The sequence below is a fragment of the Glycomyces terrestris genome (assembly GCF_003933745.1).
In the GTDB taxonomy this organism is placed as follows: Bacteria; Actinomycetota; Actinomycetes; order Mycobacteriales; family Micromonosporaceae; genus Glycomyces; species Glycomyces terrestris.
The window spans coordinates 624421-851825 of record NZ_RSEB01000002.1 but is presented as its reverse complement, the minus strand read 5'-3'; the positions used below and the strand labels follow the sequence as shown (position 1 = coordinate 851825).

Below are 227405 nucleotides of genomic sequence, written 5' to 3'. Positions count from 1 at the left end.
CGTCGCTGGGGAGCAGTGAGATCGCACGGTACAGCAGGGTCCGCTGGCCGAGTTCGAGGCTCGCGCGCCCGAGGGTCTTGGCGAAGACGGGGAGGGCGGCGGCGCCGAGGTTGGCGGTGAGCTCGGCGACGAGCGCGGGGCGCACGTGGTGCTGGGCGAGGGCGGTGAGCCCGGAGGCGCGCAGGTGGTCCGCGCCGCTCATGGCGGACCAGACGGACCGCTGCACGTCGGCGTTCCCCATGAGGCCGTTGGGGGCGTAGGCGGTGCGGTCCTCGCAGGCGGCGGCCACCCAGTCGCGCTCGTCGGGCAGCAGCATCGCGGCGGCGATGCGCTTGAGGGGCGTGTCGCGGTGCGCGGCGGCGGCCGCGACGATCCGGCGGTACTCGTCGTCGTCCGCGGCGGCGACGAGGCCGCGCGCGAGCGGGAGGACGCCCGCGGGGTCGGACCAGACCACCAGCCATTTGAGGGTGGAGAAGCCGCCGGGGCCGACGGTGGGGATGCCGTCGGGACCCCAGCCGTTCGAGCTGCCCCAGTGGGTGTCGATCTCCAGCTCCTCGATGGCGGCGGCGACGGCGAAGGGGAGGCCGTGGTCGGCCACGACGGCGGCGAACAGCTCGCGGTTGGCGGCGGCGTGCTCGCCGCCGCTGTTGAACAGGCAGCCGCTGTAGGGCTTGGCGTAGCGCATCAGGGTGAGGACGACGGCGGCGCCGAGCGGGCTCGGCTCGCCGTTCAGGTGCGCGAGCCCGGCCCGGCCGAGGTCCGGGGCGCACTCGGGCAGTTCGAGAGCCGCGACGAGGTCGGCGCGCCGGGAGGCGGCGACCGCGGCCGCGTTCCGGGACGCCTCGGCGAGGTCCGGAGGGGTGGTGCGGTCGGCGCTGTCGATTCCGGGACGGCCGTTTCGAGCAGGACCGCCGGCTCGGGCCACATCGTCTCGGACCGCACCGTCCGGCTCGACCGGAATGCCCGTTCCGCGCCCGCGCCGCGGGAGCAGCCACGCCGTCCACTCCGCAGGAAGGATCAACTGATCTTCTTGCGCTGCAACGGCTTCGGTCATCTCGGTCCTTCACGGGGCGGGAGGCTCCCCCAGATCATAGAGTCCGGGTGCGACATCCCGCCCCGCTGCGGTCCTCGAACGACGCGGAGCGCCGGGGCTACTCCTTCGCGGTGACGCGGGTGAGGGCGGCCAGGACCTCGGAGGCGGTGACCGGGTCGATGTCCCTGGGGTGGTTGCCGTCCGCGGCGCGGCCGCTGCGGCTCCACCAGTAGTCCTCGGTGGCGGAGATGCGGACGCCGTCGAGGGTCTGGACCGGGTTCTCGGCGACCATGCCGACCCAGATGCCCGGGTCGAGGGCGACGGTGACGTACCCGCCCCCGGGGAGCGGGAAGTACATGCCGGGCTCGACGCCGCCGTCCTCGGGCGAGGAGCGGAACCAGCCGCGGCTGGTGAGGCCGAGGAGCTTGCCGACCTCGACCTTCGCGCCGGTGAAACGCTCGATGACGCCCGTCTCCAGTTCCTCGGGGGTGAAGGCGAGGACGGGCCGGGCGAGCTGGTCGAAGGGCTGGAGGATCTCGTAGTCGGCGAACAGCTCGGCCCACTCGGCGGCCTTGTCCCCCATGCGGACCGGGTGGTCGAGGCGGATGACGGCGCCGTCGGGGAGGTCGTAGGCGTCGTCGTTCGCGTCGGTGTAGGTGCGGTCCTCGGCGACGCGGAAGCCCTGCTGCGCGTCCCCTACGGCCGCCGACCAGACGAGGCGGCGGGTGAGGTGCCAGGTGAGCGGGTGGCGCACGTAGTAGCGCTCGAACTCGTCCTTGGTCCAGGTGCGGCCGTTGATCATCGCGGCCTCGAGGCGCTGGACCTGGTCGGCGGCGACGGCCCGCAGCTCCTTCTTGAGGGCGGCGAAGCGCTTGTAGGCGGCGCCGGCGGTCTCGGGGTCGTCCTTCGCGCCGGGCTTCGGCAGGCTCTTGCGGGGCTTGCCGGTGTCGTCCCTGACGAACGGCTTGAGCTGCTCGTCGAAGGCGACGGTGAAGGAGCGGGGCCCGTAGTCGAGGACGAGGGCGCCGTCCTCGCCCAGGCCGAAGTCCGGGAGGAGGCGGTCGGCGAGCTGCTCGCGGGTGAGGCCGAGCTCGGCGGCGATCGCGTTGATCTGGACCCGGGCCTCCTCCTTGAGCGCCTTGAACTTCACCTTCTCGGCGATGCCCTGGATGGCGCGCAGGGCCGCCTCGGAGCCGATCGCGCCGAGGACGCCGAGCCCGGTGACGGCCCGCTTGTGCTGGGACTGGCCGGGCCATTCGCGCACGAGCGGGGCGAGCAGGCGCACGGTGTCGTCGTCGGCGAAGTGCGCGAGCTGGGTGAGCGCCCAGCCGTCCTTCGCGGGCGACCCCATGGAGAGCCACAGCTGGAACAGGGCGCGGCTGAAGCGGGTGAGGGACCCGCGGTCGAGCGCGTCGGCGGCGACGTCGAGGCCGGCGTACGGGTAGTCGGGGGTGGCGAGGGCGAGGACGGTGATGAGGTGGCGCACCGAGTCGGCCGGGAGCGCGTGCGCCCCGTCCGCGGTGCGGACCTCGGGGAGCATGACCGGGTTGGCCCACGCGCCGGGCTTGGGGAGCTTGACGCCGCGGGGTTCGAGGGGGTCGCCGGCGAGGAGTTCGGCGATCGCCTGGGCCGCTTCGGGGCCGTACCGTCCGGCCGCCTCGGTGACGGCCTCGGCGCCGGTGCGGAGCGCGATGGCCCACAGGGCGCCTTCGGCGTTGGAGCGGCGCTGCTTGTCGGCGCCGAGGGCGTCCGGGACGAGCAGGGCGGCGCCGTCGGCGCCGTGGCGCTCGAACCAGGCGACGGCGCTCGCGCGGGCGGTCTTGAGGCGGGCGTACCAGTCGGCGGCGAGCCGGGCGGCCTCGACGCTGCGGATCGGCACCAGGGTCTCGTGGAGGGGCGGGTTGGCGCGCAGCGCGATCACGATCTTCTCGGCGGCCAGGGGCCCGAAGCGGCTGAGGACGGTCTTGAGGTCGCCGTGGGAGTAGTGGCTGTAGCCGCCGCTCCACTGCTGGAGGCCGCGCAGGGCGTACGAGGCGGGTGCGTAGGTGGCGACGATCGCCGAGTCGCGGCGGTGGCCCTTGGTGAGCATCAGCTCCCACTGGGAGTCGGTGTAGGTCCGGAAGTAGTCGTGCGCCGGCTTCGACCACGCCTCGGACTCGCCCGGAGCCCAGTGGACGGTCGGCTCCGCGTCCGCGGTGAGCGCGAGCGTCTGGGCTTTCCGCTTGGGGCCCTTGCGGGTCCACGGCGGGGCGGTGAGGATCGCGGGCAGCTGACCGGGGTCGGCGAGCGGGGTCGGTGAGGGCGCGAGGAGCGCGTCGACGGCCGCCCGGTCGCCGGCCGCGAGGGCGTCGCGGTGCTCGGCGGGGATGCCGGCGACGAGCGCGGTGAGGCGGGGGCGCAGTTCGGGCTCGATCCGCGCGGCCGCGGCGGCGGCGGTGCGCAGGACGCGGCGCGGGTAGTGCTCGGCGGCCAGGGTCGCGGCCTGGAACAGGTACTCCTCGCCGAGGCGGCCGACGAGGTGGGCGGCGGCCTCGTCGGTGGGCATGAGCGCGATCGCGTCGAGGAGGAGGTGGCGGAGGTCGGTGCCGGGCTGCTGCTGGAGGCTCGCGGTCGCGTAGGGCAGCGCCTCGCCGCCGAACGCGCGCAGCACGGTGCCGAGGAACCGGCGCGAGATCCCCCACTGGTCGAAGCGGGTGATGCCGGTGAGCGCGAGGTGCTCGATGCGGGTGACGGTGCACCACACGACCGCGTCGGCGTACCCGACGGCCTGGTACTCGCGGCAGGCCTCCTCGGCCCAGCCGGCCTCGTCGGGGAACAGGGCCATGGCGGTGAACCGCGCGGCCGGCGAGGTCCGGAGGGGCGCGACGGCGGCCACCGCCGCCGCGTAGTCCGCTTCGGACGCGTGCGCGAGGAGGCCGCGGAACGCGGCGAGGCCGTGCTCGATCTCCGAGCGGAGCGTGTGGAGCTCGGGGGGCGTGAGCCAGTGCATCCTGGTGTCGCGAATGGACCCCTTGTACCCGTACCAGGCGTGGAGGCCGAGCCGGTGGAGCGCGGCGGCGGCGGCGAACCCGAGGCCGTGCTCCTGGACCCACGCGTCGAGGTCGGGCCGGAGCCGGGAGATCTCGGTGTGCCCGGGCCGGGTCCTGGCGATGGCCGCGAGCACCGCGGCGCCTTCGGGGTCGGGGTCGCCGTCGAGGTGGCGCAGCGCCGCCGGCGCGAACGCCGGGTGCTGGGCGAGGACGTGGCGGATGTCGTCCTCGCAGGCGCGCAGGATCTCCGCGACCCGTTGGGGCGCTTCGGGGTCGAGCGCGACCGGTTCGCCGGGGTCGGTGCGGCGCGGCACGGGCATGGGGGCCCAGGCGGCGGGGAGGTCGAGGCGGTCCTCTCGGGAGGCGTCGTAGGTCATCGGTGGTTCCTTCGGGGATCAGGCGCGGACGAGGCGGGCGAGCGAGCCGAGGGCTTCGGCGGCGGCGACGGGGTCGATCGGGGCGGTCGGCGGGACGGGGTCGGCGCCGAAGGTCTCCCTGTCGCAGAAGCGGACCGAGGCGACGGTCTGCTCCGGGTGCTCGGCGGCGTATCCGAGCGAGATGCCGGGTGCGACCGAGAGGACGAGGAAGCAGCCGCTGCCGAGGAGGTACGTGCAGCCGGGGACGAGGCCGCCGTCGCCGGGCCAGGCGCGGTTCCAGCCGCGCTTGGCGAGGCCGAGGACGCGGCCGGTGGCGACGACGGCGCCGGTGAAGCGCTCGACGACGCCGGTCGCGAGCTCGGCCTCGGTGAACGCGTCGACGGGCCGGTCGAGCTGGTCGAAGGGCTGGAGGATCTCGTAGTCGGCGAGCACTTCGGCCCAGGCGCCGACCCGGTCGCCGAGGAGCGCGGGGTGGGCGAGGCGGACGGCGGCGTCCTCGGGGAGGTCGAACGCGTCGTCGTCGACGTCGGAGAAGGTGCCGTCCTCGGCGATGCGGAACTCGGTCGAGGCGCCGTCGTGCTCGGCGAGCCAGACGAGGCGGCGGGCGAGGAGGCCGGTGAGGGCGTGCTCGACGCAGTAGCGGCGGAACTCCCCCACGGCCCAGGAGCGGCCGGTGGTCATGGCCGACTCCAGGCGCGAGACCTGTTCGGCGGCAACGGATTTGAGTTCCTTGCGGAACGCCTGGAAGCGCCGGTGGGCGTCTTCGGCGACGACCGCGTCGTCCTTGACGCCGGGTCGGGGAAGGCTCTTGCGGGCCTTGCCGGACTCGTCGACGACGTAGGGCTTGAGCTGCTCGTCGAAGGCGACGGTGAACTTCCGCGGGCCGTAGTCGACGACGCGGGAGCCCTCCTCGCCGAGGCCGAAGTCGGGCACGAGGCGGTCGGCGAGCTGCTCGGCGGTGAGGCCCAGCTCCTTCCGGATGCGCTCGACCTGCTCGGTCGCCTCCCACATGAGGCCCTGGTAGTTCGATTTGCCGGCGGTGGTCTGGACGGCGCGCAGCGCCTCCTCGGTGCCGATCGCGCCGAGCACGCCGAGGGCGGTGACGGCGCGCTTGTGCTGGCCCTCGCCGGGCCATTCGCGCAGGCGCGCGGCGAGGAGCCACACGGTCTCGTCCTCGGGGAAGTGCGCGAGCTGCGTGAGCGCCCACTGGTCCTTCGCGGGCGCGCCGACGGCGAGCCACTGCTCGAAGACGGCGCGGCTGAAGCGGGCGAGGGAGGCCCGGTCGCAGGTCTCGGCGACGACGTCGAGCCCCGGGTAGGGGTAGTCGGGGGCGGCCAGCGCGAGGACGGTCAGGAGGTGGCGCACCGAGTCCTCCGGGAGCGCCCGGCCGCCGCCTTCGAGGAGGACCTGCGGGAACATCGCGGGCGCGGCCCACGGGCCGGGCTTGGGGACCGTGACGCCGCGCGGTTCGAGCGGGTCGCCGTCGAAGAACGCGGCGATCGCCCGGGCCGCTTCGGGCCCGTAGGGTTCGGCGGCGGCGACGACGGCGGGGGCGCCGTGGACCGTGGCGAGGTGGGCGAGCGCGGTCTCGGCGTGGCGGCGGTGCTTCCGGTCGGCGCCGAGGGCGTCGGGGACGAGCGCGGTGGCGGCGGCGAGGCCGTGGAGCGCGAACCAGGCGGCCGCGGCGGCGCGCTCGGTCTTGCGCCGGGCGTAGCGGCCGGCGACGAACCTGGCGGTGTCGGCGCTGAACATCGGGAGGACGAAGTCGGAGCAGCCCCAGCGCTCGGCGACGAGCAGGGCGGGGGCGATCGCGGCGGTGCCGTGGCGGTGGAGGATCGCCTCGACGTCGCTCGGGTAGGACTCGGCGGCGTGGGCGGCCCAGTCGGCGAACATGCGCTCGGCCACGCCGTCGGGGCCGTAGGCCGCGATCTGGGCGAGGCGGTAGTCGTACGCGTTCGAGGTGCGGTTCGCGGCGAACCGGGACCAGTCGGCGAGGACGCGGGGCTCCTGTTCGTAGGTCTCGCGCAGGCGCTGGGCGTGCGCGGTCTGCTCCTCGTCCCAGACCAACCGGTCCTCGGCGACCGGTTCGAGGTCGAGGACCACCGGTTTCGCCTTGCGGCGCTTGACAGTCCATGGTGGAGTGACGAGGAGGGGCGGGAGGTCGGCGGGGTCGGCGTCGGGGACGGGGCGCAGGGCGGCGGTGAGGCCCTCGATCGGGGCGCGCACGTCGGCGGGGACGCGGTCGAGGGGGCCGGCCGCGGCGGCGACGACGGCGAGGCGGCCGCGTTCGGCCGGGGAGGCGGGGCCGGCCGCGGCGGCGACGGCGCGCAGGACGGCCGCGGGGTGGCGGCGGGCGGCCTCGATCGCCCCGTCGAGGTAGAACGGCTTGTCGAGCCTGGCGACGAGGTGGGCGGCGGCCTCGTCGCCGGGGAGGAGCGCGATCGCCTTGATGAGCTGCCGCTGGACGGCGGCGCTGAGGTACCAGGGGCTCTCGAGGGTCGCGGCGAGGATCGGGAGGCTCGCGGCGCCGAGCGAGTCCACCAGGGCCGCGATGGACTCCAGTTCGAGTTCGTAGTAGCCGAGATCGGTCACCCCGGCGGCCGCGAGGTGGGCGGGGTCGCTGGCGCATTGGAGGAGGATGGGCTGGGTGGCGGTCGAGGCGTGGAGGCCCTGGGCCTCGGCGCAGACTTCAGCGACCCAGTCGGCCTGGTCCGGGAGGAGGAGCGCGGCGGCGAAGCGCTTCGCGGGGTGGTCGCGGTGCTCGGCGGCGGCCGCGACGACGGCGGCGTACTCCTCGTCGGAGGCGGCGGCGAGGAGCGCGCGCAGCTCGGCGACGACGCCGTTGGCGAGGTCGCCCTCGACGGCCCGGCCCTCGTAGCCGAGCGGGGGCGTGAGCTGGAGGTGTTCGAGCGGGGGCCGTGCGCCGTCGGAGTGCCAGCCGCTGGTCTGGAGGGCGTACCGCTCGATCGCGGCGCGCACGGTCCAGGGCAGGCCGTGCGCCTTGACCCAGGCGTGGGTCTCGAGGCGGCTCCACCAGCCGGAGGTGTGCCCGCCGGCGTGGGCCAGGAGGGTGCCGACGGCGGCGGCGCCGCGGGGGTCGGGCGCTCCGGTGAGGAAGGCGTTGATCGAATCCCGATAGGGCCGGTTCTTCTTCATGCGCAGGAGCTGCGGGACGAGTTCGGCGTGGAGCTCCAGCTGCTCGGCGAGGAGGTCGGGGGCGTCGGGGTCGATCGCGACGGGCTCCCCGGTGCGGCTCCCGCGGCGCGGCAGGAGCTTCGCGGCCCAGGCCGCCGGGAGTTCGAGGCGGTCTTCTTGCGGCGCTTGTGCAGACATACCGGTCTTTCCAGGGTGGGGGGTGCCGCCCCGAGGATACGGCCCCGGGGCGACCCCGCGCGTGAGCGGTTTACGAACGTCCGGTGAGGCGGGCCAGGGAGCCGAGCGCCTCGGCGGCGGCGACCTCGTCGAGGTCCTTGGGGTACTTGCGGTTCGGGTACTCCTCCGGGCGCCACCAGTACTGCTCGTGCTCGGTGAGCTGGACGCTCCGGACGGTCTGCTCGGGGGACTCGCCGACGGCGCCGACGTACACGCCCGGGTCGAGCGCGACGGTGACGTAGCCGCCGCCGGGCAGCGCGTAGGCGATGCCGGGCTCGACGCCGCCGTCCTCGGGCGCGGCGCGCCGCCAGCCGCGCTTGACCATGCCGAGGACGCGGCCGACGTCCACGGTGGCCCCTTCGAAGCGGGTGAGGCGGCCGGTCGCCAGCTCCTCCTCGGTGAAGGCCAGGACGGGGCGGTCGAGCTGGTCGAACGGCTGGAGGATCTCGTAGTCGGCGAGGATCTCGGCCCAGGCGCGCACCTGCTCCTCGCCGAGGAGGGCGGGGTGGGCGACGCGCACGGCGGCGTCGGCGGGCAGGTCCAGGGCCTCGTCCTCGACGTCGCTGAAGGTGCCGTCCTCGGCGATGCGGAAGCCGAGGCGGTCCCCTCCGGACTCGGCGAGCCACACGAGGCGGCGCGCGAGGTGCCGGGTGAGGGCGTGCTCCACGAAGTAGCGCCGGAACTCCTCCGCCGTCCAGGTGCGGCCGCCGGTCATGGCCGCCTCGAGGCGGGAGATCTGGTCGGCGGCGACGGCCCGCAGCTCCTTCTTCAGGGCGGTGAACCGCTGGTACGCGGCGGGGGCGAGGTCTGGGTCGTCCTTCGCGCCGGGCTTGGGGAGGGTCTTGCGGGGCTTGCCGGTCTCGTCGGTGACGAACGGCTTGAGGGCCTCGTCGAAGGCGACGGTGAACCGGCGCGGCCCGTAGTCGAGGACGAGCGCGGCGTCCTCGCCGAGGCCGAAGTCGGGCACGAGCCGGTCGGCGAGCTGGTCGCGCGACAGGCCCTGGTCGGCGGCGATGCGGGCGATCTGGCGGCCCGCCTCGTCCTTGAGCGCCTTGAACTTCACGCGGTCGGCGATGGTCTGGATCGCGCGCAGCGCCTCGTCGGAGCCGATCGCGCCGAGCACGCCCAGGCCGGCGACGGCCCGCTTGTGCTGCGACTCGCCGGGCCACTCGCGGATGAGCGGGGCGAGCATCCACACCGTCTCGTCCGCGGCGAAGTGGGCGAGCTGGGTGAGCGCCCACGCGTCCTTCGCGGGCGCGCCGACCGAGAGCCACAGCTGGAACAGGGCGCGGCCGAAGCGGGTGAGCGAGGCCCGGTCGCAGGCCGCGGCGACGACGTCGAGGCCCGGGTACGGGTACTCGGGGGTCGCCAGCGCGAGCACGGTGAGGAGGTGGCGCACGGACTCGGCGGGCAGAGCGCGCTCGCCGCCTTCCAGCAGGACCTGCGGGAGCAGGGCCGGGGAGGCCCAGGGGCCGGGCTTGGGGACCTTGACGCCGCGCGGTTCGAGCGGGTCGCCGGCGAGGAGGCCGGCGATCGCGGCGGCGGCTTCGGGCCCGTGGGGCTCGGCCGCGGCGGCGACCTGGTCGGCGCCGTGCCGCAGGGCGAGGTGCAGGAGGGCGGTCTCGGCGTACCGCCGCCGCTTCTTGTCGGTGCCGAGGGCGTCGGGGACGAGGTAGGGGACGGCGGCGAGGCCGTGGCGTTCGAACCACTTGGCGGCCGAGGCGCGGGTGGACTTGAGCCGGTCGAGGCGTTCGGCGGCGAGGCGGGCGGCGTCGAGGCCGAGGACGGGACCGGGGAGGCGCAGGAAGGCGGCGTCGCGGCGGGCGGCGGCGACGGCGCAGGGCACGGCGCGCTCGCCGTAGCGGGCGACGATCCGCAGGATGGTGTGCTCGTAGCCGTTGTAGTCGTGTTCGAGCCACTTGTCGAGGTAGGGCTCGGCCCGCTCGGGGTCGCCGAAGGCGAGGAAGGACTGGATGCGCCAGTGGTCGGCTTCGAGGCCGGACAGGTCGCCGAAGTCGTCCTCGTCGTAGTCCCAGTATTCGCGCAGGCCGCCCCATTCCTCGCGCTCGCCCGGGGCCCAGTGGAGCTCGACGCCTTCAGGGGCGGTCAGCCCGTCGAGGACGACGGGGGTGCGCTTGGCGCGCCTGCCGGTCCAGGGCGGGGAGACGAGGAGGGCGGGGAGTTCGGCGGGGTCGGCCTCGGGGGCGCGGCCGCTGCCGGCGAGGAGGGCGTCGAGGGCTTCGCGGTCGGGCCCGTCGAGGCGGTCGCGCTCGGCGTCGCCGATGAGGCCGGCGACGGCGGTGAGCCGCTGGCGGTCGTCGCCCGTGGCGGTGGCGGCGCGCTTGAGGAGGACGCGGAGGGCGCGCTGGGGGAAGCGCCCGGCGGCGTCGGCGGCGGACTCGAAGATGTGGGCGTCGCCGAGGTGCCCGAGCAGGTAGGCCATCGCGTCGTCGCTGGGGAGCAGGGCGATGCCCTTGTAGAGGAGCTTCTTGAACTCGGCGGGGAGGTGGCCGGGCTGGGCGAGGGGGGCGGTGAGGATCGGGAGGGCGGCGGGGCCGAGGTTGGCGACGAGGGAGGCGACGGTGCCGGCGTCGGTGTAGTACTCGTTGAGGACGCCGACCTGGGTGGCCTGGAACTGCTCGACGCTGGTGACCGAGTGCAGGAAGAGGCGGTCGGACCAGCCGTAGGAGCGCAGCTGCGCGTAGTCGGCCACGGCCTCGTCGACCCAGGCGGTCTCGTCGGGGAGCACGATCGCGGCGGCGATGCGCTTGATGGGGGTGTCGCGCAGCGGGGCGGTGAGGGCGACGGCCTCGGCGTAGGCGTCGTCGGGGAGGCCGGCGACGAGGGAGCGGACGGCGGCGAGGGCGCCCTGCTCGTATTCGTGCACGAGGGGGCTGTTGTAGTGGACGTCGTTCTCGACGATGACGCGCTGCTCGTAGTCGTTGCCGCGGTGGTATTCGTGGCGCACGGCGAGGCGCGCGACGACGGCGGCGACGGCGAAGGGGGCGCCGTGCATGCCGATCCAGGCGTCGAATTCGGGGCGGATCCAGGACTGGTCGTGCCGGCTGTGGACGTCGCACATGAGGGCGGCGACGGCGGCGGCGCCGAGCGGGTCGGCCTTGCCGGCGATGAAGTCCTCGGCCGCGTCGGCGTAGGGGGCGTTCTCCTCGCGGGCGAGGGCGAGGCGGATCTTGCCGGTGCGGCCGTCGATCTTGCGGCGCAGCCGCTCGGCCGCGTCCTCCTCCGGGACGAACGGCCTGCCGCCGCGGCCCCGGCGGGCGAGCGCGCGGTTGGCCCAGGCGGTCGGCAGGATCAATTGGTCTTCTTGGGGTGCAACGGGTTCAGTCATTCTCGTCCTTCGGCCGGGCGGGGATTCACGCTCCTGACAGTAGGAGGCGGGTGCGACATCGACGGGGCGGCGGCGTCGAACGACGCAGTGTGATCCATCGGCCCGGGTTGCCGTACCAACCTTCCGGAAGGTAAAGTAATGGCATGAGTTCGAGAGAGCAGATCCTGGACGGCGCGCTCGCGCTGCTCAAGGAGGGCGGATCGGTCTCCCTGGAGACCGCCGCCAGGCGCGCCGGGCTGACCAAGCCCGGCCTCATGTACCACTTCCCGACGAAGGAGGCACTCATGCTGGCACTGGTCGACCGCGTCGTCGACGGCTGGGAGGAGCGGCTCGCGGGGTTCCTCGCGGGCCCGGTGGACGGCGCGCCGCCCGCGGCGCGCATGGCGGCGTATCTGGAGTGGACGCTCGTGGACGAGCCGGACCTCGGCGACCTGGTGATGTTCGCCGACCCGCGCCTGTGCGAGCGGCTGACGGCCCACTGGGTCGAGCGGATGGAGACGTGGCTGGCGATGCCCGCCAGCGTTCCGGCCGAGGAGCGGGTGCGGCTGACCGCCGTGCGGCTCATGGCGGACGGCCTGTGGTTCGCCGAGGCGATGCGGAACCATCCGCCGGACGAGGCGACCAGGGCCGGCCTGCGGGACCTGGCGCAGTCCATGCTGGAGGGTTTGCGATGAGGCCGTGGCTGCTCCTGGCGGGGGCGATCGTCAGCGAGGTGACCGCCTCGCTCTCCCTGAAGGCGGCGATCGGGAACCCCTGGCTCTACGTCGTGGTGGGCGCCGGGTTCCTCTCGGCGTTCACGTTCCTGAGCCTGGTCCTCAAGTCCGGCATGCCGCTCGGCGTCGCGTACGGCGTGTGGGGCGCGATGGGCGTGGTGCTCACCGCCGTCTTCGGCGCGGTCCTGTACGGCGAGCCGCTGACGGCGGTCATGGGCGCGGGCATCGCGCTCATCATCGCCGGGGTGTTCACGATCGAGATGGGCGCGGAGCGGGCGGCCGCCCGCGCGAAGGCGGAGGCGGCGTGATGGCCTGGGTGTTCCTGATCGGCGCGATCCTCTCGGAGGTCGCGGCCAGCCTGTCGCTGAAGGCCGCCTCGGACGGGAGGAAGGGCTGGTACGCGGTGGTGGCCGCCGGGTACGGCCTGGCGTTCACGAGCCTGACGTTCGCGCTCGACCGCGGCCTGGGCATCGGCGTCGCCTACGGCATCTGGGTCGCCGCGGGCGTGGCCCTGACGGCGGTCGGCGGCCGCCTCCTGTTCAAGGAGCCGCTCTCGAAGCTCATGGCCTTCGGCATCGCCCTCGTCGGCGCCGGCGTCCTCCTGGTCGAGATCGGCGGCCACTAGACCGATGGCACCGGCCCGCCGCCGCCTTGCGCGGGGCGGGCCGGTCCCCTATGCTCAGGCTGTCCCATTCATCGACATTAAGTCCCACTCAACGGGACTGACGGCGAGGTTCCCCCTTGACTGACTCCACGTTCCTCGACTTCACCAGCGCGACCGAGACGAGCGCGGTCAACGAGCGGCACTTCGGCGCGCTCCGGCCCGGGGAGGCGAGCCTCGACCGGATCGCGTCGGTGCGGATCTCGCACGCGGTGCTGCCGCTCAAGGGCGCGATCAGCGACGCGAAGGTGCTCACCGGGCGCCAGAAGCCGCTGCGGGACATCGCGTTCCTGTTCGCGGAGATCCGCACCGAGGCGGGCCTCGAAGGCGTCGGGTACTCCTACTCCAAGCGCGCCGGCGGCGAGGGCCAGTACGCGCACGCGCGCGAGGTCGCGCCCGAGCTCCTCGGCGAGGACCCGAGCGACGTCCAGCGGATCTGGACGAAGCTGGTCTGGGCGGGCGCCTCGGTGGGGCGCAGCGGCCTGGCGACGCAGGCGATCGCGGCGTTCGACATCGCGCTGTGGGACCTCAAGGCGAAGCGCGCGGGGCTGCCGCTGGCGAAGCTCCTCGGCGCGCACCGCGACTCGGTCGCCTGCTACAACACCTCGGGCGGGTTCCTGTCCTCCTCGATCGAGGAGGTCGTCGAGAACGCGCACGCGACGGCCGCGGCCGGCATCGGCGGCGTCAAGATCAAAGTGGGGCAGCCGGACACGCGCATCGACCTCAAGCGGGTCGCGGCGGTCAAGGAGGCGGTCGGGGACGGGATCGACCTCATGGTGGACGCGAACCAGCAGTGGAACCGCAGCACCGCGATTCGGGTCGGCCGGGCCTTGGAGGAGTTCGACCTGACGTGGATCGAGGAGCCCCTCGACGCGTACGACGCCGAGGGCCACGCCGACCTCGCCCGCGAGCTGGCGACCCCGATCGCCACCGGCGAGATGCTCACCTCCGTCGCCGAGCACGCCGAGCTCATCGCCAGGCGCAGCGTCGACTTCATGCAGCCGGACGCGCCGCGCGTCGGCGGCATCACGCCGTTCCTGAAGATCATGGCGCTCGGCGAGCACGCCCGGGTGCGCATGGCCCCGCACTTCGCGATGGAGATCCACCTGCACCTCGCGGCGGCCTACGAGCACGACCCGTGGGTGGAGCACTTCGACTGGCTGGAGCCGCTGTTCAACGAGCGGCTGGAGACCGCGGGCGGGCGCATGGCCGTCCCGGCGCGCCCCGGGCTCGGCTTCAGCCTGAGCGAGCGGGCGCGGGCCTGGACGACGGCGAGCGAGCGGTTCGGCTCGCACGGCTGACCCGGCACGGCCCGGCACCTCGCGGCGCCGGGCCCCGATTACGCTGGTGGGCACCCGGCGGGCCCTGGTACGCCGCCACGGACGAGTAAGGACCACGCCATGCCGCGCGCCGAGGCGCCCCCGAAAGGCTCGCTCGACCGGGCCCTGGAGGTCTTCGAGATCCTGACCGTGCGCGGCAGCGCCACGACCGCCGAACTCGTGGAGGCGGTGGGCGCCAGCCGGAGCGCGGTCTACCGGCTCGTCGAGCGGCTCCAGGCCGCCGAGTACCTCGCGCTCGCGGACGGCCGGTGGCGGCTCGGGCCCGCGGCCGCGCGGATGGCCATGGCCGCCGTGCAGCACATGGACGTCTTCGCCGCCGCGCCGCCGCTGCTGCGCGACCTCGCGGCCCGCACCGGCGAGACCGTCAACCTCGGCGTGCTCAGCGGCGGGGAGATCGTGTTCGTGTTCCGGGAGCTGGGGCGCCATGCGGTGCAGGTCCGCTCCGAGCTCGGCGCGCGCAGGCCGCTGCACGCCACCGCGGTCGGCAAGGCGTACCTGTCCGGGCTCTCCCCCGAGCGGCGCGACGCGCTCATCGCCGGGTCTGCGCTGGAGCGGTTCACCGAAGCGACGGTCACCGATCCGGACCGGCTGCGTGAGGAGCTCGCCGCGGCCCGCCGCCGCGGCTGGACCGAGGAGCGCGGCGAGTTCGACGCTGGGACCACGTGCTTCGGCGCGCCCGTGTTCGAGCAGAGCGGCCAGGTGGCCGCCGCGGTGAGCGTCGCCGGGCCCACCGCCCGGGTCGCGGGCGAGGCCTTCGGGCCGCTCGTGGCCGAGGCGGCCGGGATCGTGTCCCGCCGGCTCGGACACGTGCGGCCCGAAGGCTGACCTCACCGCGCCGCTCTCATTGCGCCGCAGGCTGTTCCGCGGCCCCCGACTGGCGGGTCCGGACCTTGCGCAGGACCGGGACGATCACCGCGGTGAGCACCAGGACCGCCACGAGCGAGCCGGAGACCGGCCGCTGCACGAACTCGGTGACGTCGCCGCCGAAGATCCGCATGGAGCGCCGGAACGACGCCTCCAGCAGCGATCCGAGGACGAACGCGAGCACGAACGGCCCCGGCTCGAACCCGAGCTTGCGCATCCCGTAGCCGAGCAGGCCCAGCGCGATCACCAGCAGCATGTCGAAGGCGTTGTTGCGGATCGAGTACACGCCGAGCATCGTGATGACGACGGTGAGCGGCGCGAGCACGCCGGGGCGCACCTTGAGCATCCGCACGAACACCCCGATGAGCGGGATGCTCAGCGCCAGCAGGAGCAGGTTGCCGACGTACATCGAGTTGACGACGCCCCAGAACACGTCCGGGTGCTCGGTCATCAGGCCCGGCCCGGGCGTGATGCCCTGGAGCATGAGCGCGCCGAACAGCACCGCCATCGTCGCGTTCGCCGGGATGCCCAGGGTGAGCAGCGGGATGAACGAGGACGTGGCCGCCGCGTTGTTCGCCGACTCCGGGCCGGCGACGCCCTCGACGGCGCCCTTGCCGAACCGGGACGGGTCCTTCGCGACGCGCTTCTCGACCGCGTACGACACCAGCGACGACATGGTCGCGCCTCCGCCCGGCAGGATGCCGAGCACGAAGCCGGTGACCGAACCGCGCAGGATCGCCGCCCGCGAGCGCAGCCAGTGCAGCCGGCCCGGGATCGCCCGCCCGAAGGCCGGCACGGCCGGCTGCGGCCGGTCGCGGTGCTCCAGGTTGTACAGGATCTCGCCGACCCCGAAGAGCCCCATGGCGACGATGGTGAAGTCGATGCCGTCGGCGAGCTGGTCGGTCCCGAACGTGAACCGCGGCGTGCCGAGGATCGGGTCGAGGCCGACGGTGGCGATCAGGAGGCCGAGCGCCGCCGCGGCGGCGCTCTTCCAGAGCGATCCGGAGCCGAGGGTGCCGACCAGGAAGATCCCGATGAGCGCCAGCACGGTGTACTCGGCCGGCCCGAACGCCAGCGCGGCCCCCGCGAGGGCGGGCGCGATGAACGTCAGCAGCAGGATCGAGGCGGTGCCGCCGATGAAGGAGGCGACCGCGGCGACGCCGAGCGCGGGCCCGGCTTCGCCCTTGCGCGCCAAGGCGTGCCCGTCGAGCGCGGTGACCACTGAGGACGCCTCGCCGGGCATCCGCAGGAGCACCGAGGTGATCGTGCCGCCGTACTGGGCGCCGTAGAAGATCCCGGCGAGCATGATGACCGCGGCGGTCGGCTCCAGGCTGTACGTGATCGGCAGCAGGATCGCGATGGTGGCGGCCGGGCCGAGGCCCGGCAGCACGCCGATGAGCATCCCCACGGTGACGCCGATGAGGCAGAACAGCAGGTTCTGCGGCTCGAACGCCACCGCGAAGCCGGAGAGCACGGAAGAGAGGTCCACGGTGTCTCCGCTCCCCTAGAAGGCGATGATGTGCGGCAGCGGCACACCGAGGCCGAGGATGAACAGGGCGTAGGCGACCGCGGTCGCCGAGGCCGCGATCACGGCGCTCGCGAGCCACGACTCGCGGCCGAGGAACCGCAGCCACGCGAACAGCAGCACGAGCGTGGGCGCCTCGAAGCCGACGACCTCGAACAGGGACGCGTACACCGCGAGTCCGCCGGCGGCGAGGAGCACGTGGATCGTGCCGCGGGTGAACGCCTCCGTGCCGCCGGTCGTCCCGGCGGTGGCGGCCACGGCGACGATGCCGGCGCCGCACAGGACGAGGAGTCCGGCCACGATCAGGGGCCACAGGCCCGGTCCCGGCGCGGTCAGGCTCCCGATCTCGAGCCCGAACGCCAGCCAGACCGCGAACGCGCCGATCGCGACGGGCGCGACCCCGGCCGCGACGGCCTGGACGCGTCCGCCGGGGCGCGGCTCCTCGAACGCGTCCTCTCGGGGCGCTTCACGTTCCGGGTCGGCCACGACCGCCTCGCTCATGAACCTTCACCGAGGTCGAGGCCGGCGTCCTCGACAAGCGCGGCGTACTCCGCGGCGGCGTCGGACAGGTGGGTCTTGGCCTCGAGGCTGTCGACCTCCCAGCGGTCCATGTAGTTGTCCTGGAGGAACTGGCCGTACTCGGGCGACTCGCGGGCCTCCTCGAACGCGAGGGAGAGCACGCCGGCGGCCTCGTCGCCGACCTCGGCGGGGACGACGATGAAGCGGCGCTGGTCGACGACGACGTCGTAGCCGGACTCGACGGCGGTCGGGACCTCGTTGAGGAACGGGCTGCGCTCCTCGGAGAAGACGGCGACGGCGCGGAGCTCGCCGGCCTCGATCTGCGGCATGGTCTCGGCCAGGGACGCGGAGACGGCGTCCACCTGCTGGCCGAGGAGGGCCGTGACCGCGGGGGCGCCACCGTCGAACGGGACGTCGGTGGCGTCGATGCCCGCGCCGGTGAACAGCAGCTGCGCGGACAGCTGCGAGCCGGTGCCGACGCCGGTGGTGGCGTAGTCGACCGATCCGGCGGCGAGCAGGTCGTCCAGGGTCTGGTAGGGCGAGTCGGCGTGGACGACGAGCACGTACGCCTCCTGGGTGAGCGTGGCGATGATGCGGAAGTCGTCGATCACGACCGCGTCGGGGTCGTCGACGGCGAGCGGCGTGATGGCGAAGAGCGACTTGACGGCCAGCGCGATCGTGTAGCCGTCGGCGTCGCCGGCGAGCAGCTCCTTGAGGCCGACGGCGCCGTTCGCGCCGGGCTTGTTGCTGACGGCGAGGGACTGGCCGAGGGGCTCCTCGGCGGCCTCGGCGACCGCGCGGCTGACGAGGTCGCCCGACCCGCCCGGGTCGAAGGGGACCATGAAGTCGACGGCCCTGGTCGGGAAGTCGGCCTCGGCCGCGTCCGCGCCGCCCTGCACCTGGCACGCCGCGACGGCGGCGAGGGGCGAGACGGCGAGGCCGGCCAGCAGTCCGCGTCGGGGGAAGGGGTTCATGTGTGCTCGACTCCTCATTGAGTGTCCGGGTTTCTCGAGTTCGGGTGGGAGGTCAGGCCAGGCAGGGTCGCTTCGGGTCGAAGGCCCAGCCGGGGGCCAGGTACTGCATGGCCGCGGCGTCGTCGCGCGCGCCGAGGCCGTGTTCGCGGTAGAGCGCGTGCGCCGCCTCGACCTGGTCGAGGTCGAGTTCGACGCCGAGTCCGGGCGCGTCCGGGACCGCGATCGCGCCATCCTCGATCCGCAGGGGCGCCTTGGTGAGGCGCTGGCCGTCCTGCCAGATCCAGTGGGTGTCGATCGCGGTGATCTCGCCGGGGGCGGCCGCGGCGACGTGGGTGAACATCGCCAGCGACACGTCGAAGTGGTTGTTCGAGTGGGAGCCCCAGGTGAGTCCCCATGCGTCGCAGAGCTGGGCGACGCGCACGGAGCCGGACATGGTCCAGAAGTGCGGGTCGGCCAGGGGGATGTCGACGGCGCCGGCGCGCACGGCGTGGCCGAGTTCGCGCCAGTCGCAGGCGATCATGTTGGTGGCCGTGGGCATGCCGGTGGCGCGGCGGAACTCGGCCATGACTTCGCGGCCGGAGTAGCCGTCCTCGGCACCGCACGGGTCCTCTGCGTAGGCAAGAATGTCGCTTAGATTACGGCACAAGGCAATTGCGTCGTTTAGGGCCCATGCCCCGTTGGGGTCCAAGGTGATCCGCGCGTCCGGGAACCGCTCGGCGAGGGCGGTGACGGCGGCGGCCTCCTCGGCGCCGGGCAGGACGCCGCCCTTGAGCTTGAAGTCGCGGAAGCCGTAGCGCGCGCGGGCTGCCTCGGCGAGGGCGACGACGGCCTCGGGGGTGAGGGCCTCCTCGTCGCGGAGGCGCAGCCAGGGGTCGTCGGCGCCGGTGCCGGCGCGGTAGGGCAGGTCGGTCTTGGTGCGGTCGCCGATGTAGAAGAGGTAGCCGAGGACCGGCACGGTGTCGCGCTGGACGCCATCGCCGAGGAGGGCGGCGGCGGGGACGCCGAGGTGCTTGCCGAGGAGGTCGAGGAGCGCGGCTTCGAGGGCGGTGCGGGCGTGGACCTCGACGCGCTGGTCGAAGGTCTGGCGGCCGCGCCCGGCGGCGTCGCGGCCGGCGAAGCGGCGGCGCACGTCGCCGAGCACGGCGTTCCAGGCTCCGATCGGGCGGCCGACGACCAGGTCGCGGGCGTCCTCGAGGGTCTGGGCGATGGCCTGGCCGCCGGGAACCTCGCCGACGCCGGTGGCCCCGGAGTCGTCGGTGAGGATCACCAGGTTGCGGGTGAAGAAGGGCGCGTGGGCGCCGGAGAGGTTGAGCAGCATCGAGTCGCGCCCGGCGACGGGCACGACGCGGAGGGCGGTGACCTTGGGCGTCACGGCCGCAGCTCCTCGGGCAGGAGCTCGGCGGGGAGGTCCTGGTAGGCGACGGGGCGCAGGAAGCGGTCGATCGCGAGGGTGCCGACGGAGGTACTGCGGGCGTCGCTGGTGGCGGGGAACGGTCCGCCGTGGACGGTGGCGTGGCCGACCTCGACGCCGGTGGGCCAGCCGCCGTGGACGATGCGTCCGGCGAGTAGTTCGAGCCGCGGGAGGAGCCGCGCGGCCTCGTCCAGGTCGCCTGGTCCGGTGTGGACGGTCGCGGTGAGCTGGCCCTCCAAGACGTCGACGATCCGGTGGGTCTCGGCCTCGTCGGCGACGGTGACGACGAGGGAGGTCGCGCCGAAGACCTCGTCGCGCAGGGCGGGCTCGGCGAGGAACGTCGCGGCGTCGGAGCGGTAGAGCGCGGCCGCGGGCTCGCCGGCGCCGCGGGCGAGGAGTTCGACGCCGGGGACGGTCCCGAGGCGGTCGCGGCCGGACTCGTAGGCGGCGCGGATGCCGTCGGTGAGCATCGGCTGGGCGTCGGTGGCGGCGAACGCGGCGGCGGCGGTCTTCAGGAAGGCGTCGAGGCCCTCGCCCTCGCGGGCGAAGACGAGCCCGGGGTTGGTGCAGAACTGGCCGGAGCCGAGGACGGCGGAGGCGGCGAAGCCGCGGGCGAGGTCCCCGGGGGCGTCGGCGAGCGCGCCGGGCAGGAGGAACACCGGGTTGACGCTGGACATCTCGGCGTAGACCGGGATCGGCACGGGCCGGGCGGCGGCGGTCGCGGCGATGGCGAGCCCGGCGGCGCGCGAGCCGGTGAAGGCCACGGCCTTGACGGCGGGGTGGGCCACGAGGGCCTGGCCGAGGGTGCGGCCGGGGCCGAACAGGAGCGTGAAGACCCCGGCGGGCAGGCCGGCCGCGGCGAGGGCGTCGGTGACGACGCCGCCGACGAGGCGGGACGTGTCCGGATGGGCCTCATGGGCTTTGACGATGACGGGCGCGCCCGCGGCGAGCGCGGCGGCGGTGTCGCCGCCGGCGGTGGAGAACGCGAGCGGGAAGTTGCTGGCGCCGAAGACGGCCACGGGCCCGAGCGGGATGTGACGCAGGCGCAGGTCGGGCCGCGGCAGCGGCTCCCGGCCGGGGTCGCCGGGGGCGGCGCGCGGGCGGTTCCAGTCCGGGCGCTCCAGAAGGTCGGCGAACATGCGCAGCTGGTTGCAGGTGCGGTCGCGCTCGGAGCGGGCGCGGGCGAGCGGGAGGTGCGTCTCGCGGTGCACGGTGGCGGCGAGGTCGTCGCCGAGGGCCTCGATGCCGTCGGCGATCGCGGTCAGGAGGGCGGCCCGCGCGGCGGGCGCGGTGGCGCGGTAGGGGCCGAACGCGGCGGCGGCAGCGGCCGCGGCGGCGTCGACTTCGGGGAACTCGCTCATTTGACCTTCTCCACGAGTGCGGCGAGCGCGGCGAACTCGTCGTCGCGCAGTTCGGAGAGCGGCGGGCGGACGGGCCCGGCGGGGCGGCCGGCGGCGCGCATCCCGGCTTTGACGATCGCGACCGCGTACCCCTTGCCGCGGTTGCGGATGTCGAGGTACGGCAGGACGAACTCGCTCAGGCGGCGGTAGACCTCGGCGGTGTTCCGGGCGCGCACGTCCTCGTAGAAGGCGAGCGCGAACTCGGGCACGAAGTTGAAGATGGCCGAGGAGTAGGTGGTGACGCCGAGCTGGAGGTACGGGAGCGCGAACGTCTCGGCCGTGGGGAGGCCGCCGACGTACAGGAGGCGGTCACCGAGGGTCGCGTACAGGCGGGTCATGAACTCGATGTCGCCGACGCCGTCCTTGAAGCCGATGAAGTTCGGGCAGGCGTCGGCGAGGCGCTGGACGGTGTCGACGTCGTAGGCGGCGTTCGCGCGGTGGTAGACGACCACGCCCAGGCCGGTCGCGTCGCACACGGCCTTGGCGTGCAGGTAGAGGCCGTCCTGGCTCGCCTCGGTGAGGTAGGGCGGGAACAGCAGGACCGCGTCGGCGCCGGCGGCCTCGGCGTCGCGGGCGAACGCGGCCGCCTGCGCGGTGCCAAGCCCGGCTGGGGCGACGATCGGGACGGTCCCGGCCGACTCCTCGACCGCGGCCCGCACCACCTGCGCGGTCTCGGCGGCGGTGAGGGAGAAGAACTCGCCGGTGCCGCCCGCGGCGAACAGCCCGGCGGCCGGGTAGGCCGCCAGGTGCGCCAGGTGCTCGCGGTAGGCCGCCTCGTCGAAGGAGAGGTCATCGCGGAAGTGCGTGACCGGGAACGACAGCAGTCCGGAACCGAGGGCCGTCTGGATCTCAGCGGGGGCGAATCGGGTCATTCGGGGAGAACTCCTGAGGTCGTAGGGATGGAACGTACCCTAAGAGCCTTCATCGATACCCGTCAAACACCGTTTGGACATGAGCCGATACCTTCAGGGCATGAGCGAAGGCGGCTACACCCTGGACCAGCTCCGCGGCTTCGTCGCGGTCGCCGAGGAGGGGCATTTCGGACGGGCGGCGACGCGGCTGCACATGACGCAGCCGCCGCTGAGCCGGCAGGTCCAGCGGCTGGAGCGGACCATCGGGTTCGCGCTGTTCACCCGCAGCGCGACGGGCGCGGACCTGACGCCGGCCGGGCGGGTGTTCCTCGACGAGGCGCGGCGGCTGCTCACGGCCGCCGACATCGCACCGCTGCGGGCCCGCCGGGTCGCGGCGGGCACGGCCGGGACGATCCGGATCGGGTTCACCGCGGTCTCGGCGCTCACCGTGCTCGGCGAGTGGATCAAGACGGCCGCCGCGGAACTGCCCGAGGTCGACCTGGTGCTGTCGGAGATGGTCACGCACGCGCAGCTCGACGCGCTCCTGGCCGGGGAGCTGGAGGTGGGCCTGGTGCGGCAGGTCCCCCGCTCGGAGATCCTCGACTCGCGCCTGGTCGCCACGGACTCGCTGGTCCTGGCCGCACCCCGCGAGCACCCGCTGACGCGGCTGGGCCGGGCGCCCTCGCTCGCCGACGTCGCCGAGCACGACGTGGTGACCTACTCCCCCTCCGAGGCCTGGTACTTCTACGAGCTCGTCGTCGCCGCGTTCCAGCACGCCCGCGTCACACCGCGGTACGTCCAGCACATCAGCCAGGTCCACACCGTGGCGGCCGTCGTCAACGCGGGACTCGGGGTCGCGCTCGTGCCCAGCTCCTCGGCTGCGCTCGGCCTGCCGAACCTGGTGTTCCTCGACGTCGCCGACATGCCGCGCGGCACCGTCGAGCTGTTCTGCACCTGGCGCACCACGCACGACAACCCGGCCCTGGCCGCGCTCCTGGAACGTGTCGGATCCGCGCAGACGATGGCGTAAGCCGCGATCTGCTGGGAACATGGAGTGACGGGGACGTAGCCGACGCACGGAGCCGCCTCATGTTCTACCGCATCCTGGCCGACGCCACGATGATCGTCCACTTCATGTTCCTCGCCTACGTGGTCGCGGGCGGGTTCATCGCCTGGCGCTGGCCGCGGACCTGGTTCGCCCACGCGGCCGTCGCGGTGTACGGGACGTTCAACGGCATCATCCAGTTCGTGTGCCCGCTGACCCCGCTCGAGCACCACTGGCGGCTCAAGGCCGGCCAGGCCGGGCTCGAGCCGGCCGGCTTCGTCGAGACGTACCTCATCGGCGTCGTCTACCCGGCCGAGCACTGGCCGACGGTCCAACTGACCGCCGCCGCGGTCGTCCTGGCCTCCTGGATCGGCCTGGCCATCCGGCTGCGCCGCAAGCGCCTGGTGAACGCCGACACCGCGCCCTAGCGGACCCCCGAGATGCCGACCTGAGACGATCTTCCTTCGAAGCGACACTCGCCGATTCCTCCAACCGCTCCGCCCATGAGGGTCTTGGCAACCTGCGCACTGCCGCCAGGTCGCGCCTTCCCGTCTTCGGATCTCAAGGAGCCATGGCGATCGGACGACAGGAGAGGCAATCGCATGAGCGGCAATGAAATCGCGAACCAAGTTACCAGCGACCCTGAGCTGGATGCGCGCTTGCGGCGAAAACACAGCGAGGGCGCCGGTTCACGAGAACTTGGGGAATATGCGGCATCGCTCGGATTGGAGGCTCCGGTGACAGCCCCCTCGGGGAGTGTTCCGTCAGTCGTCTTCGAGTTCCCGCCTGGCAGTGCGACGGGCGTCTTGGTCTGGGATGTGCCCGAACCAGGTGAGGAGGAAGACGAAGAAGAGGAGTGGAGCGATGCAGACAATCCATGGGTGGGAGTTGTCGAAGTTGTTGAGGCTCCGCAGTCAACGCCAAAGGACCCGAGGAGTGATCCTGCCGATGGCGATCAGTGAAGATGAGTACCAGCGGCGCTTGGAGGCGACTGAGGAGATGTCGGTCGCCGAGCTCGGCGACTATGTTCGGGGGACCCTCGGTATAGCGCCGCCCGACGATGAGCCGGGTTGGTATGTGCGGGTTGACTTCGTGGACTCGCCGGCTGGGCGTGCCGAGCGATTCACCTGGCAACGCACCATCCGGCATGTCATCGAGCCCGGGGATATCAGCCCGGAAGGCTAGTCGGCGAAGTCGAACTCGCCGTCTTTGGCGCCGGCGAGGAAGGCATCCCACTCGGCGCGGGTGTAGACGATCACCGAGCCCTCCGGGTGGTGCGAGTGCCGCACCGCGACCCGGCCCGAGCCGTCGGACAGGGGTCCGGCCTCCACACATTGACCACCGTTGTCGGAGCTGCGAGTGCTTGTGCGCCAACGGATTCCAGCCAGCTGCGCGTTCGTGAGCTGCTGATCGGTGCTCATCGCTCCCCTTCGATCCCTGGGCGGCCAAGTCGGCCGACCGTTGACTCCAGGCTATTCGCCCTCGGACGGGCGATCATCCCCCAAAGTCGAACTCGCCGTGACTGCCGCTGTTCTTCCGGAACTCACGCCTCCGGGGGCGCGGGCTTCCAGGTGATGTCGCTGGGGATATCGCCGGTGGTGGCGTATGCGGGCACCACGCCGCGTACCCACTGCGGAGTGCAGAGCAATTGGTCGGCCCGCAGCGTCTCCACCTCGTCCGTGGGGTTGTTGACGAGCTTCACCAGGCTGCGATCGATACCTGGATTGCCATCGTGTTCCTTGGTCTGGAGCCCCGCTTCGACCGCGACTTGATCGCCATGGCGGAGATAGGCGCATTCCTCGAAGAGCGCGAACTCGAAGACGATCGCATCGCTGCCTGAAGGCCCGATTTCCGCGGTCGAGCGTTCTCCGCTCGGTCCGTGCATGCGTGTCGCCTGTTCGAGGAACCGCTCAAGCTCGGCGCGGGTCTCGATGTCGGCCGCGAAGTGCCCGCCGAACGATGTAGCGAGCGGTTTCGGCAGGGGCATGTCCTGCTCCCTCACTGTCTGCTCCTCCGACATAGGTTTTCTCACTTCCCAAGGGCGACACCAAGGTCGATGAGAGCATCCTGTAGCTGCTCGTCGGCCGCTTTGATGACTTGCGCAGCTTCATCGATCACCTGGAGGGCCGCGCGGAGCGCGGCGGCCACATCTCCGATCGAAGCCACTGGCACCCTGGTCCTAGGAAGAGTCGACGGCAGCGATGGTCAGGGTCGAATGCTGGGAGCCGCCCAGGTCTCCATGGCGTTCGACGGGCAGCGCCTGCCATGCCCGCTTCTCGGGCGGGTCGGTTAGGGTCGGTCTAGTCGGTGAAGTCGAACTCGCCGTCTTTGGCGCCGGCGAGGAAGGCCTCCCACTCGGCGCGGGTGTAGACGATCACCGAGCCCGCCGGGTGGTGCGAGTGCCGCACCGCGACCCGGCCCGAGCCGTCAGCTAGAGGACCGGCTTCTACGCACTGGCCGCCGCCGCTGTCGCTTCGGGTACTGATGTGCCAGCGGATGCCCGACAGCTCCTCAGCTGAGAGCTGCTGCTCGGTGCTCATTCAATCTCCTTCAGGCGCTTGGCAATCAGATCAATCGACCGGGCGGCCGACAGGGCCGATCGGTCAAGATCTTGCCACACGGCCTCGAAGTTACTCGCCTTCGGCTCTTCCGCATAGAGGGACCCGGCGGTCGTTTCGACATAGGCCACCGCGGGATAGGGCTCAGGCATTTCGAAGAGGTTGAAGCTGCCGCTCACTCCGCTGTGCGGCCCGACCGCTGTGGGAATGAGCCGGATGGTGACAGTGTCGGCCTCGCCGAGCTCCAAGAGCCGCCGGAGCTGCTCCCGCATGACCTCCGCCGTTCCGACTGTTCGCTCTAGCACCGCCGCCTCGAACACCGCATCGATGACCGGAGGGTTGTCGGCCGACAGAATCCGCTGCCGCTCGATTCGAAGGTCGACCCATCGCTGGATCTGTCCGGGCGATGCCTTTTGCGCCTCCAGGCGACTGATCACCGCCGCCGCATAGCGCCGGGTCTGGAATAGCCCATACACCAGGAAATGCTGGTAGGTGCAGATCTTGTCCGCTCGACTCTCCAGCCAGGGCACATTGAGGAAGTTGCTGCCGAAGTCATCCTTGTGCTGGTCCCACCAGTCTTTCCGCCAGCATTCCGCCCTGAGCTGTTCGAGGTCCTCGCGGACCTTTTCGTCCGACACGCCGAAGAGGTCGAGCATCACCACGAGGTCGCCGCGCCGGACCGGCAGCTCACCGTTCTCGTAACGGCTGATGGTCCCTTGGTCTCGCTGGAGATACTCACCCACCTCCTTGAGCGACATCTTGCGCGATTTGCGCAGGTCGCGGATCTTGTCGCCGAGCCATTGCGATCGAAGGCTCGGTCCAGGTCCGGGCACGCTTGCCATGAGCTCTCCAGATCAGTCGGGTCGCCGACACAGAAATAGTACCTCGATCGGTTGGCGCAATCTTGCGCAAACCGATTCGGCTGTGCCATGATATCAATCAAGCACGAGTAGCGCATCATGGGATTGCTCGGGAGAGAACTCGTGAAGCCAGACATTTCGCGTGCTCCACCGAAAGCCGACCGGGGCGGGATCAGGTTCCTACGCCAAGTGCCCCGCCCCGGTCTTGGAGACATCGGAGGTTGATCCGTGTCCAGACCCATTGTCGCGCACGCGCCCGACAATCCCAACCGTGAAGGCCGCCCGGTCGATCCGCTCGTTCGGGGGACCTTCGGCGACCGGCACAGCCGCTTCATCGTCCGCGCCTCCTCCGAGAGCGCGCCGGACTCGTTCCAAGTCTCGGTCGCGAACAACCCGGCCGACCTCGTCCTCATCGTGTCCGGCCTGAACTCAGGCCACCTGCACGCCACCTGGGGACAGGGCTGGCGGAGCTTCGCGCCCGAATGGAAGGTGTGGTGCGAGGACTCCGCATTTGCGGTGTTCTACAACGGCCGCGCCATCGACAACCGGCCCCGGCCCGGGCAGGTGAAGTTCTGTGACGGCTGAACCCGCAGACTCCGAGCCGCGACCCGAACCGGGCTCCCACCCCGACAGCGACGGCTGGCTCGGGGACTTCCGCCGCGGCCCGGCCGTGTTCTCCCTCTACCGGGAGACCGCGCACCCGCTCGGACCGCCCGAGTACCGCATCGAGTGCAACGACGGCGCCGGGCCCCGCACCATCTGCCAGTTCTTCGATGAACCCGAAGCCGTGCCCGAGTGGTTCGGCGCCTGGAAGCGCGACCCGTGGTGCCCCTGGATCCTCGGCCGGGCCCGCCGGCTCATCGCCGAACCCGAGAACACCTGAACAGACGGCGAGAGGGCCGGGCGATCCAAGGATCGCCCGGCCCTCCGAACGCTCTGCTCACATGATGAAGGAGTCCACCGCCAGCGCCAGGAACAGCAGCGTCAGGTAGCTGGTGGACCAGTGGAACAGCCGCATCGGCTTGGGGTCCTCGCCGCGGTTGACGCGGCCGAGGAGCTTGTGGCACTCCCACACGAACAGGCCGCCGGCGACGACGGCGACCGAGCCGTACAGCCAGGTCGAGCCGAGCGGGACGGCGACGAGCGAGACGGCGAGCATCGCCCAGCCGTAGACGACGGACTCGACGGCGACCCGCTTGGCGGGGGCGACGACCGGGAGCATCGGGATGCCGGCCGCGGCGTAGTCGTCCTTGAACTTCAACGCGAGGACGTAGAAGTGCGGGGGCTGCCAGAGGAACACGACGGCGAACAGGACCCACGCCATCCACGACATGTGCCCGGTGACCGCGGCCCAGCCGATGAGCACCGGGGCCGCGCCGCAGGCGCCGCCCCACACCGTGTTGTACGGCGTGGTGCGCTTGAGCCAAATCGTGTAGACGACGTCGTAGTAGACGATGGCGCCGAAGGTGAGCAGCGCGGCGAGCCAGTTGACGAGCAGGCCCATGCCGAGGACCGCGACCGCGCCGATGACGAGCCCGAAGACGAGGGCGTTGCGCGGCGGAATCTGGTGCTTGGCGAGCGGGCGCCGCGCGGTGCGGCGCATGAGCTGGTCGATGTCGCGGTCGATGTAGCAGTTGATCGCGTTGGCCGAGCCGGCGGCGAGCGCGCCGCCGAGCAGGGTCGCGACCACGGCCGTCAGCGACGGGAGCGCGTCGTACTCCGTGCGCGCGGCCACCAGCATCGCCGGGATGGTGGTGATGAGGAGCAGCTCGATGATGCGCGGCTTGGTAAGCGAGACGTACGCGCCGACGAGGGCGCGCAGGCTCGGTCGCTCCTGCGGGGCTGCACCGGGCTCGGGCAGTTCGATTCGCTTGCGGGCGGGCCGGGGGGCGGCGGCGACGGCCTGGGTCGGGTCCTCGTTCATCACCGCCCACAGTACGGGCGGTGAGGTTGTGACCCGGCCGCGGGTCGAGGGCCCCTAGCAGGCGCTTTCCAATGCGAGACTGGCTCGTGGGCGGGTTCACAACGTGCGGAATTCCGCCTCCCGAGAGACTGCGCATAAAGTTCAGCCTGTGTAGGTAGGGTCAGAAGGCACACGTCACCGGCCCAAATACGACGAGTACCAAGGAGTATCGCAGTGGCACAGTTCGAGTGGACCGAACTCGATCGGCAGGCGGTCGACACGGCGCGGCTGCTCGCCGCCGACGCGGTCGAGAAGGCGGGCAACGGGCACCCGGGCACCGCGATGAGCCTCGCCCCGGTCGCGCACACCCTGTTCCAGAAGGTCATGCGCCACGACCCCAGCGACCCGCACTGGGAGGGCCGCGACCGCTTCGTGCTCTCGTGCGGCCACTCCAGCCTGACGCTGTACGTGCAGCTGTACCTGGCCGGGTACGGCCTGGAACTGGACGACCTGAAGAGCCTGCGCCAGTGGGGTTCGCTGACCCCCGGCCACCCCGAGGTGGGCCACACCGCGGGCGTTGAGACCACTACCGGCCCGCTCGGCCAGGGCCTGGCCACCGCGGTCGGCATGGCGATGGCGGCCCGCCGCGAGCGCGGCCTGTTCGACCCCGAGCCCGCGCTCGGCGAGAGCCTGTTCGACCACTTCGTGTACGTCCTCGCCTCCGACGGCGACATCGAGGAGGGCGTGACCCACGAGGCCTCCGCGATCGCCGGCGTGCAGGAGCTGGGCAACCTGGTCCTGATCTACGACGACAACGAGATCTCGATCGAGGACGACACCAAGATCGCCCTCGGCGAGGACGTCGCCAAGCGCTACGAGGCGTACGGCTGGCACGTGCAGGACGTGAACTGGCGCCACGGCGACGAGTACAAGGAGGACCCGAAGGCCCTCTTCGAGGCGATCGAGCGCGCCAAGGCCGTCACCGACAAGCCCTCCCTGATCCGCCTGAAGACCATCATCGGCTGGCCCGCGCCGAAGAAGCAGAACTCCTACGCCGCGCACGGCTCGGCCCTCGGCGCCGACGAGATCGCCGCCACCAAGGAGATCCTCGGCTTCCCGGCCGACCAGTCCTTCTACGTGTCCGACGAGGTCCTGGCCCACACCCGCGGCGCCGTCGCCCGCGGCCACGAGGCGCACTCGGCCTGGCGCGCCGACTTCAACAACTGGGCCGCCGCGAACCCCGAGAGGAAGGCCCTGCACGACCGCCTGTGGGCGGGCGAGTTCCCCGAGGGCTTCGAGGACGCGTTCCCCGAGTTCGAGCCGTCCGAGAAGGGCGTCGCCACCCGCTCGGCCTCCGGCAAGGTCCTCTCGGCGCTCGCGCCGGTCCTCCCCGAGCTGTGGGGCGGCTCGGCCGACCTCGCCGGCTCGAACAACACCACGATGGACGGCGAGCCGTCGTTCCTGCCGCTGTCGCGCCAGACCAAGGCGTACCCGGGCAACCCGTACGGCCGCACCCTCCACTTCGGCATCCGCGAGTTCGCGATGGGCACGATCCTCAACGGCATCAAGCTCCACGGCCCCACCCGCCCGTACGGCGGCACGTTCCTCGTGTTCTCCGACTACATGCGCGGCGCGGTGCGCCTGGCGGCCCTCATGAAGACCCCGGTCGTGTACGTGTGGACGCACGACTCGATCGGCCTCGGCGAGGACGGCCCGACCCACCAGCCGGTCGAGCACCTCGCGGCCCTGCGCGCGATCCCGGGCCTGGACGTCATCCGCCCCGGCGACGCGAACGAGACCGCCGTGGTCTGGAAGACCCTGCTGCGCAAGCAGGACCGCCCGGCCGCGCTGGCGCTGACCCGCCAGAACATCCCGGTGTGGGACCGCACGAAGTTCGCCTCGGCCGAGGGCGCCGCGAAGGGCGCGTACACCCTGCTCGACACCGAGGGCACCCCCGACGTGATCCTGCTCGGCTCCGGCTCCGAGGTCCAGCTGGCCGTCAAGGCCGCCGAGACCCTCGCCGGCGAGGGCGTCAAGGCCCGCGTCGTCTCCGTCCCCTCCATCGAGTGGTTCGAGGAGCAGGACGAGGAGTACAAGGAGTCCGTGCTGCCCAAGGCCGTCAAGGCGCGCGTCTCGGTCGAGGCCGGCATCGCGCTGTCGTGGCGCGGCCTGGTGGGTGACGCGGGAGTCAGCGTCTCCCTGGAACACTTCGGTGCCTCCGCGCCGTTCGAGAAGCTGTACGAGGAATTCGGGATCACCGCCGCCGCCGTCGCGGACGCGGCCCGCTCCTCCATCAAGAAGGCACAGCAGTAATACAACTGAACTGAAGCGGAACGAAAACTAGCTGGAAAGCTGGAGGAACCGATGAGCGCGAACGAGAACCTCGCGGGACTGTCGGCGGCGGGCGTGTCGGTCTGGATCGACGACATCTCCCGGCACCGACTCGAGTCGGGCAACCTGAAGGAACTCATCGCCGGGTCGTCGGTCACGGGCGTGACCTCGAACCCGACCATCTTCGCCACCGCCATCTCCAAGGGCGACGGCTACGACGAGCAGATCGCCGACCTGGCGGTCCGCAGAGTGAGCGTCGAGGAAGCCGCTCGCGCCATCACCACCTACGACATCCGCTGGGCCGCCGACGTCCTGGCCCCGGTGTTCGAGCACACCGGCGGCCAGGACGGCCGCGTCTCGATCGAGGTCGACCCGCGGCTCGCCCACGACACCAAGGCGACGATCGCGGAGGCCAAGTACCTGTGGTGGGCCGTCGACCGGCCCAACACCATGATCAAGATCCCGGCCACCGAGGCCGGCCTCCCCGCCATCACCGCCGCGATCAGCGCGGGCATCAGCGTGAACGTCACCCTGATCTTCTCCCTGGAGCGCTACCGGGGCGTCATGGACGCCTACATGGCGGGCCTGGAGGGCGCCAAGGCCGCCGGGCACGACCTGTCGAAGATCCGCTCGGTCGCCTCGTTCTTCGTGTCCCGCGTGGACTCCGAGATCGACAAGCGCCTCGACGCGATCGGCACCGACGAGGCCAAGGCCCTCAAGGGCAGGGCCGCCGTCGCGAACGCCCGCCTCGCGTACCAGGAGTACGAGAACGCCTTCGCGTCCCCGCGCTGGGAGGCGCTCGCCGCGGCCGGGGCGGTCCCGCAGCGCCCGCTGTGGGCCTCCACCTCGGTGAAGAACCCCGACTACCGCGACGTCCTCTACGTCGAGGACCTCATCGCCCCCGGCACCGTCAACACCATGCCCGAGGGCACGATCCACGACTTCGCCGACCACGGCGAGGTCGAGGCCGACACCGTCCGCCCGTTCTACGCGGACGCGGCGGCCGTGATGCTCGAGCTGGAGCGCGTCGGCGTCGACTACGCCGACGTCGTCAAGGTCCTGGAGGACGAGGGCGTGGAGAAGTTCATCGTCAGCTGGAACCAGCTGCTGGAGCAGATCGGGTCCAAGCTCGAGACCAGCACGTCGTTCGAAAACGGAGCACAGAAGTGAGCGAGCCGATGGGCAAGATGGAAGCCGCCGGTGGCCTCGCGGTCACCACGGGCGTCGACGTGAACGCCGGCGTCGACCGGCTCAGGACCGAGGGCATCCCGGCCAAGGTCGCCGCCAAGGACGCCACCCTGTGGGGCCCCGAGGCCGAGGAGGAGGCGTCGATCCGCCTCGGCTGGGTCGACACGTTCGTCCAGTCCAAGGAGCTCGTCGCGCCGCTCGCGAAGCTCCGCGCCGAACTCGCCGAGCAGGGGATCGACCACGTCGCCCTGTGCGGCATGGGCGGCTCCTCGCTCGCCCCCGAGGTCATCTCCCGCACGCTCGGACTGGGCATCTCGGTGCTCGACTCGACCGACCCGGGCCAGATCCTCGCCGAGCTCGGCGAGGCGTCGCTGCGCCGCACCGTCGTCGTCGTGTCCTCCAAGTCCGGGTCCACCGTGGAGACCGACTCCCAGCGCCGCGGCTTCGAGGCCGCGTTCAAGGGCGTCGGCATCGAGGACTACGCGAAGCGCTTCGTGTTCGTCACCGACCCCGACTCGGAGCTGGAGAAGCTCGCGAACGCGCAGGGCTCGCACCTGTTCCTCGCCGACGCGACCGTGGGCGGGCGCTACTCGGCGCTGACCGCGTTCGGGCTCGTCCCGACCGCGCTCGCGGGCGCCGACATCGCCGAGCTCATCGACCAGGCCGAGGAGTTCGCCACCTCGATCACCAGCGAGGGCGACAACCCGGCCGTCGTGCTCGGCGCCGTCATCGCGGCCCGGCCGACGATCACCATCGCCGACGACGGCACCGGCATCGTGGGCCTGGGCGACTGGGCCGAGCAGCTCATCGCCGAGTCCCTCGGCAAGGACGGCAAGGGCACGCTCCCGGTCGTCCTCGAAGGACCGGCCGCGCCGGGCGCGCGCGGCGCGGACCGCGTGTACGCCACCGTCGGCGGCTCCTCGACGGGCCTGCCGGCCTCCGGTTCGGCCCTGGCGATGCCCGACGTGGTCGTCAACGGCCCGCTCGGCGCGCAGTTCCTCGCGTGGGAGCTCGCGACCGCCTACGCCGGCTACCTGATCGGGATCGACCCGTTCAACCAGCCGAACGTGACCGAGTCCAAGGAGAACACCAAGCGCCTCCTCGCCGAGGGCCTGCCGGACGAGCGTCCGCACGCCGTCGACGGCGCCGTGGAGATCTACGGCTCGCACGCCGACACCGTCGCGGGCGCGCTCGGGGAGATCCTCACCGACGCCGACAGCGAGGGCGCGTACATCGCCGTCATGGCCTACCTGGACCGGATCGACGACGCCGAGGTCGCGCAGCTGCGGGCCGGCCTGGCCGAGCGGACGGGCGCGCCCGTCACGTGGGGCTGGGGCCCGCGGTTCCTGCACTCCACCGGCCAGTTCCACAAGGGCGGCCGCCAGACCGGCGTGTTCCTCCAGATCACCGGCGAGGTGGGCGAGGACCTGCTCATCCCCGACCGCGAGTTCACGTTCGCGGGCCTCCAGGCCGCGCAGGCCGCCGGCGACCGCCAGGCGCTCCAGTCGCGCGGGCGCCCGCTCGTGCGCCTGCACCTGACCGACCGCAAGCGCGGGATCAACCAGCTCGTGCACGCCCTGAGGGAGCTGAGCTAGATGGGTGCCGAACACCTGCCCTCCAACCCGCTCCGCGACCCGGCCGACCGGCGCCTGCCGCGCATCCCCGAGCCGTGCGCTCTGGTGATCTTCGGCGTCACCGGCGACCTCGCGAAGAAGAAGCTCATCCCGGCCGTCTACGACCTCGCCAACCGGGGCCTGCTCCCGGCGTCGTTCGTGATCGTCGGGTTCGCCCGCCGCGACTGGGGCGACGAGACGTTCGAGGAGATGTCCCGCGAGGCGGCCAAGTCCCACGCGCGCACCCCGTGGCGCGAAGAGGTCTGGGCCCGCCTGGCCGGCAACTTCAAGTTCGTGCCCGGGTCCTTCGACGACGACGAGGCGTTCGACAAGCTCGACGCCACCGTCGACGAGCTGCGCATCACGCACGGCATCGTCGGCAACGCGGCGTTCTACTTCTCGATCCCGCCGCTGGCGTTCCCGACCGTGCTCAAGCAGCTCCAGCGCACCGGCATGTCGGACAACCGCCAGGACGGCGGCGGCTGGCGCCGCGTCGTGGTCGAGAAGCCCTTCGGCGAGGACCGCGCGTCCGCGTCGGAGCTGAACGAGCTCGTCGACCGGGTCTTCACCGCGCCCGACGTGTTCCGCATCGACCACTACCTCGGCAAGGAGACGGTGCAGAACATCTTCGCGCTGCGCTTCGCGAACGCGATGTTCGAGCCGATCTGGAACTCCAACTACGTCGACCACGTGCAGATCACGATGGCCGAGGACGTCGGCATCGGCTCGCGCGCCGGGTTCTACGACGACAACGGCGCCGCCCGCGACGTCCTCCAGAACCACGTCCTCCAGCTCCTGGCCATCGCGGCCATGGAGCAGCCCAACGGGTTCGAGGCCGAGGAGATCCGCACCGAGAAGCTCAAGGTCCTGCGGGCCATCAAGCTCCACGACGACCTCGAGTCGACCGCGATCCGCGGCCAGTACACCGACGGCTGGGTGCAGGGCCGCCCCGTCAAGGGCTACCTGTCCGAGGACAACATCCCGCCGACCTCCACCACGGAGACGTACGCGGCGGTGCAGCTGGGCATCCAGAACCGGCGCTGGAACGGCGTGCCGTTCTACCTGCGCACGGGCAAGCGCCTCCCCAAGCGGGTCACCGAGATCGCGGTGGTCTTCAAGGAGGCGCCGCACATGCCGTTCGCCGACTACGACACCAAGACGCTCGGCAACAACCAGCTCGTCATCCGCGTGCAGCCCGACGAGGGCGTCACCGTGAAGTTCGGCTCCAAGGTGCCGGGCACGGGCATGGAGCTGCGGGACATCTCGATGGGCTTCGGCTACGGCGAGACGTTCACCGAGTCCAGCCCCGAGGCGTACGAGCGGCTCATCCTGGACGTGCTCCTGGGCGACAAGACGCTGTTCCCGGACGCGCAGGAAGTGGACGCGTCCTGGGCGGTCATCGACCCGCTCGAGGAGTTCTGGAAGGGCACCAAGCCCGAGCCGTACGAGTCCGGCACGTGGGGCCCCGCCGGCTCCGATCTCATGCTGCAAGCGTCCGGCCGCCGCTGGCGCCGGGCTTAGAAGGGGAGTCCGGACATGCATCTGAAGGACACCACCACCGGCGACATCATGAAGGCGCTCGACGGGCTCCTCCACGAGGTCGGCGGCGGCTCCAGCCTCGCGCTCAACCTGGTGGCGCTCACCACCGAGGACGAGCGCGAAGAGGTCGAGAAGGCCGCGTCCGTGGCCGCGCAGGAGCACCCGTACCGCCTGATCCTGGTGATCCCGCGCGACCTGGAGGCGACCGAGCCGCGCATCGACGCCGAGGTCACCGTCGGCGAGCGCCTCGGGTCCGCGGAGGCGATCATCCTGCGCCTCGACGGCCCGGCCGCCGCGCACCTGAGCTCGATCGTGCTGCCCATGCTGGCCTCCGACATCCCGGTGGTCACCTGGTGGCTCCTCGACCCGGTCCGCTACGGCCTGGAGCACGAGCTGCGCTCGTTCGCCGACCGCCGCATCACCTACTCGGCCCGCGCGGCCGACCCGGTGCAGTCGCTGTTCCGCCGCGCCGAGTCCTACGCGGCCGGCGACACCGACATCTGCTGGACTCGCATCAGCCTGTGGCGCTCGCTCATCGCCAGCGCCTTCGACGGGGTCACGCAGTCGGTCGAGTCGATCACCATCAAGGCCGACGCCGACGACCCGTCGGCGCAGCTCATGGCCGCGTGGCTGCACACGCGCCTGGGCGTCGCGCCGGAAGTCGTCGACACCGAGGTCGAGCGGAACTCCGAGCACCTGCCGGCGATCGCCTCCGTGGCGTTCACGATGTCGGGCGGGGAGACGATGGAGGTCGAGCGCACCGCCGACGGGACCACGATCCTGCGCCAGGCGGGGCTGCCGAAGCGCCGCCAGACGCTCCAGGGCCGGACCCTCGGCCAGCTCCTCGCCGAGGAGCTGCGGCACATAGACCCCGACACCGCCTACCGGAAGGTGCTCGACACCTTCCAGGAGCACTACGCGGGGATCAAGGCATGAGCCGCTCCAGCGCCGTGATCGTCCACGAGGGCGCCGAGGTCCTGGCCGAGGCGGTCGCGTCGCGCCTGATCAACCGGCTCGCCGACGCGCAGGCGCAGCGGGGCGAGGCCTCGATCGTGCTCACCGGCGGCCGCATCGCGGCGAAGGTGTACGGGTACGTGCTGGAGTCGCCGATCCGCTCGGTCGTGGACTGGTCGCGGGTCGACTTCTGGTGGGGCGACGAGCGCTTCCTGCCCGCGGGCGACCCCGAGCGGAACGAGACGCAGGCGCGCGCGGCGTTCCTCGACAAGATCCTGATCGACCCCGAGCGGGTGCACCCGATGGCCGCGTCCGACGCGGTGGCGACGCCGGAGGAGGCCGCGGCGCAGTACGCTGCCGAGCTGGCGGCCGCGGCGGGCGGCTCCGGCGTGCCGGCGTTCGACCTGCTGCTCTTGGGGATCGGCGAGGACGGCCATGTCGCCTCGCTGTTCCCGGGCAACCCGGCGCTCGACGCGGCGGGGGCGGCGGTGGGGGTGCGCCACTCCCCCAAGCCGCCGCCGGAGCGGGTGTCGCTCACGATGGAGGCGATCAACTCCGCGACGGCGGCGTGGATCATCGCGTCGGGTTCGGGCAAGGCCGAGGCGGTCGACGAGGCGCTCGCCAAGGGCGAGCTCCCGGCCGGCCGCGTCAAGGCGGCGGGCCACACCCGCTGGCTCGTCGACAAGGACGCGGCCGCGAACCTGAAGCACCTGGAGTTCTGAGACGCGGACGAGGGCCCGGATCGATGCGATCCGGGCCCTCGGTGTATTCGGTGCCGCCTGGTGGGGCGCGGTGCCGCTCGGGTGGTGGGACCCGTCCAGCGGTGCGATCCTGCGCCCGGTTCACCCAACCTTGTGAAGGGCGGCTAGGGGATTCGTGTAGCGGGTGGAGGGACTAGAAGAGGGAACGCTCGCCGCGGGCGGCGGCTCTGGCGGCGAGGGCTTCGGCGAGGAGGTCTTCGGCCTCCTCCTCGCTGCGGCGCTCGCGGACGTAGTTCAGATGGGTCTTGTACGGTTTGGCGGTGCGCCGTTCGGGGGGATTGTCCTGGTCGGGGCCGGCGGGCCAGCCGCAGCAGGTGCAGTCCCATTCCTGCGGCACCTCCACGTACAGTGCGAATGGCAGTACGGTCTCGTGTCCGTTGGCGCACCAGTACTTGACGTTCTGCCGGGCCACCGGCTCGCCGCGTTCCGAGTGGAGACCCGGTATGGCGCCGATGCGGGTGCCGCGGATGGCGTGTCCGTTGGACATATGTGTGATCGCTCCTCACAGACAGGGGGATCTTCTGTGGATGTCGACCGCGCGCGACCACGGTCCCGGAGCGTCGGCGGGAGGAAGGCCGCGACTCCCCGAGGGCGTGGCCGTGGAGTCGGCGGCCGTGGCGGCTGGGGCACCGCACCGAGTAATTCTATGACGTAACGCACACAGTGGCAAGATGTCATGAATGAGGGGCGTGCGCACGCCCCGGCCGGTTCTGGAACGACCTGCCCTGCTTCGGTGGCGTTGCGGCCCAGTGGGAAGCGCCGGCCTCCGCCCGAGGAGACCCCGAGCACCGGGCGGAGGCCGGGCGGCCGGATCAGACGGGGACGAGGCGGCGCCGGGCGCCGGCAGGACGCCCGGAGGCCGCGCACTCGCCGCACCGGTGCTCGCCGCCGAGGTCGGGGGCGACGCCCCAGCCCTCCGCCTCGGCGGCCGCGCACAGGACCGGCCAGCTGAAGTACGAGTCGTCGCCGCAGCGGAAGGGGACGCCGCAACCGTCGCAGTGCAGCTCGTACTCGACGCCGCCGTCACGGCGGCTGTAGCAGGCTCCGCTCATGTCATATGCCTCCAAACCGGGGCGCGTCCGGCGGGGGCCGGGCGCCCCGGGTCTCCGGGTGCCGCGGCGGGTGCGGCTACTGTTCGATCTCGCGTTTGCCGGCGCCGATGAGCACCTTGCGCGGCTTGGCCTCCTCGGCCATCGGGATCCGGAGTGTGAGCACGCCGTCCCGGAAGGACGCCTCGACGTGCTCGGTGTCGAGGGCGTCGCTGAGGAAGATCTGCCGCATGAACACGCCGGTGGGGCGCTCGGAGTGGATCACCTCGCGGTCACCGGCGTCGGTCGCGCGGCGCTCGGCGCGGACGGTGAGGACGTTCCGCTCGACCTCGAGGTCGATGTCGCCCTCCCGGACGCCGGGCAGGTCCAGCTCGACGGTGAAGGAATGCCCCTCCTTCCACGCGTCCATCGGCATCATGAGCTGGGAATCGCTGCGGGACATGAACTGCTGAGCGAGACGGTCGAGCTCTCGGAACGGGTCCGTGCGCATCAGCATCGAAGGTCACCTCCTGGATGAGACCTATGAACGTAACGACATGAAAATATATAGCGCGCATTTGAGATTTCGTCAAGCCGCCGGAATCAGATAAACTGGAGCCGACAGCAGACACAGGTGGCTGGAGGGAATGTGGCACCGGATTCGCAGCCGCTCAACCGACACGCGTCCGACCATGCCGTGTACGGCATCTCGGTGGCGGCCGAGCTGATGAACCTCGCGCCGCAGACGCTGCGCGTCTACGAGGCCCGCGGCCTCATCGAGCCGAGCCGGACCTCCGGCGGCACGCGCCGGTACAGCGACGACGACCTCGGCCGCATCCAGCGGATCGGCGAGCTGCTCGCCGGAGGGCTGAACCTCGCCGGGATCAAGCTGGTCCTGGAGATGGAGGTCGAGAACCAGCGGCTGCGGTCCGAGCTCGGCGAGGCGCAGCGGCGGCTGGAGCGCTACGAGGACTCCTGAGCGGAGACGAATGAGGGCCCCGACCGCGGCGCGGTCGGGGCCCTTCGAAGTCTGTCGGTCGTTAGACCATGGTCCGCAGGAGGAGACCGAAGGCGATGATGCTGGCGAACCAGATGATGCCCACGCCGATCGTGATCCGGGTGAGGTTCTTCTCCGCGACCGTGGAGCCCGACGCGACGGAGGACATGCCGCCGCCGAACATGCTCGACAGGCCGCCGCCCTTACCTTTGTGCAGCAGCACCATGAGGATCAGGATCGCGCTGGAGAGCAGCAGGATGACCAGCAGGGCCCAACTCAGAACCGACATCATCAGTGATCGGGTTTCCTCTCAGCAAATCTGGCCCGTTATGGGGCGCGGGCCACGCACGAGTCTAGCGGTTGGACTTATCGGTAAGTCCATGGGGCGTGCTCAGTCGCATGAATTGCGACTCCATCCGTGCGAATGCGCACGGGCGTGGACGCAAGGAGCCGCCGTACGACGTTGTACGGCGGCCCTGCCTGCGGGCCGCAGCGCTCAGCTCGGGCGCTGCGGCGGTATTGAGTTAAGCCCCGGCGTGCTCCGGGAAGCGGACGATCTTGGCGAACTCCTCGGCGTCGAGCGAGGCGCCGCCCACGAGGGCGCCGTCGATGTCGGGCTTGGCCATGATCTGGGCGACGTTGGAGGACTTCACCGAGCCGCCGTAGAGGATGCGGACCCGCTCCGCCACCGCACCGAACTTCTCGGCGAGGGCCGCGCGCAGTGCGCCGATGACCTCCTGCGCGTCCTCGGCGGAGGCCGTGCGGCCGGTGCCGATGGCCCACACGGGCTCGTACGCGACGACGACCTTGCCGAGCTCTTCCTCGGTGAGCCCGTCCACGGCGGCGATCAGCTGGGAGACCGAGTGCGAGATGTGGTTCCCCGCCTCCCGGACGTCCAGCGCCTCGCCGACGCAGAGGATCGGGCTGATGCCGTTGTTGAGCGCCTGGCGGACCTTGGCGGCCACCAGCTCGTCGGACTCCTCGTGGTACTGGCGGCGCTCGGAGTGGCCGACGGCCACGTACGAGCAGCCCAGCTTCGCGAGCATCGAGCCGGCGATCTCGCCGGTGTACGCGCCCGACGGGTGCGCCGACAGGTCCTGCGCGCCGAAGCCGATGGTCAGCTTGTCGCCGTCGACCAGCGTCTGCACGCTGCGGATGTCGACGAACGGCGGGAGGACGACGGTCTCGACCGCTTCGAGCTGCTCGCGGGTAAGGCTGAAGGCGAGCTTCTGCACCAGCGCGATCGCTTCGAGGTGGTTGAGGTTCATCTTCCAGTTGCCGGCGATGAGCGGCTTGCGGGTCTCAGTCATGTTCACTTCTCCAGTGCGTCCAGGCCGGGGAGCGTCTTGCCCTCGAGGTATTCGAGGCTCGCGCCGCCGCCGGTCGAGATGTGGCCGAAGCCGTCCTCGGGCAGGCCGAGGGTGCGGACCGCGGCAGCGGAGTCGCCGCCGCCGACCACGCTGAACGCCTCGGAGTCCACCAGCGCCTGGGCGACGGTGCGCGTGCCCGCGGCGTAGTCGGGGAACTCGAAGACGCCCATGGGGCCGTTCCAGAACACGGTCTTGGCTCCGGCGATCCGCTCGGCGAACAGCTTCGCGGACTCGGGGCCGATGTCGAGGCCCATGCGCTCGGCCGGGATCGCGTCCACGGACACGGTGAGCGGCTCGGCGTCGGCGGCAAACTCGGCGGCCGTGGTCGTGTCGACCGGCAGCAGGAGTTCGACGCCGAGTTCGGCGGCGCGCTCGAGGTAGTTCTTGCAGGTCTCGATCTGGTCCTTCTCCAGCAGCGACGACCCGACCTCGTAGCCCTGGGCCGCGAGGAAGGTGAACATCATGCCGCCGCCGACGATGAGCGTGTCGACCTTGTCGAGCAGGTTGTCGATGACCGCGAGCTTGTCGGAGACCTTCGCGCCGCCGAGGATGACGACGTACGGCTGCTCGGGCTTGCCGGTGAGCTTCGAGAGGACCTCGACCTCCTTGGCGATGAGCCAGCCGGCGTAGTGCGGGAGAAGCGTAGCGACGTCGTACACGGAGGCGTGCTTGCGGTGGACCGCGCCGAACGCGTCGTCCACGTACAGGTCGCCGAACGCGGAGAGCTGGCCGGCGAACTCGGCCCGCTCGGTGTCGTCCTTGCTGGTCTCGCCCTTGTTGAAGCGCAGGTTCTCCAGCAGGAGGACGTCGCCGTCGACCTGGGCCACGGCCTTGGACTCGGCGTCGGAGCCGACGGTGTCGTTGGCGAACGCGACCTCGCGCCCCAGGACCTCGCCGAGGCGCTTGGCCACGGGGGCCAGCGAGAAGGCGGGGTCCGGCGCGCCCTTCGGGCGGCCCAGGTGCGAGCAGACCACGACACGGGCGCCGGCCTCGGCGAGCGCCTTGATCGTGGGGGCGACGGCGCGGATGCGGCCGTCGTCGGTGATGGTCTTCCCGTCCAGAGGCACGTTGAGGTCGGCGCGTACGAGTACGCGCCGACCGTTGACGCCCTCCTCCAGGAGTTCGTCGAGCGTCTTCATCGCTGCGTTAGCCGACGAGTTCGACGAGGCTGACGAGGCGGTTCGAGAAGCCCCACTCGTTGTCGTACCAGCCGAAGACCTTGACCTGGTTGCCGATGACCTTGGTCAGGAGGCCGTCGATGATGCAGGAGTGCGGGTCGGTCTCGATGTCCTTGGAGACGATCGGGTCCTCGGTGTAGGCCAGGATGCCCTTGAGCGGGCCCTCGGCGGCGGCCTTGAGCGCGCCGTTGACCTCTTCGGCCGTGACCTCGCGGGAGGCCTCGAAGGTGAGGTCGGTGATCGAGCCGGTCGCGATCGGGACGCGCAGCGAGTAGCCGTCGAGCTTGCCGTTGAGCTCGGGCAGCACCAGGCCGACGGCCTTGGCGGCGCCGGTCGTGGTGGGCACGACGTTCAGGGCGGCGGCGCGGGCGCGACGCGGGTCCTTGTGCGGGCCGTCCTGGAGGTTCTGGTCCTGCGTGTAGGCGTGGATGGTCGTCATCAGGCCCTTTTCGATGCCGATGGCGTCGTTGAGGACCTTGGCCATCGGGGCCAGGCAGTTGGTGGTGCAGGACGCGTTCGAGATGATGTGGTGGTTCGCGGCGTCGTACTTGTCGTGGTTGACGCCCATGACCACGGTCAGGTCCTCGTTCTTCGCCGGGGCGGAGATGATGACCTTCTTGACGGTCTCGCCGAGGTGCGCGGCGGCCTTGGTGCCGTCGGTGAAGAAGCCGGTCGACTCGATGACGACCTCGGCGCCGACCTCGGCCCACGGGATGTTGGCGGGGTCGCGCTCGGCGAACGCCTTGATGGTCTTGCCGTTGACGGTGATCTCGCCGTCGCCGACCTTGACCTCGTAGGGGAGGCGGCCGAGGATCGAGTCGTACTTCAGCAGGTTTGCGATGGTCTCGGCGTCGCCCAGGTCGTTGTAGGCGACGATTTCGACATCGGCACCGGAGGCGAGAACCGCCCGGAAGAAGTTGCGCCCAATGCGGCCGAAGCCGTTGACGCCAACGCGGATGGTCACGTGCCCATCTCCTCGCTAGAACAGGATCGGATATCTGAATGAGACCGGAGGCGGTCTCGCACGCGATCCGTTCAGCCGAAGAGCGACGGTGGAACAGATCGCTGTTCGGCCACGTCGCCGAGCACTCCTTGACCCTAACCGCTCCGGTTCTCAGACCTTCCGCGGCCGGTTCCCCCCGATCATGTCACACCCGGGACGCGGGTGTGACATCGCGGTTAAGCCTAACCCTTGATCGGCGGACCGCGACGGGTGCGTCGGGTGCGGCGAATCGGGTCGAAGCCGCCCTATGCGACCAGGGCTTCCTCTTCTGCGACGACGTCGTCGGGTCCGGGGACGCCGGTCTCCTGGGCGCGTTTGGTCGCCATGTTGATCAGGCGCCGGATCCGTCCCGCGATGGCGTCCTTGGTAAGGGGCGGGTCGGCGAGCGCGCCGAGCTCCTCGAGGGAGGCCTGGCGGTGCTCGAGCCGGAGGCGCCCGGCGGAGGCGAGGTGCTCGGGGACGTCGTCGGCGAGGACTTCGAGGGCGCGGGTGACCTTCGCGGCGGCGGCGACGGCCGCGCGCGCGGAGCGGCGGAGGTTCGCGTCGTCGAAGTTCGCGAGCCGGTTGGCGGTGGCCCGGACCTCGCGGCGGACGCGGCGCTCCTCCCAGGTGAGGACGGAGGCGTGGGCGCCGAGGCGGGTGAGCAGCTCGCCGATGGCGTCGCCGTCGCGGATGACGACGCGGTCGACGCCGCGGACGTCGCGGGACTTCGCGGCGATGCCGAGGCGGCGGGCGGCGCCGACGAGGGCGAGCGCGGACTCGGGGCCGGGGCAGGTGACCTCGAGGGCCGAGGAGCGGCCGGGCTCGGTGAGGGAGCCGCGGGCGAGGAACGCGCCGCGCCAGGCGGCCTCGGCGCAGCACGGGTAGGCGCCGACGACGTGGTTGGGCAGGCCCCGGACGGGGTAGCCGCGCTGGTCGGTGAGGCCGATCTGCTTGGAGAACGCCTGGCCGTCGGCCATGACGCGCAGCAGGTAGTGGTTGTTGCGGCGCAGTCCGGCGGCCACGAGGACGTGGATCTCGGACTCGTAGTGGTAGAGGTCGTTGATCATGCGCTTGGCTCGGCGGGCGACGTTGCCGGCGTCGACCTCGGCTTCGACGACCACGTTGCCCTGGCCGACGAGATGGAGGCCCCCGGCGAACCGGAAGAGCGCGCCGAGTTCGGCGCGCTGGCAGCAGGACTTCGTCACCTCGATGCGACTGAGCTCGTCCTTGACCTCCGAGGTCATCGCCATTCGTTAACCACCATCTTCGACCAGCAGCTTTCCCAATACGGCGGCCAGGGACGCGACGTCGTGCGTGACGCCGTCGGCGGCGAGGTCCGCCGCGACCAACCGGGCCTCCAACGATTGTGCCGCACTGTTCAACGAGCCGGGCTCGGCGAGGGTTCGGGCGTCGCCTGACACGACGTAGTGAAACCGGACACCTTCTGCGTATCGCCGCAGCGTGTCGACGTGACCGGCGAGGGTCAGGCCGTCCGTCTCCTTCTCCTCCGAGAGGTTGAGCACCACGATCTTGCGGGCCGCGGAGGCGGCGATGGCCTCGCGCAGCGACGGCAGGAGCAGGTGCGGGATCACGGAGGTGTACCAGGAGCCGGGGCCGAAGACGAGCCAGTCGGCGGCGGCGATCGCCTCCAGGGTCTCGGGGCAGGCCGGGGCGTCGGCGGGCAGGAGGCGCACGTCCTCGACCTGGCCGTCGGCGACCGCGACGTCGTGCTGGCCGACGATCGTGCGGGTGCCGGCGCCCTCGGCGAGGTCGGCCTCGATGTCGAGCGGGGTGCAGGACATGGGCAGGACGCGGGCGCGGGAGCCGACGATGCGCCCGGCCGCGGCGACGGCCTCGACCGGGTTCTCGTGGCGTTCGAGCAGCGAGAGCAGGACGATGTTGCCGACCGGGTGGCCCGAGAGGAAGTCCTCGCCGCCGAAGCGGTGCGAGAACAGCTCGGCGGCCTCGGCGCGGGAGGGGTCGGCGGTCGCGACGAGGGCCTTGCGCAGGTCCCCGGGAGGCAGCACCCGGCGGGTGGCGCGGATGTCCCCCGACGAGCCGCCGTCGTCGGCGACCGTGACCACGGCCGTCAGATCGACGTCGAGCCTCGAGAGCGCGCGCAGCGAGGCCGACAGGCCCCGCCCGCCGCCGAACGCGACCACTTTCTGCATCAGCGGTTACCTCGGATCGGGGGTGTCGGTGGTGGTGCCGGGGGGACTACTCGTTCCCGCGGTCCCGGTGGTGGGTGTTCGCGGGGAACCCGGCCGCGGTCAGGCGCTTGGCGATCTCCTCGGAGATGGCGACGCTGCGGTGCTTGCCGCCGGTGCAGCCGATGGCGATCGTCATGTAGCGCTTGCCTTCCCGCTCGAAGCCCTGGGTGGTGCCGAGGAGCAGCGCCGTGTACGACTCGACGAACTCCTCCGCGCCGTCCTGACCGAGGACGTACTCCGAGACGTCGGAGTCGGTGCCGGTGTGCTCGCGCAGGGCCGGGACCCAGTACGGGTTGGGAAGGAATCGTACGTCAGCGACGTAGTCGGCGTCGCGGGGGATGCCGTACTTGAACCCGAACGACATGCAGGTGAACTGGAGGCGCGGCGAGGACGGGGCGAGGAACGCCTCCTCGACGCGGGCGCGCAGCTGGTTCTCGTTCAGGTGCGTGGTGTCGAACAGGGTGTCGGCCGAGCCGCGCGCCGGCTCCAGGAGGCGGCGCTCGGCGGCGATGCCGTCGGCCAGGAGCCCGTCCCCTTGGAGCGGGTGGGCGCGGCGGACCTTCTCGAAGCGGCGGATGATCACGTCGTCGTCGGCGTCGACGAACACCAGGTGCGGCTTGAAGCCGCCTTTGCGCAGGTCCTCGATGACGCCCACGAGGTCGGTCATGAACGCGCGGGAGCGCACGTCGAGCACCATCGCGGTGCGCCGCACCTCCTCGCCGCCCGCGGCGGCCAGCTCGGCGGCCTGGCCGACCAGCGACTCCGGGAGGTTGTCGATCACGTAATAGCCGACGTTCTCCAATGCGCGCGCCACTGTCGAGCGTCCGCCGCCCGAGATGCCGGTGACGATGACGAGGTCCAATTCGCTGCGGTCGCTCGAACCCGCATGCACAGCTGCCACACCCATAAGTCAAGTATCCCCGAGTTCGTTTCCAACCGCCGTGGTGACACGGCCCCGGCCCGTTCGCCGAATCGACCATCGTATAGCTACCAGAGCAGTCTCAAGCGCCGTTGTCATCCGGATTACGCAGATGTGTCTGCAAGGCCTCCGCCAGTTTCGGGCCGATCCCGGGCACGGCCTCCAAATCGGACAGTTCGGCCTCGCGGAGGCGCTTCACCGACCCGAACTCCTTCAGCAGCGCCTTCTTCTTCGACTCCCCCAGGCCCGGGACGCCATCGAGGGCGGAGGCGGTCATCTTCTTGCGCCTGCGGCTGCGGTGCAAGGAGATCGCGAAGCGGTGGGCCTCGTCGCGGACGCGCTGCATGAGGTACAGGGCCTCGGAGGTGCGCGAGAGGATCACCGGGAACTCCTCGCCCGGGAGCCAGATCTCCTCGAGGCGCTTGGCGAGCCCGGCGAGGTTGATCGTGTCGATCCCGAGCTCGGCGAAGACCTGCTCGGCGGCCGCGACCTGCGGCTGGCCGCCGTCGACGACCAGGAGCTGCGGCGGGTAGTGGAAGCCGCGCTTCGGCTCCTCCCCCTCTTCGACCGGCGAGCCGGCGGGCTGGTCGGCGAGCCTGGCGAGGCGGCGGCGCAGCGTCTCCTGGAGCGAGGCGAGGTCGTCCTTGCGCTCGCCCTTGATGACGAAGCGCCGGTACTCGCTCTTGCGCGGCAGGCCGTCCTCGAACACGACCATCGAGGCGACCACGTCCTCGCCCTGGGACTGCGAGACGTCGTAGCACTCGATCCGCAGCGGGGCCTCGGGCAGGTCGAGGGCGTCGGCGAGCTCTTCGAGGGCCTTGGAGCGGGAGGTGAGGTCGCCGGCGCGCTTGAGCTTGTGGCGCTGGAGGTTCTCCAGGGCGTTCTTCTCGACGGTCTCGGCCAGCGCGCGCTTGTCGCCGCGGCGGGGCACGCGCAGGTCGACCTTGGCGCCGCGGCGCTCCGACAGGAGCTCGGCGAGGGCGGCGTGGTCGGCGGGCAGGGCCGGGACCAGGACCTCCTTGGGCACGACCTCGTTCTGCTCGCCGTAGAACTGGAGGCAGAACTGCTCGACGAGGCCGGCGAGGTCGACCGGCTCGGCCTTGTCGACGACCCAGCCGCGCTGGCCGCGGATGCGGCCCTTGCGGACGTGGAAGACCTGGACGGCCGCTTCGAGCTCGTCGTCCGCGACGGCCATGACGTCGCAGTCGACGTCCTCGGCGAGGACCACGACCTGCTGTTCGAGGACCTTGTCGAGGGCGGCGAGGTCGTCGCGCAGGCGCGCGGCCCGCTCGAACTCGAGGGCTTCGGACGCCTCCTGCATCTCGGCGAGGAGGCGGCGGCGCACCGGGGCGGTCTCGCCGGCCATGAAGGCGCAGAAGCCGTTCACGAGCTCGCGGTAGTCCTCGGCGGAGATGCGCCCGACGCACGGCGCCGAGCACTTGCCGATGTCGGCCAGGAGGTTGGGGCGGTTGATCCGGTTGCAGCGCTTGAACTCCGTGTCGGAGCAGGTGCGGATCGGGAAGACGCGGGTGAGCAGGTCGAGGGTCTGGCGGATGGCCCAGGCCGAGCCGAAGGGCCCGAAGTAGCGGACGCCCTTGCGGCGGGCGCCGCGCATGACCTGGGCGCGGGGGAACTCCTCCCCCACGGTGACCGCGAGCCACGGGTAGGACTTGTCGTCCTTGAACATGACGTTGAAGCGCGGGTCGTACTCCTTGATCCAGGTCCACTCGAGCTGGAGGGCCTCGACCTCGGTGGCGACCACGGTCCACTCCACGCTGCGCGCGGTGTTGACCATGCGGCGGGTGCGCTCGTGGAGCCGGGTCTCGTCCGCGAAGTACGAGTTCAGCCGGTTCCGCAGGTTCTTCGCCTTGCCGACGTAGATGACGCGCCGGTCGCGGTCCCGGAACCGGTAGACGCCCGGCTCGGTGGGGATGGTGCCGGGAGCGGGACGGTAGTCAACTGCCACAACACAAGGCTATATCCCGCCCCCGACACCCTCGCCGCTACGGCCTGGCCGCCAGCGCCAGGACCTCCGCGTGGAGGTCGTCGACGAGCTCGCGGTCGACGCCGCGGGCCGAGAACCAGGAGCCGAGGTTCTCGACGTCCCTGGTAAGGAACGTCAATCCCAGGGGGTTCGCGTAGATGTCTACGACCTGCGGGAGGTCGAGGACGACGAGGCGGCCCTCGTGCACCACCGTGTTGTACGGCGAGAGGTCGCCGTGGGCGAAGCCCAGCTCGGTCATGCGGCGCAGGGCCTCGGCGGCCTGCTCCCAGAGGCTGTCGAGCTCGGACTCGTCCGGACGGGTCTCGGCTAGGCGGGGCGCGGCGGTGCGCCCGTGGCCGATGAACTCCATGAGGACCTCGGTGCCGTGGACCTGGACGGGGTAGGGCACGGGGACGCCGACCGCGTACAGGCGCTTGAGCGCGTCGAACTCGGCGGCGGCCCAGCGCCCGGCGGCCTGCTCGAGGCCGAAGGTGGTGCGCTTGGCCATGGCGCGGTTGTCGCGGGAGCGCTTGGCGGCGCGCCCGACGGTGTAGTCGCCGGCCCGGTTGAACTGGGTGTGCTCGGCGCTGCGGTAGCGCTTGGAGGCGAGGATCACGGCCCGGTCGGTGCCGGGGACGACGCGTTCGACGAGGAACACGTCGGCTTCCTTGCCGGTCTTGAGGACGCCGAGCTCGTAGTCGACGGCGCCGTGGTCGGTGATGACCCAGTCGGGGTGGGGCTCGGGTCCGCGCTGGAGCGGCTCGGAGTCCCACCAGATCGACCAGCGGTCGCCCGCCGGCGGGCGGTCGTCGTTGGGGATCTCGTCGAAGACGGTGCGCATGGCCTCGAAGCGCTCGTGGTCCTCTTGCGAGAACACCTGGCTCTGCTTGGACTGCTTGCGACCGCGGCGGATGGACTGGAACGAATCAGTGGACTCGGTTTTGCGTGCCAAGGTGGCGGGTCTCCTGTGGAGTAGTCCCCGCGGCACCGCGAATGCGTCAGAGCGTGCGCGCGGGAGGTGAACTGAGATTCAAGGCATGGGCGTGGAAGACGACAGCCATCAGAAACACCTCCATTCGTCACGAGTCCCGGGGCACGGCCTCCGGGCAACGGACGCAACTGTAGCGAACCTGCGCGGGGGGACGCAAGTCTTTTTTCGCGGCCGTCCGGTCGGATCCGCCCGGACGGGTCGCGGCGGTCAGGCGGAGCAGTCGATGTGCCGGCAGGCGATCTTGGCGCGGGCAGCGGTGTCCGCCAGGCCCTTGTCACCGGTGAGGAGGGTGGCGCCGAACTCGAGCGCCAATGCGGCGTAGCAGGCGTCGTACGCGGTGAGGTTGTCGAACCAGCGCACCGTCTCGAGGAGCAGTTTCGGGTCGGCGAACGGGATGCGGCGCACCGGCATCGCTCCGAGGCGAGCGGCGGCGGTGCACACATCGGCCGCGGTCAGGTGCCGGCCGAGCATGCGGCCGCGAAGCGCGGACATGACTTCGACGTCCAGGTGCGCGGGCGCGACCGCATCGGAGTCCTCGTGCAGCAGCGCGGAGATCGTCTGCACGGACGTATGGCCCGTCAGCAGCGCGAGGACGACGCTGGCGTCGAGGACGATCACTCGGCGAACCCGAGGTTCCGCCGGTTCTGGCCGTCGCGGTCTTCGCGCGCCTCACGCACAGCTTCGGCGGCGTCGAACGGGTGGCCGACCGGGTCGGCGGCGACCTCGTTCAGCCAGGCCGACATGCTCGGCCGGGCGAGGTCCCGCTTGATGAGGCTCTTGACGTACGTGGACAGGTCCAGGCCCAGCTCCGTCGCGCGGAGCTTGGCCGCCTCGCGGAGGTCCTCCTCCACGTTCCGCACCTGAATGAACACCATGCCTCCAGAATAGCATGCGATCCGCATGCTAAAGGCGGACTGAGGTCGAGCTCGAACCGAGTCCCCCGGGTATTCGGGGATGGCCCTGAACTGGGCCGCCAGCGCCCTCGCGTGGAGTGCGAGGGCGCGGCGGGGCCCGATCCGGTTCGCCACGGGCTAGTGGCCCGCCGAGTCGTAGGCGCGCAGGCCGAGGCGGAAGACCCAGACGGCGACGGCGGCCGAGGCGATCGCCGCGACGGGCGGGGCCGCGATCCACCAGGGGTCGAGGCGGCCGGTGAGGATCTGGGCCGGGACGAAACTCGCGAAGGCGAACGGGAGGCCGAAGGTGAGGATCAGGCGGACCGCGGCCGGGAAGATCGTCAGCGGGAACCGCATGCCCTCGTTCTGGAGTTCGGTGAGCATGAACGCGACGACGGGGGTGCGGCCCTTCATCCAGAAGTTCGCGGCGTTGCCGAGGGTGAGCAGGGCGCACTGGATGACGATGGCGCACAGCAGGAGGAACACCCCGAGCGGGACGGCCGAGAGGGAGAGGCCGGCGCCGTGCCAGCCGATGCCGATCATGACGAGGCCGAGGGTGGCCTCGCCGAAGACCTGCATGCCGACGTGGTTGGCGCCGATCTGAACGATGACGGGCGCGGGCCGGGTGATGCGGTAGTCGAGGTCGCCCTGGACGATCATCTTGCCGATCTCCCAGATGCCGTCCCAGACCAGGGCGGTCAGCGACCAGCCGGTGGCGAGGAAGCCGGCGAGTACGAGCATCTCGTGGTAGGACCAGCCGTCGACGGAGCTGACGTTGCCGAACAGGATGCCGAGGAACGCGAACAGCATGATCTGCCAGAACGTGCCGGACACGGCCATGACCCAGAAGTCGGCCGGGTACTCGGTGATGGAGCGGATGTAGGCGCCGATCGAGCGGCGGTAGACCCCGAACGCGTGCCGGGGGCCGGAGGCGTCAGCCGCCATGGACGGTCACCTTCTTCACGAGCTGGGACCAGATGAGGCGCCCGACGACCCACAGGCCGACGGACCAGGCGGCCTGGGCCGCGAGGAGGCCGAGGGCGCCGGCGGTGTCGACGCGGCCGAGGTAGATCGAGGCGGGCGTGGTGGTGAAGTGCACGAACGGGAGCGCCCAGGCGACCCCTTGGAGCCACACCGGCATGAGCGCGAGCGGCACCATCATGCCCGAGAAGAACGCGAGCATCGTGTCGCGGGCCCACTGGATGCCCAGGTACCGCTGGGTGACGAAGCAGTTCAGGACCGACAGGTAGTTGATGCCGAACGCGAGCGGGAAGATGAACAGGACGCTGACGGCGGTGAGGACCGCCGCCAGCGCCGAGTCGGGGCCCGCGGGTCGGAAGGCGAGGACCGCGGCGGCGGTGCCGAGGGCCGCGGCGGGCAGGGAGGCGACCATGCCGCCGATGTACTCCCCCGCGCGGGCGCGCTGGAAGTCGACCGGCTTGGTCAGGTCGATCGCGACCAGGCCGTCGAGGATGCGGTTGGCCATCTCCCAGTCGGAGCCGGCCCACGCGAGGGTCGAGGTGAGGAAGCCGATGATGAGGTACGCCTTCATCGCCTGCCAGTCGTAGCCGCCCAGCTCGCCGTCGCCGATGAGGGTGCTCCAGACGGCGAGGCCGGCCAGGAGCGACCATCCTCCGAAGAGGACGGAGAACAGCCAGGTGGTCTTGTAGGCGATCTTGCGCTTGAACGAGATGGTCGCGAGCGCGAGGTCGACGCTTGCCATGTGTCAGTGTCCAGACGAGTCGTAGGAGCGCAGGCCGAGGCGGTAGACGCCGAGCGCGGCGAGGACCGACGCGACGGCGGCCAGGGGCGTCCCGATCAGCCACCAGGGGCCGAGGTGGCCGGTGAGGACCGCGACGGGCACGAAGTTGACGAACGCGACCGGGAGCACGAACATGGTCACGATCTTCACGGCGGCCGGGAACAGCGCGAGCGGCAGTGTCATCGCGTTGTGCTGGAGGTCGAGCATCACGAACGCGAAGATCGAGTTGTTGCCCTTGATCCAGAAGGTCACCGCGCACAGCATCGTGATGAGCGCGCACTCGATGACGACCGCGCACGCCACGCCGAGGAGGCCCGCGGGGACCGCGGCGAGGCCCAGGCCCGCCCCGATCCACCCGTAGACGACCATGACGAGCCCGAACGCGGTCTCGCCGAAGCCCTGCATGCCGATGTGCGAGGTCGCGACCTGCACGACGACAGGCGCGGGGCGGGTGATGCGGTAGTCGATCTCGCCCTTGAGGACGTACGTGCCGGTGCTCCAGATGCCGTCGCACAGCAGCGCGGTCGAGCCAGCGGCGACGGTGAGGAGCCCGGAGAGCATGAGCATCTCGTGGTAGCGCCAGCCGGCGACGTCGGGGACGGCGGCGAACAGGACGGTGAGGAACGCGAACTGGAGGACGTTCCACATGACGCCCGCCGAGGCCATGACCCAGAAGTCGGCCGGGTACTCGGTGATCGCGCGGATCTGGGCCAGCAGCGAGCGGCCGTAGACGCCGCCCACGTGGCGCGCCGTCAGGGCGCGGGTCGGGTCAGCCACCGTGCACCGTCACCTTCTTGACCGCGTGGTTGAAGACGAGGCGCGCGCCGAACCAGAGGCCCGCGGCCCAGGCGGCCTCGGCCGCGAGGAGCCCGAGGGCGCCGGCGGTGTCGACGTGCCCGAGGTAGATCGCCGACGGCGTGGTCGTGAAGTGCGGGAACGGCAGGGCCCAGGCGACGGCCTGGAGCCAGGAGGGCATGAACGCCAAGGGGATCATCATTCCTGAGAAGAACGCGAGGAGGGCCTCGCGCAGCCACATGACGCCGAGGTACCGCTTGGTCCAGAAGCACACCAGGACCGTCAGGTACGTGATGCCGAAGGCGAGCGGGAACACCAGGACGAGGCTCGCGGCGGTGAGGACCCCGGCCGTCGCGGAGGCGGGGCCGGGCGGGTCGAACAGGAGCCAGGCCCCGGCGACGCCGACGGCGACCGTGGGGATCGTCGAGCACATCGAGCCGACGAACTCGGCGGCGCGGGCCCGCTGGAAGTCCACCGGCTTGGTCAGGTCGACGGCGACGTGGCCGTCGAGGATGCGGTCGGCGATCTGCCAGTCGGCCGCGCCGAAGACCATGGTCGCGGTGATGAACCCGATGATGACGTAGGCGCGCATGGCGTCCCAGTCGTAGCCCGAGAGCGCGCCGCCGGAGAGGAGTTCGCGCCACATCGCCATCGAGACGAGCATGGCGCCGCCGCCGAGGACCAGGCCCACCAGCCACTGGGTCTTGTAGGCCAGGCGGCGCTTGAACGCGATCACCGCGAACGCGCGGTCGACCGCAAGGGCACTGCTCACTTGGTGAGTTCTCCTGCGTAGAGGCGGCGGATGACGTCCTCGATGGACGGTTCCGAGAGGGACAGGTCGCGGGGGGCGAGCTGGGAGGTGAGGCCGCCGAGGACTTCGGCGGTGGTGAAGCGGTTCGACTCGTACGTGACGACCACTTCACTGGGCGACTCGCCCGCGGCCCACTCGTAGTCGGGGAACTTCCCGGCCAGCGCGGGCACGTCGGCGGGGCCCTCGAGGATGAGGTGCACGGCCTTGGTGGTGATGTAGTGGGCCTTGAGCTGCTGGATCGGGCCGTCGTAGGCGATGGCGCCCTTGTCGATGACGACGATGCGCTCGCAGACCTCCTCGATGTCGGCGAGGTCGTGGCTGGTGAGCAGGAGCGTGGTGCCGTCGTCGACGAGTTCGCGCAGGAACGCGCGGAGGCGGTCCTTCACGGAGATGTCGAGGCCGATGGTGGGCTCGTCGAGGTAGACCATCTTGGGGGCGTGGATGAGCGCGCAGGCGAGGTCGGCGCGCATCCGCTGGCCCAGGGACAGGGTGCGGGCGAGCGCGGGCATGAACTCGCCGAGGTCGAGCAGCTCGTCGAACTTGGCGATGCGGGCCTGGTAGTCGGCGTCGGAGACGCCGTACATGTGCTTGAGGAGCTTCAGGGACTCCTCGACGGGGAGGTCCCACCACAGCTGGGTGCGCTGGCCGAAGAGCACGCCGATGTCGTGGGCGTTGGCGATCCGCTCGGTGTGCGGGTCGCGGCCCATCACCCGGACGGTGCCCTCGGAGGGGCGCAGGATGCCGGTGAGGAGCTTGACGGTGGTGGACTTGCCCGCGCCGTTGGGCCCGACGTAGGCCACCGACTCGCCCGGTTCGATCGAGAGGTCGATGCCGTCGACCGCGGTGTAGTTCTTGTACTTGCGCTGGACCAGGTGCTTGACGGCGCCCTTGAACCCGGAGGCCTTGTCGGGCCTGCGGAAGGTCTTGGTGAGGGAGCGGGCTTCGAGAATCGGCATCTCTCCACCGTAGGAAAATTCGGCCCCTCCGCTCAAGCGCGTTTCCGCGGCCTAGGACGCGGGCTCGGCCTCCGGGGCGGTCTCGGCGGGCCGCCGCGGGGCGGGAATGCGCTTGCGGGCCTTGAGTTTCTCCCGGATCAGGCGGGGCGCCCGGGGCAGATTGCGAATCAGGTCACGTGGACGGACGCGCTCCCAGGGGAGGAAGCAGGCCATCGCGACCAGATGGGGCAGGAAGCTGATCTCCACGGCGAGGAACACCGTCAGGTGGAAGCAGTAGAAGAACGCCACGATGCCGTATTTGAGGCGCTTGGCCGCGACGAACATGACGACGGGGCTCAGGAGCTCGAAGCCGACCATGCCCCACTGGGAGAGCCGCAGCAGCCACGGGTAGTCGAGCAGCCAGGTGGAGAACTCGGTGCCGCGGCGGATGATCGCCCACGTCATGGTCGCGGAGTTGACCCACTCCCAGCCGCCGTAGCGGATCTTGGCCCAGGCCGCGAAGAAGTAGGTGCAGACGACGCCGATCTGGACCAGGTTGAAGCCCCAGCCGACGTGCTCGGACAGGTGCGTCCGGTCGCCCCACTTCGCCTTCGGCATGGTCGGCAGGAGGAACAGGAGCAGGAGGAACGCGAACTTGCCGTGGTCGACCTTCCCGTAGGACATCGCGATGATCATCCACTCGAAGTACGCGGCCGCCACGATCCAGCCGAACAGGCGGGCGCGGTAGCCGAACATCATCGGGGTGGCGGCGGCGAGGAGGACGACGAGGGTGCCGACGACGATCCAGTAGTTCGGGACCGGGAAGACCGGCAGGACGCGGGCGATGAACAGCGGCTGGTAGAGCTCGCCGGGGACGTGGCGGTGGCCGAGGATCCACGGCATGTACCACCACCAGTCGACCCAGATGAACGCGCCGGCGAGGAACCGCATCGCGGCCACGCGCCCGAGGGCGACGGGCTGGAAGAACCAGCCGGTGGCCTTCCGCGCCAAGGGGAGCGGCGTCATGCGTCCTCCTCCCGGGTCCAGGTGGCCTCGACGACCTCGACGACCTCGCCGGTCTGGTAGCCGTCCTCGAGCCGGTAGCGGCGCTCGACGATCTCGACGGTGACGATCTCGGGCTTGTCCGGGTTCGTGTTCTCGTACGCCTCGGCGATGTATTGGAGCAGGGACGGGTCCTCGATGAAGCGGCTCTTCTGGCCTTCGAGCTCGGCCCGGCGGAAGCCGGTGATGCGCTCGGTGAGCGAGAAGCGCTCGCCCTCCTCGTTCACGGCCTCGACGCGGGTCGAGCCGGCCCAGCCGTCGAGCTCCTTCGAGAACGAGTACATCTTGAACGGCGCGAACGGGAAGTAGTCGTCGCCGCCCCAGAAGGTGGTGGCGGTGACGAGCGCGAGCACGACCATGGTGATCGAGACGCGCACCGCCCGGCCCGCCGGCCGGACTCGGGAGAGGTGGGGTTCGTCCACTGACACGGCAAGAGTATGGCACGGGCCCGCCAGCGCGGGCCGCGGCGCGTCAGGGGCCGGACTCGAACTGGGGTTCGGGTTCGCGCTCGGTCGGCGCGGCGCGGCGCGCGGCGGCGCGGGCCCGGAGCCGGCGGACGGTCGCGCGCGGGTCGAGGCGCTCGAGCGGCAGGAAGCAGGCCATGGCGACCAGGTGCGGCAGGAAGCTGATGCCGAGCGCGGCGAAGACCGCGACGTGGAAGCAGTACAGGAACGCGATGAGCGCGTACTGGAGCCGCTTCCAGCGGTAGACGAGCAGCACGATCGGGGTGAGGAGCTCGAAGGCGATCATGCCCCACTGGGCGAGGTGCAGCAGCCAGGGGAAGTCGAGCATCCAGTTCGAGAACACGGTGCCGCGGCGGATGATCGCCCACGTGAAGACGCCCGAGTTCGCCCAGTCGAAGCCGCCGTAGCGGAACTTGGCCCACGCGGACAGGAAGTAGGTGCAGACGACGCCGATCTGGACGAGCTTGAAGCCCCAGCCGACGCGTTCGGACAGGTGCTCGCGGTCGCCCCACCGCGCGCCGGCGGGCATCATGCACAGCACCAGGAGCAGGGTCATGAACCCGAAGCTGGCGTGGTCGACCTTGCCGTACGAGTTGGCGATGATCATCCACTCGAAGTAGGCGGCGAAGAGGATCCAGCCGAACAGCCGGGGCCGGTAGCCGAACATCATCGGGGTGGCGGCGGCGAGCATGACGACGAGGGTGCCGGTGACGATCCAGTAGTTGGGGGCGGGGAGCGGCAGGACGCGGCCGATGAAGAGGGGCTGGTAGAGCTCCTCGGGGACGAACCGGTGCCGGAAGATGAAGGGCATGTACGCCCACCACTCGATCCAGACGTAGAGCCCGGCGAGGAAGCGCATCGCGGCGACCCGGCCCAGCGGCACGGGTTCGAAGAAGAAGCCGTTCACGGCGCTGCGGACGCTCACGCGGTCCCCTCCTCGGTCCACACGGCGACGATCTCCTCGGTCTCCTCGCCGGTGCGCGCGCCGTCGACGAGCTCGTAGCGCCTGATGACGATCTCGGCCCCGACGATCTCGGGGTCGTCGGGGTGCGCGGCCTCGTACGCCTCGGCGATGTGCGCGAGCAGGCCGGGGTCCTCGCGGAAGCGGGGCAGCTGGCCTTCGAGTTCGGCGCGGCGGAAGCCGGTGTCGGTGTCGCTGATGGCGATCCGCTCGCCCTCGGCGTCGATGAGGATGACGCCGGTGCTCTTGACCCAGCCGTCCGGGTCCGTGGCGCGCGAGTACATCTTGAAGGGCGCGAACGGGAAGAAGTCGTCCTCGCCCCACACGGAGGTGGCCATGAGCGCGAGGACCATGGCGAGGGCCGCCGCGACGCGGACGGCCCTGCCGGTGCGGCTCAAGGGGGGTTCGGTGCGCTCAGCGGGCATCGGCAGAGTATGGCATACCGGTGCGTAAGGCGCTCACTGCTGCCCGCGGAGCCGGTCGCGCTCGGCCTGCGGGAGCGAGCAGGCGGCGGTGCCGCCGGGCAGGCGGTGGCGGTTGCGGGCGACCCAGCGGTAGACGGGCCAGGCGAGGAAGGAGACGGGCTTGAGCGAGAGGCCCCAGCCGATCGGGCGCCAGTACCACTGGGCGCGGCGCAGGAGCACCGCGATCGCGTCGGGCCCGGCGCGGCGGAAGTCGGCCTCGATCCACAGGACGGCCTCCTCGGCCTCCTCCTGGGTCACGCCCATCGCGTCGAGGTCGGCCCACTGCCAGGGCGTGACCTTCGCGGTGGTGCGGATGCGCTTCTCGATGAAGTTCGCGCACGTCGTGCAGAACGCGCAGTCGCCGTCGTAGATGAAGAAGTGCTCGTCGTGCATGCTCGGGTCCTTCACTCGGTCCGGGACGGGACCGCGTCGTAGAGGGCGCGGCGCATCGCCGCGACCGGGGCGTCCGCGACGCCGGTGAACTGCGTCCACTGCCGCACGGCCTGGGCGAGCAGGAGCGCCAGCCCGTCGAGGACGCGCACGCCGCTCGCCTCCGCGGCCGCGGCGAGCGGGGTCGGCCACGGGTCGTAGAGGATGTCGAACAGGACCGCGTCGGCCGACCAGTCCAGGCGCAGGCCGTCGGTGACGCCCTTCGGGACGGTGGCGACGACCAGGTCGGCGCGCCCGGCGCGCGCCGCGTCCTCCCAGTCGGCGGCGTGCAGGCGCAGGCCGAGGCGGGAGGCGACCGGTTCGAGGTCGCGGATCGCCTCGCGGCGGCGGGCGTACACGGTGACGGCGGCGGCGCCGAGCTGCCGGGCGGCGGCGAGCGCGGCGCGCGCGGACCCGCCGGCGCCGAGGACGGCGACGTGCTCGGCCTCCTTCATGCCGGCCTCGGCGAGCGCGTCGACGATCCCGGGGGCGTCGGTGTTGTCCGCGAGGCGGCGCCCGCCGCGCAGCACGAGCGTGTTGGCCGCGCCGATCGCCTCGGCGACCGGGGTGGCCTCCGCGGCGACGTCGAGCGCGACCTCCTTGAGCGGCATGGTGAGCGAGAGCCCGGCCCAGGTCGCGTCGAGCCCGTCGACGAACGCGGCGAGCCCGGACTCGTCGCACTCGTGGCGCGTGTACGTCCAGTCGCCGAGCCCCGCCGCGGCGAAGCCGGCGTTGTGGATGACCGGCGAGAGCGAGTGCGCGATGGGCTTGCCGAGGACCGCGGCCTTCATCATTGGATGCCGTTCTCCTCGGCGACCTCGATGTTGTCCTGGTGCTCCTCGTACGTCTCGGCGAACAGCGCCGAGCCGTCGTCGTAGGCGGTCACGAAGAACAGCCAGTCGCCCGCCTCGGGGCTCACGGCGGACTCGAGGGCGGCCGCGCCGGGGTTCGAGATCGCGCTCGGCAGGTAGCCGGCGTGCTCGGGCGCGGACGGGGACCACGGGTTGTCGGGGTCGCGCATGACCGAGCCCCAGTCGATGTCCTCGCCGGAGGTGATGGCGTCCTCGCCGTTGAGCAGGCGGCCGTAGTTCCAGATCGCCTCCGACTCGAAGCAGTTGCAGTTGGTCTGCTCGTGGTCGTACGGGTTCAGGTACATCTTGTTGTACATGACCTGGGCGATCTTCGGGTCGTCGGAGGCGATGCCGGACTCGGACTGGACGATGGACGCGATCTGGAGCGCCATCCACGGGTAGATCTCGAACTCGCCGTTCGTCGGCGGGTAGAACGTCTGGTTCTCCATGGCGCCCGGGTCGTAGTCGGGGTCGGGGTCCTCGATCGAGGCGAGCTTCTCCATGAACCCGATCTCGGCGATCGTCTCGTTGAAGCGCGTGACCATCGCCTCGAGCATCTCGGCGGCGGTCCAGGTCTCGTCGAACTCGTACGCGGAGGGGAACAGGAAGCCCTCGACGGACTTGACCTGCCGGTCGGAGAAGCCCTCGAACCAGACCGGGTCGACGCCGAGCGCCTCGGGGTCCTGGGCGGCGGCCTCGAAGTCGGCGACGGGCACACCCGTGTACTCCGAGAGGATCTCGTAGATCTCGAAGGACCGCTTGCCTTCGGGAATGACGACGTGGTCGAGCGTCAGGTTCGCCGGGTCGGTCATGAACTCGAGCGCCGCGGCGGCCGACATCTCCTCCTCCATCGCGTAGGAGCCCGGCTGGATCGTGGTGCCGGAGTCGCCGTCGTCCTCGGAGGCGTTCAGGAACGCCTTCGCGGAGGCGATCACGCCCTGCTCGTAGAGGTGGTCGGCGATGTCGGACACGAGCCAGCCCTGCTCGACGGTGACGACGACCTGGTTGCCGTTGCCGTCGCCGGTGAAGTCCTCGGCGACGAAGTAGTCCTTGACGATGTTGTTGTATGCCCACCAGCCGCCGACACCGATGACGCCGAACAGGGCGACGACCAGGGTCATGGCGATCAGTGACTTGCCGGAGTCCTTGCGCCGGTGGCTCCGGGGAGCCGCCGCGCGATCGTCCTCGGTCCTGAAGTCGCCGAGCATCCTGTCCTCTACCTCCGCCGCCGGTCCAACCATTGCTGGAGGATCTCCACCGCGGCCGCCTGGTCGACGATGGAGCGCTTCCGCTTGCCGCGCACCCCGCCCTCGTTCAGGCGGCGGGTGGCGACGGCGGTGGTCATGCGCTCGTCGGTCAGGGTCACCGGCGTTGGCGAGACGTGGTCGGCGAACCGCTGCACCCAGGCTCGGGTGTGGGCGGCTGCCGGCCCCTCCTCACCCGAAAGAGTAACGGGTAGGCCGACGACGATTTCGACCACATCGTATTCCCGGGCCGTTTCGGCGATTTCTTGAATATCGGCCGGAATGTGCTCACCAGCGGTTTTGAGGTCGCGACGAACGGTCGCGACCGGAGTGGCGAGGAGCCCGTCGGGGTCGCACACGGCGACGCCGATGCGGGCCTTCCCGAGGTCGATGCCGAGACGGCGGCCCCGCACCCACTCGTCGGGTGCGGGGCCGTCAGGTGCGTCTTCCATCTACTCGCCGATGGCGCGGACGACCGCGTCGAGCAGCTGCGGGGCCTGGTCGGCCGCGACGCCGCCGCCCTGCGCGATGTCGTCGTTGCCGCCGCCCTTGCCGGACAGCGCGGCCTTGACGAGGGCCGCCGCCGACACGTGCTGCGCCTTCGCGGCCGCGTTCGCCGCGACGACGATGCTGGCCTTGCCGCCCGCGGTCGCCACGACCGCGGCCACGCCCGGCTCGGCGTCGCCGAGGGCGTCGCGGATCTTCAGCGCGAGGTCGCGGACGTCGCCGCCCTTGGTGCCCTCGGGCGCCTGGACCGCGGCGACCTTGACGGCGCCGACCTGCTTCGCGTTCTGCGCGAACTCGGCCGCGCGGCCGGAGACGAGCTTCGCCTGGAGGCCGGCGAGCTCGCGCTCGGCGTCCTTGGAGCGCTGGAGGATCGCGCGGACCCGCTCGAGGACGTCGCCGCGCTGGGCCCCGATCTCCTCGGCGATCTGCGAGACGAGGTCGCGCTCGCGGGCCAGGTAGCGGTACGCCTCCATGCCCGTGGCGGCCTCGACGCGGCGCTGGCCCGAGCCGACCGAGGACTCCCCGGTGAGGACGAGCGGGCCGATCTGGGCCGAGTGCGACACGTGCGTGCCACCGCAGAGCTCGCGCGACCAGGGGCCGCCGATCTCGACGACGCGCACGGTCTCGTCGTAGGTCTCGCCGAACAGCGCCACCGCGCCGAAGTCCTTGGCCTCCGGGAGCGACATGTACTTGACCGAGACGGGCAGGTCGTCGCGGACGGCCTTGTTCGAGACCTCCTCGATCTCGCTCTTCGTCTCGTCGGAGAGCTTCGAGCGCCACGAGAAGTCCAGGCGCAGGTAGCCGGGCCGGTTGAACGAACCGGACTGGAGCGCGGTCGGGCCGAGCACCTCGCGCAGGGCCGCGTGCACCACGTGGGTGCCCGAGTGCGCCTGGCGGGCGCCGAGGCGCCACTCGGCGTCGACGGTCGCCTGCACCTTGTCGTCGAGCGCGAGCTCGCCCTCGAGGATGCGGACCTGGTGGACGACGAGCTTCTTGACCGGGCGCTGCACGTCCACGACCTCGGCGAAGAGGCTCGGGCCGACGATCTTGCCGGCGTCGGCGTGCTGGCCGCCGGACTCGGCGTAGAACGGGGTCCGGTCGAGCACGACCTCGCAGACCATGCCGGCCTTCGCGACCGGGATCGGCTGCCCCTGCGAGAGGAGCCCGATGACGCGGGACTCGGTCTCGAGGGTCTCGTACGCCTTCCAGTCGGTGGGGCCCTGCTCCTGGAGGAGCTGCCAGTACGCGGACAGGTCCGCGTGCCCGGTCTTGCGCGCCGCCGCGTCGGCCTTCGCGCGCCGCCGCTGCTCGGCCATGAGCTGGCGGAAGCCCTCCTGGTCGACCGAGAGGCCCTGCTCCTCGGCCATCTCCAGGGTCAGGTCGATCGGGAAGCCGTACGTGTCGTGCAGCTCGAACGCCTTGGACCCGGACAGGGTCTTCCCGCCCTCGGTCTTGGTCTCGGCGACCGCGGTGTCGAGGATCGTGGTGCCGTGCTTGAGGGTCTTGAGGAACGCCTCCTCCTCGCCGTACGCGTAGGAGGCGATGCGCTCGAAGTCCTTCGCGAGCTCGGGGTAGGACGGGCTCATGCAGTCGCGGGCGACCGGCAGCAGCTCCGGGAGCGCGGGCTTGTCGTAGCCGAGCAGGCGCACGGCGCGGATCGCGCGGCGCATGATGCGGCGCAGCACGTAGCCGCGGCCCTCGTTGGAGGGCACGACGCCGTCGCCGATGAGCATGAGCGCCGAGCGCACGTGGTCGGCGATGACGCGGAAGCGCACGTCGTCGGGGTGCGACTCGGAGGCGGTCCGCGAGGAGGAGACGCCGTAGCGCTTCCCGGTCAGCTCGGACGCCTTGTCGATGAGCGGGCGGACCTGGTCGATCTCGTACATGTTGTCGACGCCCTGGAGCAGGGCGGCCATGCGCTCCATGCCCATGCCGGTGTCGATGTTCTTCTTCGGCAGGTCGCCGAGGATCTCGTAGCCCTCCTTGGCGGGGCCCTCGCCGCGGATGTTCTGCATGAACACGAGGTTCCAGAACTCCAGGTAGCGGTCCTCGTCGACCTCGGGGCCGCCCTCGGGGCCGTAGTCGGGCCCGCGGTCGTAGTACAGCTCCGAGCAGGGGCCGCACGGGCCGGGGATGCCCATGGACCACATGTTGTCGGCCTGGCCGCGGCGCACGATGCGGTCGAGCGGGAGCCCGATCTGCTTGTGCCAGATGTCGATCGCCTCGTCGTCGTCGAGGTAGACCGTGGCCCAGATGCGGTCGCCGTCCAGTCCGAGGCCGCCGGACTCGACCGAGCCGGTGGTCAGGTCCCAGGCGTAGCGGATCGCCTGCTCCTTGAAGTAGTCGCCGAAGGAGAAGTTGCCGTTCATCTGGAAGAACGTGCCGTGGCGCGAGGTCTTGCCGACCTCGTCGATGTCGGGCGTGCGGATGCACTTCTGCACCGACGTGGCGGTGCTCCAGTCGGGTGTCGCCTGACCCAGGAAGTAGGGCACGAACGGGACCATGCCGGCCGGCACGAACAGCAGGTTCGGGTCCTCGATCGCCGGCAGCGGTGCGCTGGGGACCACCGTATGGCCGTTGGACTCGAAGAACTTCAGAAATCGGCGTTGGATTTCAGCGGTCTCCATGGGGCACCTCCTTCAAGGTCTCGCGACTGCTAGAACAACCGGCCCGGGGCGCGGTCGTCGTCTTCTTCGGCTTCGGTGAGGAGCGGCGAGATGTCCTCGCCGCGCTCGATCGCCTCGTACAGCTCGGCCTCCTTGGCGGCCTTGGCCTCGGAGACGTCCGCCCAGAACGACTTGAGCGATTCCCTCATTCCAGCACCGGCGTCGCCGATGCGCTCGGCGACCCCGCCGGGAGTGACCGACTCGGCCGCCTTGGTGAGCTTGCGGACCACGACGACGCCGACCACGACGCCGATGCCTACCCAGATCATCCGCTTGAGCACGGGGACCCCTCAATCCGTTTTCGGAGCATTGTCTCTGGTGCGCGGGCGGAGCGCTCCGCCGCGCGGGTGCGCTACTTCGCGGCGCGGCGGCGGGCCTTGGCGGCCCGCTTGGCCTCGCGCTTGGTCTGGCGGGACGCCTCGACCATGCGCCGGACCTGGTCCTCGTCGTAGTCCTGGCTGCGCTTCTTGACGGCGGTGCGCAGGCCGAAGCCGAACGCGGCGGCCTTGACCAGCGGCGAGCCGACGGCCGAGACGACGAGGCTGGTGATGTTGGCGACGTTGGAGGAGACGTGCGCGGCGTTGTGGGTGATCGCGCCGACCTTCTCGAGCTCGCCCTCGACCTGGACGAGCGAGGCGTTCACGTTGTCGAGCGTCGTGTTCGCGTTCCGCAGGATCGGGCCGATCTCGTGGTCGACCTTGTCGAGCACGCTGTTGACGCGGGCGACCGTGCCGTCGAGCTTCCGGATGAGGCCCACCGCGAGCATGAGGCTGAAGATGAAGAACGCGACCGCGATGATCAGCAGCGCGACTTCCCAGAGGCTCACGTTCGTAAACTCCACTGCCAACGTCTCGCCTGGCACAGCTCTTCCCCCTTGCTGAAGCATTGACCGACCGGTGCGGCTGTTGATTGGTCCCGGTTCGCGCGTAGAAGCGACGCAGCCCCGACCTTACCTTGCGGGATCGGACATCCGACGCAACGGGGCGCGGCCCGGCCTCAACCCGCCTCCGCGGCGGTGCGGCGGTCCTCCGCGAGGCGCGGGAGCGCGGCCTGGGAGGCGACGACGGCGGTGACCTCCGAGCCGACGCACAGCTCATAGCGGTCGCCGCACTCGACGGGGACGATCCACAGTTCGAGGTAGAGCTCGTCGCGCACGTAGCAGCCCTCCTCGCCGACGCCGCCGACGCAGACGGCCGGGTCGGCCGGGGTCCAGCCGGCGTCGAGCACGGCCTTCCAGTACACCGCGGAGGTGTCCTCGACGGTGCCCTCGGACTCCCAGGTGCGCATCCGGACCCGGCACTCCCCCAGGCACCAGCGGCTGCCGTAGGTCTCGTCGGCGACGCTGACGGCGGCCCAGGCCGGGACGGTCAGCTCGTCGGCGGCCCGGCGCGTCGGGTCGACGGTCACCGCGCGGCCCAGGAACAGGACCGCGGCGACGAGGAGCGCGGCCGAGACGACGACGGCGACGACGCCCATGCGCAGCCGCTCGATGCGGGCGCCGGTGCCTTCGAGGGCGTGGGCGAGCCGGTCGGAGGTGGGGCGCGGCGGGCGGTCAGTCGCCATCGGCGCCCTCGCGCGCGTCGCCGCTGCGCACGATGCGGCGCAGCTTCTCCAGGCGCGGCCCGATCTCGGCCTCCAGGCCGTGCCGGGTCGGGCGGTAGTAGTCGCGGCCGGCGACGACGTCGGGCGCGTACCGCTGCGGGACGACGCCGCGCGGGTCGCCGTGCGGGTAGACGTAGGCGGCGCCGTGGCCGAGCGCGCCCGCGCCCTTGTAGTGGGCGTCGCGCAGGTCGGGCGGGACGGGGCCGATCCTGCCTTGGCGCACGTCCTTGATCGCCTCGTCGATCGCGGTGATGACCGCGTTCGACTTCGGCGCGGTCGCGAGGTGGGCGACGGCCTGCGCGAGGTTGATACGGGCCTCGGGCATGCCGATGCGCTCGACGGCGGTCGCGGCGGCGGTGGCGGTCTGGAGCGCGGTCGGGTCGGCCATGCCGACGTCCTCGGAGGCGAAGATGACGAGGCGGCGGGCGATGAAGCGGGGGTCCTCTCCGGCGACGACCATGCGCGCGAGGTAGTGCATGGCCGCGTCCACGTCGGAGCCGCGCAGGCTCTTGATGAACGCGGAGGCGACGTCGTAGTGGCCGTCGCCGTCGCGGTCGTAGCGGACCGCGGCGGTGTCGATGGCGGCCTCGACGACGGCGACGGTGATGCGGCGGTCCTCGCCGGCGGAGAGCGCGGCGGCCTCCAGGGCGGTGAGGGCCTTGCGGGCGTCGCCGGCGGCGGTGCGCACGAGGTGCTCGCGGGCCTCGGGTTCGAGGACGACCCCGCCGTTCAGGCCGCGCTCGTCGGCGACGGCGCGGTCGACGAGCTCGCCGACGTCGGTGGCGTCGAGTTCGCGCAGGGTCAGGAGCACGCAGCGGCTGACGAGGGGCGCGACGACGGAGAAGTAGGGGTTCTCGGTGGTGGCGGCCAGGAGCGTGATGGTGCGGTCCTCGACGGCGCCGAGCAGGGAGTCCTGCTGGGTCTTGGTGAAGCGGTGGACCTCGTCGATGAACAGGATCGTCTGCGGGCCGCCGGTGCGGCGCACGCGGCGGGCCTCGTCGATCGCGGCGCGCACGTCCTTGACGCCGGAGTTCAGCGCGGACATGGCGCGGAAGCGGCGGTCGCCGGACTGGGCGACGAGGTGCGCGATCGTGGTCTTGCCGGAGCCGGGCGGGCCCCAGAGGATGACCGAGAGCGGCTGGCGGCCCTCCACGACCTGCCGCAGCGGCGAGCCGGCGCCGAGCAGGTGGTCCTGGCCCACGAGCTCGTCGAGGGTCCGCGGGCGCATGCGCACGGCCAGCGGCTCGTCCCCCGTCGCCGCGCCGGTGCCGAGGATGCCCGACGGCTGCGGTTCGGGCGGCTGCGCGATTTCGAACAAACCTGGTGCGTCCATCTCGCCTTCAGCGTAAGCCATGGGGCCGACGGGGACGCAGAAGTGCTTCGCGGCGCGACCGGTTCCGCACATGGCGGGGGCCGCCGCACCGGCCGGTGCGGCGGCCCCGTGTCGCGGACGGGCCTGGCGCCTTAGAAGCCCGAGCCCATGAACTCCTCGAAGGGGACGAGGTTGTCGGAGTCGGGGGCGGCGATGTCGTAGGAGCCGCCGATCTCGACGACCTCGCTGGTCATCTCCATGGTCATGCCGTCGGTCTCGGGCAGGGTCATGGCCGTCGACTTGAGCAGGCCCTCGTCGTCGAGGACCACGGTGACCTCGATGGACTCCAGGGCGGCGGTGTCCTCGGCGGCCATGCCCTCGGTGAAGGCGGCGAGCGCCTCGGAGTCGGCGGCGAGGGTGCCGGTGTAGGTGTTCGGGCCGGTCTCCTCGACGTTCTCGAGGCTGGCGAGCATCGTCTCGGTCTGGGAGGCGAGGTCCATGCCGCCGAGCTGGGAGTACACCTCGCCCATGTCGCCTTCGGTGATGTCGACGGTGAACCAGGCGTCGGCGCCGTACTCGTCGGCCATGCCGTCGAACATGCCGCCGGTGATCTGGAGGTAGGCGGTGTCGCCGATGACGACGGTCTCCATGTGCATGTCGGCGAAGAGGCCGGCCATGGACGGGTCGAGCTCCTCGCCGGAGGCCTCGGCCATGGCGCTCATGAAGACGTCGCCGGAGGCCTGGGCGTTCTCGCCGTCGACCGTGGTGGTCATGGCGACGAACTCGGTGCCGTTGAGGGTCATGGTCGACTCCATCTTGTAGGAGTCGTCCGAGAGGCCCTGGAAGGCGGCGGCGACGGCCTCCTGCGGGGTCAGGGCGGCCACTTCGTTGTCGCCGGCGCCGCCGGCGGTGTCGTTCGTGCCGTCGCCGCAGGCGGCGAGGCCGAGTCCGAAGGCGGCCGCGGCCACGGCGCCGGTGACGCGGAGGGAGGTGCGGGAGTGCATGGGTGTGCTCCTGGGATCGGGGGTTGCTGCGTTCCGGTTCCGAGCATAAGGGACGGCCGCCAGATGGTGGGTCCGGCGGCCGCCCCTCGTCCAGTCGCTACCAGGCCGTTTGCAGCCGTTCGTATTCGGCGGCAGTGACCGGGATGACGGTGCCGTGGCGCGGACTGGCCGGCAGGTCGTACTCGGCGACCGGCGTCCACTCGCCGGAGGCGAGGTCGGTGGTCGCGAACGGGAGGTAGCCGCGGCCGCCGAACTCGTCAATGAAGAGGTACCACTTGTCCTCGGTGTTGGACTTGAAGACGAGCGGCCCCTCGCCGGCGCTCATCGCGCCCGAGCCGATGCAGTCGGCGAGGAACGCCCACTCGGCGTCGGGGGCGAGGGAGGACGCGGTCTCGGCGAGGATGAACTTGCCGCACGGCGTGGAGGACGTGTTCGAGCGCTCGTCCTTGGTGAAGCGGTAGTAGGTGCCGTCGTCCTCGATCATGGTGGAGTCGATCGTGGAGTAGCCCTGGTCGACCCAGACCCGCGCCTCGGAGAAGTGCACGAAGTCGCGGGTGGTCGCGTACATCATGCGGTGGTAGAAGCCCTCGGAGTGGTCGTCGGTGGCGAACAGGGGCGAGGCCCAGAAGACGACGTACGCCTGCTGCTCGGGGTCCCAGTACGCCTCGGGGGCCCAGGTGGCGCCGGCGTTCTCGGGCGAGACCTGGACGAGGCGGCCCTCGCTCCAGTCCACGAGGTCGTCGGACTCCCAGACCATGATGGACAGGCTGCCGTGGCGCTGCGCGCGGTTCCAGTCGCCGTTGCCGTTGATCTTGAGGTCGGTGGCGATGAGGAAGAAGCGGTCGCCTTCGGGCGAGCGGATGAGGAACGGGTCGCGGACGCCCTGCTCGCCCTGGTCGGAGGTGAGGATCGGCTGGGCGGCGCCGTTGGCGTCGCGGTTCAGTTCGGTGAAGGCGAGCGGGTCGTCGCCGTCGCTGAGGGCGGCGTAGACCTGCTCGCCGGTGGGGGTGCCCTCGCCGGTGAAGTAGGTGAAGAGGTAGCCGGTGTACGCGGCCGGGGCGGGCAGCGGCGGGACGGTCGCGGTGAAGGTGAGCTTCTCCTTCTCGCGGCCGCGCTGGACGGTGGCGGTGAGCTTGACCTTCTGGGTGCGGCCGCCGGGTTCGGCGCGGTTCACGATGCCGTCGGTCGCGATGACGCCCGGCTTGTTGGACTTCCAGGTGATGGTGGAGCCGTTGGCGCCCTCGGTGGGCAGGTGGATGGAGGAGCGCACGTCGTCGAGGTTCGGGATGAGGAGAGCGGCGGCGTCGAGGGCGACCGCCTCGTCGTCGTCGTACTCGGCGAGGACGGTGGCGGTGAAGTCGCGCTGCTGCCGCACGGTCCCGAGGATCACGGTTGCCGTGAGCGTGATGGTCGCGTCGTCGGCGTCCATCGCCGGGCGGGTGACGGTGCCGTCGGCGCCGACGACCGCGGGATCGCTTGAGGCCCAGGTGATCCGGGAGCCGTTCGCGCCCTGGTCGGGGAGGTCGAGGTCGGCGGTGACGGCGCTCGTGTCGCCGAGGTCGATCGCGGCGGCGTCCTCGGCGGCCTTCTCGGCGCTGAGGTGGGCGGCGAGGCCGCCGATGTCGGCGGCGGCCAGCGCGCCGTCGTAGATGCGGAAGTCGGCGAAGCGGCCGTGGAGGTGGCGGTCGCCGGAGTAGAGGGAGCGGCCGAGGTGGTTGGCGGTCGTGGCGCCGCCGCCGATGTCGCCGGGGGTGATGGTGACGGCCTCGTTGCGGGCGACCTCCTGGCCGTTGAGGTAGAGGACCGCGGTGCCGTCGGCGAGGGTGTACGCGAGGTGGTTCCAGGTGCCGCGGGCGAGGTCGGCGCCGGAGTTGGTGTCCTGCTCGCAGGTCCAGTGGCAGGTGGAGATCGCGGTGCGGTAGCCGTTACCGGTGGTGAAGAGGTAGCCGTCGCCCCAGCTGCCGCTGGAGTTGCCGAGCCCGTAGATGAAGTACGGGCCGGCCTGGTCGGGCTCGATGTAGACCTCGGCGGTCACGGTGATCGCGTCGAGGCCGGCGAGGAGGTCGTCGGGGAGGTCGACGTAGTCGTCGACGCCGTCGAGGGCGAGGCCGTCGGCGGTCCAGGAGCCGCCGGTGAGGACGCCGTCGTGGCCGTTGCCGGAGGAGTCGGCGACGACGGACCCGGCGGTCTCGTCGAACTCGTACCAGAGGAGGGGCGCGTCGGCGGTCGCGGCGACCGCGGGAACGGCGGGAACCGCGACCGCGACCGCGGCGACGAGGGTTCCCAAGAGGCGTTGAGACGTCACTGTCCAACCAATCTCGCTCGACCGATCGCACAGGTGGAGCACTGAGTGATCGGTAACCAAACCAGGGTCGGGAAAGCGTACCTCAAAAATCCACATCATTGAACATTCGAATATCACGAATTCCGCTCGATATCGGGGGATCCCAGTCCTGGACATCGCGCCCGAATCGTGCTTACGATGCAATTACATCGAAATGCCTCAATATCATGATTTCTCCGCTTCCGTTCCGGCACACGAGAGACAAGGAGCATCCATGAGACGCAAGATGGCCGCGTTCGGCGCGGCCGCCGCAGGGCTGGCGCTGGCGCTCGGCACCGCTACCGCGGCCGCGCAGGAGGACCCCGCGCAGACCCCGCGGTTCGACTTCGCGGCCGGCGAGACGGTCGCCTCCGGCCTCACGATCCCGTGGGGGCTGGCGTTCCTGCCCGACGGGATCTCGGCGCTCGTCGCCGAGCGCAACTCCGGCGAGGTGCTGCGCATCGGCACCGACGCCGACCCGGTGGTGCTGGGGACCCTCGACGTCGTCAGGGGCACGAGCTCGTTCGACGAGCGCGGGCTCCTGGGCCTCGCCGTCTCCCCCACGTTCCAGACCGACGGCTGGGTCTACGCCTATGTGTCCACTGCGGAGGACAACCGGGTGGTGCGGTTCACGCTCGACTCGTTCGAGCCCGAGCCGGTCGTCACCGGCATCCCGGTCGCGCTGAACCACAACGGCGGCCGCCTGGCGTTCGGCCCGGACGGCAAGCTGTACATCACGACCGGGGACGCGAACGACACCGCGAACGCGCAGGACCTCGACAGCCTGGGCGGGAAGATCCTGCGGGTGAACCCGGACGGCAGCGTGCCCGAGGACAACCCGTTCGCGGGCTCCCCCGTGTACACCTGGGGCAACCGCAACGTGCAGGGCCTGTCGTGGGACGACAGCGGCGACCTGTACTTCTCCGAGCTCGGCCAGAACACCTGGGACGAGCTGAACTTCGGCGTCGCGGGCGGCAACTACGGCTGGCCGGAGGTCGAGGGCTCCGGCGGGGCACCGGAGTTCGTGGACCCGCTGGTCACCTGGACGACCGCGGAGGCGTCGCCTTCGGGCGCGGAGGTCGTGGGCGACACCGCGTACGTCGCGGCCCTGCGCGGCCAGCGCCTGTGGACGGTCCCGCTCGCCGACGGCGAGGCGGGCGAACCGGTCGCGGTGCTCGTCTCCGAGATCGGCCGCATCCGCACCGTCGAACTCGGACCGGACGGTCACCTGTGGGTGACCACGTCGAACGGGAACGGCCAGGACCGGGTGATGAGGTATCCGCCGGTCCAAGGCTAGGAACGCGAGTGCGGCCCGCGGATTCGATCCGCGGGCCGCACCCATGCGTCAGGCTCCGCCCTCTTCGCCGCCGCCACCGCCACCGCCCTCAGAGGGAGTCGCTGAGTCCGAGGGCTCTGGGCTCTCAGATGAGTCAGTCGGGGAGGGCTCTCCGGTGTCGGACGGCTCGCCGGTGTCAGTCGGCTCGCCGGTATCGGTCGGCTCCTCTGAGGTGGGCGCCTCGGAGGTCTCCTCCTCTGTGGTGGGGTCCCAGTCCTCGTCGGTCTCCTCTTCGGTGGTCGGCGCTTCCGACGTGGGCTCCTCGGACTGGACGACCGACTCGGTGGGGCTCGGCGTCTGGTTGTCCTCGATGTTGGCGCGGTCGTTGTTCGCGTCGATCCACCAGAGCAGGCCGCCGAGGAGCAGCAGCGCCAGCACGATCGCGGCGATGGTGAGCCAGAGGGCCGTGCGGTTCTTCTCCTGCTCCTGCGCCATCTGGCCCGTGGGCTGGGCGGCGGTGTCGCCGCCGGCCCCGGCGGGGATGCCCGCGCCGATGAGGGCGGTCTGGTCGGAGCCGAAGTACTGGGTCTGCTGGCCGTCGGCGGGGGTCGCGAGCGGGATACTGCCGGTGACGACGCGGCCTTCGCGGGCGGAGCGGGCCATGTCGGCGGCCGAGGCGTAGCGGGCGCGCGGGTCCTTCTGGAGGGACTGGAGGACGACCTGGGCGACGCCGGCGGGGATCTCGCGGGACAGCGGCGGCGGAGCCTGCGTCATGTGGCCGTTCATGACCGCGACCGGCGTGTCCGAGACGAACGGCGGGCGGCCCATGAGGGCCTCGTACGCGACGATGCCGAGCGAGTAGAGGTCGCTCGCGCCGGTCAGTTCGGCGCCGTTGAGCTGCTCGGGCGAGGCGTACGCGAGCGTTCCCATGACGGTCCCGGTCTCGGTGAGGCCGGAGGCGCCGCGGGCCGCGGAGATGCCGAAGTCGACGATCTTCGTCGCGCCGGTCTCCTCGTCCACCAGGAGGTTCGCGGGCTTGATGTCGCGGTGGATGATGTCGTGGCGGTGGGCGGTCTCGAGGGCGTCGGCCGCGGTGGCGACGATCTGCATGACCTCGGCGGGCGGGAGCGGGCCGCGGTCCTTGAGGATCTCGGCGAGGGAGCGGCCCGGCACGAGCTCCATGACCAGGTAGGAGATGAGGCCCTCGTCGCCGTCCTCCTCGCCGTAGTCGTAGAGGGCGACGATCCCGGGCGACTGGAGCGCGGCGACGGCGCGGGCCTCGAGCTGGAAGCGGGCGCGGAACTTGTCGCTGTTGGAGAGTCCGGCGTGCAGGACCTTGATCGCGACCGTGCGGCCGAGCCGGGTGTCGGTGCCCTTCCAGACCTCCCCCATGCCGCCCGCGGCCAGCCGTTCGTCCAGTCGGTAGCGATCCGCCACCGAGGTCCCGCTCTGCACGTCGAACCCGCTCCTCTTACTCCTGCGTCGGCCGGATGTTACATATACCAGCCCTGGCCGAGCCGCGGCCGCCACCCGCGGACTCCTGCCGTTCGGAAGATGCTGAGGGGCAGCCGGGCACTCGAAAGAGCGACGGCCCGAGCATGGCTCGGGCCGCGCACTACGCCATCGTAGGGCTAGGAGGCAACGGGGTCGGTACCCGCTTCCGGTTCCGGTACGAAGTCGATGCCGGCCTCGGCGCGCTGCTCGGGCGTGATCGGCGTCGGGGCCGAGGTCAGCGGGTCGACGCCGCCGCCGGCCTTCGGGAACGCGATCACGTCGCGGATCGAGTCGGACTTGGCCAGCAGCATGCAGACGCGGTCCCAGCCGAGGGCGATGCCGCCGTGCGGCGGGGCGCCGTACTTGAGGCCGTCGAGGAGGAAGCCGAACTTCTCCTGGGCGTCCTCGTGGGTCAGGCCGAGCACGTCGAAGACGCGGCTCTGGACCTTGGCGTCGTGGATACGGATGGACCCGCCGCCGAGCTCGTTGCCGTTGAGCACGATGTCGTACGCGTAGGTGAGCGCGTTGCCGGGGTCGGTCTCGAACTTGTCGACCCACTCCGGGTTCGGCGAGGTGAACGGGTGGTGGATCGCGGTCCAGCCGCCGTCGTCGGTGGGCTCGAACATCGGGGCGTCGACGACCCAGCAGAACGCCCACGCGTCGGGGTCGATGAGGCCCACGCGCCGGCCGACCTCGAGGCGGGCGGCGCCGAGCAGCTCCTGGGCCTCGCGGCGGTCGGCCGAGGCGGCGAAGAAGACCGCGTCGCCGGCCTTGGCGCCGACGGCGTCGGCGAGCCCGGCGAGGTGCTCCTCGGACAGGTTCTTGGCGACGGGGCCCTTCGGCTCGCCGGTCTCGGCGTTGAAGGTGATGTAGGCGAGGCCCTTGGCGCCGCGCGCCTTGGCCCAGTCCTGCCAGCCGTCGAGCTCCTTGCGGGTCTGGGCGGCGCCGCCGGGCATGACGACCGCGCCGACGTACCCGCCGGCCTCGATTGCGCCGGCGAAGACGCGGAACTCGGTGCCGCGCAGGTAGTCGGTGAGTTCGACGAGCTCCTGGCCGAAGCGCAGGTCGGGCTTGTCGGAGCCGTAGCGGTCCATGGCGTCGTGCCACTGGAGGCGCGGGATCGGCAGCGGGACCTCGTAGTCGGCGAGCTCGGCCCAGAGGGCGGCGACGATGCGCTCGCCCAGGTCGATGATGTCGTCCTGGTCGACGAAGGAGGCCTCGATGTCGAGCTGCGTGAACTCGGGCTGGCGGTCGGCGCGGAAGTCCTCGTCGCGGTAGCAGCGCGCGATCTGGAAGTACTTCTCGAAGCCGCCGACCATGAGCAGCTGCTTGAACAGCTGCGGGGACTGCGGCAGCGCGTACCAGGTGCCGGGCTGGAGGCGCACGGGCACGAGGAAGTCGCGGGCGCCCTCGGGGGTGGAGCGGGTGAGCGTCGGGGTCTCGATCTCGACGTAGCCGTCCTCGACGAGGAGGTTGCGCGCGATGTGGTTGGCCTTGGAGCGCAGGCGGATCGCGTGGCTGGGGCCGGTGCGGCGCAGGTCGAGGTAGCGGTGGCGCAGGCGCACGTCCTCGGAGACGTCGACGTGGTCGTCGATCTGGAACGGCAGCGGCGCGGCCTCGGAGAGCACGTCGAGGTGGGTCGCGTTGATCTCGATCTCGCCGGTCGGCAGGTCGGGGTTCTCGTTGCCTTCGGGGCGGCGCGCGACGGTGCCGGTGACGGAGACGCAGAACTCGTTGCGCAGCTCGTGGGCGGCCTTGGCGGCCTCCGAGTCGCGGAAGACGACCTGGACGACGCCCGAGGCGTCGCGCAGATCGACGAACTCCACCCCACCGTGATCGCGGCGACGCGCCACCCATCCGGCGAGGGTGACTTGCTGGTCGACGTCAGCGGCACTCAGCGTGCCGGCGAGGTGTGTCCGATACACGGCTCGAAAACTCCCTGGCTTGTTGAATCCAAGCCCGCGTCCTGTCAAGACGCGACCCTGGGGACAATCTGTCAAATGCTGGGCCTGAGGACAAGCTGTCGATCGGCCGAGCCAGGGACAATCGTATAACCGGCGTCGTCTATCAAGCGCGCGCGTATCTGCGGGCACGTCGGGGGTCACCCGGAGGAGCGGGCGGTCATCAGCGGGACCCGCCGCTCCTCGCCCGGTCGTTCAGCGCGAGGCGCGGTCCTGCGCCTTCTCTTCAGCGCGCAAGCGCGCTGCTGCGCCTCCCTCTTCAGCGCGCAAGCGCACTGAAGCCCAGGAGCCTGACGACGACGTCGAGGAAGCGCCGCGCGTCGGCGACGATCGAGTCGGCCTCCTCGGGCGTGACGATGTCGGGGATGCCGGCTTGGGCGAGGACGCGCTTGCGGGCGGTGCGGGCGAAGTGGGAGGCCCACTCCTCCAGCTCGGGCGCGACGTTGCGCAGGAGCTCCCAGGTGCTCGACGGGCGGCCGGGGCGGCGCCTGCCGGTGGCGTCTCCGGCGCGGACCGCGAGCACGGCGACGGCGACGCGCAGGGCGGCCATGTGGGCCTCCGCGTAGCGCTCGCCGGGGCGCACGCGCTCGGCGGCGTCGTCGAGGTCGGCGCGGGCCGTGGAGAGCAGTTGCAGCGGGGACCGGTTGGGAAGTTGGTCGGCGGGGATGCGCAGCCGGGAGTTGGAGACGGTGCCGGCCTGCACGAGTCGGGGCGAGCCGGTGCCGGCGGTCGACACGGTTGAAGCTGATCGGGTGGCTCCGGGTCGGGAAGCAGCCATGGTGGCCTCCTAAACCTGTTCGAACTTGCGTTCGAGAAATATGGAACCACAGGGGTACGACATTTCCAACCCCCAAGTTCGCGCAAAATCAGCGTTTCACTACCGACTGTCGCGCATCCGACAGCGGATGTGTTGCGCGGCAATGAGAAAGGGTCGCGAACCGACAGGTTCGCGACCCTTGGAATTCGCCTCCGCGCCACGCGGTGTTCGAAACTTCGGACGGCGGCTCCGCGACGTCGTCAAGGGCTACTCGGTGACTTCGTCCACCAGGCGCAGGTGGCCGCGGGCCTCCTCGGCGCGACCGAGGCGCTGGAGCGTGCGGCCGAGCAGCATGCGGGCGTAGAAGTCGGCCGGGTTGGCCTCGACCATCTTCTCGGTGAGCACGAGCGCCTTGTTCAGCTGCGCCGACTTGAAGTAGGCGCGGGCGGCCGCGAGCATCACGTCCGGGTGCTCGGGGTGGTCGCGGAGCAGCGGCTCCAGGAACTTCAGGGCCGCGTGCGGGTCCTTGCGGGCGAGCATCTCCTCGGCGTCGCGCAGGCGCTGGGTCTCCTCGGGGACCTGGCGCTCGCGCCCGGCGGAGTCGATGAAGGCGGCGATCTGGTCGTCGGTGATGTCGTCGTAGCGCATTGGATGCTCAACGCCCGCGGCGGCCGGGGCATTCCCGGTCAGTCGTTGCGCAGCGCCGCCGCCACGACGATGACCAGCTGGAGCAGCCCGAGCGCGGCCATGAGCATCCACGCGGTGATGGTGATGGTCACGACCCCTTCGGTCCAGGCCGCGTACTGGCCGCCGCCGGCGACGGCGATGACGCCGCAGGCGCCGAGGCCGAGGGCGACCACGACCTCGCGCACCGAGCGCTCCCCGAGGGTCATCATGCCGAGGTCGTTCAGGCCGACCTGGCGGGCCCGCATCCGGGTGAGGACGTACATCCAGCACAGGGCGCCGGTGACCGCGACGGCCCAGCCGGGCGCGCCGAGGAACCACAGCGCGAGGAGCCAGGAGGCCTCCGAGAGGCGGGCGGCGAGGGGTTCGAGGACGAGGACGCGGCGGGAGAGGCTGGTCGAGCGGGCGGCGAGGAGGGTGTAGGAGGCGTCGGCCATCGCGGTGACCGCGAGCAGCGGGAGCGCGACGAGGACGACCGGTCCGCCGACGAGGACGCAGAAGGGGACGAAGAGGCTGGCGGTGAGTCCGACGCCGACGACCGCGCCGGGCTTGAACCGCGTGGAGAGGATGACCCTGCCTACAAGGGAGTCGGCGGGCACTCGGGTGCGCATGGGTCTTGTTGTAGCAGATGGCATCACGCGTGCATTCGCAGCATCGAACATAGAAGAGGACTCTACGTGCCGGGGCGGCCGCCGCAATCCCTCGATCGGGTAGCCGACAGTCGGCCGGGGGCTAGCCGCGGAGGTTCTGCCACACGCGGCGGGTGGAGCGCGAGTGGTTCAAGGTGGTGAAGTGGAGCCCGGGCGCGCCCTCGGCGAGGAGCCGCGAGCCCATCTCGGTCGCCACCTCGACGCCGATGTCGCGGATCGCGTCGCGGTCGTCCTCGACCGCGCGCAGCCGCTCGGCGAGGGCCTCGGGGAAGACCATGCCGGTGAGGACCGCGAACCGCTCGATCTGCTTGATGTTCGTGATCGGCATGATGCCCGGGACGATCGGCACGTCGCACCCGGCCGCGGCGACGGCGTCGCGCAGGCGCAGATAGTCCTCGACGTCGAAGAAGATCTGCGTGATCGCGAAGTCGGCCCCGGCGCGGCACTTCTCCACGAAGTAGCGCACGCCCGTCTCCCAGTCGACGTCGCGCGGGTGCCCGTCGGGGAACGCGGCCACGCCGACGCTGAAGTCGCCGGACTCCTTGATGAGCTCGACGAGCTCGCGGGCGTGCAGGATGCCCTCGGGGTGCCGGACCCAGTCCGCCCGCGGGTTCCCCGGCGGGTCGCCGCGCACCGCGAGGATGTTGCGCACCCCGACGTTCGCGAAGTGGCCGATGAGGTTGCGCAGCTCGGCCACGGAGTGGTCGACGGCCGTGCAGTGCGCCATCGTCAGCAGCGTGGTCTCGGCGTTGACCAGGTCGGTCGTGTCCACCGTCTTGAGCCGGGTCGAGCCGCCCGCGCCGTAGGTCACCGAGACGTAGTCGGCGCCGAGCCGCTCCAGGTCGCGGATGGTGCGCCAGAGGACGCCCTCGGCCTGCTCGTCGCGCGGCGGGAACAGCTCAAAGGAGAACTTGGGCTCGCCCGACCGCAGCAGGTCGCCGATCTTGGCGGCCTTGACCGGCATCACGCTGGGCGTCCCGAGAGTCATGCCTCAACGGTAACGGCTCTGATACACGTGTCCTGACCTGCATTGCGCGACACCCAACAGGTGAGACGCGGGGGTGCTCGTCTAGCGTTCGAACCGTGGAGCTCAACGAGCGCATCGACGCGGCCCTGACGGCCTTCCTGGACCGGCAGGCCGCGGTCATCTGCGGCATCGACGAACGGCTCGGCGCCTATGCCGACGCGGTCCGCGACTTCGTGCTCGGCGGCGGGAAGCGGCTGCGGCCCGCGTTCGCGTACTGGGGCGCGCGCGGCGCGGGCCTGGCGGACTCCGACGAGCTCGTCGCGTGCGTCTCCTCCCTCGAACTGCTCCAGGCGTCCGCGCTCATGCACGACGACCTCATCGACGGCTCCGACACCAGGCGCGGCGCCCCGTCCGTGCACCGCCGCTTCGCCGCCCTGCACGAGGCCGAGGGCTGGTCGGGGCGGCCCGCGGAGTTCGGGTCCGCGGCCGCGATCCTGCTCGGCGACCTGTGCCTGGCCTGGTCCGACGAGCTGTTCTGCTCCGCCGGGATGCCCTTCGCGAAGGTCGCCGCGGCGCGGGGCGACTTCGACCTCATGCGCACCGAGGTGAGCGCCGGGCAGTACCTGGACGTGCTCTCTGAAGTGCGCCGCGATGTCTCCGAGGCGACCGCCGCGAAGGTCGCCCGGTACAAGTCCGCGAAGTACACGATCGAGCGGCCGCTGCTCATCGGCGCGTCGCTGGCCGGCGCCGGCGAGCGCGTGCGCGGCCACTACTCGGCGATCGGGCTGCCCCTCGGCGAGGCGTTCCAGCTGCGCGACGACGTCCTCGGCGTCTTCGGCGACCCGGCCCAGACCGGCAAGCCCGCCGGGGACGACCTGCGCGAAGGCAAGCACACGTTCCTGATCGCGCGGGCCTCGGCGGCCGCCGACCCGGCCCGGCGCGCGGTCCTGGACGCGAGCCTCGGCGACCCGGACCTGGACGCCGAGGGCGTGGCGCGGCTGCGCGCGATCCTCATGGACACCGGCGCGCTCGCCGACACCGAGCAGCGGATCGAGGCGCTGGCGGCCGAGGCCGAGGCGGCGCTGGAGGCGTCGCGCGCGGACGTGGACCCGGCCGCGCTCGAGGTCTTCGCCGGGCTGCTGGTCAAGGCCGTCAAGCGCGACTTCTGAGCCCCGGGCCGGGCCACGAACGGGTTCGGTCTTTCGCATGACCCCCGCACGAGTGACGTGACGGTTACCCGAAGTCGCGTCCTTCGTTAGTCCCGGTGACGGACACGAACGGACGGTGGGACAGGTGGGACTCTTCGGCGCCATCGGGCGCGAGACCAAGGGCGCGGTGCGCTCGCTCGGCTACGACCTGCGCCGCTCGAAGCGGTTCCGGCGCATCGGGGTGATCGCGGTGGCGACCGTCGCGGGCGGCGTGATCGCGACCGGCGCGCTGGTGCGCGGCGAGCCGGTCCCGGGCCTGCCGGGCCCGGGCGGCGACGACGCGGACATCATCGAGGGCTGGTTCGGGCTGGGCGCGGACACGACCGGGCAGGACGCCGAGGCGGCCGAGTCCGGCTCCGCGTCGGCGCCGGCGCGCGGCGGCGACGCCTCGGACGCCGGCGCGGGCGAGTCGCCCGCGGGGTCGGTCTCGGAGGGCCGCACCGGGACCGGCGCGGGCGCGAAGTCCCCCGGCCTGGTGCCGATCGGCGGCGAGCCCACGCACGGGCCGACCGAGGAGGAGAGCACCGCGACGCAGGAGCCCACCGAGGAGGAGCCGACCACCGAGGCGCCCACGACGGCGGAGCCCACCACCCAGGAGCCGACGGAGGAGCCGACCACGGCGGGGCCCACGTCGCAGGAGCCGACCGCGAGCGAGTCGGTGTCCACGAGCGCGTCGCCGAGCGGGGAGCCGAGCGAGTCGGCGAGCGCGCCGGTGGCCGAGCAGGCGCCGCGGGGCGCGGTGGTGCCGGTGCCGCGCAAGGGCCCGGTCGGCGGCTAGGAGTCCCGCGCGGGCCTGCGGCGGGTGGGTGCCGCGGGGCCGGCGGCCGCGGCCGTCAGGGCTTCCGCGCCCCGACCTTCGCCTCGACCGCGCCCTTCGCCTGCTCGAGTTCGGCCCGGATGGCGGTGATGTTGCGCTTGACGGCGGCCACGTCGGGGCTGTCGGGCCGGTCGTCGCGGCCGCGGCGCTGGTCGCGCGCGACGAGCGTGGCGAGGTTGACGAGCTCGTGCTGGAGCTGGCGCAGCAGCTGCGAGGCCTCCTTGCCCCAGCGCTTCTGGGCGCGCTTGCGGGCCTTGCGCCGCGAGCGGAGCGAGCGCATCTCGGTGAGGTCGTCGGTGGTGATCACGGCTTCGTCCTCATCGGACATGGTGGTGACGAACCAGCGCCACTCGGCGCGGGCCGCGGAGTGGTAGAGGACGAAGAACAGGCCGAGGATGATCAGGCCCTTGCCGTAGGTCAGGGGGATCGCCAGCCCGGCCGGGAGCGACGCGGGCAGCGGCAGGTTCCACAGGGCGTGCATGGCGAGGGCCAGCGCGAACAGGCCGGCCATGACGCCGATGCGGGTGCTCAGGGCGCGGCGGGTCTGGGTCACGAAGAACGCGATGCCGAGTCCGGCGGCGCCGGTGTAGAGCGGGTGCGAGAACGGCCCGGCGACGAGGACGCGGGTGATGGTGACCGACAGGGCGCCGGTCATGTCGGAGTTCGGGTTCAGGGCCGCGAAGTTGACGGCGTACGTGAGGTTCTCGACGACCTGGAAGCCGAGGCCGACGAGCGCGCCGTAGATGAGGCCGTCGATGGAGCGGTCGAAGTGCTCGCGGACGATGAGGACGAGCAGGACGACGCCGAGGGCCTTGAGCCACTCCTCGTTCAGGGGCCCGATGATGGCCTTGCCCCAGGTGCGGGTCCACTTGGCGTCGGTGAGCTCGGCGAGGACGACGAGGCCGGCGTTGTTGGCGATCATGGCGAAGGCGACGGCGGCGAGGCCGCCCCAGGCCATGGCGGCGGCCCGGACCGTGGGCGGCTCCCGTTCGAACAGGTCGAGGTGGGAGAAGATGTCGAGCAGGAACACGGCGAGGACGGCGTTGATGCCGATGGAGACCCACAGGGCCGTGGCGATGCTGCCGTAGTCGGGCGAGAGGACCCGGCCGAGTTCGAGCAGGCCGTAGACGAGGCAGGCGACGAACAGCCAGTAGGCGGGCCGGCGGATGCGGATGAACGCGCCCTGGTTCTCGACGACGACGCGTTCGGTGCGGACGGTCACTTGCCCTCCAGCGCGAACGTGGCGATGTACGGGTCGGGGTCGACCTCCTCGGCGGCGGGGTCGGCGCCGGGGGCGATGAGGACGAGGATGGCGGCGGCGCCCTTGTCGTTGCCGACCACGGTGATCGAGCCGATGCTGTCGACGCCGATGAGGTCGGCGCGGAAGCCCGCGAGGCCGGCGTCCTCGTTCGCGTAGGGGCGCACGTTGTTGTAGACGAGGCCGCGCTGGGCGGTGACGGGCTCGGCGCGGCGGTCGAGGAGGCGTTCGAGGCTGTCGACGCCGGAGTCGACTTCGACGGAGGCGCTGAGGTAGTCGCGCACGAAGTTCTGGCGCTGGTCGGCGAAGTGGATGCCGGGGCTGGTCCAGCCGGAGCCGGGGAGCTCGTACTCGAGGCTGGCGCCGGCGACGGGGTAGGACTGGAGGAAGAGGGTGTCGCCTTCGCCGATGTTCTGGACGGAGTCGCCGAGGGCGCGTTCGAGGCCGAGCCACAGGGCCATCGGCAGGGCGATGGCGATCGCGGCGAGGACGGCCTGCCACATGCGGCCGCGTTCGAGCCCCAGCCGGTTGAGCCGAATGGTGACCTCCGCCAACGCGTCCCCTCCCCGGTCCCTTGACGCACGTGGCTTCAAAGGTACGGGAAGGGGACCATCGTCTGTCCGGTTTTCGGCCGGATGCGCCGCTCGCTGTCGGGTAGGCGACTGCGGCGGCGCCCGCGCAGGTCAGGCGAGCGTGGTGACCCAGCCGTGGGTGTCCTCGGTGCGGCCGTACTGGAGGTCGAGGAGGGTCTGGCGCAGCTGCATGGTGAACTTGCCGGCCTCGCCGCCGCCGATGGTGAAGGCGCCGTCGCGGCCCTTGACGGTGCCGACGGGGGTGATGACGGCGGCCGTGCCGCACGCGAACGCCTCGGTGAGCAGGCCGGACTCGGCATCGTCGCGCCAGCGGTCGATCGCGTACTTGGTCTCGCGGACCTCCCAGCCGGCCTCGGTGGCGAGCGTGATGATCGCGTCGCGGGTGATCCCGGCCAGGATGGTGCCCAGCTCGGGGGTGTAGAGGACGCGCTCGTTCTCGTACACGAAGAACAGGTTCATGCCGCCGAGCTCGTCGACGTACTTGTACTCGACGGCGTCGAGGAAGATCACCTGGTCGCAGCCGTGCTCGATGGCCTCGGACTGGGGCAGGAGGCTCGCGGCGTAGTTGCCGCCGGCCTTGGCCGCGCCGGTGCCGCCCGGTCCGGCCCGGTTGTACTCCTCGGACACCCACAGGGTCAGGGGCTTGGGGCCGCCCTTGAAGTAGGCGGCGGCCGGGGAGGCGATGAGGAGGTAGGTGTACTCCTTCGCGGGCCGCACGCCGAGGAACGCCTCGGAGGCGATCATGTACGGGCGCAGGTAGAGCGTGGCCTCGTCCTGGCTGGGGACCCAGTCGCCGTCGACGGCGAGGAGCTCGCGGATCGACGCGAGGAACCACTCCTCGGGCAGGTGCGGCATGGCCATGCGGGTCGCCGAGAGGTTGAGGCGGCGCGCGTTGGCCTCGGCGCGGAACAGGCCGATGGAGCCGTCCTCGTGCCGGTACGCCTTGAGGCCCTCGAAGATCTCCTGGGCGTAGTGGAGGACCGCGGCCGCCGGGGAGACCGTGAGGGGCCCGTACGGCTTGAGGACGGCGTCGTGCCAGCCCTTGTCCTCGGTCCAGGTCATCTGGAACATGTGGTCGGTGAACACGGTGCCGAAGACGGGGTCGGCGAGGATGCGCTCCCGCTCGGCGGCGGGGGTCGGGTTCGGGTGCGGCTCGCGTCGGAGGTCGGGAAGACCGTCGGTGGTCATGATCTGTCCTTCGGATTCACAAGGTCGTGTGTGCTTGGCGTTACTGGTCCTGATGCCTAACTTACCGCTCGTTCAGGTGGTCGGGCGGCAGGCTCGGAACAGGTGGATGACATGGAAAAACGCCCGGCGAGGCGCTTGTTGAGCGCGGGCCCGCCGGGCGCTGAAGCTGTGGCTTGGGTCTAGCTGAGCTGTCCGGCGACGTCGGCGGCTACTCGGTCGCCTACCTCGGCGGTGCGGATCGCGGTCCCGCTGTCGCGGGACGCGAGCTCGCGCTCCACGGCGGCGTTCACCGCGGCGGCCGCGTCGGCGCGGCCGAGGTGCTCCAGCAGGAGCGCGGTCGAGGAGATCGCGGCGACCGGGTCGGCGATGCCCTGTCCGGCGATGTCGGGCGCCGAGCCGTGCACGGGCTCGAACGTCGACGGGTGCGTGTGGTCGGGGTTGATCGAACCGGTCGCGGCCAGGCCGATGCCGCCGGTGACGGCCGCGGCGATGTCGGTGAGGATGTCGCCGAACAGGTTGTCGGTCACGATGACGTCGAACGTGTGGGGGCGGTTCACGAGGAACATCGCGGCCGCGTCGACGTGCTGGTACTCGGTGGTGACGTCCTGGTACTCGGCGGCGACGTCGTCGAAGGTGCGCTTCCACAGGCCGCCGGCGTGCACGAGCACGTTCGTCTTGTGGACGAGCGTGAGGTGGCCGCGGCGGCGGCGGGCGCGCTCGAACGCGTCGCGGATGACGCGCTCGGTGCCGTAGCGGGTGTTCAGGGACTCCTCGGTGGCGATCTCGGCCGGGGAGCCGGTGTGGAGGTTGCCGCCGGCGCCGGTGTACAGGCCCTCGGTGCCCTCGCGGACGACCACGAAGTCGATGTCGCCGGGCTTGACGTCGGCCAGCGGCGAGGACGCGCCCGGGTAGAGGCGGCTGGGCCGCAGGTTCACGTACTGGTCGAACTCGAACCGCAGGCGCAGCAGCAGGCCGCGCTCGAGGACGCCCGGCGGCACGGTCGGGTCGCCGATGGCGCCCAGGAGGATCGCGTCGTGCTCGTCCAGTTCGGACATGACGGTGTCGGGGAGGATCTCGCCGGTGCGGTTGTACAGGCGCGCGCCGAGGTCGTACTCGGTCGACTCGTAGCCGGGCAGGGCCACGGCGAGCACCTTCTGCGCCTCGGCGATGACCTCTTGCCCGATCCCGTCGCCCGGGATGACCGCGATCCTGCTCATGGTGCCTCTCTGGTGTCGTTCCTCGCTGCTCCGCGCACTCGGACCCGCTGCCGGTTTCGGGCCGGTAACGGGGAATGCGGGGCGGGTGCGTTCACCATAACGCACCCGTCCCGCATTCCGACGAATGACTCTCAGCAGATGGAACCGGTCCTGGCGACCTCCGTTCCGGAGGCCCGGATCAGTCCTTCAGGGTCACGGCCTTCGCGCCGGTCGCGCCGACGGAGTCCTTGACGCGGCCGAGCACCTCGGCGGGCACCGGCGCGTCGAGGGCCATCGCCATGACGGCCTCGCCGCCGGCGGCCTTGCGGGCCACCTGCATCGCGGCGATGTTGATGTTCAGGTCGCCGATCGCGCCGCCGATGAGGCCGACGACGCCGGGCCGGTCGGTGTAGCGCAGGAACAGCAGCGACCCGTCCAGGTCGATGTCGAGCTCGAACCCGTCGATGTCGGTCAGCCGCGGGCCGCCGTGCGGGCCGGGGCTGATCGTGCCCGAGACCGTCAGGCCCCGGCCGTCGACCATGGCGCCGCGCAGCGTCAGGAGCGTCTGGTACTCCGGCGACTCCTGCGAGGTGTACAGCCCGACCTCGACGCCGCGCTGCTCGGCCACGAGCGGCGCGTTCACGTACGTGACCGAGTCGGCCACGTCCACGAACAGGCCCTTGGAGGCCGCGAGCTGGAGCACCGACACGTCGTGCGCGACGACGTCGCCGCGGACCTCGACGGTCACCGACTGCACGGCCGAGCCGGCCAGCGCGTTGAAGGTGCGGCCCAGGCGCTCCGCGAGCGGCAGCAGCGGCCGGACCTCCTCGTTGACGACCCCGCCGGCCTGCACGTTCGCGGCGTCCGGGACGAACTCGCCGGAGAGGGCGAGCTTGACGCTCTTGGCGACCGCGAGCCCGGCGTTGTCCTGGGCCTCGCGGGTGGAGGCGCCCAGATGCGGGGCGGCGACGACGTTGTCGAGCCCGAACAGCGGCGAGTCGGTGCACGGCTCCTTGACGAACACGTCGAGGCCGGCGGCGGCGACGCGGCCGTCCTGGAGGGCCGTGTACAGCGCGTCCTCGTCGATGAGGCCGCCGCGGGCGGCGTTGACGATCCGCACGCCGGGCTTGACCTTGTTCAGGGCGTCCTCGCCGATGATCCCGACGGTCTCGGGGGTCTTCGGGAGGTGGATGGTGATGAAGTCGGCGACCGACAGGAGCGTGTCGAGGTCGACCAGGCGCACGCCGAGCTTCGCGGCGAGCGCGGGCTGGGCGTACGGGTCGTAGGCGACGACGTCCATGTCGAAGGACTGCATGCGGGTGGTGACGAGCTGCCCGATCTTGCCGAAGCCGATCACGCCGAGGGTCTTGCCCTGGATCTCGACGCCGGTGAACTTCTTGCGGTCCCACCGGCCGGCGCGCAGCGACGCGTCGGCGCGCGCGATGTGGCGGGCGCTGGCGAGCAGCAGCGTGATGGCCTGCTCGGCGGCGGAGACGATGTTCGAGGTGGGCGCGTTGACGACCATGACGCCGCGCTCGGTGGCGGCGGGCAGGTCGACGTTGTCGAGGCCCACGCCCGCGCGGGCGACGACCTTGAGCTTGGGCGCGTGCTCGAGCGCGGCGGCGTCGATGGTGGTGGCGGAGCGGACGATCACGGCGTCGGCCTCGACCAGCGCGGCGTGGAGGGAGTCCACGTTCGTACCGTCGATCTCCCGGACGTCGAAGTCGCCGGAGAGGACCTCGATCGCAGCGGGCGCGAGTGGGTCGGCAATGACCACGACGGGTTTCGGTTCGGTCATGGATACCTCGCAAAGGTAAGGAGCAACGGAGGACCGGGCGCGGCGCTGCGTCGTCGCGGCAATGGTATGTCGATCGCGTTAACGGCTCCTTACCGACCTGCCGCATTCCGGATGATGGAACACCCCGACCCCGCCGCCCCGCCTGCTCGACCCGTGTCATACCCCAGAGCGAGGTTTGTCGTCACTCGAAGTGGGCGTCCTCGTCGAGGAGTTCGGCGGCGTCGCTCTCGGCCTCCGCCAGGACCTGCTTGACGACGGGGATGGCGATGCCGGAGCCGTAGCCCTTGCGGGCGAGCATGCCGACGAGCTTGCGGAGGACCGCGTCGTCGGGCTGGCCGGCGAGGGAGCGGTAGCGGCGGCGGGCGAGTTCGAGGGCCGCTTCGCGTTCGTCGTCGTCGCTGACCTGCTCGATGGCGGCGTCGACCATCTCGGGGTCGACGCCCTTGCGGCGCAGCTCCCCCGCGAGGGACCGCTTCGAGAGGCCGCGGGAGCGGTGGCGGGACTCGACCCAGGCGCGGGCGAAGACCGCGTCGTCGATGAGGCCGACCTCGGAGTAGCGCTCGAGGATCTCGGACACGACGTCTTCCTCGAAGCCCTTGCGGCGCATCGAGTCCCCGAGTTCGGTGCGGGTCCGGGGCCGGCCCGACAGCAGTTGGAGACAGTACTGCCGGGCCGCTTCCGGGTCGTTCGGCTTAGAAGTCGACCGGGGCTTCTTCAATCTCGTCCCCGATCGTGGCGGGGGCGTCGGCGGCGGCCGCGTCGACGCCGAGCTTCTCCTTGATGCGCTTCTCGATCTCCAGGGCGAGGTCCGGGTTCTCCTTGAGGTTGGCCCGGGCCTTCTCCTTGCCCTGTCCGAGCTGGTCGCCCTCGTACGTGTACCAGGCGCCCGACTTCTTGACGATGCCGTGCTCGACGCCCATGTCGATGAGCGAGCCCTCCTTGGACACGCCGATGCCGTAGAGGATGTCGAACTCGGCCTGGCGGAACGGCGAGCCGACCTTGTTCTTGACGACCTTGACGCGGGTGCGGTTGCCGACGGCCTCGCCGCCGTCCTTGAGCGTCTCGATCCGGCGGATGTCCAGCCGCACCGAGGCGTAGAACTTGAGCGCCTTGCCGCCGGCGGTGGTCTCGGGCGAGCCGAACATGACGCCGATCTTCTCGCGCAGCTGGTTGATGAAGATCATCGTGGTGCCGGTGGTGTTCAGGCCGCCGGTGATCTTCCGCAGCGCCTGGCTCATGAGCCGGGCCTGGAGGCCCACGTGCGAGTCGCCCATCTCGCCCTCGATCTCGGCGCGCGGCACGAGCGCGGCCACCGAGTCGATGACGATGAGGTCGACCGCGCCGGAGCGGACCAGCATGTCGGCGATCTCCAGGGCCTGCTCGCCGGTGTCCGGCTGGCTGACCAGGAGGTCGTCGACGTTCACGCCCAGCTTCTCGGCGTAGATCGGGTCGAGCGCGTGCTCGGCGTCGATCATCGCGGCGACGCCGCCCTCGGCCTGCACGTTCGCCATCGCGTGGAGCGCGATCGTGGTCTTACCGCTCGACTCCGGGCCGTAGATCTCGATGATGCGGCCCTGCGGCAGGCCGCCGACCCCGAGCGCCACGTCGAGTGCGATGGATCCGGTCGAGATGGTCTTGACATTCTGCTTCGGCTTCTCGCCCAGCCGCATGACCGAGCCCTTGCCGAACTGCTTGTCGATCTGGGCCAGCGCGAGATCGAGCGCCTTGGCCTTGTCCTGAGCGGAGTTCATCCCGCCTCCCTTGGATCCTGTCTGCTTAGCCATGTCGAATACGGTAGCCGCACCCCCCGACAAGGTAGGCCAACGGCTTGTTCGAACACGGCGCAACTCGCAACACGAGGGAACCGCCGGTCAGCGCACCAGCCGGGCCGGGACCCGCTCGGGCCAGGCCCGGCAGACCGCCATCCAGACGGCCTTGGCGTTCTCGCCGTCGGCGAGGGCCTGGTCGATGGTCCGGCCGCCGAGCTGCCCCAGGGTGTGGTCGGCCGCGACCGACCTGGCGTAGCCGGCGCCGAAGGTCTCGTCCATCCGGTCCCAGAAATCGCTGATCTTCACGCGCCGCTCCCCCGCCTTCCGCGCCTGTCCATGGGTCAACGGTAGGCGACTCGATGGCCCGGGGCCAAGCGCAGGTGGCAAGATTGCCGGGTGCCTCGCGTCAGCCAAGAACACCTCGACTCGCGCCGCCAGCAGATCCTGGACGGCGCCCGCTCGTGCTTCGCCAAGTTCGGGTACGAGGGCGCGACGGTGCGGCGGCTCGAGGAGGCGACCGGGCTCTCGCGCGGGGCGATCTTCCACCACTTCAGGGACAAGGACGCGCTGTTCCTGGCGGTGGCGTCGGTGGACGCGGCCGAGATGGCGGCGACGGTGGCCGAGCGGGGCCTGGTCGGCGTCATGCAGGACCTGACGGCCGGGGCCGACAAGCCGGAGATCTCGGGCTGGCTCGGCACGCAGCTCGAGGTGGCGCGGCGGCTGCGCACCGACCCGGAGTTCGCGGAGGCGTGGGGGCGGCGCCGGGAGGCGATCGCCGAGGCGAGCCGGGAGCGGCTGGAGCACCAGCGCGAGATCGGGGTGCTGCGCACCGACATCGACATCGACGTGCTCGGGGGCTTCCTCCAGCTCATGTACGACGGACTGGTGCGGTACCTGGCGACGGGACGCGACGACCTCGACATCACCCGCATCCTCAAGCTGGTCGAGGAGGCGGTCCGCCGCCACTGAGCGGCCGGCCGGCGGTCGCGCGCGCAAACCGCGCCAGATCCCGCAAGCCACGCATATTTACATTGGTCGATGCATCCTGGTAGGGTCGAGGGTTAGTTGAATGCTCAACTACGCCTATCGAACAGGGGGCAATATGATCGCAAGACTCCAACCCGTCGGGCTGCTGATCGGCCGGGTGGTGCTCGGCGTCGTCTTCATCGCGCACGGCTGGCAGAAGTGGACCGGCGGGCTCGACGCGACCGCGCAGGGCTTCGAGAGCATGGGCATCCCGGCACCCACGCTGTCGGCGTACTTCACGGTGTTCTCGGAACTCGTGGGCGGCGCGCTGCTCATTGTGGGAGCGCTCCTACCCCTGGTGGGGCTCGCGCTCGCCGGCGTGATGCTCGGGGCGATGTACTTCGTCCACCTCGACGGCGGGTTCTTCTCCAGGGACGGCGGCTACGAGTACGTGCTCGTCCTCGCCGCCGCCTCGATCGCCATCGGATTCTCCGGCGGCGGGCTGCTCGCGCTCGACAACCTGTGGCTCAACAAGAAGGGGGCGCCGCAGGCCGCCGAGCCGGCGCCCGCCGCGGCCTGAGACGTCCGGGCGGGCGGCGCCGGGGGCGCCGAGGCCGCCCGCCCGGACCGGGTCAGCACTCGGCCAGGCCGCCCAGTGAGTTCGGGTCGGCCGGGTCGATCACCAGCCACACGAACGGGATGAACCCGGTCTCGCCGCCGCCGAGGTCGACCTCGACCATGACGTCCGAGGCGTCCTTGCCCGGGTGGTAGTCCCAGTAGCCCTCCTCGCCCTCGTCGCCGCGCGGCGTGATCAGGTCGGCGGTCGTGAAGCACACGAGCGTGAAGACGGCGCCCACGTCGGCGTAGCCGACCGCCGAGGACGGGTCGTCCGCGTCGCCGCGGATGCCGGGCCGCCCGCCCTGGTCCCGGCAGTACTCCCGGGTCTGCGGGCAGTCCCAGTAGACGGTGCCGAACACCGGATCGGCGGCGGCCGAAGGGGACCCGGCGTCCGAACCGCCCGGGTCGCTGCTCGACTCCTGGGTCTCGGGCGCGCTCGACGTCGCCTCGCCGGCGTCCCCGGTCGTCGCCAGGTCGTCGTCGGCGGCCGCGCCGCCCCGGTCGCGGAGCTCGGCGATGATCGCACCCGAGGCGATGACGAGCAGGATCGCGACGGCGACGACGAGCACCGGCACACTCGCGGGCCGGCGCGCGGACCGCGGCGCGTCGACGATCGCGGCCGGTGGAACCGGATGGGGCGCAGGCGGGATCACAGCGGTCGGCGGACCGGACGGCCCCGCTGTCGGCACGGCCGCCGGGACCGATGCCGGGGTGTACGCCGCGGGCATGACCGCCGTCGGCGTGGACGCCGGAGGCGGCAGCGGGGCGGCGGGCGTGACCGGCCGGTCCGCGACCGCCACGGCCCCTTCGCCCACCACCAGCTCGGGCTGTTCGATCATGGTCGGGGCGATCCCCAGCTCCTGGTGGATCATGGTGGCCGCCAAGGGCATCCGGCTCGCGCCGCCGACCATGAACACGCCCGCGACCTGCTCGGGCGCGAGGTTCGCCTCGCGCATCACGGCCTTGGTGATCGCGACGGTCTGCGCCAGGAGCGGCCGGGCCAGCAGTTCGAGCTCGGCGCGCGTGAGCAGCTCCTCGGCGGCGAAGCCCGGCACCAGGACCTCGGTGGTCGAGCGACGCGACAGCCGCTCCTTCGCCTCCCGCACCTCGTCGTACAGCGCGAAGCGGGCCCGGAGCGTCTCGCTCCCGGCGTCGGGGTCGAGCAGCCGCCGCCAGGCCGCCGCCCGCTCCTCGGTCCTCGCGAAGCGGCCGCCGAGGTAGTCGACCAGGGCCTGGTCGAGGTAGCTGCCGCCGACCCGGTCCGAGCCGTCCACCGCGAGGACCTCGAAGCCGCCCGGCGTCGCGGCGACCGCGCTGGCGTCGAACGTGCCCGCGCCGAGGTCGTACACGACGACCGCCCGGCCCGGCTCGACCCGGTGGCCGAGGACCTCGGCGAAGTAGCGGGCCGCCGCGACCGGCTCGGGCAGCAGGACCGGGACCGGCGCGCCGGCCGCGACCGCCGCGTCGCTCACGACGTGGCGGCGCGCCGGACCCCAGGACGCCGGGACGGTGATCTGGACCGTGCGCGGAGGACCGGCCACCGCCGCGCACTCCGACAGGACCCGGCGCATGACGGCCCCGACCGCCTCGCCGATCGGGACCTCCCTGTCGCCCAAGAGGAGCGAGGGCGAGTCGAGGCGGAGCTTCGGGTTGCGCTCGTAGCGGTGCGGGTGGCGGCGGGCCTCCCTCGCGGCGTCGCGGCCGACGAGCAGTGAACCATCGTGATCGAGGTATATCCCTGACGGCAGGAGGGGGTGACCGTCGAAGAGGATCTGGTGCCGCCGCCCGTCGCCGCGCAGGACCGCGGCGACGGTGTTGTGAGTGCCGAAGTCGATGCCGAGAGCGGCGGCCGAGCGCGGGGCGGCGTCCATTCAGGACCTTTCAGGACGGGGGCGGCGACTGGCCCCAGGGTACTGTCCCGCCGCCGATCCCGGCTCCCTCAGCGCCGCCGGAACGCCGAAGGCCGGCGGGGGTGCTCCCCCGCCGGCCTTCGCTCAGCTGCTGTTACCAGCGGTCGCGGCGCTCGCGGTCGCCGTAGCCGCGGCGCTCGCCGCGGTCCCGGTCGCCGTAGCCGCCCCGGCGGTCGTCGCCGCCGCGGCCGCGCTCACCGAAACCGCCGCCCTCGCGGTTGCCCCGGTAGCCGCCGCCGCGGTTGTCGCGGTCGCCGTAGCTGCCGCGGCGCTCGCCGTAGCCGCCGCGCTCGCCGCCGCCGTAACCCCCGCGGCCGCCTTCGCGGTCGCCGCGGAAGCCGCGGTTGTCGCGGTCGCCGTAGCCGCCGCGGTTCCGGTCGCCGTAGCCGCCCCGGTTGTCGCGGTCGCCGTAGCCGCCGCCTTCGCGGTTGCCCTGGTAGCCGCCGCGGCCGCCGTCGCGGTTGCCGCGGTAGCCCCCGCGGTCGCCGCCCTCGCGGTTCCCGCGGTAGCCGCCCCGGCCGCCGCCCTCGCGGTTGCCCCGGTAGCCGCCGCCTTCGCGGTCGCGGCGCGGGCCGCGGTCGTCGCGGCGCTTGGACGGGCCCTCGAGGATCTCGCGCTCGGCCTGCTCGCGCAGGCGGGCCGCCTCGGCGCGCAGGCCCTCGGCGTCCTCCTTCAGGCGCTCGATCTGGCGCTCGAGGCGCTTGACCTCGTCGTCGTTGCGGGTCGCCTGGTGCTCGGAGGACACCGCGCGCAGGTCGGTGAAGTTCCGGGCGCCCATGAGCTCGGTGAGCTCGGCGTCGAAGTTGTCGTTCACGTAGTGGCGCTTGGCATCCACGCCGGCGCGCTCGATGAGGCTGAACATGGAGCGGTTCTGGTGCGGCAGCACCAGGGTCGCCACGTGGCCCGACTGCCCGGCGCGCGCGGTGCGGCCGGCGCGGTGCAGGTAGTCCTTGTGCGTCTTCGGCGGGTCGACGTGGAGGACCATGTCGACGCCGTCGACGTGGATGCCGCGGGCGGCCACGTCGGTGCACACGAGCGCGTCGAGGCGCCCGTTCTTGAAGCGCTCCAGGACCTTCGAGCGGTCGGCCTGGGTCATGCCGCCGTGGAGGCCCTCGGCGTTGACGCCGGCCTCGCGCAGCTCCTCGGCGATGCGGTCCACCGCGAGCTGGGTCCGCACGAACACCATCGTCAGGCCCGGGCGGGCGGCGACGGCGGCCGTCATGGTGGCCTTGTCGCGCGGGCCGATGAGCAGCAGGTGGTGGGTCATGGTGGTGACCGAGCCGGCCGGCGGGTCGACCGAGTGGACGACGGGCTCCGACAGGTACTTGCGGACGAGGACGTCGATCTCCTCCTCCAGCGTGGCCGAGAACAGCATCCGCTGGCCGCCCGCGGGCAGCTGGTCGAACAGCTCCTCGACCTCGGGCAGGAAGCCCATGTCGGCCATCTGGTCGGCCTCGTCGAGGATCGCCAGCTCGACGTCCTCGAGCGAGCACTCGCCGCGGCGGATCAGGTCGCGCAGGCGGCCCGGGGTGGCGACGAGCATGTCGACCCCGGCGCGGAGCGCGTCGATCTGGCGCGAGAACGCCGTGCCGCCGCAGACGACCTTCATCTCGATGCCGACGGCGTCGCCGAAGGTCTGGAGGGACTCGGCGACCTGGATCGCGAGCTCGCGGGTCGGGGTCAGGATGATCGCGCGCGGGCGCTTGGCCTTGGTGCGGCCGCCGGCGGCGAGGCGCGCCAGCGTCGGCAGGCCGAAGGCCAGGGTCTTGCCCGAGCCGGTCTGGCCGCGGCCGAGGATGTCGCGGCCGGCGATCGCGTCGGGGATCGTCGCGGCCTGGATCGGGAAGGGCGTCACGATGCCCTGCTCGGCCAGCGCGGCGGTGATCTTCTCCGGGAGTCCGAGCTCGTCGAAGGCGGGGCCCTGGGGCTCCACGACGTCGTCGACCTCGACGGTGAACTCCTCCGCCGCGTCGGCGGGGGCGGTCTCGGCGGCGGGAGCGGACTCGCTCACGACGGCGTCGGCCGGGGTGGTTTCGGGGGTTTCAGGGGATTCGAGCGCCGTGTCGGATTCGGTGACGGCAGCATCGGGCACAATTTGGTCAAGAGTCATGGTTCGCCTTCCGCGAGAACGACTTCGTAAGTGACGCACGTTCCGCGGAATATCGGTTTCACCATGAGCCGACGGTGATGGGGCGGGACGCGCCTGATCGGGCCTCTGCAATGAAGAACTAGGGCCAGCTAAGAACAATAGCCGACCGTGAGCGGCGATCGCCACTCTCACGGCCGGCTTGTGCCTGGAGACACCCTTTCGGGGTTCGGCGCTAGGCGTCGAACTTGCGCTGGAACTCGGCGCCGGCGTCGAGGATCTCGTAGCCGAGGACGACGTTGATGCCGATCATCGGGGCGTTGACGTCGGCGTTGTCGGTCCAGATGGTCTTCACGGCGGGGAAGTTCTCCCGCACGAGGCGGAGGTTGAGGATCTTCAGGAGCGTGCCGAGGCGGTGGCCGCGGTGCTCGGGGTTGACGATGGTGATGCCCTGGAAGGCGTCGGTGTACTCGGGGTCGTCGTAGGCGAAGACCGCGGTGTTGGCGACGGCCTCGCCGGTGGCCTTGTCGACGGCGATCGTCTGGACGGGGATGACGCCCATGGCCTCGTTGCGGTCGGCCTTGGCGTTCTTGAGCTCCGCGTCGATGGTCTCGGGTTCGAGTTCGAGTTCGCCGAGGGGGACCTCGGCGAGGATCGTGGAGTCGATGCGGGCCATGGTGTCGACGAGGTGCTCGGGGGTGCGGCCGACCCAGGAGATGATCTCGTAGGCGTCGCCGGCGGCGGCCTGGGCCTTCTCCAGGAGCTCCTGCTCGGTGTCGGGGTCGAGGGCGTCGACGGCGCAGCGGCGGTTGATCCAGGTGAGGGCGGCCTTGAAGCCGTGCTTCTCGGCGAACCGCTTCCCGGCCTCGGACCGCTCGACGCCGTCTTCCCAGGTGATGCGGGTGTCGACGGTGAGGGTGGTGCGGCCCTGGGCGCGGGCGTGCTCGATGAAGCGCTCCATGAGCGCGGTGCCGACGCCCTGGCGGCGGTGGTCGGGGTGGACGGTGATCGAGGCCCAGCCGAAGTGCAGGTTCTCGCGGTTGGGCATGCCGACGTCGGCGACGCCGACGACGGTGCCGTCGCGCTCGGCGAGGAACAGGGTCTGGTCCTCGTCGGGCTGGGGGTGGATCAGGCCCAGCTGGAACTTCCCCTTGTGGGGCGCGGGCGCCTCGGGGGCGTCCGCGGCGTGTGCGGCGCGGAGCACCTCGAACGCGCCGGAGACGAGGTCGCCGTCAGCGGGGTCGAGTTCGGTGATCTTGAGGTTGCTCATGCGCCCAGTCTGGACAGGCGCGGGCGCCCGCGGCAAGCGAATTTCGGTTTCGCGGCGGGGTCAGAGGCGGCGCTGGTACACGCTGAGCGCGTCGACGGCCTCGTAGCCGAGTTCGGTGTTGATGGCGACCATGTGGTCGTTGACGTCGGCGTTCTCGGTCCAGACCTCCTCGACGCGGGGGAAGCGCTGGCGGAGCTGGCGGAGGTTGGCGAGTTTGACGAGCATGCCGAGGCGGTGGCCGCGGTGGGCGGGGTCGGCGATGGTGATGCCCTGGGTGGCGTGGGTCGCGGCGGGGTCCTCGTAGGCGTGGACGTCGGTGAGGGCGGCGACCTCGCCGGTGGCGCGGTGGACGGCGGCGGCCTTGACGGGGACCTGGTGGACGGCGGCGGTGGCGGCCTCCTTGGCGCGGGCGCGCTCGACGTCGACCGCATCGGCTTCGAGGGCGATGTCGCCGGTGGGGACCTCGGTGCGGCTGAGGGCGTCGAGGCGGCAGATGGACTCGATGAGGTCGTCCGGGGCGGGGCCGGTCCAGGTGCGCACGTCGTAGTCGGCGGAGGCGGCGCGGGCGCGGTCCCACAGGCGCCGTTCGGTTTCGGGGGTGAGCGCGTCGGTGCGGGAGCGGCGGCGGACGTTGACGAGGGCGAGGGTGAAGCCGTTGCGTTCGAGGAAGGCGACGCCGGCGGTGGGGCGGCGGGGGCCGTCGCCCCAGGCGGTGAGGGTGCCGGCGGTGAGGTCGGTGCGGCCGTGCGCGGAGGCGTGGTCGACGTAGCAGTCGAGGAGGGCGGCGCCGTGGCCGCGGCGGCGGTGTCCGGGGTGGACCATGAGCTCGGCCATGGCGAGGTGGGGGTTGTCGCCGACGAGGAGGCCGATGCCGAGGTAGCCGACGACGGCGCCGCCGTCGGTGGCGGCGTAGTGGGTGACGTCGAGTCCGGGCCGCTTCTGGCGCAGGCCGGCGCGGAAGGACTGCTCGACGGGGGCGGGGCCTTCGGGGGCGTCGGCGGCGCGCACGGCGTGCATGAGGGCGAAGACGTCGCCGACGGCGTCGTGGTCGTCGGGGTGCAGCGGGGTGATCTCCATGTGCCGAGTATGGCGGGGATCGTCCATCGCCGGGGTCCGGGCGGCGCCCCCGGGGTGGCGGGCCGGGGGCGCCGGATGCGGCGTCAGGACTGGGGCTTGAGCTGGTATTCGGCGTTGGCGTCGACGGTCTGGTAGCCCATGAGCTCGTTGATGGCGATCATGGGGGCGTTGACGTCGGCGTTGTCGGTCCAGATGTGCTCGAGGGCGGGGGCGTGCTCGCGGATGAGGCGCAGGTTCGCGAGCTTGAGGAGCAGGCCGAGGCGGTGGCCGCGGTGGGCCGGGTCGACGATGGTGATGCCCTGGTGGCCGTTGCGGTCGTCGCCGTCGTCTACGCCGACCTCGGTCCAGGCGACGACCTCGCCGGTGGCCTTGTCGACGGCGACGGAGGCGTACTTGACGCGGCCCTCCGCGGCGTTCACGGCCTCGGCGGCGCGCACCTTCTCGGGGGTGATGACCTCGACCTCGAATTCGAGGTCGCCGAGGGGGATCTCGCTGACGATCATGGTCTCCATGCGGCACATGGTGTCCAGGAGGTCGTCGGGGACCGGGCCGATCCACTGGCGGACCTCGTAGGCGTCGCCGGCCTTCGCGAGGGCCTCGTCGTAGCGGCGCTGCTCCTCGTCGGGGCCGAGCGGGTCGATCGGGCTGCGGCGGTTGACGGTGGTGAGCGCGAGCGTGTAGCCGCGTGCTTCGAGGAGGGCGGCGCGGGCGCCGTCGCGCTCGGGCCCGGCCTCCCAGCGGACGGGCGCGGAGGAGACGATCGTGGTGCGGCCGTGGTCGCGGGAGTAGGCCTCGACGTGGTCGAAGAGGTCGGCTTCGACGGTGCCGGTGCGGTGGTCGGGGTGGACGTACGCCTCGAGGCGGCTGAGTTCGAGGTTCTGGTCGGTGAAGAAGCCGAGGCGGGCGAAGGCGGCGGGCCGGCCGTCGTCGCCGACGGCGGCGAAGAAGTGGCGTTCGCGGCCGGGCATGGGGTGGGTGAACAGGGTCCGGAAGAACCGCTCGGTGTAGGTGGGGTTCTCGGGGGTGTCGGCCCGGTGCGCCGCGGTGAGGACGGCGTACGCCTGGTCGATCAGATCGGGGTCGGCCGCGTTGAACTCGATGATTTTCACCGCCCCAGTGTGCAGTGCGGGGCGCGACGGGCTCAATCCGGTTTCCGTATGGGCCGTTCGGACGAGGATGGACGGCCGTTCGTAGGATGCGCAGCGGCTCGCGGTTTTCCGTCTTGCTAGGTATCCACCCATAACCCTTTCCACAGAACGGAACCGATCGTGAGCGGACCGACAGCCCCGCCAGGGGCGCCGCAGACGCGGCAGGGCGAGTTCGAGGACTTCGTGAGGGCCAGGTCGGGCGCGCTGTGCGCCTCGGCCTTCCTGCTCACCGGCGACCGCGGGCTCGCCGAGGACCTCGTGCAGGACGCCCTGGCGCGGACCTGGCGCTCCTGGAAGCGCCTCCATCAGACCGCGAACGCGGAGGCGTACACCCGGCGCACCATGTACCACCTGCACGTCAGCCGCTGGCGGCGCAGGAAGGTCGCGGAGATCGCGGTCGACGCCGTGCCCGAGCGGGCCGGGCGCGAGCCCGACACCGCGCTGCGGCTGGCCGTGCACGCGGCGCTGCTCTCGCTGCCGCCGACCCAGCGCGCCGCGATCGTGCTGCGCTACTTCGAGGACCGGACCGAGGCCGCCGCCGCGGCGATCCTCGACTGCCCGATCACCACCCTGCGGGCCCGCGTCCAGCGCGGGCTGCGCAGGCTCCGCGTCCGCTTCCCCGAGCTGGTGCTCGGCGACCCGGACGCCCAACTCGCCCAATGGGAGCGGGAGTTCAACGCCGAGAAGGGAGAGCGCCGTGCCTGAGTCGATCCGCTCGCTGCTGCACGACATCGCCGACGAGGGCTCGGCGCCGAGCCGCGACCTCGCGGCCGGGGCCTACCGGCGGGCCCGCGCCATCACCAGGCGGCGCATCGCGATCGGCGCGGTCGGCGTCGTCACCGCGCTCGCGCTCGCCGGCGCCGGCACGGCCGGTCTGCTCGACCGCGGCGAGGACCGGGGGCCGTCCCCGGCCGACCCGACCACCGAGAGCGAGGACGTCGACGAGTCCGAGGCGGTCGCGTTCGGCTGCGGCGTCCGCCCGCAGGACTGGGCGGACAGCGGGGTCGACCTCCCGGAGCGGGGCGAGTCCGGGACGGAGCGGGAGCTGGACGAGCTGCCGTTCAACCTGGACTACCGGGTCGCGCACGACGAGTTCGGGGTGACGACCTGGCGGTTCTCGCAGGCCGGGGAGATCGAGGGCCTCGACGACGGCGACGACGTCGCGCTCCACATGGCCCCCGACGGGAACCGGGCCGTCATGGTGGACCGCTCCGACGGGTGCGGCGCCGCCTACGTCGAGATCGGGGCCGACACGGACTACGACTCCGCCGCGGCGTTCTCGGTCGAGCCGGTCCACTGCCCGATGGCGTGGTCGCCGGACTCGGACAAGCTCCTGTTCACCGAGCCGGTCGCGTTCGAGGAGCCCAAGACCTACGTGCTCGACCCGGTCACCGGTGAGGCCACGGTGCTGGCGGAGATGGAGGGCGACGGGTTCTGCGCCGGCGAGTGGCTCGCCGACGGCGAGCGCATCTGGGCGGACCGCACCACCATCCTGAACCTCGACGGCACCGTCGACCGGGAGCTGCCGGCGCTCGAGGCGAGCCTGGAGACCGAGGACTGGCTCGACGCGGGGATCTCGGCCGACGGCGGCGAGGCCTGCTTCGACGAGGTCGGCGAGGAGGCGGGCGACACGACCGGCCGCTACTGCGACGTCTACGTCGACACCGCGACCGGCGAGGAGCTGGAGCTGCCCGTCGGCGGCGAGGACCGGCACGTGGTGTTCCTCTACGACGGGTCGATGCTGATCCTGTCCCATGAGGGGGAGGCCGCCACCCAGTACCTCGTCGACCCCGAGGGGGAGGTCATCGACCAGCGCGACCTGCCGGCCGACCTCGCCGCGGACGCCGAGGAGCTGGTCACCTACTACCCCTGGTAGGGCGCCGCGGGTCCCGGGCGCCAAAGAAGCCGCTGTCCTTCGGGATGAAGGGCAGCGGCTTCGTGCTCGTTGCTTACAGGACGCGCAGGTCAGCGGCCTGCGGGCCCTTCTTGCCGGCTTCGATCTGGAACTCCACGCGCTGGTTCTCCTCGAGGGTGCGGTAGCCGTTCCCCGTGATCGCGGTGAAGTGGACGAAGATGTCCGGACCGTCGCCGTCAGGAGCGATGAAGCCGAAGCCCTTGTCCGCGTTGAACCATTTAACGGTGCCTTGCGCCATTACTGCATTTCCTTGCGATGTTGATGTTCAGACCCGCCGCCCCACCCGATCCAGGGGGTTTGAAGACCTAGCTGGGAGCGCGACGTTGGCGGTCTGAGGTGTGCCGCCATTGCTGGCGCTTCACCACTTCGGCGAATATTGAACCGAAGTGGCCTCTGGACCCTACAGTACGCCCGCTTTCTTGGAACCCCTCAGCATCGCACGCGCCTCCTTGCACGGGCCTTGACCTGGGAGGACACGGTTTCGCTCACAGCGTCTATGGCCCATGTCACTCACGCTGCGGTGGGGACGGGCTCCTCGGGTCCGATTTCGACTCCTCCATCGACGCCGCTGCCGGCGCTGCCGGGCTCCTCGAACTGGGTGCGGTACAGCTCGGCGTAGATGCCGCCGCGGGCCACGAGGTCGTCGTGGGTGCCGGACTCGGCGACGAGGCCGTCCTCGAGGACGACGATCCGGTCGGCCCGGCGCACCGTCGAGAGGCGGTGGGCGATGACGAGCGAGGTGCGGCCCTCCAGCGCGGTGTCGAGGGCGCGCTGGACGGCGGCCTCGGACTCGGAGTCGAGGTGGGCGGTGGCCTCGTCGAGGATGACGATCGGCGGGGCCTTGAGCAGGACGCGCGCGATCGCGAGGCGCTGCTTCTCGCCGCCGGAGAACCGGTAGCCGCGCTCGCCGACGACCGTGTCGAGCCCGGATTCGAGGCGGCGCACGGTGTCGCCGATCTGGGCCCGGTCGAGGGCCTCCCAGATCTCCTCGTCGGTGGCGCCGGGCCGGGCGTACGCGAGGTTCTCGCGGACGGTGTCGTGGAACAGGTGCGCGTCCTGGGTGACCATGCCGATGTGCGAGGACAGGGAGGCGGCCTTGAGGTCGCGCACGTCGACGCCGCCGACCTCGACCGCGCCGGCGGTGACGTCGTACAGGCGCGGGACCAGGGTCGCGGTGGTGGTCTTGCCGGCGCCCGAGTGGCCGACGAGGGCCACGAGCTCCCCGGGGGCGACGTCGAAGGAGACGCCGCGGAGGATGTCGCGGCCGGAGTCGGAGCGGTCGGGCCGGGCCAGGTCCTCCAGGCTCGCGAGGGACACCTGGGCGGCGCCCGGGTAGCGGAACCGGACGTCGCGGAAGGCGATCGAGGCCGCGCCGGGCGGCAGCTCGCGGGCGTCGGGCTTTTCCTCGATGAGGGGCTTGAGGTCGAGGACCTCGAAGACGCGCTGGAAGCTCACGAGGGCGCTCATGACGTCGACGCGGACGTTCGACAGGGCCGTCAGCGGCCCGTACAGGCGGGTGAGCAGGAGCGCGAGCGTGACGACGGTGCCGGCGCTCAGCTGCCCGGCGAAGACGAGCGCGCCGCCGAGGCCGTAGGCGAGGGCCTGGGAGAGCCCGGCGACGAGCGTGAGCGCGACGATGAACGTGCGCGCGTACATCGCGGTGGTGATGCCGATGCCGCGCACGCGGTCGGCCTTCCCGGCGAACTCCTCGGACTCGGTGTCGGGGCGGCCGAAGAGCTTCACGAGCATCGCGCCGCCGACGTTGAACCGCTCGGCCATCTGGGTGTTCATGGCCGCGTTCAGGTCGAAGGACTCCTTGGTGAGCTCGGCGAGCTTGCGGCCGACCCATTTGGCGGGCACCAGGAACACCGGGACGAGGACCAGCGAGAGCAGGGTGATCTGCCAGGACTGGAAGAACATGACGCCGATGATGAGCGCGACGGCGATGCCGTTCGAGACGAGCCCGGAGAGCGTGCTCGTGAAGGCCCGCTGGGCGCCCATGACGTCGTTGTTCAGCCGTGAGACGAGCGCGCCGGTCTGCGAGCGGGTGAAGAACGCGACCGGCATCGACTGGACGTGGTCGAACACGGCCCGCCGCAGGTCGAAGATGATGCCTTCGCCGAGTTTCGCGCCGTACCAGCGCATCGCGAGGTTGAGCAGGCCCTCGGCGAGGGCGAGCCCGGCGATGACCGAGGCGATGGCGACGACGCCGCGCTGGGTGCCGTCCGCGCCGGTGAGCTCGTTGACGATGTCGCCGGCGAGGACCGGGGTCGCGACCCCGATGGCCGCGATGAGCGTCACGAGGGCGATGAACACCGCGATGTCCCAGCGGTACGGGTGCGCGAAGCGCAGGATGCGGCGTTTCACGCCGCGGGTGAGTGTGACGCCTTTGAGGTCGTCCGCGCGCCGCATCGAGCGCATGGCGTCCCAGCCGGCGGGTCCCATCGATGACACTGGGCCTCCCGTGTGCAGGTGCCCAAGTGCGTTCGTCGTCCGGGATGTCGGCAGTCCGGTGGTGGTCTTGGGCGGGCTTCGTCGTTCGTATCCGAAGCTGCAACGCCCGGCCGGGGCCCGGTTATTTCCGGCCGCCCTTGCGCGCGCCCCCGCGGGTGCGGAAGTCGACGCCCGCTTCGGCCAGGAGGCGGTGGACGAAACCGTACGATCGGCCTATCGAGGAGGCGATGTCCCGGATGCTGCGGCCCTGGTCGTACGCGGCGGTGACGCGCGCGGTGAGCTCGCGCCGCTCGTCGCCGCGGACCTGCCGGTTCGGATCGGTCTTCGCGGCGCCCGCTTCGTCGCCGACGCCGCCGGAGGGTGGAATGGATTCGGGGGTCATGAGTCCTTTCCCGGATACGGAGGGTGATGCAGGTGTGTTGTGAAGTTTGCCGGAGTTCTGTCGCTCGGCGGATGTTCTGTCGGATACCCGATAGTTTCGTGATGTGACCGCTCCGCAGCCCTCGTTCTCCGAACGGGTCGACGCCCTCGCCCCGGCGCGGATCCGCTTGGGGCGCCTGCGGGACCTGGTGGTCTGGCTGTGCCTGACGGCCGCGGTGCTGACCCTGGCGTCCGTGGCGGTCTCCACGTCGGAGGCGGTCGGGCCGGCGACGCTGCCGTGGTGGCCCGCGCAGAGCCTGACGTTCGCGGTGACCCCCGGCATGGTGGCCGCGCCGTTCGCGGCGGCGGCCGTGCTCGCGGTCGCCTCGCGTCCCGCGGCGGCGCGCATGTCGTGGCAGGCGCTCCTCGTGCTCTCGTACCTGGCGTCGATCGCGTGGTCCGCCGCCCTGCACACCGATGTGGACGCGACGACGGCGCCGACGGCGACCGCGGGGGCGCGCAGCGCCGTCGCGCTCCTGGTGTCCCACACCGGTTCCGACGCGGGCCTGGCGATCACGGTCACGGCCCTGTCGAGCCTGGCGGTGCCGCTGGTGCTCGTCGCGGTGAAGTCGGTGTCCGGACCGGTGGCGGCCCGGGGCATCGCCCCGGTGCTCGTCCTGGGGCCGTGGGCGGCGTGGGCGACCCTCGGCGTCGACGGGATCGCGGCCGCCGCGTGCGCGGCCGTCCTCGCGTGCGGGGCCGTGTCCTCCGAGCGGCGCGTCAGGGGCGCCGACGCGTTCTGGGGAGCGGCCGCGACGGGCGGACTCCTCGGCATCGCGGCGCTGCTGTGGTACGGCGCGGCCTGGTTCGCGGTCTCGCTGCTGTGCCTGTACTTCGCGCGCCGCCGCCCGGCGCAGATCCTCGTCTCCGCGGGCGCGGCCCTGGCCGTGCTCGCCGTGTCGGCCGCGTTCGGGTCCTCGTGGCCGTACGGGCTCGTGGACACCTACAACGCGGCGATCGGCGAGATCGCCGCGCACCCAGGGCAGCTGTGGTGGCTCGCGCTCCTGCCGGCGCTCGTGGCCGTGGCGTGCGGCCCGGCGATCGTGGAGAGCCTGCGCCGCTTCGGGTCCAGCTCGGCGTGGCCGCTCATGGCCGGGCCGCTCCTGGCGCTCATGATCGCCCCGCTCAGCGGCGCGAGCCCCGAGCACCCCGAGTACGGGTGGATCGCGCTGTGCCCGTGGCTCGTCGTCGGCGCGACCGCGCTCGCCGACCGGCGGCGCTCGGTGCGGGCGCCGCTCCTCAGTGCCGCCGCCGGCGCGTGCGCGGCGATCGTGCTCATGTACTCGGGCTAGGGCCGCTCCTGTGGATCAGGGAGCGGCGAAATCCCGTTCGTGCGCTCGGAAGGCCCCCGAACACCGGTGTCGCATGCGGGGGGCCGGCAACGCGGCGATCCGCAGGGCAGGCCCTAGGCGAGCTCCACGAGCTCCATCAGGTCGTCGGACCACAGGTCCTCGTCGCCGTCGGGCAGCAGGATCGCCCGCTCGGGGCGCAGCGCCTCGACCGCGCCCGGGTCGTGGGTGACCATGACGATCGCGCCGGTGAAGCCGTCGACGGCGTCGAGCACCTGCTGGCGGCTGGCCGGGTCGAGGTTGTTCGTGGGCTCGTCGAGCAGCAGCACGTTCGCGCCCGAGCACACCAGGCTCGCCAGCGCGAGGCGGGTCTTCTCGCCGCCGGAGAGGACGCTCACGGGCTTGTGCACGTCGTCGCCGGGGAACAGGAACGCGCCGAGGATCTTGCGCAGCTCGGGCTCGAGCACGTCGGCGCCGTTCGCGGAGGCGGCCGACTGCATCTGCTCCAGGACGGTGCCGGTGTGGTCGAGCGTGTCGTGCTCCTGCGCGAAGTAGCCGATGCGCAGGCCGTGGCCGGGGACGACCTCGCCGGTGTCGGGTTCGAGGGCGCCGGCGAGCATCCGCAGCAGCGTGGTCTTCCCGGCGCCGTTGAGGCCGAGGATGACCACGCGGGAGCCGCGGTCGATGGCGAGGTCGACGCCGGTGAAGATCTCGAGCGAGCCGTAGGACTTCGAGAGGCCGGTCGCGGTGAGCGGGACCTTGCCGCAGGGGGCCGGCTGCGGGAGGCGCACGTCGGCGACCTTTTCCTGGAGCAGGTCCTCTTCGAGGCTGTCGATCATGGCCTCGGCGCGGCGGAGCATGCCCTTGGCGGCCTTGGCCTTGGTGGCCTTGGCGCCGAGCTTGGCGGCCTGGCGGGTGAGGGCCTCGGCCTTCTTCTCGGCGTTGGCGCGCTCGCGGCGGCGGCGCTCGGCGTCCTCGGCGCGCTGGCGCTGGTAGGCCTTCCAGCCGAGGTTGTAGGCGTCGATGACCGAGCGGGTGGGGTCGAGGAACCAGACCTTGTTGACGACCTCGTCGAGGAGCTCCACGTCGTGGGTGATGAGGACGAGGCCGCCCTTGTGCCCGGCGAGGAAGCCGCGGAGCCAGTTGACGGAGTCGGCGTCGAGGTGGTTGGTGGGCTCGTCGAGCAGGAGGATGCCGTCGCCGTCGTCGGCGAAGAGGATGCGCGCGAGCTCGACGCGGCGGCGCTGGCCGCCGGAGAGGGTGGCGAGCGGCTGCGCGAGGATGCGGTCCTCGAGGCCGAGGTTGGAGCAGATGCGGGCGGCCTCGGACTCGGCGGCGTACCCGCCGCGGGCGGAGAACTGCTCCTCGAGGCGGGAGTAGCGGCGCACGAGCTTGTCGCGCTGGTCGTCGTCGGCGACCTCGGCGAGCTCGGCCTCGGTCTTGCCGAGGTCGGCGAGGAGCTTGTCGAGGCCGCGGGCGGAGAGGACGCGGTTGGAGGCGGTCTGCGTGAGGTCGGCGAAGCGCGGGTCCTGCGGGAGGTAGCCGAAGGGGCCGTTGCTCTCGACCTTGCCGGTGTAGGGCTGGGTGAGGCCGGCGAGGACGTTCATGGTGGTGGTCTTGCCGGCGCCGTTGCGGCCGACGAGCCCGATCCGGTCGCCGGGCTGGACCCGCAGATCGGCCCCGGACAGGAGGATGCGCGATCCGGCGCGCAGCTCGAGACCGGTGGCGGTGATCATGGGGCACTCCTCGTGGAAGACGCGCGGCCGACCGGCCGCAGGCAGACCTTCCAAGTTTAGGCGGCGGTGTGCGTCACGGTCATGCCGATATCGCCGATGCCACGGTCCGCGAGCCAGTGTTGACAATGCGTTACCGGTCTCATACGAAAGTAGGAGGTGCGGCCGCCCCCGGGTGCCGACATCCACTGAAAGGGGACCAGTTCGGGCGTGCTTTCGAAGGCTGAGCCGGGTTTGTCCGAATACGGTCGGGTAGGTTTCCCGGTCCTATGGGCAAGCATGACGACACCTGCGAGAACGCAGCACGCGAACTGACCAGCCGCCGCCTCCGCGCGGTGGCGCGGCGCCGCCGCATCCGTCGCGAACGTCACACCTGGCGTTTCGTGAGCGGGGGCCTGGCGGCCGCCATCATCACCGGCTGGGTGGTCTCGGCCCTCTCGGGGCAGGCCGCCGCGCAGGCCGCCGACGCCGAGGTGGACATGGACGCCACGGTGGTGCAGGCCGACTGGAAGGTCGACGCCGTCCTGGCCGACATGGCCGCCGAGCACGCCGCGGAGCAGGCCGCGGCGGAGGCGGCCGCCGCCCAGGCGGCGGCCGAGGCGCAGGCCAAGGCTGAAGCCGAGGCGCAGGCGCGGGCCGAGGCGGAGGCCGCCGCGGCCGCCGCCGAAGCCGCCGCGGCGGCCGAGGCCGAGGCGGCCGCGAACCCGTGGACGCTCCCGTCCACGGCCGCGATCACCTCGTACTACGGGATGCGCAACGGCTCGATGCACGGCGGCACCGACTTCGGGAACAACGAGGGCGACGAGATCGTCTCCGTCGGCGCCGGCACCGTCACGTACGTCGGCTACGAGGCCGGCGGCTACGGCAACGTGGTCTACGTCGACCACGGGGACGGCGTCGAGACGCGCTACGCGCACGCCTCGGAGGTCCTCGTCGAGGTCGGCCAGGAGGTCGAGAAGGGCGAGACCCTCATCCTCGCGGGCACCACCGGCAACTCGACCGGGCCGCACCTCCACTTCGAGGTGCTCATCGACGGCGAGAAGACCGACTCCCTGGCCTGGCTCCAGGAGCGGGGGCTCGACGTCGGCTGACGCCGCACCGACCACATCCCTCCCGCAGGGGCGGCGGCCCGGGGACCTCCCTCCCCGGGCCGCCGCCTTCCGTCGTGCGCGCCTTATCGAATGGTGAGCTGCGGCTCGATCAGGGTCGAGTCGGGGACGTCGAGGCCGTCGAGCTTGCGCATGAGGTGGCGCACCGCGGTCTCGGCGAGGGTCTCGGCCGGGACGAGGACCGACGGCAGCTGCGGGTGGACGCGCTCGGCGACCTCGTCGGGGCCGATGACGACCACGTGGAAGTCCTCCCCCACGCGCTTGCCGGCGTCGGCGAGCGCGTGCATGACGTGGCCGACGGCGGGCTCGTTGTGGACGGCGAGCCCGGTCAGGTCCGGGTTCGCGGCCAGGAGCTCCTTCACGGTGCGCTGCACCGAGACCGGGTCGTCCGGGCACGGCTGCACGGTCGCGGGGCCGGAGCGGGCGAGGAAGCCCTCCCGCACCCGCTCGGCGAAGCCGGTGCGGCGGGCGTAGACCGCCTCGGAGGCGCCGAGGAGGGCGATGTCGCCGCAGCCGCGCTCGCGGAGGTAGTCGGCGCAGGCGCGGCCCGCCGCGGTGAAGTCGAGGTCCACGCAGGTGAGGCCCGCGGCGTCGGCCGGGAACCCGATGAGGACGCTCGGGAGCCCCAGGCGGCGCAGGGCCTCCACGCGCGGGTCGCGGACCTCCACGTCCATGAGGATGAGGCCGTCCACGATGGCCGAGGCGGCGACGCGGGCCAGGCCCGCGGGTCCCTCGTCGGCCGTCATGAGCAGCACGTCCTGATCGTGGCGGCGGGCCTCGGTGACCGCGCCCGAGGCGAACTGCATGAGCACCGGCAGGTGCATGCCGTCGCGCAGCGGGAGCATCATCGCGATGACCCCGGCGCGCCGGGACGCGAGCGAGCGCGCCCCCGCGTGCGGGTGGTAGCCGAGGTCGGCGACGGCCTGCATGACGCGGCCGGCGGTCTCCGGGGAGATCGACCGCTTCCCGCTCAGCACGTACGAGACGGTGCTGGCCGCGACGCCGGCCCGGGCGGCCACGTCGGCGATGGTGACGCCGCGGCCTGGGGCGGCCACTAGGACTCACCGCCGCTGCGCTGGTTCGAGAACTGGAGCGACGCCAGGCGGACCGGGCCGGACTCGAAGGTCACGTACAGGTCCTTGACGCCCTCGGCGCCGCCGAAGTCCACGGTGACGTCCGCGTAGTCGTAGACGCCCGCGGTCATCGGGGTGTCGATCTTGGCGAGGACGTCGCCGTCGAGCGGGTCGTCCACGCGCAGCTGGAGCTGCGCGGCGTGGCCCGAGACGCGGGCGGTGACGGTGGTGTAGCCGGGTCCGAAGTCGCAGTCCCCCAGCATGATCCAGCCGCCGGCCTCCTCGGCGGCGATGACGTCGCCGGCGGCGCGGGTCTCGTCGCGCCACAGCACCCCGGCGTAGGCGTCGTTCGCGGCGGCCGCGAGCGGCCGCGACAGGTCGCGGGGGCCGACCGTCTCGCCGTCGATGCGCACCGAGGCCGACAGGACGATGTTCGCGGCCGAGCGCCCGACCATGAGGCGCTGGCGGCTCTTCTCGACGATCATGCGGCCGGTGACGTTGTCCCAGTGGGCGAGGTCGTCCACGGGGACGGTGAAGGCGACGGTGCGCGTCTCGCCGGCGGCGAGGCGGACCTTCCGGAAGGCGCGGAGCTGGCGCAGCGGCTGCTTCACGCGCGAGCCGCACTGGTGGGAGTACAGCTGCACGGTCTCGACGCCGGGGCGGTCGGCGGTGTTGGTGACGTCCACGGTGACCTCGAGGTCGTCGCCGGGGCCGGCGTGGTCCCTGCCCACCGTGAGGTTCGCGTACTTGAAGTCCGCGTAGGACAGGCCGTGGCCGAACGGGTAGAGCGGCTGGCCGAGGTAGTAGAGGTAGGTCGCGTCGGAGGCCACGATGTCGTAGTCGAGCATGGCGGGCAGCTCGGCGGCGTCGGTGTACCAGGTCTGCGGGAGCCGGCCCTCGGCGTCGCGGTCCCCGAAGAGGACGTCGGCGAGGGCGTTGCCCCACTCCTGGCCGCCGTGGCCGGACCACAGCACCGCGGGCACGTGCTTCGCGGCCCAGTTCGCGGCGTAGGGGTAGGAGGAGGACATGACCAGGATCGTATTCGGGTTGGCGTCCAGGAGCTCCCGCAGGAGCCACTCCTGGGCGTCGGGGAGGCGCAGGTCCCGGCGGTCCTCGGTCTCGCGGCCGTTGACGAGCGGGTGGTCGCCGAGGACGGCGACCACGACGTCGGCCTCGCGGGCGAGCTCGGCGGCGACGGCGCGGGCCTTGACGACGAAGTCGAAGTCGAACTCCGCGGCGAGCGCCTGGTCCTCGGTGAGGGCGATGCGGCCGTCCTCGATCGCGAACCACTTCCCGGACTCGGCGTCCTCGCGCTTGTGGATCTGCTGCACCGCGACCTTGCCGCCCTCGACCTCGACGATCTTGAAGGTCTCGTGGACGTCGAACTCGTGCGGGCCGGGCGAGTCGGCGCCGACGGTGCCGTCGAGGCGCCCGTCCACGAAGCGCCCGGTGGCGACGTTGCGGGCGGTGTAGGACCAGCCGCCCCAGTCGAACAGGTCGAACTGGGCGGCGGGGCCGGTGGTGTCGGTGATCCGCAGCTCCGCGCCGTCCTCGACGGCGGTGACGTAGCCGGTCTTGTGGCGCAGGCGGATGCGGTCGACGCCCTCGCTGTGGACGACCTCGGCGCGCTCGGCGAGGGCCTGGCGGGCGGTGACGGCGTACGGGAGCGTCCCGGAGTACCAGTCCTGCATCTGGACGTCGGCGAGGGGGCCGATGACGGCGATCTTCCGCGGCGCCCGGAGCGGCAGGATGCCGTCGTTCTTGAGGAGGGTGATCGACTGGGTCGCGGCCTCGCGGGCGAGGGCCCGGTGCTCGGGCGAGTTCACCGACTCCGATCCGATGCGCGCGTACGGGTCCTCGGGGTCGAACTCGCCGAGGCCGAAGCGCACGAGCAGGTTCCGGCGGACGGCGGTGTCGATGTCGGCCTCGTCGAGGAGGCCGCGTTCGAGGGCGGTGCGGACGTGGACGAGGACGTCCTCGGCGCGGTCGTCGTCCTGCGTGAAGGAGTCGAGGCCGGCCTTGACGGCCGCGGCGTACGCGGTCGGGAGGTCCTCGAAGTAGCCCTGGAGCTGCGCGAGGTTGTTGGGCGCGTAGGCGTCCGAGACGATGAAGACCTCGCCGTCGGCCCAGGTGCGCAGTTCGGCGTTCACCAGGGGCGTCACGTGCGCGGGGCGGCCGTTGACGAGGTTGTAGGAGAGCATGACCGCGACCGCGTCGCCGCTCGCCAGTGCCGGGCGGTGGGCGGCGAACTCGTATTCGCGCAGGACTCGCGGCGGCATGTTCGAGGAGGTGGTGCAGCGGTCGGCCTCGTTGCCGTAGGCGAGGAAGTGCTTGACGGTGGGCGCGGTCTTCCACACGGCCCCGTCGCCCTTGAGGCCGCGCGCGTAGGCGCCGCCCATGAGGCCGGTCATCCAGGCGTCCTCGGAGTAGCCCTCCTCGTTGCGGCCCCAGCGGGGGTCGCGGAGCGGGTTGACGGTGGGGGCCCACACGTTGCGGCCGACCTTGACCGGGTCGTCGTGGTGGAAGGCGAGGACCTCGTCGGCGACGGCGGCGCCGACCTCCTCGACCAGTTCGGGGTTCCAGGTGGCGCCGAGGGCGACGACCTGCGGGAAGACGGTGGCCTCGCCGAGCCAGGCCAGGCCGTGGAGGGCCTCGGTCCCGGTCTTGAAGGGGCCCATGCCGAGGCGTTCGACCGGGCGGTGGTACTGGTGCAGCAGGCCGATCTTCTCGTCGAGGGTGAGGCGGCCGAGGAGGTCGGCGACGCGCTCGTCGCGGGGAAGGTCGGGGTCGCGGAAGGCGGGACGCGGGTCGAGTTCGGTCATGAGGGTCTTCCTTGCTTGGACGTCGCTGTCGCTGGCTGTGTCTTGCACCATCGAAGCGCTTCGAAGACCAGGGTGTTTCGCCTGGTGGCGGGTTTTCGGTTAGGAAACTTCGTCGAAGCGCTTCGATTGAGGAATGCAAGATTTCTACACCCGTGCCCGCCCGCGGGTCAAGGCGGGCGGGGCGGCGCAGCGTGCACGAATGGTGGTGTTCGTCCGTTTCCGCCGGGATCTACCTGCGGAAACGGACGGGGTAACAGTTCCGAAACAACCGGGCTAGCGGCCCAGCGGGGTGGGCATGAGCCCGGCGTCGATGTCGTTCAGGATGCCGGTGGCGGCGCCGAGGGCGGGGGCCTCGTGGCCGAGGGCCGAGACGACGATCTCGGCCCCGCCCGCGCCGGAGGCGTGGGTGCGGGCGGCGAGCTCGGTCTCGGCGGCGGGGCCGATCCACGGGCTCAGCGCCTGGTAGTGGCCGCCGAGGACGACGGCCTCCGGGTTGAGCAGGTCCACGGCCAGCGCGATGCCGGCGCCGAGGCAGCGGCCGATCCGCTCGAGGGCCGCCACGACGCGGGGCTCCTCGGCGCGGGCGCGGGTGACGATGTCCTCGACCTCGGCCTCGACCTCCGTCCCGGCGATGTCGTCCGATTCGGACAGCTCGTCGAGGACGGCGCGGATGCCGGCGAAGTCCTCGACGCGGCCGACGCGGCCGTCGACCTCGATGAGGAGGTTGCCGATCTCGCCCGCGAATCCGGTTGCGCCCCTGCGGAGTTCGCCGTCCACGATGAGGCCGGCGCCGAGTCCGATCTCGCCGGTCAGGTAGATCATGTTGGACACGCCGGCCCAGGAGCCGAAGCGCTGCTCGGCGACGGCGCCGAGGTTGGCGTCGTTGTCGGCGGTGACGGCGTACTTGGGGTCGCGCATGGCCTGGCGCAGGCGGCCGGTGAGGTCGAAGTCGGACCAGCCGAGCATGGGGGCGCGCTGGACGACGCCGTCGTTGTCGATCATGCCGGGGACGGCGACGGCGAGGCCGAGGATCTGGCGGCCCTCGGAGTCCATGCGGTCGACGGCGCGCTTGGCGAGGCCGGCGAGCGCGGAGACGGACTTGCCGGGGGTGGCGTGGGCGCCGTCGTGGGCGCGGCGCCACGACAGGAGCCGGTTCCCGGCGAGGTCGACGGCGACGAGGGTCATGTAGTCCACGTTGACCTCGACGCCGAGGGAGGCGTAGTAGCCGGTGTCGACGGAGAGGAGGACGGCGGGGCGGCCGATGTTGCCGATGACCGAGCCGGACTCGCGCAGGACGCGGCGCTCGATGAGCTCGGCGACGAGGGAGGAGACGGTGGCCTTGTTCAGGCCGGTCTTGGCGGCGAGGTCGGCGCGGGAGCACCGGCCCTCGGCCCGGACCTGGCGCAGCACGAAGCCGAGGTTGTTGGCCCGCACGTCGGTGAAGTCGGCCCGCTTGGCCCGCTCGGCGGCGCCGGCGGTCCGTCCGCCCGCGCGGCCGGGCTCCTCTTCGGCCTCGCCCGGACCGGCGGACTTCGCCGCTATGCGCATCGCCATGTTCTCCTCCTGTTGCGAGCTGGTGGCCCGTCTGGTGCTCCGACGCCGGCGGCGTGGTCGAGCAGCGGTCTCGGCAGTGCTTGCGAGTCGTCGTGCGCGCTTCGCGACGCGTGCGGGCCGGGGACCGGCCCGGTCGGCGGTGCTTGCGAATCGTTGACTGGCATTGTCGTGGATGGCGACAAACGGTCGTCGGGCAGTCCCTGACAGTGGTCTATGTGCACGTTCAACTACAAGGCCCGTTCCCGAATCGTGATCAATCCGCGCCCGTTTCGCTTGACCCCCGGCTTGTGGGCCCTGCCACCGTGCGCTACGTTAGTTTATCGAATAGCCGAACTAATTATCGGCCAACCCCCTCCCGATCCAACCCCTCACGACACCGTCAGACCGAAAGGACAGCAACGTGGCTACTCCCTCCGACAGGTCGCCCCTCCGGCGCCGCTCCCTGTTCAAGGTGGCCGGCCTCGGTGCCGCGGGTGCCGCGGGCCTGCCCCTCGTCGCCGCGTGCGGCGAGATCGAGTCCGGCAGCGGCACCTCGCAGGCCACGGAAGGCTTCGACTTCCTGCCCACGTACAAGGAATGGCCCCTCCCGGTCGAGCCCGACCTCGTCGGCGAGCCGCCGAACCACCCGTCCGGCTTCACCACCTACCCCGAGCCGGTGCCCGCGATCGAGGCGCTCCCCTCCAACAGCGGGACCTTCGAGATCACCGTCCCGATGTGGGGCGAGGCGCCTTCGCAGGACGACCCGTACTTCGCCGCGGTCGCCGAGGCGTGCGGCGGCACCACCGTGAACCTGCGCCAGGCCGACGGCGTGACCTTCGCCGAGACCTCGGTCCAGTGGCTCAACGCGAACGAGTTCGGCGACGGCATCATGCTGTTCAGCTGGATGCTGTTCGCGCACCCGAACTTCCAGGAGACGGTCGTCAACTCCTTCTACGACCTGACCGACATCGTCAAGGGCGACATCTCCGAGCGCTGGCCGCTGCTCGCGGGCCTCCCGACCGCCTCGTGGGGCCAGTCGGTGTGGTCCACCGACCCGAACGACCCCGAGACCGCCCGCGTCTTCGGCATCCCCGGCTCCTTCTCCGGCGGCCCCGGCAACGCCATGTTCGCCCGCACCGACCTCCTCGAGGCGGCGGGCCAGGCCATGCCGACCACCGTCGAGGAGCTCCTCGAGGTCGCCCGCGCCGTCAGCGACGACGCCAACGGCCGCTGGGCCTTCGCCGGCACCGACTACCTCACGCCGCAGTGGTTCGGCCTCGCCAGCGGCGACGGCTGGGCCTACATCGACGGCAAGCTCGTCCACAACTGCGAGCGCCCCGAGTACACCGAGTGGCTCGAGTTCCGCCGCACCCTGTGGGACGAGAAGCTCGTCCACCCCGACACCCCGACCGGCACCCTCGACGGCCAGGCCCTGCACAAGGCCGGCACGATCGTGTTCCAGCTCGACGGCATCTCGTGGTGGCAGGGCTTCATCGACCAGACCACGGCCGAGGGCACCGGCGGCACGATCGCCCCGCTCGGCGCGCTGTCGGCGAACGGCCGCGAGCCGCTCGTGCACGTCAACACCGGTGTCGACTCCTGGACGTTCCTGAACAAGGACCTGTCCCAGGAGCAGGTCGAGGAGTTCCTCGACTTCGCGAACTTCTGCTCGGCGCCGTACGGCACCACCGAGTACGAGATCCTCAACTACGGCGTCGAGGGCACCCACTTCACGTACGGCCCCGACGGCACCCCGGTGTTCAACGAGACCGGCACCGCCGTGGTCCAGGCGCCCGTCAACTACAAGACGATGTCCGGGCACGTCCAGCAGTTCCTGACCGGCACCCCCGAGATGGTGCAGGCGCGCTTCGAGTACAACGCGTCGGTGAAGGACTTCGCCGAGGCGAACATCTTCGAGGGCATGCGCGTCGAGGGCCCCGCCGACTTCAAGTCGGCCGGCCAGGTCCTCATCGACCAGCAGAACGACATCGCGTTCGGCCGCGCCGACCTGTCGTCCATCCCGGAGATGGTCGAGACCTGGAAGGCGAACGGCGGGGAGACCGGCCGCGAGCACTACACCGCCGCGTACGAAAAGCTGCACGGCTAAGACGCCCGGAGCCGGGCCGCGACCCCGTTCGCGGCCCGGCCCTCCCGTCCCCGCAGGCACTCACCGACTGGACTCTCACAAGCGATGGCAGCACTCCAGACCTCAGCGCCCCCGGCCCCGAGCCGGAGGCAGGCCCGCCCCCGCGGCAGGAACAAGCGGACCTTGGCCCAGCGGCTCCGGCACGACTGGCCGCTGCTGCTCCTGACCCTCCCGGCGCTGGCCCAGCTCGCGGTGTTCTTCTACTGGCCCTCGGCCTGGAACATCATCGCGTTCATGGACTACAGCCCGCACCGGCCCTTCTGGGAGAACCCCTTCGTGGGGTTCGCGTGGTTCGAGCGGCTGTTCGCCAACCCGTACTTCCTGCCGGCGCTGCTCAACACCCTGAAGTACGCGTTCGCGAACCTGCTGTTCCTGTTCCCGCTGTCGATCGTGCTGGCGCTGGTCATGCACTCGGTCGTCTCGACCAAGGTCCGCAGCCTCTTCCAGTCCGTGGTGTACCTGCCGTACTTCTTCTCCTGGGTCCTCGTGGTCACCGTGTTCGTGCAGACCCTCGGCTCGGACGGCCTGGTCTCCAACTGGCTCCTCGACTTCGGCGGCGAGCGCCTGACGTTCACCTCGAACCCGGACTCGTTCCTGTTCCTCGCCTGGCTCCAGTGGGCGTGGAAGGACGCGGGCTGGGGCATGATCATCTTCCTGGCGGCCCTGGCCTCGATCAACCCGAGCCTGTACGAGGCCGCGGCGGTCGACGGCGCCTCCCGCTGGCGCCGCATGTGGCACATCACCCTCCCGGGCATCCGGCCGGTGATCGTGCTCCTGCTCATCCTCCACATCGGCGGCATCCTCAACGTCGGCTTCGAGCAGTACCAGCTCCAGCGCAACGCCGTCGGCTACCAGACCACCGAAGTGCTCGACACCTTCGTCTACTACCGCAGCGTCATCGGCACCGAAGGCCCCTCCTTCGGCACCGCGGCGGGCCTGTTCAAGGGCGTCATCGGACTCATCCTCGTCCTGGTCGCCAACAACGTCGCCCACCGCCTCGGAGAGCAAGGGATCTACCAGAAGTCATGACCGCCACCGACATCCGACTCAAGCCCCGCCGCCGGAGCGCCCGCCCCGTCTGGGACGAGGAGCCCTCGTGGCTCGGGAAGACCGTCAAGGCGATCTTCCTGATCTGCTACGCGGCGGCCATCGTCCTGCCGATCTGGGCCGTCGTGGCGACCAGCTTCGCCAGCGAGGAGGCCCTCGCGCGGGCCGGCGGCAACCTGCTGCTCCTGCCCACCGACCTGAGCCTCCAGGCGTACCACGAGATCTTCGACGGCGGCGCGCTCACCAGGTCGCTGCTGCTGACGCTCGGCCTGACCGCGGGCGGCACCGCGCTCTCGATGGTCCTCACCATCGGCGCGGCGTACGGGCTCTCGCGGCCCGGCTCGCTCCTGCACCGGCCGCTGCTCATGCTCGTGCTGTTCACGTTCCTGTTCGCGCCGGGCCTGTACCCGAGCTTCCTGGTGGTCCAGAAGCTCGGCCTGTTCGACAACTACCTGTCGCTGGTGCTGCCGATGGCGCTCAACGCGTTCAACCTGATCGTGCTGCGCTCCTTCTTCATGAACAGCGTCCCGAACGAGCTCCTGGACGCGGCCCGCATGGACGGCGCCGGCGAGTTCCGGACCCTGTTCAAGATCGTGCTGCCGATGTCGAAGGCGATCCTCGCCGTGATCGCGCTGTTCTACGCGGTCGGGTACTGGAACATCTACTTCTCGGCGGTGCTGTACATCCCGGGCCTGGACACGCAGCCGATCCAGGTCGTGCTCCAGCGGATGCTCATGTCCACGCAGGGCCTGCCCGGGGCCGCCGCCGACGTCTCGCAGTACCAGACGCAGGCGCCCGACTCGGCGCTGAAGATGGCCGTGGTCGTGTGCACGATCGTCCCGATCGTGATCATGTACCCGTTCATCCAGAAGCACTTCACGAAGGCCGTCATCACCGGCGCCATCAAGGGCTAGCCGCACGCCGCAGGGCCGCTCCCGCACCGCGGGGGCGGCCCTCGCGCGTGCCGTGAAAGCGGCGTGAAAGCCCGGTGCAAGCCGAGGGCGCCAAGGTGGTCCCACACCCACCGCAAGCAGAGAGGCGCCCTGCAATGAGATACGCGATCGAAGTCCGGGGGCTGGTGAAGTCCTACGGCGAGGTCCGCGCCCTCGACGGCGTGGACCTCGGCGCGGCCCCCGGCACGGTCCTGGGGCTGCTGGGCCCCAACGGGGCCGGGAAGACCACGGCCGTGCGCGTCCTGTCCACCCTGGCGCTCCCCGACGCCGGGACGGCGCGGGTCCTCGGGCTCGACGTCGCCGCCGACGCCGCGGCCGTGCGCGAGCGCCTGAGCCTCACCGGCCAGTACGCGGGGCTCGACGCCGGGCTCACCGGCGAGCAGAACCTCGTGCTCATCGCCCGGCTCCTCGGGGCCTCCCGGGCGCAGGCGAAGGCGCGCGCGCACGAGCTCATCGAGCGGTTCGAGCTGGCGCACGCCGCGAGCCGCGCCGTCGCCGGCTACTCCGGCGGCATGCGGCGCCGCCTCGACCTGGCCGCGTCGATCGTGCGCCGCCCCGAGGTCCTCGTCCTCGACGAGCCGACCACCGGCCTCGACCCCGGCAGCCGCACCCGGCTGTGGGAGGTGGTGCGCGAACTCGTCGCCGAGGGCACCACGGTGCTGCTCACCACCCAGTACCTCGAGGAGGCCGACCAGCTCGCCGACGCGATCGCGGTCATCGACCGGGGCCGCGTCATCGCCTCGGGCACGCCCTCGCAGCTCAAGCAGGCCGTCGGCGGGCTCGTGCTGCGGATGCGGCCGACCCGGCCCGAGGCGCTGGCGCAGCTCGCCGAGCTCGCGGCCTGGTCCGTGGGGGCCGCGCCGCGCGTCGAGGACGGCGAAGTGGCCGTCCCGGTCGCGCACCCCGGCGAGGCCACCGCGGTCATGGCCCGGGTGGTGCAGGCCGGGACCGACCTGACCGCGTTCGGGCTCCACGAGCCGACCTTGGACGAGGTGTTCCTGACGCTGACGGGACACCGGACCGACGAGAAGAAGGAAGAGGTGGCGGCATGACGGCCCCGCTGAGCACTGCGGCACCGGGTGCGGCGACGACGTGGACGACGACGCGCGGCCCGCTCGCGCAGGCCGCGTCGATGACGGCGCGGTCGCTCGCGTCGGTGCGGAACCAGCCCGCGCAGCTCGTCGACTACCTCATGATCCCGCTCATGATCCTGCTGTCGATCACCTTCTTCATGGGCGGGCAGATGATGGGCACCTGGCAGGCGTTCCTCGACTACGCGGGGCCGACGCTCATCGCCATGGGCCTGTTCTTCGCGATCGTCACGACCGGCCTGAGCCTGTTCGCGGACCTGAAGACCGGCGTGTTCGACCGGCTCACCGCGATGCCGGTGTCGCGGTTCGCGCTCCTGGCCGGGCGGGTCGCCGCCGACATGGTGAAGCACCTGTGGGCGCTCCTCATCGTCGGGGCCGTGGCGTTCGCGATCGGGTACCGCGCCGAGGGTGGCTGGACCGGCGTGGCCGCCACCGCCGTCGTCGTGGTGCTGTTCCTCTCGGCGTGCTCGTGGTCGATGGTCCTGGTGGGCCTGACCGCGAAGTCCGAGGAGCAGATCCAGACGTGGATGGTCAGCCTGCTCATGCCCCTGGCGTACACCTCGACGATGTTCGTGGAGATCGGGACGCTGCCCGGGCCGGTCCAGTGGTGGGCGCGCGTCAACCCGCTCACCGCCCTCGCCGACACGATGCGGGTGCTCCTCGCGGGCGAGGCGCCCGGGAGCGAGACGCTCGCGCTCCTCGGCTGGTGCGCCGCGATCCTGGCGGTGTTCGTGCCGCTGTCGCTGCGCGCCTACCGGCGGCGGCTCACGAGCTGAACGGCCAGTTCGAGCCGGTGAGCATCGCGGCGGCCCGGGCCTCCAGGTCCGGGTCGCCGCTCTCGCGCGCGACCTGCGCGAGCTCGCGGTACAGGTGCACGGCGACCTCGGCGAAGTCGAGGAACCGCGGCAGGTCGGCCTCGCCGAGGAGCAGTTCGTCGAGCGCCTCCTCGAGCCGGCCCAGGCGGCGCAGGCAGATCGCGGCGGAGGTGCGGGCGGCGACGACGTTCTCGGCGTTCCCGACCTTCTCGGCGCGCGCGGCGATCTCGCGCATCCTCACCAGGACCGCGGCCGGGTCGTCGCCGTGGCGGGCGTCGAGGCGCCACAGGGACTCGGCGATCACCGAGTCGGCGAGGTCGGCCCCGAACTCGGACTCCGCGGCCAGCGCGCGGGTGAGGAGCGCGCGGGCGCCGGGGTAGTCGCCGTCGGCCATGCGCCCGGCCGCCAGGCCCTGGAGGGTGACGATGAGCCCGAACCGCTCCCCCAGCCGCGCGAAGACGCGGTTGGCCTCGGCGAGGTCGGCCTGCGCGGCGTCGGGCCCGCCGGAGCGCTCGGAGTATTCGGAGGCGAACAGGAGCGCGATGCCGCGGACCCAGGCGTCGCGCTCGGGGTCGAGGCCGGCGAGGATCTCCCGGAGCGCGGCCTCGTCGTCGGCGAGGAGGGCCCGGATGATGGGGATCATGCGCAGCAGCGGGTCGGCGTCGTAGAGGCCGTGCTCCTCGCAGAGGGCCTGGGCCGCGGCGAAGCGGGCGCCGACCTCGGCGGGGTCGAGCCGGCCGGACCACAGGCCCCAGGTGCCGGCGAGGACGATGGCGGCGCGCTGGAGCGGTTCGACCTCGCCGGGCATGGCGCGGACCCGGTCGGCGAGCTCCTGGCCCTCGATGCGGTGGCCGCGCATCCACCAGTACCAGGCGAGCGGGGAGACGGCGCGGTGCGCGAGCGGGGCGTTCCCGGCGGCGATCATGCGGCGGATCGCGGCGGTGAAGTTGCCGTGGTCGAGGGCGAGGCGTTCGAGCCATTCGACCTGCTCGGCGCGCATGAGGTGCGGTTCGGCGGCTGCGGCGAGGGCGGCGTAGTGCTCGGCGTGGCGCTCGTAGCGCTCGGCGGTCTCGCCGGCCTCGGAGAGGCGGGCGGCGGCGTACTCGCGGACGGTCTCCAGGAGCCGGTAGCGGCCGCCGGGCAGGCGCTGCACGAGGGACTTCTCGACCAGGCCGGCGATGTCGTCGGCGTCGGCGGAGCAGACGGCGCAGCAGGCGTCGAGGTCGGCCGGGCCGTTGAAGACCGACATGCGGGCGAGGACGGCGCGCTCGCGCGGGTCGAGGAGGTCCCAGCTCCAGTCGACGACGGCGCGGAGGGTCCGCTGGCGCGGCTCGGCGGCGCGGGGGCCGCGGGCGAGGAGCGCGAAGCGGTCGCCGATGCGGGCGGCGAGGTCGTCGACGCTCAGGGCGCGCAGGCGGGCCGCGGCGAGCTCGATGGCGAGGGGCAGGCCGTCGAGGGCGGTGCAGACGTCCACGACGGCGGCGGCGTTCGCGGCGTCGACGGCGAAGCCGGAGTCGCTCTGGCGGGCGCGCTCCTCGAAGAGGCGGACGGCGGCGTGGGCGCGGACCTCGTCCAGGGGCGCGTCGCGGTGGGGCAGCGGGAGGGGGCCGACGCCGACGACGGTCTCGCCGGGGACGCCGAGCGCCTCGCGGCTGGTGGCGATGACGCGGAGGGCGGGAACGCGGGCGAGGAGGCGCGCGGTGAGGCCGGCGGCGGCCTCGACCAGGTGCTCGCAGTTGTCGGCGACGAGGACGAGGTCGCGGCCCCAGAGGGCTTCGACCAGGCGGGTCTCGGGGTCGTCGCTGCGGCGGGCGAGGACGGACTCGCCGTGGCCGAGGGCGTCGAGGACGACCTCGGGGAGCTTGCCGGGGTCGGCGACGGGCGCGAGCTCGACCATGCGGACGGCGTGGCCGGCGGCGGCGAGCCGGTGGGCGGCCTCGACGGCGAGGCGGGTCTTGCCGGTGCCGCCGGGGCCGGTGAGGGTGACGAGGCGGTGGCGTTCGAGGAGCGCGGGCAGTTCGGCGAGCTCGTCCTCGCGGCCGATGCAGGCGGTGAGCGGCTGCGGGAGCCGGTTCGGGGCGGCGGCGGGGACGACGGGCTCGATGCCGCGGAGCACGTCGAGGTGGGCTTCGGCGAGGACCGGGGAGGGGTCGACGCCGAGCTCCTCGGCGAGGCGGGCGCGGACCCGGTCGTAGACGGCGAGGGCGTCGGCGCGGCGTCCGGTGGCGGCGAGGGCGCGCATGTAGCGGGCGGCGTCGGGTTCGCCGAGGGGGTCGGCGGCGTGGCGGGCGGCGAGCTCGGCGAGGACGGCCTCGGCGCCGTCGAGGCGCAGCCGGGCCTCGATCCGGAGGGCCGCGACCGCTTCGCGGCGGACGGTGAGGCGCACGAGGGCGGCGTCGGCGGCGGGGCCGTCGAGGTCGGCGAGCGCGGGGCCGCGCCACAGGGCGAGGGCCCGCTCGGCGAGGTCGCGGACGGCGGCCGGGGAGTCCTCTCTGGAGGCGGTCTCGGCGCGGGCGGCGAGCCGCTCGAATTCCTCGACGTCGGTGTCGACGCGGGTGAGCCGGTAGCCGCCGGGGCCGTGGACGACGCGGTCGCCGAGGACGCGGCGCAGTCGCGACAGCTGCGTGTGGAGGGCGCCGGGGGCGTTGGCGGGCGCCTCCTCGGGCCAGAGGGCCGCGATGAGGGCGTCGGCGCCGACGTGGCGGCCGGGCTCGAGGGCGAGGAGTGCCAGGAGGGCGCGCTGGCGGCCGGCCGGGACGGGGGTCTCGGCGCCGTCGTCGCCGGTGACCCGCAGCGGTCCCAGCAGCTCCACTCGCATGGGTCCTATCTTGCCGTCAGGGCGCGCGGAGCGGGGAGCCGGTCCGGTCGGCGACGCGGACGCGAATCCTGAGTGGAATCTGCTACTTGCATGGACAGGTTGTCACGGCATATCAGTCCATTTCTGTCAAGTTCCCGACTGATCGAACAAACCGCCCGACCGCGCACGTACTGTCGTTCACAAACTCCGACAAACATGAGGTGCGGTGTCCGCCATGGCGATCCGAGTCGAATTCCAGCCCGGTCCTCAACGCGCGTCCGCCGCCCCCGCCTCGGAAGGAGCGCCGCCCATGAGCGCTGGCCCCGCAGGCGCGCATGTCGCCGGATACTGCGCCGAGTTCAGGCTCCAGACCCGGGACCACGGGACCCAGGTCCTGCTGGCGTACGACCCCGACGGCGTGGCCGCCGCGGTCGCGACGATCGTCGCCGCCGACCTGGTGCAGGTCGCGACGGCGCTGGTGCGCGACCGGCCCGGCTACGAGCCCGGCGGGCGCCCCGACCACGGGCTGAAGATCATCGCCGACCGCGAGACCGAGGTCGGGGCCCTCTCGTACTACGGGCCCGGCGGCGAGGACTACGGGCCGGGCGCGTGGGTGTCGTACTCCGACGAGGGCTGGGCGCCGCAGATCCGGCTCTACCGCGACATGGACACCGCGAGCATGTTCCCGCCCGACGCGCACATCGCGCTGAGCACGCTGGCGCGGGCCGTGGAGGACTTCCGGGCGACGGGCGGCCTGCGCCCGGCGATGGTGGCGTGGCGGCCCTCGACCGTGTGGTGACCGCCCGGAGTGCGGGAACGCGCTTCGGTTCTAGCCGCCCGGCTAGGTACGCTTCGGCCATGAGCACCAGTGACGCCGTGGCCGTGCGGTTCGCGCAGGTCGGCGACGTGCCCGCGATCTGCGGGATCGTCAACCACTACATCGCCGAGTCGAGCAGCAACTTCCGCACCGAGCCGTACTCGGTCGAGGAGTGGGCGGACCAGCTCGCCGCCGCCGCGGACCGGTTCCCGTACCTCGTGGCCGAGGTCGGCGGGACGGTCGCCGGGGTGGCGTACGCGAGCCCGTGGCGGCCGAAGCAGGCGTACGCGTGGACGGCCGAGTCGACGGTGTACGTCTCCCCCGCGCACCAGGGCCTGGGCCTGGGCTCGCTCCTGTACGCGGAGCTGCTCAAGCGGCTCGAGCAGCAGGGCTTCCGCAGCGTCATGGCCCAGATCACCCAGCCGAACCCGGGCAGCGAGGCGCTCCACGAGCGGTTCGGCTTCACGCTCCTCGGGAGCATCCGCGACGCCGGCTACAAGCACGGCGCCTGGCACGGCGTGGGGATCTGGCAGAAGGAGCTGGCCCCGCTCGCCGACCCGCCGGCGCCTACCGCGCCCGTGGAGCGCTGAGCGCGTCCCTGTCGCGCGCCGAGCGCCGGGGCCCGCGGGTTCCAATGAACCTCCAATGGTTCTCCCCGCCGCCGCGGAGGGCCCGTCCGTAGTGTTCGGGCCAAGGGGAAATCGAATCCTCCTGAGGGTGACAGCGCCGCGAGGCGCAGATCCTACTGATGGGTGTGGGGTTGCGAACCGGGCCCGGAGCGAATGCTCCGGGCCCGGTTCCGTCGTCCGTCCTGGGCCCGCCGCGGAATGACTCCGGGGCGGGCCGGTCGAGTCCTAGCGGACGCCGTAGAGGTGCTCCAGGGCGAGCTGGTCGAGCGCCTCGAAGGCCATGCCCTTGGCGGCGAGGCCGTCGACGTCGACCTCGACCTGCTTGAGGTCGGCCCAGGTCTCGCCCTCGGCGAGGGTCGGGACGGCGAGCTCGTCGACGCGGGCCGCCTTGAGGGCCGCCTGGACCTCGGGGTCGGCGCGGAACGCCTTGACCTTCTCGCGCAGGATCTTGTAGTTGCGCATGCAGGCGGCCGCCGAGACCCACACGCCCTTGTCGTCCTCGGTGCGCGGGGGCTTGAAGTCGAAGTGGATCGGGCCGGTGTACTGGCCCTTGGCGATGCCCTCCTCGACGGCGTCGACGGTCCAGAAGGCGCCGCCGACGTTTCCGGCGCCGAAGCGCAGGTCCTGGTCGTAGCGCGGACCGGTCTGGCCGTTGAGGTCGATGTGGTAGAGCTTGCCGTGCCACAGCGCCTGGCGGATGCCGGCGGCGTAGTCGAGGCCGGCCATCTCCTCGTGCCCGATCTCGGGGTTGATGCCGGTCAGCTCCGGGCGCTCGAGCTCGTTGATGAACGCGATCGCGTGGCCGAGGGTCGGCAGGAGGATGTTGCCGCGGGGCTCGTTCGGCTTCGGCTCGATCGCGAAGCGGAGGTCGTAGCCCTGCTCGACGACGTACTCGCCGAGGACGTCGAAGGCCTCCTTCATGCGCGCCAGCGCGGCCTGCACGTCCTTGGAGCCGCCGGACTCGGCGCCCTCGCGGCCGCCCCAGGCGACGTAGATCTCGGCGCCGAGTTCGGCGGCGAGGTCGATGTTGCGCATGACCTTGGCGATCGCGAAGCGGCGCACGTCGCGGTCGTTGTGGGTGAAGCCGCCGTCCTTGAAGATCGGGTGGCCGAACAGGTTCGTGGTCGCGGTGGTGACCTTGAGCCCGGTCTCGTCCAGGGCCTTCTTGAAGGCGCCGATCTTGGCGTCGCGCTCGGCCTCGGAGTCGTCGAAGTCGAACACGTCGTTGTCGTGGAAGTTGACGCCGTAGGCGCCGATCTCGGCGAGCTCGCGGACGGCGCGGTCGGCGGACATGGGGGCGCGGGTGGCCGAGCCGAAGACGTCCTGAGCCGCCCAGCCGACCGTCCAGATGCCGAAGGAGAACTTGTCCTCGGGCACCGGTGCGTACTTGTCGGTCATCTGCTTTCCTTTGCTGTTATCGGTGCTTGGCCCAGGACGAGGTCTCGTCCCTGAGGGTCGCGTACTGCTCGACTGTTCTTCTGGAGGACTCGGAGGAGGCGGTGCCGGTGAGCCGCTCCGTGTCCCCGTGCTTCCACTGCGGCGGTTGGTCGCGGCCGGACAGGGCCCAGGCCGCCTGCCTGGCGGCGCCGAGGGCCACGTACTCGGCCGCGGGAGGGACTTCCACGTCGACGCCGAACACGGTGGGGGCGATTCGGCGGACGGCTTGGGAGGCGGCGGCGCCGCCGATCAGGAGCACCCGGGCGGCCTCCAGGCCCTGGGCGGCCATCGCGGCGAGGCCGTCGGCCTGGGCCGAGAGCATGCCTTCGACGGCGGCGCGGGCGAGGTCGGCGCGGGTGGCCCCGGTGGTGAGGCCCGAGAGGACGCCGGTCGCGTTCGGGCGGGCCGGGGTGCGCTCCCCGTCGAGGTAGGGCAGGAGGGTGAGGCCTCCGGCGCCGGGGGCGGCGGCGAGCGCGAGGGCGTCGAACTCGGCGTGGTCCACACCGAGGAGGGTACGGAACGTGTCGAGGACGCGGGCGGCGTTGAGGGTGCAGACCAGCGGCAGGAACCGGCCGGTGGCGTCGGCGAAGCCGGCGACGAGCCCGGAGGGATCGTTCGCGGGGACGTCGGAGACGCCGAAGACGGTGCCGGAGGTGCCGAGGGAGACGGCCACGTCGCCGGGGCCGAGGCCCAGGCCGAGGGCCGCGCCGGCGTTGTCGCCGGTGCCGGGGGCCACGATCGCGCCCCAGGGGGTGCGGCCGACGGTCTCGTTCGGGGCGGCGACGCGCGGGAGGACGAGTTCGCGGCCGAAGGCCTGGACCAGGCGCTCGGGCACGTAGGCGCCGGTGCGCGGGGACCAGTAACCGGTGCCGGAGGCGTCGGAGCGGTCGGTGGTGGCCTCGGCGGCGGTCGCGCCGCGGAGCTTCATGGTGAGCCAGTCGTGCGGGAGCATGACCGAGGCCGTCCGCGCCGCGTGCTCGGGCTCGTGCTCGGCGAGCCAGGCGAGCTTGGTGGCGGTGAAGGAGGCGGCGAGGACGAGGCCGGTGTCGGCGGCCCAGGACTCGGGGCCGCCGTGCTCGGCGGTGAGGCGCTCGGCCTGGGGGGCCGAGCGGGTGTCGTTCCACAGCAGGGCGGGCCGCACGACCCGGTCGTCGGCGTCGAGGGCGACCATGCCGTGCTGCTGCCCGGCGACGGCGACGGCCTCGGCGCGCTCCAGCAGGCCCTTGCCGGCCTCCTGGAGGGCCTCCCACCAGGCGTCGGGCGGGCACTCGGTGCCGTCCGGGTGGGAGGCGCGACCGGAGTCGACGATCTCGCCGGTCTCGGCTTCGACCAACAACACTTTCGTCGACTGCGTCGATGAGTCGACTCCGGCCACGAGGGTCATCTACTTACGCTCCAGCTCCACATTCGCGGGCTTGCCCGCAACATCGATCACGCTCACATTAGCGATGTCGGCCGGGCCGGTGGAAACCAGGGTCACCGAAGTTTCAGAAACTGTTTCTACCGACACGGTGGTGTCGCCGTCGACGTCGGCGATCGTGATCCCCTCGGCCGGGGCGCCCCACACCTCGAGGGTGATGTCCGCGAACGGCTCCTCGCCGATCGTCTCGCCGGGGGCCACGCGCGGGATGATCGCGCCGTAGCGCACGAAGACCGGGAAGGTCTCCAGGCCGTGCCTGGTGTCGATGTAGCGGCCGCCCTCGTGGACCTCCTTGGTCCAGTAGTCGATCCACCGGCCCCGCGGCAGGTAGACGCGGCGCTCGCCGGACGGGTCGTTCACGGGCGCGACGAGCAGGTCGGTGCCGAGGCGGAACTCCTGGTCGGCGGTCCACGAGACCGGGTCGGCCGGGTCGTCGACGTTGAGGGCGCGCAGGACCGGCTCGCCGGTGCGCGACGCCTTGACGGCGGCGGTGTAGAGGTAGGGCATCAGCGAGTAGCGCAGCTTCAGGGACTCGACCGCGAGGCGCTCGGCCTCCTCGGAGAACTCCCACAGCTCGCGGGTGGTGGTGCCGTGGTAGCGCAGCAGCGGCGAGAGCGCGCCGAACTGGGCCCAGCGGATGTAGAGGTCGTCGCTCGGCGTGCCGTTGAAGCCGCCGGTGTCGTGCGACCAGAACGGGACGCCCGAGAGGCCGTGCGAGAGGCCGCCGCGGATGGTCCCGCCGAGGCCGGCCCAGGTGGTCTGGACGTCGCCCGACCACTGCGCGGAGTGGCGCTGCCCGCCGAGGAACGAGGAGCGGGCCCACACCAGCTCGTGGCCGTTGACCTCGCGGGTCACGTCCACGACCGCGTCGTTGTAGAGCAGGGTGTAGACGTTGTGCAGCTCGGTGCCGGTCATGCCGTTGTGCGCCACCGCGTCGGCGGGCACGCCCTCGGCGAAGTCGGTCTTGTACAGGGCCGCGCCGGCCTGGAGCGGGCCGCGCAGCAGGTCCTTCCACCACGCGACGGCGTCGGGGTTGGTGAAGTCGACGATGCCGCTGGCCTGGTGGGAGCCGTGCCAGACGTCGGCCACGTAGGTCTCGCCCTTGGCGTTCTTGAGGAAGTAGCCGCGCTCGTCGCCCTCACTGAACACCGGCGACTTGTGGGAGATGTAGGAGTTCATCCACAGGCAGACCTTGAAGCCCTGCTCGGCCAGCGCCGCGAGCATGCGCTCGGGGTTCGGGAAGTTCTCCCGGTCCCACTGCATGTCCGACCAGTGCGGCTCGTGCTGCCAGAAGGTGTCGAGGTGGAGCACGTCGCAGGGGATGCCGCGCTCGCGGATCTTCTTGGCCCGCTCCAGGACCCGCTCCTCGGAGTCGACGAAGAAGCCGGAGGAGATCCAGGTGCCGAAGGCCCACTTGGGCGGCAGGGAGGGGCGGCAGGTGAGCCGGTCGAAGCGGTCGAGGACCTCGACGGGGGCCCCGGCGATGACGAAGTACTCGAGGGCGTCGTCGGGGACGATGATCTCGACGGCCGCGTGGGTCTGCTGGGCCATGTCGAACTCGACGGGGGCGCCCGAGTTGACGAGGATGCCGTAGCCGCGGTCGGAGACGTACATCGGCACGTTCTTGTAGGCGCGGATGGACTCGGAGCCGAAGGCGTCGAAGTTCCACATCAGGGGGCGCTGGCCGCGGGCGTTCAGGGGCGCGAAGCGCTCGCCGAAGCCGGCGAAGGCCTCGTCGGGGGCGGCGGTGAAGGACTCGTGGAAGGCGACGGGCGCGCCGTCGACCAGGGAGCGTCCGAAGGGGAGGGTGCGGAGGCGGCCGGAGATGTCCTGCTCGCCGGGGTTCTGGGCGACCAGGAGCCGGCCGGAGGCGTCGGTGTAGCGCAGGGACCAGGCGTCGAGGGTGGCGACGGCGCGGACGGAGCCGGCGTCGACGGTGAGGACGCCGTCCTCGACCGCGACCTTCGCGCCGTCGAAGTCGGCGGGGTGGACGAGTTCGATGATCTTCTCGGCGGCCGGGCGGTCCGCGGAGTCGGCCGCGAGGCGGGTGCCGATGACGCCCTCGCCGGCGACCGCGATGGCGACGGACAGCTCCTCGCCGGCGCTCGTCCGGGCCTTGAGGAGGGCGTAGTCGGCGCCGGTCGCGACGACCTCGGCACTGGTGACGGCCGACAGGCCCTGCTCGCCATCGGCGCGCTGGGGCAGCTCCGGGGGGTCGGCGACGAAGAACTCGCGGGCGACCAGCGGCGGGCGGTAAGGCATACGTTGCTCCTGCTCGTTCAGGGTGCGGACGGCGTTGGCGGGCCGCGAACGGCACGACACGGATTAGTTTATCGACTAACCCAACAAATTGCGACCCGGGGAGCCGACGCTCCGCATCATCCCCCGCGGGGCGCCGGCGCGGGCAAGTTTGGCCCCGGGCGGGCCGGGTACGGCTACGATCGCTGTTGACCACTGCCCGGAACTGCGAGGTGCACGTTATGTCGACCGTCCGCTCCAGCCTCTCCGACGAGAACCGCGACACGACCGCCAAGGCGCTCCAGGGCGCCCTCGTCGATCTCATCGACCTGTCCCTGGTGGGCAAGCAGGCGCACTGGAACGTCTACGGCAAGAACTTCCGGTCGCTGCACCTCCAGCTCGACGAGATCGTGCTGTCGGCGCGCAACGCCGCCGACCTCGTGGCCGAGCGCGCCATCGCCATCGGGGTGAGCGCCGACGGCCGCGCCGCCACGGTCGCCGAGAGCTCCTCGGTCCCCAAGATCCACGACGGCACCATCTCCGACACCGAGGTCGTCTCGCTCATGATCGACGCCTACACCTCGGTCATCACGAACATGCGCGAGCGCATCGAGACCACCGAGTCGGCCGACCCGGTCTCCCAGGACCTCCTCATCGGCATCACCGCCGAGCTGGAGAAGCAGTCCTGGATGTTCCAGGCCGAACTGGGCTGACGAACGGCGTTCCCGCCGGGGCCCGGGCGCGACGCGCCCGGGCCCCGGCTTCTTTCTGCGAAGGGAACGAGGTCAGGCGGGCGTGCAGGTCACCGTGGGAACGGAGGCCGTGGCGCCGTCGGGTTTGGTGATGTTGAAGCCGAACGTCGTGGTCTGGCCGGTGGCGAGGGTGCCGTTGTACGGCGCGTTCGAGCCGGTCACCGTGGCGCCGGAGAGGTTCCCCTGGAAGCTCCAGGCGTTCGAGATCCGCTCCGAGCCGGGCCAGGTCCACGTCACCGTCCAGCCCGAGAGGTTCTGGTTGGCCTTCACCGTGCCCGCGTACGTCGCCCCGGTGTTCCAGGGGCTCTGGACCGACAGGGTCGCGGTGCAGCCCGCGCCGGGGGTCGGCGAGGTGGTGGTGACCGGGTCCGAGGTCGGGGGCTCGGTGGTGCCGTCGCCGAGGGCGCTCAAGACCGAGTTGTAGGCCGGCTTCTTCGAGTAGTCGTCGTTGAACAGCAGCGGCGCGCCCTCGCCCGGGAAGACGCCGGGCACCCACGAGTCGCCGTCGCGCAGACCCCACACGGTGACGCCGGTGCAGTCGGCGAGCTCGGCGCAGATGCTCACGACGCGCTCGTAGTCCTGCGCCTGGCGGGCCAGCTCGCTGCTGTCGGCCGGCATCGCGATGCGGATGTCGAGCTCGGTGATGCGGACCTTGAGGCCGAGGTCGACGAAGCGCTGGAGGTTCGCCTCCATCGTGGACGGCACCTGGCCGAGGATGAGGTGGGACTGGAAGCCGACGCCGTCGAGCAGGCCCTGGCCCACCAGGCCCTGGGCGATCGTGTAGATCCGGTCGGACTTGGCGTTGTCGGCCTCGATCGAGTAGTCGTTGATGTAGAGGTCGGCGTTCGGGTCGGCCGCGCGGGCGGTCTGGAACGCGGTGGTGATGTACCCCTCGCCCATGGCGCGCAGCCAGAACGAGTCGCGCATGGCGCCGTTGCTGTCGCTGACGACCTCGTTCACCACGTCCCAGGAGTCGACGCGGCCCTCGTAGCGGTTGGCGACCGTGTTGATGTGGTCCACCATCGCCGCGCGCATGGCCGTGCCGGAGAGGCCCTGCACCCACGACGGGGTCTGCTGGTGCCACACGAAGGTGTGGCCGTGGACGGTCTGGCCGTTGTCCTCGGCGAAGTCCACGATGGCGTCGGCCTGGGTGAACGTGTAGTTCCCGTCGCTGGGCTCGGTCGCGTCCCACTTCATCGCGTTCTCGGCGGTGAGGGAGTTGAACTCGGTGGCGACGATGTTGCGGTACTGGGCGTTGTTCATGAGCTGGCTGTAGGAGACGGCCACGCCGATGTCCTTGCCCAGTTCGTCGGCGGCGCCGCGCAGGGTGGTCTGGGCGCTGGCGAACTGCGTGGACAGTCCGATGCCGAGCGCGGCGGTCGCGACGGTGACGACCCCCGCGATCACCGCCCGCCGGCGTTTGCGGGTAAGCAGCACGTTGGAACTCCTCAAGGTGGTGCCGCGCCGTGAGGGAACGAGGCTGTTCAGCAGATGGGCCCCGCGGGGGCGGAGCGCTCCCAGCGAGGTGAGTGACAGCCTAGCGGTTGGCATCGATATTGGTCAATACTGCGATGCGCGAAGGCGGCCCGCGCGCCGCGGCGCGCGGGAGGAGCCCCCTTGAACGGGCGCGAGGGGGCGCGGACCGTGCCGGTCCGCGCCCCCTCGGTTCGCCCGCGCCGCCCTACTCGGCAACGCTGCTATTTGGCGGCACTGCTCTTTGGCGACCCTGCTATTTGGCGACGATGGAGACCATCTTGCCCGCCACCACGATGACCTTCTTGACGTCCTTGCCGGCCAGGTTGGCCGCGACCTTCTCCTCCGCCAGCGCCGCGGCCTTGACCACGTCCTCGCCCGCGCCCGCGGCGACCTCGACGCGGCCGCGGACCTTGCCGTTGACCTGGACCGGGTAGGTGACGGTGTCCTCGACCAGGTACCGCTCGTCGGCGACCGGGAAGTCCACGTAGGCGATGCCGCCGGTGTGGCCCAGGCGCTCCCACAGCTCCTCGGCGATGTGCGGGGCGATCGGCGCGACCATGACGACCAGGGCCTCGGCGGCCTCGCGCGGCACCGGGTGCAGGCCGGTCACGTGGTTGTTCAGCGTGATCAGCTTGGCGACGGCGGTGTTCATCCGCAGGTGCTCGTAGTCGTCGCGCACGCCGGCGACGGTCTTGTGGATCTCGCGCAGCGTCTCCTCGGAGGGCGCGACGTCGGCGACGACGGTCTCGCCGGTCTCCTCGTCCACGATGTTGCGCCACAGGCGCTGGAGGAACCGCTGGGAGCCGACGATCGCGCGGGTCTCCCACGGCTTGGAGTCGGCCAGCGGGCCCATCGACATCTCGTAGACGCGGAAGGTGTCGGCCCCGTAGGCCGCGCAGACCTCGTCCGGGGTGACGACGTTCTTCAGGGACTTGCCCATCTTGCCGTACTCGCGGTTCACCTTGGCGCCGTTGTAGGTGTAGACGCCGTCGGCCTGCTCCTCGACCTCCTCGGCCGGGACGTACACGCCGCGGTCGTCGGTGTAGGCGTACGCCTGGATGTAGCCCTGGTTGAACAGGCGGCGGAACGGCTCCCGGCTGGAGACGTGGCCCAGGTCGAACAGGACCTTCTGCCAGAAGCGGGCGTACAGCAGGTGCAGCACGGCGTGCTCGACGCCGCCGATGTACAGGTCGACGCCGCCGACGTCCTCGGTGTCCCGCGGGCCCATCCAGTACGACTCGTTGGCGGGGTCGGCCAGGGTCTCGGCGGCCTGCGGGTCGGTGTAGCGCAGCTCGTACCAGGAGGACCCGGCCCAGTTGGGCATGGTGTTGACCTCGCGGCGGTACTGCTTGGGGCCGTCGCCCAGGTCCAGCTCGACCTCGACCCAGTCCTTGGCGCGGCCCAGGGGCGGCTCGGGGGCGGAGTCGGCGTCCTCGGGGTCGAAGGTCTTGGGCGAGAAGTCGTCCAGGTGCGGCAGCTCGACCGGCAGGTGGTCCTCGGTCAGGGCCACCGGCAGGCCGGTCTCGTCGTAGACGATCGGGAAGGGCTCGCCCCAGTAGCGCTGGCGGCTGAACAGCCAGTCGCGCAGGCGGAAGGTCACGGCCTTCTCGCCGCGGCCGCGCTCGGCCAGCCACTCGATGACGCGGTCCTTGGCCTCGGCCACGCGCAGGCCGTCCAGGAAGCCGGAGTTCACGGCGACGCCGTCGGCGGTGTAGGCCTTCGAGCGGTCCCACTCCTCGGCGGCCCCGTCCTCGCCGGCGGCGACGACCTGGACGATCGGGATGCCGAACGCGGTCGCGAATTCGAAGTCGCGCTCGTCGTGGGCGGGGACGGCCATGATCGCGCCGGTGCCGTAGCCGGCCAGCACGTAGTCGGCGATGAAGACCGGGACGGTCTCGCCGTTGACCGGGTTGGTGGCGTAGCCGCCGGTGAAGACGCCGGTCTTCTCCTTGGCGTCGGCCTGGCGCTCGACGTCGGTCTTGGCGGCGGCCTGGGCGCGGTAGGCGGCGACGGCCCCGGCGGGGGTGTCGTGGCCGCCGGTCCAGGCCGCGGGGACGCCCGCGGGCCAGGTCTCGGCGGTCAGGGCGTCGACCAGCGGGTGCTCGGGGGCCAGGACCATGTAGGTGGCGCCGAACAGGGTGTCGGGCCGGGTGGTGAAGACCCGGATGTCGCCCGCATAGGTCGCGAAGTCCACATAGGCGCCGGTGGACTTGCCGATCCAGTTGCGCTGCATGGACTTCAAGGACTCGGTCCAGTCCAGGCCGTCCAGGTCGGCCAGCAGCCGGTCGGCGTAGGCGGTGATGCGCATCATCCACTGCTTCAGGGTGCGCGTGTACACCGGGAAGTTGCCGCGCTCGCTGCGGCCCTCGGAGGTGACCTCCTCGTTGGACAGCACGGTGCCCAGGCCCGGGCACCAGTTCACGGGGGCCTCGGTGACGTACGCCAGGCGGTGGTCGTCGACGACGCGGCGGCGCTCGACGTCGCTCAGGTCGGCCCAGGCGCGGCCGCCGGGGACGGGGCGCTCACCGGACTCGAACGCGGCGACCAGCTCGGCGATCGGCCGGGCCTTGTCGGCCTCGGTGTCGTACCAGGAGTTGAAGATCTGCAGGAAGATCCACTGGGTCCACTTGAAGTACTCGGGGTCGGTGGTGGCGAACTCGCGGCGATTGTCGTAGCCCATGCCGACCATGCGCAGCTGGCGCCGGTACCGGTCGATGTTCTCGGCGGTGATCTCGGCGGGCTGGCGGCCCGTGGCGATCGCGTACTGCTCGGTCGGCAGGCCGAACGCGTCGAAGCCCAGCGGGTGCAGGACGTTGTACCCGGCCATGCGCAGGTACCGCGAGTACGCGTCCGTGGCGATGTAGCCCAGCGGATGGCCGACGTGCAGGCCCGCGCCCGAGGGGTAGGGGAACATGTCCATCACGAACTTCTTCGGGGCGCCCGACCGCGGGTGGCCGGGCTCGGCCAGCGCACCGGTCGGATTGGGCGCGCGGAAGGTCTGCTCGGCCTCCCAGCGCTCCTGCCAGCGCGGTTCGATCTCGTTGGCCAGCTTGGCGTCGTAGCGGTGTGCGGGTTCGGTCATGACTCGTCCTGTGGTCCTGGAGCGGCTCTGGGTTCGTTCGGCGTTCGCTGGGTACTGACCCTAGACAGCAAAAAACCCCAGACACGCTGGGGTGGCCGTGCTGGGATCTGTCCCGCACGGCTAGCTAAGCAGCTCGAATCGCCGAGGCATGGCCCCAGTGTAGCCGAGCGGTCCCCTGGTGGCGCGCGACATACGGTCTGGGCGGGTCCGAGTAGGATGGCGGGAACGCGGCGGTTCCGGCGCACGCCGCTCACCCGCCTCACCGACTCCCCAGGAGGACCGTTGACCTTCGAGTCGTCCCCCGAGAAGCCCGACGGCACGATGCCGCTCCCGAGCACCGCGCAGGGGCCCGCGCCGCTGTCGCCGCAGGAGTTCAAGGCCACGGCCGAGGCGATCCTGACCAACGTCGAGTGGGTCATCGAGGGGAAGTCGCACACGATCAGGCTCGCGCTGGCGGTCATGCTCGCCGAGGGGCACCTGCTGCTGGAGGACGTGCCGGGCGTCGGCAAGACGCAGCTGGCGAAGGCCCTGGCCAGGTCGGTCGACTGCTCGGTGCGGCGCATCCAGTTCACTCCGGACCTGCTGCCGTCGGACGTCACGGGCGTGAGCATCTTCGACCCCGAGAAGCGCGACTTCGTGTTCAAGCCGGGCGCGATCTTCGGGAACCTGATCCTCGGCGACGAGATCAACCGCGCCAGCCCGAAGACGCAGGCCGCGCTCCTGGAGTGCATGGAGGAGCGGCAGGTCACCGTCGACGGCAACACGTACAAGCTGCGCAGCCCGTTCATGGTCATCGCCACCCAGAACCCGGTGGAGATGGAGGGGACGTACCCGCTGCCGGAGGCGCAGCGCGACCGGTTCGCCGCGCGCCTGGCGATCGGCTACCCCGACATCAACGCGGAGCTGGCGCTGCTGGACCGGCGCGAGGAGTACAACCCGCTCGACGCGCTGCGGCCGGTGGCCGACGCGGAGATGATCGTGCGGATGATCGCGGCCGCGCGCGCGGTGCACCTGGCGCCCGAGCTCAAGCGGTACGTGGTCGACCTGGTGGCCGCGACGCGCACGAACGCGCAGGTCCGCTTGGGAGCGAGCCCGCGCGCGACGCTCCAGCTGCTGCGGTGCACGCAGGTGCTCGCGGCGATGGACGGCCGCGACTTCGCGCTGCCGGACGACGTGCAGCAGCTCGCGGTGCCGGTGCTCGCGCACCGGCTGATCCCCACCACCGAGACCACGATGGGCGGCGGCGACACGAAGGCGATCGTCTCCGACATCCTCAGGCACGTCCCGGTGGTGTCGCACCCGGGGAGGTTCTAGGCGTGGAGCTCACCGGGCGCGGCAAGACGCTGCTGGCGGTGAGCGTGGTCGTCGGCCTCACCGCCCTCGCGGTGGGCGAGGGCGACCTGCTGCGCGCCGCCGTCCTGGCCGCGATCGCACCGCTCGGGGGCCTCCTGGTCCTGCGGTGGACGCGGCCGGCGCTGGAGTCGAACCGGGTGCTCAACCCGGCGCAGGTCGAGGCGGGGCAGGCGACCCAGGTGCGCCTGGGCATCCAGAACATCGGCCGCAGCCGGCCCGCGGCGCTCATGCTCGAGGACCGCATCCCGTACCGGCTGGGGAACCGGCCGCGGCTGGTGCTCGAACGGCTCGCGCCGGGCGCGCGGAGCGTCGTCAACTACACGATCACGCCCGGTTCGCGGGGCGCGTACGAGCTGGGTCCGCTGACGGTGCGCACCTCCGACCCGTTCGGGCTCGCGGTGTCGGTGCAGGAGTTCCCGGTGACCACCGAGCTCATCGTGACCCCGCGCATCCAGCCGCTGCGCAGCCTCCTGCTGCCGGGCGGCGCGGGCATGTCCTCGGGCGAGTCGGCCGCGCACGCCGTGGCGATCACCGGCAACGACGACATCGCGGTGCGCGAGTACCGGCACGGCGACGACATGCGGCGCGTCCACTGGAAGGCCAGCGCGCACCGCGGGCAGCTCATGGTGCGCCGCGAGGAGCAGCCGTGGGAGAACAACGCCGCGGTCCTGCTGGACGTGCGGCGCGGCGCGCACCGCGGGGAGCTGTCGAGCTTCGAGTGGATGGTGGACGCGGCCGCGTCGGCGACGGTGCGGCTCGCGCGCGACGGCATCGACCCGTGGCTCATCACCGCGCACCGCGACTTCGAATGCCGCCAAGGCGACTACAGCCAGGCGATGCGGTACCTGGCGACGGTGGCCGCGGCCCCGGAGGCGCCGGTCGGCGCGATGGTCGAGAAGGCCCAGCGGGCCCGGTCGGTGTCGGGGATCGTCGCGTTCCTGGGGCACCTGACGCCCGAGGAGGCCGGGACGCTGGCGCGGCTCGCGCGCCGCGGCGGGCACTGCACCGCGCTCGTGGTCGACCCGGTGCGGTGGATCCCGAAGGCCGCGTCGAGCCGGGTGGACCCGCGCGAGCAGGTCTTCGCGCAGCAGCACGCCGCCGCGCTGTCGGCGCTCGCGACCGCGGGCTGGCAGGTGATCCCGGTCGTGGCCGGGACCGAGCTGCGCCGGGTGTGGACCCGCCTGAGCGCGTGGAGGACTCTGGCATGAACGGACAGCGCCACGCGACCGTGGTCGCGGCCGCCACCCTGGCCCTGACGCTGACCCCGCTCATCGGGATCTTCGAGGGCCTGGGCTGGGCGTTCCCGGTCATGCTCACGATCGCGATGATCGCCACGGCCGGGTCGCTCATGCGGGCGGCCGGGCGCGGGCAGGGCCTCCAGACGCTGGCGATGGCCGTGACGCTGGTCGTCATCCTCACCGCCGGGTTCGGCGGCGGCACGGGCCTGCTGTTCGTCGTCCCGATGCCGGCCACGTTCGAGCACTGGGCCTCGCTGGCGCAGGACGGCGTGGGCGCGATCATCGTGAACGCGCCGCCGGTGGAGGCCACCGGCGGGATCATGTTCCTGACGGTCCTCGGCGTCGGCGTCGTCGCGATCCTGCACGACATGTTCGTGGTGGGCCTGCGCACGCCGGCCCTGGCGGGGCTGACGCTCCTGACGATGTACCTGGTGCCGGTGTCGGTCGCGCCCGACGCGACCGCGTGGTTCTGGTTCATCCTCCCGGCCGTCGCGTACCTGTGGATCCTCGGCGACGACAACCTGCGGCGGGTCTCCGCGTTCGGGCACCGGTTCACCGGGGCCGGGCAGCTGGTGGGCCGGTCGTTCCCGTCGCCGATGGCGCGCACGGCGCGCTGGTCGGCGACCGGCTTCGTGGCGGTGACGCTGCTGGCGCTGACGCTCGTGCCGGCCAACACGTCGGGGCTCATCGACAACGTGGCCGAGGGGATCCAGGGCGGCGGGGAGTCCTACGGGCTCGGCGACGTCAACCCGTGGGCGCAGCTGTCGGGCTCGCTGACGCGGCCCGAGGAGGTCGACGTGCTGCGGGTGACCACGGACGACCCGAACCCCCGGTACCTGAAGATGCACGTCCTCGACGAGCTCACCAGCGACGGCTTCGGCCCCAACGACTACGACGGCACGCAGGACCTCGACTCCCTGGACGACCCGGGCGACGAGGTGTACACCGCCGAGATCGAGAACCTCCAGCTGGAGGCGCCGGTCGTGCCGGTCTACGGGGCCCCGGCGGACCTCGACATCGACGGCGACTGGCGGATCGACCCCGACACGGGCGTCATCGTCGGCGACCGCAGCGACATGGGCGACGTCGAGGAGTACACCCTCAGGTACGCCGAGCCGGCGCCGGACGCCGAGACGCTCGCGTCCGCCGCGGGCATGGACCCCGGCGACGAGCGGTGGGACGCGAACACCGCCCGCCCGGACGTGCCGGAGCTGAGCGAGATCGTCGCGGACGCGACGGCCGGTGCCGACACGGTCCACGAGAAGGTCCTCGCGATCACGCAGTTCCTCTCCGTGAGCAACGGCTTCACGTACTCGCTGGAGACCTCCGACGCGGGCAACGACGAGGCGATCCTCGACTTCCTGGAGACGAAGCGCGGCTACTGCCAGCAGTACGCGGCCTCGATGGCGTGGATGCTGCGCGAGGCGGACGTGGCCGCGCGCGTGGTCGTCGGCCTCTCGCAGGGCTCGCGCGTCGACGGCAACGAGTGGGTGCTCACCAGCCACGACTACCACGCGTGGGTCGAGGTGTACTACGACGGGCCCGGCTGGGTCACGTTCGACCCGACCCCGGCTTCGGGCGTGCCCGGGTCGGTCACGTTCCCGTGGGCGCGCGAGCCCGCCGAGGAGGAGGATCCGGGCGAGGAGCCGAGCGGGAACGACATCACCCCCGAGGAGCCGACCGCGGCGCCGACGGACGAGAACGGGCAGACGCTGCCGCCCGAGGAGGGCGCGAGCGGCGGCCCGTCCGAGGAGGCGGCCGACGGCGCCGCGGAGCCGCTGCTGCCGTTCCACCCCGGCTGGCTCGCGCTCCTGCCGCTCCTGGCGGTGCCGTTCGCGCCGGCGCTGTGGCGCGGCGGGCTGCGCCGGCGGCGGCTGCGGCCCGGGACGCTGACCGCGCAGACGGCGTGGGACGAGGCGATGGACCTGGCCCAGGACTACGGCGTGTCCATTCCGGACTCGTACACGCCGCGGCAGGCCGCGGGCGTGCTCGCGGCGGCCGCGCCGGACGCGCGGGAGGCCGCGGCCGCGCTCGGCTCGGCGATGGCGCTGCACCGCTACTCCCCCAGGGGCGCCGACCCCGCGGGGCTCGCCGACGCGCTGCGCGACCTGTACGCCGAGCTCGACAAGAACGCCGAGCCGCGCGCGAAGTACCGGGCCATGTTCTGGCCCGCGTCGCTCATCGCGAAGGCGAGCGCGGGCCGGGCCGAGCAGAGCGCGCGGCTCTCGCGCCGCTCGGCGCGCACGACCGACCGGGTGCGCTCGGCACTGCGGCGTCCGCGACGTTCGAACAACCGCGACCGGCACGGTGTCGGAGGCCGCGCCTAGGGTTGCCGGTATGTACAGCAGCGGCGGATCGGCCGGCCCGTCGGACGAGGGCGGCCCGGGGTTCAGCCAGCCGACCCTCGACAGCTTCGGCACCCCCCTGCGGGAGGTCACGTTCTGCGTGGTCGACCTGGAGACGACCGGGCTCGCGGCCGACGCGTGCGGGATCACCGAGATCGGCGCGGTCAAGGTCCGCGGCGGCGAGGTGGTCGGCGAGTTCTCGACCCTCGTCAACCCCGGGGAGCCGATCGACCCGCGCGTCACGCGCCTGACGGGTATCACCGACGAGATGGTCGCCGACGCGCCTGGGATCGAGACGGTCCTGCCGATGTTCCTGGAGTTCGCGCACGGCGCCACGCTCGTGGCCCACAACGCGGGCTTCGACATCGGGTTCCTGCGCCACGCCTGCGAGCTGACCGACACCCGCTGGCCCCGGCCGCCGGTCGTCGACACCGTGGTCCTGGCGCGGCGCCTCACCGAGAAGAGCGAGGTCCCCAACCGCCGGCTCGGCACGCTCGCGCGCCTGTTCGGGTCGCCGGTGACGCCGAACCACCGGGCACTCGACGACGCGCGCGCCACCGTCACGGTCCTGCACGGGCTCATCGAGCGGGCCAGCGGCCACGGCGTCGTCACCGACGCCGAGCTGAGCGAGTTCTGCCGGGCGATCCCCTCCGAGCTCCAGCGCCGCAAGCGCCACCTCGCCGACGGCCTCCCGCAGGGGCCGGGGGTGTACATCTTCCGCGACGCGGACGACCGGGCGCTGTACATCGGCGTCTCGGTGAACGTCGCCGCGCGCGTCCGCAGCTACTTCTCGGCGGCCGAGCAGCGCCGCCGCCTGCGCGACATGCTCGCCTCGGCCGAGAGCGTCGAGGTCGTCGAGTGCGCCCACCGGCTCGAGGCGGGCGTGGCCGAGCTGCGGCTCATCGCCGGCGGGAAGCCGCCGTACAACCGGGCCGCGAAGTTCCCCGAGCACCGCAGCTGGGTGCGCCTCACCGAGGAGCCGTACCCGCGGCTCCAGGTCTCGCGCAAGCCGCCGGCGCCGGGCACGCCGCGGCTCGGGCCGACCTCCGGCACGCAGGCGCAGGCCGCGATCGGCGCGATCGAGGCGGCGCTGCCGATCCGGTCGTGCCGGACCCGCCTGTCCCCCAAGCGGATGTCCCCCACGTGCGTGCTCGGCGAGATCGGCAGGTGCGCCGAGCCGTGCCGCCACACCGTCACCGTCGAGGAGTACGGGGCGCTGGTCGAGCGGGCCGTGAGCGCGATGACCGGCGACCCGGGACCCATCGCCGCGGCCGTCGGCGAGCGCCTCGCCGAGCTCAGCGCGTCCGAGCGGTTCGAGGCGGCCGCTGAGCGCCGCGACGAGCTCGGGGCCTACCTCGACCTGGCCGCGGCCTCGCAGCGCGTCAGGAACTTCGTGGCGGCCGGGGAACTGGTCGCCGCGGGCCGCGCCAAGGGCGGCGGCTGGGAGGTCGCCGTCGTCCGGTACGGGATCCTCGCAGGGGCCGTGCGCACCCCGCCGCGCGCCGATCCCATGCCGTACATCGCGAAGCTGCGCGCCACGGCCCGCGTCGTGGAGCCCGCCGCCGACGTCCTCGACGCGGCCCACGCGGCCGAGGCCCGGCTCCTCCTCGACTGGCTCGGCAGGCCCGAGGTGCGCCTCGTGCTCGTCGAGGGCACCTGGGCCACGCCGCTCGACGGGGCCGAGCGGATGCGCGGCGCGGTCCCCCGCGATCCGGGCACCCGGCGCCGCCCGTCGCCCGAATGGTGAGACGGCACCGCGAACGCTCCGCTGTCCCAAGGGAACCGAGGGTCCCAGTCCCCGAACGCCGGCGGTTCCGGCGAAACGGACGTGAGTTCTCTCGCATCCATTTGCGGCACTTGAGGTTTCCGTGCGGGCCCCGGCTCCGGTACGCTGTGTCATCCGCCCGTTCCGGCGGCCCCGCCGAAATCCGACAGTGTCTAGTGTCGATTCTCTCCAGGAATCGTTGTACATCTAGAATGCGGTCAACCTTGGGCATCGGAGGCTTTCATGTTGCGCGCATTGCTTTCGGCTACTCGGACTGCCAGACCTGACGACCCGTGGGACCTCGCGGGGAAGGTGGCGCAGCTCGAAGCGGCGCACCGCGCCCACTTCGCCCAGCCCGACCTGCTCCTGGTCCGCCGCGCGTACCGCATCGCCGAGCAGATGCACCGCGGCCAGGCCCGCCGCTCGGGCGAGCCGTACATCACCCACCCGATCGCGGTCTCCACGATCCTGGCCGACCTCGGCGTCGACACCCCCACGATCGCGGCCGGGCTCCTCCACGACACCGTCGAGGACACCCCGTACTCGCTGGAGGCGCTCCGCGGCGACTTCGGCGACGAGATCGCCGTGATGGTCGACGGCGTCACCAAGCTCGACAAGATCCACCTGGGCTCGGCCGCCGAGGCCGAGACGTTCCGCAAGCTCGTGCTCACCGCCGGGCGCGACATCCGGGTCATGATCATCAAGCTCGCCGACCGGCTGCACAACATGCGGACCATCAAGTTCAAGAAGCGCCCCAGCCAGATCCGCATCGCCGAGGCCACCCAGGACGTCCTCATCCCGCTCGCCGACCGCCTCGGCCTGTACGTCATCAAGCGCGAACTCGAGGACATCGTCCTGGAGACGCTCCAGCCGGAGGTCTTCCAGCGCATCAAGGAGCACCTGGGCTCGGACACCGACCGCAAGCGCCAGGTCGAGCAGATCGCCCCGCAGGTGCGCCGGGCCCTGCGCGAGTTCAAGGTGGCCGCGCGGCTCCTGGACCGGCCCCGGCACCCGTACTCGGTGTACCGCGAGATGCAGAAGCACCCGGGCACCGGCCCGGCCGACCCGCCGCGCATGGTCATCGTCGTCGACGGCCCCCTGACGGACTGCTACGCGGCGCTCGGGGCGATCCACAAGCTCTGGAAGCCGGTGGGCGGCAAGTTCCGCGACCTCATCGCCGCCAAGAAGTTCAACCTGTACCAGTCGATCCACACCGCGGTCGCCGGGCCGGGCGGGCAGTCGATCGAGTTCCTCATCCGCACCCGCGAGATGCACGAGACCGCCGAGGTCGGCATCGTCGCCGGGCTGCGCCAGTCCGGCGGGAACCAGCGGGAGATCCAGCTGCCCTGGCTCCAGCGCCTCCTCGACTGGCAGCACGAGGTCGCCGACTCCGGGCAGTTCCTCGACTCGCTCCGCTGCGACCTCGCCGACCAGGACATCCTGGTCTTCACGCGCGACGGCGAGCAGCTGACGGTCCCGAAGGCGTCCACCCCGGTCGACGTCGCCTACTGCTCGGGCCCGTCGAAGGGCCACCGGCTCATCGCCGCGTACGTCAACGGCGAGATCGCGCCCCTGTCGCAGCCGCTGCGCGACGGCGACACCGTCGAGCTGGTCCTGACCACCGAGCAGCCGTACGGGCCCTCGAAGCAGTGGCTGGAGCACGCGAAGACGCCCGAGGCGCAGCTGCACATCAACGACTGGTTCGGCGCGATCGACGACCTCGACTCCACCGGCGAGCTCCCCGTGATCCCCATGCAGCGCTTCGAGGACGAGCTCAAGGCCGGCAAGAACCGCCTCTGGCGCTCCCTCATCGCCCGCGGCCGCGGCCTCGCCGGCGAGCAGCCCCTCCACGGCGTGGCCTCGTCCCTCGGCTACCCCGACCTCGATTCGCTGTACCTGGCCCTCGCCCGCGAGAAGCTCGACCCCGACGAACTGGCGGACAAGCTCATCACCACGGTCGACCGCTACTAGCCCGGCCCCTGTCGGACCCCCGCGCCACTCGAACCGGGGGGGCCCTCCACATCGAGCGATCCTCGCGTCGCGTCCGGAGCGCCCTTGTCGGACCCCCGCGCCATCATCGATCGGGGGGCCACCCCAGTGGACATATCCGGAATTCCCGATACGCGAAAGACGGGCCCCGCCTTCCGGCGGGGCCCGTCTCAGCGTCTCGCTAGTGCTTGCCCGACTCGATCTCGTCGCGCGCGGCGCCGTTCTCGGACGGCTCCTCGATCGACTTGAAGAAGCCGCGGTCGGTCGGCGGGAGCGCGCCGACGCGGTTCATCTTCTTCGGCACGACCCAGCCGTTGTACTCCAGCTCGGTGTGCCCGTGCTCGTCCGGCTCGGCCAGCGGCTGGTGCACCTCGTAGAAGCGCCCGTTCGGGTCGCGCATGAGGATGCCCGTCTCCAGGCCGTGCGCGAGGACCTCGCGGTCGTGCTGCTGGAGGCCCAGGCAGATCCGGTACGTCAGGTAGTACGCGATGATCGGCAGGATCACGATCCCGATGCGGCCGGCCCAGGTCATGGCGTTCAGCGAGATGTCGAACTTCTCGGCGAACACGTCGTTGCCGCCGGAGACGGCGCCGACGGTCCAGAAGACCACGACCATGACGCCGAGGCTGGTGCGGCCCGGGTTGTCGCGCGGGCGCTGGAGCAGGTTGTGGTGCCCGCGGTCCTTGGTGAACCGCCGCTCCAGCGCCGGGTACACCAGCGGGAGCAGCACCGACAGGCCCATGCCCGCGATCGCCGGCCAGAACACCGCCGGCAGCGTGAAGTACGGCGGCACCCGGAACTCCCACGCCGGGAACAGGCGGATGAGGCCGTCCAGGTACATGACGTAGAAGTCGGGCTGCGAGGCCGAGGACACGACCGAGACCTCGTACGGCCCGAACAGCCAGATCGGGTTGATCTGGAACAGGCCCGCCATCGCGGCGATCACGCCCCAGATGAAGAGCATGAAGCCGACCTGCTTCATGACGTAGTTCGGGAACATGCGGAAGCCGACCACGTTGTGCTCGGTGCGCCCCGGTCCGGGCCACTGCGTGTGCTTCTGGATGAACACCAGGGCCACGTGGACCGTGATGAGCGCCAGCAGGATCAGCGGGAAGATGAAGACGTGGATGATGTAGATCATCGAGATCACGTCGGTGCCCGGGAACTGGCCGCGGAACAGCGCCGCCGAGGCCCACGGGCCGATGAACGGCACGGAGGCGGTCATGCCCTCCATGATGCGGAGGCCGGTGCCGGAGAGGCCGTCGTCCGGGAGCGAGTAGCCGAAGAAGCCCTCGAAGAAGCCGACCCAGAACAGCAGGATGCCGATCATCCAGTTCGTCTCGCGCGGCGCGCGGAACGCGCCGGTGAAGAAGATCCGGAGCATGTGGATCAGGATCGAGGCCATGAACAGCAGCGTCGCCCAGTGGTGCATCTGCCGCATGAACAGGCCGCCGCGGACCTCGAAGGAGAGGTCCAGCGCCGACTCGTAGGCGCGCGACATCTCGATGCCCTGGAGCGGCACGTACGCGCCGTGGTAGGTCACCTCGACCATCGACGGCTCGAAGAACAGCGCCAGGAACGTGCCCGACAGGAGCAGCAGGATGAACGAGAACAGCGCGATCTCGCCCAGGAGGAACGACCAGTGGTCCGGGAAGACCTTGTTGAACAGGACCCGGGCCGGTCCGGCGAGCTTGAAGCGGTCGTCGAGCTCGCCGCCCGCCTTCGTCAGCAGGCTGTCGCTAGAGCCGTTGCGGCGTTTCACTTCTCATCCTCCTCGGGGAGGGACGGGCGGTTCCAGAACGCCGGGCCCGGGGGCACCAGGAAGTCCGACGTGGCGACGAAGTAGCCCTCGTCGTCGACCGTGATCGGCAGCATCGGCAGGTGCCGGGTGGCCGGGCCGAACACGGGGGCGGCGTTGTCGACCACGTTGAACTGCGACTGGTGGCACGGGCACAGCAGGCGCTGGCTCTGCTGCTCGTACAGCGAGGCCGGACAGCCCACGTGGGTGCAGATCTTGGAGTAGGCGACGAAGTTGCCCCAGATGGCGTCCACGTCCTGGTACATCGGGTACAGGTTCTCGCGCAGCTTGGCCGCGTCGGCTTCCCGCAGGTGGATGAGCAGGGTCGGGGCGGTCGGGAACTGGTTGGTCGCACCGTGGTCGATCGCCGGGTAGACGGTGATCTGGCCGCCGGCGGAGACCATGTCGGGCCGCACGAGCGCCCCGTCCTTCATCATGAGCCGGATCGGCTCGCCGTCGTTGTACCGCTCGGCGTTCCAGCCGGTGACGGTGTACATGTCGGCCGGGTCCTTGATGAGGGCGCCCAGGGGGGCGACCGCGGCGAGGCCGAGCGGCGCGGCGGCCAGCAGGGCCGACTTCACCAGGAACGGGCGGCGGCGCAGGCCCATGTCGTCGACGATGGTGTCGACGGTGGACTCGGCGATGCGCCGGTCCTCCTTGGAGGAGCCGCCGTCGTGGCGGTCCTGGACCAGCTCCTCGATCGGGAGGAGCTTCTTGGCCCAGGTGAGCACGCCGACCGCGAAGAACAGCAGCGAGAACCCGAGCGTGAAGCCGATGACCGGGGTGTACCAGGTCTGCGGGTCGCGCCAGGTCGCGGCGCCCTCGTACTCCCAGGGCCACCAGATGAACGCGACCACGAACAGGGTCGCGAACAGGCCCGAGAGGAGGAAGAGGCCGGCGACGATGCGCTCCATGCGCTTCTCGGCCTTCGTCCCCGGCTTCGCGAACCGCGGCTCGTAGTGGATGATCTCGATGTCGTCGCGGCGCAGGCCCTCTTTGTAGACCTCGAAGCGGGTCAGCTTCGGGTCGCTGAGGTCGACCGCCGCGCCCTCGTCACGGGCGCTGTCAGTGTGGGCACTCACGATTTACCTGCAATCCAGAGCGTGGTCAGCAGGAGCGCAGTCATGCCGACCAGGAAGATGGCCAGACCTTCGGTGGACGGGCCGTACCGTCCGAGGGTGAAGACGCCGCCCGGGTCCCTGTCGTCGTTGACGATGTACTGGACGTAGGCGATGATGTCGGCCTTCTGCTCGGGGGTGAGCTCGTTGTCGGCGAAGACCGGCATGTTCTGCGGACCGGTGAGCATCGCCTGGTAGATCTCCTCGTCGGAGACACCGGTCAGCGCGGGCGCGTGGGCGCCGGAGGACAGGGCCCCGCCGCCGCCGGCGTAGCCGTGGCAGGAGCCGCAGTTGACGCGGTAGAGGTCGCCGCCCTCGCCGACGTTCGCGTTCTCGACGAGCGCCTCGAGGTCGTCGGGCACCGTGGCGCCGCCGCCCAGGTACTCGATGTAGGCGCCGAGCCAGGCGGCCTCTTCCTCGGTGAAGACCGGGTAGTCCGAGTCGGGCGCCTGGGCGCCCTGCGCGGCCATCGGCATGCGGCCGGTGTTCACCTGGAACTCGACGGCCGCCGATCCGACGCCGATGAGGCTCGGGCCGCGGCCCTCGATGCCCTCGCCGTCGTCGCCGTGGCAGGAGATGCAGCTCGTGTCGTAGAGCTCCTGGCCCTTGACGACCTCGGAGTCGATCGCGTTGTCCTCGGCCTCCTGCGCGTACAGGCTCGGCGAGAACACCGAGTAGAGCCCACCGACGATGACCAGTGCGCCGGTGAACCTGGCCAGCGCGCCGAGGCGCTTGCGCCAGCCTCGCCGGCGTTTCGCTGATGCTGCCACGGTTGTTGCCTCACCTTTATCTAGCTCTCGGACCGGGCGGGGTCCCTGTGCGGGGCTCCCGCTCGGCCGGCGGCCGCCTCCGGGTGGCGGCCGTCGCGTTGAACGGTTGTGCGGCCTCGGCGCAGGGCCGGGGCCTCTTGCCTTGGGCCGCAGGCGCGTCCGGGTGGGAGGCGCGGGCGGCCGGTCAGTCTCAGTACTGGGCCATCGGCAGGAAGTAGATCACGGCGAACAGCGCGATCCAGACCACGTCGACGAAGTGCCAGTAGTAGGACACCACGATGGAGGCGGTGGCCTGGGCGGGCGTGAATCGGCCCATCGTCGTGCGGATGAGGTAGACGATGAAGGCGATCAGACCGCCGGTGACGTGCAGGCCGTGGAAGCCGGTGGTCAGGTAGAACATGGTCCAGTAGCCGTCGGACGAGATCGCGTGGCCCTCGGTGACGAGGTTGCGGTACTCGTTGACCTGGCCGAGCACGAAGACGAGCCCCATGATGAAGGTGATCGCGAACCACAGGCGCAGCCGGTAGACGTCCCCGCGCTCGGCCGCGAAGACGCCGAGCTGGCAGGTGACGGAGGAGGCCACCAGGATCACGGTGAAGACCAGCGCGTAGGGGATCTCGAGGTGGTGGTAGCCCTCCTCGAACATCGCGGGCGCGGCGGCCTGGATGGAGAAGTACATCGCGAACAGGCCCGCAAAGAACATGAGTTCGCTGCTCAACCACACGATGGTGCCGACACTGACGACATTGGGCCGGGTCAGTGAGTGGATTCGGCTGGGGTCGATAGTTGCTTCGGCGGCAGTCACGGGCACATTATTACGGCCCGGCACGGTCAACCTGCGCATGGGGTGTGTATTTCGCGCGTGTCGCGCGGAGTAGGCTCCCCCGTCTTCTCACGGAGTGTGCGCAGGTCATTCGCGGTTCGCCTACTGTAGGCATTCCCGGTCGCGGAAGTGGCCGCGCCGGGCTTCCCATTTCGGTGTGGCCCGTTTAATATGCGAAGCGTGAGCACCTCAACGGCTGAGTACGCAGTCCTCCTTTACAGTCATCGACCCGCGGTCATCGAGCAGATGCGCTCGGCCATCGGCGAAGCGCCGGCCGAGGGCGTCCGGATCGAGTACGCGGTCGCGGGCGGGTACGACGAGGCGGTGGCCCTCATCGACAAGTACGAGATCGACCTCGTGCTGCTCGACGGGGAGGCGCAGCCGGCCGGCGGCCTCGGGATCGCGCGGCAGCTGCGCGACGAGTTCGACGAGCCGCCGACGCTCGCGGTCGTGGTCGCGCGGGACGCGGACCGGTGGCTGGCGGCGTGGTCGCGGGCCGATGCGGTCCTGAAGCACCCGCTCAACCCCGTGACGACGGGCCAGACGGTAGTAGACTTGCTGGTCAGCCGGGCATCGGGCTCGGCGCCGGCGCAGCGCGCCGCCTTATATTCCTCTCTCCGGGAGTTCGCATGACCAGTCCGACCTGGCCCGATGTCCTCGCGCGCCTCTCGAGCGGCGATCATCTCGACGAGGCCAGCGCCGACTGGGCGATGGCGGAGATCATGGCCGGGAACGCCGATCCGGCGCAGCTGGCGGCGTTCGCGGTGCTGCTGCGCTCGAAGGGTGAGACGCCGGAGGAGATCGGCGCGATCGCGGGTCGGATGCTCGCGGAGACGACCCGGCTGGACCTGTCGGACCTGGGCGTCGCGGTCGACATCGTGGGGACCGGGGGCGACGGCTCGAACTCGGTGAACATCTCGACGATGGCGGCGATCGTGGTCGCGGCGGCGGGGGTGCCGGTCATCAAGCACGGGAACCGGTCCGCGTCGTCGTCGGTGGGTTCGGCGGACCTGCTGGAGGCGCTGGGCGTCGATCTGGAGGCCACGGCCGAGCGGGTCGAGGCGTCGGTGCGGGAGGTCGGGATCGGCTTCGCGTTCGCGCGGACGTTCCACCCCGGGATGCGGCATGCGGGTCCGATCCGGGCGGCGCTGGGCATTCCGACGGTGTTCAACCTGCTGGGGCCGCTGACGAATCCGGGCCAGCCGCAGGCGGGCCTGATCGGCTGCGCGGACCCGGTGAAGGCGCCGCTGATGGCGCAGGTGTTCGCGGCGCGCGGGGCCTCGGTGTTCGTGGTCCGGGGCGACGACGGCCTGGACGAGATCTCGACGGCGTCGACGACGTCGGAGTGGATCGCCTCGGGCGGGCGGGTGTCGCAGGGGTCGATCGACGTGAAGGAAGTGGGCCTGGAGAACGCGGGCCCGGAGGCGCTGCGCGGCGGCGACCTGGAGTTCAACACGGGTGTGGCGCGGCGGGTGTTCGCGGGCGAGTCCGGTCCGGTGCGGGACGCGGTGCTCATCAACGCGGCCGCGGCGCTGGCGTCGCGGCAGGGCCTGGTCGACGGCGTGGATCTCCACGACGTGAAGGTGCGCCGGGGCCTCCTGGCGGGCAACCTGGAGCTGGCGGCGAAGGCGATCGACGACGGCGCGGCGACGCGCCTCGTGGAGCGCTGGGCCGAGTTCAGCAAGCAGTAGACGCAGTGGGAGGGGCGGGGTGCCGATGGCGCCCCGCCCCTCCCGCGTGTCCGGATCGGGGAGGACACTGCGGCCCTGCGGAAGGCCGGCGGTGGTTGACCTCCCTGGTGTGAACGCAGGGAAGGGGCGGAGCGCGATGGCGTTCCGCCCCTTGCTGTTTCGTTCTATTCGTACTTCTTGAGCTCGTCTTCGGAGGCGAGCTTGCGGGGGGCGGTGTTGGGGAGTTCGGTGCGGATGAGGACGCAGCCGCACTCTTCGCAGCGCAGGACCTCGTCGATGGGGGCGGACTTGATGGGGATCATGTCGGCCGGGGACTTCTCGATGCGGCAGGAGCCGCAGCGGCGGCCGACGAGTTCGGCGGCGGCGATGGGCTGCTTGGCGTGGATGCGCTCGTAGAGCTCGACGAGGCGGTCGGGGATGTTGATGACCAGGGCCTCGCGGCTGGAGGTCGCCTCGGCGGTCTCGGCCTCGATCTCGCCGAGGAGGCGGCCGCGGTCGGCTTCGGCGTCGGCGAGGACGGTCTCGGCCTCGGCGAGCTGGCGGCGGGTCTCGGCGAGCTCGGCGTCGAGGGCCTCGCGGCGCTCCATGAGTTCGAGCTCGTCGTCCTCGAGGGTGCCCTGGCGGCGGGCGAGGGACTCCAGTTCGCTCTGGAGCCCTTCGAGCTCCTTGGCGCTGGCGCCGGCGGCCATGCGGTCGCGGTCGGCGGCGGCGCGCTTCTTGACGAGGTCGACCTCGCGTTCGACGCGGTCGATGTCGCGGTCGAGGTCGGCGATGTCGCCGGTGAGGTTGGCGGCCTTGTCCCCCAGGGCCCGCAGGCGCTGCGACGCGGTCGCGTACGCCGGGTCGGCGTCGAGCTTCCTGCGGCGCTGCGCCAGCTGGGTGAGGGTGGTGTCGACCGCCTGGAGTTCGAGCAGTCGTCGCTGATCGAAGAGGTCGGCTTGCAACTCAGTTCACCCCGGGTTTCTGGTGGATGGTCCACGGATCGGTGTCGAGGTCGGAGACGATGACGTCCTCGACCAGACGGGACAGATGTCCGGCAACAGTATCGAGCCAGGGCCGCTCGGTCGCCCAGTGGGCGGCGTCGATGAGGGCCGGGCCGCTTCCGGCGAGGTGCTCGCTCACCGGGTGGTGGCGGAGGTCGGCGGTCAGGTAGGCGTTCGCGCCGGCGGCCGCGGCGTCGGCGAGGTAGGAGTCGCCGGCGCCGCCGCAGACGGCGACGGTGCTGATCTGGCGGTCGGGGTCGCCCGCGGCTCGCACGCCCCACACGGTCCGCGGCAGGGCCTTGACGGCGCGTTCGACGAGGTCGGTGAGGCTCAGGGCCTCGGGCAGGCGGCCGATGCGGCCGATGCCGCGGCCGGTGCCGTGGTGCTCGGGGCCGTCGAGCGGGCGCAGGGGCCGCAGGTCGACCAGGCCGAGCCGGTCGGCGAGGGCGTCGGAGACGCCGGGGCTGGCGACGTCGGCGTTGGTGTGGGCGACGTAGAGGCCCATGCCGGACTCGATGAGGGTGTGGACGAGGTCGCCCTTGTAGCCCGCGGCCGGGTCGAGGCTGGAGACGCCGCGGAGCAGGAGCGGGTGGTGGGCGACGATGAGGTCGCAGTCGGCCTCGATCGCCTCGATGACGGTCTCGGGGACGACGTCGACGACGCAGAGGACGCGGCGGACCGAGTTCCCGCCGCGGCCCAGGACGAGGCCGACCCGGTCCCAGTCCTCGGCCCAGCGGCGCGGGTACAGGTCGTCGAGAGCGGCGGTGATCTCGCTGAGCGTGCGCATATCCGTGAGTCTATTGACGGGCGGCCCCGCGCGGTGAGGGGTGTGCCCGGAGCCTGAGCAGCGGCGGCTCCGGGCGCACTCGCGCACCGTGCGCGACGGGAGGGGGCCGGCCGGAGCGGCCGGCGGAACCCTCAGTTCAGGGCGCCCACCTCCTCGGCGAGGCGGCGCACGTCCTGGGCGGGCTCGCCCTTGGACCGGTGAAGGATCTGGTCGATGAGGTCGACGGCGAGCGGCCGGCAGCGGATCTCCGCCGGCGCGGTCCGGTCGGCGGTCACCAGGTGCCGGCCGGCCCGCTCGATGTCGCCGACCTGGATGCAGGCCCGCGACATGTCGAGGTAGTGGTGCGCGCGCCGCTCGGCCACGAGGTCGTTCAGCGCGGCGGGCGGGATGGACTCGTGGACGGCGAGCGCGTCGCCGCCCTCGCCGAGCTCGACGAAGGCCGCGGCGCGGTGCAGCAGCACGTTCGTGGGCCCGAACGAGGTGTAGTAGTAGTTCGCGTCGCGGCCGAGGAGGTTCGCGGCGCGGGAGGCGCTGTCGAGCAGGTCGTCGCTGGTGGTCGCGTCCCCGGCGAGGGCGGCGGCCATGGCGCCCTGGAGGAGCAGCGCACCGTAGACGCTGATCGCGGCCGGGCTGGAGGACTCGCCGCCGTGCTCGGAGATGAGCCCGTGGGCGACCTGGACGTTCAGGTCGAGCGCGGCCTGGTAGCGGCCGAGGGACCGGAGGGCGTTGGCGACCCGGGTGGTGGCGATGCCGGCCAGGAGCGGGTCGTTGCCGCGGTTGGCGGCGGAGATGGCGCGGTCGGCGGCGAGCCAGGCGAGCTGGGCCTCCCCGAGCTTGCGCAGGACGGTGGACGCGATCTGGTAGACCTGCGTCATGAGTTCGGCGGCGTCGGCGCTGGTGCCGCCGACGGGCCGGTCCTCGGCGACGGGTGTGTCGCGCAGGAGCTGGATGAGGGACCTGGCGACGACCGGGTAGTGGCCCTTCTCGAAGGCGAGCCAGCAGTAGTTCACGGCCCCTCTGAGTTCGGGGATGGGCGTCGAGTCGATCGGGGCCGCTTCGAGGAAGCGGCCGAGGCGCTCGTAGCGTTCGAGGGACTGGCGGATGGACTCGACCTCCACCTGGTCGAGGCAGCCGCCGAGGCCCGGGCGGCGCCGGGGCTCGCGGCCGAGGAGCTGGGCGGAGTCGACGCTCAGCGCTTCGGCGAGTTCGGTGATGACCGAGTACTTGTCGAGGCGGCGGACGCCGCGCTCGATCTTGTCGACCCAGCTCTTGGACTTGCCGATGCGGTCGGCGAAGACCTGCTGGGACATGCCGCGGCGCTGGCGCCAGTAGGCGACGCGCCGCCCCATCGGTTGCGTTTCGGACTCCATGTCAAGACCCCACCGTCTAATTAGGAGTTACACGTGGACTTCGGGACTTCAGGGGATCGTGTCTCGCAGTTGCGTGCCGGTATTCGGTTGTGGAGGTTCGGCGCGGCCCCGGCCAGAGGGCCGCGGCCGCGCCGGGGCGCGGTGCGGCGGTTGTCAGCAGTGCTCGGTTGTCTTGACCCGCACGAGGTTCGGTTCCGCCGGCGCGGCACCGGACTGCCGCACGCGGCGCCCCGACACTATGTGTTTACCGTCTTTCGGCCTCCCGCACAACGGCCGCGAACTGCCAATGTGACGCTCTGGTGGAGCGTGCTTACAGTCTTGCGCGGGCGGCCCGGTCCACTGTCGTCTATCAGGGGGTTTGCCGGGTTTCGGTCGCCCGAACTCGTGAAACCTGCACATGCAACGTGTCGATTCAAGGGCCTCACTCGTTGTGTCGGATATGAGACAGAACCGAGTCGTCGCGCGCCGCGAACATCGACGCGCCTTCCGCAGGGCGTTCGTGACCGCCGCCGTCGCGACCGCACTGGCCGCCGCGCTGGGCTACGCGGTCGCCTTCTCCCCGCTCGCCGGGTGGGCGACGCTCGGCGTCGCCGCCGCGGGGGCCGTGAGCCTGTGGCTGGAGTCGCGCGCGGGCCGCGCGGCCACGCCGCCGCCGGTGCCGCGCCTGTACTTCTCCTCGTCGTCCGCGGACGACTGAGGAGCATCCCCGGGCCCGCGGAAGCGCGGCGCGGGACCGCCGGAGCCCGGCCGTCCGGCGGTCAGTTGAGGCGGACCACCAGGCACTTGCCGCCCTGGTACACGCCGCCGTCGACGTTGAGGACGAGCCCGTCGCAGTAGCGGCGGGCCTGGGTGACCTGGCCCGGTTCGAGCTCGGTGGTGTCCGGGATCGTGGAGTGGCCGTGGATGAGCTCGTCGCCGCCGAAGGACCGGAGCATGCCGCGCACGCGGGCCGGGCCCTCCTCGCCGAGGAACTCGTGGCGGCGGGTCAGCTCGCGGAACAGCTGCCACCACTCCTCGGGCTCGTCGGAGGCGAGGATGCGGCGGACCGCGGAGTTCACCGCCTCCTCGCTGCGCCCGTACGCGAGGTACGACTCGCTGTCGGAGTGGACCAGGAGCGAGCGGTCCACGACGTGCAGGACCCGCCGCGTCTCCAGCCACCGCACCTCGTCGTCGGTGAGGTCCCCGAGCTCCTCCTCGAAGCCGCCGTTGAGGACCCACCAGTGGAGGAACTGCCGGTCCATGCCGTCGACGTCGGTGAACGCGACGTCGCCGAAGCGCCGGGAGCCGAGCACCAGCACCTCATGGTTGCCGATGAGGGTGTCGACGTGGCCGCCCTCGGCGGCGGCCTGGCCGGCGAGCCGCCGCAGCAGGCGGACCACGGCCACGCCCTGCTCGCCGCGGTCGAACAGGTCCCCAAGGATCCACAGCCGGGCGTCGCCGCCGGTCCACTTCGCCTCGTGGTCGACCAGTCCGCGTCCGCGCAGCGCCTCGGTGAGCGCGTCGTAGTGCCCGTGGATGTCGCTGGCCACGAACAGCGGACTCGATTCAGACATGGAGCCGATAGTAGTGCGCGCCGGTGCCGTGCGGTGAGGTTGTCGACTGCCGATCCAATGCCCTTGCCGCGCGGCAGGTGCGGGCAATAGGATGCGGCCACCGCCATACTTTGCCCGACCGCAGCGAGGAGCCGCCGTGACCGACAACCCGTTCCTGTCCCCCTCAGCACTCCCCTACCAGCTCCCGCCGTTCGCGGAGATCCGCAACGAGCACTACCTGCCGGCGTTCGAGGCCGGCATGGCCGAGCAGCTCGCCCGGGTCGACGCCATCACCGCGAACCCCGAGGCGCCGACGTTCGAGAACACCGTGGTGGCCCTCGAGCAGTCCGGCCTCGGCACCCTCAAGCGGGTCAGCCTGGCCTTCTTCAACAAGTTCTCCTCCGACACCGACGACGAGCTGAACGCCATCGAGTCCGAGGTCAGCCCCAAGCTCGCGGCGCACGCCGACAAGATCCTGCTCAACGCCGACCTGTTCGCGCGGATCGGGGTGGTCTGGTACCACCGCGACGTGCTCGGCGCCGAGGCCCTGGGGCTCGACGAGCAGGACGAGCGCCTGCTCGAGCGGTACTGGACCGAGTTCGTGCGCGGCGGCGCCGCGCTCGACGAGGCCGGCAAGGAGCGCCTCGCGGCGATCAACGCCGAGCTGGCCGAGCTCTCCTCGAAGTTCAACCAGCAGATCCTCACCGACATCAACGACGCCGCCGTCCACGTCACCGACCGGGCCGAGCTCGCCGGCCTCGGCGAGGACCAGATCGGCGGCGCCGAGGCCGCCGCGAAGGCCCGCGGCCTCGACGGCTGGCTCATCACCCAGTCGAACTTCTCGCGCCACCCGCTCCTGGAGGACCTGGAGAACCGGGACCTGCGCGAGCGCCTGTACAAGGCCACGATCGGCCGCGGCACGGACAACGCCGCAACCCTCCTGCGGATGGTGAAGCTGCGCGCCGAGAAGGCGCGCCTGCTCGGCTACGAGCACTTCGCCGCGTACGTCGCCGCCGACCAGACCGCCGGGAACGCCGAGGTCATCGCCGAGCGCCTCGCCGGGCTCGCCGAGGCGTCGGTGCGCAACGCCCGCCGCGAGGCCGCCGAGCTCCAGGAGGTCATCGACGCCCAGGGCGGCGGCTTCGCGCTCGCCGCGTGGGACTGGTCCTACTACGCCAAGCAGGTCCGCCAGGCGAAGTACGGCTTCGACGCCGAGGCCCTCAAGCCCTACCTCGAACTCGACCGCGTCCTCGTCGACGGCGTCTTCTTCGCCGCCGAGCGGGAGTTCGGGCTCACCTTCGAGGAGCGGAAGGACCTCCAGGGGTACCACCCCGAGGCCCGCGTGTGGGAGGTCTTCGACGGCGGGAAGCCGCTCGGCCTGTTCCTCGGCGACTTCTTCACCCGCGACTCGAAGAAGGGCGGCGCGTGGATGAACGCGCTCGTCGTCCAGTCCGACCTCACCGGCGACCGGCCCGTGGTCGTGAACAACCTGAACATCGTCAAGCCCTCCGAGGGCCAGCCCGCGCTCGTCTCGGTCGACAACGTGACCACGCTCTTCCACGAGTTCGGGCACGCCCTCCACGGCCTCCTGTCGGCCTGCCGGTACCCGAAGACCTCTATGACCTCGACCCCGCGCGACTTCGTCGAGTACCCCTCGCAGGTCAACGAGATGTGGGAGGACTGGCCCGAGGTCACCGCGAACTACATGCGGCACCACGAGACCGGCGAGCCGGCCCCGGCCGAGCTCATCGCGCAGTGGAAGGCCGCCGGCAAGTTCGGCGAGGGCTTCGCCTCCACCGAGTACCTGGCGGCGGCGATCCTCGACCAGGCGTGGCACCGCCTCGCGCCCGAGGACGTCCCCGAAGGCGACGACCCGCACGCCCTCGTCGAGGCGTTCGAGCGCAAAGCACTCGAAGACGCCGGCATCCACCTGCCCGAGATCGCGCCGCGCTACCGCTCGGTGTACTTCGCGCACATCTCGATCGGCTACTCCGCCGGGTACTACTCCTACATCTGGTCGGAGATCCTCGACGCCGACACCGTGGAGTGGTTCAAGGAGAACGGCGGCCTCACCCGCGCCAACGGCGACCACTTCCGCGAGACGCTGCTGAGCCGGGGCGGCTCCATCGACCCGATGGAGTCCTTCCGGCGCTTCCGCGGCCGCGACGCCGAGATCGACCCGCTCCTGGAGCGGCGGGGGCTGAAGTAGCGAAGACGGGCCCGGATCATCCGATCCGGGCCCGTTCGCTTACAGCGCCATGGCCTTCTCCCACGGCGAGGGCACCGGGAAGTACGCCTCCAGGAAGCGCAGCATCATGAGCGAGCGCTCCTCCACCAGCTCCTCGGGGAGCCCGGCGTCGTTGATGCAGAACGTCTCCCGGTCGCGCCGCTCCAGCAGCAGCTCCAGCCGTTCGGCGACGTCGGGCATCCCCAGCTCCACGTAGGCGTCCTGCGCGTGCCCCGAGACGGCCCGCCCCGACAGGTACGCGTAGTAGTGCTGGAGGGTCACCGCCGAGACGTCGGTGACGTTCCGGAACGCGCTCTTGGCGGTCCGGGCCATCTCCTCGTCGAACTCCTTCTCCATCTCGGCGATGACGCTGCGCTGGAGCGGGTACGGCACGTGCTTCATCATCCGCGAGACGGTGCGCCCGAACGCGCGGTCGATGAGCGCCCGGTCGTTCTTGAACGCGGCGTTCGGCGGCGAGTCGGCGCGGCTGACCGGGTCCATGTCGATGAACGTCTGCGCCGGGAAGAACCGGGCCAGGCCGTTCGGCTCGAAGAACAGCTGCGGGCCGACCGGGCGGCCGACGAACATGTCGTCGTTGAAGTACAGGAAGTGCTCGCTCAGCCCCTCGATGCGGTGCAGCTGCGTCTCGATCGCGTGGGAGTTGAAGGTGGGCAGGGCGTCCGGGTCGTCGAACAGGTCGCGGTGGTCGACGACCGTGAGGCCCGGGGCGTCCTCGAGCCAGTGCGGGCGCTGCCGGTCGGTCACCAGGTACACGTGGCGCACCCACGGCGCGTTCAGGTGCAGGGACCGCAGCGAGTACCGCAGCTCCTCGCGGTCGAGGTAGCGGGCCTCGTTCGCCGACTCGGCGTGGTACGGCGACTGGTCGGCCTCGGCGCGGCGCCGCCGCCACGCGTGGTCGGCGCCGTCGACCCAGGTGTAGACGACGTCGATCGGGAAGCCCACGTGGTCGGGGCCCGGACGCGCGAACTCGGGGCGCGTCGGCAGGTCGGGGAGGTCCGCGTGCGCGCCGCTCGCCAGGGCCGTGAAGAGGCGCCCGGGAGCCGACACCCGGGCGCCGCCCTGGCGGACGAGCGGGCTGATGCGGTTGTGCCTGGGCGCCAGCAGGTGCCCGTCCCCGGTCTCGGTCCAGAACTCGACGTCGCAGCCGTAGTCGGGCCCGAAGACGAGGTCGCGCCCGGTGTCGGTCCACAGCCACGAGGCGCGCACCAGCGGCACGTCGCCCATGTCCGCGCGGCGGGCCCACTCCGGCTGGTTCAGGCCCAGCTCCGATTCGCGGAACGCGGGCTCGGGCACGGTGAGCCGCCCGCCGGTGGACTCGCAGAGCATCGCGAGGGCGGCGCACACCCGCTGCCGGTCCGCGGCGGCCGCGCCGAGGACGGGCCGGGTGAGGCTGAAGCCGGGCACGGCGAAGAAGTCGACGCCGGCGGCGGTGAGGATCGCGGTGACGATCTCGAGGTTGCGCCGCCACACCTCGAGCGGGGTGGGGGCGCCGAGGGCGTAGGCGGTGCGGATCTCGCCGCTGTGCAGGACGTGGCCGGAGGCGAGGTCGGTGAAGAAGCCGTAGGGTTCGGTGACCTCGGCGCGGCCCCGGGCCGGCGGATCGACGGGCCTGGGCTCCACCAGTTCTTCGGCGGGGCGGACGAACTCTGTCGCTCGGGTCGCGATACGACGGTCATCGGCTGCGAACAATCGACACCTCCTGACACTTGCGGCTTTCGCCGATCCGGGGTCTACCGGGGCTGCTGCCGGCGCACGGGGAGGCGGGGTCATCGTCGACCACGCCTGAACGTCACGTGGCCGGTCTCTGACACGTACTACAACAGTAGGCCACAGGGCAGTGACAAAATGGTGTCAGATTCGCGTCCGAAGCGTCAACCTGAACGGGCGCCGCCCGGAGGCGACGCCCGTTCTGAAAACGAGATGCCTACTGGCCCAAGGGAATCCGGGCGACGTGCTCCCACGTGTAGGTCGAGGCGTCTTCGCTCTGGACGACTCTGACGAGATCGACGCCGGTGACTGTGATTTCCGTCCGACCCGGCCGGACGTCGCGGAGCTTGTTCTGGATCGCGCCGCGGCGCGGGTCGACGCCGAGCGAGTCCGAGCGGTACGAGAGCGAGACGTGGCCGGGGCCGCCGCACGGGCGGCCGACGTCGCCCTCGACGACCTCGTTGATCGCCTCCACGCAGGCCGCGACGAGCGCGTCGAAGTGCGTGCCGGGGAACGTGTCAAGCAGGACGCCGCCGGTGGCCGCCAGCGCGGGCCCGACGGTGAGCTTGAACGCGGGGACCGCGGCGGCCTTCTGCCGCAGGCGGTCGATGAGCTTGCCGCGCACGTCGTCGCCGATGCCGGCGGCGTCGCACTCGACCGAGGCGATCGTGGCGTGCAGCCACTCGTGCGCGACGGCCTTGTCCGCGGCGAGGTCGATGACCGGCCGGTAGGAGTCGGCGACCGCTTTGACCTCGGTCAGGTCGGTCAGGTAGACGTGGAGCTTGGTCCATCCTTCGGGCCAGCGCTGCCCGGAGCCGGGCGGCTTGGGACCGGGTGTGGGAGCAGATGTGTTCACTGCCGCATCAATGCCTTAGGCGAGTCGGAAGGCCCCGGGCGGGGCCGTTGTGTTCGTTTCCACCGCTTGAATCTGGTAGCACCGTTCCGGGAGTCTACCCACGTGGTGCCAGGTCCAAAAGCGAACTGAGCGGCGCGTCACGCGGTGTCGGCACCGGCGGTTCGAGCCGGACGGTCCGGTCGACCACGCCGTCGGGGAGCGGCCGGTGGGTGATGATGATCGCGGTCTTGCCTTCAAGAGCGGCGGCGGCCGTTCTGAGTACGCGTTCGGCGGTGGCGGCGTCGAGGTGCGCGTCGGGTTCGTCGAGGACGAGGACCTCGCGGTCGGCGAGGAGGCAGCGGGCGAGGGCGATGCGGCCGCGCTCGCCGCCGGAGACGGCGCGGCCGTGCTCGCCGAGGCGGGTCCGGAGGCCGCCGGCGACGGAGCCGCCGCTGGCACCGGCGAGGCCGTCGAACCAGTCGCGGAGGCCGGCCCAGCGCAGGGCGCGGACGAGTTCGTCGTCGGTGGCGCCGGTGCGGGCGAGGCGGAGGTTCTCGGCGAGGGTGGTGTCGAAGACGTGGGCGTCCTGGGAGCACAGGCCGACGGTGCGGCGCACGTCGTCGCCGTCGTACTCGGCGAGTTCGACGCCGCCGAAGCGCAGTGATCCCTCGTAGGGCAGGAAGCCCATGAGGGCGGCGGCGAGCGTGGACTTGCCGGAGCCGGAGGGGCCCATGACGGCGACGCGCTCGCCGGGCTGGATCTTCAGGTCGAAGCCGCTGAGGGCGGGGCGGTCGGCGCCGGGCCAGGTGACCGAGAGGCGCTTGATCTCGATGTAGGGCGGGCCGCCGAGCGGGTTCGGTTCGAACTCCATGGGCTCCACGGGGTCCGGGCGCGGGTCGGGGGTCTGGGTGATCTCCAGGAGGCGGCGGCCGGAGGTCTTGGCGGCGGCGGTGTGCTGGGCCGCGGCGGGCAGGGCGAGGACGGGTTCGAAGGCGGCGAGCGGGACGAGGGCGAGGACGGCGAGGAGGACGCCGTCGAGGGTCCCGGCGGCGACGGCGGGGATGCCGGTCCACAGCGCTCCGGTGACGGCGGCGGCGAGGGCGAGGAGTCCGGCGGCCTGGCCGAGGCCGGCGGACCAGGCGATGCGGGCGTGGGCGCGGCGCAGGCGCTCGTCGACGTCGAGGGCGCGGGCGAGGGCGACGGCGTCGGTGCCGGCGGCGACGAGTTCTTCGCGGCCGTGGAGGCAGGCGCGCACGTGCTCGGTGAGGTCGCCGCGTTCGGCGGCGGTGGCGCGCACGGCGTACCGCGAGGACCAGGAGGCGAGCGCGGGCCCGGCGAGGCCGGCGGCGGCGAGCGCCGCGGCGAGGACGGCTCCGGCGGCGGGCAGGATCGCGGTCTGGAGGACGACGGCGACGGCGGCGGTGGCGATCGCGGAGGCGAGCGGGAGGGTGCCGCGCAGCCACCGGTCGCCGGTGCCGTCGACGTCGTCGACGAGGCGGGCCTGGAGGTCGCCGGAGCGCCAGACGGGGACGCCGGCGGGGGCGAGGCGCACGAGTTTGCGCCACACGGCGATGCGGAGGCGTTCGAGGCCGCGGAAGGCCGCGTCGTGGGAGACGAGGCGTTCGGCGTAGCGGAGGACGCCGCGGCCGATGCCCAAGGCGCGCACGGAGGTGATGGCGACCATGAGGTAGAGGATCGGCGGCTGCTCCCAGGCGCGGGAGACGAGGTACGCGGAGACGGCGAGGAGGCCGAGGGCGCTGAGCTGGGCGAGGGCGCCGAGGACGGCGCCGAGGCCGAGCCGGAGGGCGATCGGGTTGCGCCAGGTCGTCACCAGTCCACCTCTCGGTCGGCGATCGCGCGCACCGCGGCGCGGTGGGAGGCGATCAGGACGGTCCGGCCCTCGCGGTAGGGCGCGAGGGATTCGAGGACGGCGTGCTCGGTGTCGGCGTCGAGGTGCGCGGTCGGCTCGTCGAGGAGGAGGACGGGGGTGTCGAGGAGGTCGGCGCGCAGCAGGAGCCGGGCGAGGCCGACGCGGGCGGCCTCGCCGGCGGAGAGCCCGGCGCCGTTCGCGGCGACGCGGCGGCGCCCGTCGGGGGCGTGGGCGGCCGCGATCGCCTTGGCGACGGCGGGGTCGGACGCGTCGTGCGGGACGGCGAGGCGGACGTTCTCGGCGACGGTGCCGTCGATGAGGACCGGTTGCTGGGGCAGCCACGCGATGGAGCGGCGGACGGCTTCGAGGTCGAGGCCGGCGAGGTCGGCGCCGTCGAACGCGATGGAGCCGGACCGGGGCCGCCGGAAGCCGAGGAGCGCGGCGAGGAGGGTCGACTTGCCGGCGCCGGAGCGGGCGGTGAGGACCGTGGTCTGGGCGGCGGGCACGGTGAGGCTGAGTTCGGGCAGGGGGTCGCGGCCGGGGTAGGCGAACACGGTGCGGCGGAACATGATCGTGGGCGCGCGCTGGAGCGGGGGCGCGATGTGCGGGGCGGCGGCGAGGGCGGGCGCGTCGGCGGGCTCGGCGTCCGGGGCGGGTGCGGCGCCGGGTTCGGGGGTCTCGGCGAGGATCGCGAAGACCTTGTCGGCGGCGGCGAGTCCTTCGGCGCTGGCGTGGTAGTGGGCGCCGGCGTTGCGCAGGGGCAGGTAGGCCTCGGGGGCGAGGATGAGGACGAGGAGCGCGGTGCGGAGTCCGGCCTCGCCGGCGAGGCCGCCGTGCACGAGCTGGACGCCGACGGTGACGGCGACGACGGCGACGGACAGGGAGGCGGCGAGTTCGAGGACGAGCGCGGAGCAGAACGCGACGCGCAGCAGGGACATCGAGCGGCGCCGGTACTCGCCGGTGGTGACGCGGATGGCCCCGGCCTGCCGGTCGGCGCGGCCGAAGGCCTTGAGGGTGGGCAGTCCGGCGACGAGGTCGGCGAAGTGGTGCGCGAGCGCGGCGGTGGAGGCCCACTGGCGTTCGGCGCGGGCCTTCGTGTGGCGTCCGATGAGGACGCCGAAGAGCGGGATGAGCGGGAGCGTCGCGAGGACGATGAGGGCCGCGGGCGGGTAGGCGGCGAGCATGACGGCGATGACGGCGGCGGGGACGAGGACGGCGAGGACGAGCTGGGGCAGGTAGCGCGCGAAGTAAGCGTCGAGGGCGTCGACGCCGCGGACGAGGAGGTTCGCGGTCTCGCCGGTGCCGCGGGTGCCGGAGGGCAGGCGCATCAGGTGTTCGAGGGCTTGGCGGCGCAGGCCGGACTTGACGCCGGCGGCGGCGCGGTTCGCGGCGGCCTCCTGCACGGAGGCGAGGAGGGCGCGGGCGGCGAGGACGGCCGCGAGCGCGGTCAGCTGCGGGCCGAGGTCGGCGAGGTCGCGTCCGCCGGCGAAGGCCCCGGCGACGAGGGACGCGGTGAGCCAGGCGCCGGCGACGACGCACGCGGTCTGGGCGAGGCCGAGGCCGGCGCACACGCCGATGTAGACGGAGGCGCCGCGGGCGCGGTGGAGGAGGCGGCGGTCGAGCGCCGCGGGCCTGGGGGCGAGCTGCGTCATGCGACGGGGATCCTCTCGACGGCGACCCGCTGCCGGAAGACCCAGTAGGTCCAGCCCTGGTACAGCAGGATGAGCGGCAGGAAGACCGCGGCGGCCCAGGTCATGATGCCGAGGGTCTTGTCGGTGGCGGCGGCGTTCTGCGCGGTGAGGCCGTTCGCGGGGTCGCCGGTGGAGGGCAGGACGTCGGGCCAGAGGGCGCAGAACAGGGCGGCGGAGGCGGCCGCGATCGTCAGGGCGGTGGCGGCGAACGCCCAGCCGCCGCGTCCCCTGTAGTCGAGGGCGAGCCCGGCGAGGAGGGCGAGGACCGCGACGGCGATGAGGACGAGCGAGGCGGCGTTCCCGTGGGCCGCCTGGGTCCAGACGAGGAACGCGAGGGCGGGGGCGGCGGTGGCGGCGCCGAGCCGGAGGCCGGTCCGGCGGGCGCGGGCGCTCAGGTCGCCGGTGGTGCGCAGGTGCAGGAAGTAGGCGCCGTGGGTGGCGAAGAGGAGGAGCGTGGTGAGGCCGCCGAGGAGGGCGTAGCCGTTGAGCAGGCCCCAGACCGAGCCGGTGTAGTCGTGGTTGGGGTCGAGCGGGACGCCGCGCACGAGGTTGGCGACGACCGCGCCCCACAGGAACGCGGGGACGGCGGAGCCGATGATCAGGCACAGGTCCCAGCCGCGGCGCCACCGCTCGGTGTCGCCCTTGCCGCGGTACTCGAAGCCGACGCCGCGGACGATGAGGCCGAGGAGGATGAGGAAGAACAGCAGGTAGAAGCCGGAGAAGAGGCTGGCGTACCAGTGCGGGAAGGCCGCGAACATGGCGCCGCCGGCGGTGATGACCCAGACTTCGTTGCCGTCCCAGACCGGGCCGATGGTGTTGATCATGGCGCGGCGCTCGCGCTCCTCGCGGCCGAGGACGGGCAGGAGCATGCCGACGCCGAAGTCGAAGCCCTCGAGGATGAAGTAGCCGGTGAAGAGCACGGCTATGGCGATGAACCAGATCGTCGTCAGTTCCATTGGGCGTCCTCGGCTAGTAGGCGAAGGCCATCGGCTTGTCGGGGTCGTCGGACGGGCTGGAGGTGGACATGGCGAGCTCCTCGCCGGGCGGGCCGGCCTTCGCGAACTTGAAGAACAGCTTCAGGGCGACGACGGCGAGGACGAGGTAGACGAGGGTGAAGCCGATGAGGGAGGCGGTGACGGTGGCGGCGCCGACGCGGGGCGAGACGGCCTCGCTGGTCTGGTAGAGGCTGAACACGACCCACGGCTGGCGTCCCATCTCGGTGAAGATCCACCCGGAGCTGTTGGCGAGGAACGGGGTCACGGCGGTCCACATGACGACGGGCCAGAACAGGCGGTGCTCGGGGAGGCGGCCGCGGCGGGTGCACCACCAGACGACGACGGCCATGGCCATCGCGAGGAGCCCGAAGCCGATCATGGCGCGGAAGGACCAGTAGGTGAGCGGGATGTACGGGACGTAGTCGCCGGGCCCGAACCGGTCGACGTACTGGGCGTCCAGGTCGTTGATGCCTTGGACCCGGCCGCTGAAGGAGCCGGTGGCGAGGAAGGAGAGGAGCCCGGGGATCTCGATGATCGGGGTGCCGTGGCGGCCGTCGAGGGAGCCGACGGTGAGCACGGAGAACGGGGCGCCGGACGTGGTCTGGTAGAGCGCTTCGGCGGCGGCCATCTTCATCGGCTGGGTCGCGGTCATGACCTTGCCGAGGGAGTCGCCGGAGAGGATGAGGCCGAGGCCGCCGACGAGGGTGGTGAGGACGCCGAGGCGCATCGCGGGGCGGTGCACGTCGAGGTCGCGGCGGTGCATGAAGTGGTAGCCGGAGACGGCGACGACGACGGTGCCGGCGGTGAGCCAGGCGGCGAAGACGGTGTGCGGGAAGGCGGCGAGGACGACCGGGTTGCCGAGGACGGCGCCGAAGTCGGTGAGCTCGGCGCGTCCGGCGGTCTCGTTGAGCTGGTAGCCGACCGGGTTCTGCATGAACGCGTTGGCGGCGAGGATGAAGTAGGCGGAGGCCATGGTGCCGAAGGCGACCAGCCAGATGCAGGCGAGGTGCAGGCCGGGCCGGAGGCGGTCCCAGCCGAAGATCCACACGCCGATGAACGTGGACTCCAGGAAGAACGCGACGAGCGCCTCGAACGCGAGCGGCGCGCCGAAGACGTCGCCGACGAAGCGCGAGTACGCCGACCAGTTCATGCCGAACTGGAACTCCTGGACGATGCCGGTGACCACGCCCATGGCGATGTTGATGAGGAAGAGCTTGCCCCAGAACTTGGTGGCGCGCAGGTACGCGGACTTGCCGGTGGTGCGCCACATGGTCTGGAGGATCGCGACGACGAGGGAGAGGCCGATGGTGACGGGCACGAACAGGAAGTGGTAGACGGTCGTGACGCCGAACTGGATCCGCGCCAAGTCGAGAACGTCCATAACGCCCCAATCGCCCGTCGAGTGCCTGAGTCCGATTATCGTGGCAGCTTGGGCGATCCTGAGGGGACGAAACGCGCAATACACCTACTTTTCGCGGCCCTGCGGCGCGAGGCACAATCGATGGCAGCCGATTGCGTGAGGAGAGGGTATGCGGAGGGTCGCGGTGCTTGGCGCCGGGAAGATGGGGCAGGCGATCGTGTCGGGCCTGCTGCGCGCGGGCTGGTCGCGGGACGCGGTCGTCGCCACGGCTCGCAGCGAGGAGCGCGCGGCGATGCTGCGCGAGCAGTACGGCGTGCGGGTGGAGCCGAACGCGGCGGCGGTGGCCGGCGCCGACGTCGTGGTGGTGGCGGTGAAGCCGCAGGACGCGGCCGCGCTCCTGGACGAGCTGGCGGGCGCGTTCCGGTCCGACGCGCCGCTGGTGAGCATCTGCGCGGGGCTTCCGGTGGCGTTCTTCGAGAAGCGGCTGCCGGACACGACGCCGGTGGTGCGGGCGATGCCGAACACGCCGGCGCTCGTGGACGAGGCGATGACGGTGCTCTCCCCCGGCACGCACGCGGACGAGCGGTGCCTGGCGGCGGTCGAGGAGCTGTTCAAGCCGCTCGGGCGCACGCTCGTGGTCGACGAGAAGCACCAGGACGCGGTCACCGCGATCTCGGGCTCGGGGCCGGCGTACTTCTACTACCTGGCCGAGGCGATGACCGAGGCCGGCGTCCTCATGGGACTGCCGCGCGAGGTCAGCAAGGAGCTGGTGACGCAGACGGCGCTGGGCGCGGCCCGGATGCTGCGCGAGAGCGGCGACTCGCCGGTGGCGCTGCGCGAGGCCGTGGAGTCCCCAGCGGGGACGACGATCAGCGCGGTGCGGCAGCTGGAGAACCACCGGGCGCGCTCGGCGGTGACCGACGCGATCGAGGCGGCCCGGGACCGGGCGCGGGAGATCGCGGACGAGTATGCGTAGCGGGCGCACGGCCCGCGCGAAGCGAAGGGCGGGGGCCTGATGGGGGACGTGCGGGAGGTCAGGAGCGGGCGCTTCGCGGACCTGGACGGGCGGACGGTGTACGACCTGGCGCGGCTGCGGCAGGAGGTGTTCGTGGTCGAGCAGGAGTGCGCGTACCCGGACCTGGACGACGCCGACCTGGACGCGGACACGGTCCACTTCTGGATCGACCGGCAGGACGGCGGGGCCGGGGCGGCGGCGTGCCTGCGGGTGCTCCGCGGCGACGGCGAGTGGAAGATCGGCCGGGTCTGCGCGACGCTGGCCGAGCGCGGGACCGGCCTGAGCGCCGCGCTCATGCGGGCGGCGCTCGACTTCCTCGGACCGGAGGCCGACGTGGTGCTCGGCGCTCAGACGTACGCGGCGGGGTTCTACCGGAAGTTCGGGTTCGCCGAGTACGGCGTGGAGTACCTCGAGGACGGCATCCCGCACATCATGATGCGACACAAGGGAACCGATCCGAAATAACGGATAAATCCCCCTAAAGGGACCCCTGGTATCAAGTTTAAGCCGGGGGTCGGACAAGACCGCGCTTGCCGCGTTCACTCGAACGGATGAGCCCGGGAGCGGGGCCCCGGATCTTCACGCCCCGCTCCCGGACGGCTAGCGCGGCGGCAGCTGCGCCGGGTCGACGACGCCCCAGTAGGCGGCCTTGGCCTGGAGGCGGTCGTCGAAGAACAGCGGGGCCTCGTGCGGGCGCGAGACCGGCCAGGTGCGCAGCCACGAGACCGCGTCGTACAGGCCCCACATCGTCACCGACTCGAGCAGGTGCGCGCGCTCGCGCAGGACCTCGAAGAGCTCCTTGTAGTACCAGCCCTGGGCGACCAGGCGCTCCGGCGGCGTCGAGGGCAGGGACTCCTCCATGTAGTCGGAGACCGAGACGTCGAGCTCGGTGACCGCCTGGAGCACCCGCAGGCGCTTGAACGCGTCGATGGACTCGCCGAGGAGCTGCGGGTCGCGCTTGTAGTCGACGTGGGCCTGGTGGCCGATGCCGTCGACGGGGACGCGCTTGCGCTTGAGGTCCTGGACGAGGTTGAACATCGCCTCGCGCTTGTCGGGGAACTCGGTGTTGTAGTCGTTGATGAACAGCTTCACCCGGCGCGGCAGGACCCGCCGCGCGATCTTGAAGACCTCGCCGATGTAGGAGCCGCCGCCGAACACCTCGTACCAGCGGGAGCGGCGCAGGCCGTCGGTCTGCTCGGGGTCGATCACCTCGTTGACGACGTCCCAGGCCCAGACGCGGTCGCCGTAGTGCTCGGCGATCGCGGTGACGTGCGCTTCGAAGCGGGCCAGGAGGAGCGCGCGGTGCGCGCGGGTGCTCTGGAGCGGGTTGCCGTCGGCGTCGAGGAACCACCACGCGGGGGTCTGGTTGTGCCACAGCAGGGTGTGGCCCCAGACGCGCATGCCGTTGGCCTCGGCGAAGGCCACGATCTGGTCGGCCCGGTCGAAGGTGAAGACGCCCTCGGTCGGCTGGATCGCGTCCGGCTTCATCTGGTTGCCGGTGGTGACCTGCGCGAAGTGCTTCGCGAGGAGTTCGCCGGGCTTGCCGACGACCTCGGGCGGCTCGACGGCGCAGCCGATCGGGAAGTCGCATTCGAGGAAGTCCTTGAGCGGCAGCAGGTCTTGGATCTCGGGCTCCTGGATGCGGGTGAGCGTGAAGTCGTCGACCAGGATCGAGGTGAGGCTCGAGTCGGACTCGACGTAGAACTGGAGCTGGTCGGCGGCCTGCGCGATCGAGTACGTGCCGGTGAACTCGGTCCAGGCGTCGGGGGTGACGGCGGTGTTCCACCTGACCGACTCGTACGAGGTCGAGCCGGCGGCGTCGCGCTGCACGGTGGTGCGCAGGTCGGCCGCGGTGGTGCCGGAGGGCAGGCGCATGAGGACGCGCAGCTGGTAGCGGACGCCGACCTCGATGTGGGAGGTGATGTCGATGGCGGCCCCGTCCCAGGCGGCGGTGCGGCCCTCGACGAGGAGGCTCCCCTCGGCGGTCACCGAGAGGGCGGCCGGCCCGCGGGCGTACCAGCCCTCGGTGGTGCCGGAGGAGAAGTCGGTGGCGAGCAGCAGGTCGTCGGCGTGCGCCGGGCTCGCGAGGCCGAGCGGGAGCACGGCGGCGCCGCCGGCGGCCGCGGCCCCGGCGAGCAGCGCCCGGCGGGTGGCGTGCGGGGAGGAATCGGGCATGGACGCTCCTTTGCGAGGTGAGGGGACGCCGCGGCCGGGGAGTCGGGGGTGGCGGACCGCGGCCGGCGCTTCGAACGGATTCCGAAACTCTCGGAAACTTTCATTCAAAGTATTGATATGTTACGATCCTCTCGTCGGCGCTGTCAAGGCGGCGACCACCACTGTGGCGGAGATGTGAGGGGCTCTGCCGCAAGAAGAGAGGGGGCCGGCTTTCGCCGGCCCCCTCCAGGCGCTTCGGGTCGCGCCGCTGCGCGTCACGCCTCTTCGGGCTGCTCGATGAGGGACTGGATGTACAGCGCCTCGCCGATCTTCTCGATGAGCTCGAGCTGGGTGTCCAGGTAGTCGATGTGGTGCTCCTCGTCCTTGAGGATCGACTCGAAGAGGTCCCGCGAGACGTAGTCCTTGACCGACTCCATGTGCTCGATGCCGCGCTTGAGGCGGTCGATCGCCTCGACCTCGATCTGGCGGTCGCACTCGAAGATCTCCTTGACGGAGGTGCCGATGCGCAGCGGGAACAGCCGCTGGTAGTTGGGCATGCCGTCGAGGAAGAGGATGCGGTCGGTCAGGATCTCGGCGTGGCGCATCTCGTCCATCGACTCGGCGCGGGTGTACTTCGCCAGCTTCACGTAGCCCCAGTTCTCCTGGAGCTTGTAGTGCAGGAAGTACTGGTTGATCGCGGTCAGCTCCGCGGTCAGCTGCTCGTTGAGGAATTCGATGACCTGCTTGTCGCCCTGCATGGGTGGTCCTTCCCGGTCGTGCAGTCGCCGGTCCGGTGACCGGTCGACCCCAGACTAGGACGAGAACGGGGACGATATCCAGCCAGGAATACCTAAAATAGGACAACCTATCCTAACGGAGCGCATCCTAAAGGGACGGGAAAATCCGAAACGGCGGGAGGATCAGGCGGCGGCCGGGACCGAGTCCGTGAAGTAGCTCTCGATCATGTCGACCAGGCGCTCATGGCAGGTGCCGCAGCTGGTGCCGGCGTCGCACGCCTCGCCGATGGCCTCTTCGGTGTGCGCGCCCGCGCTGATGCAGGCGCGGACCTCGTTCTCGTGGACCGCGTGGCAGATGCAGGCGTACACGCACCGACCTCCGGCAGGTTAGGCAGGACTAATAAAGGCATGCCTAACCTACTTGATCGGAGGGCCGATCGGCAACCGTCGCTTCGGTCACTTCCCGAGCAGCGTGCCCAGGACCTTCACCGCGTGCTCGATCCCGGCGTCGTCCACGTCGAGGTGGGTGAGCATCCGGCCCCAGTCGGCGCCGAGGACCGAGATCTTCACGCCCTGGTCCGCGGCGGCCGCCGCGACCTGCGCGATCTCGGGGATGCGCACGAGCACGATGTTGGTCTCCACCTGCGCCGGGTCGCAGATCCCGAACGGCTCCAGCGAGCGCGCCAGGTGCCGCGCGCGGGCGTGGTCCTCCCCCAGGCGGTCGATGTGGTGCGCCAGCGCGTACCGTCCGGCCGCGGCGAGGAAGCCGGCCTGGCGCATGCCGCCGCCGAGGCGCTTGCGGATGACGCGGGCGCGCTGGGCGCGCTCGGCGTCGGTGATGAGGAGGGAGCCGACGGGGGCGCCGAGGCCCTTGGAGAGGCAGACGGAGACGGTGTCGAAGAGGCGGCCGTACTCGGCGAAGGGGGTGCCGGTGGCGGCGTGGGCGTTCCAGATGCGGGCGCCGTCGAGGTGGAGGCCGAGGCCGTAGGCGTCGGCGAGGTCGCGCAGGCGGCGGAGCTCGGCGAGGGGCTGGACGGTGCCGCCGCCGATGTTGTGGGTGTTCTCGACGGCGATGGCGCGGGTGACGGTGACGTAGGGGTTGGGGCGGTTGATCAGGGGTTCGACGAGGCCGGTGTCGAGGCGGCCGTTCGGGCCGGCCCAGGTGCGGGTGGAGATGCCGCCGAGCGCGGCGGCGGCGCCCATCTCGAAGTTGACGACGTGGGCCTTGACGTCGCAGAGGAGTTCCTCGCCGGGGCGGACGAGGAGCTGGAGGCCGATCTGGTTGGCCATGGAGCCGGTGGGGGTGAAGACGGCGGCGTCCTTGCCGAACAGGGCGGCGGCCTCGGCTTCGAGGGCGTTGACTTCGGGGTCCTCGCCGTAGACGTCGTCGCCGACGTCGGCGCGCATCATGGCTTCGAGCATGCCCGGGGTCGGGCGGGTCACGGTGTCGGAGCGGAGGTCGACGATCATGGTCCGATTCTAGCCGCGCGGCTAGGAGCGGCCGCCGTGGTCAGTAGGGGTTCTCGCCGTTGCCGATGCCGAGGACGGGGAGGTACATGCGCTCGCCGTCGGCGGTGAAGCCGTCGTAGACGATGTCGAAGAGGTCCTGGATGCCGAAGGCGCGCAGGGCGTCGACCATCATGTGGGCGGCCTGGTTGGTGGCGGTGCGGTCGGTGGAGTTGAAGGTGCGCGACCAGTTGGGCTGGGAGCCGCTGGGGGCGCGGAAGCCCATGCTCGGGAGGTTCGAGAGGCCGGCGCGCCAGGAGCCGCTGACGGCGGCGCTGGCCTCGACGCGGAGGCCGTCGTCGACGAAGGCGGCGACGTACCGGGCGGACCAGTCGCCGGTGCGCAGGAGGACGGTGCCGGAGGTGTCGACGACGGGGACGTCGGCGGCCATGTCCTGGAGGAGGGAGCTGAGGCGCTCGGTGAACTCGCCCATGTCGTGGCAGGCGGGTTCGGGGGGCCGGGGGCCGGAGCGGGCGTAGGCGGACCAGCCGGAGATGTCGCCCTTGCCGATGGCGTGGGCTTCGAGCTGCTCGAACAGCTCCGGGGAGAGCAGGCGCAGGGTGACGCCGCCGTGGAAGCGCCGCAGGTGGAGTTCGAAGATGAGGCCGTCGCGGTACCAGCGGATCCAGGGGCCGCCGTCGCCGCCGCGGATCTCGGGGGCGCCGAGTTCGGCCATCATGGTGCGCAGGACTTCGCGGAAGATGAGGGTGCGGTGGTTCTCGCCCTGGCGGCCGCGTTCGGCGGAGCGGAGGACCATGACCTCGATGGAGTAGAAGTCGGCGCGGCCGGAGACGGGGGTCTGGGGCGGGACGGAGTCGGCGATGGCGTTGCCGGTGTCGTAGCCGGTCTCGGCGCGCCACATGCCGATGTCGACTTCGGCGGAGCGGACCTGCCAGCCGAGGTCGGTCATGGCGCGGGTGAGGTCGGCCTTGTTCCAGCGTCCGAAGTCGGTTTTTCTGGCCCGGCGGAGCAGGTCGACGAGCTGCGATTCGCTGATCCGATGTGTGCCGAGCATCCGGTACCGTGCCAATCCGTCCGTAGTCGAGGCCGCGGGGCTGAAACCCGGCCGGCCACTGCGGTTAGGGTAGCCTTGCCTGAGATACCGGGTCGAGAGGTGAGGGTCGGGAGTTGTCCGATACTGTGCGGCAAGACACGCTCGTCAGCCTACTAGGCGGCAGGCGCGGTGCCTTCGACGCCACCGCCCCGCTTGTGGTGTTCGTCCTCACCTGGCTCGCGACCGGCGAGTCGATCGCCTGGGCCGCCTCGGCATCGCTCGCCTCGGCGGCGGCGATCGCGGCGGTGCGCCTCGCGCAGCGGCAGCGGCCGCGCGCGGTGGTCCTCGGCCTCCTCAGCGTCGCGGTGGCGGCGCTCATCGTGCTCTACACAGGACGGGCGCAGGACATCCTGCTCCCCCGCATCGTCTCGAACGCGGCCAGCGCGCTGGTCTGGGCGGGCTTCATCGTCTTCCGCCGGCCGCTCCTCGGCCTCATCGTGGGCGGCCTCCTGGGCCAGCGCACGCAGTGGCGGCTCGACCCGGCGCTGCTGCGCGCGTATTCGCTCGCGTCGTGGATCTGGGTGGCGATGTACGCCTTCCGCGTGGCGGTCCTGACCCCGTTCTGGAACGCCGACAGCGACGACCTCGCCGTCATCGGCGGCGGCGTGGCCCAGGTCCTCCTCTCCTGGCCCCTGCTCGTCCTGTGCCTCGCCGCGAGCGGCTGGGTCATGAAGGCAAGCCTCCCGAAGCACCACCCCGGCCTCCGACACCCCGTGGTTCCGGCGGGGACCCAGGAGCCGGAGAAGACCCCTTCGTAACCGGCTTCCCTTCCGCCCCAACAGCATCCGTTTCGCAGTCGGGTTTCCGACACGCGGCGTTTCAATGCGGCGATCTTGATGTGTGGACTAATACACTCAACAAGATGAAGTGGTCAACAGATCATGCGCGGGAGCCGCTACTCACGGAGGCGGAGTACGACACTCTCGGCTCCGGAGTGCACCGGGTCTCATACCCGAAGGGCTCGCTGCTGGTCCTCAACGGCGACCATTCGGACTTCGTGCTGTACCTGATCGACGGCTACGTCAAGTCCGTGCAGCGCAACCCGGACTGCATCCTCGGCATCCATGCGCCGGGGCGCTTCATCGGGGAGCTCGCGGCCTTGACGTCGAAGCCCCGGTCGGCCGACATGGTCGCGCTGACCGACATGACGGCGCTCTTCGTCCCGGCGGACACCTTCTTGAAGCTCGTCGCCAACGACGCGCGTCTGGCCGCGGCGATGATGCGCCAGCTCGGCGAGCGGGTGCAGGAACTCGGCGTCCGCGTCAAGTCGATCATCAACGCCGAGCAGCAGCTCGCCCGCGCGATCCTGGAGATCGTGCGCTCCGGCATCGGCGAGGAGGGCGACGACGGCCTGCGCCTGACCGGTTTCAACCAGCGCGACCTGGCATCGCTGTCGGGCATCTCCAGGGAGTCGGTCTCAGCGATCCTGCGGCCGCTCAAGGAAAGCGGGGTCGTCACCATCGGCCGGGGCCGCATCACCGTCCACGACCTCGAACCGATCGAGGCCATCGCCCAGCGCGTCGATCACGCGCTTTTAACAGGACACGCGCGTGATCCACGATGACAAGCCTCGATCCGTATCTCTCCGCAGCCGTTTCGGTCATCTCGGCGGTCGCGATGACGACCCAGGCGTGGCTGCTGTACCGCGCGTACCGCTACCAGAACGAGACCGAGCGGATGAAGATCGTGACGGACGAGCATCGCCGTGCCGTCCCGGAGCAGTCGCGGGAACCGGCCATAGAACAGGGACAGCCGACAGGTGACACGAACGCGAACGACCAGATTCAACGGTTTTAAGCTGGTCGAGCTGCTGCGGCAGCATCTTCCGGCGGACTTCGACCCGGAGGACTTCCTGATCGCCGGAAGCGCCCGCCTGTGGGCGGGGGGCATCACGCACCAGCTCTCCGATCTGGACCTGCTCGTGCGGCCCGGGAGCACGACGTGGGAGCGGGCGATGGAGCTCGCGTTCGAGCACGCGGTCGTGTTCGGGAACGCGCCCCTGCGGACGAGCGACTACAACGGCGACAAGATCGCGTGCCTCTACGGCGGCCTCCTGGAGGTCTGCCAGTCCTGGCTGCTCCCCGACAGCGACACCGAGCGGCTGCTCGCGAACGCGGACGTCATCGACGGCCTGAAGTACCTGCCCGTCTCCGAGGTGATCGCCTACAAGCGGTACCTCGACCGGCCGAAGGACCGCGCGGACCTGGCGCACGTCGAGCTCTACCGGAGCAGAAGGCCCGCGGCGGAGGGTTGCACGGTGCTCTGAGCGGGCGGCCGCGGCGAGCCGCCGCGGCCGTCGCCTTCGGAGGGCACCCGAATGGTGTCCTCGCGTGAATCGTTGGTGGACGGGGGTTTGCGGCGGGGGGTTAGGGTTTGTACGGCAGCGGACGGCTGCGACCCCTCGGATGAATTCGGACTTGGCATGATCGAGCGGCCTGCTGCTCGCGGCGCGGCCGCGGGGCCGGGGCGGGCGGCGCGGACGTGATCGCGGCGTACGTGTCGACCTTCCTGACGGCGCTGTGGTCGGCGTTCGTGCCGGTGACGCCGATCGAGCCGTACCTGGTGACGCTTGCGGCCGTGACGGACCACAGCGCGATCGGGCTCGGGCTCACCGCGGCCGTGGGGCAGACGATCGGGAAGACGCTGATCTTCCTCGGGGCGCGCGGGGTGTTCCACTCCGAGCGGGTGAAGCGGTGGGTCCACCGGCTGTCGGAGCACCGGAGCCGGCGGACCCCGGGCCGGCCGCCGGGCCCGGTGGTGCGGCAGATCAGGGCGCTGGGCCGGCCGCTGCGCCGGGCCGCGGCGAAGCTGACGGAGCTCCTGGAGCGGCCGGCGCTGACGCTGCCGATCCTGTTCCTGAGCGCGTTCGCGGGGCTGCCGCCGCTGCTGGCGACCAGCATCTACATCGCGGGCACGAAGGTCCGCACGCCGGTCTTCGTCATCGCCTGCCTGATCGGGCGGTCGGCTCGGTTCATCGCGATCGCGTACGCGCCGCAGCTCATTCTCTGAGGACGGCGGTCCCTCCCGGGGCGAGCGCCGACGATGACGGCGTCGAGCCGCTCGAAGTCCCGTTCGCCGGAGCCCGGATGCACACTGGCCCAAGCGAAGATGTTGACGCTCACGAGGTTGACGCCGGCCTTGCGCATGAGCCGGACCCGCGAGCTCCACGATGCCGTCAGGCGTGCTCGCGGCGCGGGGAGAGGCCGCGGCGGTACCCCTCCCAGAGGCTGCGCATGACGAAGATCTTCTCGTCGAGTTCGTCGTCGGCCGAGAGCGCGCGGCCCGAGTAGGGCGCGCGCAGCCGCCACGGCTTCTGGGCCGGGTCGCTCAGGTACACCACCGGGACGGTCCGCCCGGCGCGGCGCTCGGCCCGGATGTCGGCCACCTCGGTCCAGGCCGCGTACCGCTCGGTCCGCGGATTCGACTGGGCCCCTTCTGATTCGAGGGGATGGATGCCGCGCTCGTCGAGGACGACGCCGTGCCGGCGGGCGCCCGCGTACGCGACGGCGAGGGCGACCGCGGCGGCGACGAGGACGAGCCCGCCGAGGGTCGGGGCGTACCAGTGGCCGACGACGAGCATGTAGGCCACGGCGGGCACGAGCGCGACCAGCGCGGAGACCCCTCCGAGGAACAGGGCGCGGCCGATGACCTGACGCGTCGTCGGACGGAATGTGATCTTGACGGCCACACTCACCCCCACCAGGCTCGTTCCGCTGCCGATGAGCTGATCGTGCCACGTTCCGCGCGGACGTCAAGCGACAACCGGACAGAAACCGGACCGGCACCCCGCGGCGGCCGGGCCCGGGTGTGTCAATCTGGACGCATGACGTCCGCTGACTCCCCGCTCCCCGCCCGCCGCCTGCGCATCCGCCGCTCCGCGGCGATCACCGGCGCGGCCTTCGTCGCCTGGCTCACGGCCGCCCCGCTGGCCCTGGCGCTCATCGTGGAGCAGCCGCTGTGGGGCGCCGTCTCGGTGCCGCTCGGCGCGGCCCTGCTCCTGGCGCCGCTCGGCGTCTCGATGTGGGCCTGGCGCTCCGGGGTCGACGTCACCGCCGACGGCATCGCCGTCCGCGGCATGTTCACCACCCGCGAGATCCCGTGGCGCCAGATCGACGGCTTCGCCACCGGCGACGAGGGCGTCCAGGCCATACTCTCCGACCAGTCCCAGGTCAGGCTCGACCCGCTCAAGCCCGAGAACCTGCCGCAGGTCCTCGAGATCGGCGGCCAGGAGCTGCGGGAGGACGCCCCCGCGGAGGACGAGCGCTAGTACCCGTCGGCGACGACGTTGTCCAAGGGCGCTCCGGCTGCGGCCCTGCGGATCTGGTCCCCCACCGGCGCGTAGGCGCGGGCGATCGTGCCGTCGACCGAGGCGGCCACGTGCGGCGTGATCAGGGCGCCGTCGAGGTCCCACAGCGGGTGGTCGGCGGGCAGCGGCTCGGGGTCGACCACGTCGAGCGCGCACTTGAGGCGGCCCGAGGCGACCTCCGCGACGAGGGCGTCGGTGTCGACCACGGGCCCCCTGGCGGCGTTGACCAGGAGCGCGCCGTCCTTCATGCGGGACAGGAACTTCGCGTCCACCATGCGGCGGGTGGCGTCGGTCAGCGGGACGATCAGCACGACGACGTCGGCGGCCGGCAGGAGCTCGTCGACCGCGTCGATCGGGTGGACGCCGGGGCGGGCGCGGCGGGCGACCTTGTCGACCTCGGCGCCCAGCGCGGTCAGGACCGCCGCGATGCGCTCGCCGATGTCGCCCGCGCCGACGACCAGGGCGCGCTTGCCGACGATCGTGGTCGTGAACTCGACCTTCCATTCGTGCCGAAGCTGCTTGCGCGCGAACAGGTCGAAGCCGCGCATCGAGGCGAGGACCGCGCCCACGGTCCACTCGGCGGTGGTGCCCGAGTGCACCCCCCGGGCGTCGCACAGGGCCACGCCGGGCGGGACGACCGGGACCCAGACCTCGGCGCCGGCGCTCAGCAGCTGGATCGCCTTGAGCGAGGTCATGTCCTTGAGCGGGGTGGTGACCTTCGACTGGGCCAGGAACGGCGGGACCCAGAACTCCACGGCAGCCGGGTCCGAGGGGTAGTCCGACCTCCCGTCGTAGACCTCGACCTCGACGTCCGGGGGGAGTTCGCCCAGGAGGGCGCGGCCTTCTTCGTGAGCGATCCAGACTTTCACAGGTCCCGAGCATAGTCGCCGGGCGGCAGGTCACAGCAATCGCTTTCGCCCCGGAGGCATGAAACGCGGCCGAACCGGCAACCCCCGGCCGGTGCATCGCGGGGACCGGAGCCTGTCATCGGCGGCCGATAAGGTTGTCGCCATGCGCAGGTTGCTCTCGGCCGCGGCTGCGGCCGCCGCCGCACTCTCCCTCGCCTCGTGCTCGTTCGGGGAGCCGCCCGAGCCCGAGTCCGGCGAGCCCCCGAACCTGCCGACCCCCTCGGGCGCGCCCGAGAGTCCGGCCACGTTCATGGACGTCGTCGCCGAAGGGCTCGAAGTGCCGTGGGGGCTGGCGTTCCTCCCGGACGGCTCCGCGATCGTCGGCGAGCGCGGCGGCCGCCTCCTCCAGATCCCGGTCGCCGCCGACGGCAGCGTCGGCGCGCCCGAGGAGCTGCGCACGGTCGACGTCGACGACAGCGGCGAAGGCGGGCTGCTCGGCATCGCCGTCTCCCCCGGGTACGCCGAGGACCGCTCGCTGTACCTGTACTACACGACCGGCGACGACAACCGGATCGCCCGCCTCGACCCGACGACCGACGCCGCCCCCGAGCCGATCCTCACCGGCATCCCCGCCGCCGAGAACCACAACGGCGGCGCGCTCGAGTTCGGCCCGGACGGGTTCCTGTACGCCGCGACCGGCGACGCCGGAGACGAGGAGCAGGCGCAGGACCCGGAGTCGCTGGCCGGCAAGATCCTCCGCATCACGACCGACGGCGCGCCCGCCGCCGGGAACCCCGACCCCGCCTCGCCCGTCTACTCGCTCGGGCACCGCAACGTCGAGGGCCTCGCCTGGGACGCCGCGGGGGCCTTGTACGCCACCGAGTTCGGCCAGGACATCGCCGACGAGGTCAACCGCATCGAGCCCGGCGCGAACTACGGCTGGCCGTACTTCGAGGGGCCCGGCGGCGACGCGGCCTACGAGGACCCGGTGGTCTCCTGGGAGCCGTTCGAGGCGTCCTGCGCCGGGGCGGTCTTCCTGGAGGACTCGCTCGTCACCGCCTGCCTGCGCGGGCAGCGGCTCTGGGTCGTCCCGTTCGACCAGTCCGGCGCGCTCGCGGGCGAGCCGCAAGCGTCGGTCGTCGGCGAGTTCGGTCGACTACGATCGGTCGCCATGGGCCCCGACGGGATGCTGTGGGTGACCACCTCCAACCGGGACGGCCGCTGCGTCGAGGAGCGCGGCTGCACTCCCGACGACGCCGACGACCGCATCATCCGCTTCTCCACCAGTTACGCCGCACAGGGAAGGGTCTGAATGAACGACCGGTCCAGCTCCGTCCAGCGCCTCCGCGAGACCGCCCGCCCGCACCTGCGGCGGGCGAGATCCTGGTGGCGCAAGGCGAGAGCGGGCTGGTCGCGGATACGGCACTCCCCCAGGGCGCGGCGCGCCGGCACGGTCGCCGCGGTCCTGCTGCTCGGCACCGGGGCGGCCGCGGCCGGCCTCGCGCTCGTCGGCGGCACCAGCGCCGACATCGGCCCCTTCGACACGACGGTGGCCCTGCACCCGGACGTGCACGGCGAGACGATCGTGAACATCCCGCCCTTGGGCGACATCGTGTTCGACAGCCACGACGGGCCGGTGGGCCTGAACCTGACGCTCGACTCGGTCGACCCGGTCGAGGCGCGGCAGATCATGAACACCCCCGACGGCTTCACGCTCGCGGCCCAGAACCTCGCCTCGGACGTCACCGACGCGGTCATCCGGGTCGTCGTGGAGGCGCTCGCGATCGTGACGCTGTGCGGGCTCCTCGTCGGGGCGCTCGCGTTCCGCACCATGCGCCGGGCGCTGCTCACCGGGGTCACCTCGCTCGCGGTCACCGCGGCGCTCGTCGGGTACGCGGCGGCGACGCTGCGCGCCGAGTCGATCTCGCAGCCGCGCTACGAGGGCCTGCTCACCTACGCGCCCAGCGTCGTCGGCAGCGCCGAGGACATCGCCGAGAACTACGAGGAGTACGTCTCCGACCTCCAGCAGATCGTCACGAACATCTCCGGGTTCTACACGCTCGCGATGAACATGCCGCAGGTCGGCATCCAGGACAACTCGATCAAGGTCCTGCACGTGTCGGACCTGCACCTGAACCCGAACGCGTGGCACCTCATGGAGACCGTCGTCGGGCAGTTCGACATCGACGCGGTGGCCGACACCGGCGACATGAACGACTGGGGCTCCGAGCAGGAGGCCGAGATCTTCTCGCAGGGCGTGCAGCAGATCGACGTGCCGTACGTGTTCGTCAAGGGCAACCACGACTCGGCCACGACGGTGGCGGCGCTGTCCGCGTACGACCACGTGACGATCCTCGACGGCGAGGTGCGGGAGATCGCCGGGCTCCGGTTCGCCGGGGTCGCCGACCCGACGTTCACGCCGGACAAGGGCAGCCTGCCGTCGAGCGACTACGTGGCGCAGATGCTCACCGCGTCCGGGGAGCGCCTGGCAGGCGCGATCGAGGAGGCGGGCGGCGCCGACGTGGCGATGGTCCACGAGCCGCCGATGGCCGACCCGCTCGCCGGGACGGTGCCGCTGGTCCTGGCCGGGCACATGCACGAGCGGTCGGTCACGGACCTCGGGGACGGGACCATGCTCATGGTCGAGGGCTCCACCGGCGCGGCCGGGCTGCGCCACTTCACGTCGTCCTCGACGATGAAGATGGAGATGGACATCCTCTACTTCGACCCGGTCACCAAGGCGCTCACCGCGTACGACTCGATCTCGGTCGGGGCGCTGGACGAGACGGACGTGACGCTCGACCGGACGGTGATCCCCACCGAGGACCAGGTCGCCGAGGACGAGTTGCAGAGCGGCACGGAATCGTCCGCGCCGCAGCAGGACTGAGCGGCGCTCGGCCCCGCAGACGGCGGAAAGCCCCTGACGCCGTGGCGCGTCAGGGGCTTTCCGCTCGCGTCTCAACCGGTCAGGGCCGGTCCGAGGACGGCGGCCGCGACCGAGAAGTAGATGAGCAGGCCGGTCGCGTCGCACAGGGTCGAGACCATGGGGGCCGAGACCAGGGCGGGGTCGATGCCGACCTTCTTGGCCAGCAGCGGGAGCAGCGAGCCGACGAACGTGGACCAGGTGCAGATGACCAGCAGTGTCAGCGCGATGATGAGCCCGATGTCCCAGCCGTAGACGAAGCCGACGACGGGCCCGCCGACGATCGCGAGCAGGGCGCCCAGGACGAAGCCGACCCGGGACTCGCGCCAGGTGATGCGGAAGGCGTCGGAGAAGCGGACCTCGCCGACGGCCATGGCGCGGATGATCGTGACCGACGCCTGCGAGCCGGAGTTGCCGCCGGTGCCGGTCAGCAGCGAGATGAAGACCGCGAGGACGGTGACGTTCGCGAGGTAGGTCTCGTAGTAGTTGAGCACGGTGACGGTGAGCGAGGCCGAGACGGCGAGGACGAGGAGCCACACGGCGCGCTTGCGCGCCAGCATGAACACGCCCGCGGACAGGTACGGCCGGTCCAGCGGCTCGGCGCCGGCGCTGCGGGCGACGTCCTCGGTGTCCTCGGCCTCGAGGACCTCCATGGCGTCGTCCCAGGTGATGAGGCCGACGAGGCGGTCCTCGTGGTCGACGACGGGCAGCGCGTTGAGGTTGGCCTCCTGGATGAGGCGCGCGGCCTCCTCCTGGTCGGTGTCGGTGGAGACCTGGTAGTGCTCGCTCGCGATGAGGTCGGCGACCTCGGTGTCGGGGTCGGCGCTGACGAGGTCGGCGAGGGTGACGGTGCCGAGGAGCTTGCGGTGCCCGTCGGTCACCGGCAGCACGTCGAGGTGCCGGGGGCGCTCGCGCAGGTGCCGGATGCGCTCGATCGCGGCGGCGGCGCTCATCGAGGCCCGCAGCGACACGTAGTCGGGCGTCATGATGCGCCCGGCGGACTCGGAGTCGTAGCCGAGGAGCTGGGCGGTCTGGCGCCGGTCGGCGGCGCTGAGCTGGGCCTGGAAGCGGGTCGCGACCATGGCGGGCATCTCGTCGAAGAGCGCGGCCCGGTCGTCGGCCTCCATCGACTCGAGCAGTTCGCGCACGAAGTCGGTCTTGAGGCCGTCGATCAGCTCCTGCTGGTGGACGGGGTCGAGCTCCTCGAACACGGCGAGCGCGCGGTCCTTGGGCAGCAGCCGGAACCGGAGCGCCTGCTCGGCCAGGTCCATGCGGGGAAGCTCTTCGGCGAGTTCGACGGTCGAGGTGTCGGCGAGTTCGAGCCGGAGCGCGGCGAGTTCGTCGACTGCCGCGGGCGAAATGGGCTGAATGGTCGTTGCCATGCGTCAGCCACCTCCTAACACGAGGAAAGGGCCGTGCCCGTCAAGGAGCCCACTCGCGCTTGAGGAAGAGTCGCGCAGGTCAGGCCGCCCGCTTCACGATAAGAGGGCGCGAGGCACGGTGAAAGGAAAATGGGAAGAACACGTCGGTATCTCGACTAGATCCGGGGTCGTCGCCCATGGCCCTCACCTCCTCGGGTCGCAGTGCACCTGGCCGCTTCAGGGTACTCCTCCGTTGTGAACAACATCGCTCTCTGGGGTTCCCAAAGACTCGCGGCTCACACTGGGACTGAACGGACGGTGAATGCGAAAAGGCCGGGCGTGTCGCCCGGCCTTCCCTACTGTCGCGCTAGCTCAGCTTGTCCAGGATGATCTGGCGGACCGTGGCCGCGTCGGCCTGGCCCTTGGTGGCCTTCATGACCGCGCCGATGAGGACGCCGGCGGCCGCGTGCGTGCCGCCGCGGATCTTGTCGGCGACGGCCGGGTTCGCGGCGATGGCCTCCTCGACGGCGGCTTCGAGCGCGCCGGTGTCGGAGACGACCTCGAGGCCGCGCGCGGCGGCGACCTCGGCCGGGGAGCCCTCGCCGGCGAGGACGCCGTCGATGACCTGGCGGGCCAGCTTGTCGTTCAGGCGGCCGTCGTCGACCATGCCCTGGAGCTCGGCGACCTGCGCGGGCGTGATGGCGAGCGCGGTGAGCTCCTCGCCGGACTCGTTGGCGCGGCGGGAGAGCTCGCCGAGCCACCACTTGACGGCGCCGGCCGGGCTGGAGCCGGCGGCGACGGTGGCCTCGATGAGGTCGACGGCGTCGGCGTTGACGACCGACTGCATCTCCTTGTCGCCCAGGGACCAGGCGGCCTGGAGGCGCTCGCGGCGCTTGCGCGGGAGCTCGGGGAGCGAGGCGCGCAGCTCCTCGACCCATTCGCGGGAGGGCTCCATGACGGCGAGGTCGGGCTCGGGGAAGTACCGGTAGTCGGTGGCCTCCTCCTTGGAGCGGCCGGGGCTGGTCTCGCCGGTGGCCTCGTGGAAGTGGCGGGTCTCCTGGAAGATCCGCTCGCCGGCGTCGAGGAGCGCGGACTGGCGGCGCACCTCGTAGCGGACCGCGCGTTCGACCGAGCGCAGCGAGTTGACGTTCTTGGTCTCGGTGCGGGTGCCCCACTCCTCGCCGGGCCGGTTCAGCGAGAGGTTGACGTCGCAGCGCAGGGAGCCCTGCTCCATGCGGACGTCGGAGACGCCGAGGGAGCGCACGATGTCGCGCAGTTCGGCGGTGTAGGCGCGGGCGACCTCGGGGGCGAGGGCGCCGGTGCCGGGCACGGGCTTGGTGACGATCTCGACGAGCGGGATGCCGGCGCGGTTGTAGTCCACGAGGGACTCGGTGGCGCCGTGGATGCGGCCGGTGGTGCCGCCGACGTGGAGGGTCTTGCCGGTGTCCTCCTCGAGGTGGACGCGCTCGATCTCGACGCGGTGGACCTCGCCCTCCACGACGACCTCGACGTAGCCGTTCTCGCAGAGCGGCTCCTCGTACTGGCTGGTCTGGAAGTTCTTCGGCATGTCCGGGTAGAAGTAGTTCTTCCGGGCGAAGCGGGTCCAGGACGCGATGGTGCAGTTGAGGGCCAGGCCGATCTTGATGGTGGCCTCGACGGCGGCCCGGTTGGCGACCGGGAGGGCGCCGGGGAGGGCCAGGCAGACGGGGCAGACCTGGGTGTTGGGCTCGGCGCCGAAGGCCGTGGAGCAGCCGCAGAACATCTTGGTGGCGGTGTCGAGCTCGATGTGCGTCTCGAGGCCGAGGACGGGCTCGTAGGTCGCGACGGCCTGCTCGAAGGTGTTCAACTTCGTCATGTTCGCTCAGATCCCTTCGATCTCGGGCGCGGTGTCGGCGAGGAGGACGTCCTGGGTGGACTCGAGCGCGGCCGCGACGCGGTAGGTGATGTCGTCGCCGAGGACGGGGCCCATGACCTGGAGGCCGACGGGCATGCCCTCGGAGAGGCCGACGGGCACGGAGACGCCGGGGCCGCCGTACATGTTCGTCGGGATCGTGTAGAGGTCGGCGAGGTACATCTGGTACGGGTCGCCGGTGCGGGCGCCGAACTCGAAGGCGATGAACGGCGTGGTCGGGCTGATGAGGGCGTCGACCTGTTCGAAGGCGCGCTCGAAGTCCTGCTTGATGAGGGTGCGGACCTTCTGGGCCTTGCCGTAGAACGCGTCGACGTACCCGGCGCTGAGGGCGTAGGTGCCGAGGATGATGCGGCGCTTGACCTCCGGGCCGAAGCCGGCCTCGCGGGTGAGGCTCATGACCTCTTCGAGGCTCTTCTTGCCGTCGTCGCCGGCGCGGAGCCCGTAGCGGACGCCGTCGTAGCGGGCGAGGTTCGAGGAGGCCTCGGAGGGGGCGATGAGGTAGTAGGTCGGCAGCGCGTACGTGAAGGACGGGCAGGAGACCTCGACGATCTCGGCCCCGAGCTCGACGAGCTGCTCGATGCCGGCCTCGTAGGCGGCGATGACGCCGGGCTCGGCGGCGTCGGCGCCCTCCTTGAACTCCTTGACGACGCCGAGCTTGACGCCGGAGAGGTCGCCGGTGGCGCCGAGGCGGGCGGCCTCGACGACGGGCGGCACGGGCGCGTCGATGGAGGTCGAGTCGCGCGGGTCGTGGCCGGAGATGACCTCGTGGAGGAGGGCCCCGTCGAGGGCGTTGCGGGACACCGGTCCCGGCGTGTCGAGCGAGGACGAGAAGGCGATGAGCCCGTAGCGGGAGTTGCCGCCGTAGGTGGGCTTGGCGCCGAAGGTGCCGGTGACGGCGCCGGGCTGGCGGATGGAGCCGCCGGTGTCGGTGCCGATCGCGAGCGGGGCCATCTTGGCGGCGACCGCGGCGGCCGAGCCGCCGCCGGAGCCGCCGGGGATGCGCCCGGTGTCCCAGGGGTTCAGGGTCTTGAAGTAGGCCGAGTACTCGGTGGAGGAGCCCATGGCGAACTCGTCCATGTTCGTCTTGCCGAGGATCGGGAGCTTCGCGGCCTTGATGCGCTCCACGATGGTCGCGTCGTAGGGCGGGATCCAGCCTTCGAGGATCTTGGAGGCCGCGGTGGTGGGCAGGCCCTTGGTGACCACGACGTCCTTGATGGCGACGGGCACGCCGGCGAGCGGGCCGAGCTCCTCGCCCGCGGCGACGGCGGCGTCGACTTCGGCCGCGGTGGCGAGGGCGCCGTCGCGGTCGACGTGCAGGAACGCCTTGACGGTGCCGTCGACGGCGGCGATGCGGTCGAGGAACGCGGTGGTGACCTCGACGGAGGTGAGGCGGCCCTCGCGGATGTCCGCGGCCAGTTCGGCGGCGGTCTTGTCGATGATGCGCGACATGGGCTAGGCCTCCTCGTCCAGGATGCGCGGGACGCGGAAGCGGTCCTCGGCGGTGTCGGGGCCGCCGGCGAGGACGGCGTCGCGGGGCAGGGACGGCTGGGGCTGGTCTTCCCGGAACACGTTCACCAGCGGCACCGCGTGCGAGGTCGGCTGGACGCCGTCCGTGTCCACTTCGGCGAGCGTCTTCATCGACTGGAGGATGACGTCGAGCTGGCCGGCGAAGGCGTCGAGCTCGTCATCGGTGACCTCGAGGCGGGCGAGGCGCGCCAGGTGCGCGACCTCCTCGCGTGAAATCGTACTCACGACAGGTGTTTCCTAACGGTTACTAGCTGCGGGAAGACCAGTCGAGTCTAGTTCCCGCACCGCGGCGGCCCGAGGCGGGCACGGCGCGTGCGCGCTCCGGTCACGGCCGGGGCCGCGCGGGGGCCGGGACGGGTGGCGGAGACATCGAGCAACACGGATGGACCAGGGCGGATACGTCCCCCTAGCCATGGCGAATGTGACGTGATACTCTCTCGGTACTGGTTCGGAACGGGTTTCCTGGTTTCCTTTCTGTTTCCTTGCTAAGAACGAGTCGGTGGGTGTTCCGACTTGTGGTGGTGTTCTCGAGCCAGTGCGGGCCCCGGGCTTTCGTCCGGGGCCCATTTCCTTTGCCTCACAACCGCTCTCCAACCGCGGCGAGATCCTCGTCGGCGGCCTTCAGTCCGTCGGGCTCGCCGTGCCAGGCCCGCCACAGCCCCGCGTAGTGGCCGTCGAGGGCGATGAGCTCGTCGTGGCTGCCGAGTTCGGCGACGCGGCCGTCCTCGACGACGGCGATGCGGTCGGCGTCGTGGGCGGTGTGGAGCCGGTGCGCGATCGCGATCACGGTGCGCCCCTCCAGGACGGCGGCGAGGGCGCGCTCGGTGTCGCGGGCGGCGCGCGGGTCGAGCATGGCGGTGGCCTCGTCGAGGATCACGACGTCGGGGTCGGCGAGGATGATGCGGGCCAGCGCGATCTGCTGCGCGGAGGCGGCGTCGAGCTCGCGGGCCTTGCCGCCCAGGGCGGTGTCGAGGCCCTCGGGGAGGTCGAAGGCCCAGTCGGCGCCGACGGCCGCGAGCGCGTCCTGGAGCTCGGCGTCGGAGGCGTCGGCCTTGGCGAGGATCAGGTTGTCGCGCAAGGAGGCCGTGAAGACGTGGTGCTCCTGGGTGACGAGAGTGACGCGGCGGCGGCGCTCGTCGAGCGGGAGCGCGGCGACGTCGACGCCGCCGATGGCCGCGCGGCCTTCGCGGGGCGTGTCGGAGCCGGAGATGAGGCGCGCGAGCGTGGACTTGCCGGCGCCGGAGGGGCCGACGACGGCGAGGCGCTGGCCGGCGGGGACGCGGAGGGTGACGCCGTGGAGGACGTCGCGGGTGCCGGACGGGTAGGCGTAGCGGACGTCGACGAGGTCGACGGTGCCGTCGACGGGCCGCTCGGTGGTGGCGTTCGCCTCGGTGTCCTCGGCTTCGGCGACGCCTTCGATGCGGGACATGGCCGCGAAGCCGCGCTGGACCTTCTCGACCCACATGAGGATGTGGTCGATCGGGAACATGATCTGGCGGGTGAGGACCGCGCAGGAGGCGACGGTGCCGAGGGAGGCGCTGCCGTCGAAGTAGAGGGCGCCGCCGACGAGGAGGACCGCGGCGGTGGGCAGGGCGTAGGAGCCGTCGAGGAACGGGAAGAAGACGCTGCGCAGGTAGAGGGTGTAGCGGGCGGCGCGCCAGTGGCGGGCGACGGTGGCGTCGCCGGCGCCGTCGCGCACCGAGCGCAGCCGGTAGGCCTCGGTGGTGCGGGCGCCGTCGGCGGAGGCGCCGATGGTGTCGCCGATGGCGGACTCGGCCTGGCGCTCGTCGAGGTAGCCGGTGCGGGCGCGCTTGAGGTACCAGCGGGTGCCGATGACGAGCCCGGGGGCGACGACGAGCATGCAGAGGCCGAGGACCGGGCTGGCCCAGAGCATCGCGGCGAGGAACACGATGACCTTGAGGACCGAGACGATGATCTGCGGGAGGCCGTCGCGGAAGAGGACGCCGGCCTCGGGGACGTCGGCGGAGGAGCGGGTCATGAGGTCGCCGGAGCCGGCCTGCTCGACGACGGGCATCGGCAGGCGCAGGGCGCGGTCGACGAACTCGACCCTCATGCGGGCCGAGAGGAGCTCGCCGAGGCGGTGCGAGACGAAGGTGCCGAGCCAGGTGAAGGCCACGACGGCGGTGATGGAGGCGACCAGGCCGAGGGCGAGGCGGTCGATCGCGCCGGCGCCGGAGCCGGCGGTGAGCTGGTCGAGCATCTCTCCGAGGAGGAGGGGCGCGACGGCGGCGGCCACGGCGGCGACGAGGTGGAGGCCGACGGCGGCGGCGGCGCGGCGCTTCTCGGACAGCAGCAGGCGCAGGAACGCGCGGCGGACCGCGGGGGTGTCGGCGACGGGCAGCTGCCCGGTGGGGCGCTCGGTTGCCGTGGTGCTCATGCTTCCTCCCGGGAGACGAGGGCGCGGTAGTCGGGGTGCTCGGCGGCCAGCTCGTGATGGCTGCCGGTGGCGATGACCTTGCCGCCTTGGACGAACGCGACGCGGTCGGCGCGGCCGAGCCACAGCGGCGAGGTGGTGGCGACGGCGGTGGCGAGGCCGGCGCGGGTCTCGGCGAGCCGGTCGACGATGCGGGCCTCGGTGTGGGAGTCGACCGCGGAGGTCGGCTCGTGGAGCAGGAGCGCCTCGGGGGCCGCGGCGATGGCGCGCGCGAGGCGCAGGCGCTGCCGCTGGCCGCCGGAGAGGGTGCGGGCCTGGTTGTCGAGTTCGGCGTCGAGGCCTCCGGGGAGGGACTCGACGACGTCGCCGGCGGAGGCGGCCTCGATGGCGGCCTCGACGCGGGTCCCGCCGTCGCGGGCGGCGATCGCGGAGGCGAGGGTGCCGGCGAAGAGGTAGGCGTCGTGGTCGGCGACGAGGACGCGGCGGCGCAGCTCGTCGCGGTCGAGTCCGGCGACGGGGACGTCGCCGAAGCGGGCGTCGGACTCGGCGTAGCCGCCGAGGCGGTCGAAGGCGCGGGCGACCTGCTCGGAGTCGGCGGAGGCGACGGCGAGGAGCTCGCCGCCTGCGACGGTGAGGCCGGAATCGGGGTCGTGGAGCGGGGCTCCGGCGGCCGGGCCGGGCAGGATCTCGGCGGGCGCCTCGCGTTCGGGCGTGTTCAGGAGTTCGCAGACCTTGCCGGCGGCGACGCGGCCTTCGATGATCCGGTAGGTGCAGCCGATGAGCCAGTGGACGGGCAGGAGCAGGGCGCTCGTGTAGCCGAACGCGGCGACCATCTGGCCGGGGGTGAGGTCGCCGGCGGCGACCTGGCGGGCGGCGATCCAGATGACGACGCCGAGGAGGACCGCGGGGGTGCCTTCGCCGAGGGCGTTGAGCCATGCCTGCGGGGCGGCGACCTTGTAGCCGGCTTCGCGCAGGGCCTCGGAGTCCTTGCGGTAGGAGGCGGTGAAGCGGGCCTCGCCACCGATGCCGCGCAGGACGCGCAGGCCGGAGACGATGTCGGAGGCGCGGCCGGTGATGTCGCCGACGCGCTCGCGGTAGTCCTCCTGGCGGTCCTGGAGCTTGTTGAGGACCGGGCCGGTGACGAGGCCGACGGCGAAGACGCCGATGAAGATGGTGAGGCCCAGGGCGACCGAGGTGTTGAACAGCAGGACGCCGACGCTGACGAGGCCGATGAGGCACCCGGCGGTGGGCGAGAGGGAGTCGACGGCCCAGGAGATCCGGTTGATGTCGGTGGCGCCGACCGAGACGACCTCGCCGGTGGTGAGGCGGCGGCGCAGCTCGTCGCCGAGGCGGTTGACCTTGCGGGTGGCGAGCTGGAGGGTGCGGTAGGAGGCGTCCATGCGCCAGTAGACGGTGAGGCGGTGCGAGACGACGATCATCGCGGCGGTGGCGAAGCCGGCGAGGACCAGGCCGCCGGACCAGAACGCGAGCGCGCCCCAGTCGCGTCCGCGCAGACCGTGGTCGACCGCGCCGGTGAGGAAGTAGGGCAGGACCGGCAGCGAGCCGAGCGCGAGGGCGGAGGTGACGAGTGCGGCGACGGCGAGCCCGCGGTTGCGGGAGGCGAGCCAGGCGAGGAGGCGCCACGGGGTCTGCGGCGGTTCCTGGGGGCGGCCGCGGGAGCCGTCCGGGCGCAGCGGATCGGCGAGCGGGAATTCGGGAGCGCGGAGGAACCTCACTTGCCGAGCGTAAAGGGCGGGTCCGCCAGCGGGCAATCGATTAACCCGCGGGAAGGCCCTTGAGCTGGGGTTACGCCGTGGGCGAACAATGCGGCCCGAGTGACCGCGCCCGAGCGCCTCACGTTTCACATTCTTGTCTGAATCGCCCGCAGGGGGATGCACTACGCTGACCGCCGACTCAGCCGACCCTTCCCGACTGGAGCCTCCCCTTGCCGACGCTGTACTCCGAAGACCTGCTGCGCGAACCCGAGTGGACCGGCGAGCGCTGGGGCGCGGAAGGCCGGCCCGTGCTGCTGCTGACCGAGAGCGGGGACGACCGCTCGGCGTGGTGGCCGGTGGCCGCGCGGCTCGCGGCGGACCTGGCGGTGGCGGTGCTCGACCTGCCGGAGGGCGGGTCAGTCGGGGACAGCGCGGAGACGCTCGCGCAGTTCACGGCCACGATGGGGACGCGGGCCCCGGTGGTCGTCGGGCACGGGCGCGCGGCGGTGGTGGCGTCGCTGTTCGCGGCCCGGTACCTGGCGCACGGCGTGGTGGCGGTCGAGCGGGCCCTGGACGGCCCGGGCGGCGACGCGGACGTGGACGCGGCGCTGGCCGAGATCGCGGACGGGCCGCGGCGGATCAAGTGCCGGTACCTGGCGGTGTTCGGCTCGGCGCCGCGTCCGGGCTACGCGGCGTGGCTCGGGGAGCGGGTCCCCGGGGCGGTGTGCGCGGTGTACGGGACCGGCGACCGGTTCCCGCACTTGAGCGCTCCAGAGCGGTTCGTCGAGGACGTGGTCGCGCTCGCGACCTGAGCGCGCGGGGGGCGGGGACGGTGCCCTTCACCTGTGCTCCGTGCCGGTCTCGCGACCTGGGCGCGCGCGGAGGCGGGACCTCCGACCCGGAGCGGGCGTCCGGAGGCGATTACTTGGAGTTTTATTTCATCTGAGAGCTTCTCAACGAAGAAAAACTCCGCTATGGTCTGAATCACGATCCCGCCTCGACCCCCACGATCCCCGCTCCGCGGCGGCCCCCGTCACCGCCGCACTTCCGAAGGGACGCAATCGCATGACCCACCAAGAACCGCGCCTCCCCCGCTCCCGGCGCTGGGTGCTCTCCCGCGCCCTGATGGTCGGCGGCGCCGCGACCGCGGCCGCCGTCCCGTCCTTGTTCGCCGCCCAGGCGGCGAGCGCCGCGGTGGCGGTCGACATGGAGCTCGTGCTCGTGGCCGCGATGGTCGACCCCGAGAAGACCGGCACCGGCACCACGCTCAACGCGGCGGCGTCGGTGAAGGCCGTCGAGCAGGCGCTCGACGTGAAGAACCACCTCTCGGCGTCCGCAGTGGACGGACACTACGGGACCTCCACGATCTCGGCGTACGCGGCCTGGCAGCGGTCCCTCGGGTACACCGGCCTGGACGCCAACGGCATCCCCGGCCCGACGTCGCTCACGCGCCTCGGCGGCGAGACGGGCCTGTACACCGTGACCCGCCAGGTCAACATCGGCTCGAACGCGGACTCCTACGGCGGCAAGCGGGTCAACACCCGCACCAGGAACATGCTGGCCGCCGCCGACGGGAAGCTCTCCTGGAGCCTGGCCCTGACGCAGGGCTCGTACACGACCGGCAACCCCAGCTCTGCGGGCACGCACGACGGCGGCGGCGTGGTCGACGTCAGCGTCAGCGGCATGACCGCCACGCAGCGCTGGCAGACCGTCAAGGCGCTTCGCGACGTCGGCTTCGCGGCCTGGCTGCGCACGCCCGAGCAGGGCTTCAGCTACCACATCCACGCCAACGCGATCGGCGACACCGACATGGTCGCCGTCGCCCGCGCGCAGGTCCACGACTACTTCTACGGCAAGAACGGCCTCGCGAGCCACGCGGCCGACAACACCCCCAGCGCCTACCGGGGTTCGTTCACCTGGTGGGAGCAGTACAAGCGGAGCTGACAAGGCTCGGAAGGAAAGACCGGCGGGCGGGGCCACACGACGGCCCCGCCCGCCGCTTCGCGTCAGCTGCCCTTGAGGCGGTCGAGCCAGGTGCCGTGCTGCTGGTCGAGGCGGTTGCGGCGGGTGCCCACGATGTCGACCACGGTGTCCACGAGCCGCTCGGGGCTGTCGGTGACGGTGACGGCGCGCGGATGGGCGCTCGCGACGGCCGCGGCGCTGCCGGAGTAGATGACGGCCGGGGTCGGGATGCCGGCCTCGACCATGCGGTCGAGGAGGTTGACGCCGGCGTCGGCGCCGTCGGGCTCGGCGTCGCGGCGCATGTCGGTGACGACGAGGTCGAAGTGCCGGTGCTTGAGCGCGTTCAGCGCGTGGGTGGTGGAGGTGACGGCCTCGACGGTCAGCCCGGCGGTGCGGAAGAGGCGCACCAGCGGCTCGTTCCACTCGTGGCGGTCGTCGACCCACAGGATCGCGCCGCCGTTGAGCAGGTCGGTGGACATGGCGAGGCGGGTGGCCGCGCGCAGGCCGCGCTGCGCGTCGGGGTGCGCGTACGGCGGCGGGAAGGGCGGCAGGGGCGCGGTGCCGCGGTAGCCGTTCTGGGTCGCCGGGAGCGGCGGCGCGTAGTAGGTGGTGGGCGGCGGGGCGAGGTAGCCGGGGGCCTGGTTGCCGGGCTGCCGGGGCGCGGTGAGCGGCTCCGCGGGCTCGTCGTTCGGCTTGGCGCCGTTGGCGTTGTCGGCCGGTTCGTCGGCGGGCGGGGTGTTCGGCGGGCGGAGGCGGGCGGGCTCGGTCTGGACGGGCTCGTCCGCGGGCTCGGCGTCGTCGGCCGGGTCGGCGTCGCGGCGGTCCCAGGTCTCGTCCGCGAGCCAGGGGTTCGGGCCGCCGAGGGCGCTGGAGGGGTGCGTGTACGGATTCGGGTCGGCGTGCGGGCCGCCGCCGGGGCTGATGGGCGGCGGCGGGGCCTGCACCGGGAAGGCGGGCTGCTGCTGGACCGGGATCGGCGGGACCCACGGGTGGAGGTCCGGCTGGGGCGCCTCGGGGGCGCGCGCGGCGGCGGCCTCGATGGCCTGCTGGGCGAGTTCGACCGTGACCCAAGGGGTCTCGACCTTCGTCATGCGCGGCGCCTGCTGCGTGAAGATGCGCTTGGCGACGGCGAGCGCGATGAATCCGAACCCGATCCACAGGAACGCGGGGAGCACCTTGATCAGCTCGATCCAGATGGCTTCGCTCATGAACGGCTCCAAGACGACGAGGACCGGGCAAGGGGGGCCGGGCCGGGCGGTTCAACCTTAATCGGGCGCGGCAACCGACCCGGCACCCCCTGATGCCCTACCTGGTGAGCGCGCGGTAGAGCGCGATCCAGCGGTCGGGCGGGACGAGGCCGCACGGCGCGTCCTTGGCGATGCCGGCCTCGGCGCAGGCGCGGGCGGCGGCGCGGGCCGGGACGGCTTGGCGCAGCGAGGCGGCCAGGGAGCCGCCGACGCCGGTGAAGCCCAGGGCGACCATGTCGCGGTAGTCGGCGAGGGCGCGCCTGGGCAGCAGCGGTCTCGGGCGGCGGCGCAGGTGGAGGACGGCGGCGTCGACCTTCGGCACGGGCCGGAACCTGTCGCGGCCGATGCGGACGCCGAGGGCGAGCTCGTGCTCGGGCCACGCGTCGACGGCCAGCTTCGACCAGCGGCCGTAGTCGCCGGTGTGCTTGCGGGCGAACTCGAGCTGGACCACCAGGGACGCGTCGGTGAGGGCGCGGGCGTCCAGGCACCAGCGGACGATGTCGGTGGTGATCGCGAAGGGCACGTTGGCGACGACGCGGAACGGCTCGCGCGGCGGGTGCGCGTCGCGGAAGTCGCCGGTGTGGAGCCGGAAGTGCTCGCGGTGCCCGAAGCGGGACCGCAGGCGCTCGGCGAAGTGGCGGTCCTTCTCGTAGGCGACGACGCGGCGGGCGCGGTCGAGGAGCGGCCCGGTGAGCATGCCGCCGCCGGGGCCGACCTCGACGACGAGGTCGTCGGGGCCGACGTCGGCCGCGAGGCGGCGCGCCAGGTGCGGGTCGGCGAGGAAGTTCTGGGACAGGCGCTTGCGGTCGGAGACGGGCCGCGACTCGCGGGAGCGCGGGAACTGGCTGCGGGACATGGGAGATCCTCCGTGCGGAGTGGACGAATCGGAACGGTCGATTCGCCTAGACCGCGCAGCGGCGCAGCGGGTGCGTCAGAGGGCACCCGGGAGGCCCGGCCGGGGCCGGGGTCGGAAGCGTGCGCGTGCGGGGCCTAGGCCGCCGCGCGCAGCCGGATGAAGCACGAGCTGAACGCGGCGCACGCGTTCAGCCCTGGAGATCCCCACATGCGGGCGAGGGTACCGCACGCCGCGGGGGCCGTCGAACGGTTTTCGGCCCGGGTCTGCTCGGCGGACGGCTCGGCGGGAGGCCGGGCTCAGCGGGACGCGGTGTCGCGCACGCGGATCGGGCCGGTGTCGCCGGTCGAGTAGCGGCCGGGCACGTGGAGGCGCAGCACGGCCTCGCCGGCCCAGTCGGGGACCGCGCCGGGGCGGGAGGCGGCGGCCATGACGGCGAACGCGAGCGGGACCGTCCACAGTGCAGGCTGGGCGAGCAGGATCGACCAGGTGCCGGGCGGGAGGTCGAGGAGGACCGAGGCGAGGGCCGCGCCGGTGGAGGAGGCCGCGCCGACCAGGAGCCCGGCCGTGGCGCCGGTCGCGGTGAGGCCGCGCCACCAGATGCCGAGGGTCAGCAGCGGGCAGAAGGTGGAGGCCGCGACGGCGAAGGCCCAGCCGACCAGGACGTTGATGTCGACGTCGGCGGCCGGGAGCGACAGGACCACGGCGAGGGCGGTGCCGGCCAGGACCCCCATGCGCAGCTTCGAGAGCGAGCCGCCGAACAGGTCGTGCGAGAGGCCCCCGGCGAGCGCCAGCAGGAGGCCCGAGGAGGTCGACAGGAACGCCGCGAACGCGCCGGCGGCCACGAGCGCGGTGAGGACCGCGCCGACGGTGCCGGGCGCGATGGCCTCCGGCACGAGGACCGGGACGACGTCGGTCTCCTCCGGATTCGGGACCACGACGCGGCCGAGGAGGCCGAAGACGATCGGGAACAGGTAGAACAGGCTCAGCAGCAGGATCACCGAGACGGCGACGCGGCGGGCCGCCCGCGCGCCCGCGACGGTGTGGAAGCGCATGACGACGTGCGGGAGTCCCATGGCGCCCAGCGTGGTCGCCACCAGGACCGAGACCGTGGCGAGGACCGAGTGCCCCGAGCCGTCGAGGTCGAGGAGCGGCCGGGCCCAGTCGGGGTCGGGACCGGCGGCGGCGAGCGCGGCCGCGCGGCGCTCGGTCCCGGCGAGGACGATCAGGGCGATCGCGGGGCCGGCGATGAACGCGAGCTTCACGAGGTAGTGGAACGCCTGCACGTAGGTGGCCGAGCGCATCCCGCCGACCGCGATCGTGGAGGAGACGACGAGGCCGGCGCCGATGACGCCGATCCAGTACGGGATGCCGGAGACGAGTTCGAGCACGACCCCGGCGGCCTTGAACTGCGGCAGCAGGTACAGCAGCATGATCACCAGGACCACGAGCCCGCACATGCGGCGGATGCGCGGGGAGCCGAGGCGGTACTCGGCGAAGTCGGGGACGGTGTAGGCGCCGCTGCGGCGCATCGGGCCGGCGACGAGGGCCGCGACGAGCACGTACCCGGCGGTGAAGCCCACGGCGTACCACATCGCGCCCACGCCGTTCTTGACGAGCAGGCCCGCGAGGCCGAGGACCGAGGCGGCCGAGACGTACTCGCCGGCGATGGCGAGGGCGTTCCAGCCGGGCACGATCGAGCGGGAGGCGACCAGGAAGTCCGGGGTGGAGCGGGCCGCGCGCACGCCCCACACGCCGATGACGACGCTGGAGACGAGCACCAGCGTGATCGAGGCCAGGCCGAGCATCAGGGGCCGCCTTCGGCGTGGTCGTCCTCGACGCGCTCGGCGCGGCGCACGTGGACGGCGGCCAGCGCGAGGAGCACCGGGTAGGGCGCGAAGAACAGGACGGCCCAGCCGAGGCGGCCGGGCACGAGCGCGGCGGCCGTGAGCAGGGCGGCCAAGGCCACCAGGAGGGCGGCGGCGGTGTGCACGGCGAGGCGGCGCTGGCGGCGCAGGGCGCGCTCGGCGGCGTCGAGGTCGATCGCGGTCGAGGGCATCGGCGGGCGGCCGGCGAGGTGGCTCAGCCGCCCCATGGCGTCCGCCCCGCGCCGCTGCGCGAGGCGGGTCTGGGGGCTGGTGACGCGGACCCGCTGCGTCACGGCGACTCCGGGCGGGTGGGGCGGCGGTGAGCGCGCGCTTTTCGGCGTTCACCGCGGCGGGTGCCGCGCGTTGGTCGCGCGAGGCGACAGCTGCTGCCCGCGCCGTGTTCACTCCGATTCGAGCGGCGCCGAGCGCTGCGGGCCGGAGTCACGAGGCGCCGAGCGCTGCGGGCCGGTCGGGCGGGGCGGACGGGGGTCATGAGTCGCCGCGCACCGCTTGGAGGAGGCGTTCGCGCAGGAGGCGCGAGTGGCGGCGGCTCACGGGGACCTCGCCGGCGCCGGTGACGGCGACGAGGCCGGCCGTGGAGGTGACGCGCAGTTCGGTGATCGAGGCGAGGTTGACGAGGAAGGAGCGGTGGGCGCGCACGAAGCCGGCGGCGTCCCAGACCTCCTCGAGGTAGGTGAGGGACTGGCGCAGCAGGTGCGAGTGCTGTCCTGAGTGGAGCCGCACGTAGTCGCCGTGGGCCTCGGCGTAGGCGATGTCGTCGCGGCGCACGAACACGGTGCGCCCGGCGAGCTCCACTTGGACGACGGCGAGGTCGTCGGCCTTGTCCCCCGCCGGGGCCGGGCCGGTGCGGCGGCCGATGCGGGCCACGGCCTCGGCGAGGCGCTCGGGCCGGAAGGGCTTGAGCAGGTAGTCGACCGCGCCGAGGCCGAACGCCTCGACGGCGTGGTTGTCGTAGGCGGTGACGAACACGATCGCGGGCGGGTGCGAGAGGCGGCGCAGGATGCGGGCGACGTCGATCCCGGTGAGGCCGGGCATGGCGATGTCGAGGAACGCGGCGTCGAAGGTGCCTTCGCCGAGGAGGCGCACGGCCTCGTCGCCGCCCGCGGCGCACTGGACCTCGCCGACGCTCGGCTGCTCGGCGAGCTGGCCCGCGAGCTCGGCGCGGGTGGAGGACTCGTCCTCGACGACGAGGACGCGGAGGCCGGTGCCGCTCATGGGCGTCCGCTCCGGCGCGGGCGGCAGGCGGGGCCGCTCCGGGGCGGCGCGGGGGGCGCGGTGCTGGCGCTCATGCGTGGACTCCTCTGGCGTAGCGGGGGATGCGCACGGTGGCCTTGGTGCCGGCGCCGGGGGCGGTGTCGAGCCACAGGCCGTACTCGGGACCGTAGACGGCGCGGAGGCGCTTGTCCACGTTCGCGAGGCCGATGCGGCCGGAGCCGGCGCGGCTGCCGGTCAGGATCGCCTTGGCGACCTCGGGGTCCATGCCGGCGCCGTCGTCCTCGACCTCGATGACGCACAGGGGCCCCTCGGAGAAGCCGCGCACGGCGATGTGGCCGGTGCCGGGCTTGGTCTCGAAGCCGTGGCGGACGGCGTTCTCCACGATCGGCTGGACCACCAGGAACGGGATGGGCACGGGCAGGACCTCCGGGGCGATGCGCACGGTGATGTCGAGTCGGTCGTCGAAGCGGGCCCGCTGGAGTTCGAGGTAGGTCTGGACGGCGTGGAGCTCGTCGGCCACGGTGGCGAAGTCGCCGGTCCCCGCGAAGGAGTAGCGCAGGTAGTCGGAGAAGTCGGTGAGGAGCTCGCGGGCGCGCTCGGGGTCGGTGCGGGTGTGGGCGCTGATGGCGGCCAGGGCGTTGTGCATGAAGTGCGGGGAGATCTGGGCTCGGAGGGTGCGCAGGTCGGCTTCGGCGATGCGTTCTCGGGCCCGCACGAGGTCGGCGTGGTCGAGGGCCCGGGCGACGAGGTCGGCGGCCTCGGCGAGGTCGGCGTCGCCGACGTCCCCGGAGACGAGCAGGCACCCGGCGAGGTCGCCGGAGACGACGAGCGGGGCCGCGCGCAGGGGCGGGGCGGTGACCGGTTCGAGGACGTCGAGGGTCTCGACGAGGAGGGCCGCGGCCGCGTCGGGGTCGAGGCTCCCGGCGGTGGCGAGGATCTTCTCGCAGTCGGCGAGCGCGACGGCGTCCGCCGCGAGGAGCCGGGCCAGGCGGCGGGCGGCCACTTGGGCGCCCTTGCCGGTGAGGCCGTCGGCGAGGGCCTCGCCGATCTGGCGCGACAGGCGCAGCGCGGCGAGGGTCGCCGCGCCGCCGGTCCGCCGCCGTTGGCGATGAGGGGATCGCGCGATCACCCTGCAACTGTAACGTGGCGCACATTGCGTCGATAAGCGGCGGGGAGGGCCGCCCCGGCCCTCCCCGCCTGGGGGCCGCCTAGTGCACCGAGGCCCGTTCGGCACCCGCTCCGGTCAGCGCCCGCACTTGCATGGACGCGAACCGGTCGGGGTTGGATTCCTTGCTCATCAGCGTGCCGACCACGGCGCAGACGAGCCCGAACGGGATGGAGACCAGGCCGGGGTTCGACAGCGGGAACCATGCGATGTCGACCCCTTCGCCGAGCAGCGAAGTCTCGGTGCCGGAGAACGTCGGGGAGAAGATCACCAGCGAGATGGCGGAGATGAGGCCGCCGTAGATGCCGGCGACGGCGCCGGCGGTGTTGAACCGCTTCCAGAAGAGGCTGAACAGCAGCGTCGGGAGGTTCGCGGAGGCGGCCACCGCGAAGGCGAGCGCGACCAGGAACGCGACGTTGAGGTCCTGCGCGAAGACCGCGATGACGACGGCGATGGCGCCGACGCCGACCGCCGCGAACTTCGCGAAGACGACCTCCTGGTGCCCACTGGCCTTGCCGTGCTTGAAGACCCCGTTGTAGAGGTCGTGGGCGAGCGAGGACGAGCAGGCGATGATGAGGCCCGCGACCACCGAGAGGATCGCCGCGAAGGCCGCGGACGCGATGAGCGCCAGCATGATCGCGCCGCCGGTCGAGCCGGCGATGTTCTCGCCGATGACCTGGGAAAGCTGCGGCGCGGCGGAGTTGCCGGCCGGGTTCTCGGCGATGATCGCCTCCCGGCCGACCATCGCGGCGGCGCCGAAGCCGAGCACGAGGGTGAGCAGGTAGAACATGCCGATCAGGCCGATGGCCCAGTTGACCGAGCGGCGGGCCGTCTTGCCGTCGGGGGTGGTGTAGAAGCGGATGAGGACGTGCGGCAGTCCGGCCGTGCCCAGCACCAGCGCGAGGCCGAGGCTGATGAGGTCGAGCTTGTTCCACAGCGTCTGGAGCGCGTCCCCTGGGACCTCGGTGCCGTAGCGCAGCCCCGGTTCGAGGAAGGCCGCGCCCTGGCCGGAGACGCTGGCGGCGTCGCCGAGCAGGTCCGAGAGGTTGAAGTTGTACTCGACGAGCACGAGGATCGCCAGGACGAACGCGAGGCCGATCTTGACGCAGGCCTGGAAGATCTGGACCCAGGTCGTGCCCTTCATGCCGCCGAAGGCGACGTACGCGACCATGAGGAGGCCGGTGACGACGATGCCGACGACCTTCGCGGCGCCGGAGTCCATGCCGAGGAAGGTCTCGCCCTCCTTGATGCCGAGCAGGAGCGTGACGAGCGCGCCGGTGCCGACCATCTGCGCGAGCAGGTAGAAGATCGAGATGCTCAGGGTGGCGATGGAGGCGGCGGTGCGGACCGGCCGCTGCTTCATGCGGTAGGAGAGCGCGTCGGCGACGGTGAAGCGGCCGGAGTTGCGCAGGGACTCGGCGACGAGGAGCAGCGCGACGAGCCAGGCGACGAGGAAGCCGATCGAGTAGAGGAACCCGTCGTAGCCGTAGAGGGCGATGGTGCCCGCGATGCCGAGGAACGAGGCGGCGGAGACGTAGTCGCCGGCGACGGCGAAGCCGTTCTGGACCGCGGAGAAGCCGCGGCCGCCGGAGTGGAAGTCGGTGGCCGTCCGGGTCTTGCGTCCACCCTGGATGGTGATGAGGATGGTCACCAGAACCATCACCATGAACAGGGCGATCGTCAGGATGCGGTTGGAGTCGCTCATCTCCTGGGCGAGGTTCATCGCGTGCCCCCGTTCATGATGTCGTCGCGCAGCTCGGCGGACTGGCGGTCGAACTTCCTGGCGGTGAACCGCGAGTAGGCCCAGGTGACCCAGAAGGTCACCACGAACTGGCTGAGCCCGAGCACGAGGCCCAGGTTGATGTTGCCGAACAGGACGATGCCCATGAAGTCGCGGGCGTACGCCGACAGGAGCACGTACACGAGGTACCAGGCGAGCGCGGCGAGCAGGACGGGGACGGTGAAGCGGAACAGGGTCCGCTTGAGCTCGACGAAGCGCGGATCGTCGTGCATCGCGGCGATGTCAGCGTCGCTGACCTCGGCCGGCGGGCCGTGGTCTTCGGGGGTCGTGGTCATCGAGCCTTCCTCCTTGAAGGGCCGGGCAGCGGCCGGACGCGCCGGACATCGGGCGTGTCGCGGTCGTGGCCGGCTCGTGTCGACACGGTGACGTGTGTCACCTGGGAACTTAGGGCCTTCCGGGGTCGGAGAGAAGGACCGCTGCCAGGCGTGTCGCCGGGTAGGCGCCCTGGTGCGGCGAACCGGCGCTGAGCCGCCGATGAGCGGTCGGCGAGCGGTCGGCGAACGGCGCGGCCCGGATCGGCTGCGGGAGCGATGAATCGGCGCGCCGGGACTCGTCCTTACCTGGAAGGCACACCGAGACCGGAAAGAAGCGTGAGCCGATGGCGAGCAAGATGATCTTCCTGAACCTGCCCGTGGCCGACCTCCAGAAGTCGAAGGACTTCTACCTGGCCCTGGGGTGGAGCGTGAATCCCGACTTCACGGACGAGAACGCCGCGTGCGTGGTCGTGGACGACAACATCTGCCTGATGCTCCTCGCGCGCGAGTTCTACACGACCTTCGCCGAGCGCCCCATCGCCGACACCGCGAACTACTCGGCCGCGGCCTACGCCCTCGCCCTCCCCCGGCGCGAGGCCGTCGACGACCTCACCGACGCCGCCCTCGAGGCGGGCGGCACCGAGGAGACCGCCAAGCACGACCGCCGCGTCCAGGAGGCCGAGATCGGCATGTACGGCCGCACCTTCCTCGACCTCGACGGCCACCAGTGGGAGCCGTTCTACATGCCCTACCCCCAGCAGGCCTGACCGGGAACCAGGAAACGCCGACGGCCGCCCCGCGTGGAGCGGGGCGGCCGTCGGCGCGTCCGGTCACTGCGGCGGGCGCCGCCAGGCGCCGAGCAGTGCTTCGGGACCGACGCATGCGAGACCGCCCACCGAGCATCCCGAACGCGCGACGGCGAGGAGGGGAGTGTCCTCGTCGGCGCCGGGGAGCTGGGCCCGGTGCGCGATGAGGGCCGCGAAGTCGCGCTGGTCGAACGGCTTGTGCTCGAGCCACTTGATCGAGCCGACGACGGTGACGCGCTTGGCGACCGGCTCGCGGTCGGCGCCGACGACGTCGATCTCCGGGTTGTTGGACCTGGTCCAGTAGCCTCCGACCACGTCGGTGCCCTCGGGCAGCAGCTCCGGGGCGAGCCTCCAGAGGGCTTCGCGGACGACCGGTTCGACGGCGCGGCCGCGCCAGGAGGGCCAGCCGGCGCGGATCGACTTCAGCACCAGGTCTCCCCGCCCGCGCTCGACCTTCGAGATCGCACCGGCGAGGAAGTACAGCCAGAAGCGCAGGTACGGGTCGTCGATCCGGTAGCGGGTCTCCCGACTCGGCCGGGTCGACAACGGGGTCTCGGCGCGGACGATGCGCCGCTCGGACAGCACCTCCAGCGAGCGCTTGAGCGAAGCGGGTTGCAGGTCGCCGGCCGCGCGGCCGATGTGGGAGAAGCTGCGTTCGCCGTTGCCGATGGCGCGGAGCACCTGGCGCGCGTTCGCTTCGGCCGGGAACTCGGCGGCGAGGGAGCGCTCAGCGCTCACCAGCAGGGGCGAGGTCGGGTCCTGGAGCGACGATTCGAGGAACTCGCCGAGCGGGGTGCCGGGGTTCCACCTCTCCAGGACCAGCGGCAGCCCTCCCGTGACGAGGAAGGCGTCGAAGGCCTCGGCCGCGCCGAGTCCGGTCCGCTCGGCGATCTCCGCCGGGTTGAACGGCGGCACCACCATCTCGGTGCCGCGCTGGTAGAACGGCCTGCCGTAGGTGTCGATCTGCTCCATCACGGCGAGGTCGGATCCGATGAGGATGAGCAGCACCGGCAATCGCGAGAAGCGGCGGTCGAACGCCCGCTGCAAGGCCCCTTCGAATCCGGGGTCCTGCGCGATGAGGTAGGGCATCTCGTCGATGACGACGATGCTCGGGGAGTCCTGCGGGAGGAGGTCCGACAGGGAGTTGAGCGCGTCGGTCCATCGCGTCGGCGGGTCCTCCGGGGAGAAGTCCCCGGTCTCCGGGAGCGTCGACTCCTCGACGGCCTGGGCGAAGGAGCGGAGGTCCTCCCCGTTCGACAGCCCTTCCGCGGTGTAGAAGAGGTAGGGGAGCCCCGAGCGCTCGACGAACTCCTCCACGAGGCGGGACTTGCCGACGCGCCGCCGACCGCGCATGATCAGCGCCCGTCCGGGCCTCCCGAGCCCGCCGCCGGAGCGGACCAGGGCGAGCTGGTCTCCGAGCCGCCGCAGTTCGGCCTGCCGGCCGATGAACCCGTTCGCCATCCGATCTCCCCGCAGAAGACTATCGTTCCAGATACTATCAAAAATGATACTATCATCCTTGATAGTCTTTGGAACGCATGGCGGGCCCGCGATGCGTCGGCCGCTTACTCGCGGTACTCGTTCGGGAGGCCGAAGAGGGGGAAGAGCTTGTCGGTGTCGAGGAAGTAGTTGAGGCCGGCGATCTTGCCGTCGGCGATTTCGAGGACGGTGATGGACCAGGGGGTCCAGACGCCGGGCTCGTCGCCGGGCTTGTAGTGGCCGAAGGCCGGGAGGCCGTTGGCGCCGACGGGGACCAGGCGGGAGTCGCGGCAGGCGGAGCCGGTGCCGAGCATGAACTCGGCGACGCCGGCGTGGCCCTGGACCCACAGCGGGAACGGCGGCATCGAGAGGGCCACGTCCTGCGTGCACAGGGCCGTGAGGGCGTCCATGTCGAAGGCCTCGAAGGCGCTGACGTAGCCGTCGACGAGCTTGCGGAGCTCGGCGTCGTCGAGGTCGGCCGAGCCGGGCTTGGGCTCGGTGTGGACCTTCTCCATGGTGGCCTTGGCGCGCTGGAGGGCGCTGTTGACCGAGGCCGGGCTGAGCTGGAGGGCCTCGGCGGTCTCGGCGGCCGAGAAGCGCAGGACCTCGCGCATGAGCATGACGGCGCGCTGCTTGGCCGGCAGGTGCTGGACGGCGGCCACGAATGCGAGGCGGAGCGTGTCCTTGGCCTCGGCGGCGGCCGCCGGGTCGGCGCCGAAGGCGAGGGCGTCGGGGATGGGCTCGACCCACATGTAGTCGGGCTCGGGCGCGGGCAGGGGCGAGCCCGCGTCGGAGGCCGGGGCCAGGTCCATCGGCCGGGCCCGGCGCTGCGGGCCCTTGAGCATGTCGAGGCAGACGTTCGTGGTGATCTTGTACAGCCAGGAGCGCAGCGAGGAGCGGCCCTCGAACGAGCCGTAGGACTTCCAGGCCCGCGTGAACGCGTCCTGGACGGCGTCCTCGGCTTCGAAGGACGATCCGAGCATCCGGTACGCGTAGGCGCACAGCTCGCGCCGGTGCGGCTCGAACCGGGCGAGCACCTCGTCGTTGGCAGCGATGTTCATGGCCCCAGCCTCGCACATGGGACCGACATTCGCGAGGAGCATTCGGCACCTTCCCCGGGCAGGTGGCCGGGTCCGCGCGAACTCCCTTGTGGCCCTTAGTTCTTCTTGCGCTGATCGGCCATCCAGCGCTCGAACGCGTCGGCGCTCATCGGCTTGGCGAAGTGCCAGCCCTGGCCGGCGTGGCAGCCCCAGTCCTCCAGCTGCTTGCGGACCCCCTCGTCCTCGACGCCCTCGGCCACGACCTCGACGTCCAGGGCCCGGCCCAGGTCGATCACGGTGTTCACGATCGCGGCGTTGTCGGGGTCGTCGCACAGGGTCGTCACGAACGACTTGTCGATCTTGATCTCGGTGACCGGCAGGCGCCGCAGGTGCTGCATCGAGGAGAACCCGGTCCCGAAGTCGTCGAGGCTGATGCCCACGCCGAGGTCGGAGAGGCGCTGCACGTTCTGGAGGACGCGGCGCGGGTCGGCCATGAGGGCCGACTCGGTGATCTCCAGCTGGAGGCGCTTGGCGTTGACGCCGTACGCGTCGATGCGCTCGGTCAGGAAGTCGGTGAACTCCGGCGACTGGAGGTCGCGGACCGAGACGTTCACGGCCATCCGCAGGTCGTAGCCGGACTCGCGCCAGGAGCGGAGCTGGCGCAGCGCGATGTCGACCACCCGCTCGGTGAGCATCCGCATCACCGAGGAGTGCTCGGCGGTCTCGATGATCTCGGCCGGGTTCACCACGCCGCGCTCGGGGTGGCTGTAGCGCAACAGTGCCTCGGCGCCGACGACCTCGCCGTCGACCAGGCGCACCTGCGGCTGGTAGAAGAGGTTCACGCCGGGGGCGTCGGGGTGGTCGAGGGCGCGGCGCAGGTCGCCGAGGAGGTGGAGCCGCTCGGGCGAGTGGTGGTCGAACTCGGCGCCGTAGCGGGTGTAGGACCCGGCGCGCTGCTTCGACTCGTACATCGCGATGTCCGCGTGGCGGAACAGGGTCTGGAAGTCGGCGCCGTCGTCGGGGAAGACCGCGATGCCGACCGAGCCGTCCACTTCCAGGCTCACGTCGCCGAGGACGATCGGCGCGTCGAGGCGGGCGCGGATCTCGCGGGCGCACTCCATCGGGTCGGTCATGCCGTCGAGCTCGGACCACACGAACGCGAACTCGTCGCCGCCGAGGTGCGCGATCTTCTTGCCCTTGGGGATGTCGGTCGTGAAGCGCTTGGCGAGCTCCACCAGGAGCTGGTCGCCGACCTCGTGGCCGAGCGCGGAGTTGACGTCGGCGAAGCGGTCGAGGTCGAGGATGAGCACCGCGACGGCCGTCTCGGTCTCGGCCGCGTCCGCGAGCTTGCCGTCCACGACCTGCTGGAAGCCCTTGCGGTTGAGCAGGCCCGTGAGCGGGTCGTGGTCGGCCTCGCGCTCGCGGTCGGCCGCGGTCTGGAGGATGCGGTAGACGCTGAAGATCGGGATCGCCGAGGCGGCCACCAGCCACCACGAGGACATCGCCGCGGTCGCGAGGATCGGCGCGATGGCGACCTGGGTGGCGCGCAGGGCCCACTCGCTTCTCAGCCACTGCAAGGTGAGGTCACCCCATCCGATGCCGGTGCGCAGGCTCTGGCGGACGGCCACCAGCGCCGAACTCGTGAGGGTCCAGGCGGTGCCGGCGGCGAACACGGCCAGGAGCTGGAGGGCCGAGCCCGACCAGGCCGGGGAGGGCGCGATCGCGTTCCAGACGTTCCAGGCGACGCAGAGGGCGAAGCCCTGCTGCGAGACGTTGAAGATCATCCGCCAGGCCGAGGACTGGATCTGGACGGACAGGAGCACGATCGCGCCGGACTGGACCACCAGGGCGGGGAGGAAGCCCCAGGTGATCATGGTGGCGAGCACGTACACCAGGTAGATCGAGGCGATCGGCGACATCCACAGCCCGCCCCAGCGGGTGGGGCGGAACTCGGCGATGAGCGCGAGCCCGGCGACGAGCCAGAACGCGAAGGGCACGCTGAGGAGACCGCCCTCGAACGCGCCCGAGCGCGCGGCGGTGTAACCGGCGCCGACGATCGCCGCCACGGCGACCGCCGACATGAAGCCGTAGTACCGGCCTGGATGCTCTTTGGGCGCAGTGTTGCGCATGAGCGTCGTGGCCATATCGCTCCTCCCACTGCCACACCGTTCCGCGGCGACGCGCCAGAATCACCTCGGGCCGGTGGTGGCCGACTCCTCTGTCATATCGCGATTTTCGCTCCCAGACAACGCTGGGGGCACATGCGGCACACTTGTGACCAGGCGCGACATGTCCGTGACAGAAACCGTTCTCCGCACGGCGGCGGCAGGGTATCCCGAGGTCGAATTCGGACCCGGCGGCCCCTGCGGGCGGGCCGGTCCGCGCCGCGAGCGGCAGGGGCAGGCTTCCACGAGATGACTCTGCCTGGTTCTAACGAGCTTCCCCCCCGAATGGAATACGGATCGTTACCGAGTTGTGATCATTCTGGTTCGATCTCGTCGTTTTCCGTTACGAACGCCGGCAGGCCCTCCTCCAGGAGGCGGTCGAAGTCCTCGCCGGGCACGATGAGCACGCCGAGTTCGACCGCCTTGTCGTATTTCGACCCCGGCTTCTCCCCCGCCACGACCGCGCCGGTCTTCTTCGAGACCGAGGAGGTCGACTTGCCGCCGCGGGCCTTGACGGCCGCGGCCGCGCCCTCGCGGGTGTAACCGGTGATGCCGCCGGTGATGACCACCGTGACGCCTTCGAGGGTCTGCGGCAGCGCCTCCGACGGGTCCGGGGCGTCGTCCTGCATCCGCACGCCGGCCGCCCGCCAGCGCTCGACGATCTCGCGGTGCCAGTCGACGGCGAACCAGTCCTTGATGGCGGCGGCGATGACGGGGCCGACGCCGTCGACGGCGGCCATCTCGGCCTCGTCGGCGTTCGCGATCCGGTCGAGGTCGCCGAAGTGCTCGGCGAGCGCCTGGGCGGCGACGGGGCCGACGTGGCGGATCGAGAGGGCGTTGACGACGCGCCACAGCGGCTGCCGCTTGGCCGCCTCGAGGTTCTCGAGCATCTGGACGGCGGTCTTCTTCGGTTCGCCGTCCTTGTTCGCGAAGTAGGTGACGACCTTCTGCTCCTGCGTCTTCTCGTCGATCTTCGGGAGCCCGGTGTCGGGGTCGCGGACGACGACCTTGATCGGCAGGAGCTGCTCGATGCGCAGGTCGAAGACGCCGCCCTCGTCGGTGAGGACGGGCTCGGCGGGCTCCAGCGGCTGGACCAGGGCCGAGCAGGCGATGTAGCCCATGCGGTCGACGTCGAAGCAGGAGCGGCCCGAGAGGTAGGCGAGGCGCTCGCGGAGCTGGCCGGGGCAGGACCGGCCGTTGGGGCAGCGCAGGTCGACGTCGCCCTCGGCGGCCGGGGCGAGCACGTGGTCGCACTCGGGGCAGCGCTCGGGCATGACGAACTCGGTCTCGTCGCCGGTGCGGGCGGCGACGACGGGGGCGACGATCTCGGGGATGACGTCGCCGGCCTTGCGGACCACGACGATGTCGCCGACGAGGACGCCCTTGGCCTTGACCTGGTCGGCGTTGTGGAGGGTGGCGAACTCGACCTCGGAGCCGGCGACGCGGACGGGGTCGAGGACGGCGTACGGGGTGGCGCGGCCGGTGCGGCCGATGGAGACCTTGATGTCGAGGAGCCGGGTGTTGACCTCCTCGGGCGGGAACTTGTAGGCGACGGCCCAGCGCGGCGTGCGGCTGGTGGCGCCGAGGCGGCGCTGCACGCCGATGTCGTCGATCTTGACGACGATGCCGTCGATCTCGTGGACGAGGGAGTGCCGCTGCTCGCCGAACTCCTCGATGTAGGCGAAGACCTCGTCGATCGTGGGGACGACGCGCCAGTAGGGGCTGACGGGCAGGCCCCAGGCGTCGAGCGCGGCGTAGGCGTGGGACTGCGAGTCGGGCGCGAAGCCGCGGAGCGCGCCGAGGCCGTGGGCGATGAACGACAGGGGCCGCTCGGCGGTCCTGGCGGCGTCCTTCTGGCGCAGGGAGCCGGCGGCGGCGTTGCGCGGGTTGGCGAACGGGGCCTTGCCGGCCTCGACCTGGGCCTCGTTCAGGCGCTCGAAGTCGGCGGTCGGGAAGTAGACCTCGCCGCGGACTTCGAGGAGCTCGGGCACGGGGAACCCGTCGGCGCCGGCGAGGCGCTGCGGGACGGCCGCGATGGTGGCGACGTTCGCGGTGACGTCTTCGCCGGTGACGCCGTCGCCGCGGGTGGCGGCGCGGACGAGGCGGCCCTGCTCGTAGACGAGGTCGACGGCGAGGCCGTCGATCTTGACCTCGCACAGGTACCGCTCGCCGGGGACCTCGGCGGTGATGCGGTCGGCCCAGGCGCGGACCTCGTCGGTGCTGAAGACGTCCTGGAGGCTGAGGAGCTTCTCGAGGTGCCGGACCGGGGCGAACGCCTGCGAGAAGACGCCGACCTGCTCGGTGGGCGAGTCGTTCTTCTTCAGCTCCGGGTAGCGGGTCTCGAGGTCGATCAGCTCGTGCATGAGCTCGTCGAACTGACTGTCGGAGATGGTGGGCGCGTCCTGCTCGTAGTAGCGGCGCCGGTGCGCGGTGATCTCCGGGGCGAGCTCCTCGACGCGGGCGCGGGCCCGCTCGAACTCGGGGTCGTCGGTGCGGTCGGTTCCTTCGGCGTCAGTCGTGCTCACGGCCCCATTGTGTCAGCCGGGGCCGACGTTTCGCGGAGGTCGAAGCCTTATGCAACCGGTCACTTTCCGTTCATGTCCTGATTGCCTTCCACACCCTTTCGGCCGCGATGATCAGCCCGGTACCCACCCCCGCCCACCTCCGCGAGAAGGAGCCCAGGTCTTGGTGACTCTGCAAGGTTCGAACCGCCGCAGCTTCCTGCGCCGCGGCGCGGCCGCGGCGGGCGGGGGCTTCGCGTCCTCCGCGGTGGAGGGCCTCGCGGTCCGGGCCGCGCGCGCCGAGGACGGGCGGCGGGCGCGCACCGCGCCCGGGAACGGCGGCTACGGGCCGCTGCGCGAGCTGACCCGCCTCGACCCGGCGTCGGGCTTCTCGCAGACGCTGCGGCTCCCCGAGGGCTTCGACTTCGCGGTGTGCTCCGTCGCGGGCGCGCCGCTCGCGGACGGCTCGGCGACGCCGCCGGCGCACGGGGGCCTGGCGTGCTTCCCGACCGGGCGGCGCGGCGAGTGGCGCCTGGTGCGCGGCCACGGCGCGGTCGGCGTCCCCGACGCGGCCCCCGAGGACGCCAAGCACCGGTACGACCCGCTGGCCTCCGGCGGCACGACCACGCTCGCGGTGTCCTGGAAGGACGGCGAGTTCGCGCTCGAGGCGGCCCGGCGGTCGCTGTCGGGCGCCGTCGCGACCCGCTCGGGCGGGCCGACCCCGTGGGGCTCGTGGCTCGCGTGCGAGGAGTCCGCGGCCGGGACGGCGGCGGGCTGGGAGGCCCCGCACGGCTACGTCTTCGAGGTCCCGTCCGCCGCGGACGAGGAGTCGGAGCCGCTGCCGCTCAAGGAGCTGGGCCGCTTCGTGCACGCGGGCGCCGCGGTCGACCCGCGCACCGGCGCGGTGTACCTGACCGAGGACCAGCACTCGGCCGGGTTCTACCGGTTCGTGCCGGACGCCCCGGGCCGCCTGGCCGAGGGCGGGCGGCTCCAGATGCTCAAGTTCGCGGGCGAGTGGAACGCCGACGCGCGCAGCGGCCGACGCGCCGGGCGCAGCGTGTACGTCGAGTGGGTCGACATCGACGACCCGGACCCCGCCGGCGCCGAGGCGGACCCGTACGCGGTGTTCGACCAGGGCTGGGCCCGCGGGGCGGCCGTGTTCGGCCGGCTCCAGGGCTGCTTCGCCGCCGACGGCGCGGTGTACGCCGCGTCGGTGTCGGGCGGCGACGAAGGCGAGGGCCAGCTGTGGGAGCTGCGCCCGCGCGGCCTCCGCGGCGGCACCCTCAAGCTGGTGTTCGAGTCGCCGGACGCGGCGCTGCTGCCGTTCCCCGAGGCGATCGCGCCGTCCCCGGCCGGAAGCCTGGTCCTGTGCGAGGGCACGGGCCGGGAGGCGCCGGTGCTGCGGGGCCTGACGCGCGAGGGCGAGGTGTTCGACCTCGCCGGCCACGACGGCGCGGCCGTGTGGAGCGGCGCGGCGTTCTCGCCCGACGGCGCGGTGCTCTTCGCGAACCTGCGCGGCTCCGCGCGCGGCGACCGGGCCGAGCCCGGCCGCACCGTCGCGATCTGGGGCCCCTGGCGCAAGGGCGTCCTCTAGCGCTTTCACCCTCCGATAGGGCCGGCCCCGCGGTTGCGACCGCGGGGCCGGTCTTTTCCCGTGCCTCCGGGCGGCGGCGGGCGTAGGATTTCACCGTGCGATGAATTCCCGTGCTACGGTGAATTCATCATCCGTTGAATTCATTGGAGGCCCCGATGCCGCCCACCCCCGCGATCGCCGTGACCGACCTGGTGGTCGAGCGCGGCAAGCGCCCCGTCCTCACCGGCGTCTCGACCGAGGTCTCCGCCGGGAGCGTCACCGGCCTGCTCGGCCCCTCCGGCTCGGGCAAGACCACCTTCATCCGCGCCGTCGTCGGCACCCAGAAGGTCAAGGGCGGCACCGTGACCGTCCTCGGCGAGCCGGCCGGGTCGAAGCCGCTGCGCGGCCGCGTCGCGTACGTGACCCAGGACGCCTCGATCTACCGGGACCTGTCGGTCAAGGCGAACGTCGCCTACTTCGCGGCGCTGTACGGCCGCGACCGCCGCGAGGCGATGCGCGCCATCGAGCGCGTCGGCATGGGCGACCACGCCGACAAGCTCGCCGGGAACCTCTCCGGCGGCCAGAAGACCCGCACCTCGCTCGCGTGCGCGCTGGTGATCGAGCCCGAGGTCCTCGTCCTCGACGAGCCGACGGTCGGCCTCGACCCGGTCATCCGCGAGGAGCTGTGGGACCAGTTCCGCGAGCTCGCCGCGGGCGGCGCGACCCTCCTGGTCTCCAGCCACGTCATGGACGAGGCCGACCGCTGCGACCGCCTCCTGCTGCTGCGCGAGGGCCGCTTCATCGCCGACGACACCCCGGCCGACCTGCGCGCGGCCACCGGCGCCGCGAACCTCGAGGCCGCGTTCCTGCACCTCATCCGCGAACTCGAAGGGGCGAACTGAGATGTCGCCGCGGATCACGTTCATCACGGCCGGCCGCATCCTGCGCCAGCTGCTCAACGACCACCGCACGGTCGGGCTCGTCCTCGCCGTGCCCGCGCTCATCATCGCCCTGATCAGCGCCATCATGGACGAGGCGCCGCAGGTCTTCGACCAGACCGGGCTGATCCTGCTGGCCGCGTTCCCGTTCATGCTCATGTTCATGATCACCTCGATCACGCTGCTCCGCGAGCGCACCGGCGGCACCCTGGAGCGGCTCATGACCACCCCGACCGGGAAGCTCGACCTCGTCGTCGGCTACGCGATCGCGTTCGGGACGGCGGCCGCGGCGCAGACCGCGGTCGCCGCCACCGTCGCGTTCGCGTTCCTCGGCCTCGACACCGCGGGCCCCGCGTGGGCGGTGTTCCTCATCTGCATCGTCACCTCGCTGCTCGGGATGGCCTTGGGGCTGTTCGTGTCCGCGTTCGCGACCACCGAGTTCCAGGCGATCCAGTTCATGCCGGTGTTCGTGGTGCCGCAGCTGTTCCTGTGCGGGCTCATCTGGCCCGCCGACCAGATGGCCGGCTGGCTCCAGGGCGTCTCCGACGCGCTGCCGCTGACGTACGCGGTCAAGGCGCTCACCGAGGTCCGGCTCAACCCGGAGGTCACCGCGGACATGTGGACGGACCTCGCGGTCGTCGCCGGTGCGGTCGTGCTCGCAACCGCGCTCGGAGCCGCGACGCTCAGGCGGCGGACCGACTAAGGTCGTTACGTGGCGAGAACGAAGCGGACCGGGCGGCGCTCGGGGAACCCCGACACGAGGTCGGAGATCCTCGGCGCCGCCAGGCGGCTGTTCGCGGACGAGGGCTTCGAGTCGGTGTCGATGCGGCGCATCGCCGGCGAGGCCGGCGTGGACCCCTCGCTCATCCACCACTACTTCGGGTCCAAGGACGAGCTGTTCATGGCCGCCATCGAGATCCCGTTCGACCCGGCCCCCGAGGTCGCGGCCGTCCTCAAGGAGGGCGGCGTCGAGGGCGCGGGGCGGCGGCTCGTCCACGCGTTCGTGACCATCTGGGACGGCCCGCACCACGACAAGCTCCTCGCCGTGGTGCGCACCAGCCTCTCCAAGCCCGCCATGGCGTTCGTGCTCCGCCAGCTGTTCGAGCACCGCATCGTCAAGACCGTCGAGTCCTCCCTCGGCGACCAGGTCGACCACGTCCCGGTCCGCGCGAACTTCATCGCCTCCCAGGTCTTCGGTTTGGTCGTGACCCGCTACATCCTCAAGCTGGAGCCGCTCGCGTCGCTCGACGAGGCGCAGCTGGCCGAGACCGTCGGGCCGACCATCGACCGGTACCTGACGATGCCCGTGGAGCACCTGCTGCGCGAATCCTGACGCGATCCTGACGTGAGCGCGCCTCGCGAGGCTGCGGGAGCGCCGCGCGGCGGCCCTAGACTGGCCGCATGCCGATCGTCGACAGCGCCATCTACCGCAAGGGCGTCCGGGAGTCGCACCACGTGACCCTGGACCAGACCTTCGAGGACCTGCACGAGCACGGCGGCTTCGCGTGGATCGGCCTGTACCGGCCCACCGCGGAGGAGCTCGCGGCCGTCGCCGAGGAGTTCGAGCTGCACCACCTCGCGATCCAGGACGCCCGCACCGGCCACCAGCGGCCCAAGCTGGAGCGCTACGGCGACATCCTATTCGTCGTGCTGCGCCCGGCCCGCTACCTCGCCGAGACCGAGCAGGTCGAGTTCGGCGAGGTGCACCTGTTCATCGGCCCGAACTTCGCCATCACCGTGCGCCACGCCGAGAACCCCGACCTGTCCGTGGTCAGGCGCCGCCTGGAGGCCGACCCCCCGCTGCTGGCGCTCGGCCCGCAGGCGGTCCTGTACGCGGTCCTCGACGAGGTCGTCGACGGCTACGAGCCGGTCGTCTCAGGGATGGAGAACGACATCGACGAGATCGAGGACGAGCTGTTCTCGAACGACGCCAACGTCGCCCGCCGCATCTACGAGGTCGCCCGCGAGGCCATGGCGCTCCAGCGCGCCACCCACCCGCTGGTGCGGATCTTCCGGTCCCTGGAGGCCGGGTACGACAAGTACGGCGTCGACATCGAGCTGCGGCGCGACATGCGCGACGTGCTCGACCACGTCCTGCGCACCGTCGAGCGCGCCGACACGTTCCGGGCCCTGCTGGAGAACGCCCTCACCGTGCACTCCACGCTCGTCACGCAGGCGCAGAACGAGGAGATGCGCCAGCTCTCGCACGCCAGCATCGAGCAGGGCGACCAGGTCAAGAAGATCAGCTCCTGGGCGGCCATCCTGTTCACCCCCGGCCTGGTCGGGACCGTCTACGGCATGAACTTCACCCACATGCCCGAGCTGAGCTGGACCCTCGGCTACCCGATGGCCCTCGGGATGATGGTGGCCTCGGCGGGCCTGCTGTACTGGGTCTTCAAGCACCACAACTGGCTCTAGGCCGCGATGTCGAAGGCGGAGCCGACCGCGTAGGTGACGACCATCGTCGCCGCGCCCACGCCCATGACGCGGAGCATCGCCGGGCCCCGCGCCGCGCCGCCGAGCGTCGCCGACGTGTAGCCGGTGAGCGCCAGCGCGGCCACGACCGCCGCCGCGCAGCCCCAGACGCGGACGCCCTCGGGCAGCAGCGTGATCGCGAGCAGCGGCAGGAGCGCCCCGCACGTGAAGCTGACGAACGACGACAGCGCCGCGTGCCAGGGGTTGGTGAGGTCGTCGGGGTCGAGGCCGTACTCGACGCGGGCGTGCGCGCGCAGCGGGTCGCCGTCGGAGAGTTCGCGGGCGGCCTCGCGGGCGGTGCCCTCGGACAGGCCGCGGCGCTCCAGGTTCTCGGCGAGCTCGTCCTCAGCGCCGGCGGGGTCCTCGCGGAGTTCGCGGCGCTCGGCCTCGACGAGGGTGGCCTCGGTGTCGCGCTGGGTGGAGACGGAGGTGTACTCGCCGCCGGCCATCGAGAACGCGCCCGCGACGAGGCCGGCGACGCCGGAGACGAGGATCGTGGAGCGGTCGGCGGTGGCGCCGGCGACGCCGATGACGATCCCGGCGACGGAGACGATGCCGTCGTTCGCGCCGAGCACGCCGGCCCTGAGCCAGTTGAGCCGGTTCCCGAGCGATCGTCCGCCGCCGTGCGCATCCACGTCCCCAGTGAACCACACGGTTGCACCGAGTGGGCCTTCTCACGCAGCGCATAGATTCGCCCCGCTGTGGAGTGTTATCTCCTGACACCGGAAACCGCTTGTCCACTGGGGAACTTCCCAGGGTGGACCCGCCACGATATGGTCGGAACCCCTCCGATGAGAAGGGGCTCGAAAATGAGCGAACCCGAACCCGCCCCCGCGCCGCGATCCGAGGACGACCCGGGCCCCGGCGCCCCGGGCGAGGCGCAGCCGGCCGAGGCGCCCCGCGAGGAGCCGGCACCCGAGCACCGCGAACGTCCCGGCGACGCCCCCGCCGCACCCGCCGCCGCGGACGAGGCCCCGGCGGCGCAGCGCCCCGCCGAGCAGCCGGCGCCGCCCCAGCAGCGGCCGCCCGTCAAGCAGGGCGTCCTCGTGCCGGCGCCGCACGCGCACCCCCACATGCAGCAGCACGGCCACTACCAGCAGCAGCAGGCGTACTACCCGCCGCCGCGGCAGCCGCAGATGATCCTCCCCAACCCGCGCTGGCACCGGCCGCAGCTGAGCGCCTCGCAGGGCGCGGTCCTGCTCGCGTTCGCGATCGCGCTGTTCGGCGCCTGGTCGGCCTTCCCCGGGGACGGGGTCGGGATCGGCCTGGCGCTCACCGGGATCGCGATGGTCGTGGTGCCGCTCGTGACCTCCGGGGAGGACGTGCTCCCGCGGCTGCCCGGGGTGGTGCTGGTGGCGGCCCTGTGGTCGGTGGCCGCGGTCCGCGACGCCGGCTGGGTCGTCGCGCTGTGCGCGCTCGCCGCGTTCGCACTGACACCGTTGGCGCTCGCGCCGCAGCGCAAGATCAGCGGCACGATCGTGGCGGTCGGCCTCGGCTGGCTCGAGGGGATCGCCGAGTCCTTCAAGTGGGCCAAGCGCGGGCGTCCCGCGAAGGACGAGCGGAACCCCGGCACGATGCGGATGCTGTGGACCGCGGGCGTCACGGCGTGCCTCCTGCTCGTCTTCGGCGGACTGTTCGCCGCGGCCGACTCGACCTTCGCCGACCTGGTGGGGCGGCTCCTGCCGGACCTGAACCCGGCCGAGGTCGTCCTGCGGCTGATCCTGGCCGCGATCCTGCTGCCGGTCGTGCTCACGTGGATCTACGCGGCGGCCGCGAGGCCCGTGTGGGACTCGGCGGGCGAGCGCGAGCCCCGCACGGTGTCGCGCTTCGAGCTGGCGGTGCCGCTGGGCGCGCTGAACCTCCTGTTCGCGGCGTTCATCGCCGTGCAGTTGCGGGTGTACTTCGGCGGCGAGGACTACGTCATGGAGACCGCGGGCCTGACGTTCGCCGACTACGCGCGGCGCGGCTTCTGGCAGCTGAGCGTCGTGGCGGTGCTGTCGCTGGCGGTCATCGCGATCGCCGCGTGGCTGGCGCCGAAGCGGGCCAGGGGCGACCGGTGGACGGTGCGGGTGCTGCTCGGGCTGCTCGCGCTCATGTCGCTGGCGGTCATCGCGTCGGCGACGTTCCGGATGTTCACGTACACCCAGACGTACGGGCTGACGCGGCTGCGGATCTGGATCCTGACCGTGGAGTTCTGGCTCGCGGTGCTGTTCGTGCTGGTCCTGGTGGGCTGCTGGAAGCTGCGGGCGGCCTGGCTGCCGCGCGCCGTGCTCGCCTCGGGCGCGCTCGCGCTCCTGGGGCTGGCGGCGGCGAACCCCGACGCGCTCATCGCCCGCTACAACATCGACCACGAGCACGACCTGGACCTGGACTACCTCGGGGAGCTGTCGGCCGACGCCGCGCCGGAGCTGATGGCGCTGCCGCCGGAGGACCGCTCGTGCCTGCTGCACAGCGGGGACTACGCGCCGGTGGACCACCCCGTCGAGCGGGACCTCATGGCCTGGAACTGGGGCCACCAGCGGGCCGCGGACCTGGCGGCGGACGTGGAGGAGCCCGGCGACGAGTGCTACCTCGGGTTCGACGCGTACTCGACCGACGACTGGGACGACGACTGGGACGACGACGCGTATGCCGGGACCGACCGGCCCGGCGAGGGCGGCGAGTCCGCCGAGGTGTGGACGCCGAGCGGCGACCTGAGCGGGTTCTGGCACTGGGACACGTGCGCCATGTACGACCTCGCGGGGGTGACCGAGTTCTTCGGGACGTCGGCGGGCGGCGACCGCGGCGTGGTGGCCGACGACCCCGCGCAGTACGCCGAGGAGCTCGACCCGGCGCTGGGCCTGGGCGACAAGGTCCTGCACTGCGGCTACTACGGCCCCGGCACGCGGTACCTGATGGTCGAGACGTACGAGTGGCGCACCCCCGACGACGCGGTCGCCGGAGCGGCGGCGATGATGGCCGCCGACGAGGCCGAGGGGCTCTACGAGGTCGTCGACATCGCGCAGATCGACGCCGAGGCCACGGCCGGGTACGTCGCGACGCTCGAGAACGAGATGTACCAGTACACGGAGGTCGTGGACCGGCTCGTGGTCGTGGTCTCGCTGAGCGACTCGGCCACCGACGTCTCGGCGCGGCCGGTGAGCGACGACCTGACCTCGCAGTCGTACCTGCTGTACTCCGAGCTGAGCTAGGGCCGGCGGCGCGGCAGGTCCGCGCCGCCGTTCGCACACCCGTACTGGACATTTCACGCAGGCCGCTTGCACGGCCGACACAAGTCCACTTAGGTTCGGAGGATGCTGCGAGTGATCGGCGCGGGCCTGCCGCGCACCGGGACCATGACCCTCAAGCACGCCCTGGAGACGCTCCTGGGGGCGCCGTGCCACCACATGAGCGAGGTGTTCCAGCACCTCGACACCCACCCGGCCGGGTTCCTGGCGGCCGCGCGCGGCGAGGCCGTCGACTGGGACGGGCTGCTCGGCGGCTACGCGGCGGCGGTCGACTGGCCGGCCTCGGCGTTCTACGCCGAGCTCGCCGAGCGATATCCGGACGCGGTCGTCCTGCTCTCGCGCCGGGACTCGTTCGCCGCGTGGTGGAAGAGCTGCAACGACACCATCTTCACCGGCATGGACACCGGCGAGTTCGCCTCCCCGGAGTGGCGGGCCATGATCGACGCGATCTGGGAGCAGACGTTCGACGGGGCCGACCGCGGCGACCCGGCGGCCGTCGAGGCCGCGTACGACCGGTACCACGAGCGGGTGCGCGCGGCCGTGCCGCCGGAGCGGCTGGTCGAGTTCAGGACCGGCGCGGGCTGGGGTCCGCTGTGCGACGCGCTCGGCCTGCCGGTGCCGTCGGAGCCGTTCCCGCACTTGAACTCCACGAAGGAGTGGCAGGAGCGCACGGGCGACGTGCCGCCGGGCGGCATCGGCGCGGCGTAGGCGTCAGCCGTGGAGCCGCTTCGCGGCCTCGCGGCTCGCCTCCATCGCGAAGCGCGCGTAGGCGGGGCTCGCCCCGGCCATGCCGCACGTGGTCGCGACGCTGACCTGGCGCGGCAGCTGCTCGGGCGCGAAGCCGAGCCGGTTCCACAGGGCGTGGACGCGGTCGGCGGCGGTCTTGTCGAGGCGCGGGTGCGGCTGCCCGAGGGCCGGCACGACCCCGGCGATGAGGCGGCCGCCGCCGTCGAGGTACTCCCCTACGGCGTCGACGCGCGGGACGTCGTCGAGGTCGAGGAGCGTCAGGTCGAGCGAGACCGCCTGCGCGCCGGCCTCCTGGAGGAGCCGCAGCGGCACGTCGGGCGCGCAGCAGTGGACGACGACGGGCACGCCGACGGCGTCGGCGACCTCGCGGAGCCGGTCGCGGGCCACCTCGACGGGCACCCGCCGGTAGAAGTCGAGCCCCGACTCGGTGTTCACGCGGCCCGCCAGCGCGGCGGGCAGATTCGGTTCGTCGAGCTGGATCGACAAGGCGGCCTTGGGCATCCGGGCCTGGGCGGCGGCGATGAAGTGCCGCAGGCCCTCCCCGAGGGAGGCCGCGAGGTCGGCGACCGCGCCGTGGTCGGCGAGCATGGCGCCGCCGGTGCGGCGCCAGATGTTCGCGGCGAGCGTGAACGGGCCGACGGCGGTGAGGCGCACCGGGCCGGTCGCGGTCACGTCGAGGAGCGCGTCCAGGTCGCGTTCGAGGAAGTCGGCGGCGCGGCGGGCGTCGACGCCGGGCAGGTCGGCGATCTCCCAGCGGAAGGCCCACCACTGGACGGGCAGGCCGGCGAGGAGGGCCGCGCCGCGGCCGATCATGTCGGCGCCGAGGCCGCGCGCGGGCAGCTCGGGCAGGTGGGGCCATTCGGGGAGTTCCCCGAAGACGACGTTGACGGCTTCGCCGATGTCGGTCCCCGGCAGGGAGCCGACGCCGGTCGCGACGCCTGACGGGAGGGCTGCGGCGGCGTCAGACACCGGCGGCTTCCAAAGACTCCGCCGTGCCTTCCGTCGCGCGGAGCGCGGTATCGATGGTCCCCGAGGCGAGGACGGCGTCGCCGTCCGCGTCGGTGTCGTAGACGACGAGGGCCTGGCCGGCGGCGACGCCGAAGGCGGGCTTGTGGAGGCGGGCCGAGAGGCCGCCGTCCTCGACGGTGACGGTGGCGGGGTAGACCTCGCCGTGGGCGCGGAGCTGGATCTCGGCCTCGAAGGAGCCGGTGCGCTCGGCGGCGAGCCAGACGGGCCGGCCGGTGCGGATGCGGTCGACGCGGAGCGCTTCGCGGGGGCCGACCTCGACGCGGTTGTCGACCGGCGTGATGGAGAGGACGTAGCGGGGCCTGCCGTCGGCGGCGGGGCGCTTGAGGCCGAGGCCGTGGCGCTGGCCGACGGTGAACTGGTGGGCGCCGTCGTGGCTGCCGAGCACTTCGCCGGTGGCCTGGTCGATGATGTCGCCGGTGGCGCTGCCGAGCCGGTTCTTGAGGAACCCGGCGGTGTCGCCGTCGGCGATGAAGCAGATGTCGTGGCTGTCGGGCTTGCGGGCGACGGCGAGGCCGCGGGCCTCGGCTTCGGCGCGCACCTGGTCCTTGGGGGTGTCGCCGAGGGGGAACATCGAGTGGGCGAGCTGGGCGGGGGTGAGGACGGCGAGGACGTACGACTGGTCCTTGCCGGGGTCGACGGCGCGGCGCAGGAGGCCGTCCTCGCCCTTGCGGGCGTAGTGGCCGGTGGCGACGGCGTCGAAGCCGAGGGCCATGGCGCGGTCGAGGACGGCGGCGAACTTGATCTTCTCGTTGCAGCGCAGGCACGGGTTCGGGGTGCGCCCGGCGGCGTACTCGCTGTAGAAGTCCTCGACGACGTCCTCGTGGAAGCGCTCGGCCATGTCCCACACGTAGAAGGGGATGCCGATGACGTCGGCGGCGCGGCGCGCGTCGCGGGAGTCCTCGATGGTGCAGCAGCCGCGGGCCCCGGTCCGGTAGGTCTGGGGGTTCTTGGACAGCGCCAGGTGGACGCCGGTGACGTCGTGCCCGGCCTCGACGGCGCGGGCCGCGGCGACGGCCGAGTCGACGCCGCCGCTCATGGCGGCCAGTACTCGCATTTTCACGCCTTCAACTGTAACCAGGGGACGGGTCGCTACGAGAGTCCGGCGGTCTTGGCGCGGCGGACGGCCTCGGGGAGGGCGGCGACGAGCGCGTCGACGTCGGCTTCGGTGGTGGGCCAGCCGAGCGTGAACCGCAGGGAGGAGCGGGCGTCGTCGGGGTCGGCGCCCATGGCGAGCAGCACGTGGGAGGGCTGGGCGATCCCGGCCGAGCAGGCGGAGCCTGTGGCGCATTCGACTCCGGCGGCGTCGAGGAGCATGAGGAGCGCGTCGCCTTCGCAGCCGGGGAAGGAGAGGTGCGCGTTGCCGGGGAGGCGGTGCTCGGGGTCGCCGTTGTAGACGGCGTCGGGGACGGCCCGGCGGATGCGGGCGACGAGGTCGTCGCGCAGGCGCGCGAGGCGCTGCGCCTCGGTGCGCTGGGTGGCGACGGCGTGGACGACGGCTTCGGCGAGCGCGGCGATGCCGGGGACGTCGAGGGTGCCGGAGCGAATTTCGCGCTCCTGGCCGCCGCCGTGGAGGAGGGGCACGGCGGTGACGTCGCGTCGCAGCAGGAGCGCGCCGGTGCCGGTGGGGCCGCCGAGCTTGTGCCCGGAGAGGGTGAGGGCGGCGGCGCCGGAGGCGGCGAAGTCGACGGGGACGTGGCCGACGGCCTGGATGGCGTCGGTGTGGACGGGGACCCCGTGGGCTGCGGCGAGCGCGGCGATCTCGGCGATGGGCTGGAGGGTGCCGACTTCGTTGTTCGCCCACATGCAGGTGATGACGGTGAGCTCGGCGGCGCGCTCGTCGAGGAGTTCGGCGAGGACGGCGGTGTCGACGCGGCCGACCTCGTCGACGGGCAGTTCGGTGACGTCGGCCTTCTCGTGGTCGCCGAGCCAGGCGACGGCGTCGGCGACGGCGTGGTGCTCGATCGCGGTGGTGACGACGCGGTTGCGCCCGTCGGCGCGGCGGGCCCAGTGGATGCCCTTAACGGCGAGGTTGTCGGCCTCGGTGCCGGAGCCGGTGAAGATGACTTCGCCGGGTTTGGCGGCGAGGGCTTCGGCGATGCGTTCGCGGGCCTCTTCGACGGTGCGGCGGGCGGTGCGCCCGGAGCCGTGGAGCGAGGAGGCGTTGCCGAGGGACCGGGCCGTGCGCACGTAGGCGTCGAGCGCTTGGGGGAGCATCGGCGTGGTGGCGGCGTGATCGAGATAGGCCATGGCCTCTCCAGTCTACGTTCGGTTCACGCCCGGCCGTGACCGGCGCGTCGCGGGTCACGCCCGCCGGCGACGGCGGGCGCGGCGCGTTCCGCTCCGTGGGAAGGCCCGGGCGGCCTGGTGAGATGTCGGCCTGGGACCCGCTGGTGGGGCCGCGATAGAATCTGACGAATCCTCCTACCTTTCCGGTATACAGGAGTCGCCGCCCCGGACCGGGTTGTGAACAGACCGCGCAAGCCGAGTCGAGAGAAAGTGTGTGCCGATGACGCCCGAGCTCGCCGAAGCGCTCCGCGCAGGGCCGTTCCACACCGCGCTGCGCGTGGCGATCCAGACCAGCGGCCTGGGCCTCGACCGCATCCGCCACCGCCTCTCGATGCGCGGGATCACGGTGTCGACGACGAGTCTGAGCTACTGGCAGTCCGGGCGCTCCCGCCCCGAGCGGGCCGAGTCGCTCGCCGCGGTGACGGCCCTCGAAGACCTCCTCGAGCTCCCGGCCGGGTCCCTGCGGGTGCTCTTGGGCCCCAAGCGGGCCCGCGGCCCCCGATCGATCCGCGGCCAGCTCCCCCGCCCTGACGCGGTCCTCGGCGGCGACGCGGTCCGCGAACTGTGCGACCAGGTGCCGGCCTCGCGCGAGCACACGCTCGACATCCTCAGCCAGCAGGTCATCGTGCACGTGGACTCGCAGTGGCAGGAGTCGGTGTTCGAGCTGTCGATGCTGGTGCGGGCGCGGCGCGACGACGTGGACCGCTACATCCTGCTGTACCGCGGGGACACGGGCTGCGACATCGACGACATCGAGTTCAAGCCGGTCCGCGACTGCACGGTCCCGAACGTGCTGCGCCATCCCGACGCGCCGGTGGCGCTGGCGGAGATCGTGTTCGACACGCCGCTGCCGAAGGGCGCGACGCACCTGTTCGAGATCGTCGTGCAGGGCAACGGCGGCGTCTCCAGCGGGCACGGGAACGCGTTCCGGTACCCGGTGGACCAGTACTCGCTCCAGGTGCGGTTCTCCTCGGACGCGGTGCCGAAGCGCGTGTACCGCTTCGCGCAGTCGAGCCTCCAGCGGGAGAAGCGCGAGACGGGCGACCTCCAGCTGGGCCCGAACCGAACGGTGGCACTGGCCGAACCGGTGCCGAGGCCGGGCGCGCTGGGCATCGGCTGGGAGATCGAATAGGCGAGAACGCCAAGGGCGCCTTCGGAGAACCGAAGGCGCCCTTGGCGTCTCGTATACTTGTGCAGCGGCCGCGCCGTTTTGTTCCGCGGGCGACCTCGCCTCTTATTCCGCGGAGCGGAACTTGTTGACGGCCCACCAGGTGCCGGGGAGCAGCAGCGCGGCGAAGACGAGCTTGACGAAGTCGCCGGCGAGGAACGGGATCATGCCGGCGTCGAGGGCCTGCGCGGCGCTCATGTCGAGGGCGACGGCGAGGTAGGGGACGCCGAAGGCGTACATGATGACGTTGCCGACGACCATGAGGCCCACGGTCTTCAGGACGGTGCGGTCACCGCCGCGCTTGGCGAGGAAGCCGACCGCGACGGCGGCGGCGAGGAAGCCGATGATGTAGCCGAAGGTCGGCATGGCGTAGCCGGAGGTGCCCTCGGTGAACCACGGGACGCCCGCGGCGCCGGCGGCGAGGTAGAGGCCGAGGGTCAGGCCCGCGCGCAGCGGACCGAAGGCGGCGCCCACGAGCAGCACGGTGAACGTGGTGAGCACGAACGGCACCGGGCTGATCTGCGGGATGGTGAACGCGACCTGCGCCGAGGCGCCGACGGCGCCGGCACCGGCGAGGACGAGCACCGCGTCGCGGGCGATCGCGGCGGCCCGGCTCGAAGCCGGCAGGAGGTCGGCGAGCACGCGAGGCGCGGCGATCGGGGCGGCTGAGGCGACCATTGCGGATTCCTCCAACATCATCTGTAGGGTCTATATAACGAGAGGCTCCGGGAAGCCTAACCCACGACTGTTACGACCGAGTGACGGCCTACCAGTGGCCGGGACATCCCGCCCTCCGCACCCGCTCACAAACCCCGAATCCCGCCGAGCGCGCCAGCCCGCCCTTCGATGTCACACCCGCCGGGCACCGTTACAGCCGGGGGCGACTACGAACCCGAGAACCATTCGCGCACAACGGCTTCCGCATCCACCCGCTGTCAGACCCCTCGGGCACCGTTGCAGCCGGGGGCGGTTGCTCACGCGATTCCCCCTCATGTGCCGGCCGCGCACCTCCCGACACCGGCGTGGCCGGGTCCCGCCGCCGGCGGGACCCGGCCACGCCGGTCGTTCGCCTACTTGCGCTTCTCGATCTCCTCGAGGGCCTGCGGGAGGACCTGGAAGAGGTCGCCCACGACGCCGAAGTCGGCCATGCCGAAGATCGGGGCGTCGGCGTCCTTGTTGACGGCCACGATGACCCGCGAGGTCTGCATGCCCGCGCGGTGCTGGATCGCGCCCGAGATGCCGGCCGCGACGTACAGCTGCGGGCTCACGGTCGTGCCGGTCTGGCCGACCTGGAACTTGTGCGGGTAGTAGCCGGAGTCGGTCGCCGCGCGCGAGGCGCCGACCGCGCCGCCGAGGGCGTCGGCGACGCGCTCGATGAGCGCGAAGTCCTCCGCGGAGCCGACGCCGCGGCCGCCGGAGACGACGATGCGCGCCTCCGACAGGGCCGGCCGGTCCCCCGCGGGCTCGTCGACCCGCTGCACGACCTTGACGCGCTGGTCGGCCTCGGCCACCGCCGCGTTCACGGTCTCGACCGCGGGCGAGCCCGGAGCCGGGGCGGGCTCGGTGGCGCCGGCCTTGACGGTGGCGAGCAGGAAGCCCTTGGTGGCCTTGGACTTCACGATCGTGGCGCCCGCGAAGGCGTCCTGGGTCGCGGTCCCGTCGGCGTCGAGGCCCGAGACGTCGGTCATGAGGCCGTTGTCGAGCGCGACGGCCACGCGGGCCGCGAGGGCCTTGCCCTCGTCGGTGCTCGGCAGCAGGAAGAAGCCCGGGTTCGCGCTGCGCGCGAGGTCGATGAGGACGGTCGCCTTCGGGTCGACGAAGTAGTCGTCGGCGCCGGGGGCCTCGACCCGGTAGACCTTGGCGGCGCCGTACTCGCCCGCGAGCGAGGCGGCGGCGTCGTCGAAGGCCACCGCGGAGACGTCGCCCAGGGAGCGCGCGAGGGTGAGCACCTCGGCGGCGTGCTTGCCGGAGTTCGGTACGTACACGAGGATGTCGGTCATGGCGGTCTCCTAGATGAACTTCTCGGCGGCGAGGAATTCGGCGAGGGCGGTCCCGCCCTGGCCTTCGTCGGTGACGATCTGGCCGGCGGTGCGCGGGGGGCGCGCGGCCGCGTCCACGACCTCGTTCCACGCGGCGGCCGGGCCGGCGGCCTCGATGCCGAGGTCGGCCAGGGTCAGCGACTCGACCGGCTTGCGCTTGGCGGCCATGATGCCCTTGAGCGACGGGTAGCGCGGGGTGTTGATGGTGTCCCAGACCGAGACGATCGCGGGCAGGGCCGCGCTGAGCACGTCGTAGCCGTTGGCGCGCTGGTGCTCGACGGTGACGGTGGACCCGTCGGTCTCGATCTTGCGGGCTCCGGTCAGGGCCGGGGCGCCGGTGCGGGCGGCCAGGAGCTGCGGCATGACGCCCATGTTCGAGTCGGTGGACTCGGCGCCGGCGATGACGAGGTCCCACTCCAGGCGGCCGAGCGCGGCGGCGAGGATCGCGGAGGTGGTGAGCGCGTCGGAGCCGCCGACGGCGTCGTCCTCGATGTGGACGGCCTTGTCGGCGCCCATCGCGAGGGTCTTGCGGACGGTCTCGGTGGCCTGGCCCGGGCCGAGCGTCAGGACGGTCACCTCGCCGCCGTGGGCCTCCTTGAGCTGGAGCGCGGCTTCGACGGCGTACTCGTCGAGCTCCCCCATGACGTTGTTGGCGCCGTTGCGGTCCACCCGCAGCTGCGCGTCCAGTTGTCTCGCGAGTCCCGAGTCCGGGACCTGCTTGACCAGAACCACGATGTTCATAGACCAACCTCCGAGGTCGTTCTTGTCCAGCCTCATTCACGGCTCGCAAGCTCCGCCGAGCCTACGTCAAGGGCCGTGTCGCGACCCTGAGCCTAGGGCCGACTATATCCTACGAAGTTACTATCGAGTAACACCACGGAGGGCGCAACACCCCCGAGCCGTTGTTGTCCCGCCGGCGCGGGACAGGCATGATTGACGACATGATCCGCGCGTTCGTCTTCCTCTTCTTGGCGCACCTGGCGCTGGTCATCGCCGCGCTCGCCGACTGCCTTGGAGGCGAGCACCGTCCCCGGAAGCTCACGCGCGCGTGGTGGGTGGTCATCATCCTGCTCGTGCCGGTCGCCGGCGGCGTCCTCTGGTTCTCCGTCGGCCGGGCGCGCCCGCCGCGGCCGCAGCCGGGGACGGGCCGGACCGGGAGCACCGGCGGACCGAGGGACCCCAGGGGCCCGGTGGCCCCTGACGACGACCCCGACTTCCTCCGGGACATCGACCGCCGCCTGCGCGACGAGAACAAAGAGGACTGAGCGAGACCCCGCCTGGATTCAGGCCGACTTCTCGCGGCGCATCCGCACCGGGCGCCGCGGGGTCGACTTCGTGCGCGGCACGAGCGTCGGGTTCACGTTGCGGCGCACCACGTCGGCGGTGATCTCGACCCGCGCGACCTCGTCGGCCCGCGAGGGGATCTCGAACATGACGGGCTGGAGGACCTCCTCCATGATCGCCCGCAGGCCCCGCGCGCCGGTGCCGCGCAGCAGCGCGGACTCCACGATCGGCTCCAGGGCGTCGTCGGCGAAGACGAGCTCGACGCCGTCGAGTTCGAGGAGGCGCTGGTACTGCTTCACCAGGGCGTTGCGCGGCTCGGTCAGGATGCGCAGGAGCGCGGCCTTGTCGAGGTGGTCGACGGTGGTGAGGATCGGCAGGCGCCCGACCATCTCGGGGATGAGCCCGTACTTGAGCAGGTCGTCGGGCATGACCTGGGAGACGATCGCGTCGCCCTCGGCGTCCTCGGCGTGCAGCGGGGCGGTGAAGCCGACCGTGCGCTTGCCGATGCGGCCCTTGATGATCTCCTCGATCCCGGCGAACGCGCCGCCGCAGATGAAGAGGATGTTCGTGGTGTCGATCTGGATGTGCTCCTGGTGCGGGTGCTTGCGCCCGCCCTGCGGGGGCACTGAGGAGACGGTGCCTTCGAGGATTTTCAGGAGCGCCTGCTGCACGCCCTCGCCGGAGACGTCGCGGGTGATCGAGGGGTTCTCGGCCTTGCGTCCGGCCTTGTCGATCTCGTCGATGTAGATGATGCCGGTCTCGGCGCGCTTGACGTCGAAGTCGGCGGCCTGGATGAGCTTGAGGAGGATGTTCTCCACGTCGTCGCCGACGTAGCCGGCCTCGGTGAGGGCCGTGGCGTCGGCGATCGCGAACGGGACGTCGAGCATCCGGGCGAGCGTCTGGGCGAGGTGGGTCTTGCCGGAGCCGGTGGGGCCGACCATGAGGATGTTCGACTTCTGGAGTTCGACGTGGTCGCCGCCGCGGATCGAGCCGAGCTCGTCGAGCTGGACGCGTTTGTAGTGGTTGTAGACCGCGACCGCGAGCGCGCGCTTCGCGTTGTCCTGGCCGATCACCCACTGGTCGAGGAACTCGACGATCTCCTTGGGCTTGGGCAGGTCCTCCCAGGCCACCTCGGCGTCCTCGGCGAACTCCTCTTCGATGATCTCGTTGCAGAGGTCGATGCACTCGTCGCAGATGTAGACGTTGTTCGGGCCGGCGATGAGCTTCCGGACCTGCCGCTGCGACTTCGAGCAGAACGAGCACTTCAAGATCTCGCTGTCACCCAGGCGTGGGGCCATCGCGGTAACTCCCTCCCTCGGCGGCGTGCGATCCAGGGCCGCCGAGCGTGCGTGCTTGCTTGCTCCGTTGATTCAGGACGAACCGGTGTCTCGATCCAGTATTTCGCATTTGCGGCCACGGCGCCAGGGCGGTCTCAGACCGTGTTGGCGGGTCCGGTTCCGGGCGGCGGCGGGTGCCAGCGCCACGGTATCGCGGACGGGCGACATTCGGGGGCGATCGAGGGAGGATTCGGGGCTGCGGAAGCGCGGCGGCCGGGCGGGCCGCCGCGCTTCGGCGGGACGTCTTACGCGGCCGCTTCGGCCGGCAGGGCGTTCTTCTTGCGGTAGGTGAGGACGTTGTCGACCAGGCCGTAGGCGACGGCCTCCTCGGCGGTGAAGATCTTGTCGCGCTCGATGTCGCGGCGGACCTTCGTGACGTCCTGGCCGGTGTGGCGGGCGAGGATCTTCTCGAGCTGGTCGCGCATGCGCATGATCTCCCGGGCCTGGATCTCCATGTCGGAGGCCTGGCCGAAGGTGCCCTCGGTGGCGGGCTGGTGGATGATCACGCGGGAGTTCGGCAGCGCGGTGCGCTTGCCCGGGGTCCCGGCGGCGAGGAGCACCGCGGCGGCCGAGGCGGCCTGGCCCATGCACACGGTCTGGATGTCCGGGCGCACGTACTGCATGGTGTCGTAGATGGCCATGAGCGCGGTGAGCGAGCCGCCGGGCGAGTTGATGTACATGATGATGTCCCGGTCGGGGTCGTTGCCCTCGAGGACGATCAGCTGGCTCATGATGTCGTTGGCCGAGGTGTCGTCGACCGGGGAACCGAGGAAGATGATCCGGTCCTCGAACATCTTGTTGTACGGGTTCATCTCCTTGATCCCGTACGAGGTCTTCTCGGTGAACGACGGGACGATGTAGCGGGCGCGCGGGTCGAAGCCGCCGGCCTGGGCGTGGATGTCCATCATCTGGTCTCCCCCTGTTCCTTGCTAGTTGGACTCGGCGGGGACTTCGGACACCCGCTGGACGACGTTGTCGATGAAGCCGTAGTCCTTCGCCTCGGAGGCGGTGAACCAGCGGTCGCGGTCGGAGTCGCGCTCGATCTCCTCGATCGTGCGGCCGGTGTGGTGGGCGACGCGCTCCTGGAACATCTGCTTGGTGTAGAGCATCTGCTCGGCGAGGATCGCCACGTCGGAGGCGGTGCCGCCGATGCCGCCGGAGGGCTGGTGCATCATGATGCGCGCGTGCGGGAGCGCGTAGCGCTTGCCCGCGGTGCCGGCGCACAGGAGCAGCTGGCCCATGGAGGCGGCCATGCCCATGGCGATGGTCTGGACGTCGTTCTTGATGAACTGCATGGTGTCGTAGATGGCCATGCCGTCGTAGACCGAGCCGCCGGGCGAGTTGATGTAGAGCTTGATGTCGCGCTCGTCGTCCTCGGCCTCCAGCAGGATGAGCTGGGCGCAGAGGCGGTTGGCGAGCTCGGAGGTGACCTCGGAGCCGAGGAAGATGATGCGCTCCTTGAGCAGCCGGTCGAAGACCATGGCGTCCAGACCGGGCTCGGGCGCACCGCCGCCGCCGCGACGGGCGATCGCGTTGACGACGTCCTTCTCCAGCTGCGAGGAGAATGGAATCGAATGCTCCATGTCTTGCACCTTCATTCTGTCTCGGCGATATGGGCTTCAGCGTTGCGGCTGCCAATCCAGACCTTAGCCCGTCCCGGCGACGATCGGACGCGCCTGGGCTCCGTGTTCGCTGCCAGCGGAGCGCGGTCGGGGATCGGGGCCGGTCGGGGCGGAGGCGGAGGCGGCGGCGCGGAGGGGGTGTCCGGTGCGGCGGGCCGGGAAACGCGGCGGGCGCGGGCGAGGACCCGGCCGCCGGGCCGGGTCCTCATCGGTTGGGGCGCGGGCTAGTCGGTGACGTTGAGGAGCAGGTTGGGGCTGCCTTGGACGTCGCTGATCGCGCCGGGGACGGCGGCCGCGGTGAGGGCGGCGTCGACCTCGGCGGGGGTGGCGTCCGGGTGGGCGGAGAGGTAGAGGGCGGCCGCGCCCGCGACGTGCGGGGAGGCCATGGAGGTGCCGCTCAGCGCCGCGGGGGTGCCGAGGAGGTAGGGCGAGGTGATGTTCTCGCCGGGGGCGAAGAGGTCGACGCAGGAGCCGAAGTTGGAGAAGTCGGCGCGGGCGTCGGTCTCGGTGGAGGCGGCGACGGTGATGGCGCCGGGGGTGCGGGCCGGGGAGACGCCGCAGGCGTCGGCGGTCTCGTTGCCGGCGGCGACGGCGTAGGTGACGCCGGAGTCGATCGAGGCCGCGACGGCGGCGTCGAGGGCGTCGCTGAGGCCGCCGCCGAGGCTCATGTTGGCGACGGCGGGCTTGACGGCGTTCTCGGTCACCCAGTTCACGCCGTCGATGACGCCGGCGGTGGTGCCGGAGCCGAGGCAGTTGAGGACCTGGACGGGCACGATGGTGACCGCTTTGGCGACCCCGTGCTGCGTGCCGCCGACGGTGCCGGCGACGTGGGTGCCGTGGCCGTTGCAGTCGAGGCCCTGGAGGCCGGGGAGGATCGCGGAGAAGCCGGTGCCGGTGCGGCCGGAGAAGTCGGCGGTGGCGGCCCAGATTCCGGTGTCGATGATGTAGGCGGTGACGCCTTCGCCGGCGTTGGGGTAGGTGTAGGACGCGTCGAGCGGGAGGGCGGCCTGGTCGACGCGGTCGAGGCCCCAGGAGGGCGGGTCGGTCTGGGTGGCGTCGATGGAGACGGTCCGGTTCTGCTCGACGTAGGCGACGCCGGGGTCGGCGGCGAGGCGTTCGGCCGCGGACTCGCTCATCGAGGCGAGGACGGTGTCGACGGAGTCGAAGACGTCCTCGACGCGGCCGTAGTCGTCGACGAGGCCGGTGCTGGCGTCGTCCTCGAAGACGACGATGTAGGAGCCGGGGATGGCGTCGGGGCTGCCGGCGCCGAGGATCTCGGCGGTCCGGGCGCTCGCGGGGGACGCGGCGAGGCCGGCGGCGGCGAGGGTCGCGGCGGCGGCGGTGAGGAGGAAACGGCGTACGGGGGGATGGTTCACCATCTAGGGACACCGTTCGGGAGGAAACGGGCTATGGCATCTGTCACAAGGTACCAAGGAATCGGCCGATTCGGTTACCTCGCAGTAGGACTATCCGAGATTTCCTCACATGTCAGAAATGGAGTGAATTGCGCCCGGCCCCCGCACCGCCCGTTCGGCGCGCCGCGAAGGCCGGCCCCGCCGCCGAGCGGGACGCGAAGCGGGAGCACTCCGGGGGAACGCCGACACCGGCCCGACACCTGCCGCTTTACTCGAATCATCAAGGAGTTCAAGGCGACCGGCAGGCGCTGGGAGCGCGACCTCAGGGCCCGCAAAACCACTGGTCGGGACCTACTGTCGCGCGCTAGTCGAAGGTCTGGTACGTTCGGGCAAGCGCTTCACGAGTGACCTGTGGCACTCGCGTCCGCTCCGGAACGCTCCAGCGGCCCGGGAGGCGGCCGTTCTCGGCCGTCGAATCCCTTTCCCGAAAAGAGAAGCTCAATGAAGAGAAGACTCGTCCTCAGCGCCGGCACCGCCGGGGCGGCGGCACTGCCCCTCAGCGCCTGCGGGTTCATCGGCGGCGACGACGAAGGCGGCGCCGACACCCTCAAGTTCTGGCTGTCCGGCGACGCCAACCAGGGCGGCGGCTTCCAGGCGATGGCCGACAAGTACTTCGAGGAGACCGGTGTCACCGTCGACATCGACGACATCCCGTACGACGACTTCAACACCCGGCTGCGGAACGCCGCCCAGGCCGACGGCCTGCCCGACCTCGCCCGCGTCACGGCGATCGACCCGATCTGGATGAACCAGCTCGAGGACCTCGCCGACATCGCCGCCGAGCGCGGCGTCATGGAGAACCTGCTCGCGGAGAACGAGGAGGGCGCCGTCCCGACCTTCCTCACCGACCTCACCGCCGTCGGCCTCTACGTCAACAAGAGCCTGTTCGACCAGGCCGGGGTGGCCTACCCGACCACCGCGGACCAGCTGTGGACCTGGGACGAGTTCATCGCCGCGGTCAAGGAGGTCAAGGCCGCGACTGGAGCGCGCTACGGCCTGGTGATGGACCCGTCCTCGCACCGCCTGCGCTCGTTCATGTACCAGTTCGGCAGCGACGGCTTCACCCTCGGCGAGGACTGCACGTACTCGACCAAGGAGGCCGAGACGACCGCCGCGCTCCAGTTCTTCGCCGACATCAACGACGACGACGTCATGCCGCGCTCGGTGTGGGTCTCCGGGGACGACGCGAACGCGCTGTTCAAGTCCGGCCAGGTCGCCGCCTACTACTCGGGCTCGTGGCAGGTCGCCGACTTCCAGGCGAACATCGCCGACTTCGAGTGGGCCTCGGCCCTCATGCCGGCCCAGACCCGCCGCGCCACCAACCTCGGCGGCGGCTACATCGTGGCCTTCAACGGCGAGAAGTCCCAGGCCGCGCTCGACTTCATCAGCTGGCTGTTCGAGGCCGGGAACTACACCGAGATCGCCGAGATCTCCGGGTTCCTCCCGGTCATCCAGGGGCTCGACATCGACTACGGCGCCTCGCAGGCCAGCTTCGACCTGTACAACGAGGAGATCGCGGCCTCCGACCCGATCTCCAGCTCCCAGGAGCAGTCGGCCCTCCAGATGGTCTACAAGGGCCAGGCGGCCGGCGGCGACGCCGACCCGCTCAAGGACGAGGCGATCAAGCTCGCCAACGGGGAGCAGGACGTCGCCACGACCATCGCGAACATCATCGCTTCGCTCAACGAGAACATCATCTGCGAGTAGCACCGTGACGGCCACCGCCATCGCCACCGAACGCCCCGCCGGGCCGCGCCAGCGGCCCGGCCGGGGCCGGCGCCCCAAGTACCGGCTCGCCCCGCTCGGGCTCGCCGGCCTCAGCATCGTCCTGTTCGCCGTGTTCTTCGTCTGGCCCGGCAGCCTGGGCCTGATCTACTCTTTCACCGACTACACCGGCATCGGGACATACGACTTCATCGGGCTCGCGAACTACGAGAAGCTCTTCGGCGACCCCACGTTCTACCAGGCGCTCACCCGCAGCCTCCTGTTCGCGGCCTTCAGCGTCCCGCTCATGTACGTGATGTCGCTGAGCGTGGCGTCGCTCCTGGTGTCGAACCACGCCAAGGGGAGGTCCGCGGCGAAGATCGTGTTCTTCTTCCCGTGGCTCATCTCCCCCATCGTCGCCGGCGTCATCTGGCGGTGGATGTTCGGCGAGAGCTTCGGCTTCGTCAACTACGTCGTCACCGAGCTCGGCGGGAACCCGCTCGCGTGGCAGACCGACCCCGACCTGGCGCTCATGGTCGTGGTCATGGCCGCGACGTGGGGCGGCACGGCGTTCAACATGCTCATCTTCATCGCCGCCCTCAAGAACGTGCCGCGCGCCTACTACGAGGCTGCCGAGATCGACGGCGCGAACGCCTGGCAGCGCTTCCGGCACATCACGCTGCCGTCGATCGCGCCCACCTCCTTCCTGGTGATCCTGCTGTCCTCGCTCGGCGCGATGAAGGAGTTCGCGATGGTCCAGGCCCTCAACGGGGGCGGCCCGGGCACGTCGAACGTGTTCCTCATCCAGTACATCTACGAGACCGGCTTCAAGCGCGCCGACGTCGGCTACGCCAGCGCCGTGTCGATGATCCTGCTGCTCATCCTGCTGTCCATCGCGCTGATCCAGATGGCGGTCAACCGGAGGCGAGGCGCATGAGCACCGCGACGACCGCCGCGGCCCGGCCGCGCACCCGCAAGGCCCGCAAGGCGAAGGAGCTCGGCACCGCCATCCCGGTGACGGCGTTCCTGTGGCTCCTGGCCGCCGTGTACGCCTTCCCGATCCTGTGGTTCCTGCTGAGCGCCTTCAAACCCGGGTCGGAGCTGTTCCAGTACCCGCTCTCGATCCTCCCCGAGGACCCGACGCTCGGCGGCTTCGAGAAGGCGTGGAACCGCTTCGACTTCATGCTGTACTTCTCGAACACGCTGGCCGTGGCGCTGGCGACCACGGCGCTGACGGTGATGGCGAGCGCCATGACCGGGTACGCGCTGGCGAAGTACCGCGAGCAGCGCTGGGTGCGGGTCTTCTTCATCTGCCTCCTGGCGACCACGATGCTGCCGACCGAGGTCATCCTCTCCCCCACGTTCCTCGTCATCCGCGACCTCGGCATGTACGACACGTTCGCGGGCCTGGTGGTGCCCTCGATCCTCACGGCCACGGGCGTGTTCATGTTCCGGCAGTACTTCCTGTCGGTGCCCGACGACATCGTGGAGGCGGCGCGCATCGACGGCGCCCGCGAGGCGGGGATCTTCTTCCGGATCATGCTGCCGATGTCGCGGCCGATCATCATGACGCTGGCGATCTTCTCGTTCCAGTGGCGCTGGAACGACTACGTGTGGCCGCTCATCGTGGTCGCCGACGAGCGCAAGTTCACGCTCCAGATCGCGCTGCGCAGCATCGTGGGCGCCGAGAACATCGACTGGCCGCTGCTGCTGGCCGCGTCGGTGATGTCGATCCTGCCGCTGGTGCTCATCTTCATCGTGTTCCAGAAGTACGTCATGAACGAGGACATCAATGCCGGGCTCAAGGACTGAGTTCACGGCGGCCGTCACGGCGGCCGCCGACCTGCGGGCCCGGGAGGTGCTCGCGGGCGCGGACGCGCTGCTGGCGTCCGACCCGCACCACCGGGCGGTCATGAGCGCCGCGAAGGCCCTCGTGGCCTGCGCGGTGAACCCGGCGTCCGAGCACCACGGGTCCCACGCGGCGGCCGCCGCCGCCGCGCGCCTGGTGGACTTCCTCGCCGGCATGCAGGCCGACAACGGCCTGTTCGACGGCGAGAACTTCGCCTCCCCGCCCGACACGGCGTTCACGGTCAACGACCTGTGCGACGCGTACGCGCTCCTCGACGGCGTGGACGCGTTGCAGCCCTTGGCGGAGGCGCTGGCGCGGATCGCGGCCGCGGCCGCCGAGCCGCTGCGCCTGGGCGGGGTCCACACCCCGAACCACCGCTGGGAGCTGTCGTCGGTGCTCGCGCGCCTGCACCGGCACTGGCCGGACCCGCGCCTGGTCGCGCGCGTCGACGAGTGGCTGGCCGAGGGCGTCGACATCGACGCGGACGGCTGGTACTCCGAGCGCAGCGCGAACTACGCGCTGTACGTCTCGAACCCGTCCCTGACGGCGATCGGCACGATCCTGGACCGGCCCGAGCTGCTCGACCTGGTCGAGCGCAGCCTGGAGGCGGTCGCGGCGGCGGCGCTGCCGGACGGGACCGTGGAGACGGTCCACTCGCGGCGCCAGGACCAGCAGGGGACGATCGCGCTGGCGCCGTTCCTGATGCAGTTCCGGCGCTTCGCGATCCTGCGCGGCCGCGGCGACTTCGCGGCGGTGGCCGAGGGGATCGGGTCGATCCCGCACCCCGCCGACGCGCTCGCGGAGGTCCTGCTGGAGCCGGCGCTGGCCGGGCCACTGCCGGCGGCCGAGCCGCGCCGGCCGGCCACGACCGTGTTCGCGGGCTCGGGCCTGGCGGTGGCGCGCGACGGCGGTTTCGCGGTGACCGTGTACGGCGGCTCGGACTACGCGTCCCAGGGCC

The 227405-nt window shown here is 71.7% G+C and carries 203 protein-coding genes and 1 pseudogene (2 of these 204 only partly in view); 70 read left to right on the top strand and 134 right to left on the bottom strand.

Translation table 11 applies throughout. The annotated features are described in order from the left end of the window. The 4 genes from EIW28_RS09385 to EIW28_RS09370 all read right to left on the bottom strand — a co-directional run. On the bottom strand, positions 1-925 hold the 5' end (the start) of the coding sequence (locus tag EIW28_RS09385) for a DUF4132 domain-containing protein (RefSeq protein ID WP_158630345.1). Its footprint begins 2303 nt before the window's first position; 925 of the gene's 3228 nt are visible here — the first part of the coding sequence; its start codon is at positions 923-925; its stop codon lies beyond the left edge, outside the window. 226 nt (positions 926-1151) lie between these two features. Beyond that, positions 1152-4439 carry a DUF4132 domain-containing protein gene (locus EIW28_RS09380; RefSeq protein WP_125247418.1) on the bottom strand — a complete coding sequence of 1096 codons (3288 nt, stop codon included), beginning with the start codon at positions 4437-4439 and terminating at the stop codon, positions 1152-1154. An 18-nt stretch (positions 4440-4457) separates the two neighbouring features. Next, positions 4458-7772 carry a DUF4132 domain-containing protein gene (locus EIW28_RS09375; protein WP_125247417.1) on the bottom strand — a complete coding sequence of 1105 codons (3315 nt, stop codon included), beginning with the start codon at positions 7770-7772 and terminating at the stop codon, positions 4458-4460. Positions 7773-7842: 70 nt separating this feature from the next. Beyond that, complete coding sequence (locus EIW28_RS09370; protein WP_125247416.1) at positions 7843-11127, bottom strand: DUF4132 domain-containing protein; 3285 nt, start codon at positions 11125-11127, stop codon at positions 7843-7845. A 176-nt stretch (positions 11128-11303) separates the two neighbouring features. Between EIW28_RS09370 and EIW28_RS09365 the strand changes: the two genes are divergently transcribed. The 5 genes from EIW28_RS09365 to EIW28_RS09345 all read left to right on the top strand — a co-directional run bounded on the left by EIW28_RS09365 (position 11304) and on the right by EIW28_RS09345 (position 14699). Then, entirely contained in the window at positions 11304-11834 is a 531-nt protein-coding gene (locus tag EIW28_RS09365) for a TetR/AcrR family transcriptional regulator (protein ID WP_125247415.1), read from the top strand. Beyond that, entirely contained in the window at positions 11831-12181 is a 351-nt protein-coding gene (locus EIW28_RS09360) for a DMT family transporter (protein WP_125247414.1), read from the top strand. The genes EIW28_RS09365 and EIW28_RS09360 overlap by 4 nt, the downstream gene beginning before the upstream one ends. Then, complete coding sequence (locus tag EIW28_RS09355) at positions 12181-12498, top strand: DMT family transporter (RefSeq protein ID WP_125247413.1); 318 nt, start codon at positions 12181-12183, stop codon at positions 12496-12498. The genes EIW28_RS09360 and EIW28_RS09355 overlap by 1 nt, the downstream gene beginning before the upstream one ends. 221 nt (positions 12499-12719) lie before the next feature. Further along, a complete protein-coding gene (locus tag EIW28_RS09350; RefSeq protein WP_408612202.1) occupies positions 12720-13835 on the top strand; it encodes an L-talarate/galactarate dehydratase in 1116 nt (371 codons plus the stop codon). Between the two features lie 99 nt (positions 13836-13934). Beyond that, positions 13935-14699: an IclR family transcriptional regulator gene (locus EIW28_RS09345; RefSeq protein WP_125247411.1), complete on the top strand. Its 765-nt coding sequence runs from the start codon at positions 13935-13937 to the stop codon at positions 14697-14699. 16 nt (positions 14700-14715) lie between these two features. Here the strand turns inward: EIW28_RS09345 and EIW28_RS09340 are convergent, their stop codons facing one another. From EIW28_RS09340 to kdgD, 6 genes are read right to left on the bottom strand one after another with little or no spacing between them, the layout of a single operon-like run. Beyond that, positions 14716-16227 (bottom strand): tripartite tricarboxylate transporter permease, encoded by a 1512-nt coding sequence (locus tag EIW28_RS09340; protein ID WP_125247410.1) that lies wholly within the window; start codon positions 16225-16227, stop codon positions 14716-14718. 15 nt (positions 16228-16242) lie between these two features. Further along, positions 16243-16764 carry a tripartite tricarboxylate transporter TctB family protein gene (locus EIW28_RS09335; protein WP_125247409.1) on the bottom strand — a complete coding sequence of 174 codons (522 nt, stop codon included), beginning with the start codon at positions 16762-16764 and terminating at the stop codon, positions 16243-16245. Further along, the gene (locus EIW28_RS09330; RefSeq protein WP_158630344.1) at positions 16761-17756 is read right to left on the bottom strand and encodes a Bug family tripartite tricarboxylate transporter substrate binding protein; all 996 of its coding nucleotides are present in this window, start codon (positions 17754-17756) and stop codon (positions 16761-16763) included. The genes EIW28_RS09335 and EIW28_RS09330 overlap by 4 nt, the downstream gene beginning before the upstream one ends. Before the next feature lie 52 nt (positions 17757-17808). Further along, complete coding sequence (locus EIW28_RS09325; protein ID WP_408612201.1) at positions 17809-19074, bottom strand: enolase C-terminal domain-like protein; 1266 nt, start codon at positions 19072-19074, stop codon at positions 17809-17811. A gap of 50 nt (positions 19075-19124) precedes the next feature. After that, complete coding sequence (locus EIW28_RS09320; protein ID WP_125247406.1) at positions 19125-20528, bottom strand: aldehyde dehydrogenase (NADP(+)); 1404 nt, start codon at positions 20526-20528, stop codon at positions 19125-19127. Continuing rightward, complete coding sequence (kdgD, locus tag EIW28_RS09315; RefSeq protein ID WP_125247405.1) at positions 20525-21439, bottom strand: 5-dehydro-4-deoxyglucarate dehydratase; 915 nt, start codon at positions 21437-21439, stop codon at positions 20525-20527. The genes EIW28_RS09320 and kdgD overlap by 4 nt, the downstream gene beginning before the upstream one ends. Before the next feature lie 79 nt (positions 21440-21518). Between kdgD and EIW28_RS09310 the strand changes: the two genes are divergently transcribed. The 4 genes from EIW28_RS09310 to EIW28_RS09295 all read left to right on the top strand — a co-directional run bounded on the left by EIW28_RS09310 (position 21519) and on the right by EIW28_RS09295 (position 23648). Next, complete coding sequence (locus EIW28_RS09310; RefSeq protein ID WP_197717163.1) at positions 21519-22448, top strand: LysR family transcriptional regulator; 930 nt, start codon at positions 21519-21521, stop codon at positions 22446-22448. Positions 22449-22507: 59 nt separating this feature from the next. Beyond that, complete coding sequence (locus EIW28_RS09305; protein WP_125247404.1) at positions 22508-22891, top strand: DUF2784 domain-containing protein; 384 nt, start codon at positions 22508-22510, stop codon at positions 22889-22891. A 174-nt stretch (positions 22892-23065) separates the two neighbouring features. Further along, entirely contained in the window at positions 23066-23425 is a 360-nt protein-coding gene (locus EIW28_RS09300) for a hypothetical protein (protein ID WP_125247403.1), read from the top strand. Continuing rightward, positions 23412-23648, top strand: a complete 237-nt coding sequence (locus EIW28_RS09295; RefSeq protein ID WP_158630343.1) for a hypothetical protein — start codon at positions 23412-23414, stop codon at positions 23646-23648. Before EIW28_RS09300 ends, EIW28_RS09295 begins: the two co-directional genes overlap by 14 nt. Here the strand turns inward: EIW28_RS09295 and EIW28_RS09290 are convergent. The 5 genes from EIW28_RS09290 to EIW28_RS09275 form a co-directional block, all read right to left on the bottom strand. Further along, complete coding sequence (locus tag EIW28_RS09290) at positions 23645-23884, bottom strand: DUF397 domain-containing protein (protein ID WP_125247401.1); 240 nt, start codon at positions 23882-23884, stop codon at positions 23645-23647. The genes EIW28_RS09295 and EIW28_RS09290 overlap by 4 nt on opposite strands. 122 nt (positions 23885-24006) lie before the next feature. Continuing rightward, positions 24007-24465: a hypothetical protein gene (locus EIW28_RS09285; RefSeq protein ID WP_125247400.1), complete on the bottom strand. Its 459-nt coding sequence runs from the start codon at positions 24463-24465 to the stop codon at positions 24007-24009. Between the two features lie 26 nt (positions 24466-24491). Beyond that, on the bottom strand, positions 24492-24629 hold the full coding sequence (locus EIW28_RS24150; protein ID WP_158630342.1) for a hypothetical protein: 138 nt from the start codon (positions 24627-24629) through the stop codon (positions 24492-24494). A gap of 134 nt (positions 24630-24763) precedes the next feature. Next, complete coding sequence (locus tag EIW28_RS09280; RefSeq protein ID WP_125247399.1) at positions 24764-25003, bottom strand: DUF397 domain-containing protein; 240 nt, start codon at positions 25001-25003, stop codon at positions 24764-24766. After that, the gene (locus tag EIW28_RS09275) at positions 25000-25863 is read right to left on the bottom strand and encodes a helix-turn-helix domain-containing protein (protein WP_125247398.1); all 864 of its coding nucleotides are present in this window, start codon (positions 25861-25863) and stop codon (positions 25000-25002) included. The genes EIW28_RS09280 and EIW28_RS09275 overlap by 4 nt, the downstream gene beginning before the upstream one ends. Before the next feature lie 246 nt (positions 25864-26109). Here EIW28_RS09275 and EIW28_RS09270 point away from each other — a divergent pair, with 246 nt between their 5' ends. Continuing rightward, positions 26110-26466 carry a hypothetical protein gene (locus EIW28_RS09270; RefSeq protein ID WP_125247397.1) on the top strand — a complete coding sequence of 119 codons (357 nt, stop codon included), beginning with the start codon at positions 26110-26112 and terminating at the stop codon, positions 26464-26466. Then, entirely contained in the window at positions 26456-26764 is a 309-nt protein-coding gene (locus tag EIW28_RS09265; RefSeq protein ID WP_125247396.1) for a hypothetical protein, read from the top strand. Before EIW28_RS09270 ends, EIW28_RS09265 begins: the two co-directional genes overlap by 11 nt. A 57-nt stretch (positions 26765-26821) precedes the next feature. On the opposite strand, the gene EIW28_RS09260 is transcribed toward EIW28_RS09265, so the two are convergent. Next, entirely contained in the window at positions 26822-27805 is a 984-nt protein-coding gene (locus tag EIW28_RS09260) for a heme o synthase (RefSeq protein WP_125247395.1), read from the bottom strand. A 213-nt stretch (positions 27806-28018) separates the two neighbouring features. On the opposite strand from EIW28_RS09260, the gene tkt reads away from it, so the two are divergent. The 6 genes from tkt to pgl are packed head-to-tail and all read left to right on the top strand — an operon-like array spanning position 28019 to position 36131. Then, positions 28019-30097, top strand: coding sequence for a transketolase (gene tkt / locus EIW28_RS09255; RefSeq protein ID WP_232013870.1), 2079 nt, complete (start codon positions 28019-28021; stop codon positions 30095-30097). A 51-nt stretch (positions 30098-30148) separates the two neighbouring features. Next, positions 30149-31285, top strand: a complete 1137-nt coding sequence (gene tal / locus EIW28_RS09250) for a transaldolase (protein WP_125247393.1) — start codon at positions 30149-30151, stop codon at positions 31283-31285. Beyond that, positions 31282-32898, top strand: coding sequence for a glucose-6-phosphate isomerase (locus EIW28_RS09245; RefSeq protein ID WP_125247392.1), 1617 nt, complete (start codon positions 31282-31284; stop codon positions 32896-32898). The genes tal and EIW28_RS09245 overlap by 4 nt, the downstream gene beginning before the upstream one ends. After that, positions 32899-34437 carry a glucose-6-phosphate dehydrogenase gene (zwf, locus tag EIW28_RS09240; RefSeq protein WP_125247391.1) on the top strand — a complete coding sequence of 513 codons (1539 nt, stop codon included), beginning with the start codon at positions 32899-32901 and terminating at the stop codon, positions 34435-34437. It abuts the gene before it with no gap. Between the two features lie 15 nt (positions 34438-34452). Then, entirely contained in the window at positions 34453-35391 is a 939-nt protein-coding gene (locus EIW28_RS09235; protein WP_125247390.1) for a glucose-6-phosphate dehydrogenase assembly protein OpcA, read from the top strand. Beyond that, complete coding sequence (gene pgl, locus EIW28_RS09230) at positions 35388-36131, top strand: 6-phosphogluconolactonase (protein WP_125247389.1); 744 nt, start codon at positions 35388-35390, stop codon at positions 36129-36131. Before EIW28_RS09235 ends, pgl begins: the two co-directional genes overlap by 4 nt. Before the next feature lie 172 nt (positions 36132-36303). Here the strand turns inward: pgl and EIW28_RS09225 are convergent, their stop codons facing one another. The 3 genes from EIW28_RS09225 to EIW28_RS09215 form a co-directional block, all read right to left on the bottom strand. Next, complete coding sequence (locus tag EIW28_RS09225) at positions 36304-36657, bottom strand: RNA polymerase-binding protein RbpA (protein ID WP_112138542.1); 354 nt, start codon at positions 36655-36657, stop codon at positions 36304-36306. 325 nt (positions 36658-36982) lie between these two features. Further along, a complete protein-coding gene (locus EIW28_RS09220; protein WP_125247388.1) occupies positions 36983-37222 on the bottom strand; it encodes a hypothetical protein in 240 nt (79 codons plus the stop codon). 76 nt (positions 37223-37298) lie between these two features. Further along, positions 37299-37715, bottom strand: coding sequence for an Hsp20/alpha crystallin family protein (locus tag EIW28_RS09215; RefSeq protein ID WP_125247387.1), 417 nt, complete (start codon positions 37713-37715; stop codon positions 37299-37301). A 132-nt stretch (positions 37716-37847) separates the two neighbouring features. Here EIW28_RS09215 and EIW28_RS09210 point away from each other — a divergent pair, with 132 nt between their 5' ends. Continuing rightward, positions 37848-38177 carry a MerR family transcriptional regulator gene (locus EIW28_RS09210; RefSeq protein ID WP_232013868.1) on the top strand — a complete coding sequence of 110 codons (330 nt, stop codon included), beginning with the start codon at positions 37848-37850 and terminating at the stop codon, positions 38175-38177. 61 nt (positions 38178-38238) lie between these two features. Here the strand turns inward: EIW28_RS09210 and secG are convergent, their stop codons facing one another. The 31 genes from secG to EIW28_RS09055 form a co-directional block, all read right to left on the bottom strand. Further along, positions 38239-38484 (bottom strand): preprotein translocase subunit SecG, encoded by a 246-nt coding sequence (gene secG, locus EIW28_RS09205; RefSeq protein WP_125247586.1) that lies wholly within the window; start codon positions 38482-38484, stop codon positions 38239-38241. A gap of 235 nt (positions 38485-38719) precedes the next feature. Next, positions 38720-39505 (bottom strand): triose-phosphate isomerase, encoded by a 786-nt coding sequence (gene tpiA, locus EIW28_RS09200; RefSeq protein WP_125247386.1) that lies wholly within the window; start codon positions 39503-39505, stop codon positions 38720-38722. A gap of 2 nt (positions 39506-39507) precedes the next feature. After that, positions 39508-40704, bottom strand: coding sequence for a phosphoglycerate kinase (locus EIW28_RS09195; protein WP_125247385.1), 1197 nt, complete (start codon positions 40702-40704; stop codon positions 39508-39510). A gap of 7 nt (positions 40705-40711) precedes the next feature. Beyond that, on the bottom strand, positions 40712-41707 hold the full coding sequence (gap, locus tag EIW28_RS09190) for a type I glyceraldehyde-3-phosphate dehydrogenase (RefSeq protein WP_125247384.1): 996 nt from the start codon (positions 41705-41707) through the stop codon (positions 40712-40714). A gap of 284 nt (positions 41708-41991) precedes the next feature. Continuing rightward, positions 41992-42978, bottom strand: a complete 987-nt coding sequence (whiA, locus tag EIW28_RS09185) for a DNA-binding protein WhiA (protein WP_125247383.1) — start codon at positions 42976-42978, stop codon at positions 41992-41994. A gap of 3 nt (positions 42979-42981) precedes the next feature. After that, on the bottom strand, positions 42982-43899 hold the full coding sequence (locus EIW28_RS09180) for a gluconeogenesis factor YvcK family protein (protein ID WP_125247382.1): 918 nt from the start codon (positions 43897-43899) through the stop codon (positions 42982-42984). A 46-nt stretch (positions 43900-43945) separates the two neighbouring features. After that, positions 43946-44830, bottom strand: a complete 885-nt coding sequence (gene rapZ / locus EIW28_RS09175) for an RNase adapter RapZ (RefSeq protein WP_408612200.1) — start codon at positions 44828-44830, stop codon at positions 43946-43948. Between the two features lie 109 nt (positions 44831-44939). Continuing rightward, the gene (gene uvrC, locus EIW28_RS09170; RefSeq protein ID WP_125247380.1) at positions 44940-46823 is read right to left on the bottom strand and encodes an excinuclease ABC subunit UvrC; all 1884 of its coding nucleotides are present in this window, start codon (positions 46821-46823) and stop codon (positions 44940-44942) included. 37 nt (positions 46824-46860) lie between these two features. Continuing rightward, positions 46861-47793 carry a serine protein kinase RIO gene (locus EIW28_RS09165; RefSeq protein ID WP_232013864.1) on the bottom strand — a complete coding sequence of 311 codons (933 nt, stop codon included), beginning with the start codon at positions 47791-47793 and terminating at the stop codon, positions 46861-46863. Between the two features lie 246 nt (positions 47794-48039). Further along, positions 48040-48450 (bottom strand): type II toxin-antitoxin system VapC family toxin, encoded by a 411-nt coding sequence (locus EIW28_RS09160; protein ID WP_125247379.1) that lies wholly within the window; start codon positions 48448-48450, stop codon positions 48040-48042. Continuing rightward, complete coding sequence (locus EIW28_RS09155) at positions 48447-48707, bottom strand: hypothetical protein (protein WP_125247378.1); 261 nt, start codon at positions 48705-48707, stop codon at positions 48447-48449. Before EIW28_RS09155 ends, EIW28_RS09160 begins: the two co-directional genes overlap by 4 nt. Positions 48708-48863: 156 nt before the next feature. Further along, positions 48864-49670, bottom strand: a complete 807-nt coding sequence (locus tag EIW28_RS09150) for an ABC transporter permease (RefSeq protein WP_125247377.1) — start codon at positions 49668-49670, stop codon at positions 48864-48866. After that, positions 49660-50448: an ABC transporter permease gene (locus EIW28_RS09145; RefSeq protein ID WP_125247376.1), complete on the bottom strand. Its 789-nt coding sequence runs from the start codon at positions 50446-50448 to the stop codon at positions 49660-49662. The genes EIW28_RS09150 and EIW28_RS09145 overlap by 11 nt, the downstream gene beginning before the upstream one ends. A gap of 3 nt (positions 50449-50451) precedes the next feature. Then, positions 50452-51264, bottom strand: a complete 813-nt coding sequence (locus EIW28_RS09140) for an ABC transporter permease (protein WP_125247375.1) — start codon at positions 51262-51264, stop codon at positions 50452-50454. Then, positions 51257-52054, bottom strand: coding sequence for an ABC transporter permease (locus tag EIW28_RS09135; protein ID WP_125247374.1), 798 nt, complete (start codon positions 52052-52054; stop codon positions 51257-51259). The genes EIW28_RS09140 and EIW28_RS09135 overlap by 8 nt, the downstream gene beginning before the upstream one ends. Continuing rightward, positions 52051-53049, bottom strand: a complete 999-nt coding sequence (locus EIW28_RS09130) for an ABC transporter ATP-binding protein (protein WP_125247373.1) — start codon at positions 53047-53049, stop codon at positions 52051-52053. Before EIW28_RS09130 ends, EIW28_RS09135 begins: the two co-directional genes overlap by 4 nt. 51 nt (positions 53050-53100) lie before the next feature. Continuing rightward, positions 53101-54054 carry an MFS transporter permease gene (locus EIW28_RS09125; RefSeq protein WP_125247372.1) on the bottom strand — a complete coding sequence of 318 codons (954 nt, stop codon included), beginning with the start codon at positions 54052-54054 and terminating at the stop codon, positions 53101-53103. Next, the gene (locus tag EIW28_RS09120) at positions 54051-54518 is read right to left on the bottom strand and encodes a hypothetical protein (RefSeq protein ID WP_125247371.1); all 468 of its coding nucleotides are present in this window, start codon (positions 54516-54518) and stop codon (positions 54051-54053) included. The genes EIW28_RS09125 and EIW28_RS09120 overlap by 4 nt, the downstream gene beginning before the upstream one ends. Positions 54519-54561: 43 nt before the next feature. Continuing rightward, a complete protein-coding gene (locus EIW28_RS09115; RefSeq protein WP_125247370.1) occupies positions 54562-55479 on the bottom strand; it encodes an MFS transporter permease in 918 nt (305 codons plus the stop codon). Next, a complete protein-coding gene (locus tag EIW28_RS09110; RefSeq protein WP_125247369.1) occupies positions 55476-55940 on the bottom strand; it encodes a hypothetical protein in 465 nt (154 codons plus the stop codon). The genes EIW28_RS09115 and EIW28_RS09110 overlap by 4 nt, the downstream gene beginning before the upstream one ends. A 33-nt stretch (positions 55941-55973) precedes the next feature. Next, positions 55974-56372 carry a thiol-disulfide oxidoreductase DCC family protein gene (locus EIW28_RS09105; protein WP_125247368.1) on the bottom strand — a complete coding sequence of 133 codons (399 nt, stop codon included), beginning with the start codon at positions 56370-56372 and terminating at the stop codon, positions 55974-55976. Between the two features lie 11 nt (positions 56373-56383). Next, entirely contained in the window at positions 56384-57202 is an 819-nt protein-coding gene (locus EIW28_RS09100) for a shikimate dehydrogenase (RefSeq protein ID WP_125247367.1), read from the bottom strand. Then, on the bottom strand, positions 57199-58380 hold the full coding sequence (locus tag EIW28_RS09095; RefSeq protein ID WP_158630341.1) for an endolytic transglycosylase MltG: 1182 nt from the start codon (positions 58378-58380) through the stop codon (positions 57199-57201). Before EIW28_RS09095 ends, EIW28_RS09100 begins: the two co-directional genes overlap by 4 nt. 95 nt (positions 58381-58475) lie before the next feature. Next, positions 58476-58955, bottom strand: coding sequence for a Holliday junction resolvase RuvX (gene ruvX, locus EIW28_RS09090; protein ID WP_125247365.1), 480 nt, complete (start codon positions 58953-58955; stop codon positions 58476-58478). Next, positions 58956-61637: an alanine--tRNA ligase gene (gene alaS / locus EIW28_RS09085; protein WP_125247364.1), complete on the bottom strand. Its 2682-nt coding sequence runs from the start codon at positions 61635-61637 to the stop codon at positions 58956-58958. A 29-nt stretch (positions 61638-61666) separates the two neighbouring features. Then, on the bottom strand, positions 61667-61957 hold the full coding sequence (locus EIW28_RS09080; RefSeq protein ID WP_187350589.1) for a DUF6167 family protein: 291 nt from the start codon (positions 61955-61957) through the stop codon (positions 61667-61669). Between the two features lie 71 nt (positions 61958-62028). Further along, positions 62029-62502 carry a DUF948 domain-containing protein gene (locus EIW28_RS09075; RefSeq protein ID WP_158630340.1) on the bottom strand — a complete coding sequence of 158 codons (474 nt, stop codon included), beginning with the start codon at positions 62500-62502 and terminating at the stop codon, positions 62029-62031. Between the two features lie 170 nt (positions 62503-62672). Continuing rightward, entirely contained in the window at positions 62673-63239 is a 567-nt protein-coding gene (locus EIW28_RS09070) for a hypothetical protein (protein ID WP_125247362.1), read from the bottom strand. After that, positions 63229-64611: a replication-associated recombination protein A gene (locus EIW28_RS09065; RefSeq protein ID WP_125247584.1), complete on the bottom strand. Its 1383-nt coding sequence runs from the start codon at positions 64609-64611 to the stop codon at positions 63229-63231. Before EIW28_RS09065 ends, EIW28_RS09070 begins: the two co-directional genes overlap by 11 nt. A gap of 131 nt (positions 64612-64742) precedes the next feature. Continuing rightward, positions 64743-65594 (bottom strand): hypothetical protein, encoded by an 852-nt coding sequence (locus EIW28_RS09060; RefSeq protein ID WP_125247361.1) that lies wholly within the window; start codon positions 65592-65594, stop codon positions 64743-64745. A gap of 97 nt (positions 65595-65691) precedes the next feature. After that, positions 65692-67899, bottom strand: a complete 2208-nt coding sequence (locus EIW28_RS09055; RefSeq protein ID WP_158630339.1) for an immunoglobulin-like domain-containing protein — start codon at positions 67897-67899, stop codon at positions 65692-65694. Between the two features lie 253 nt (positions 67900-68152). Between EIW28_RS09055 and EIW28_RS09050 the strand changes: the two genes are divergently transcribed. After that, on the top strand, positions 68153-69214 hold the full coding sequence (locus tag EIW28_RS09050; RefSeq protein ID WP_232013861.1) for a PQQ-dependent sugar dehydrogenase: 1062 nt from the start codon (positions 68153-68155) through the stop codon (positions 69212-69214). A gap of 48 nt (positions 69215-69262) precedes the next feature. On the opposite strand, the gene EIW28_RS09045 is transcribed toward EIW28_RS09050, so the two are convergent. The 6 genes from EIW28_RS09045 to metF all read right to left on the bottom strand — a co-directional run bounded on the left by EIW28_RS09045 (position 69263) and on the right by metF (position 75727). After that, on the bottom strand, positions 69263-70648 hold the full coding sequence (locus EIW28_RS09045) for a serine/threonine-protein kinase (RefSeq protein ID WP_125247359.1): 1386 nt from the start codon (positions 70646-70648) through the stop codon (positions 69263-69265). A 176-nt stretch (positions 70649-70824) separates the two neighbouring features. After that, positions 70825-72612, bottom strand: a complete 1788-nt coding sequence (gene aspS / locus EIW28_RS09040) for an aspartate--tRNA ligase (protein WP_125247358.1) — start codon at positions 72610-72612, stop codon at positions 70825-70827. Between the two features lie 295 nt (positions 72613-72907). Continuing rightward, positions 72908-73384: an SAV_6107 family HEPN domain-containing protein gene (locus EIW28_RS09035; protein ID WP_197717162.1), complete on the bottom strand. Its 477-nt coding sequence runs from the start codon at positions 73382-73384 to the stop codon at positions 72908-72910. 288 nt (positions 73385-73672) lie between these two features. Further along, the gene (locus EIW28_RS09030; RefSeq protein ID WP_125247357.1) at positions 73673-74053 is read right to left on the bottom strand and encodes a tetratricopeptide repeat protein; all 381 of its coding nucleotides are present in this window, start codon (positions 74051-74053) and stop codon (positions 73673-73675) included. 38 nt (positions 74054-74091) lie between these two features. Continuing rightward, a complete protein-coding gene (locus EIW28_RS09025; protein ID WP_125247356.1) occupies positions 74092-74700 on the bottom strand; it encodes a hypothetical protein in 609 nt (202 codons plus the stop codon). 121 nt (positions 74701-74821) lie between these two features. After that, entirely contained in the window at positions 74822-75727 is a 906-nt protein-coding gene (metF, locus tag EIW28_RS09020; protein ID WP_125247355.1) for a methylenetetrahydrofolate reductase [NAD(P)H], read from the bottom strand. Positions 75728-75822: 95 nt separating this feature from the next. Between metF and EIW28_RS09015 the strand changes: the two genes are divergently transcribed. Both EIW28_RS09015 and EIW28_RS24495 read left to right on the top strand, forming a co-directional pair. After that, the gene (locus EIW28_RS09015; protein ID WP_197717161.1) at positions 75823-76875 is read left to right on the top strand and encodes a polyprenyl synthetase family protein; all 1053 of its coding nucleotides are present in this window, start codon (positions 75823-75825) and stop codon (positions 76873-76875) included. Between the two features lie 115 nt (positions 76876-76990). After that, positions 76991-77692, top strand: a complete 702-nt coding sequence (locus tag EIW28_RS24495; protein ID WP_187350588.1) for a hypothetical protein — start codon at positions 76991-76993, stop codon at positions 77690-77692. A 55-nt stretch (positions 77693-77747) separates the two neighbouring features. On the opposite strand, the gene EIW28_RS09005 is transcribed toward EIW28_RS24495, so the two are convergent. From EIW28_RS09005 to EIW28_RS08970, 9 genes and pseudogenes are all read right to left on the bottom strand, one after another. Then, positions 77748-78953: a PrsW family intramembrane metalloprotease gene (locus tag EIW28_RS09005; RefSeq protein ID WP_125247354.1), complete on the bottom strand. Its 1206-nt coding sequence runs from the start codon at positions 78951-78953 to the stop codon at positions 77748-77750. Beyond that, entirely contained in the window at positions 78950-79543 is a 594-nt protein-coding gene (locus EIW28_RS09000) for a hypothetical protein (protein ID WP_125247353.1), read from the bottom strand. The genes EIW28_RS09005 and EIW28_RS09000 overlap by 4 nt, the downstream gene beginning before the upstream one ends. A 129-nt stretch (positions 79544-79672) precedes the next feature. Further along, on the bottom strand, positions 79673-80770 hold the full coding sequence (locus EIW28_RS08995) for a branched-chain amino acid aminotransferase (RefSeq protein ID WP_125247352.1): 1098 nt from the start codon (positions 80768-80770) through the stop codon (positions 79673-79675). 179 nt (positions 80771-80949) lie between these two features. Then, positions 80950-81987 (bottom strand): 3-isopropylmalate dehydrogenase, encoded by a 1038-nt coding sequence (locus EIW28_RS08990; protein ID WP_125247351.1) that lies wholly within the window; start codon positions 81985-81987, stop codon positions 80950-80952. Positions 81988-82165: 178 nt separating this feature from the next. Beyond that, positions 82166-83764: a phosphoglycerate dehydrogenase gene (gene serA, locus EIW28_RS08985; RefSeq protein ID WP_125247350.1), complete on the bottom strand. Its 1599-nt coding sequence runs from the start codon at positions 83762-83764 to the stop codon at positions 82166-82168. 181 nt (positions 83765-83945) lie between these two features. Further along, positions 83946-84341, bottom strand: coding sequence for a regulatory protein RecX (locus EIW28_RS08980; RefSeq protein WP_232013859.1), 396 nt, complete (start codon positions 84339-84341; stop codon positions 83946-83948). A 33-nt stretch (positions 84342-84374) separates the two neighbouring features. Continuing rightward, positions 84375-84482, bottom strand: a pseudogene (locus EIW28_RS25640) (hypothetical protein); the annotation flags it as partial. Then, positions 84457-85515: a recombinase RecA gene (gene recA / locus EIW28_RS08975; RefSeq protein ID WP_125247348.1), complete on the bottom strand. Its 1059-nt coding sequence runs from the start codon at positions 85513-85515 to the stop codon at positions 84457-84459. The pseudogene EIW28_RS25640 and the gene recA, both read right to left, overlap by 26 nt. Positions 85516-85635: 120 nt before the next feature. Further along, the gene (locus EIW28_RS08970) at positions 85636-85839 is read right to left on the bottom strand and encodes a DUF3046 domain-containing protein (RefSeq protein WP_125247347.1); all 204 of its coding nucleotides are present in this window, start codon (positions 85837-85839) and stop codon (positions 85636-85638) included. A 90-nt stretch (positions 85840-85929) separates the two neighbouring features. Here EIW28_RS08970 and EIW28_RS08965 point away from each other — a divergent pair, with 90 nt between their 5' ends. Beyond that, positions 85930-86502, top strand: a complete 573-nt coding sequence (locus EIW28_RS08965) for a TetR/AcrR family transcriptional regulator (protein ID WP_125247346.1) — start codon at positions 85930-85932, stop codon at positions 86500-86502. Between the two features lie 133 nt (positions 86503-86635). Then, a complete protein-coding gene (locus EIW28_RS08960) occupies positions 86636-87079 on the top strand; it encodes a DoxX family protein (RefSeq protein ID WP_125247345.1) in 444 nt (147 codons plus the stop codon). Between the two features lie 52 nt (positions 87080-87131). Here the strand turns inward: EIW28_RS08960 and EIW28_RS08955 are convergent, their stop codons facing one another. From EIW28_RS08955 to EIW28_RS08935, 5 genes are all read right to left on the bottom strand, one after another. After that, positions 87132-88988 (bottom strand): Hsp70 family protein, encoded by a 1857-nt coding sequence (locus EIW28_RS08955; protein ID WP_125247344.1) that lies wholly within the window; start codon positions 88986-88988, stop codon positions 87132-87134. Between the two features lie 133 nt (positions 88989-89121). Next, the gene (locus EIW28_RS08950) at positions 89122-91137 is read right to left on the bottom strand and encodes a DEAD/DEAH box helicase (protein ID WP_125247343.1); all 2016 of its coding nucleotides are present in this window, start codon (positions 91135-91137) and stop codon (positions 89122-89124) included. A 211-nt stretch (positions 91138-91348) separates the two neighbouring features. Continuing rightward, complete coding sequence (locus EIW28_RS08945) at positions 91349-92383, bottom strand: GNAT family N-acetyltransferase (protein ID WP_125247342.1); 1035 nt, start codon at positions 92381-92383, stop codon at positions 91349-91351. A gap of 60 nt (positions 92384-92443) precedes the next feature. Next, positions 92444-93460 carry a GNAT family N-acetyltransferase gene (locus EIW28_RS08940; protein ID WP_158630337.1) on the bottom strand — a complete coding sequence of 339 codons (1017 nt, stop codon included), beginning with the start codon at positions 93458-93460 and terminating at the stop codon, positions 92444-92446. Between the two features lie 83 nt (positions 93461-93543). After that, positions 93544-94569, bottom strand: coding sequence for a GNAT family N-acetyltransferase (locus tag EIW28_RS08935; RefSeq protein ID WP_125247340.1), 1026 nt, complete (start codon positions 94567-94569; stop codon positions 93544-93546). Positions 94570-94728: 159 nt separating this feature from the next. Here EIW28_RS08935 and EIW28_RS08930 point away from each other — a divergent pair, with 159 nt between their 5' ends. Beyond that, positions 94729-95313, top strand: a complete 585-nt coding sequence (locus EIW28_RS08930; protein WP_125247339.1) for a SigE family RNA polymerase sigma factor — start codon at positions 94729-94731, stop codon at positions 95311-95313. Continuing rightward, entirely contained in the window at positions 95306-96484 is a 1179-nt protein-coding gene (locus EIW28_RS08925) for a TolB-like translocation protein (RefSeq protein ID WP_125247338.1), read from the top strand. The genes EIW28_RS08930 and EIW28_RS08925 overlap by 8 nt, the downstream gene beginning before the upstream one ends. A gap of 73 nt (positions 96485-96557) precedes the next feature. Here the strand turns inward: EIW28_RS08925 and EIW28_RS08920 are convergent, their stop codons facing one another. The 3 genes from EIW28_RS08920 to EIW28_RS08910 all read right to left on the bottom strand — a co-directional run bounded on the left by EIW28_RS08920 (position 96558) and on the right by EIW28_RS08910 (position 99359). Beyond that, positions 96558-96761, bottom strand: a complete 204-nt coding sequence (locus EIW28_RS08920) for a cold-shock protein (RefSeq protein ID WP_125247337.1) — start codon at positions 96759-96761, stop codon at positions 96558-96560. A 272-nt stretch (positions 96762-97033) separates the two neighbouring features. Next, positions 97034-98995, bottom strand: coding sequence for an ABC transporter ATP-binding protein (locus tag EIW28_RS08915; RefSeq protein WP_408612199.1), 1962 nt, complete (start codon positions 98993-98995; stop codon positions 97034-97036). A 103-nt stretch (positions 98996-99098) separates the two neighbouring features. Continuing rightward, complete coding sequence (locus EIW28_RS08910) at positions 99099-99359, bottom strand: helix-turn-helix domain-containing protein (RefSeq protein ID WP_125247336.1); 261 nt, start codon at positions 99357-99359, stop codon at positions 99099-99101. Positions 99360-99462: 103 nt separating this feature from the next. Between EIW28_RS08910 and EIW28_RS08905 the strand changes: the two genes are divergently transcribed. Continuing rightward, complete coding sequence (locus EIW28_RS08905) at positions 99463-100689, top strand: hypothetical protein (RefSeq protein ID WP_125247335.1); 1227 nt, start codon at positions 99463-99465, stop codon at positions 100687-100689. Between the two features lie 113 nt (positions 100690-100802). Here EIW28_RS08905 and EIW28_RS08900 read toward each other — a convergent pair whose 3' ends face one another. Continuing rightward, positions 100803-102422 carry an ABC-F family ATP-binding cassette domain-containing protein gene (locus EIW28_RS08900; protein ID WP_125247334.1) on the bottom strand — a complete coding sequence of 540 codons (1620 nt, stop codon included), beginning with the start codon at positions 102420-102422 and terminating at the stop codon, positions 100803-100805. A 266-nt stretch (positions 102423-102688) separates the two neighbouring features. On the opposite strand from EIW28_RS08900, the gene EIW28_RS08895 reads away from it, so the two are divergent. Beyond that, complete coding sequence (locus EIW28_RS08895; RefSeq protein ID WP_125247333.1) at positions 102689-103510, top strand: M23 family metallopeptidase; 822 nt, start codon at positions 102689-102691, stop codon at positions 103508-103510. 83 nt (positions 103511-103593) lie between these two features. Here EIW28_RS08895 and EIW28_RS08890 read toward each other — a convergent pair whose 3' ends face one another. From EIW28_RS08890 to EIW28_RS08880, 3 genes are all read right to left on the bottom strand, one after another. Then, positions 103594-104583, bottom strand: coding sequence for a LacI family DNA-binding transcriptional regulator (locus EIW28_RS08890; RefSeq protein ID WP_125247332.1), 990 nt, complete (start codon positions 104581-104583; stop codon positions 103594-103596). Next, positions 104583-107423, bottom strand: coding sequence for a glycoside hydrolase family 3 protein (locus EIW28_RS08885; protein ID WP_125247331.1), 2841 nt, complete (start codon positions 107421-107423; stop codon positions 104583-104585). The genes EIW28_RS08890 and EIW28_RS08885 overlap by 1 nt, the downstream gene beginning before the upstream one ends. A gap of 273 nt (positions 107424-107696) precedes the next feature. Further along, positions 107697-108977 (bottom strand): ROK family transcriptional regulator, encoded by a 1281-nt coding sequence (locus EIW28_RS08880; RefSeq protein ID WP_197717160.1) that lies wholly within the window; start codon positions 108975-108977, stop codon positions 107697-107699. 400 nt (positions 108978-109377) lie between these two features. Between EIW28_RS08880 and EIW28_RS08875 the strand changes: the two genes are divergently transcribed. From EIW28_RS08875 to EIW28_RS08855, 5 genes are all read left to right on the top strand, one after another. Beyond that, positions 109378-111063, top strand: a complete 1686-nt coding sequence (locus EIW28_RS08875) for a type 2 periplasmic-binding domain-containing protein (protein WP_125247330.1) — start codon at positions 109378-109380, stop codon at positions 111061-111063. 162 nt (positions 111064-111225) lie between these two features. Next, positions 111226-112131, top strand: a complete 906-nt coding sequence (locus tag EIW28_RS08870; RefSeq protein ID WP_197717159.1) for an ABC transporter permease — start codon at positions 111226-111228, stop codon at positions 112129-112131. Continuing rightward, on the top strand, positions 112128-113063 hold the full coding sequence (locus tag EIW28_RS08865; RefSeq protein ID WP_125247328.1) for a carbohydrate ABC transporter permease: 936 nt from the start codon (positions 112128-112130) through the stop codon (positions 113061-113063). The genes EIW28_RS08870 and EIW28_RS08865 overlap by 4 nt, the downstream gene beginning before the upstream one ends. A gap of 134 nt (positions 113064-113197) precedes the next feature. Next, positions 113198-114154, top strand: a complete 957-nt coding sequence (locus EIW28_RS08860; protein WP_125247327.1) for an ATP-binding cassette domain-containing protein — start codon at positions 113198-113200, stop codon at positions 114152-114154. Next, entirely contained in the window at positions 114151-114969 is an 819-nt protein-coding gene (locus EIW28_RS08855) for an ABC transporter permease (protein WP_125247326.1), read from the top strand. The genes EIW28_RS08860 and EIW28_RS08855 overlap by 4 nt, the downstream gene beginning before the upstream one ends. On the opposite strand, the gene EIW28_RS08850 is transcribed toward EIW28_RS08855, so the two are convergent. Then, positions 114959-117820, bottom strand: coding sequence for a BTAD domain-containing putative transcriptional regulator (locus EIW28_RS08850; RefSeq protein ID WP_158630336.1), 2862 nt, complete (start codon positions 117818-117820; stop codon positions 114959-114961). The genes EIW28_RS08855 and EIW28_RS08850 overlap by 11 nt on opposite strands. Positions 117821-118115: 295 nt before the next feature. Between EIW28_RS08850 and EIW28_RS08845 the strand changes: the two genes are divergently transcribed. Further along, positions 118116-118604 carry an Imm1 family immunity protein gene (locus tag EIW28_RS08845; RefSeq protein WP_158630335.1) on the top strand — a complete coding sequence of 163 codons (489 nt, stop codon included), beginning with the start codon at positions 118116-118118 and terminating at the stop codon, positions 118602-118604. A 59-nt stretch (positions 118605-118663) separates the two neighbouring features. After that, positions 118664-119212, top strand: a complete 549-nt coding sequence (locus EIW28_RS08840; protein WP_125247323.1) for a GNAT family N-acetyltransferase — start codon at positions 118664-118666, stop codon at positions 119210-119212. Between the two features lie 264 nt (positions 119213-119476). Here the strand turns inward: EIW28_RS08840 and xylA are convergent, their stop codons facing one another. Genes xylA through EIW28_RS08825 form a run of 3 tightly spaced genes read right to left on the bottom strand, consistent with a single transcriptional unit; the run spans position 119477 to position 124370 of the window. Further along, positions 119477-120649 carry a xylose isomerase gene (gene xylA, locus EIW28_RS08835; RefSeq protein ID WP_125247322.1) on the bottom strand — a complete coding sequence of 391 codons (1173 nt, stop codon included), beginning with the start codon at positions 120647-120649 and terminating at the stop codon, positions 119477-119479. Positions 120650-120665: 16 nt separating this feature from the next. Continuing rightward, positions 120666-122072, bottom strand: coding sequence for a xylulokinase (xylB, locus tag EIW28_RS08830; RefSeq protein ID WP_125247321.1), 1407 nt, complete (start codon positions 122070-122072; stop codon positions 120666-120668). Then, entirely contained in the window at positions 122073-124370 is a 2298-nt protein-coding gene (locus EIW28_RS08825; protein WP_125247320.1) for a TIM-barrel domain-containing protein, read from the bottom strand. A gap of 218 nt (positions 124371-124588) precedes the next feature. On the opposite strand from EIW28_RS08825, the gene EIW28_RS08820 reads away from it, so the two are divergent. Then, complete coding sequence (locus EIW28_RS08820; protein ID WP_125247319.1) at positions 124589-125059, top strand: Dps family protein; 471 nt, start codon at positions 124589-124591, stop codon at positions 125057-125059. Positions 125060-125131: 72 nt separating this feature from the next. Here the strand turns inward: EIW28_RS08820 and EIW28_RS08815 are convergent, their stop codons facing one another. Then, positions 125132-126535, bottom strand: coding sequence for an endo-1,4-beta-xylanase (locus EIW28_RS08815; protein ID WP_197717158.1), 1404 nt, complete (start codon positions 126533-126535; stop codon positions 125132-125134). 292 nt (positions 126536-126827) lie between these two features. Next, entirely contained in the window at positions 126828-129656 is a 2829-nt protein-coding gene (gene leuS / locus EIW28_RS08810; RefSeq protein ID WP_125247317.1) for a leucine--tRNA ligase, read from the bottom strand. A gap of 321 nt (positions 129657-129977) precedes the next feature. Between leuS and EIW28_RS08805 the strand changes: the two genes are divergently transcribed. The 5 genes from EIW28_RS08805 (at position 129978) to EIW28_RS08785 (ending at position 138328) form a co-directional block, all read left to right on the top strand. Further along, positions 129978-130970: an AAA family ATPase gene (locus tag EIW28_RS08805; RefSeq protein ID WP_125247578.1), complete on the top strand. Its 993-nt coding sequence runs from the start codon at positions 129978-129980 to the stop codon at positions 130968-130970. 2 nt (positions 130971-130972) lie between these two features. After that, positions 130973-132217: a DUF58 domain-containing protein gene (locus EIW28_RS08800; RefSeq protein ID WP_125247316.1), complete on the top strand. Its 1245-nt coding sequence runs from the start codon at positions 130973-130975 to the stop codon at positions 132215-132217. After that, positions 132214-134574, top strand: a complete 2361-nt coding sequence (locus EIW28_RS08795) for a transglutaminase family protein (RefSeq protein WP_125247315.1) — start codon at positions 132214-132216, stop codon at positions 134572-134574. Before EIW28_RS08800 ends, EIW28_RS08795 begins: the two co-directional genes overlap by 4 nt. A 10-nt stretch (positions 134575-134584) precedes the next feature. Further along, positions 134585-136339: a DEDD exonuclease domain-containing protein gene (locus EIW28_RS08790; RefSeq protein ID WP_125247314.1), complete on the top strand. Its 1755-nt coding sequence runs from the start codon at positions 134585-134587 to the stop codon at positions 136337-136339. A gap of 273 nt (positions 136340-136612) precedes the next feature. After that, positions 136613-138328: a RelA/SpoT family protein gene (locus EIW28_RS08785; protein WP_232013856.1), complete on the top strand. Its 1716-nt coding sequence runs from the start codon at positions 136613-136615 to the stop codon at positions 138326-138328. A 199-nt stretch (positions 138329-138527) separates the two neighbouring features. On the opposite strand, the gene qcrB is transcribed toward EIW28_RS08785, so the two are convergent. The 4 genes from qcrB to ctaE all read right to left on the bottom strand — a co-directional run bounded on the left by qcrB (position 138528) and on the right by ctaE (position 142837). Next, a complete protein-coding gene (qcrB, locus tag EIW28_RS08780) occupies positions 138528-140108 on the bottom strand; it encodes a cytochrome bc1 complex cytochrome b subunit (protein WP_125247312.1) in 1581 nt (526 codons plus the stop codon). Continuing rightward, positions 140105-141229, bottom strand: a complete 1125-nt coding sequence (gene qcrA, locus EIW28_RS08775; protein WP_408612198.1) for a cytochrome bc1 complex Rieske iron-sulfur subunit — start codon at positions 141227-141229, stop codon at positions 140105-140107. Before qcrA ends, qcrB begins: the two co-directional genes overlap by 4 nt. Further along, positions 141223-142032, bottom strand: a complete 810-nt coding sequence (gene qcrC, locus EIW28_RS08770) for a cytochrome bc1 complex diheme cytochrome c subunit (RefSeq protein ID WP_125247310.1) — start codon at positions 142030-142032, stop codon at positions 141223-141225. Before qcrC ends, qcrA begins: the two co-directional genes overlap by 7 nt. A 190-nt stretch (positions 142033-142222) precedes the next feature. Continuing rightward, a complete protein-coding gene (gene ctaE, locus EIW28_RS08765; protein ID WP_125247309.1) occupies positions 142223-142837 on the bottom strand; it encodes an aa3-type cytochrome oxidase subunit III in 615 nt (204 codons plus the stop codon). Between the two features lie 264 nt (positions 142838-143101). Here ctaE and EIW28_RS08760 point away from each other — a divergent pair, with 264 nt between their 5' ends. Both EIW28_RS08760 and trpD read left to right on the top strand, forming a co-directional pair. Beyond that, the gene (locus tag EIW28_RS08760) at positions 143102-143488 is read left to right on the top strand and encodes a hypothetical protein (protein WP_408612197.1); all 387 of its coding nucleotides are present in this window, start codon (positions 143102-143104) and stop codon (positions 143486-143488) included. Beyond that, positions 143485-144546 (top strand): anthranilate phosphoribosyltransferase, encoded by a 1062-nt coding sequence (gene trpD / locus EIW28_RS08755; protein WP_125247307.1) that lies wholly within the window; start codon positions 143485-143487, stop codon positions 144544-144546. The genes EIW28_RS08760 and trpD overlap by 4 nt, the downstream gene beginning before the upstream one ends. 164 nt (positions 144547-144710) lie before the next feature. On the opposite strand, the gene EIW28_RS08750 is transcribed toward trpD, so the two are convergent. The 3 genes from EIW28_RS08750 to EIW28_RS08740 form a co-directional block, all read right to left on the bottom strand. Then, the gene (locus EIW28_RS08750; RefSeq protein ID WP_125247306.1) at positions 144711-145490 is read right to left on the bottom strand and encodes a zinc ribbon domain-containing protein; all 780 of its coding nucleotides are present in this window, start codon (positions 145488-145490) and stop codon (positions 144711-144713) included. Position 145491: 1 nt separating this feature from the next. Beyond that, positions 145492-146316, bottom strand: a complete 825-nt coding sequence (locus tag EIW28_RS08745; protein WP_125247305.1) for a Nif3-like dinuclear metal center hexameric protein — start codon at positions 146314-146316, stop codon at positions 145492-145494. 131 nt (positions 146317-146447) lie between these two features. After that, positions 146448-147686 carry a helix-turn-helix domain-containing protein gene (locus tag EIW28_RS08740; RefSeq protein WP_125247304.1) on the bottom strand — a complete coding sequence of 413 codons (1239 nt, stop codon included), beginning with the start codon at positions 147684-147686 and terminating at the stop codon, positions 146448-146450. A 439-nt stretch (positions 147687-148125) separates the two neighbouring features. Between EIW28_RS08740 and EIW28_RS08735 the strand changes: the two genes are divergently transcribed. Then, positions 148126-148383 (top strand): hypothetical protein, encoded by a 258-nt coding sequence (locus EIW28_RS08735; protein WP_125247303.1) that lies wholly within the window; start codon positions 148126-148128, stop codon positions 148381-148383. Positions 148384-148444: 61 nt separating this feature from the next. Here the strand turns inward: EIW28_RS08735 and EIW28_RS08730 are convergent, their stop codons facing one another. Next, the gene (locus EIW28_RS08730; RefSeq protein WP_125247302.1) at positions 148445-149239 is read right to left on the bottom strand and encodes a metallophosphoesterase; all 795 of its coding nucleotides are present in this window, start codon (positions 149237-149239) and stop codon (positions 148445-148447) included. A 91-nt stretch (positions 149240-149330) separates the two neighbouring features. Between EIW28_RS08730 and EIW28_RS08725 the strand changes: the two genes are divergently transcribed. Then, positions 149331-151427, top strand: a complete 2097-nt coding sequence (locus EIW28_RS08725) for a M3 family metallopeptidase (protein WP_125247301.1) — start codon at positions 149331-149333, stop codon at positions 151425-151427. A gap of 39 nt (positions 151428-151466) precedes the next feature. On the opposite strand, the gene EIW28_RS08720 is transcribed toward EIW28_RS08725, so the two are convergent. The 6 genes from EIW28_RS08720 to EIW28_RS08695 all read right to left on the bottom strand — a co-directional run bounded on the left by EIW28_RS08720 (position 151467) and on the right by EIW28_RS08695 (position 159945). Continuing rightward, complete coding sequence (locus EIW28_RS08720) at positions 151467-153086, bottom strand: stealth family protein (RefSeq protein WP_125247300.1); 1620 nt, start codon at positions 153084-153086, stop codon at positions 151467-151469. Between the two features lie 304 nt (positions 153087-153390). Beyond that, entirely contained in the window at positions 153391-154029 is a 639-nt protein-coding gene (locus EIW28_RS08715) for a 2'-5' RNA ligase family protein (protein WP_125247299.1), read from the bottom strand. A 94-nt stretch (positions 154030-154123) separates the two neighbouring features. Next, a complete protein-coding gene (cydC, locus tag EIW28_RS08710) occupies positions 154124-155839 on the bottom strand; it encodes a thiol reductant ABC exporter subunit CydC (RefSeq protein ID WP_158630334.1) in 1716 nt (571 codons plus the stop codon). Continuing rightward, complete coding sequence (gene cydD, locus EIW28_RS08705; RefSeq protein WP_125247297.1) at positions 155836-157530, bottom strand: thiol reductant ABC exporter subunit CydD; 1695 nt, start codon at positions 157528-157530, stop codon at positions 155836-155838. Before cydD ends, cydC begins: the two co-directional genes overlap by 4 nt. Beyond that, complete coding sequence (gene cydB, locus EIW28_RS08700; RefSeq protein ID WP_125247296.1) at positions 157527-158525, bottom strand: cytochrome d ubiquinol oxidase subunit II; 999 nt, start codon at positions 158523-158525, stop codon at positions 157527-157529. Before cydB ends, cydD begins: the two co-directional genes overlap by 4 nt. Positions 158526-158538: 13 nt before the next feature. Next, positions 158539-159945 carry a cytochrome ubiquinol oxidase subunit I gene (locus tag EIW28_RS08695; protein WP_125247295.1) on the bottom strand — a complete coding sequence of 469 codons (1407 nt, stop codon included), beginning with the start codon at positions 159943-159945 and terminating at the stop codon, positions 158539-158541. A 148-nt stretch (positions 159946-160093) separates the two neighbouring features. Here EIW28_RS08695 and proC point away from each other — a divergent pair, with 148 nt between their 5' ends. Both proC and EIW28_RS08685 read left to right on the top strand, forming a co-directional pair. Next, positions 160094-160900, top strand: a complete 807-nt coding sequence (proC, locus tag EIW28_RS08690; protein ID WP_125247294.1) for a pyrroline-5-carboxylate reductase — start codon at positions 160094-160096, stop codon at positions 160898-160900. Between the two features lie 39 nt (positions 160901-160939). Further along, the gene (locus tag EIW28_RS08685) at positions 160940-161404 is read left to right on the top strand and encodes a GNAT family N-acetyltransferase (RefSeq protein WP_125247293.1); all 465 of its coding nucleotides are present in this window, start codon (positions 160940-160942) and stop codon (positions 161402-161404) included. A gap of 135 nt (positions 161405-161539) precedes the next feature. On the opposite strand, the gene EIW28_RS08680 is transcribed toward EIW28_RS08685, so the two are convergent. From EIW28_RS08680 to EIW28_RS24145, 5 genes are all read right to left on the bottom strand, one after another. Continuing rightward, complete coding sequence (locus EIW28_RS08680; RefSeq protein ID WP_125247292.1) at positions 161540-163114, bottom strand: endo-1,4-beta-xylanase; 1575 nt, start codon at positions 163112-163114, stop codon at positions 161540-161542. 254 nt (positions 163115-163368) lie between these two features. Beyond that, complete coding sequence (bfr, locus tag EIW28_RS08675; RefSeq protein WP_125247291.1) at positions 163369-163851, bottom strand: bacterioferritin; 483 nt, start codon at positions 163849-163851, stop codon at positions 163369-163371. A 162-nt stretch (positions 163852-164013) separates the two neighbouring features. Then, complete coding sequence (locus EIW28_RS08670) at positions 164014-164199, bottom strand: (2Fe-2S)-binding protein (RefSeq protein ID WP_112141324.1); 186 nt, start codon at positions 164197-164199, stop codon at positions 164014-164016. Between the two features lie 87 nt (positions 164200-164286). After that, positions 164287-165297: a threonine aldolase family protein gene (locus tag EIW28_RS08665; RefSeq protein WP_125247577.1), complete on the bottom strand. Its 1011-nt coding sequence runs from the start codon at positions 165295-165297 to the stop codon at positions 164287-164289. Positions 165298-165340: 43 nt separating this feature from the next. After that, positions 165341-166351, bottom strand: coding sequence for a TY-Chap domain-containing protein (locus tag EIW28_RS24145; RefSeq protein ID WP_158630333.1), 1011 nt, complete (start codon positions 166349-166351; stop codon positions 165341-165343). Between the two features lie 125 nt (positions 166352-166476). On the opposite strand from EIW28_RS24145, the gene EIW28_RS08655 reads away from it, so the two are divergent. From EIW28_RS08655 to EIW28_RS08635, 5 genes are all read left to right on the top strand, one after another. Continuing rightward, on the top strand, positions 166477-167148 hold the full coding sequence (locus EIW28_RS08655; RefSeq protein WP_232013853.1) for a DUF3159 domain-containing protein: 672 nt from the start codon (positions 166477-166479) through the stop codon (positions 167146-167148). Positions 167149-167324: 176 nt separating this feature from the next. Further along, complete coding sequence (locus EIW28_RS08650) at positions 167325-167954, top strand: Crp/Fnr family transcriptional regulator (protein ID WP_158630332.1); 630 nt, start codon at positions 167325-167327, stop codon at positions 167952-167954. Further along, positions 167951-168187, top strand: coding sequence for a hypothetical protein (locus EIW28_RS08645; RefSeq protein ID WP_125247288.1), 237 nt, complete (start codon positions 167951-167953; stop codon positions 168185-168187). Before EIW28_RS08650 ends, EIW28_RS08645 begins: the two co-directional genes overlap by 4 nt. Continuing rightward, the gene (locus EIW28_RS08640; protein ID WP_125247287.1) at positions 168150-168656 is read left to right on the top strand and encodes a hypothetical protein; all 507 of its coding nucleotides are present in this window, start codon (positions 168150-168152) and stop codon (positions 168654-168656) included. Before EIW28_RS08645 ends, EIW28_RS08640 begins: the two co-directional genes overlap by 38 nt. Positions 168657-168871: 215 nt before the next feature. After that, on the top strand, positions 168872-169399 hold the full coding sequence (locus tag EIW28_RS08635) for a hypothetical protein (RefSeq protein WP_125247286.1): 528 nt from the start codon (positions 168872-168874) through the stop codon (positions 169397-169399). Here the strand turns inward: EIW28_RS08635 and EIW28_RS25635 are convergent. Both EIW28_RS25635 and EIW28_RS08625 read right to left on the bottom strand, forming a co-directional pair. Continuing rightward, complete coding sequence (locus EIW28_RS25635) at positions 169291-169569, bottom strand: beta-galactosidase (RefSeq protein WP_408612196.1); 279 nt, start codon at positions 169567-169569, stop codon at positions 169291-169293. The genes EIW28_RS08635 and EIW28_RS25635 overlap by 109 nt on opposite strands. Continuing rightward, complete coding sequence (locus EIW28_RS08625; RefSeq protein WP_125247284.1) at positions 169566-170084, bottom strand: hypothetical protein; 519 nt, start codon at positions 170082-170084, stop codon at positions 169566-169568. Before EIW28_RS08625 ends, EIW28_RS25635 begins: the two co-directional genes overlap by 4 nt. Positions 170085-170213: 129 nt before the next feature. On the opposite strand from EIW28_RS08625, the gene EIW28_RS08620 reads away from it, so the two are divergent. Continuing rightward, complete coding sequence (locus EIW28_RS08620) at positions 170214-170657, top strand: PH domain-containing protein (RefSeq protein ID WP_125247283.1); 444 nt, start codon at positions 170214-170216, stop codon at positions 170655-170657. Here EIW28_RS08620 and EIW28_RS08615 read toward each other — a convergent pair. Next, positions 170654-171565 carry a 2-hydroxyacid dehydrogenase gene (locus EIW28_RS08615; protein ID WP_125247282.1) on the bottom strand — a complete coding sequence of 304 codons (912 nt, stop codon included), beginning with the start codon at positions 171563-171565 and terminating at the stop codon, positions 170654-170656. The two genes, EIW28_RS08620 and EIW28_RS08615, sit on opposite strands and share 4 nt — an antisense overlap. A 142-nt stretch (positions 171566-171707) precedes the next feature. Between EIW28_RS08615 and EIW28_RS08610 the strand changes: the two genes are divergently transcribed. Both EIW28_RS08610 and EIW28_RS08605 read left to right on the top strand, forming a co-directional pair. After that, positions 171708-172856, top strand: coding sequence for a PQQ-dependent sugar dehydrogenase (locus EIW28_RS08610; protein WP_197717155.1), 1149 nt, complete (start codon positions 171708-171710; stop codon positions 172854-172856). Further along, entirely contained in the window at positions 172857-174431 is a 1575-nt protein-coding gene (locus EIW28_RS08605) for a metallophosphoesterase family protein (RefSeq protein ID WP_125247280.1), read from the top strand. Between the two features lie 71 nt (positions 174432-174502). On the opposite strand, the gene mgtE is transcribed toward EIW28_RS08605, so the two are convergent. The 6 genes from mgtE to EIW28_RS08575 form a co-directional block, all read right to left on the bottom strand. Then, the gene (mgtE, locus tag EIW28_RS08600) at positions 174503-175849 is read right to left on the bottom strand and encodes a magnesium transporter (RefSeq protein WP_125247279.1); all 1347 of its coding nucleotides are present in this window, start codon (positions 175847-175849) and stop codon (positions 174503-174505) included. Between the two features lie 346 nt (positions 175850-176195). After that, positions 176196-177683, bottom strand: a complete 1488-nt coding sequence (gene gatB / locus EIW28_RS08595; RefSeq protein ID WP_125247278.1) for an Asp-tRNA(Asn)/Glu-tRNA(Gln) amidotransferase subunit GatB — start codon at positions 177681-177683, stop codon at positions 176196-176198. Positions 177684-177689: 6 nt separating this feature from the next. Next, positions 177690-179189, bottom strand: a complete 1500-nt coding sequence (gene gatA / locus EIW28_RS08590; RefSeq protein WP_125247277.1) for an Asp-tRNA(Asn)/Glu-tRNA(Gln) amidotransferase subunit GatA — start codon at positions 179187-179189, stop codon at positions 177690-177692. Positions 179190-179192: 3 nt separating this feature from the next. Further along, positions 179193-179492 carry an Asp-tRNA(Asn)/Glu-tRNA(Gln) amidotransferase subunit GatC gene (gene gatC / locus EIW28_RS08585; RefSeq protein ID WP_091054223.1) on the bottom strand — a complete coding sequence of 100 codons (300 nt, stop codon included), beginning with the start codon at positions 179490-179492 and terminating at the stop codon, positions 179193-179195. A 352-nt stretch (positions 179493-179844) separates the two neighbouring features. After that, positions 179845-181665 carry an ABC transporter ATP-binding protein gene (locus tag EIW28_RS08580; RefSeq protein WP_125247276.1) on the bottom strand — a complete coding sequence of 607 codons (1821 nt, stop codon included), beginning with the start codon at positions 181663-181665 and terminating at the stop codon, positions 179845-179847. Beyond that, positions 181662-183398, bottom strand: coding sequence for an ABC transporter transmembrane domain-containing protein (locus tag EIW28_RS08575; protein WP_125247275.1), 1737 nt, complete (start codon positions 183396-183398; stop codon positions 181662-181664). Before EIW28_RS08575 ends, EIW28_RS08580 begins: the two co-directional genes overlap by 4 nt. Positions 183399-183607: 209 nt before the next feature. Here EIW28_RS08575 and EIW28_RS08570 point away from each other — a divergent pair, with 209 nt between their 5' ends. Next, positions 183608-184189 (top strand): alpha/beta fold hydrolase, encoded by a 582-nt coding sequence (locus EIW28_RS08570; RefSeq protein ID WP_125247274.1) that lies wholly within the window; start codon positions 183608-183610, stop codon positions 184187-184189. Positions 184190-184442: 253 nt separating this feature from the next. Continuing rightward, the gene (locus EIW28_RS08565) at positions 184443-185321 is read left to right on the top strand and encodes a peptidoglycan-binding protein (RefSeq protein WP_125247273.1); all 879 of its coding nucleotides are present in this window, start codon (positions 184443-184445) and stop codon (positions 185319-185321) included. 62 nt (positions 185322-185383) lie between these two features. On the opposite strand, the gene EIW28_RS08560 is transcribed toward EIW28_RS08565, so the two are convergent. From EIW28_RS08560 to EIW28_RS08530, 8 genes are all read right to left on the bottom strand, one after another. Then, positions 185384-186547 (bottom strand): response regulator, encoded by a 1164-nt coding sequence (locus EIW28_RS08560; protein WP_125247272.1) that lies wholly within the window; start codon positions 186545-186547, stop codon positions 185384-185386. A 97-nt stretch (positions 186548-186644) separates the two neighbouring features. Beyond that, positions 186645-187442 carry a 23S ribosomal RNA methyltransferase Erm gene (gene erm / locus EIW28_RS08555; RefSeq protein ID WP_125247271.1) on the bottom strand — a complete coding sequence of 266 codons (798 nt, stop codon included), beginning with the start codon at positions 187440-187442 and terminating at the stop codon, positions 186645-186647. A 296-nt stretch (positions 187443-187738) separates the two neighbouring features. Then, positions 187739-189250 (bottom strand): sodium/solute symporter, encoded by a 1512-nt coding sequence (locus EIW28_RS08550; RefSeq protein ID WP_125247576.1) that lies wholly within the window; start codon positions 189248-189250, stop codon positions 187739-187741. Continuing rightward, positions 189247-189600 carry a hypothetical protein gene (locus tag EIW28_RS24490; RefSeq protein ID WP_187350595.1) on the bottom strand — a complete coding sequence of 118 codons (354 nt, stop codon included), beginning with the start codon at positions 189598-189600 and terminating at the stop codon, positions 189247-189249. The genes EIW28_RS08550 and EIW28_RS24490 overlap by 4 nt, the downstream gene beginning before the upstream one ends. Before the next feature lie 196 nt (positions 189601-189796). After that, positions 189797-190543: a LytR/AlgR family response regulator transcription factor gene (locus EIW28_RS08545; protein WP_125247270.1), complete on the bottom strand. Its 747-nt coding sequence runs from the start codon at positions 190541-190543 to the stop codon at positions 189797-189799. Positions 190544-190613: 70 nt separating this feature from the next. Further along, positions 190614-191609: a sensor histidine kinase gene (locus tag EIW28_RS08540; protein ID WP_125247575.1), complete on the bottom strand. Its 996-nt coding sequence runs from the start codon at positions 191607-191609 to the stop codon at positions 190614-190616. A gap of 142 nt (positions 191610-191751) precedes the next feature. Further along, positions 191752-193431 carry a solute symporter family protein gene (locus EIW28_RS08535; protein ID WP_125247269.1) on the bottom strand — a complete coding sequence of 560 codons (1680 nt, stop codon included), beginning with the start codon at positions 193429-193431 and terminating at the stop codon, positions 191752-191754. After that, the gene (locus EIW28_RS08530; RefSeq protein ID WP_125247268.1) at positions 193428-193784 is read right to left on the bottom strand and encodes a DUF485 domain-containing protein; all 357 of its coding nucleotides are present in this window, start codon (positions 193782-193784) and stop codon (positions 193428-193430) included. The genes EIW28_RS08535 and EIW28_RS08530 overlap by 4 nt, the downstream gene beginning before the upstream one ends. A 323-nt stretch (positions 193785-194107) precedes the next feature. On the opposite strand from EIW28_RS08530, the gene EIW28_RS08525 reads away from it, so the two are divergent. Next, positions 194108-194530, top strand: a complete 423-nt coding sequence (locus EIW28_RS08525; protein WP_125247267.1) for a VOC family protein — start codon at positions 194108-194110, stop codon at positions 194528-194530. A gap of 63 nt (positions 194531-194593) precedes the next feature. On the opposite strand, the gene EIW28_RS08520 is transcribed toward EIW28_RS08525, so the two are convergent. The 4 genes from EIW28_RS08520 to ligA all read right to left on the bottom strand — a co-directional run bounded on the left by EIW28_RS08520 (position 194594) and on the right by ligA (position 201778). Next, positions 194594-196030 carry an ATP-binding protein gene (locus tag EIW28_RS08520; RefSeq protein WP_125247266.1) on the bottom strand — a complete coding sequence of 479 codons (1437 nt, stop codon included), beginning with the start codon at positions 196028-196030 and terminating at the stop codon, positions 194594-194596. Between the two features lie 104 nt (positions 196031-196134). Continuing rightward, the gene (locus tag EIW28_RS08515) at positions 196135-197109 is read right to left on the bottom strand and encodes a sigma-70 family RNA polymerase sigma factor (RefSeq protein ID WP_125247265.1); all 975 of its coding nucleotides are present in this window, start codon (positions 197107-197109) and stop codon (positions 196135-196137) included. Positions 197110-197204: 95 nt separating this feature from the next. Then, positions 197205-199232 carry a putative bifunctional diguanylate cyclase/phosphodiesterase gene (locus EIW28_RS08510; RefSeq protein WP_125247264.1) on the bottom strand — a complete coding sequence of 676 codons (2028 nt, stop codon included), beginning with the start codon at positions 199230-199232 and terminating at the stop codon, positions 197205-197207. A gap of 335 nt (positions 199233-199567) precedes the next feature. After that, positions 199568-201778: an NAD-dependent DNA ligase LigA gene (gene ligA / locus EIW28_RS08505; protein WP_125247263.1), complete on the bottom strand. Its 2211-nt coding sequence runs from the start codon at positions 201776-201778 to the stop codon at positions 199568-199570. A gap of 163 nt (positions 201779-201941) precedes the next feature. On the opposite strand from ligA, the gene EIW28_RS08500 reads away from it, so the two are divergent. From EIW28_RS08500 to EIW28_RS08480, 5 genes are all read left to right on the top strand, one after another. Next, on the top strand, positions 201942-203348 hold the full coding sequence (locus tag EIW28_RS08500) for an alkaline phosphatase PhoX (protein ID WP_197717151.1): 1407 nt from the start codon (positions 201942-201944) through the stop codon (positions 203346-203348). Positions 203349-203503: 155 nt separating this feature from the next. Further along, positions 203504-204229 (top strand): ABC transporter ATP-binding protein, encoded by a 726-nt coding sequence (locus EIW28_RS08495; protein ID WP_125247261.1) that lies wholly within the window; start codon positions 203504-203506, stop codon positions 204227-204229. A 1-nt stretch (position 204230) separates the two neighbouring features. Next, on the top strand, positions 204231-204968 hold the full coding sequence (locus EIW28_RS08490) for an ABC transporter permease (protein WP_125247260.1): 738 nt from the start codon (positions 204231-204233) through the stop codon (positions 204966-204968). A 9-nt stretch (positions 204969-204977) separates the two neighbouring features. Further along, positions 204978-205598, top strand: coding sequence for a TetR/AcrR family transcriptional regulator (locus tag EIW28_RS08485; RefSeq protein ID WP_125247259.1), 621 nt, complete (start codon positions 204978-204980; stop codon positions 205596-205598). Positions 205599-205666: 68 nt separating this feature from the next. After that, positions 205667-206683, top strand: a complete 1017-nt coding sequence (locus tag EIW28_RS08480; RefSeq protein WP_125247258.1) for a magnesium and cobalt transport protein CorA — start codon at positions 205667-205669, stop codon at positions 206681-206683. Here EIW28_RS08480 and EIW28_RS08475 read toward each other — a convergent pair. Continuing rightward, complete coding sequence (locus tag EIW28_RS08475) at positions 206680-207375, bottom strand: VIT1/CCC1 transporter family protein (RefSeq protein WP_232013852.1); 696 nt, start codon at positions 207373-207375, stop codon at positions 206680-206682. The genes EIW28_RS08480 and EIW28_RS08475 overlap by 4 nt on opposite strands. 174 nt (positions 207376-207549) lie before the next feature. Between EIW28_RS08475 and EIW28_RS08470 the strand changes: the two genes are divergently transcribed. After that, complete coding sequence (locus EIW28_RS08470) at positions 207550-209931, top strand: DUF4153 domain-containing protein (protein WP_158630331.1); 2382 nt, start codon at positions 207550-207552, stop codon at positions 209929-209931. 102 nt (positions 209932-210033) lie between these two features. Beyond that, complete coding sequence (locus EIW28_RS08465) at positions 210034-210675, top strand: sulfotransferase family protein (protein WP_125247255.1); 642 nt, start codon at positions 210034-210036, stop codon at positions 210673-210675. A 3-nt stretch (positions 210676-210678) separates the two neighbouring features. Here the strand turns inward: EIW28_RS08465 and EIW28_RS08460 are convergent, their stop codons facing one another. The 3 genes from EIW28_RS08460 to EIW28_RS08450 are packed head-to-tail and all read right to left on the bottom strand — an operon-like array spanning position 210679 to position 213990. Next, positions 210679-211683, bottom strand: coding sequence for a uroporphyrinogen decarboxylase/cobalamine-independent methonine synthase family protein (locus EIW28_RS08460; RefSeq protein ID WP_125247254.1), 1005 nt, complete (start codon positions 211681-211683; stop codon positions 210679-210681). After that, entirely contained in the window at positions 211676-212797 is a 1122-nt protein-coding gene (mnmA, locus tag EIW28_RS08455; protein ID WP_125247574.1) for a tRNA 2-thiouridine(34) synthase MnmA, read from the bottom strand. Before mnmA ends, EIW28_RS08460 begins: the two co-directional genes overlap by 8 nt. Before the next feature lie 35 nt (positions 212798-212832). Further along, positions 212833-213990: a cysteine desulfurase family protein gene (locus EIW28_RS08450; protein WP_125247253.1), complete on the bottom strand. Its 1158-nt coding sequence runs from the start codon at positions 213988-213990 to the stop codon at positions 212833-212835. Between the two features lie 259 nt (positions 213991-214249). Here EIW28_RS08450 and EIW28_RS08445 point away from each other — a divergent pair, with 259 nt between their 5' ends. After that, positions 214250-215161, top strand: a complete 912-nt coding sequence (locus tag EIW28_RS08445) for a hypothetical protein (RefSeq protein ID WP_125247252.1) — start codon at positions 214250-214252, stop codon at positions 215159-215161. A gap of 102 nt (positions 215162-215263) precedes the next feature. Here EIW28_RS08445 and EIW28_RS08440 read toward each other — a convergent pair whose 3' ends face one another. From EIW28_RS08440 to EIW28_RS08430, 3 genes are all read right to left on the bottom strand, one after another. Next, entirely contained in the window at positions 215264-215875 is a 612-nt protein-coding gene (locus tag EIW28_RS08440; RefSeq protein WP_125247251.1) for a biotin transporter BioY, read from the bottom strand. A 392-nt stretch (positions 215876-216267) separates the two neighbouring features. Then, entirely contained in the window at positions 216268-217197 is a 930-nt protein-coding gene (locus tag EIW28_RS08435; RefSeq protein ID WP_125247250.1) for an electron transfer flavoprotein subunit alpha/FixB family protein, read from the bottom strand. 9 nt (positions 217198-217206) lie between these two features. Next, on the bottom strand, positions 217207-217977 hold the full coding sequence (locus tag EIW28_RS08430) for an electron transfer flavoprotein subunit beta/FixA family protein (protein ID WP_125247249.1): 771 nt from the start codon (positions 217975-217977) through the stop codon (positions 217207-217209). A gap of 200 nt (positions 217978-218177) precedes the next feature. On the opposite strand from EIW28_RS08430, the gene EIW28_RS08425 reads away from it, so the two are divergent. Further along, positions 218178-218501 carry a PLD nuclease N-terminal domain-containing protein gene (locus EIW28_RS08425; RefSeq protein ID WP_158630330.1) on the top strand — a complete coding sequence of 108 codons (324 nt, stop codon included), beginning with the start codon at positions 218178-218180 and terminating at the stop codon, positions 218499-218501. Between the two features lie 18 nt (positions 218502-218519). On the opposite strand, the gene clpX is transcribed toward EIW28_RS08425, so the two are convergent. From clpX to EIW28_RS08405, 4 genes are all read right to left on the bottom strand, one after another. Further along, a complete protein-coding gene (gene clpX, locus EIW28_RS08420) occupies positions 218520-219818 on the bottom strand; it encodes an ATP-dependent Clp protease ATP-binding subunit ClpX (protein ID WP_125247247.1) in 1299 nt (432 codons plus the stop codon). 284 nt (positions 219819-220102) lie between these two features. Continuing rightward, complete coding sequence (locus EIW28_RS08415; protein ID WP_125247246.1) at positions 220103-220765, bottom strand: ATP-dependent Clp protease proteolytic subunit; 663 nt, start codon at positions 220763-220765, stop codon at positions 220103-220105. 21 nt (positions 220766-220786) lie between these two features. Further along, the gene (locus tag EIW28_RS08410; protein ID WP_408612191.1) at positions 220787-221440 is read right to left on the bottom strand and encodes an ATP-dependent Clp protease proteolytic subunit; all 654 of its coding nucleotides are present in this window, start codon (positions 221438-221440) and stop codon (positions 220787-220789) included. A 263-nt stretch (positions 221441-221703) separates the two neighbouring features. Continuing rightward, on the bottom strand, positions 221704-222858 hold the full coding sequence (locus EIW28_RS08405) for a S8 family peptidase (RefSeq protein ID WP_125247245.1): 1155 nt from the start codon (positions 222856-222858) through the stop codon (positions 221704-221706). A gap of 477 nt (positions 222859-223335) precedes the next feature. Here EIW28_RS08405 and EIW28_RS08400 point away from each other — a divergent pair, with 477 nt between their 5' ends. The 4 genes in view from EIW28_RS08400 to EIW28_RS08385 are tightly spaced (at most 4 nt apart) and all read left to right on the top strand, a layout consistent with a single transcriptional unit that may run on beyond the window. Beyond that, positions 223336-224601 carry an ABC transporter substrate-binding protein gene (locus tag EIW28_RS08400; RefSeq protein ID WP_125247244.1) on the top strand — a complete coding sequence of 422 codons (1266 nt, stop codon included), beginning with the start codon at positions 223336-223338 and terminating at the stop codon, positions 224599-224601. Positions 224602-224605: 4 nt separating this feature from the next. Beyond that, positions 224606-225535: a carbohydrate ABC transporter permease gene (locus tag EIW28_RS08395; RefSeq protein WP_232013851.1), complete on the top strand. Its 930-nt coding sequence runs from the start codon at positions 224606-224608 to the stop codon at positions 225533-225535. Beyond that, on the top strand, positions 225532-226410 hold the full coding sequence (locus tag EIW28_RS08390; protein ID WP_125247243.1) for a carbohydrate ABC transporter permease: 879 nt from the start codon (positions 225532-225534) through the stop codon (positions 226408-226410). The genes EIW28_RS08395 and EIW28_RS08390 overlap by 4 nt, the downstream gene beginning before the upstream one ends. Beyond that, positions 226391-227405: the 5' portion of a hypothetical protein gene (locus EIW28_RS08385; protein ID WP_125247242.1), read on the top strand. 641 nt of this gene lie beyond the right edge of the window; only the first 1015 of its 1656 coding nucleotides appear in the window; the start codon lies at positions 226391-226393; its stop codon lies off the right edge, out of view. Before EIW28_RS08390 ends, EIW28_RS08385 begins: the two co-directional genes overlap by 20 nt.

Bases quoted from the DNA above. Each gene is read 5' to 3' on its own strand.
- EIW28_RS09380 (WP_125247418.1), bottom strand. From the start codon at position 4,439: ATGACCTACGACGCCTCCCGAGAGGACCGCCTCGACCTCCCCGCCGCC.
- EIW28_RS09375 (WP_125247417.1), bottom strand. From the start codon at position 7,772: ATGTCTGCACAAGCGCCGCAAGAAGACCGCCTCGAACTCCCGGCGGCC.
- EIW28_RS09365 (WP_125247415.1), top strand. From the start codon at position 11,304: ATGAGTTCGAGAGAGCAGATCCTGGACGGCGCGCTCGCGCTGCTCAAG.
- EIW28_RS09360 (WP_125247414.1), top strand. From the start codon at position 11,831: ATGAGGCCGTGGCTGCTCCTGGCGGGGGCGATCGTCAGCGAGGTGACC.
- EIW28_RS09355 (WP_125247413.1), top strand. From the start codon at position 12,181: ATGGCCTGGGTGTTCCTGATCGGCGCGATCCTCTCGGAGGTCGCGGCC.
- EIW28_RS09345 (WP_125247411.1), top strand. From the start codon at position 13,935: ATGCCGCGCGCCGAGGCGCCCCCGAAAGGCTCGCTCGACCGGGCCCTG.
- EIW28_RS09335 (WP_125247409.1), bottom strand. From the start codon at position 16,764: ATGAGCGAGGCGGTCGTGGCCGACCCGGAACGTGAAGCGCCCCGAGAG.
- EIW28_RS09330 (WP_158630344.1), bottom strand. From the start codon at position 17,756: ATGAACCCCTTCCCCCGACGCGGACTGCTGGCCGGCCTCGCCGTCTCG.
- EIW28_RS09325 (WP_408612201.1), bottom strand. From the start codon at position 19,074: ATGCTGCTCAACCTCTCCGGCGCCCACGCGCCCTTCTTCACCCGCAAC.
- EIW28_RS09320 (WP_125247406.1), bottom strand. From the start codon at position 20,528: ATGAGCGAGTTCCCCGAAGTCGACGCCGCCGCGGCCGCTGCCGCCGCC.
- kdgD (WP_125247405.1), bottom strand. From the start codon at position 21,439: ATGACCCGATTCGCCCCCGCTGAGATCCAGACGGCCCTCGGTTCCGGA.
- EIW28_RS09310 (WP_197717163.1), top strand. From the start codon at position 21,519: ATGAGCCGATACCTTCAGGGCATGAGCGAAGGCGGCTACACCCTGGAC.
- EIW28_RS09305 (WP_125247404.1), top strand. From the start codon at position 22,508: ATGTTCTACCGCATCCTGGCCGACGCCACGATGATCGTCCACTTCATG.
- EIW28_RS09300 (WP_125247403.1), top strand. From the start codon at position 23,066: ATGAGCGGCAATGAAATCGCGAACCAAGTTACCAGCGACCCTGAGCTG.
- EIW28_RS09295 (WP_158630343.1), top strand. From the start codon at position 23,412: ATGGCGATCAGTGAAGATGAGTACCAGCGGCGCTTGGAGGCGACTGAG.
- EIW28_RS09290 (WP_125247401.1), bottom strand. From the start codon at position 23,884: ATGAGCACCGATCAGCAGCTCACGAACGCGCAGCTGGCTGGAATCCGT.
- EIW28_RS09280 (WP_125247399.1), bottom strand. From the start codon at position 25,003: ATGAGCACCGAGCAGCAGCTCTCAGCTGAGGAGCTGTCGGGCATCCGC.
- EIW28_RS09275 (WP_125247398.1), bottom strand. From the start codon at position 25,863: ATGGCAAGCGTGCCCGGACCTGGACCGAGCCTTCGATCGCAATGGCTC.
- EIW28_RS09260 (WP_125247395.1), bottom strand. From the start codon at position 27,805: ATGAACGAGGACCCGACCCAGGCCGTCGCCGCCGCCCCCCGGCCCGCC.
- tal (WP_125247393.1), top strand. From the start codon at position 30,149: ATGAGCGCGAACGAGAACCTCGCGGGACTGTCGGCGGCGGGCGTGTCG.
- zwf (WP_125247391.1), top strand. From the start codon at position 32,899: ATGGGTGCCGAACACCTGCCCTCCAACCCGCTCCGCGACCCGGCCGAC.
- EIW28_RS09235 (WP_125247390.1), top strand. From the start codon at position 34,453: ATGCATCTGAAGGACACCACCACCGGCGACATCATGAAGGCGCTCGAC.
- pgl (WP_125247389.1), top strand. From the start codon at position 35,388: ATGAGCCGCTCCAGCGCCGTGATCGTCCACGAGGGCGCCGAGGTCCTG.
- EIW28_RS09225 (WP_112138542.1), bottom strand. From the start codon at position 36,657: ATGTCCAACGGACACGCCATCCGCGGCACCCGCATCGGCGCCATACCG.
- EIW28_RS09220 (WP_125247388.1), bottom strand. From the start codon at position 37,222: ATGAGCGGAGCCTGCTACAGCCGCCGTGACGGCGGCGTCGAGTACGAG.
- EIW28_RS09215 (WP_125247387.1), bottom strand. From the start codon at position 37,715: ATGCTGATGCGCACGGACCCGTTCCGAGAGCTCGACCGTCTCGCTCAG.
- secG (WP_125247586.1), bottom strand. From the start codon at position 38,484: ATGTCGGTTCTGAGTTGGGCCCTGCTGGTCATCCTGCTGCTCTCCAGC.
- tpiA (WP_125247386.1), bottom strand. From the start codon at position 39,505: ATGACTGAGACCCGCAAGCCGCTCATCGCCGGCAACTGGAAGATGAAC.
- EIW28_RS09195 (WP_125247385.1), bottom strand. From the start codon at position 40,704: ATGAAGACGCTCGACGAACTCCTGGAGGAGGGCGTCAACGGTCGGCGC.
- whiA (WP_125247383.1), bottom strand. From the start codon at position 42,978: ATGGCGATGACCTCGGAGGTCAAGGACGAGCTCAGTCGCATCGAGGTG.
- EIW28_RS09180 (WP_125247382.1), bottom strand. From the start codon at position 43,899: ATGCAGAAAGTGGTCGCGTTCGGCGGCGGGCGGGGCCTGTCGGCCTCG.
- EIW28_RS09155 (WP_125247378.1), bottom strand. From the start codon at position 48,707: ATGGTGTTCATTCAGGTGCGGAACGTGGAGGAGGACCTCCGCGAGGCG.
- EIW28_RS09150 (WP_125247377.1), bottom strand. From the start codon at position 49,670: ATGGCGGCTGACGCCTCCGGCCCCCGGCACGCGTTCGGGGTCTACCGC.
- EIW28_RS09145 (WP_125247376.1), bottom strand. From the start codon at position 50,448: ATGGCAAGCGTCGACCTCGCGCTCGCGACCATCTCGTTCAAGCGCAAG.
- EIW28_RS09130 (WP_125247373.1), bottom strand. From the start codon at position 53,049: ATGCCGATTCTCGAAGCCCGCTCCCTCACCAAGACCTTCCGCAGGCCC.
- EIW28_RS09125 (WP_125247372.1), bottom strand. From the start codon at position 54,054: ATGACGCCGCTCCCCTTGGCGCGGAAGGCCACCGGCTGGTTCTTCCAG.
- EIW28_RS09110 (WP_125247369.1), bottom strand. From the start codon at position 55,940: ATGCCCGCTGAGCGCACCGAACCCCCCTTGAGCCGCACCGGCAGGGCC.
- EIW28_RS09105 (WP_125247368.1), bottom strand. From the start codon at position 56,372: ATGCACGACGAGCACTTCTTCATCTACGACGGCGACTGCGCGTTCTGC.
- EIW28_RS09100 (WP_125247367.1), bottom strand. From the start codon at position 57,202: ATGATGAAGGCCGCGGTCCTCGGCAAGCCCATCGCGCACTCGCTCTCG.
- EIW28_RS09095 (WP_158630341.1), bottom strand. From the start codon at position 58,380: ATGACCCTGGTCGTCGCCCTGTTCGGCGTCATCGGTGTCGGCGGCTGG.
- ruvX (WP_125247365.1), bottom strand. From the start codon at position 58,955: ATGGAAGACGCACCTGACGGCCCCGCACCCGACGAGTGGGTGCGGGGC.
- alaS (WP_125247364.1), bottom strand. From the start codon at position 61,637: ATGGAGACCGCTGAAATCCAACGCCGATTTCTGAAGTTCTTCGAGTCC.
- EIW28_RS09070 (WP_125247362.1), bottom strand. From the start codon at position 63,239: ATGGCGACTGACCGCCCGCCGCGCCCCACCTCCGACCGGCTCGCCCAC.
- EIW28_RS09065 (WP_125247584.1), bottom strand. From the start codon at position 64,611: ATGGACGCACCAGGTTTGTTCGAAATCGCGCAGCCGCCCGAACCGCAG.
- EIW28_RS09060 (WP_125247361.1), bottom strand. From the start codon at position 65,594: ATGCACTCCCGCACCTCCCTCCGCGTCACCGGCGCCGTGGCCGCGGCC.
- EIW28_RS09050 (WP_232013861.1), top strand. From the start codon at position 68,153: ATGAGACGCAAGATGGCCGCGTTCGGCGCGGCCGCCGCAGGGCTGGCG.
- EIW28_RS09030 (WP_125247357.1), bottom strand. From the start codon at position 74,053: ATGCGCTACGACGACATCACCGACGACCAGATCGCCGCCTTCATCGAC.
- EIW28_RS09025 (WP_125247356.1), bottom strand. From the start codon at position 74,700: ATGCGCACCCGAGTGCCCGCCGACTCCCTTGTAGGCAGGGTCATCCTC.
- metF (WP_125247355.1), bottom strand. From the start codon at position 75,727: ATGACTCTCGGGACGCCCAGCGTGATGCCGGTCAAGGCCGCCAAGATC.
- EIW28_RS08995 (WP_125247352.1), bottom strand. From the start codon at position 80,770: ATGACCACCGACGGTCTTCCCGACCTCCGACGCGAGCCGCACCCGAAC.
- EIW28_RS08990 (WP_125247351.1), bottom strand. From the start codon at position 81,987: ATGAGCAGGATCGCGGTCATCCCGGGCGACGGGATCGGGCAAGAGGTC.
- serA (WP_125247350.1), bottom strand. From the start codon at position 83,764: ATGACCGAACCGAAACCCGTCGTGGTCATTGCCGACCCACTCGCGCCC.
- recA (WP_125247348.1), bottom strand. From the start codon at position 85,515: ATGAACTCCGCTCAGGACAAGGCCAAGGCGCTCGATCTCGCGCTGGCC.
- EIW28_RS08960 (WP_125247345.1), top strand. From the start codon at position 86,636: ATGATCGCAAGACTCCAACCCGTCGGGCTGCTGATCGGCCGGGTGGTG.
- EIW28_RS08955 (WP_125247344.1), bottom strand. From the start codon at position 88,988: ATGGACGCCGCCCCGCGCTCGGCCGCCGCTCTCGGCATCGACTTCGGC.
- EIW28_RS08950 (WP_125247343.1), bottom strand. From the start codon at position 91,137: ATGACTCTTGACCAAATTGTGCCCGATGCTGCCGTCACCGAATCCGAC.
- EIW28_RS08945 (WP_125247342.1), bottom strand. From the start codon at position 92,383: ATGAGCAACCTCAAGATCACCGAACTCGACCCCGCTGACGGCGACCTC.
- EIW28_RS08940 (WP_158630337.1), bottom strand. From the start codon at position 93,460: ATGGAGATCACCCCGCTGCACCCCGACGACCACGACGCCGTCGGCGAC.
- EIW28_RS08920 (WP_125247337.1), bottom strand. From the start codon at position 96,761: ATGGCGCAAGGCACCGTTAAATGGTTCAACGCGGACAAGGGCTTCGGC.
- EIW28_RS08910 (WP_125247336.1), bottom strand. From the start codon at position 99,359: ATGACCCCCGAATCCATTCCACCCTCCGGCGGCGTCGGCGACGAAGCG.
- EIW28_RS08900 (WP_125247334.1), bottom strand. From the start codon at position 102,422: ATGATCACCGCCACCGGTCTCGAGCTGCGCGCCGGATCGCGCATCCTC.
- EIW28_RS08895 (WP_125247333.1), top strand. From the start codon at position 102,689: ATGGGCAAGCATGACGACACCTGCGAGAACGCAGCACGCGAACTGACC.
- EIW28_RS08885 (WP_125247331.1), bottom strand. From the start codon at position 107,423: ATGACCGAACTCGACCCGCGTCCCGCCTTCCGCGACCCCGACCTTCCC.
- EIW28_RS08880 (WP_197717160.1), bottom strand. From the start codon at position 108,977: ATGGCGATGCGCATAGCGGCGAAGTCCGCCGGTCCGGGCGAGGCCGAA.
- EIW28_RS08865 (WP_125247328.1), top strand. From the start codon at position 112,128: ATGACCGCCACCGACATCCGACTCAAGCCCCGCCGCCGGAGCGCCCGC.
- EIW28_RS08860 (WP_125247327.1), top strand. From the start codon at position 113,198: ATGAGATACGCGATCGAAGTCCGGGGGCTGGTGAAGTCCTACGGCGAG.
- EIW28_RS08855 (WP_125247326.1), top strand. From the start codon at position 114,151: ATGACGGCCCCGCTGAGCACTGCGGCACCGGGTGCGGCGACGACGTGG.
- EIW28_RS08845 (WP_158630335.1), top strand. From the start codon at position 118,116: ATGAGCGCTGGCCCCGCAGGCGCGCATGTCGCCGGATACTGCGCCGAG.
- EIW28_RS08840 (WP_125247323.1), top strand. From the start codon at position 118,664: ATGAGCACCAGTGACGCCGTGGCCGTGCGGTTCGCGCAGGTCGGCGAC.
- xylA (WP_125247322.1), bottom strand. From the start codon at position 120,649: ATGACCGACAAGTACGCACCGGTGCCCGAGGACAAGTTCTCCTTCGGC.
- xylB (WP_125247321.1), bottom strand. From the start codon at position 122,072: ATGACCCTCGTGGCCGGAGTCGACTCATCGACGCAGTCGACGAAAGTG.
- EIW28_RS08825 (WP_125247320.1), bottom strand. From the start codon at position 124,370: ATGCCTTACCGCCCGCCGCTGGTCGCCCGCGAGTTCTTCGTCGCCGAC.
- EIW28_RS08820 (WP_125247319.1), top strand. From the start codon at position 124,589: ATGTCGACCGTCCGCTCCAGCCTCTCCGACGAGAACCGCGACACGACC.
- leuS (WP_125247317.1), bottom strand. From the start codon at position 129,656: ATGACCGAACCCGCACACCGCTACGACGCCAAGCTGGCCAACGAGATC.
- EIW28_RS08805 (WP_125247578.1), top strand. From the start codon at position 129,978: ATGCCGCTCCCGAGCACCGCGCAGGGGCCCGCGCCGCTGTCGCCGCAG.
- EIW28_RS08795 (WP_125247315.1), top strand. From the start codon at position 132,214: ATGAACGGACAGCGCCACGCGACCGTGGTCGCGGCCGCCACCCTGGCC.
- EIW28_RS08790 (WP_125247314.1), top strand. From the start codon at position 134,585: ATGTACAGCAGCGGCGGATCGGCCGGCCCGTCGGACGAGGGCGGCCCG.
- EIW28_RS08760 (WP_408612197.1), top strand. From the start codon at position 143,102: ATGCGCTCGGCCATCGGCGAAGCGCCGGCCGAGGGCGTCCGGATCGAG.
- trpD (WP_125247307.1), top strand. From the start codon at position 143,485: ATGACCAGTCCGACCTGGCCCGATGTCCTCGCGCGCCTCTCGAGCGGC.
- EIW28_RS08745 (WP_125247305.1), bottom strand. From the start codon at position 146,316: ATGCGCACGCTCAGCGAGATCACCGCCGCTCTCGACGACCTGTACCCG.
- EIW28_RS08740 (WP_125247304.1), bottom strand. From the start codon at position 147,686: ATGGAGTCCGAAACGCAACCGATGGGGCGGCGCGTCGCCTACTGGCGC.
- EIW28_RS08735 (WP_125247303.1), top strand. From the start codon at position 148,126: ATGAGACAGAACCGAGTCGTCGCGCGCCGCGAACATCGACGCGCCTTC.
- EIW28_RS08730 (WP_125247302.1), bottom strand. From the start codon at position 149,239: ATGTCTGAATCGAGTCCGCTGTTCGTGGCCAGCGACATCCACGGGCAC.
- EIW28_RS08725 (WP_125247301.1), top strand. From the start codon at position 149,331: ATGCGGCCACCGCCATACTTTGCCCGACCGCAGCGAGGAGCCGCCGTG.
- cydD (WP_125247297.1), bottom strand. From the start codon at position 157,530: ATGACGCAGCTCGCCCCCAGGCCCGCGGCGCTCGACCGCCGCCTCCTC.
- cydB (WP_125247296.1), bottom strand. From the start codon at position 158,525: ATGGAACTGACGACGATCTGGTTCATCGCCATAGCCGTGCTCTTCACC.
- EIW28_RS08695 (WP_125247295.1), bottom strand. From the start codon at position 159,945: ATGGACGTTCTCGACTTGGCGCGGATCCAGTTCGGCGTCACGACCGTC.
- proC (WP_125247294.1), top strand. From the start codon at position 160,094: ATGCGGAGGGTCGCGGTGCTTGGCGCCGGGAAGATGGGGCAGGCGATC.
- EIW28_RS08685 (WP_125247293.1), top strand. From the start codon at position 160,940: ATGGGGGACGTGCGGGAGGTCAGGAGCGGGCGCTTCGCGGACCTGGAC.
- EIW28_RS08680 (WP_125247292.1), bottom strand. From the start codon at position 163,114: ATGCCCGATTCCTCCCCGCACGCCACCCGCCGGGCGCTGCTCGCCGGG.
- bfr (WP_125247291.1), bottom strand. From the start codon at position 163,851: ATGCAGGGCGACAAGCAGGTCATCGAATTCCTCAACGAGCAGCTGACC.
- EIW28_RS24145 (WP_158630333.1), bottom strand. From the start codon at position 166,351: ATGCTCGGCACACATCGGATCAGCGAATCGCAGCTCGTCGACCTGCTC.
- EIW28_RS08645 (WP_125247288.1), top strand. From the start codon at position 167,951: ATGACAAGCCTCGATCCGTATCTCTCCGCAGCCGTTTCGGTCATCTCG.
- EIW28_RS08620 (WP_125247283.1), top strand. From the start codon at position 170,214: ATGACGTCCGCTGACTCCCCGCTCCCCGCCCGCCGCCTGCGCATCCGC.
- EIW28_RS08610 (WP_197717155.1), top strand. From the start codon at position 171,708: ATGCGCAGGTTGCTCTCGGCCGCGGCTGCGGCCGCCGCCGCACTCTCC.
- EIW28_RS08605 (WP_125247280.1), top strand. From the start codon at position 172,857: ATGAACGACCGGTCCAGCTCCGTCCAGCGCCTCCGCGAGACCGCCCGC.
- mgtE (WP_125247279.1), bottom strand. From the start codon at position 175,849: ATGGCAACGACCATTCAGCCCATTTCGCCCGCGGCAGTCGACGAACTC.
- gatB (WP_125247278.1), bottom strand. From the start codon at position 177,683: ATGACGAAGTTGAACACCTTCGAGCAGGCCGTCGCGACCTACGAGCCC.
- gatA (WP_125247277.1), bottom strand. From the start codon at position 179,189: ATGTCGCGCATCATCGACAAGACCGCCGCCGAACTGGCCGCGGACATC.
- EIW28_RS08580 (WP_125247276.1), bottom strand. From the start codon at position 181,665: ATGAGCACCACGGCAACCGAGCGCCCCACCGGGCAGCTGCCCGTCGCC.
- EIW28_RS08565 (WP_125247273.1), top strand. From the start codon at position 184,443: ATGACCCACCAAGAACCGCGCCTCCCCCGCTCCCGGCGCTGGGTGCTC.
- EIW28_RS08560 (WP_125247272.1), bottom strand. From the start codon at position 186,547: ATGAGCGAAGCCATCTGGATCGAGCTGATCAAGGTGCTCCCCGCGTTC.
- erm (WP_125247271.1), bottom strand. From the start codon at position 187,442: ATGTCCCGCAGCCAGTTCCCGCGCTCCCGCGAGTCGCGGCCCGTCTCC.
- EIW28_RS08545 (WP_125247270.1), bottom strand. From the start codon at position 190,543: ATGAGCGGCACCGGCCTCCGCGTCCTCGTCGTCGAGGACGAGTCCTCC.
- EIW28_RS08535 (WP_125247269.1), bottom strand. From the start codon at position 193,431: ATGAACCTCGCCCAGGAGATGAGCGACTCCAACCGCATCCTGACGATC.
- EIW28_RS08530 (WP_125247268.1), bottom strand. From the start codon at position 193,784: ATGACCACGACCCCCGAAGACCACGGCCCGCCGGCCGAGGTCAGCGAC.
- EIW28_RS08525 (WP_125247267.1), top strand. From the start codon at position 194,108: ATGGCGAGCAAGATGATCTTCCTGAACCTGCCCGTGGCCGACCTCCAG.
- EIW28_RS08520 (WP_125247266.1), bottom strand. From the start codon at position 196,030: ATGGCGAACGGGTTCATCGGCCGGCAGGCCGAACTGCGGCGGCTCGGA.
- EIW28_RS08515 (WP_125247265.1), bottom strand. From the start codon at position 197,109: ATGAACATCGCTGCCAACGACGAGGTGCTCGCCCGGTTCGAGCCGCAC.
- EIW28_RS08510 (WP_125247264.1), bottom strand. From the start codon at position 199,232: ATGGCCACGACGCTCATGCGCAACACTGCGCCCAAAGAGCATCCAGGC.
- EIW28_RS08495 (WP_125247261.1), top strand. From the start codon at position 203,504: ATGCCGCCCACCCCCGCGATCGCCGTGACCGACCTGGTGGTCGAGCGC.
- EIW28_RS08490 (WP_125247260.1), top strand. From the start codon at position 204,231: ATGTCGCCGCGGATCACGTTCATCACGGCCGGCCGCATCCTGCGCCAG.
- EIW28_RS08480 (WP_125247258.1), top strand. From the start codon at position 205,667: ATGCCGATCGTCGACAGCGCCATCTACCGCAAGGGCGTCCGGGAGTCG.
- EIW28_RS08470 (WP_158630331.1), top strand. From the start codon at position 207,550: ATGAGCGAACCCGAACCCGCCCCCGCGCCGCGATCCGAGGACGACCCG.
- EIW28_RS08465 (WP_125247255.1), top strand. From the start codon at position 210,034: ATGCTGCGAGTGATCGGCGCGGGCCTGCCGCGCACCGGGACCATGACC.
- mnmA (WP_125247574.1), bottom strand. From the start codon at position 212,797: ATGCGAGTACTGGCCGCCATGAGCGGCGGCGTCGACTCGGCCGTCGCC.
- EIW28_RS08450 (WP_125247253.1), bottom strand. From the start codon at position 213,990: ATGGCCTATCTCGATCACGCCGCCACCACGCCGATGCTCCCCCAAGCG.
- EIW28_RS08445 (WP_125247252.1), top strand. From the start codon at position 214,250: ATGACGCCCGAGCTCGCCGAAGCGCTCCGCGCAGGGCCGTTCCACACC.
- EIW28_RS08440 (WP_125247251.1), bottom strand. From the start codon at position 215,875: ATGGTCGCCTCAGCCGCCCCGATCGCCGCGCCTCGCGTGCTCGCCGAC.
- EIW28_RS08435 (WP_125247250.1), bottom strand. From the start codon at position 217,197: ATGACCGACATCCTCGTGTACGTACCGAACTCCGGCAAGCACGCCGCC.
- EIW28_RS08430 (WP_125247249.1), bottom strand. From the start codon at position 217,977: ATGAACATCGTGGTTCTGGTCAAGCAGGTCCCGGACTCGGGACTCGCG.
- EIW28_RS08425 (WP_158630330.1), top strand. From the start codon at position 218,178: ATGATCCGCGCGTTCGTCTTCCTCTTCTTGGCGCACCTGGCGCTGGTC.
- clpX (WP_125247247.1), bottom strand. From the start codon at position 219,818: ATGGCCCCACGCCTGGGTGACAGCGAGATCTTGAAGTGCTCGTTCTGC.
- EIW28_RS08415 (WP_125247246.1), bottom strand. From the start codon at position 220,765: ATGATGGACATCCACGCCCAGGCCGGCGGCTTCGACCCGCGCGCCCGC.
- EIW28_RS08410 (WP_408612191.1), bottom strand. From the start codon at position 221,440: ATGGAGCATTCGATTCCATTCTCCTCGCAGCTGGAGAAGGACGTCGTC.
- EIW28_RS08405 (WP_125247245.1), bottom strand. From the start codon at position 222,858: ATGGTGAACCATCCCCCCGTACGCCGTTTCCTCCTCACCGCCGCCGCC.
- EIW28_RS08400 (WP_125247244.1), top strand. From the start codon at position 223,336: ATGAAGAGAAGACTCGTCCTCAGCGCCGGCACCGCCGGGGCGGCGGCA.
- EIW28_RS08390 (WP_125247243.1), top strand. From the start codon at position 225,532: ATGAGCACCGCGACGACCGCCGCGGCCCGGCCGCGCACCCGCAAGGCC.